General features: G+C 71.3%; 200 protein-coding genes, 5 tRNA genes and 1 riboswitch (1 of these 206 only partly in view). Of the genes, 69 read left to right on the forward strand and 136 right to left on the reverse strand.

Annotated features, from left to right (window positions below):
• Positions 1–368 precede the first annotated feature (368 nt).
• The 3 genes from ACF1G2_RS11875 to thyX all read right to left on the reverse strand — a co-directional run bounded on the left by ACF1G2_RS11875 (position 369) and on the right by thyX (position 3,993).
• Positions 369–2,054 (reverse strand): ribonuclease J, encoded by a 1,686-nt coding sequence (locus ACF1G2_RS11875; protein WP_391798149.1) that lies wholly within the window; start codon positions 2,052–2,054, stop codon positions 369–371.
• Positions 2,055–2,174: 120 nt separating this feature from the next.
• Positions 2,175–3,074 (reverse strand): 4-hydroxy-tetrahydrodipicolinate synthase, encoded by a 900-nt coding sequence (gene dapA, locus ACF1G2_RS11880; RefSeq protein ID WP_391798150.1) that lies wholly within the window; start codon positions 3,072–3,074, stop codon positions 2,175–2,177.
• Positions 3,075–3,252: 178 nt separating this feature from the next.
• Complete coding sequence (thyX, locus tag ACF1G2_RS11885) at positions 3,253–3,993, reverse strand: FAD-dependent thymidylate synthase (protein ID WP_391798151.1); 741 nt, start codon at positions 3,991–3,993, stop codon at positions 3,253–3,255.
• Between the two features lie 202 nt (positions 3,994–4,195).
• Between thyX and ACF1G2_RS11890 the strand changes: the two genes are divergently transcribed.
• Together ACF1G2_RS11890 and ACF1G2_RS11895 are read left to right on the forward strand one after the other, a co-directional pair.
• Positions 4,196–4,435, forward strand: coding sequence for a hypothetical protein (locus tag ACF1G2_RS11890; RefSeq protein WP_391798152.1), 240 nt, complete (start codon positions 4,196–4,198; stop codon positions 4,433–4,435).
• 95 nt (positions 4,436–4,530) lie between these two features.
• Complete coding sequence (locus ACF1G2_RS11895; RefSeq protein WP_391798153.1) at positions 4,531–5,094, forward strand: hypothetical protein; 564 nt, start codon at positions 4,531–4,533, stop codon at positions 5,092–5,094.
• Here ACF1G2_RS11895 and ACF1G2_RS11900 read toward each other — a convergent pair.
• The 6 genes from ACF1G2_RS11900 to eccD form a co-directional block, all read right to left on the reverse strand.
• Complete coding sequence (locus tag ACF1G2_RS11900; RefSeq protein WP_391798154.1) at positions 5,084–5,536, reverse strand: hypothetical protein; 453 nt, start codon at positions 5,534–5,536, stop codon at positions 5,084–5,086. The two genes, ACF1G2_RS11895 and ACF1G2_RS11900, sit on opposite strands and share 11 nt — an antisense overlap.
• 5 nt (positions 5,537–5,541) lie before the next feature.
• The gene (gene dapB / locus ACF1G2_RS11905; protein ID WP_391798155.1) at positions 5,542–6,294 is read right to left on the reverse strand and encodes a 4-hydroxy-tetrahydrodipicolinate reductase; all 753 of its coding nucleotides are present in this window, start codon (positions 6,292–6,294) and stop codon (positions 5,542–5,544) included.
• Positions 6,295–6,311: 17 nt separating this feature from the next.
• On the reverse strand, positions 6,312–7,691 hold the full coding sequence (locus ACF1G2_RS11910) for a M16 family metallopeptidase (protein ID WP_391798156.1): 1,380 nt from the start codon (positions 7,689–7,691) through the stop codon (positions 6,312–6,314).
• Complete coding sequence (locus ACF1G2_RS11915) at positions 7,688–9,910, reverse strand: polyribonucleotide nucleotidyltransferase (RefSeq protein ID WP_391798157.1); 2,223 nt, start codon at positions 9,908–9,910, stop codon at positions 7,688–7,690. Before ACF1G2_RS11915 ends, ACF1G2_RS11910 begins: the two co-directional genes overlap by 4 nt.
• 279 nt (positions 9,911–10,189) lie before the next feature.
• Positions 10,190–10,480: a 30S ribosomal protein S15 gene (gene rpsO / locus ACF1G2_RS11920; RefSeq protein WP_331917982.1), complete on the reverse strand. Its 291-nt coding sequence runs from the start codon at positions 10,478–10,480 to the stop codon at positions 10,190–10,192.
• 192 nt (positions 10,481–10,672) lie between these two features.
• The gene (gene eccD, locus ACF1G2_RS11925) at positions 10,673–12,148 is read right to left on the reverse strand and encodes a type VII secretion integral membrane protein EccD (protein ID WP_391798158.1); all 1,476 of its coding nucleotides are present in this window, start codon (positions 12,146–12,148) and stop codon (positions 10,673–10,675) included.
• 172 nt (positions 12,149–12,320) lie between these two features.
• Between eccD and eccCa the strand changes: the two genes are divergently transcribed.
• The 6 genes from eccCa to ACF1G2_RS11955 all read left to right on the forward strand — a co-directional run bounded on the left by eccCa (position 12,321) and on the right by ACF1G2_RS11955 (position 20,758).
• Positions 12,321–16,274 (forward strand): type VII secretion protein EccCa, encoded by a 3,954-nt coding sequence (gene eccCa, locus ACF1G2_RS11930; RefSeq protein ID WP_391798159.1) that lies wholly within the window; start codon positions 12,321–12,323, stop codon positions 16,272–16,274.
• Between the two features lie 229 nt (positions 16,275–16,503).
• A complete protein-coding gene (locus ACF1G2_RS11935) occupies positions 16,504–16,932 on the forward strand; it encodes a hypothetical protein (protein ID WP_391798160.1) in 429 nt (142 codons plus the stop codon).
• Between the two features lie 11 nt (positions 16,933–16,943).
• Complete coding sequence (locus ACF1G2_RS11940) at positions 16,944–19,100, forward strand: hypothetical protein (protein ID WP_391798161.1); 2,157 nt, start codon at positions 16,944–16,946, stop codon at positions 19,098–19,100.
• 28 nt (positions 19,101–19,128) lie between these two features.
• Positions 19,129–19,776 (forward strand): hypothetical protein, encoded by a 648-nt coding sequence (locus ACF1G2_RS11945; protein WP_391798162.1) that lies wholly within the window; start codon positions 19,129–19,131, stop codon positions 19,774–19,776.
• 35 nt (positions 19,777–19,811) lie between these two features.
• Positions 19,812–20,438 carry a hypothetical protein gene (locus ACF1G2_RS11950; protein WP_391798163.1) on the forward strand — a complete coding sequence of 209 codons (627 nt, stop codon included), beginning with the start codon at positions 19,812–19,814 and terminating at the stop codon, positions 20,436–20,438.
• 86 nt (positions 20,439–20,524) lie between these two features.
• Positions 20,525–20,758 carry a DUF397 domain-containing protein gene (locus ACF1G2_RS11955; RefSeq protein ID WP_391798164.1) on the forward strand — a complete coding sequence of 78 codons (234 nt, stop codon included), beginning with the start codon at positions 20,525–20,527 and terminating at the stop codon, positions 20,756–20,758.
• An 87-nt stretch (positions 20,759–20,845) separates the two neighbouring features.
• Here the strand turns inward: ACF1G2_RS11955 and ACF1G2_RS11960 are convergent, their stop codons facing one another.
• From ACF1G2_RS11960 to eccB, 7 genes are all read right to left on the reverse strand, one after another.
• A complete protein-coding gene (locus ACF1G2_RS11960) occupies positions 20,846–21,154 on the reverse strand; it encodes a WXG100 family type VII secretion target (protein WP_383228235.1) in 309 nt (102 codons plus the stop codon).
• 16 nt (positions 21,155–21,170) lie between these two features.
• Entirely contained in the window at positions 21,171–21,497 is a 327-nt protein-coding gene (locus ACF1G2_RS11965) for a WXG100 family type VII secretion target (RefSeq protein ID WP_391798165.1), read from the reverse strand.
• Between the two features lie 51 nt (positions 21,498–21,548).
• Positions 21,549–22,784, reverse strand: a complete 1,236-nt coding sequence (locus tag ACF1G2_RS11970) for a S8 family serine peptidase (protein WP_391798166.1) — start codon at positions 22,782–22,784, stop codon at positions 21,549–21,551.
• 13 nt (positions 22,785–22,797) lie between these two features.
• Positions 22,798–24,123 carry a WXG100 family type VII secretion target gene (locus ACF1G2_RS11975; RefSeq protein ID WP_391798167.1) on the reverse strand — a complete coding sequence of 442 codons (1,326 nt, stop codon included), beginning with the start codon at positions 24,121–24,123 and terminating at the stop codon, positions 22,798–22,800.
• A 17-nt stretch (positions 24,124–24,140) separates the two neighbouring features.
• On the reverse strand, positions 24,141–24,620 hold the full coding sequence (locus ACF1G2_RS11980; RefSeq protein WP_391798168.1) for a hypothetical protein: 480 nt from the start codon (positions 24,618–24,620) through the stop codon (positions 24,141–24,143).
• A gap of 75 nt (positions 24,621–24,695) precedes the next feature.
• Entirely contained in the window at positions 24,696–25,814 is a 1,119-nt protein-coding gene (gene mycP / locus ACF1G2_RS11985) for a type VII secretion-associated serine protease mycosin (RefSeq protein WP_391798554.1), read from the reverse strand.
• A gap of 135 nt (positions 25,815–25,949) precedes the next feature.
• Positions 25,950–27,509: a type VII secretion protein EccB gene (gene eccB / locus ACF1G2_RS11990; RefSeq protein ID WP_391798169.1), complete on the reverse strand. Its 1,560-nt coding sequence runs from the start codon at positions 27,507–27,509 to the stop codon at positions 25,950–25,952.
• A gap of 188 nt (positions 27,510–27,697) precedes the next feature.
• Between eccB and eccE the strand changes: the two genes are divergently transcribed.
• The 8 genes from eccE to ACF1G2_RS12030 all read left to right on the forward strand — a co-directional run bounded on the left by eccE (position 27,698) and on the right by ACF1G2_RS12030 (position 39,512).
• Positions 27,698–29,011 carry a type VII secretion protein EccE gene (gene eccE, locus ACF1G2_RS11995; protein ID WP_391798555.1) on the forward strand — a complete coding sequence of 438 codons (1,314 nt, stop codon included), beginning with the start codon at positions 27,698–27,700 and terminating at the stop codon, positions 29,009–29,011.
• Positions 29,011–29,826 (forward strand): hypothetical protein, encoded by an 816-nt coding sequence (locus ACF1G2_RS12000; protein WP_391798170.1) that lies wholly within the window; start codon positions 29,011–29,013, stop codon positions 29,824–29,826. Before eccE ends, ACF1G2_RS12000 begins: the two co-directional genes overlap by 1 nt.
• Positions 29,827–30,053: 227 nt before the next feature.
• Positions 30,054–33,464, forward strand: a complete 3,411-nt coding sequence (locus tag ACF1G2_RS12005; RefSeq protein ID WP_391798171.1) for an SCO5717 family growth-regulating ATPase — start codon at positions 30,054–30,056, stop codon at positions 33,462–33,464.
• Positions 33,465–33,641: 177 nt separating this feature from the next.
• Entirely contained in the window at positions 33,642–35,498 is a 1,857-nt protein-coding gene (locus ACF1G2_RS12010; RefSeq protein ID WP_391798172.1) for an ABC transporter substrate-binding protein, read from the forward strand.
• Between the two features lie 12 nt (positions 35,499–35,510).
• Positions 35,511–36,572 carry an ABC transporter permease gene (locus ACF1G2_RS12015; protein ID WP_391798173.1) on the forward strand — a complete coding sequence of 354 codons (1,062 nt, stop codon included), beginning with the start codon at positions 35,511–35,513 and terminating at the stop codon, positions 36,570–36,572.
• Entirely contained in the window at positions 36,569–37,468 is a 900-nt protein-coding gene (locus ACF1G2_RS12020) for an ABC transporter permease (protein WP_391798174.1), read from the forward strand. Before ACF1G2_RS12015 ends, ACF1G2_RS12020 begins: the two co-directional genes overlap by 4 nt.
• Positions 37,465–38,430, forward strand: a complete 966-nt coding sequence (locus ACF1G2_RS12025; protein WP_391798175.1) for an ABC transporter ATP-binding protein — start codon at positions 37,465–37,467, stop codon at positions 38,428–38,430. The genes ACF1G2_RS12020 and ACF1G2_RS12025 overlap by 4 nt, the downstream gene beginning before the upstream one ends.
• Positions 38,427–39,512 carry an ABC transporter ATP-binding protein gene (locus ACF1G2_RS12030; protein WP_391798176.1) on the forward strand — a complete coding sequence of 362 codons (1,086 nt, stop codon included), beginning with the start codon at positions 38,427–38,429 and terminating at the stop codon, positions 39,510–39,512. The genes ACF1G2_RS12025 and ACF1G2_RS12030 overlap by 4 nt, the downstream gene beginning before the upstream one ends.
• A 42-nt stretch (positions 39,513–39,554) precedes the next feature.
• Here the strand turns inward: ACF1G2_RS12030 and ACF1G2_RS12035 are convergent, their stop codons facing one another.
• The 9 genes from ACF1G2_RS12035 to rimP all read right to left on the reverse strand — a co-directional run bounded on the left by ACF1G2_RS12035 (position 39,555) and on the right by rimP (position 51,393).
• On the reverse strand, positions 39,555–40,511 hold the full coding sequence (locus ACF1G2_RS12035) for a bifunctional riboflavin kinase/FAD synthetase (RefSeq protein WP_391798177.1): 957 nt from the start codon (positions 40,509–40,511) through the stop codon (positions 39,555–39,557).
• Between the two features lie 31 nt (positions 40,512–40,542).
• Positions 40,543–44,217, reverse strand: coding sequence for a trypsin-like peptidase domain-containing protein (locus ACF1G2_RS12040; RefSeq protein WP_391798178.1), 3,675 nt, complete (start codon positions 44,215–44,217; stop codon positions 40,543–40,545).
• Between the two features lie 216 nt (positions 44,218–44,433).
• Positions 44,434–45,333: a tRNA pseudouridine(55) synthase TruB gene (truB, locus tag ACF1G2_RS12045; protein WP_391798179.1), complete on the reverse strand. Its 900-nt coding sequence runs from the start codon at positions 45,331–45,333 to the stop codon at positions 44,434–44,436.
• Entirely contained in the window at positions 45,333–45,782 is a 450-nt protein-coding gene (rbfA, locus tag ACF1G2_RS12050) for a 30S ribosome-binding factor RbfA (protein ID WP_361434416.1), read from the reverse strand. The genes truB and rbfA overlap by 1 nt, the downstream gene beginning before the upstream one ends.
• Positions 45,783–45,811: 29 nt before the next feature.
• Entirely contained in the window at positions 45,812–46,105 is a 294-nt protein-coding gene (locus tag ACF1G2_RS12055) for a DUF503 domain-containing protein (protein ID WP_391798180.1), read from the reverse strand.
• 141 nt (positions 46,106–46,246) lie between these two features.
• Positions 46,247–49,339: a translation initiation factor IF-2 gene (infB, locus tag ACF1G2_RS12060; protein ID WP_391798181.1), complete on the reverse strand. Its 3,093-nt coding sequence runs from the start codon at positions 49,337–49,339 to the stop codon at positions 46,247–46,249.
• 147 nt (positions 49,340–49,486) lie between these two features.
• On the reverse strand, positions 49,487–49,765 hold the full coding sequence (locus tag ACF1G2_RS12065; protein ID WP_352191528.1) for a YlxR family protein: 279 nt from the start codon (positions 49,763–49,765) through the stop codon (positions 49,487–49,489).
• Positions 49,766–49,885: 120 nt separating this feature from the next.
• Positions 49,886–50,893 (reverse strand): transcription termination factor NusA, encoded by a 1,008-nt coding sequence (gene nusA, locus ACF1G2_RS12070; protein WP_391798182.1) that lies wholly within the window; start codon positions 50,891–50,893, stop codon positions 49,886–49,888.
• A 2-nt stretch (positions 50,894–50,895) separates the two neighbouring features.
• A complete protein-coding gene (gene rimP / locus ACF1G2_RS12075; protein ID WP_391798183.1) occupies positions 50,896–51,393 on the reverse strand; it encodes a ribosome maturation factor RimP in 498 nt (165 codons plus the stop codon).
• A 152-nt stretch (positions 51,394–51,545) separates the two neighbouring features.
• Here rimP and ACF1G2_RS12080 point away from each other — a divergent pair, with 152 nt between their 5' ends.
• From ACF1G2_RS12080 to ACF1G2_RS12095, 4 genes are all read left to right on the forward strand, one after another.
• Positions 51,546–52,148, forward strand: a complete 603-nt coding sequence (locus ACF1G2_RS12080; RefSeq protein WP_391798184.1) for a hypothetical protein — start codon at positions 51,546–51,548, stop codon at positions 52,146–52,148.
• Positions 52,145–52,561, forward strand: coding sequence for a ferritin-like domain-containing protein (locus tag ACF1G2_RS12085; RefSeq protein ID WP_391798185.1), 417 nt, complete (start codon positions 52,145–52,147; stop codon positions 52,559–52,561). Before ACF1G2_RS12080 ends, ACF1G2_RS12085 begins: the two co-directional genes overlap by 4 nt.
• Positions 52,562–52,659: 98 nt before the next feature.
• The gene (locus ACF1G2_RS12090; RefSeq protein ID WP_391798186.1) at positions 52,660–53,559 is read left to right on the forward strand and encodes an aminoglycoside phosphotransferase family protein; all 900 of its coding nucleotides are present in this window, start codon (positions 52,660–52,662) and stop codon (positions 53,557–53,559) included.
• A 47-nt stretch (positions 53,560–53,606) separates the two neighbouring features.
• Positions 53,607–54,611 (forward strand): slipin family protein, encoded by a 1,005-nt coding sequence (locus ACF1G2_RS12095; protein WP_391798187.1) that lies wholly within the window; start codon positions 53,607–53,609, stop codon positions 54,609–54,611.
• 58 nt (positions 54,612–54,669) lie between these two features.
• Here the strand turns inward: ACF1G2_RS12095 and ACF1G2_RS12100 are convergent, their stop codons facing one another.
• From ACF1G2_RS12100 to ACF1G2_RS12155, 12 genes are all read right to left on the reverse strand, one after another.
• Positions 54,670–56,370 (reverse strand): proline--tRNA ligase, encoded by a 1,701-nt coding sequence (locus ACF1G2_RS12100; protein WP_391798188.1) that lies wholly within the window; start codon positions 56,368–56,370, stop codon positions 54,670–54,672.
• 234 nt (positions 56,371–56,604) lie between these two features.
• Complete coding sequence (locus tag ACF1G2_RS12105) at positions 56,605–57,150, reverse strand: GNAT family N-acetyltransferase (protein WP_391798189.1); 546 nt, start codon at positions 57,148–57,150, stop codon at positions 56,605–56,607.
• A 21-nt stretch (positions 57,151–57,171) separates the two neighbouring features.
• Entirely contained in the window at positions 57,172–58,017 is an 846-nt protein-coding gene (locus ACF1G2_RS12110) for a GNAT family N-acetyltransferase (protein ID WP_391798190.1), read from the reverse strand.
• 215 nt (positions 58,018–58,232) lie between these two features.
• The gene (ispG, locus tag ACF1G2_RS12115; RefSeq protein ID WP_391798191.1) at positions 58,233–59,390 is read right to left on the reverse strand and encodes a flavodoxin-dependent (E)-4-hydroxy-3-methylbut-2-enyl-diphosphate synthase; all 1,158 of its coding nucleotides are present in this window, start codon (positions 59,388–59,390) and stop codon (positions 58,233–58,235) included.
• A 102-nt stretch (positions 59,391–59,492) separates the two neighbouring features.
• A complete protein-coding gene (locus ACF1G2_RS12120; protein WP_391798192.1) occupies positions 59,493–60,797 on the reverse strand; it encodes a M50 family metallopeptidase in 1,305 nt (434 codons plus the stop codon).
• Positions 60,794–62,056 carry a 1-deoxy-D-xylulose-5-phosphate reductoisomerase gene (gene dxr, locus ACF1G2_RS12125; protein ID WP_391798193.1) on the reverse strand — a complete coding sequence of 421 codons (1,263 nt, stop codon included), beginning with the start codon at positions 62,054–62,056 and terminating at the stop codon, positions 60,794–60,796. Before dxr ends, ACF1G2_RS12120 begins: the two co-directional genes overlap by 4 nt.
• Before the next feature lie 33 nt (positions 62,057–62,089).
• Positions 62,090–63,325: a 3-phosphoshikimate 1-carboxyvinyltransferase gene (gene aroA / locus ACF1G2_RS12130; RefSeq protein WP_391798194.1), complete on the reverse strand. Its 1,236-nt coding sequence runs from the start codon at positions 63,323–63,325 to the stop codon at positions 62,090–62,092.
• 309 nt (positions 63,326–63,634) lie between these two features.
• Complete coding sequence (locus tag ACF1G2_RS12135) at positions 63,635–65,560, reverse strand: acyl-CoA dehydrogenase family protein (protein ID WP_391798195.1); 1,926 nt, start codon at positions 65,558–65,560, stop codon at positions 63,635–63,637.
• Positions 65,561–65,727: 167 nt separating this feature from the next.
• Positions 65,728–67,173 carry an aldehyde dehydrogenase family protein gene (locus tag ACF1G2_RS12140; protein WP_383294670.1) on the reverse strand — a complete coding sequence of 482 codons (1,446 nt, stop codon included), beginning with the start codon at positions 67,171–67,173 and terminating at the stop codon, positions 65,728–65,730.
• Positions 67,174–67,332: 159 nt separating this feature from the next.
• Positions 67,333–68,292, reverse strand: coding sequence for an EamA family transporter (locus ACF1G2_RS12145; RefSeq protein ID WP_391798196.1), 960 nt, complete (start codon positions 68,290–68,292; stop codon positions 67,333–67,335).
• 94 nt (positions 68,293–68,386) lie between these two features.
• Positions 68,387–69,946 (reverse strand): PucR family transcriptional regulator, encoded by a 1,560-nt coding sequence (locus ACF1G2_RS12150; protein WP_391798197.1) that lies wholly within the window; start codon positions 69,944–69,946, stop codon positions 68,387–68,389.
• A gap of 160 nt (positions 69,947–70,106) precedes the next feature.
• Positions 70,107–72,449 (reverse strand): ATP/GTP-binding protein, encoded by a 2,343-nt coding sequence (locus ACF1G2_RS12155; RefSeq protein WP_391798198.1) that lies wholly within the window; start codon positions 72,447–72,449, stop codon positions 70,107–70,109.
• A gap of 216 nt (positions 72,450–72,665) precedes the next feature.
• Here ACF1G2_RS12155 and gabT point away from each other — a divergent pair, with 216 nt between their 5' ends.
• The 3 genes from gabT (at position 72,666) to ACF1G2_RS12170 (ending at position 75,545) form a co-directional block, all read left to right on the forward strand.
• Complete coding sequence (gene gabT / locus ACF1G2_RS12160) at positions 72,666–74,000, forward strand: 4-aminobutyrate--2-oxoglutarate transaminase (RefSeq protein WP_383180164.1); 1,335 nt, start codon at positions 72,666–72,668, stop codon at positions 73,998–74,000.
• A gap of 331 nt (positions 74,001–74,331) precedes the next feature.
• Entirely contained in the window at positions 74,332–74,868 is a 537-nt protein-coding gene (locus ACF1G2_RS12165) for a phosphatase PAP2 family protein (protein WP_391798199.1), read from the forward strand.
• Positions 74,869–74,888: 20 nt separating this feature from the next.
• Positions 74,889–75,545, forward strand: coding sequence for a hypothetical protein (locus ACF1G2_RS12170; protein WP_391798200.1), 657 nt, complete (start codon positions 74,889–74,891; stop codon positions 75,543–75,545).
• A gap of 102 nt (positions 75,546–75,647) precedes the next feature.
• On the opposite strand, the gene ACF1G2_RS12175 is transcribed toward ACF1G2_RS12170, so the two are convergent.
• Together ACF1G2_RS12175 and ACF1G2_RS12180 are read right to left on the reverse strand one after the other, a co-directional pair.
• The gene (locus ACF1G2_RS12175; RefSeq protein WP_391798201.1) at positions 75,648–77,450 is read right to left on the reverse strand and encodes a chitinase; all 1,803 of its coding nucleotides are present in this window, start codon (positions 77,448–77,450) and stop codon (positions 75,648–75,650) included.
• 69 nt (positions 77,451–77,519) lie between these two features.
• On the reverse strand, positions 77,520–77,990 hold the full coding sequence (locus ACF1G2_RS12180; protein WP_383228181.1) for a hypothetical protein: 471 nt from the start codon (positions 77,988–77,990) through the stop codon (positions 77,520–77,522).
• Positions 77,991–78,267: 277 nt separating this feature from the next.
• Here ACF1G2_RS12180 and ACF1G2_RS12185 point away from each other — a divergent pair, with 277 nt between their 5' ends.
• Positions 78,268–80,598, forward strand: a complete 2,331-nt coding sequence (locus ACF1G2_RS12185) for an MMPL family transporter (RefSeq protein WP_391798202.1) — start codon at positions 78,268–78,270, stop codon at positions 80,596–80,598.
• Positions 80,599–80,616: 18 nt separating this feature from the next.
• Here ACF1G2_RS12185 and ACF1G2_RS12190 read toward each other — a convergent pair whose 3' ends face one another.
• Genes ACF1G2_RS12190 through ACF1G2_RS12215 form a run of 6 tightly spaced genes read right to left on the reverse strand, consistent with a single transcriptional unit; the run spans position 80,617 to position 87,803 of the window.
• Complete coding sequence (locus ACF1G2_RS12190; RefSeq protein WP_391798203.1) at positions 80,617–82,035, reverse strand: NAD(P)/FAD-dependent oxidoreductase; 1,419 nt, start codon at positions 82,033–82,035, stop codon at positions 80,617–80,619.
• Positions 82,036–82,071: 36 nt separating this feature from the next.
• Complete coding sequence (locus ACF1G2_RS12195; RefSeq protein ID WP_391798204.1) at positions 82,072–82,866, reverse strand: ABC transporter permease; 795 nt, start codon at positions 82,864–82,866, stop codon at positions 82,072–82,074.
• A complete protein-coding gene (locus tag ACF1G2_RS12200; protein WP_391798205.1) occupies positions 82,866–83,801 on the reverse strand; it encodes an ABC transporter permease in 936 nt (311 codons plus the stop codon). Before ACF1G2_RS12200 ends, ACF1G2_RS12195 begins: the two co-directional genes overlap by 1 nt.
• Positions 83,798–84,970, reverse strand: coding sequence for an ABC transporter ATP-binding protein (locus ACF1G2_RS12205; RefSeq protein ID WP_391798206.1), 1,173 nt, complete (start codon positions 84,968–84,970; stop codon positions 83,798–83,800). Before ACF1G2_RS12205 ends, ACF1G2_RS12200 begins: the two co-directional genes overlap by 4 nt.
• 40 nt (positions 84,971–85,010) lie before the next feature.
• Positions 85,011–86,258 (reverse strand): spermidine/putrescine ABC transporter substrate-binding protein, encoded by a 1,248-nt coding sequence (locus ACF1G2_RS12210; protein ID WP_391798207.1) that lies wholly within the window; start codon positions 86,256–86,258, stop codon positions 85,011–85,013.
• A 30-nt stretch (positions 86,259–86,288) separates the two neighbouring features.
• Positions 86,289–87,803: a gamma-aminobutyraldehyde dehydrogenase gene (locus ACF1G2_RS12215; RefSeq protein ID WP_391798208.1), complete on the reverse strand. Its 1,515-nt coding sequence runs from the start codon at positions 87,801–87,803 to the stop codon at positions 86,289–86,291.
• Between the two features lie 175 nt (positions 87,804–87,978).
• Between ACF1G2_RS12215 and ACF1G2_RS12220 the strand changes: the two genes are divergently transcribed.
• Complete coding sequence (locus ACF1G2_RS12220) at positions 87,979–88,530, forward strand: NADAR family protein (protein ID WP_391798209.1); 552 nt, start codon at positions 87,979–87,981, stop codon at positions 88,528–88,530.
• A gap of 140 nt (positions 88,531–88,670) precedes the next feature.
• Here ACF1G2_RS12220 and ACF1G2_RS12225 read toward each other — a convergent pair whose 3' ends face one another.
• Entirely contained in the window at positions 88,671–89,321 is a 651-nt protein-coding gene (locus ACF1G2_RS12225) for a DUF4190 domain-containing protein (protein ID WP_391798210.1), read from the reverse strand.
• 75 nt (positions 89,322–89,396) lie between these two features.
• Between ACF1G2_RS12225 and ACF1G2_RS12230 the strand changes: the two genes are divergently transcribed.
• From ACF1G2_RS12230 to ACF1G2_RS12255, 6 genes are all read left to right on the forward strand, one after another.
• The gene (locus tag ACF1G2_RS12230; protein WP_391798211.1) at positions 89,397–90,422 is read left to right on the forward strand and encodes an adenosine deaminase; all 1,026 of its coding nucleotides are present in this window, start codon (positions 89,397–89,399) and stop codon (positions 90,420–90,422) included.
• 21 nt (positions 90,423–90,443) lie between these two features.
• Positions 90,444–91,136, forward strand: coding sequence for a glycerophosphodiester phosphodiesterase (locus ACF1G2_RS12235; RefSeq protein WP_391798212.1), 693 nt, complete (start codon positions 90,444–90,446; stop codon positions 91,134–91,136).
• A complete protein-coding gene (locus ACF1G2_RS12240) occupies positions 91,133–91,918 on the forward strand; it encodes an SAM-dependent methyltransferase (protein ID WP_391798213.1) in 786 nt (261 codons plus the stop codon). The genes ACF1G2_RS12235 and ACF1G2_RS12240 overlap by 4 nt, the downstream gene beginning before the upstream one ends.
• Positions 91,918–93,087: a sensor histidine kinase gene (locus tag ACF1G2_RS12245; protein ID WP_391798214.1), complete on the forward strand. Its 1,170-nt coding sequence runs from the start codon at positions 91,918–91,920 to the stop codon at positions 93,085–93,087. Before ACF1G2_RS12240 ends, ACF1G2_RS12245 begins: the two co-directional genes overlap by 1 nt.
• Complete coding sequence (locus ACF1G2_RS12250; protein WP_391798215.1) at positions 93,084–93,755, forward strand: response regulator; 672 nt, start codon at positions 93,084–93,086, stop codon at positions 93,753–93,755. The genes ACF1G2_RS12245 and ACF1G2_RS12250 overlap by 4 nt, the downstream gene beginning before the upstream one ends.
• 102 nt (positions 93,756–93,857) lie before the next feature.
• Positions 93,858–95,042 (forward strand): serine hydrolase domain-containing protein, encoded by a 1,185-nt coding sequence (locus tag ACF1G2_RS12255; protein WP_391798216.1) that lies wholly within the window; start codon positions 93,858–93,860, stop codon positions 95,040–95,042.
• On the opposite strand, the gene ACF1G2_RS12260 is transcribed toward ACF1G2_RS12255, so the two are convergent.
• From ACF1G2_RS12260 to ACF1G2_RS12275, 4 genes are all read right to left on the reverse strand, one after another.
• On the reverse strand, positions 95,021–95,566 hold the full coding sequence (locus ACF1G2_RS12260; RefSeq protein WP_391798217.1) for a hypothetical protein: 546 nt from the start codon (positions 95,564–95,566) through the stop codon (positions 95,021–95,023). The genes ACF1G2_RS12255 and ACF1G2_RS12260 overlap by 22 nt on opposite strands.
• Before the next feature lie 30 nt (positions 95,567–95,596).
• Positions 95,597–96,106: an HXXEE domain-containing protein gene (locus tag ACF1G2_RS12265; RefSeq protein WP_391798218.1), complete on the reverse strand. Its 510-nt coding sequence runs from the start codon at positions 96,104–96,106 to the stop codon at positions 95,597–95,599.
• A 107-nt stretch (positions 96,107–96,213) separates the two neighbouring features.
• Entirely contained in the window at positions 96,214–97,377 is a 1,164-nt protein-coding gene (locus ACF1G2_RS12270) for a PotD/PotF family extracellular solute-binding protein (protein ID WP_391798219.1), read from the reverse strand.
• 136 nt (positions 97,378–97,513) lie between these two features.
• Positions 97,514–98,950, reverse strand: coding sequence for a gamma-aminobutyraldehyde dehydrogenase (locus ACF1G2_RS12275; protein WP_391798220.1), 1,437 nt, complete (start codon positions 98,948–98,950; stop codon positions 97,514–97,516).
• 206 nt (positions 98,951–99,156) lie between these two features.
• Between ACF1G2_RS12275 and ACF1G2_RS12280 the strand changes: the two genes are divergently transcribed.
• From ACF1G2_RS12280 to ACF1G2_RS12300, 5 genes are all read left to right on the forward strand, one after another.
• Positions 99,157–99,648, forward strand: coding sequence for an Lrp/AsnC family transcriptional regulator (locus tag ACF1G2_RS12280; RefSeq protein ID WP_352191863.1), 492 nt, complete (start codon positions 99,157–99,159; stop codon positions 99,646–99,648).
• Complete coding sequence (locus ACF1G2_RS12285) at positions 99,633–101,012, forward strand: aspartate aminotransferase family protein (RefSeq protein WP_352191864.1); 1,380 nt, start codon at positions 99,633–99,635, stop codon at positions 101,010–101,012. Before ACF1G2_RS12280 ends, ACF1G2_RS12285 begins: the two co-directional genes overlap by 16 nt.
• Before the next feature lie 229 nt (positions 101,013–101,241).
• Positions 101,242–101,970 (forward strand): ABC transporter ATP-binding protein, encoded by a 729-nt coding sequence (locus ACF1G2_RS12290; RefSeq protein ID WP_391798221.1) that lies wholly within the window; start codon positions 101,242–101,244, stop codon positions 101,968–101,970.
• Positions 101,952–103,097, forward strand: a complete 1,146-nt coding sequence (locus ACF1G2_RS12295) for a hypothetical protein (RefSeq protein WP_391798222.1) — start codon at positions 101,952–101,954, stop codon at positions 103,095–103,097. Before ACF1G2_RS12290 ends, ACF1G2_RS12295 begins: the two co-directional genes overlap by 19 nt.
• Before the next feature lie 228 nt (positions 103,098–103,325).
• Positions 103,326–104,429, forward strand: a complete 1,104-nt coding sequence (locus ACF1G2_RS12300; protein ID WP_391798223.1) for an LOG family protein — start codon at positions 103,326–103,328, stop codon at positions 104,427–104,429.
• Between the two features lie 13 nt (positions 104,430–104,442).
• On the opposite strand, the gene ACF1G2_RS12305 is transcribed toward ACF1G2_RS12300, so the two are convergent.
• From ACF1G2_RS12305 to rpsB, 11 genes are all read right to left on the reverse strand, one after another.
• The gene (locus ACF1G2_RS12305; RefSeq protein ID WP_391798224.1) at positions 104,443–105,465 is read right to left on the reverse strand and encodes an ABC transporter ATP-binding protein; all 1,023 of its coding nucleotides are present in this window, start codon (positions 105,463–105,465) and stop codon (positions 104,443–104,445) included.
• Entirely contained in the window at positions 105,465–107,081 is a 1,617-nt protein-coding gene (locus ACF1G2_RS12310) for an ABC transporter permease (protein WP_391798556.1), read from the reverse strand. Before ACF1G2_RS12310 ends, ACF1G2_RS12305 begins: the two co-directional genes overlap by 1 nt.
• 47 nt (positions 107,082–107,128) lie before the next feature.
• Complete coding sequence (locus ACF1G2_RS12315; protein ID WP_391798557.1) at positions 107,129–108,208, reverse strand: thiamine ABC transporter substrate binding subunit; 1,080 nt, start codon at positions 108,206–108,208, stop codon at positions 107,129–107,131.
• A gap of 87 nt (positions 108,209–108,295) precedes the next feature.
• A riboswitch (TPP riboswitch) is annotated at positions 108,296–108,403 on the reverse strand.
• A 29-nt stretch (positions 108,404–108,432) separates the two neighbouring features.
• Positions 108,433–109,539 (reverse strand): 23S rRNA (adenine(2503)-C(2))-methyltransferase RlmN, encoded by a 1,107-nt coding sequence (gene rlmN, locus ACF1G2_RS12320; RefSeq protein ID WP_361603639.1) that lies wholly within the window; start codon positions 109,537–109,539, stop codon positions 108,433–108,435.
• Positions 109,540–109,673: 134 nt separating this feature from the next.
• A complete protein-coding gene (locus tag ACF1G2_RS12325; RefSeq protein ID WP_391798225.1) occupies positions 109,674–109,859 on the reverse strand; it encodes a CsbD family protein in 186 nt (61 codons plus the stop codon).
• Between the two features lie 69 nt (positions 109,860–109,928).
• Positions 109,929–111,551 (reverse strand): MFS transporter, encoded by a 1,623-nt coding sequence (locus ACF1G2_RS12330; protein ID WP_391798226.1) that lies wholly within the window; start codon positions 111,549–111,551, stop codon positions 109,929–109,931.
• A 268-nt stretch (positions 111,552–111,819) separates the two neighbouring features.
• Positions 111,820–112,905 (reverse strand): phosphatidate cytidylyltransferase, encoded by a 1,086-nt coding sequence (locus tag ACF1G2_RS12335; RefSeq protein WP_383177428.1) that lies wholly within the window; start codon positions 112,903–112,905, stop codon positions 111,820–111,822.
• The gene (gene frr, locus ACF1G2_RS12340) at positions 112,905–113,462 is read right to left on the reverse strand and encodes a ribosome recycling factor (protein ID WP_361603651.1); all 558 of its coding nucleotides are present in this window, start codon (positions 113,460–113,462) and stop codon (positions 112,905–112,907) included. The genes ACF1G2_RS12335 and frr overlap by 1 nt, the downstream gene beginning before the upstream one ends.
• Positions 113,463–113,562: 100 nt before the next feature.
• A complete protein-coding gene (gene pyrH, locus ACF1G2_RS12345) occupies positions 113,563–114,327 on the reverse strand; it encodes a UMP kinase (protein ID WP_352191873.1) in 765 nt (254 codons plus the stop codon).
• A 158-nt stretch (positions 114,328–114,485) separates the two neighbouring features.
• Positions 114,486–115,322, reverse strand: a complete 837-nt coding sequence (gene tsf / locus ACF1G2_RS12350; protein WP_391798227.1) for a translation elongation factor Ts — start codon at positions 115,320–115,322, stop codon at positions 114,486–114,488.
• A 123-nt stretch (positions 115,323–115,445) separates the two neighbouring features.
• On the reverse strand, positions 115,446–116,357 hold the full coding sequence (gene rpsB, locus ACF1G2_RS12355; protein ID WP_391798228.1) for a 30S ribosomal protein S2: 912 nt from the start codon (positions 116,355–116,357) through the stop codon (positions 115,446–115,448).
• A gap of 264 nt (positions 116,358–116,621) precedes the next feature.
• Here rpsB and ACF1G2_RS12360 point away from each other — a divergent pair, with 264 nt between their 5' ends.
• Entirely contained in the window at positions 116,622–117,107 is a 486-nt protein-coding gene (locus tag ACF1G2_RS12360; RefSeq protein ID WP_391798229.1) for a M23 family metallopeptidase, read from the forward strand.
• Here ACF1G2_RS12360 and ACF1G2_RS12365 read toward each other — a convergent pair.
• The 18 genes from ACF1G2_RS12365 to ACF1G2_RS12450 form a co-directional block, all read right to left on the reverse strand.
• Positions 117,074–117,394: a hypothetical protein gene (locus ACF1G2_RS12365; RefSeq protein ID WP_391798230.1), complete on the reverse strand. Its 321-nt coding sequence runs from the start codon at positions 117,392–117,394 to the stop codon at positions 117,074–117,076. The two genes, ACF1G2_RS12360 and ACF1G2_RS12365, sit on opposite strands and share 34 nt — an antisense overlap.
• A gap of 7 nt (positions 117,395–117,401) precedes the next feature.
• Positions 117,402–117,959, reverse strand: coding sequence for a TetR/AcrR family transcriptional regulator (locus ACF1G2_RS12370; RefSeq protein WP_391798558.1), 558 nt, complete (start codon positions 117,957–117,959; stop codon positions 117,402–117,404).
• Positions 117,960–118,012: 53 nt separating this feature from the next.
• The gene (gene whiG / locus ACF1G2_RS12375) at positions 118,013–118,849 is read right to left on the reverse strand and encodes an RNA polymerase sigma factor WhiG (protein WP_361603659.1); all 837 of its coding nucleotides are present in this window, start codon (positions 118,847–118,849) and stop codon (positions 118,013–118,015) included.
• A 239-nt stretch (positions 118,850–119,088) separates the two neighbouring features.
• The gene (gene dprA, locus ACF1G2_RS12380; protein WP_391798231.1) at positions 119,089–120,252 is read right to left on the reverse strand and encodes a DNA-processing protein DprA; all 1,164 of its coding nucleotides are present in this window, start codon (positions 120,250–120,252) and stop codon (positions 119,089–119,091) included.
• Positions 120,249–121,862, reverse strand: coding sequence for a YifB family Mg chelatase-like AAA ATPase (locus ACF1G2_RS12385; RefSeq protein WP_391798232.1), 1,614 nt, complete (start codon positions 121,860–121,862; stop codon positions 120,249–120,251). Before ACF1G2_RS12385 ends, dprA begins: the two co-directional genes overlap by 4 nt.
• Complete coding sequence (locus ACF1G2_RS12390; RefSeq protein ID WP_391798233.1) at positions 121,862–122,338, reverse strand: YraN family protein; 477 nt, start codon at positions 122,336–122,338, stop codon at positions 121,862–121,864. Before ACF1G2_RS12390 ends, ACF1G2_RS12385 begins: the two co-directional genes overlap by 1 nt.
• A 121-nt stretch (positions 122,339–122,459) precedes the next feature.
• On the reverse strand, positions 122,460–122,768 hold the full coding sequence (locus ACF1G2_RS12395) for a DUF2469 domain-containing protein (RefSeq protein WP_005311352.1): 309 nt from the start codon (positions 122,766–122,768) through the stop codon (positions 122,460–122,462).
• Positions 122,769–122,823: 55 nt separating this feature from the next.
• Positions 122,824–123,360 carry an NUDIX hydrolase gene (locus ACF1G2_RS12400; RefSeq protein ID WP_391798559.1) on the reverse strand — a complete coding sequence of 179 codons (537 nt, stop codon included), beginning with the start codon at positions 123,358–123,360 and terminating at the stop codon, positions 122,824–122,826.
• 44 nt (positions 123,361–123,404) lie between these two features.
• Positions 123,405–124,166, reverse strand: a complete 762-nt coding sequence (gene lepB / locus ACF1G2_RS12405) for a signal peptidase I (protein ID WP_391798234.1) — start codon at positions 124,164–124,166, stop codon at positions 123,405–123,407.
• 63 nt (positions 124,167–124,229) lie between these two features.
• Entirely contained in the window at positions 124,230–125,183 is a 954-nt protein-coding gene (lepB, locus tag ACF1G2_RS12410) for a signal peptidase I (RefSeq protein WP_391798560.1), read from the reverse strand.
• The gene (gene lepB / locus ACF1G2_RS12415; protein WP_391798235.1) at positions 125,098–126,156 is read right to left on the reverse strand and encodes a signal peptidase I; all 1,059 of its coding nucleotides are present in this window, start codon (positions 126,154–126,156) and stop codon (positions 125,098–125,100) included. The genes lepB (ACF1G2_RS12410) and lepB (ACF1G2_RS12415) overlap by 86 nt, the downstream gene beginning before the upstream one ends.
• The gene (gene lepB / locus ACF1G2_RS12420; RefSeq protein ID WP_391798236.1) at positions 126,149–126,910 is read right to left on the reverse strand and encodes a signal peptidase I; all 762 of its coding nucleotides are present in this window, start codon (positions 126,908–126,910) and stop codon (positions 126,149–126,151) included. The genes lepB (ACF1G2_RS12415) and lepB (ACF1G2_RS12420) overlap by 8 nt, the downstream gene beginning before the upstream one ends.
• A 71-nt stretch (positions 126,911–126,981) precedes the next feature.
• The gene (gene rplS / locus ACF1G2_RS12425) at positions 126,982–127,332 is read right to left on the reverse strand and encodes a 50S ribosomal protein L19 (protein ID WP_315893860.1); all 351 of its coding nucleotides are present in this window, start codon (positions 127,330–127,332) and stop codon (positions 126,982–126,984) included.
• Between the two features lie 130 nt (positions 127,333–127,462).
• On the reverse strand, positions 127,463–128,284 hold the full coding sequence (trmD, locus tag ACF1G2_RS12430; protein ID WP_391798237.1) for a tRNA (guanosine(37)-N1)-methyltransferase TrmD: 822 nt from the start codon (positions 128,282–128,284) through the stop codon (positions 127,463–127,465).
• Complete coding sequence (rimM, locus tag ACF1G2_RS12435; protein WP_391798238.1) at positions 128,284–128,892, reverse strand: ribosome maturation factor RimM; 609 nt, start codon at positions 128,890–128,892, stop codon at positions 128,284–128,286. Before rimM ends, trmD begins: the two co-directional genes overlap by 1 nt.
• Before the next feature lie 85 nt (positions 128,893–128,977).
• On the reverse strand, positions 128,978–129,217 hold the full coding sequence (locus ACF1G2_RS12440) for an RNA-binding protein (protein ID WP_005311361.1): 240 nt from the start codon (positions 129,215–129,217) through the stop codon (positions 128,978–128,980).
• A 2-nt stretch (positions 129,218–129,219) separates the two neighbouring features.
• Positions 129,220–129,660, reverse strand: a complete 441-nt coding sequence (gene rpsP, locus ACF1G2_RS12445; RefSeq protein ID WP_260227749.1) for a 30S ribosomal protein S16 — start codon at positions 129,658–129,660, stop codon at positions 129,220–129,222.
• Between the two features lie 179 nt (positions 129,661–129,839).
• Positions 129,840–130,433 (reverse strand): hypothetical protein, encoded by a 594-nt coding sequence (locus tag ACF1G2_RS12450; protein WP_391798239.1) that lies wholly within the window; start codon positions 130,431–130,433, stop codon positions 129,840–129,842.
• A 380-nt stretch (positions 130,434–130,813) separates the two neighbouring features.
• Here ACF1G2_RS12450 and ACF1G2_RS12455 point away from each other — a divergent pair, with 380 nt between their 5' ends.
• Entirely contained in the window at positions 130,814–131,563 is a 750-nt protein-coding gene (locus tag ACF1G2_RS12455) for a class I SAM-dependent methyltransferase (RefSeq protein WP_391798240.1), read from the forward strand.
• 326 nt (positions 131,564–131,889) lie between these two features.
• Here the strand turns inward: ACF1G2_RS12455 and ftsH are convergent, their stop codons facing one another.
• From ftsH to ACF1G2_RS12485, 6 genes are all read right to left on the reverse strand, one after another.
• Entirely contained in the window at positions 131,890–133,812 is a 1,923-nt protein-coding gene (ftsH, locus tag ACF1G2_RS12460; RefSeq protein WP_391798241.1) for an ATP-dependent zinc metalloprotease FtsH, read from the reverse strand.
• A 139-nt stretch (positions 133,813–133,951) separates the two neighbouring features.
• A complete protein-coding gene (gene ffh, locus ACF1G2_RS12465; protein WP_391798242.1) occupies positions 133,952–135,505 on the reverse strand; it encodes a signal recognition particle protein in 1,554 nt (517 codons plus the stop codon).
• Positions 135,506–135,737: 232 nt separating this feature from the next.
• Positions 135,738–138,194 (reverse strand): [protein-PII] uridylyltransferase, encoded by a 2,457-nt coding sequence (locus ACF1G2_RS12470; RefSeq protein ID WP_391798243.1) that lies wholly within the window; start codon positions 138,192–138,194, stop codon positions 135,738–135,740.
• A 26-nt stretch (positions 138,195–138,220) separates the two neighbouring features.
• Complete coding sequence (locus ACF1G2_RS12475) at positions 138,221–138,559, reverse strand: P-II family nitrogen regulator (RefSeq protein ID WP_101390346.1); 339 nt, start codon at positions 138,557–138,559, stop codon at positions 138,221–138,223.
• Positions 138,556–139,902 (reverse strand): ammonium transporter, encoded by a 1,347-nt coding sequence (locus ACF1G2_RS12480; protein WP_391798244.1) that lies wholly within the window; start codon positions 139,900–139,902, stop codon positions 138,556–138,558. The genes ACF1G2_RS12475 and ACF1G2_RS12480 overlap by 4 nt, the downstream gene beginning before the upstream one ends.
• A gap of 404 nt (positions 139,903–140,306) precedes the next feature.
• Positions 140,307–141,782: a hypothetical protein gene (locus ACF1G2_RS12485; RefSeq protein WP_391798561.1), complete on the reverse strand. Its 1,476-nt coding sequence runs from the start codon at positions 141,780–141,782 to the stop codon at positions 140,307–140,309.
• A gap of 418 nt (positions 141,783–142,200) precedes the next feature.
• Here ACF1G2_RS12485 and ACF1G2_RS12490 point away from each other — a divergent pair, with 418 nt between their 5' ends.
• Positions 142,201–142,854, forward strand: coding sequence for a bifunctional DNA primase/polymerase (locus tag ACF1G2_RS12490; protein ID WP_391798245.1), 654 nt, complete (start codon positions 142,201–142,203; stop codon positions 142,852–142,854).
• Positions 142,855–142,920: 66 nt separating this feature from the next.
• On the opposite strand, the gene ftsY is transcribed toward ACF1G2_RS12490, so the two are convergent.
• Positions 142,921–144,147, reverse strand: a complete 1,227-nt coding sequence (ftsY, locus tag ACF1G2_RS12495) for a signal recognition particle-docking protein FtsY (protein WP_391798246.1) — start codon at positions 144,145–144,147, stop codon at positions 142,921–142,923.
• Positions 144,148–144,232: 85 nt separating this feature from the next.
• Between ftsY and ACF1G2_RS12500 the strand changes: the two genes are divergently transcribed.
• Both ACF1G2_RS12500 and ACF1G2_RS12505 read left to right on the forward strand, forming a co-directional pair.
• A complete protein-coding gene (locus tag ACF1G2_RS12500) occupies positions 144,233–145,699 on the forward strand; it encodes a cytosine permease (protein WP_391798247.1) in 1,467 nt (488 codons plus the stop codon).
• Between the two features lie 58 nt (positions 145,700–145,757).
• Positions 145,758–146,735 carry an LLM class flavin-dependent oxidoreductase gene (locus tag ACF1G2_RS12505; protein WP_391798248.1) on the forward strand — a complete coding sequence of 326 codons (978 nt, stop codon included), beginning with the start codon at positions 145,758–145,760 and terminating at the stop codon, positions 146,733–146,735.
• 47 nt (positions 146,736–146,782) lie between these two features.
• On the opposite strand, the gene ACF1G2_RS12510 is transcribed toward ACF1G2_RS12505, so the two are convergent.
• The 4 genes from ACF1G2_RS12510 to ACF1G2_RS12525 all read right to left on the reverse strand — a co-directional run bounded on the left by ACF1G2_RS12510 (position 146,783) and on the right by ACF1G2_RS12525 (position 153,082).
• On the reverse strand, positions 146,783–148,216 hold the full coding sequence (locus ACF1G2_RS12510; RefSeq protein ID WP_391798249.1) for a sugar porter family MFS transporter: 1,434 nt from the start codon (positions 148,214–148,216) through the stop codon (positions 146,783–146,785).
• A 203-nt stretch (positions 148,217–148,419) separates the two neighbouring features.
• The gene (gene smc, locus ACF1G2_RS12515) at positions 148,420–151,995 is read right to left on the reverse strand and encodes a chromosome segregation protein SMC (RefSeq protein WP_391798250.1); all 3,576 of its coding nucleotides are present in this window, start codon (positions 151,993–151,995) and stop codon (positions 148,420–148,422) included.
• 196 nt (positions 151,996–152,191) lie between these two features.
• Positions 152,192–152,407 carry a hypothetical protein gene (locus ACF1G2_RS12520; protein WP_352190317.1) on the reverse strand — a complete coding sequence of 72 codons (216 nt, stop codon included), beginning with the start codon at positions 152,405–152,407 and terminating at the stop codon, positions 152,192–152,194.
• A gap of 393 nt (positions 152,408–152,800) precedes the next feature.
• Positions 152,801–153,082: an acylphosphatase gene (locus ACF1G2_RS12525; protein WP_383226673.1), complete on the reverse strand. Its 282-nt coding sequence runs from the start codon at positions 153,080–153,082 to the stop codon at positions 152,801–152,803.
• A 165-nt stretch (positions 153,083–153,247) separates the two neighbouring features.
• Between ACF1G2_RS12525 and ACF1G2_RS12530 the strand changes: the two genes are divergently transcribed.
• Both ACF1G2_RS12530 and ACF1G2_RS12535 read left to right on the forward strand, forming a co-directional pair.
• Complete coding sequence (locus ACF1G2_RS12530; protein ID WP_391798251.1) at positions 153,248–154,084, forward strand: CAP domain-containing protein; 837 nt, start codon at positions 153,248–153,250, stop codon at positions 154,082–154,084.
• Positions 154,085–154,222: 138 nt separating this feature from the next.
• Entirely contained in the window at positions 154,223–154,606 is a 384-nt protein-coding gene (locus ACF1G2_RS12535) for a winged helix-turn-helix transcriptional regulator (protein ID WP_391798252.1), read from the forward strand.
• Here ACF1G2_RS12535 and mutM read toward each other — a convergent pair.
• From mutM to recG, 8 genes are all read right to left on the reverse strand, one after another.
• Complete coding sequence (mutM, locus tag ACF1G2_RS12540; protein ID WP_352190321.1) at positions 154,596–155,456, reverse strand: bifunctional DNA-formamidopyrimidine glycosylase/DNA-(apurinic or apyrimidinic site) lyase; 861 nt, start codon at positions 155,454–155,456, stop codon at positions 154,596–154,598. The genes ACF1G2_RS12535 and mutM overlap by 11 nt on opposite strands.
• A gap of 158 nt (positions 155,457–155,614) precedes the next feature.
• A complete protein-coding gene (gene rnc / locus ACF1G2_RS12545) occupies positions 155,615–156,442 on the reverse strand; it encodes a ribonuclease III (RefSeq protein WP_391798253.1) in 828 nt (275 codons plus the stop codon).
• Between the two features lie 19 nt (positions 156,443–156,461).
• Positions 156,462–156,635 (reverse strand): 50S ribosomal protein L32, encoded by a 174-nt coding sequence (gene rpmF, locus ACF1G2_RS12550; protein WP_030496967.1) that lies wholly within the window; start codon positions 156,633–156,635, stop codon positions 156,462–156,464.
• 2 nt (positions 156,636–156,637) lie between these two features.
• Positions 156,638–157,321: a YceD family protein gene (locus ACF1G2_RS12555; protein WP_391798562.1), complete on the reverse strand. Its 684-nt coding sequence runs from the start codon at positions 157,319–157,321 to the stop codon at positions 156,638–156,640.
• A gap of 106 nt (positions 157,322–157,427) precedes the next feature.
• On the reverse strand, positions 157,428–158,459 hold the full coding sequence (locus ACF1G2_RS12560; RefSeq protein ID WP_391798254.1) for an ATP synthase F0 subunit B: 1,032 nt from the start codon (positions 158,457–158,459) through the stop codon (positions 157,428–157,430).
• A 110-nt stretch (positions 158,460–158,569) separates the two neighbouring features.
• On the reverse strand, positions 158,570–159,061 hold the full coding sequence (coaD, locus tag ACF1G2_RS12565) for a pantetheine-phosphate adenylyltransferase (RefSeq protein ID WP_383170846.1): 492 nt from the start codon (positions 159,059–159,061) through the stop codon (positions 158,570–158,572).
• A gap of 26 nt (positions 159,062–159,087) precedes the next feature.
• Positions 159,088–159,672, reverse strand: a complete 585-nt coding sequence (gene rsmD, locus ACF1G2_RS12570; RefSeq protein WP_391798255.1) for a 16S rRNA (guanine(966)-N(2))-methyltransferase RsmD — start codon at positions 159,670–159,672, stop codon at positions 159,088–159,090.
• A gap of 70 nt (positions 159,673–159,742) precedes the next feature.
• Complete coding sequence (gene recG, locus ACF1G2_RS12575) at positions 159,743–161,956, reverse strand: ATP-dependent DNA helicase RecG (protein WP_391798256.1); 2,214 nt, start codon at positions 161,954–161,956, stop codon at positions 159,743–159,745.
• A gap of 167 nt (positions 161,957–162,123) precedes the next feature.
• Between recG and ACF1G2_RS12580 the strand changes: the two genes are divergently transcribed.
• Both ACF1G2_RS12580 and ACF1G2_RS12585 read left to right on the forward strand, forming a co-directional pair.
• A complete protein-coding gene (locus ACF1G2_RS12580) occupies positions 162,124–163,935 on the forward strand; it encodes an HSP90 family protein (RefSeq protein ID WP_391798257.1) in 1,812 nt (603 codons plus the stop codon).
• Positions 163,932–166,757 carry a tetratricopeptide repeat protein gene (locus ACF1G2_RS12585; protein WP_391798258.1) on the forward strand — a complete coding sequence of 942 codons (2,826 nt, stop codon included), beginning with the start codon at positions 163,932–163,934 and terminating at the stop codon, positions 166,755–166,757. The genes ACF1G2_RS12580 and ACF1G2_RS12585 overlap by 4 nt, the downstream gene beginning before the upstream one ends.
• Positions 166,758–166,824: 67 nt before the next feature.
• Here ACF1G2_RS12585 and ACF1G2_RS12590 read toward each other — a convergent pair whose 3' ends face one another.
• A complete protein-coding gene (locus tag ACF1G2_RS12590; protein ID WP_391798259.1) occupies positions 166,825–168,405 on the reverse strand; it encodes a DAK2 domain-containing protein in 1,581 nt (526 codons plus the stop codon).
• 240 nt (positions 168,406–168,645) lie between these two features.
• Between ACF1G2_RS12590 and rpmB the strand changes: the two genes are divergently transcribed.
• Positions 168,646–168,831: a 50S ribosomal protein L28 gene (gene rpmB / locus ACF1G2_RS12595; RefSeq protein ID WP_003957616.1), complete on the forward strand. Its 186-nt coding sequence runs from the start codon at positions 168,646–168,648 to the stop codon at positions 168,829–168,831.
• A 91-nt stretch (positions 168,832–168,922) separates the two neighbouring features.
• Here rpmB and thiD read toward each other — a convergent pair whose 3' ends face one another.
• Positions 168,923–169,714 (reverse strand): bifunctional hydroxymethylpyrimidine kinase/phosphomethylpyrimidine kinase, encoded by a 792-nt coding sequence (thiD, locus tag ACF1G2_RS12600; RefSeq protein ID WP_391798260.1) that lies wholly within the window; start codon positions 169,712–169,714, stop codon positions 168,923–168,925.
• Positions 169,711–170,673 carry a thiamine-phosphate kinase gene (locus ACF1G2_RS12605; RefSeq protein ID WP_391798261.1) on the reverse strand — a complete coding sequence of 321 codons (963 nt, stop codon included), beginning with the start codon at positions 170,671–170,673 and terminating at the stop codon, positions 169,711–169,713. The genes thiD and ACF1G2_RS12605 overlap by 4 nt, the downstream gene beginning before the upstream one ends.
• A gap of 185 nt (positions 170,674–170,858) precedes the next feature.
• On the opposite strand from ACF1G2_RS12605, the gene ACF1G2_RS12610 reads away from it, so the two are divergent.
• The gene (locus tag ACF1G2_RS12610; RefSeq protein WP_352190331.1) at positions 170,859–171,092 is read left to right on the forward strand and encodes an Lrp/AsnC ligand binding domain-containing protein; all 234 of its coding nucleotides are present in this window, start codon (positions 170,859–170,861) and stop codon (positions 171,090–171,092) included.
• Positions 171,093–171,115: 23 nt separating this feature from the next.
• The gene (locus tag ACF1G2_RS12615; protein WP_391798563.1) at positions 171,116–171,610 is read left to right on the forward strand and encodes a DUF3515 domain-containing protein; all 495 of its coding nucleotides are present in this window, start codon (positions 171,116–171,118) and stop codon (positions 171,608–171,610) included.
• A 9-nt stretch (positions 171,611–171,619) separates the two neighbouring features.
• Here ACF1G2_RS12615 and ACF1G2_RS12620 read toward each other — a convergent pair whose 3' ends face one another.
• From ACF1G2_RS12620 to ACF1G2_RS12630, 3 genes are all read right to left on the reverse strand, one after another.
• On the reverse strand, positions 171,620–172,759 hold the full coding sequence (locus ACF1G2_RS12620) for a D-alanine--D-alanine ligase family protein (RefSeq protein ID WP_391798262.1): 1,140 nt from the start codon (positions 172,757–172,759) through the stop codon (positions 171,620–171,622).
• Positions 172,760–172,849: 90 nt separating this feature from the next.
• Positions 172,850–173,851 carry an NAD(P)H-dependent glycerol-3-phosphate dehydrogenase gene (locus tag ACF1G2_RS12625; protein ID WP_391798263.1) on the reverse strand — a complete coding sequence of 334 codons (1,002 nt, stop codon included), beginning with the start codon at positions 173,849–173,851 and terminating at the stop codon, positions 172,850–172,852.
• Positions 173,848–174,600 (reverse strand): lysophospholipid acyltransferase family protein, encoded by a 753-nt coding sequence (locus tag ACF1G2_RS12630; protein WP_391798264.1) that lies wholly within the window; start codon positions 174,598–174,600, stop codon positions 173,848–173,850. Before ACF1G2_RS12630 ends, ACF1G2_RS12625 begins: the two co-directional genes overlap by 4 nt.
• A 162-nt stretch (positions 174,601–174,762) precedes the next feature.
• On the opposite strand from ACF1G2_RS12630, the gene cofC reads away from it, so the two are divergent.
• Both cofC and ACF1G2_RS12640 read left to right on the forward strand, forming a co-directional pair.
• Positions 174,763–175,425: a 2-phospho-L-lactate guanylyltransferase gene (cofC, locus tag ACF1G2_RS12635; RefSeq protein ID WP_391798265.1), complete on the forward strand. Its 663-nt coding sequence runs from the start codon at positions 174,763–174,765 to the stop codon at positions 175,423–175,425.
• Between the two features lie 10 nt (positions 175,426–175,435).
• On the forward strand, positions 175,436–175,645 hold the full coding sequence (locus ACF1G2_RS12640) for a hypothetical protein (RefSeq protein ID WP_391798266.1): 210 nt from the start codon (positions 175,436–175,438) through the stop codon (positions 175,643–175,645).
• Positions 175,646–175,783: 138 nt separating this feature from the next.
• Here the strand turns inward: ACF1G2_RS12640 and ACF1G2_RS12645 are convergent, their stop codons facing one another.
• The 4 genes from ACF1G2_RS12645 to leuC all read right to left on the reverse strand — a co-directional run bounded on the left by ACF1G2_RS12645 (position 175,784) and on the right by leuC (position 178,964).
• Positions 175,784–176,464 (reverse strand): HU family DNA-binding protein, encoded by a 681-nt coding sequence (locus ACF1G2_RS12645; protein ID WP_391798267.1) that lies wholly within the window; start codon positions 176,462–176,464, stop codon positions 175,784–175,786.
• 143 nt (positions 176,465–176,607) lie between these two features.
• Entirely contained in the window at positions 176,608–176,835 is a 228-nt protein-coding gene (locus ACF1G2_RS12650; protein WP_391798268.1) for a hypothetical protein, read from the reverse strand.
• Between the two features lie 104 nt (positions 176,836–176,939).
• A complete protein-coding gene (gene leuD, locus ACF1G2_RS12655; protein WP_391798269.1) occupies positions 176,940–177,533 on the reverse strand; it encodes a 3-isopropylmalate dehydratase small subunit in 594 nt (197 codons plus the stop codon).
• 6 nt (positions 177,534–177,539) lie between these two features.
• Positions 177,540–178,964, reverse strand: a complete 1,425-nt coding sequence (leuC, locus tag ACF1G2_RS12660; RefSeq protein ID WP_391798270.1) for a 3-isopropylmalate dehydratase large subunit — start codon at positions 178,962–178,964, stop codon at positions 177,540–177,542.
• 140 nt (positions 178,965–179,104) lie between these two features.
• Here leuC and ndgR point away from each other — a divergent pair, with 140 nt between their 5' ends.
• The gene (gene ndgR / locus ACF1G2_RS12665; protein ID WP_005311436.1) at positions 179,105–179,821 is read left to right on the forward strand and encodes an IclR family transcriptional regulator NdgR; all 717 of its coding nucleotides are present in this window, start codon (positions 179,105–179,107) and stop codon (positions 179,819–179,821) included.
• A gap of 130 nt (positions 179,822–179,951) precedes the next feature.
• Here ndgR and ACF1G2_RS12670 read toward each other — a convergent pair.
• From ACF1G2_RS12670 to ACF1G2_RS12695, 6 genes are all read right to left on the reverse strand, one after another.
• Positions 179,952–180,024 (reverse strand) — tRNA-Glu (locus tag ACF1G2_RS12670).
• Positions 180,025–180,066: 42 nt separating this feature from the next.
• Positions 180,067–180,138 (reverse strand) — tRNA-Gln (locus ACF1G2_RS12675).
• A 16-nt stretch (positions 180,139–180,154) separates the two neighbouring features.
• Positions 180,155–180,227: transfer RNA gene (locus tag ACF1G2_RS12680), tRNA-Glu, on the reverse strand.
• A 61-nt stretch (positions 180,228–180,288) separates the two neighbouring features.
• Positions 180,289–180,361 (reverse strand) — tRNA-Glu (locus ACF1G2_RS12685).
• Between the two features lie 42 nt (positions 180,362–180,403).
• Positions 180,404–180,475 (reverse strand) — tRNA-Gln (locus ACF1G2_RS12690).
• A gap of 93 nt (positions 180,476–180,568) precedes the next feature.
• Positions 180,569–181,291, reverse strand: a complete 723-nt coding sequence (locus ACF1G2_RS12695; protein ID WP_391798271.1) for an HAD family hydrolase — start codon at positions 181,289–181,291, stop codon at positions 180,569–180,571.
• On the opposite strand from ACF1G2_RS12695, the gene ACF1G2_RS12700 reads away from it, so the two are divergent.
• Positions 181,284–181,670, forward strand: coding sequence for a hypothetical protein (locus ACF1G2_RS12700; protein WP_391798272.1), 387 nt, complete (start codon positions 181,284–181,286; stop codon positions 181,668–181,670). The two genes, ACF1G2_RS12695 and ACF1G2_RS12700, sit on opposite strands and share 8 nt — an antisense overlap.
• A gap of 205 nt (positions 181,671–181,875) precedes the next feature.
• Here the strand turns inward: ACF1G2_RS12700 and gltX are convergent, their stop codons facing one another.
• The 3 genes from gltX to ACF1G2_RS12715 all read right to left on the reverse strand — a co-directional run bounded on the left by gltX (position 181,876) and on the right by ACF1G2_RS12715 (position 184,397).
• Entirely contained in the window at positions 181,876–183,351 is a 1,476-nt protein-coding gene (gene gltX / locus ACF1G2_RS12705; protein ID WP_391798273.1) for a glutamate--tRNA ligase, read from the reverse strand.
• Positions 183,344–184,129: a fumarylacetoacetate hydrolase family protein gene (locus ACF1G2_RS12710; RefSeq protein WP_391798274.1), complete on the reverse strand. Its 786-nt coding sequence runs from the start codon at positions 184,127–184,129 to the stop codon at positions 183,344–183,346. The genes gltX and ACF1G2_RS12710 overlap by 8 nt, the downstream gene beginning before the upstream one ends.
• Before the next feature lie 79 nt (positions 184,130–184,208).
• Complete coding sequence (locus tag ACF1G2_RS12715) at positions 184,209–184,397, reverse strand: hypothetical protein (protein WP_391798564.1); 189 nt, start codon at positions 184,395–184,397, stop codon at positions 184,209–184,211.
• A 551-nt stretch (positions 184,398–184,948) separates the two neighbouring features.
• Here ACF1G2_RS12715 and ACF1G2_RS12720 point away from each other — a divergent pair.
• The 8 genes from ACF1G2_RS12720 (at position 184,949) to ACF1G2_RS12755 (ending at position 195,389) form a co-directional block, all read left to right on the forward strand.
• Positions 184,949–188,638, forward strand: coding sequence for a nitrate- and nitrite sensing domain-containing protein (locus ACF1G2_RS12720; protein ID WP_391798275.1), 3,690 nt, complete (start codon positions 184,949–184,951; stop codon positions 188,636–188,638).
• A 9-nt stretch (positions 188,639–188,647) separates the two neighbouring features.
• A complete protein-coding gene (locus ACF1G2_RS12725) occupies positions 188,648–189,061 on the forward strand; it encodes a roadblock/LC7 domain-containing protein (protein ID WP_352190359.1) in 414 nt (137 codons plus the stop codon).
• A 142-nt stretch (positions 189,062–189,203) separates the two neighbouring features.
• Positions 189,204–189,611, forward strand: coding sequence for a DUF742 domain-containing protein (locus ACF1G2_RS12730; protein WP_260227791.1), 408 nt, complete (start codon positions 189,204–189,206; stop codon positions 189,609–189,611).
• Positions 189,592–190,185 carry an ATP/GTP-binding protein gene (locus tag ACF1G2_RS12735; protein WP_352190351.1) on the forward strand — a complete coding sequence of 198 codons (594 nt, stop codon included), beginning with the start codon at positions 189,592–189,594 and terminating at the stop codon, positions 190,183–190,185. Before ACF1G2_RS12730 ends, ACF1G2_RS12735 begins: the two co-directional genes overlap by 20 nt.
• A gap of 339 nt (positions 190,186–190,524) precedes the next feature.
• A complete protein-coding gene (locus ACF1G2_RS12740) occupies positions 190,525–193,743 on the forward strand; it encodes a nitrate- and nitrite sensing domain-containing protein (protein ID WP_391798276.1) in 3,219 nt (1,072 codons plus the stop codon).
• A gap of 7 nt (positions 193,744–193,750) precedes the next feature.
• Entirely contained in the window at positions 193,751–194,164 is a 414-nt protein-coding gene (locus ACF1G2_RS12745) for a roadblock/LC7 domain-containing protein (protein ID WP_005311461.1), read from the forward strand.
• Between the two features lie 93 nt (positions 194,165–194,257).
• Positions 194,258–194,827, forward strand: coding sequence for a DUF742 domain-containing protein (locus ACF1G2_RS12750; RefSeq protein WP_391798277.1), 570 nt, complete (start codon positions 194,258–194,260; stop codon positions 194,825–194,827).
• The gene (locus ACF1G2_RS12755; RefSeq protein WP_050791473.1) at positions 194,808–195,389 is read left to right on the forward strand and encodes an ATP/GTP-binding protein; all 582 of its coding nucleotides are present in this window, start codon (positions 194,808–194,810) and stop codon (positions 195,387–195,389) included. The genes ACF1G2_RS12750 and ACF1G2_RS12755 overlap by 20 nt, the downstream gene beginning before the upstream one ends.
• A gap of 232 nt (positions 195,390–195,621) precedes the next feature.
• On the opposite strand, the gene ACF1G2_RS12760 is transcribed toward ACF1G2_RS12755, so the two are convergent.
• From ACF1G2_RS12760 to ACF1G2_RS12770, 3 genes are all read right to left on the reverse strand, one after another.
• Positions 195,622–195,837 (reverse strand): acyl-CoA carboxylase subunit epsilon, encoded by a 216-nt coding sequence (locus tag ACF1G2_RS12760; RefSeq protein ID WP_391798278.1) that lies wholly within the window; start codon positions 195,835–195,837, stop codon positions 195,622–195,624.
• 14 nt (positions 195,838–195,851) lie between these two features.
• A complete protein-coding gene (locus ACF1G2_RS12765; RefSeq protein ID WP_391798279.1) occupies positions 195,852–197,435 on the reverse strand; it encodes an acyl-CoA carboxylase subunit beta in 1,584 nt (527 codons plus the stop codon).
• 297 nt (positions 197,436–197,732) lie between these two features.
• Positions 197,733–201,572: an endo-alpha-N-acetylgalactosaminidase family protein gene (locus ACF1G2_RS12770; RefSeq protein WP_391798280.1), complete on the reverse strand. Its 3,840-nt coding sequence runs from the start codon at positions 201,570–201,572 to the stop codon at positions 197,733–197,735.
• 222 nt (positions 201,573–201,794) lie between these two features.
• Here ACF1G2_RS12770 and ACF1G2_RS12775 point away from each other — a divergent pair, with 222 nt between their 5' ends.
• Together ACF1G2_RS12775 and dnaN are read left to right on the forward strand one after the other, a co-directional pair.
• Positions 201,795–202,403 (forward strand): YceI family protein, encoded by a 609-nt coding sequence (locus ACF1G2_RS12775; protein ID WP_391798281.1) that lies wholly within the window; start codon positions 201,795–201,797, stop codon positions 202,401–202,403.
• Positions 202,404–202,526: 123 nt separating this feature from the next.
• Entirely contained in the window at positions 202,527–203,639 is a 1,113-nt protein-coding gene (dnaN, locus tag ACF1G2_RS12780; RefSeq protein WP_391798282.1) for a DNA polymerase III subunit beta, read from the forward strand.
• 23 nt (positions 203,640–203,662) lie between these two features.
• Here the strand turns inward: dnaN and ACF1G2_RS12785 are convergent, their stop codons facing one another.
• The 7 genes from ACF1G2_RS12785 to ureA form a co-directional block, all read right to left on the reverse strand.
• Entirely contained in the window at positions 203,663–205,009 is a 1,347-nt protein-coding gene (locus ACF1G2_RS12785) for a hypothetical protein (protein WP_391798283.1), read from the reverse strand.
• A gap of 70 nt (positions 205,010–205,079) precedes the next feature.
• A complete protein-coding gene (gene cimA / locus ACF1G2_RS12790; protein WP_391798284.1) occupies positions 205,080–206,696 on the reverse strand; it encodes a citramalate synthase in 1,617 nt (538 codons plus the stop codon).
• A gap of 282 nt (positions 206,697–206,978) precedes the next feature.
• The gene (locus ACF1G2_RS12795) at positions 206,979–208,310 is read right to left on the reverse strand and encodes an MFS transporter (RefSeq protein ID WP_391798285.1); all 1,332 of its coding nucleotides are present in this window, start codon (positions 208,308–208,310) and stop codon (positions 206,979–206,981) included.
• Between the two features lie 75 nt (positions 208,311–208,385).
• On the reverse strand, positions 208,386–209,000 hold the full coding sequence (locus tag ACF1G2_RS12800) for a TetR/AcrR family transcriptional regulator (protein WP_391798565.1): 615 nt from the start codon (positions 208,998–209,000) through the stop codon (positions 208,386–208,388).
• Between the two features lie 111 nt (positions 209,001–209,111).
• Complete coding sequence (locus ACF1G2_RS12805; RefSeq protein WP_391798286.1) at positions 209,112–210,137, reverse strand: agmatine/peptidylarginine deiminase; 1,026 nt, start codon at positions 210,135–210,137, stop codon at positions 209,112–209,114.
• Positions 210,138–210,147: 10 nt separating this feature from the next.
• Positions 210,148–211,830, reverse strand: coding sequence for an urease subunit alpha (locus ACF1G2_RS12810; protein WP_391798566.1), 1,683 nt, complete (start codon positions 211,828–211,830; stop codon positions 210,148–210,150).
• Complete coding sequence (gene ureA / locus ACF1G2_RS12815) at positions 211,830–212,513, reverse strand: urease subunit gamma (protein ID WP_391798287.1); 684 nt, start codon at positions 212,511–212,513, stop codon at positions 211,830–211,832. Before ureA ends, ACF1G2_RS12810 begins: the two co-directional genes overlap by 1 nt.
• Positions 212,514–212,650: 137 nt before the next feature.
• Between ureA and ACF1G2_RS12820 the strand changes: the two genes are divergently transcribed.
• On the forward strand, positions 212,651–214,066 hold the full coding sequence (locus ACF1G2_RS12820) for a cytosine permease (protein ID WP_391798288.1): 1,416 nt from the start codon (positions 212,651–212,653) through the stop codon (positions 214,064–214,066).
• A 97-nt stretch (positions 214,067–214,163) separates the two neighbouring features.
• Here ACF1G2_RS12820 and ACF1G2_RS12825 read toward each other — a convergent pair whose 3' ends face one another.
• From ACF1G2_RS12825 to ACF1G2_RS12840, 4 genes are all read right to left on the reverse strand, one after another.
• Positions 214,164–215,252, reverse strand: a complete 1,089-nt coding sequence (locus ACF1G2_RS12825; RefSeq protein WP_391798289.1) for a branched-chain amino acid aminotransferase — start codon at positions 215,250–215,252, stop codon at positions 214,164–214,166.
• 240 nt (positions 215,253–215,492) lie between these two features.
• The gene (locus ACF1G2_RS12830; RefSeq protein ID WP_391798290.1) at positions 215,493–216,533 is read right to left on the reverse strand and encodes a 3-isopropylmalate dehydrogenase; all 1,041 of its coding nucleotides are present in this window, start codon (positions 216,531–216,533) and stop codon (positions 215,493–215,495) included.
• A gap of 150 nt (positions 216,534–216,683) precedes the next feature.
• Positions 216,684–216,818, reverse strand: coding sequence for a hypothetical protein (locus tag ACF1G2_RS12835; protein WP_391798291.1), 135 nt, complete (start codon positions 216,816–216,818; stop codon positions 216,684–216,686).
• A 226-nt stretch (positions 216,819–217,044) separates the two neighbouring features.
• The gene (locus ACF1G2_RS12840; RefSeq protein ID WP_391798292.1) at positions 217,045–217,920 is read right to left on the reverse strand and encodes a LysR family transcriptional regulator; all 876 of its coding nucleotides are present in this window, start codon (positions 217,918–217,920) and stop codon (positions 217,045–217,047) included.
• Positions 217,921–218,021: 101 nt separating this feature from the next.
• On the opposite strand from ACF1G2_RS12840, the gene ACF1G2_RS12845 reads away from it, so the two are divergent.
• The 4 genes from ACF1G2_RS12845 (at position 218,022) to ACF1G2_RS12860 (ending at position 221,136) form a co-directional block, all read left to right on the forward strand.
• Positions 218,022–219,029 carry a zinc-binding dehydrogenase gene (locus ACF1G2_RS12845; protein WP_391798293.1) on the forward strand — a complete coding sequence of 336 codons (1,008 nt, stop codon included), beginning with the start codon at positions 218,022–218,024 and terminating at the stop codon, positions 219,027–219,029.
• Between the two features lie 49 nt (positions 219,030–219,078).
• Entirely contained in the window at positions 219,079–219,417 is a 339-nt protein-coding gene (locus ACF1G2_RS12850; protein WP_383290812.1) for a PadR family transcriptional regulator, read from the forward strand.
• Complete coding sequence (locus tag ACF1G2_RS12855) at positions 219,414–220,139, forward strand: hypothetical protein (RefSeq protein ID WP_391798294.1); 726 nt, start codon at positions 219,414–219,416, stop codon at positions 220,137–220,139. The genes ACF1G2_RS12850 and ACF1G2_RS12855 overlap by 4 nt, the downstream gene beginning before the upstream one ends.
• A 103-nt stretch (positions 220,140–220,242) precedes the next feature.
• On the forward strand, positions 220,243–221,136 hold the full coding sequence (locus ACF1G2_RS12860) for an alpha/beta fold hydrolase (RefSeq protein WP_391798295.1): 894 nt from the start codon (positions 220,243–220,245) through the stop codon (positions 221,134–221,136).
• Here ACF1G2_RS12860 and ACF1G2_RS12865 read toward each other — a convergent pair.
• The 3 genes from ACF1G2_RS12865 to ACF1G2_RS12875 all read right to left on the reverse strand — a co-directional run bounded on the left by ACF1G2_RS12865 (position 221,126) and on the right by ACF1G2_RS12875 (position 224,079).
• Positions 221,126–221,362 (reverse strand): hypothetical protein, encoded by a 237-nt coding sequence (locus ACF1G2_RS12865; RefSeq protein WP_391798296.1) that lies wholly within the window; start codon positions 221,360–221,362, stop codon positions 221,126–221,128. The genes ACF1G2_RS12860 and ACF1G2_RS12865 overlap by 11 nt on opposite strands.
• A gap of 128 nt (positions 221,363–221,490) precedes the next feature.
• Positions 221,491–223,122 (reverse strand): L-glutamate gamma-semialdehyde dehydrogenase, encoded by a 1,632-nt coding sequence (pruA, locus tag ACF1G2_RS12870; protein WP_391798297.1) that lies wholly within the window; start codon positions 223,120–223,122, stop codon positions 221,491–221,493.
• A 30-nt stretch (positions 223,123–223,152) separates the two neighbouring features.
• Entirely contained in the window at positions 223,153–224,079 is a 927-nt protein-coding gene (locus ACF1G2_RS12875) for a proline dehydrogenase family protein (protein ID WP_391798298.1), read from the reverse strand.
• A gap of 182 nt (positions 224,080–224,261) precedes the next feature.
• Between ACF1G2_RS12875 and ACF1G2_RS12880 the strand changes: the two genes are divergently transcribed.
• Positions 224,262–225,575, forward strand: a complete 1,314-nt coding sequence (locus ACF1G2_RS12880; RefSeq protein WP_391798299.1) for a PucR family transcriptional regulator — start codon at positions 224,262–224,264, stop codon at positions 225,573–225,575.
• A gap of 28 nt (positions 225,576–225,603) precedes the next feature.
• A complete protein-coding gene (locus ACF1G2_RS12885; protein ID WP_391798567.1) occupies positions 225,604–226,023 on the forward strand; it encodes a zinc-binding dehydrogenase in 420 nt (139 codons plus the stop codon).
• On the opposite strand, the gene ACF1G2_RS12890 is transcribed toward ACF1G2_RS12885, so the two are convergent.
• Both ACF1G2_RS12890 and serA read right to left on the reverse strand, forming a co-directional pair.
• On the reverse strand, positions 225,995–226,576 hold the full coding sequence (locus ACF1G2_RS12890; protein ID WP_391798300.1) for a TetR/AcrR family transcriptional regulator: 582 nt from the start codon (positions 226,574–226,576) through the stop codon (positions 225,995–225,997). The two genes, ACF1G2_RS12885 and ACF1G2_RS12890, sit on opposite strands and share 29 nt — an antisense overlap.
• A 99-nt stretch (positions 226,577–226,675) precedes the next feature.
• Positions 226,676–227,919, reverse strand: the 3' portion of a protein-coding gene (gene serA / locus ACF1G2_RS12895; RefSeq protein ID WP_391798301.1) for a phosphoglycerate dehydrogenase. Its footprint extends 346 nt past the window's final position; only the last 1,244 of its 1,590 coding nucleotides appear in the window; its start codon lies beyond the right edge, outside the window; the stop codon is at positions 226,676–226,678.

Genomic DNA, 227,919 nt, shown 5'->3' on the forward strand with positions numbered 1-227,919 from the left:
GTTGATTTTTGGCACGCTGTTGAGTTCTCAAGGAACGGACGCTTCCTTCGTACTCACCCTCTCGGGCTTTCCTCCGGGCTTTTCCCTTCGGTCTTGCGTTTCCGACTCTATCAGATCTTTTCGATCCGATTTCCTCGGTGCTTTCCGGCTTCTCGGTTTTCCCGATCCGCTTTCCGGCGTTGATCCGACTTTATCAGAAGTTCTGAGTCGGATTTCCCGCCCCGCTCGGTCATCCGTCCGGACACACGAAGGTGCCGGGGTTTCCCTTGCTGGCGGAGCCGTAAACGTACTGGAGCGGGGCGCCCCGATGCAAATCGAGGCGCCCCGCTCCCAGTTGGCGCTGGTCAGGCCGGGGCCTGAGCCGTCCGTCAGACCTCCACGACCACCGGGAGGATCATCGGGCGCCGACGGTAGGTGTCCGAGACCCACTTGCCGACCGAGCGGCGGATCAGCTGCTGGAGCTGGTGGGGCTCGACCACGCCGTCCTGGGCCGACTTGTTCAGGGCCTGCTCGACCTTCGGGATCACGGCGTCGAACGCCGCGTCGTCGATGCCGGAACCACGGGCGTGGATGTTCGGGCCGCTGACGATCTTGCCGGACGAGGCGTCGACCACGACGAAGACCGAGATGATGCCCTCGTCGCCGAGGATGCGGCGGTCCTTCAGGGAGGACTCCGTGACATCCCCGACCGAGAGGCCGTCGACGTAGACGTAGCCCGCCTGGACCTTGCCCACGATCCGGGCCTTGCCGTCGACCAGGTCGACCACGACGCCGTCCTCGGCGATGACGATGTGGTCCTTGGGGACGCCCGTCATCGCGCCGAGCTCGGCGTTGGCGCGCAGGTGCCGCCACTCGCCGTGGACCGGCATCAGGTTCTTCGGCCGGCAGATGTTGTAGAAGTACAGCAGCTCGCCGGCGGAGGCGTGGCCCGAGACGTGGACCTTGGCGTTGCCCTTGTGGACGACGTTGGCACCCCAGCGGGTCAGGCCGTTGATCACGCGGTAGACCGCGTTCTCGTTGCCCGGGATGAGCGACGACGCCAGGATCACGGTGTCGCCCTGGACGATCCGGATCTGGTGGTCGCGGTTGGCCATCCGGGAGAGCGCGGCCATGGGTTCGCCCTGGGAGCCCGTACAGACCAGCACGATCTCGTCGTCCGGCAGGTCGTCGAGGGTCTTCACGTCGACGACGAGACCGGCCGGGACGCGGAGGTAGCCCAGATCGCGCGCGATGCCCATGTTGCGGACCATCGAGCGGCCGACGAAGGCCACGCGGCGGCCGTACTCGTGCGCCGCGTCGAGGATCTGCTGGATGCGGTGCACGTGGCTGGCGAAGCTGGCCACGATGATGCGCTTCGGAGCGTTGGCGAAGACGTTCCGCAGGACGGTGGAGATGTCCTTCTCCGGCGGGACGAAGCCCGGGACCTCGGCGTTCGTCGAGTCGGACAGCAGGAGGTCGATGCCCTCCTCGCTGAGCCGCGCGAACGCGTGGAGGTCCGTGAGCCGGCCGTCCATCGGGAGCTGGTCCATCTTGAAGTCGCCGGTGGCGACGGCCATGCCCGCGGGGGTGCGGATGGCGACCGCGAGCGCGTCCGGGATGGAGTGGTTGACCGCGATGAACTCGCAGTCGAAGGGGCCCAGGGCCTCCCGGTCGCCTTCCTTCACCTCGAGGGTGTAGGGGCGGATGCGGTGTTCCTGGAGCTTCGCCTCGATCAGCGCGAGGGTCAGCTTGGAGCCGATGAGCGGGATGTCCGGCTTGAGCCGGAGCAGGTAGGGGACGCCGCCGATGTGGTCCTCGTGGCCGTGCGTGAGCACGATGCCCTCGACCTCGTCGAGGCGGTCCTTGATGGTGGTGAAGTCGGGCAGGATCAGGTCGACGCCGGGCTGCTCCTCCTCGGGGAAGAGGACGCCGCAGTCGACGATCAGCAGCCGGCCTTCGTACTCGAAGACCGTCATGTTGCGGCCGATCTCACCGAGCCCGCCGAGCGGGGTGACGCGCAGGCCGCCCTTGGGCAGCTTCGGCGGGGCGCCGAGTTCAGGATGCGGATGACTCAAAAGACTCTCCTCACCACACGCGCCACGTACCGCTTGGGCACGTGGCGCGCATGACATTCGTGCACTTGCTGTTGTCAGTCGATCGTTCGACGATCGGATATTCAGTTGTGAAGTCTGTAGCTAGAGCTCTACCCCGCCGGCGGCGAGATCGACCTTGAGCTGGGCGGTCTCCTCGGGAGAAAGCTCCACGAGGGGCAGCCGCAGGGGACCTGCGGGGAGGCCCTGGAGGGCGAGCGCGGCCTTGGTGGTCATCACGCCCTGTGTACGGAACATGCCCGTGTAGATCGGCAGCAATCGCTGGTGGATCTCGGTGGCCTTCTGGACCTCACCGTTCAGGTGGGCGTCGAGGAGGGCGCGGAGCTCGGGCGAGACGACGTGGCCGACGACGGAGACGAAACCGCAGGCGCCCACGGAGAGCAGCGGCAGGTTGAGCATGTCGTCGCCGGAGTACCAGGCGAGGCCGGACCGGGCGATGGCCCAGCTGGCGCGGCCGAGGTCGCCCTTGGCGTCCTTGTTCGCGACGATCCGGGGGTGCTCCGCGAGCCGGACGAGCGTCTCGGTGTCGATGGGGACGCCGCTGCGGCCCGGGATGTCGTAGAGCATGACCGGGAGGCCGGTGGCGTCGGCGATGGCCGAGAAGTGCCGGTACAGGCCCTCCTGCGGGGGCTTGTTGTAGTACGGCGTGACGGCGAGGAGGCCGTGTGCGCCGTCGCGCTCGGCGGTGCGGGCGAGCTCGATGGAGTGGTGGGTGTCGTTGGTGCCGATGCCGGCGACGACGTGGGCGCGGTCCCCGACCGCCTCCAGTACCGCTCGTACCAGCTCCGATTTCTCCGCGTCGCTGGTGGTCGGGGACTCACCGGTGGTGCCGTTGATGACGAGGCCGTCGTTGCCCGCGTCCACCAGATGGGCGGCGAGTCGCTGGGCACCGTCGAGGTCGAGTGCGCCGTCAGCCGTGAAGGGCGTGACCATGGCGGTGAGGACCCTCCCGAAGGGGGTCTGCGGAGTGGAGATCGGAGCCATGGGTAACACGCTACTCGCTGCTCATCGCCCGGTGTCCCCTCGGGGGACGTGAGAAAGGGAGCCCGGCACTGCCTGCTCGGGGGTTCAAGCAGTGCCGGGTCCGTTTGATCAGCCTAGATGAACTTCGTGAAACGTCGCAATACGGACACTTCGCGTGACGTGGTCGTACATCTGTGCTTTACGGGGCCACACGGCCGTTCTTGTTGAACGCGTCGTACGTGAGCGGCATGAGCTGCGCCCAGTGCTGCTCCATCTTCTCGCCGACCATCTCGATCTCCCGCTGCGGGAAGGACGGCACCTTGGCCAGCTCGTGCTGGGTGCGCAGGCCGAGGAAGTGCATCAGCGAGCGCGCGTTGCACGTGGCGTACATCGAGGAGAAGAGGCCGACGGGCAGGACCGAGCGGGCCACCTCGCGGGCGACGCCCGCGGCGAGCATCTCCTGGTACGCCGCGTACGCCCGGACGTACGAGTCCTCCATGACGCGGCCGGTCAGCTCCTGCTGGGCCTCGGTGCCCTCGACGAAGACGTACTTGCCGGGGCGGCCCTCCTGGACGAGCTTGCGGGAGGCGTCGGGGACGTAGAAGACCGGCTCCAGCTCCCTGTAGCGGCCCGACTCCTCGTTGTACGACCAGCCGACGCGGTGCCGCATGAACTCGCGGAAGACGAAGATCGGGGCGCTGATGAAGAAGGTCATCGAGTTGTGCTCGAAGGGGCTGCCGTGCCGGTCCCGCATCAGGTAGTTGATGAGCCCCTTGGACCGCTCGGGGTCCTTCTGCAGCTCGTCGAGCGACTGCTCACCCGCCGTGGAGACGCGGGCCGCCCACAGCACGTCCGAGTCGGCGGCGCTGTGCTTCACCAGCTCGACGGTCACATCGCTGCGGAAGCTGGGCTTGAGATCTGCTGCGGGGGTGTCGGTCACCGGCGGGGTCCTTCCAAAGTGCGTCGCTCGGGCGGCGCCCACTCTACGGGGAGCCACTGACAGCCGAGCCCCTCACCTGCTCCCCCACCCACCCGGACCAGTTTCTTTGGCCAATTCGGGGAAATAGGGCACCGAACGGTGACTTTGGTCGTCTTTATCCGTGACAGCGCACACCACACGAGCTCCGAGGAGAGTGGCCCAGATGTTCAGCCGGCGAGAGGCCGTCCCGTTCGCATTCGTCGCCGAGGCCGACCGCTTCCGCAGTAACGTCACTCCGCCGCCCAGGGAGCGCCTCAGCGTCTCCCAGGTCGCGGGCCGTACGCTGGTCGGGCTGACCGTCGTGGCCGGTCTCGTCGGATCCCTGCTCTTCGGGATGCCGTCCATGCAGTCGGGGGCGGGCGACGGTCACCGGCAGCAGTCGCAGGCCTCCGACGGCCGCTGATCAGAACGGCCCCCCTGAGGTGGCCCGGTCGAGACCACCTGGGTAGCCTCACCGGGCACAGCCCCTTCGAGCGTGCTTGTGAGTGAGGACCAGTCGTGCCCCTGCCTTTTCTGACGGCCGACCGCGCTTTTGACGCGACCGACGACGTCGCGCTGCCGTTCGACGACCACGACCAGTGGCGTCGGCCCTACCGGCCCGGTCCCTGGCGCGTGGGGGCGGCGGCGCTCGCGCTGCTGCTCGCCTCGTTCGTCCTCTTCGCCGCGGTGATCATCGTCGCCGCCGGCGCGACGAGCGGTGCCGTCGTCACGTTCGTCCTGGCCGCCCTGATGATCGCCTCCGCGCTGCGGATGCTGCGGGTGGGGACCTGGGTGAGCCTCCACGGCGTGCGCCGGGTCGGCTTCTTCTCCACCACCACCGTGGCGTGGGCCCGGGTGACGCACGTGCGTACGGCGCAGCAGCCCGTGCGGTGGCTGGGGCTGCCGCGCACCGTCCAGGGCCAGGCCCTGATCCTCGGGCGGCAGGGTGGTGAGCAGATCGCTCTGCTCACCGACCACAACGCCGACTTCCTCTCCCGCATCGAGGCGTTCGACCGCGCGGCGGACACCGTCGAGGCGTGGAACGCCGAGTACGGCGTCGCCGCCCCCGCCGCTACGCGCTGACCGTACGGCCCGCGTGCAGGGCGATCGCGCGCTGCATGGCCTTGCGGGCGCGCGGGGTGTCGCGGGCGTCGTGATAGGCGACCGCCAGCCGGAACCAGCAGCGCCAGTCGTCCGGGGCGTCCTCGGTCTCGGCGCGACGCTTCGCGAAGACCTCGTCGGCCGACTCCCGGTCGATGCGGCCGCCTTCCGTACGCCTCAACTCGTCCACCGGCAGGCCGCCTTCGGCCTCCAGTTCGCGGGCGAGCCGCTGCGCGTTCCGCGCGAAGGCGGTGTTCTTCCAGAGGAACCAGCCGCCCACGCCGGGCAGCAGGAACGCCACCGCGCCCATTCCCATCGCCGCGGGCTCCCCGGTCAGGACGAGCAGGACGCCCTCCATCGCCACCACCCCGAAGACGAGGACGAGGACGGTGGCGAGGAAGACGTACGTGATCTTTCCGCCCATGGCCGTCAGCCCAGGTCCAGGAAGTGTTCCAGGCCGAAGGTGAGGCCCGGGGCGGAGACGACACGGCGGGCGCCCAGAAGGATGCCCGGCATGAAGCTGGAGTGGTGCAGCGAGTCGTGACGGATCGTCAGGGTCTCGCCCTCGCCGCCGAGCAGCACCTCCTGGTGGGCCAGCAGGCCCCGGAGCCGTACGGCGTGCACCGGAACGCCGTCGACGTCCGCGCCGCGCGCCCCGTCCAGGGCGGTGGCGGTCGCGTCCGGCTGGGAGCCGAGGCCGGCCTCGGCACGGGCGGCGGCGATCAGCTGGGCGGTACGGGTGGCGGTGCCGCTGGGGGCGTCCACCTTGTTCGGGTGGTGCAGCTCGACGACCTCGACGGACTCGAAGTACGGGGCCGCGATCTGGGCGAACTTCATGGTCAGCACGGCGCCGATGGAGAAGTTCGGGGCGATCAGGACGCCGGTCTCCGGGGAGGCGGCGAGCCAGGTGTTCAGCTGCGCGAGGCGGTCCTCGGTCCAGCCGGTCGTACCGACGACGGCGTGGATGCCGTGGCGTACGCAGAAGTCGAGGTTGCCCATCACGGAGTCCGGGGTGGTCAGTTCGACCACGACCTGGGCGCCCGCCTCGGTGAGCGTCTCCAGCTTGTCGCCGCGGCCGAGCGCCGCGACCAGTTCCATGTCCTCGGCGGCCTCGACGGCCCGTACGGCCTCGGAGCCGATCCGGCCCTTGGCTCCGACAACCGCCACGCGCAGCTTGCTCATTGCTCTCTGAACTCCTTCTAGGAGACGGATTCGTGCAGGCGAGCCGCCTGCTTGTCCTTCAGCGGCCCTATGGCGGACAGCGAGGGCCGCTGTCCGAGCACATCACGGGCGACCTCGCGGACCTCGTCCGGGGTGACGGCGGCGATCCGGCCCAGCATGTCGTCGACCGACATCTGGGTGCCCCAGCACAGCTCGCTCTTGCCGATGCGGTTCATCAGCGCGCCCGTGTCCTCCAGTCCGAGGACGGTCGAGCCGGAGAGCTGGCCGATGGCGCGGGCGATCTCGTCGTCGGTCAGCCCGTCGGAGGCGACCTTGTCGAGCTCGTCGCGGCAGATCTTCAGCACGTCGTGGACCTGGCTGGGGCGGCAGCCCGCGTACACCCCGAAGAGGCCGCAGTCGGCGAAGCCGGAGGTGTACGAGTACACGCTGTAGGCCAGGCCGCGCTTCTCGCGGACCTCCTGGAAGAGGCGGGAGGACATGCCGCCGCCGAGGGCCGTGTTCAGCACGCCGAGGGCCCAGCGGCGCTCGTCGGTGCGGGCGAGGCCCGGCATGCCGAGGACGACATGGGCCTGCTCCGTCTTGCGGCCCAGGACCTCGACGGCGCCCGCGGTGCGGATCGTGCGCCGGCCGTCGCGCGGGGCGACGGGGACAGCGTCCGTACGGGAGAGGGCGCCCGCCTTCTCGAAGGCGCGGCGGACCTGGCGTACGACGGTCGCGTGGTCGATGTTGCCCGCGGCGGCGACGACCAGGTGGGTCGGGTCGTAGTGCTTCTTGTAGAAGCGGGCGATCCGGCCGCGGTCCAGGGCGTTGATGGTGTCGACCGTGCCGAGGACCGGGCGGCCCAGCGGGGTGTCGCCGAACATGGTCTGCGCGAACAGGTCGTGCACGACGTCGCCCGGGTCGTCCTCGGTCATCGCGATCTCTTCGAGGATGACGCCGCGCTCGGCGTCGACATCCTCTTCGAGGATCAGCGAGCCGGTCAGCATGTCGCAGACCACGTCGATGGCGAGCGGCAGGTCGGTGTCGAGCACCCGCGCGTAGTAGCAGGTGAACTCCTTCGCCGTGAAGGCGTTCATCTCTCCGCCGACCGCGTCGAGCGCGGAGGAGATGTCGAGGGCACTGCGTCGCTTCGTGCCCTTGAAGAGGAGGTGCTCCAGGTAGTGCGTGGCGCCGTTGAGCGTGGGCGTCTCGTCGCGCGAGCCGACGTGCGCCCAGATGCCGAAGGTGGCGGAGCGTACGGACGGGAGGGTCTCGGTGACGATCCGCAGGCCGCCGGGGAGGGTGGTGCGGCGGACCGTGCCGATGCCGTCCCTGCCCGGGAGAAGCGTTTGGGTACGGGCGACGGCCCGCCCCTCCGAAGAGGGGCGGGCCGTCACACGGGAACTACGGGACGTCACTGGTCGGTGTCGTCCTTCGCGTCCTCGGCGGCACCGTCCTCGTCCGCGATCACGGGGATCAGGGAGAGCTTGCCGCGCTGGTCGATCTCGGCGATCTCGACCTGGACCTTGGAGCCGACCGCGAGCACGTCCTCGACGTTCTCCACGCGCTTGCCACCGGCGAGCTTGCGGATCTGCGAGATGTGCAGCAGGCCGTCCTTGCCCGGGAGCAGGGACACGAACGCGCCGAAGGTGGTGGTCTTGACGACCGTACCCAGGTAGCGCTCGCCGACCTCCGGCATGGTCGGGTTGGCGATGCCGTTGATCGTGGCGCGGGCGGCCTCGGCGGCCGGGCCGTCGGCGGCACCGATGTAGATGGTGCCGTCGTCCTCGATCGTGATGTCGGCGCCGGTGTCCTCCTGGATCTGGTTGATCATCTTGCCCTTGGGGCCGATGACCTCACCGATCTTGTCCACCGGGATCTTGACGGTGATGATGCGCGGCGCGTTCGGGGACATCTCGTCCGGAACGTCGATCGCCTCGTTCATCACGTCGAGGATGTGCAGACGCGCGTCACGGGCCTGCTTCAGCGCGGCGGCCAGGACCGAGGCGGGGATGCCGTCGAGCTTGGTGTCGAGCTGGAGCGCGGTGACGAAGGTCTTCGTGCCGGCGACCTTGAAGTCCATGTCGCCGAAGGCGTCCTCCGCACCGAGGATGTCGGTGAGGGCGACGTAGTGGGTCTTGCCGTCGATCTCCTCGGAGATCAGACCCATGGCGATACCGGCGACGGGGGCCTTCAGCGGCACACCGGCGTTCAGCAGCGACATGGTGGAGGCGCAGACCGAGCCCATGGACGTCGAGCCGTTGGAGCCGAGGGCCTCGGACACCTGGCGGATCGCGTAGGGGAACTCCTCGCGCGTCGGCAGCACCGGCACGATGGCGCGCTCGGCGAGCGCGCCGTGGCCGATCTCGCGGCGCTTGGGCGAGCCCACGCGGCCGGTCTCACCGACGGAGTACGGCGGGAAGTTGTAGTTGTGCATGTAGCGCTTGCGGGTCACCGGGGAGAGGGTGTCCAGCTGCTGCTCCATGCGGAGCATGTTGAGGGTGGTGACGCCCAGGATCTGGGTCTCGCCACGCTCGAACAGCGCCGAGCCGTGCACGCGCGGAATGGCCTCGACCTCGGCGGCGAGGGTACGGATGTCCGTGATCCCGCGGCCGTCGATGCGGACCTTGTCCTTGATGATCCGCTCGCGGACCAGCTTCTTGGTCAGCGCGCGGTAGGCGCCGGAGATCTCCTTCTCGCGGCCCTCGAAGGCCGGGAGCAGCTTCTCGGCGGCGAGCTCCTTGACGCGGTCGAGCTCGGCCTCGCGCTCCTGCTTGCCGGCGATCGTGAGCGCCTGGGCGAGCTCGCTCCTGACGGCGGCGGTGAGCGCCTCCAGGACGTCGTCCTGGTAGTCGAGGAAGACCGGGAACTCGCCGGTGGGCTTGGCAGCCTTGGCGGCGAGGTCCGACTGGGCCTTGCAGAGGACCTTGATGAAGGGCTTCGCGGCCTCGAGACCGGCGGCGACGACCTCCTCGGTCGGCGCCTCGGCGCCGCCCTTGACGAGCTCGATGGTCTTCTCGGTGGCCTCGGCCTCGACCATCATGATCGCGACGTCGCCGTCCTCCAGGACGCGACCGGCGACGACCATGTCGAAGACGGCGTCCTCGAGCTCGGTGTGCGTCGGGAACGCGACCCACTGGCCGTTGATCAGGGCGACACGGGTGCCGCCGATCGGGCCGGAGAAGGGCAGGCCGGCCAGCTGCGTGGAGCAGGAGGCGGCGTTGATGGCGACCACGTCGTAGAGGTGGTCGGGGTTGAGCGCCATGATCGTCTCGACGATCTGGATCTCGTTGCGCAGGCCCTTCTTGAAGGAGGGGCGCAGCGGGCGGTCGATCAGGCGGCAGGTGAGGACGGCGTCCTCGGAGGGGCGGCCTTCCCGGCGGAAGAAGGAGCCGGGGATCTTGCCGGCCGCGTACATCCGCTCCTCGACGTCCACCGTGAGGGGGAAGAAGTCGAGCTGGTCCTTGGGCTTCTTGGACGCGGTGGTGGCCGAAAGGACCATCGTGTCGTCGTCCAGGTACGCCACGGCGGAGCCGGCGGCCTGCTTGGCCAGGCGGCCCGTCTCGAAGCGGATGGTGCGGGTGCCGAAGGTGCCGTTGTCGATGACGGCCTCGGCGTAGTGGGTCTCGTTCTCCACTAGCGGTTTCTCCTACTTTCGTCTTTTCGTCCGTCGGCCCGTGTGGCCGAGGACGGTGGTGGAGGAGAAGCGCGCCTTCGGATGCGGGCCGGTCTTCGATCGAAGCACCCGGGGATGATGGGGTCCGGGGGCCACTACCGAGGACCGGCGGCGTGCCGGCGGCCTCTCACTCGTGAATGTGGCGTTGTGTGACCAGACTAAGTGCCGGTCGGTACATCGCGCACGTACAGCAAAGGGAGCGGCCCCCTAAAAGTGGGAACCGCTCCCTTCACGGCGTCCTTACTTGGCACCGCCGGCCGCACCGCGGCGGATGCCGAGGCGGTCGACCAGGGTACGGAAGCGCTGGATGTCCTTCTTGGCCAGGTACTGCAGCAGGCGGCGACGCTGGCCGACCAGGATCAGCAGACCACGACGGGAGTGGTGGTCGTGCTTGTGCTGCTTGAGGTGCTCGGTCAGGTCCGAGATGCGGCGGGAGAGCATCGCGACCTGAACCTCGGGGGAGCCGGTGTCGCCCTCCTTCTGGCCGAACTCGGCGAAAATCTGCTTCTTCGTAGCGGCGTCGAGAGACACTCGGTACTCCTCTGGTGTTCGTGCGCCCACGAGTGCCCCTGGTCTTGGTCTCAGGGGAGCTTCCGTGACTCGGAGGCGAAGGTCCGATGAGCGCAGCTCCCAGAGAATCAGCCGAATCCGGGGATTCGGGGCACTTCCGGGAGCGCGTACACAAACGGCCGTTACACAGGGTACCAGGTGTCCGCAGACCCCTTACTTGCTGGTGAGGGAGCGAGCCGCCATGAAGACGTCCAGTACGGCAAGGCAGAGGGGGACGAGGGAGAGGAGGACGAAGCCCTCGGTCAGGTCGAGCAGACGGCCCCAGAAGGGAGAGAGGCCCTTCCTCGGGATGATCAGTCCGATCGCGGTGACCAGAGCGGCGCCCGCGGCGACGGCGGCCGTGAGCCAGATCGTACGGATGTCGAGGCCGCCGCGGTCCCCGTAGATCAGCAGGTCCTTGACCAGGTCGACCGGCGGGTTGAGGGAGAGGCCGAGGATCAGCAGGCTGATCGCGGCGATTCCGGCGACGAGAACGCACGCGACCTGCGAGGTGTAGCGGAAGAGCCGGGCCCGCAGGAGCATCGCGAGGCCGGCGGCCAGGGCGAGGAACTGGCCCCAGACGTTGCCGGCGAAGCCGAGGACCGCGGCGGAGCCGACGACCACGGCGGCGCAACCGCCGACGAGGCCGAGAAGCATTTCGTGGCCGCGCCGGGCCTGGAGGGCGATGCGCTCGCCGTCGACGGGCTGGGCCTCGTCAGGGGTGTGGTTCGGGTCGGCGTGGAACTCGTCCTCCGTGGCGCTGCGCGGGGACGCGTAGCCGATGGGCAGCCGCGCGAAGCGGGCGGAGAGGCCGGGCAGGAAGGCGACCAGGCCGACGGCGACCGGGGCGCAGACGGCGGCCGTCTCGGGCGCCGACGATTCCGAGACGATCGCCAGGAAGGTGGCGAGGGTGCCGACCGTGGCCAGGAAGGTCGCCGCGACGAAGGGTGCGTCGCCGCTGGGGGTGAGTGCGACCAGGGTGACGGAGACGACCAGCACGGTCACGCAGCCGAGCAGGAACTGCAGGCGTCCGGGGCCGTGGCCCGCGTCGGGTCCGATGATGCCCGAGCCGGCGATGAGCAGCAGCGGGAGGGCGCCGAGCCCGAGCGCGACGGCGGTGGCCCGGTCTCCGTACACCCGGGCGCGCACGCCGGCGAACGCGGTCAGCAGGATGCCCGCGGCGCCCGCGACGACACCGGGAAGGCTGTGCATGTCGTGGCGCACGGGATCGGCGAACCAGAGCACGAAGCCCATCAGGACCAGCAGCAGCACTCCGCCGACGAGTCCGGCGCCGCGCAGCAGGTCGTCGCTCCACAGGTGCCGGTCACGGGTGACGGCGGAGGCGACGGCGTCGGAGACGTCGTCGAAGACGGCCGGCGGCAGCGACTGTGCGAACGGGCGCAGCGAGAGGACCTCGCCGTCGAGGACCTGCTGGGCGGCGAGGGTGCGCGCGCCGTCGAGGACGGAGCCGTCACGCCGGACGAGGTGGTAGCCGGTCGGGGTGCCGGCGGCCTGGGTCTGTCCGGTGAGCCGCAGGATCTCCGGATAGACGTCGGCGACGGAGATGTCCTCCGGGAGTGCGACGTCGATACGACTGTCCGGCGCCACGACGGTGACACGGCAGAAGCCGGTCGCTGCAGTCGTACTCACGTGTCTGGACCCCCTGATTCGCGGTTGCGCACAGTGCGCGCGCCACCCTACCGGGGCCGGTCCGAGGTGGCTGCAAGTAGGATCGCCGTCTCATGGGGGAGGCCGTCGCTCACGGGGCGCCGGTGCGGAACTCCCGCACGAAGTCCGCCCGTAACGAGGGATTGATGAGCCGGTGAGCCAGATCGTCGTCAAACGCCCGCCGAGGTCCCTTCCTCCGGAAGTACCCAGTGAGGAACTGGTCCTGGAGTCTCCGCCCGAACTGCCGCGCGGGCAGCAGGAGGGCATGTTGATGCAGCTCCTGCCGATGCTCGGCATGGGCTCCTCCGTGGTGTTCTTCTTCATGCCTGGAGCGCATCCGTTCATGCGCATCATGGGCATCCTGATGCTCGTCTCGACGGTCGGAATGGTCATCGCGCAGCTCGTCCGATTCCGGAAGGGTACGCAGGGGCAAATTGCCGATGTGCGGCGTGACTACCTCAAATACCTCGCGCAGACGCGGCGTACGGTCCGGCGCACCGCACGCCGGCAGCGGGACGCGCAGCTGTATCTGCACCCCTCGCCCGAGCAGTTGTGGTCGGTGGTGGCGGAAGGTTCGCGCGTGTGGGAACGCCGTGTGGGCGACAAGGACTTCGGGCAGGTGCGGATCGGGCTGGGCGCCCAGCAGCTGGCGACGCCGCTGGTCGCCCCGGACACGGCGCCGGTGGACGAGCTGGAGCCGTTGTGCGCGGGTGCGATGCAGCAGTTCCTCGCGGTGCACGGTTCGCTGGACGGGCTGCCGATGGCGGTCTCGATGCGCGCCTTCTACCACGTGACGGTCTCCGGGGAGCCGGAGGCGGCGCAGGCCGCGGCGCGCGGCATGGTCTCCCAGCTGGTGACGCTCCACTCCCCCGACGATCTGATGCTGGCCGTGGTCGCGGCCAGGGGTGCGCACGAGCGATGGGACTGGACGAAGTGGCTGCCGCACACGCAGGTGGCCGGTCAGGTCGACGGCGCGGGCAGCAGGCGACTGTTCGGCGACGACCTCGGTGAGCTCGAGTCGTTGATCCGCTCGCGGCTCGACGGCCGGCCGAGGTTCAGCCGCGACAGCCAGCCCGTCCTGGACCAGCCGCATGTGGTGGTCGTCCTCGACGGCGGAATGGTGCCGCCGGACTCGCTGTTCGCGGCGCCCGAGGGCCTGCAGGGCGTGACCATCATCGAGGTGGTCCCCGGTGAGCTCGACGAGCCGCGCGGTGGTCTGTCGGTGGTCGTACGGCCCGGGCGGCTGCGCCTGGAGTCGGGGGGCGGCTTCGCGTACGAGGGTGTGCCGGACGGGATCTCGCTGCCGGCGGCCGAAGCGCTGGCCCGGCAGCTCGCGCCGTTGCGGATGGGCGGTGGGGACGACGACGAACCGCTCCTCGCCAACCTGGACTTCACGGATCTGCTGAACCTGGGTGACGCCGGCTCGGTGGACGTGTCGCGGACCTGGCGGCCCCGCTCCGTGGCGGAGCGGCTGCGTGTGCCGATCGGTGTCGGCGAGGACGGCCAGCCGATCATGCTGGACCTGAAGGAGGCCGCTCAGGAGGGCATGGGCCCGCACGGGCTGTGCGTCGGTGCGACCGGATCCGGGAAGTCGGAGCTGCTGCGCACCCTGGTCCTCGGTCTCGCGGTGACGCACTCCTCGGAGACGCTGAACTTCGTCCTCGCGGACTTCAAGGGCGGTGCGACCTTCGCGGGCATGTCCCAGATGCCGCACGTCGCCGCCGTCATCACCAACCTCGCCGACGACCTCACGCTCGTCGACCGGATGGGCGACGCGATCCGCGGTGAGCTGCAGCGCCGTCAGGAGCTGCTGCGTTCGGCGGGCAACTACGCCAACATCCACGACTACGAGAAGGCGCGGGCGGCCGGTGCCCCGCTGGAGCCGCTGGCCTCGCTGGTCCTGGTCATCGACGAGTTCTCCGAGCTGCTGACCGCGAAGCCGGACTTCATCGACATGTTCATCCAGATCGGCCGCATCGGCAGGTCCCTGGGTGTGCACCTGCTGCTGGCCTCGCAGCGGCTGGAGGAGGGCAAGCTCCGCGGTCTCGACACCTATCTCTCGTACCGGATCGGTCTGCGGACGTTCTCGGCGGCCGAGTCGCGCACGGCCATCGGCGTGCCGGACGCCTACCACCTGCCGTCGGTGCCGGGTTCGGGCTATCTGAAGTTCGGTACGGACGAGATGACCCGGTTCAAGGCGGCGTACGTCTCCGGCACCTACCGCACGGGCGGGCCGCGGCTCGCCGCCGGGCAGCTGCCGATCGAGCGGCGGCCCGTGATCTTCACGGCCACGCCGGTACCGGTGGTGTACGCCGCGCCCGACCCGGCGTACATGGCGGCGCAGCGTGAGGAGGAGGACGAGGCGCTCGCGGACACCGTCCTCGACGTGATCGTGCGTCGGCTGGAAGGCCAGGGCGTGCCCGCACACCAGGTGTGGCTGCCGCCGCTGGACCGGGCGCCCTCGCTGGACCAGCTCCTGCCGGGGATCGCGCCGACCGCGGACCGCGGTCTGACGGCGACGGAGTACACGCGCCAGGGCGGGCTCACGGTGCCGCTCGGACTCATCGACAAGCCCTTCGAGCAGCGGCGCGAGGTGCTGTACCGGGACTTCTCGGGTGCGGCGGGCCACATGATGGTGGTCGGCGGTCCGCAGTCCGGCAAGTCGACGTTGATGCGGACGCTGATCTCGTCCTTCGCGCTGACGCACACTCCGGCCGAAGTGCAGTTCTACGCACTGGACTTCGGCGGCGGCAGCATGATCTCGCTGGCCGAGCTGCCACATGTCGGCGGCATCGCCTCCCGGCTCGACCCCGAGCGGGTGCGGCGGACGGTGGCGGAGGTGCTCGGCGTGCTGAACCGGCGGGAGGAGTTCTTCCGCTCGCACTCCATCGACTCGATCGCCACCTACCGGCGCAAGCGCGCCGCGGGTGAACTGCCGGGCGAGGCCTGGGGCGACGTCTTCCTCGTCATCGACGGCTGGGGCGGCTTCAGGAACGAGTACGAAGGGCTGGAGGCGATCGTCTCCGACATCGCGGCCCGCGGCCTCGGATACGGCATCCATGTGGTGATCACGGCCGCCCGCTACATGGAGGTCCGTGCCGCGATCAAGGACCAGATGCTGAGCCGTCTGGAACTGCGCCTCGGCGACGTCATGGACTCCGAGTTCGACCGCAAGGTGGCGGCCAACGTGCCCACCGGCGTGCCCGGCCGCGGCCAGGTGCCGGAGAAGCTGCACTTCATGGGCGGCCTGCCGCTGCTCGACTCGCTGAGCACCTCCGGCGACCTCGCGGAGGGAACGGCGGCGTTCGTGCAGGCGGTGCGTAACGCCTGGGCCGGCCCGCCCGCTCCCGCGGTACGACTGCTGCCGCACAAGGTTCCGGCGGACCAGCTGCCGAAGGGCTTCGAGTTCCCGCAGCACGGCATCGCCATCGGCATCGACGAGACACGGCTGGAGCCGGTGTTCGTCAACTTCGACACGGACCCGTTCTTCCTGATCTTCGGCGAGAGCGAGTCCGGCAAGACGAACCTGCTGCGCCTGTTCACCAAGCAGATCGCGGAGCGCTACTCCCCCGACGAGGCGAAGCTCGTCGTCGGCGACTACCGACGGGCGCTCCTCGGCGCCCTGCCGGAGGAGCACCTGCTGGAGTACGCGCCGATGGCGAGCTCGATGCAGATGCACATGGAAGCGCTGGCGGGTGTCTTCTCGCGACGGCAGCCGCCCCAGGACGTGACACCGCAGCAGCTGCGGGACCGCAGCTGGTGGTCGGGCCCGCAGGTCTTCATCGTCGTCGACGACTACGACCTCGTGGCGACGAGCGCCGGCAACCCGCTGGCCGCGCTCGCGGAGTATCTGCCGTTCGCCCGTGACACGGGCGTTCGCTTCATCATCGCCCGCAACAGCGCCGGGGCCTCCCGCTCGATGTACGAGGCGTTCATGCAGCGCATCAAGGAACTGGGCGCGCAGGGCGTGGTCCTGTCGGGCGACCCGCAGGAGGGCGACCTCCTGGGCAGCGCCCGGCCGCGGCCCATGCCGGCGGGACGTGGCCTCTTCGTCGGGCGCCGGGGCGGCTCGTCGCTGGTGCAGACCGGGCGGATGCCGGAGCGATGAGAGGCGGGCCTGAGCAATGCGAGGCGGGCCGGAGCGACGAGAAGCGGGCCGCAGAGATGCGAACGGATGCCGGACAGATGAGATCGGTGACGGGACGCACGGAACAGCGTGCGGCGAGACATGGAAGAGCCCGGCGGACAGAACCGTGAGGCGGCCCGTGACGTCGTCGCCGGTGGACGTGAACACTTCATCACTGCAAACATCGCGCTAATCCAGCGAGGGGGAGTCAATGTCGTTCAATGACGAGTGGGCCCAGGCGAAGACCGCCGCGATCGAGAACCAGTCGGCGAACACGCGCCTCAACCAGCTCCCCGCGGACGGGGGCGGCGGCGGGGGCACCGGTCCCGACCTGGCGACGACGCCCGCGAAGAAGAAGCAGGCGGCCAACAGCATCGAGAACCACATCCAGCCGGACCTGAAGACGGCCGCCGACGCGGCCGACGAGTCCACCAGCGGCGCCGTCGCCGCGTTCAAGGGCTGGGAGACGGCCGCCGGCCTGAAGAAGGCGCACGACCACTGGGACAGCCAGGTGAAGCGGCTCAACGCGCGCCTCGATTCGGAGAAGGGCGCGCTGCGAAGCGCGTCGACGCTGTTCCAGAGCAACGACATCGTCACGGGGAACGGACTCGTGACGCAGTCGAAGATCTCGGGACTGTAGGGGGAGACGCGATGCCGACGTACGAAGAGATCATGAAGACCGACCTCGGCAAGCTGAGCACCGCCGCCGACGGCTGGAAGACCATGGCGGAGAAGTTCAAGAAGGTCGAGGACCTGTACGAGAAGGACGTCCAGAAGGTCGCGTCGGGCGGCCCGCTGTGGACCGGACAGGCCCAGCAGATCGGCGCGACCAACTTCGGCATCACCCGGGGTGAGCTCGACGCCGCGCAGAAAGAGGCGAAGGCGATGGAGTCGCTGCTGCGGGACGCCCACAGCACGCTCACCGAGCTCAAGGGCCGGGTGAAGACGGCCGTCGACGAGGCGGTCACGGCCGGCATGAAGGTCTCGGAGTACGGCGTCGCGAGCTTCGACTTCAGCAAGGTCTCCCAGAAGGAGGCGTACACGATCCAGCACGACCCGGACCTCCATTCGGTCGAGCAGTCGTACACGAAGAAGATCAACGACGCGGTCAAGGCGATCACGGAGTTCGACCAGGACGTCAAGACCGCCCTGCTGAACGCCTCCGGCGCGGACGGCACGGCGCCGCTGGGCTTCAACTCCAAGCCGGTGGGCGACGTCGAGGCCGTGGAGGCACTCGCCCTCTCGGAGAAGGTGCGCAACGGCGACGCGTCGCGGAAGGAACTGGAGCAGTACCGCGAGATCCTGGAGAAGAACTCCAAGGACAAGCACTTCAGCGAGGCGTATCTGCACGCGCTGGGCGCGAAGGACGCGCTGAAGATCGCCGACGAGATGAACCTGGCTGCGAACGAGCGGGGCATTTCGGACGCGGACAAGAAGCTGTACAACTCGATCAACGCCGGCCTGGCGGACACGATCGCATCGGGCACGAAGGACCCGAACGGCTACGCGTACCGGCCGTTCGTGGACGGCCTGAAGGCGATCGGCGACGACAACATCACGGGCAACCTCCGGCCCTCGCACGGGTACCAGCACCTGGTCACGCTCATGTCGCAGGGCAGCGCCGACTACGGCAAGGAGTTCCTGAACGAGATCGGCAGCGACATGATCCGGGTCGAGAAGGACAAGGAGAACATCTGGGCGCACCACTTCGACGGCCAGCGCCCGAACCTCCTCCATGACCCGGTGGACGGCCTGCTCAAGATCATGAGCAAGGACCCGTCGGACGCCGAGTACTTCCTCGACCCGAAGGCTCCGGGGAACGAGAACGACCACCTGAAGTACCTGATCACGGATCGCAAGTGGGTCGACCCGTGGATGTCGGCGCCGGGTTACGTCGACGAGATGAAGGACCCGTTCAAGGCGACGGGCCTCGGCGCGGCCATCCAGGCGGCGGCAACAGGGCACGCCCCGGGCGAGAAACTCGGTGAGGTGGGGGCCCATACGGAGGGCCAGGCGCGCGTGATGCACCACTCCGTCGACTACCTCGAGTCCCAGCTGGACGAGGGCAAGTTCCCCGAGCACCTGGCGAACCTCCAGAAGCCGATGGCGCACGCCCTCGCGGACTACGTCAACGACACCCATGTGATCCTGAACGGTGAGGACCCCGCATACGGCCTCAGCGGCGGTAAGGAATCCATCATCGGTTCCGGCGAGAACGCGCACATGGCCGTATCGCAGGGTGACCTCATCCGCGTCATGCGAGGCGTGGCCGAGGACGGTGACTCCTTCGCCCTGATCTATGAGGCGGAGCGTTCGTACTCGGCTAAGCAGCTCGCGGAGGCACCGGACTTCTCGGGTGATGCGACGCACGGCCAGAGTGCCGACTGGGACCACCGGGCGAAGCACGTCGGGGGTGCGCTGGGTGCCCTCAACGGGATCGGCGCCGACGTCTACATCGACAAGAAGGACGACAAGGTCGAGTGGGCGGAGACGACCGCGGAGTATTCGGCAAACGGCGTCAACAGCATCGTCGGCGAGATCCCGTTCGCTGGCTCGGCCGCCGGTGCCATCGTCGACACCGCCAAGTACGAGTGGGTCAAGGACGTCACGGAGGCGGCTGAGGAACAGGCGAAGAAGGAGTCGAGCGAGAACTACTCGTCCGGCAAGGACGGCACGAACGACCTTCTCACCGCTTGGGGGAAGAAGGAAGGAATTCTGGACAATGGCCCGTACAACTCGGCGAAGGACGCGGCGAATGGCGGCTACGAGGACGGTCGCAGCACGGCGGCATCACACCTGGGCAACTAGGCGCCCTTCTGGCTTCTCACGCTTCGCGGTGGCCGCGGTCGTCCCGCTCGCGCTGGTCACGACCGCGTGCTCGAGTGACGCGCCTCCACAAGCGGGACCTCCGGATGACTACGTGTGCGACATCGCCTCCGGTTCCTCGGAGGAAAAGCTGCTGCTGCAGGTGATCCGGGCGAACTCCTTCGAGACCCGAATCGGCAACCGCGTTCCTGACTTCGTCGAAAAGATGTCGGTCAATCTGCGAGGAGAACCGGAAGGACAGGTGACGCAGTCCGTCCGGCAGTGCGAGTACCTGCCCAAGGGTGTGGCCGGGGACGGTCAGGCGACCATCGAATACAGGTGGGCGCCCCTCACCGAGGCGACATCGGGCAAGGACCCCGAGGGCACGAGCAGCTATCGGTTCGATGGTGCGACGGGTAAGTCCCACGACACCATGACGGACCTTTACGTCCAGTGCGAGCTGCCCGGCGAGCTGAAGGCACGGTCGAAGAAGGTGCTTCTCCATGCGGACGCCTCGTTCACCATGAACCTGGGCCCGGTCAAGGACCACGGCACTCAGGATCAGCAGATGTCGTTCGTACACCAGATGACGCGGCGGGCCACGGAGGTTTTGGGCTGTGAGAACAAGCCGTTGGCGAAGGACCCTGTCGTGAAGCCCCTTACCGAAGGTAGCTCGTGAAGATCCGAACGAAGCACGTAACCGCAGGCGCCGTCGTGAGCGCCGTTCTCGTCGCGGCTCTGGCCGGCTGCGGGAGCGGCGATGGGGCGGACGCCGGGGGTTCCCTGAGCGTGGACCGGGTGGTCGAGCTCGCCGAGGGCGTCGGGAAGGACGGGGCCGACGCGTGCCCGGTGCCGTACGACGCCGGGAAGGCCGCCGAGGCGGCGAACGTCGGCGAGGGGATCGAGGCCGGCGCGGCGGGGGCCGAGGCGGGCGACCCGATGGCGACGGGTGAGGGCGGAAAGACGTCGGACCCGCAGTCGCCGTTGGCCGGCAAGGCCGGCGGGATCATCACCTGCTCGTACCACGTGGGCGGTGAGGACCTGACGGTCCACACCGCCGGCACGGAAGCCGGGAACGCGACCAACTACCTCCTGCCCACCGCCCAGCAGGCTGGCGGCATGTCCGTCGAGGACGTGAAGTCCTTCGGCACGAAGGCCTACGACGCGAAGCCCGGCGAGCCCGTGGCGAGCAAGGGCGGGAACGTGGTGACCGTCCGGCTCGACTCCGGCGGCAAGGGTGACGTGGCTCTGCTCCTGACCGTCGGGGAGGACGACAAGAGCGCGCTCGAGCCGGACCAGGTCGTGGAGCTGGCGCGGACTTTCGCCGCGCAGGCGAAGTGAATCCGCCGTCCGTCTGACACCGGGAGCCGTCCGGGTCGATCATTGACGGGCGACGACGTTCCACCCGCACTAAGGAGCAGAGACTGATGGGCACTCAGCAGGAAAAGGACGAGCTGTACGCGCTCGACATCAGCGATGTCGAGTGGCAGGGCGCCCCCGGCACGAGCCCCGACGAGGAGCGCGTGGAGATCGCCCATCTGCCGGGCGGGGCCGTCGCGATGCGGTCCTCCCTCGACCCGGGCACGGTCCTGCGCTACACCGAGGCGGAGTGGACGGCGTTCGTCCTGGGTGCGAGGGACGGCGAGTTCGACCTGAAGTAGGGCGCGTGCGCGAGGCGTACGAGGTGCACGCGAAGGGGCCCGTCCCAGCCTGGGACGGGCCCCTTCTGCTGCGCTGAACGGGGAGGGTCAGTAGCCCTCGGTGAACAGGCGCGACGCCTTGACGTCCGTGGCGCGGTAGCTGTCCTTGCCCGACTCGATCTGCTTCGCGACCGTCTCGAGGCGGTTCTTCATGTCCTCGGCACGCTTCTTGTACTTGCCCTGGAGGATCACGTACTCCTGGTGCGCCTCGCCGTCCCAGGTGTCGGTGACGACACGTAGGGCGGCGTTCATCTCTTCGAGGTCCTTGATGATGTTCGAGGAGACGGTCCGGAGGCGGTTCGCCATCTCCTGGACGCTCTCGTACCGGACCTTGGTGTTCTGATCGATGCCGGACATCGTGCTCTCCTCGGACTCAGATGTTGTTCAGCGCGGAGTTGTTGGCCTTGAGGGTCTGGAACACCTCGAAGTCGTTCGCCGCGCTGAGGTTCTTGGTCTCGTTGACCGCGTTGAGCAGCACGTTGAGCAGACGCCGGATGGTGTCGTGGTCCTCGTTGAGGGCCGACTGCGCGGTCTTGAAGCCTGCCGCGCCCGCACCCGTCCAGCCCGCGTGGACCGTCTCCAGGATGTTGGCCATCTCGCGGGCCTGCTTGGAGACCTCTTCGCCGGTCTGCATGATCTTGTTCTTGGCCTGGGTTACCGGATCCTCGGCAAGCCCGAACCCACCTGCGGGGCTGGTCATGTGACGCTCCTCGTTGTCGGGAAGGTACTCGTACGCGTAGCTCAGCTCTGGCTACGCTCTCCTGTTGCGCCTGCCTGCCGCCACGACGACGCCGATGACGACGGCGACGACCGCGACGGCACTCACGGCGATGCCCCAGAGCGGGAACCCGCTCTCGTCGGACCGGGCCGCGGACTCAGGGTTCTTCGGTTCCTGGGTCGGCCCGTTGGTGCCGCTTGCCCCCGTGCTGTCAGGAGAGGGGGAAGTCTGAGGGATGGGCGACTGCGACTGCTGCGCCTGCTTCTGTGCGGCGAGCAGCGGGTTCACGTCGGGGGCGCCCGGGTTGCCCTTGCCCTCCAGGAGGATCTGGGCGGGGCGGATGGAGCCGTAGCCGATGTACTTGTCCGGCACCTTGCCCACGTGGCCGGCGGTCTCCATCATGACGCGGAGAACCTGGTTGGCGGTCCAGTCGGGATGCGCGGACCAGATGAGGGCGGCGGTGCCGGAGGCGATGGCGGTGGCTTGGCTGGTGCCCCAGCCCGCGCAGTACCGCGTCTTGTCCTCGGTGCAGCGGCCGGGAATCTCGACGCCCGGAGCGGCGAGGGCGATGTGGGAGCCGTAGTTCGAGAAGTCGGCGACCTTGCCCTTGGTGTCGAGGGCGCCTACGGCGACGACTCCGGGGATCGCCGCGGGGTGCTGCGGCATGTCCAGACCCTCGTTGCCCGCTCCCGCGAAGATCAGCGCGTCCTTCTTCAGGGCGTAGTCCACGGCTGCCTGCCACTCCGCGGCATCAGTCTCGACGGCTGGGCCGGCCATGGAGATGTTGATCACCCGGGCGCCGTTGTCCACGGCATAGCGGATGGCCTTCGCCGCGTGCTTCACCAGACCGAACGTGGCGCGCTCCCCCACCTTCACCGGCAGCACCCTGGCATCGGGGGCGATTCCCTTCACACCACTGTCGGACCCGCTGCCGACGATGGCGATGGCCATGTTCGTGCCGTGGCGTTCCGTGTCCGTACGGCCGTCGCCCCCGCCGGCGTCGTAGAAGTTTCTGCCGGCCAGCACCTTGCCGCGGAGTTCCGAGACCGACGAGTCCACCCCGCTGTCGAGTACGGCGACAGTGACCCCCTTGCCTGTGGCCACCTTCCAGAGCTCGTCCGCCTTCATCGCGTCCAAGTACCACTGACGCCCGCGCATGTCCTCCGCCTGAGCGGTAGGCGCCCCGACCGTCCACATCGCGACGACGGCGATCACGGCGCTCAGCAGACCGATCGCACGGCTGCGACAGGCACGAACAAGCGGGGACATGTGCGAAGGACTCCTAGTCGATGACGGGCGGGACGATCTGACGCTGACCGGAATCCCACGTCTCCTCGTCCTCGGTCAGATAGTCAGGGCGGGAACGGTTGGTACGGCGCTCGTCCTCGCCCCGCTCGGTCGAGGCGGGGCGGACCAGCCCGGTGCCGCCAGGGGTGAAGGCCCGCCCAGCGGACCCGGTGGGGGTCCCGACGGTTCCACCCGGCTGCATGGCCAGTCGGCGACCCGCCGCACCGCCCGTGTTTCCGCCCGGCGCACCATGCATGCCGGCGCCGGGCCCGTGCATCCCTGCCCCACCGCGACCGTACTGGCCGGCGCGTTCCTCGCCGATCACCGGGCCCATGGGAAGCCTCGGCCCTTGACCGGGCAGGCCCGTGCGACCTGGCACCTGGCGGCCGCCGGTGATGCCCTCCGCTCGCGGAGGCGTGCCGAGAGGGCTGGGGGCCTTCAGGCCTCCGGTCGCGGGGCCCGGGAGCCCCGGGTTCGCACGAGGCGGACCGGTCGTGGGCTGAGGACCGACCGGGGGAGCCAGGGGCGGCAACGGCGGAGTGGGCGGGCCGACCGTGGTCACCGGCGGCGTCGTAGGGGGCTGCAGGGTCGGACGGGTCGGTACGTCCGGCGTGATGGTCACCGAGTCGAGGTTGGTGTTGACCTCGCTCTCCGGCGGCCTTGTCGCCGTCGGGGGAAGCGTCACGTCAGGTGTCGGTTGGCTCGGAGTCGCCGCGTCGGGCGTACGTGTCGACGACCGGTCAGCGGGCGAGGCACCGGCTCCGGAGGTGGACGCATACGTCGTTCCGCCGCCGGTACCCCCGGTCCCGTACGCGTGCTCTCCGCCCGCGACGGTGCCGGGGAGTGCCTTGAAATCCGGCTCCCGCTCCGCCCCGATCCGGTTCCGCGTCGCGTCGTAGTACGACGACAGCCGCTCCAGCTGGTGGATCGCCTCCTGGAGCTTCGGACCCGTCTCCGACTCGATGCGGGCCTTCTCCTTCTCCGCGTCCGCGAAGCACATGCCCGCCGGCTTCGGCACCGCGGCCTTCGCCTCCGACAGGGCCTGGCCCGCGCGCTGCAGTTCGTCGGCGACGACCTTGGTGAAGTCGCCCAGGACCAGGGTCTCGGAGACCATGCCCGCGCCCCACTTGCGGAAGGCGTTGCCTCCCTCGCCCTCCCACTGGACGCGGCTGATGTACAGACGGAGGTCCGCGGCGATCTCGAGGATCTTCGGCACCGCCGACGCCAGCGCGGTGCCGGTGGAGGTGATCTCCTCCGGCTTGGCCGACGCGATCATCGCGTACAGGGCGTCCAGGGACTTCCCCTCGAACTCTCCTGCCATGTCTTGCCACTCCCCCGCTAGCTGAATCCGCCGGAATCGCCGGTGCCGTCCGTGCCGTCCGTGTCCTTGGCGGGCTGCCCGGGCTTGTCCTTGCCGTCTCCGGTCCCCTGGCCGCCTTCGCCGTGGCGCTCGCGGTACTCCTGCTGCGTGCGCTTCTGGATCGCCGCGTACCGCTCGCGCTCTTCCTCGTCCACGCCCGTGTAACCCTTGTCGGCGATCGTGGCGGCGAGGCCCATGCCCTCGATCGTCTCGCCGAACGTCCTCGTGAGTTCCTCGAGGCGGGTACGTACCTTTTCGTACGCGCTGTGAAGTTCCGTCGCGGCGGCGAAGCCCGTGCCGTACGACGCGGCCGTGACCTTCTGTTCGCCGATCTTCGTGTGCTCGGCGGGCGAGCCCTTCAGTTCCTCGACGAGCTTCTGCATGCGTGAGTAGAAGCTCTGGAGAGTGACTTCTCCGACTTCCAGCCCCTGCTTGCCGCCCCCGGCCGGCTCTCCCACCTCAAGTCCCCCTCGTCAGGCTCTCGAACTCGCACACCACTCTAGCCATTTGGTACGACAGTTCCAATTGCAAAGTCAGATCCCCCGTCGCCGGCTTCGGCTGTCGCGGATGACCGTGGCGGCGCCCGCGATCACCGCCACCAGGACACCGCCCACGCCCAGGGCGTACGTGCCGATGCGTTCGGTGCGTTCCTGGGGGGTCTCCGTCAGCGCCAGGTGGGCGGGTTCCGGCGCCGGCGGCTTGGGTGGGGCCGGGTCGGGGACGGGTGCCGTCGGGGCCGGTTCCGGAGCATCGGCGAGGGCCCGTACCGGGTCCACCACTCCCCAGCCGACGTGGTTGTCACGCCCGTTGACGGACCGTACGGCCGTCTGCTCGATGCGGGCCACGATCTGGGCCGGCTTCCACTCCGGGTGCTTCGCGCGCAGCAGGGCGGCGACACCGGAGACGTACGGGGCGGAGAAGCTGGTGCCGTTGTCGACGCACTGGCCGCCGCCGGGGACGGTCGAGACCATGTCGACGCCGGGTGCCGCGACTCCCACGAAGGTTCCGGACTGGGAGAACTCCGCGCGCTCGTTGTTGCGGTCGGAGGAGGCGACGGCGAGCACTCCGGGGAAGGCCGCTGGATAGGTGTTCTTGAGCTTGCCGTCCATGCCGTCGTTGCCGGCCGAGGCGACGACGACGATGTCCTCGGCCAGAGCCCTGGCGACCGCCCTGGCCATCGAGGAGTCGGAACTCAACGCCTGGGTGGTGTCCTGCGAGATGTTGATGACGTGGGCGCCCTTGGCGACGGCGTGGTCGATCGCCTGGGCCATCGTGTCCGACTTGCCGCTGTTCTTCTCGTCGTTCTGCCGGATCGGGATGATCGTCGCCTCGGGGGCGATCCCGACGAAGCCGGTGCCGGCGCGGGGGCGGGCGGCGATGATTCCGGCGACTTTGGTGCCGTGTCCGACCTCGTCGACCGTGCCGTCGGTCTTGCCGCGACGGTCGTTCTCGGCGCCCGAGCTGTTCTTGTCCGGCTTCAGGTAGTCCTTGCCCGCCTTGGCGTCCACAGCGGTCTTCAGCTGCGGGTTCACGTCGTCGACGCCCGTGTCGATGACGGCGACGCGGATGCCCTTGCCCTTGGTGTCCTGCCAGAGTTCGTCGAGCAGGACCCTCTGCAGGGACCAGGGGATGCCCTCGATCTGCTTCTTCATCGGGAACGTGCATTCGCCGCTGCCGTCGAGGACGAGGTCCCGGTCCACTGCGACCACAGGTGGAGCGGCGAGGATCGCCGTGAGGGCCGTGGCGGTGAACAGGGCCGCCGTTCGGTACGTCACCACGCCTCCTTCCTACGAACCCTGCGGCTGACGCGCGCTGTTGGTGTCGAGCCTCGGTCCCTTGGACAGAAACTCCGACCACGCCATCGGGACGGGAAGCGGAGTGACCTTCTCGTAGCCGAGACGGGTCTGTGCCGCGCTCGGTTCCGGACGGCCGTCGGTCTGCTTGCCGTCCTGCTCCCCGGTGCCGATGTCGGACCGCGCGGCGTCGCTGTCGCCGTTGGCCTGCACCGCGTAGCGCAGACCGGTGTCGGTCACGAGGAACAGCGATCCGTCGGGCTTCGACTGGTTGCCCTGCACCTGGGTGTAGAGCAGACCACTGCCCGGGGTGACGTACGTGCTGGTGCCGCCGGCGGTGATCTCCGCCGGGTACTTCGTCCCGGCCCAGGTGGTCAGCGTCGTCCGGCCCTTGGCGTCGACCTGGTTGAGCACGCTGCAGAGGGTGTCCCTGGCGCCCTTGCCGGTCACCGTGTTGACCTGCACGGTCTTCCGGGCCGGCCAGCGGTACTGCGCGCCGAAGGTGCCGGAGTCCGGGGTGAAGGACGCGGCGTCGACCGTGGTCGCCCTGCCGTCCATGTCCAGGGCGTCGGTCTGCGGCGAGTTGATGAGCAGCCAGGCCGTGAACTCCGAGACCGGCTGGACCTTGCCGGGCAGGACCACGTAGTGCTGGGGCCCGGAACCGGTCTGGCCGAGCAGCACCATGCCGACCCGGCCCTCGGTCTGGCTGAGGTTGCCGCCGTCGATTCCGGCGGGGTCGCCGACCTTGCCGGGGATCTGGGGGAACTCGAGAGGGCTTCCGGTGTGCAGCGTGGCCAGCCAGTCGTCCGTGACCTGCTGGGGCTTCCTGTGGAGACCGACGAGCGCCGTGGTGAGCCCGGCGGACTCGTCGGGGGCCCCTGGCACCAGGTACTTCGTGCCCCGGTGGTCGACGAGGTAGCGGGCACTGTCCTTCTGTCCCTGGACGTACATCATCTGCCCGTCCTTGAGCTGTCCGCCGCCCTCGGTGCGCCCGAAGTCCCGCTGGGCGAAGACGAACGTGGCCTTCTGGACACTGGCTCCCTTGCCGCCGCCGGGCTGCTCGCACACGGCCCACCGCTTGGCGGCGCCCGCCTCGTCGGCGGTCGGGAGCCGGTCGGGGGCGTAGGGGATGCCGAGGATCGGACCCCGCGGCGGCTTGCCCGCGTCGAGGACTTCGTCGTCGACCTGGATCACGGAGAACTGCTGCGGCGTGAGCAGGAGTCGCGCCGAGGCGAGGTTGAGAACGGGGTGGAGCAGGGTCTTCCTGTCCTTGCCCTTGCCGGTGGTGAGCACCACGTACCGGGTGGTCGACTGCTTGCCCACGATCACCTTGGTGCCGGGCGTGTCCCAGCCCTTGGGTGCCTTGGGGCTGAACATGCCCCAGGCGCCGAATCCGGCGAGCACCAGCGCCCCCACGATCATGCCGGGCAGAACCGCGCGCAGGGGCCTCGGCGCCCCCTCCTCGGTACCTGAGGGCGAAGGTTGGAGGAATGCGGCCACCGTGCGCTTCTTCGCAAAGGTGTACGCGTTGAGCTCATCCCGCCGTGATGCCATGAGTCCCCATTTTCGTCAGGCGCAGTCTTCAGCGAAGAGTTCGGGGGCATGGCACCCGCGCCCCGGCTGTCGGACCGGCCCCCTACTATGCCTGCTGTCCGAAGGCGCCTGAGGGGCGGGTAGGGTGATCCAGCTGCCAAGGCCCTGGCGGGCCAGGGCGATCGGGACGAATGGGGGGATTCTCCATGATGGCATCCGCGACGCGGACGCGGCACGCGGCTGCCGCACCCTCCTCCGCGCCCCCGGCGCACTCTTCGGCGGGAGCGCCCTCGGCCGTCTCACCCCGGCTCCAGGCACGCCCTGGACACTTCGGATCGTTCCGATTGCAACAGCTCGTACTGATTGAGATGGCGGCGGCGCTGCTGCTCGTGGCCTGGGTCATCGAGCCGCTGCTGCTGGTCCCCGCCGGTGTCGTCGCGACGCTGCTCGTACTGCTCGCGGTGGTGCGCAGGCACCGCCGCTCGATGCCGGAGTGGCTCGCCACCTTCCTCGCCCTGCGCACGCGCACGCGCCGGGCGGCCTCGCTCGTCCTTCCGGAGGACACCGAGCCGGGCCTCGCACCGGTCGTGGAGTGCGATCCGGCCTTGCGCACCTACACGTACAGCGACCGGGACCGCCGGCCGGTCGGGATGATCGGGGACGGTACGTTCCTCACCGCCCTGGTGCGGGTCGAGTCGGAGGCCACGGCGCTGCGTCCGGACCGCTCGGCACGTCCACTGCCCGTCGGCGTCGTCCGGGACGTTCTGGAGGTGGACGGGATCAGGCTGGAGTCCGCACAGATCGTGCAGCACACACAGCCCGCGCCCGCCCCGCATCTCCCGGCACAGTCGATGGCCAGGCGGAACTACGTACCGCTCCAGGCCCAGACGGGTTCGCCCGCGCTGCGGATCACCTGGGTGGCCCTGAAGCTGGACCCGGAGCTGTGTCCGGAGGCCGTCGCCGCCCGCGGAGGCGGCCTGAACGGCGCGCAGAAGTGTGTGGTGCGGGCCGCGGACCAGCTGGCGAGCCGGCTTGCCGGCGCGGGGTTCAGGGCGACCGTGCTCACCGAGCAGGAGCTGATCGCGGCGCTGGCGACGTCGACGTGCGCGAGTCCGATGGCGATCGCACAGGCGGGCCGCGGCCAGGCGCAGGTACGTCGGACGCAGGAGACGTCGCGTACCTGGCGGGTCGACGACCGGCGCCATACGACGTACTGGGTGGGGCGTTGGCCGCAGCTCGGACGCGAGGGCGGCTCGGGCGCGTCGATGCCGCAGCTGATCGCGTTGCTGACCTCGCTCCCGGCCCTCGCGACGACCTTCAGCCTGACGCTGAGTGGCGGCGACCGTCAGGAGGTGACGGTGGCGGGCCATGTGCGGATCACCGGCCGCAGCGACGAGGAGCTCGTGTCGGCGCGCCACGAGCTGGAGCGTGCGGCGCGTGGCGTGAAGACGGGTCTGGTGCGGCTCGACCGCGAACAGGTGCCGGGCATGCTGGCATCGCTGCCGCTCGGGGGTGCGCGCTGATGTCCTTCTCCACTTCACCCTCTTCACAACCGGCTCCCGGCAACTCGGGTACCGGGCCAGGCACCGGTGGCGGCCGACGCGCCGCTTCCGGGCGTGGTGCGCGACGGGTGACACGGCCCCGGTTCGGCTTCGGGCTCGTCGGGCCGCGCCGCGACCGGCACGCGGTGCCGCTGGAGCAACTCGGGGCGCTGAGCCTTCCGGTGGGTGACGACGGGATGGTGATCGGCGTGGACGCCGAGGGCCGGCCCGCGGTGCTCGGCATCAACCGCCCCACTCCGTACGACGTGACGCTGATCGGCGGCCTGTGGACGGCTCAGGTCCTGGCGCTGCGCGCGGCCGCGACCGGAGCGAGGGTGGCCGTGGAGACGGGTCGGGCTCCGGCCTGGACCGGGCTCGCGCAGGCCGCGGGCGGCGGACAGCCGTGCGTCACGCTGCACGACGTCGGCCGTGTTCCGCCGCAAGGCGCTTCGGCCGGCAGTCCCGTGGTCGTCGTACGGGACTGCGGGATGCGTCCGCCGCGCGGCCGGGTCGTGTCCGCGCCCTGGCAGTCGGTGGTGACGTTGCTGCCGTATCTGAGCCCCGTGGCTCCACGCCTCCTGGAGAAGTCCTCTCTGGTGGGCATCCAGCGGGTGTCCCCGGAAGAGGCCGTGCAGATCGGCCGGATCATGGGCCTTCCGCGGCCCGAGTCGGAGGCGTTGTCGACGCTCGCCGACGGTGTGACCCTGTGGTGCACGCCGCGGGACCGGCAGTTCGTGATGACGCAGGCGACGGACGCCGAGACCGGATTGTTGGGCAGCGCACGCCGGATGGACTGACGGCGAGACAATTCCCCACCCTGTCCCTTTATGCGCGGATTTGGATTGCCAGGTGATCACCTGACAGTTCACTCTGCGGTACCCGTAGGTCACTTGGGGGCGAGACGTGATCTACGGGACAGATGCGGGCGGGCAGCCGGGCCTGCCCCACGAACGCGGTTGGCGTTTAGGGTGGGTAGAGCCCGCCCACGACAGCACAAGGGTGCGCGACCACACCAGGAGGCAAAGTGAACGGCGATCGGGACGAGATCCACGGGGGTTGGAATCCACCCGCCGATGATCAGTCCGACGCGGATCCCGCCGAGATGACGGGTGAGTTCACCATCGACTACACCCCTCCGGCCTGGTACACGCAGAACGCGTCGGGATCGGCCGGCTCCGGGGCCGCCGGAGGCGCTACGCCACCGGCGCCGCATGGTGCTCCGCCTGCCGTTCCGGGGCTTCCGGCGGGCAGCGGATTCGAGCCCAACTGGGCACCCCAGCCGCCGGTACCGCCGGCTCCGGGCCCCGTCGCGCCGTCCATGCCTCCTGCTCCGGGGCCGGTCGTGCCGGCGATGCCCGCGACTCCGGGACCGGTCGTGCCCTCGACGCCCGCGGCTGAGGGCCCCGTCGTGCCCGCCACGCCCGCCGCTCCGGGGCCGGTCGTGCCGGCGATGCCCGCCGCTCCGGGCCCCGTCGTGCCCGCGATGCCTGCCGCACCCGTCGTGCCCGCCGCCGACGGGTCGTTCGGGGGCGGCGATCTGGAAAGCGGCGCCACCATGCGCTTCTCTCCCGCCGCCATGAAGCGCGAGATGGCGGAGATCTCCGAGCGCGCGGCCGCCGCCGCGCACACGGGTGGAGGTGAAACCGGCGCGACATCTGCCCCCGACGGGGCTGCGGGCGACAGCTCGGCGGCCCCGGCGGACCGCCCGGTGAGCTCCGGCGACGGCGCGGCGTCCGATGTCTCCGACTCCAACACTCCTCCCACGCCGCCCACGTTCGACACCCATGGCACGCCCGACGGTGTCCCCGCGGAGCCGGAGGACCGTTCCGCCGAGGCCGTCGGCGCCGCCGGCGGTGGATCCGCCGAACCGGCGGAGAACGGCGCTCCCGCAGACGAGGTTTCGGCCGCTGTCCCCGACGGCTCCGCTCCGGCGGAGGACGTGAGCGGCGCGGCCCCGGATGCCCCCGAGACGCCGGGCGGCGCCCCGGTCCCGCCTGCGGGCGATTCCTCCCAGTCGGAGCCCTCCGTCTCGAGCGAGCACTCCACGCTCGCACCGCCCCCGGCCCCGGCCCCCGTTCTGCCGGGTGAGGCGCATGACGGCGCCTCAGGCGCGCTGCCGGCCGCCGACGAACCCCAGGACGCCGTCCCGGCGCCGATGCCGCCCGTGGTTCCTGCGGCACCCGCGCCGCAGGACGGGGCCGGGCTGCCGCCGCTGCCGCCGTCGTTCCAGCCCGCGACGCCCACGCCCGCGCCGCAGTGGCCCGCCCCGGTGGCTCCCGGCGACCAGTCGGCACCGGCGCCGGCCGCTCCGATGCCGGCCGCCGCCTCCTGGCAGACGCCGCCCGCTGCCGTTCCGCCGCAGGGTGGATACGGGTTCCCGCAGCCGGGTCAGGCCGAGCAGCCGCCCGCGGCACAGGCACCTCAGGCACAGGCACCTCAGGCTCCGGCGCCCCAGGGTGGGTACGCCTTCCCGCAGCCGGGTCAGCCCCAGCCGGCACCGCAGGCGCCCACCGCCCCCGCACCGCAGGGCGGATACGGCTTCCCGCAGCCCGGTCAGGCCGAGCAGCCGCCCGCTGCCGTTCCGCCGCAGGGCGGATACGGGTTCCCCCAGCCGGGTCAGGCCCCGGCCGCTCAGGCTCAGCCTGCCGCCGCGCCTCCGCAGGCCCAGGCCCAGGCCCAGGCTCCGGAGCCTCAGCCTCAGGGCGGCTACGGGTTCCCGCAGCCCGGTCAGCCCCAGCCCGCACCGCAGGCACCCACCGCCCCCGCACCGCAGGGCGGATACGGCTTCCCGCAGCCCGGTCAGGTCCCGGCGGCCCAGGCTCAGCCCGCGCCCGTGCCCCCTCAGGCCCAGGGCGGCTACGGCTTCCCGCAGCCCGGTGAGGCGCAGCCCCAGCCGCAGCCCGAGGCGCAGGTTCCGCCGCAGGCGCCCGTCGACCCGCGGACCGGTGCCGCCTGGCCCACCCCGGTGACGCACGACCAGCGCGAGCGGTCCGTGCCGGGTGCGCCGCTCGGGTACACCGCCGCGGTCGAGCTCTCCTCCGACCGGCTGCTGCGCAACAACAAGCAGAAGGCCAAGTCCAGCCGGAACCCCGGCGCCTCCGCCCGGTTCAAGCTCGGCGGCAAGAAGGAGGAGGCCGAGCGGCAGCGCAAGCTCGACCTCATCCGCACCCCGGTGCTGTCCTGCTACCGGATCGCGGTCATCTCCCTCAAGGGCGGTGTCGGCAAGACCACGACGACCACCGCGCTCGGCGCGACCCTGGCCACCGAGCGCCAGGACAAGATCCTCGCCATCGACGCCAACCCCGACGCCGGCACCCTCGGCCGCCGGGTGCGCCGCGAGACCGGGGCCACGATCCGTGACCTCGTGCAGGCGATCCCGTACCTCAACTCGTACATGGACATCCGCCGCTTCACCTCGCAGGCGCCCTCCGGTCTGGAGATCATCGCCAACGACGTGGACCCGGCCGTCTCGACGACGTTCAACGACGAGGACTACCGGCGGGCGATCGACGTCCTGGGCAAGCAGTACCCGGTCATCCTCACCGACTCCGGTACGGGTCTGCTCTACAGCGCGATGCGCGGCGTGCTGGACCTCGCCGACCAGCTGATCATCATCTCCACCCCGTCCGTCGACGGCGCCTCCAGCGCCTCGACGACGCTCGACTGGCTCTCCGCCCACGGGTACGCGGAGCTGGTGCAGCGCTCGATCACGGTCATCTCCGGGGTGCGCGAGACCGGAAAGATGATCAAGGTCGACGACATCGTTCAGCACTTCCAGACCCGTTGCCGCGGGGTGATCGTGGTGCCCTTCGACGAGCACCTGTCGGCCGGGGCGGAGGTCGACCTCGACATGATGCGGCCGAAGACGCGTGAGGCGTACTTCAACCTGTCGGCGATGGTCGCCGAGGACTTCGCGCGGGCGCAGCAGGTGCAGGGGCTGTGGACGGGCGACGGTCAGGGCGGACTGCCGCCGAACGCCGCCCCGCCGATGCCGGGCCAGCAGCAGATGCCGGGACAGCCCATGCCCGGCCAGCAGCCCATGCCGGGACAGCAGCAGATGCCCGGTCAGCCCATGCCCGGTCAGCAGCAGATGCCCGGTCAGCCCGCGCCCGGGCAGCCGTACGCGCCGCAGCCCGGTCAGCCGTACGCCCCCCAGCCGTACCCGCAGGCTCAGCCGCAGCCCTACCCGCACCAGCCGTACGCGCCTCAGCCGGGTCAGCCGGGCCAGCCGGGACAACCCGGGCAGCCCGGACAGCCGCCTCAGTACGGCCAGCCCGGCCAGCCCGGCCCGGCCCAGGGGTGGGAGCAGCAGCCCCCCGCGCAGCCCGTACCTCCGCAGGCGCAAGCGGATCCGAACGCTCCGATGCCGCCCGCCGGGTGGCCGCAGCAGCCCCAGCAGACACCTCCGCAGGCTCCGCCAGCCCCTCAGCAGTAAGGCGTCACAGGAGTAGACCAATGAGGCCCCGCACCGGCTCCCCGGTGCGGGGCCTCATTGCATTCCCGCAGCCCACAAGGGGTTTGAGTCATCGTTGACGACGTCGTCCACCGCTGATAGACCTTCGCTTCACCAGTTGGCGCCCAAGATCCACGACGCGAGGTACGTCCTATGGTCATGGTCACGAAGGTCCCGCCCCGCCCCGCCGCCTCCCGAAGACTCCCCCGGCTGCTGCTCGCCGCGGGTGTCGCCGCCACCACGCTGATGGCCGTCCCCCAGGTCACGGCCCAGGCCGCGCCGGCCGCCGATGGCGACGCCAAGAGCGGCGGCACCACCCTCACGGTCGCCGTCTCGCAGAGCGTCGACTCGCTGAGCCCGTTCCTCGCCCAGAAGCTCGTGTCGACCAGCATCCACCGTCTGGCGTACGAGTACCTGACGAACTACGACGCCGAGGACGCCCGGGTGATCCCGGGTCTGGCGACCGCGTGGACGTCCTCGCCGGACAAGCTCACCTGGACGTACACGATCCGCGAGGACTCGACGTGGTCCGACGGGAAGAAGGCCACCGCCGAGGACGCCGCCTGGACGTTCGGCAAGATGATGTCGGACCCGAACGCCGCCACCGCGAACGGCAGCTTCACGTCCAACTTCAAGAAGGTCACCGCACCCGACCCGCGGACCCTCGTCATCGAGCTGAAGAAGCCGCAGGCCACCATGACGGCGCTGGACGTGCCGATCGTGCCCAAGCACGTCTGGGAGAAGGTCGGCGACTTCTCGAAGTTCAACAACGACCAGCAGTTCCCGATCGTCGGCAACGGACCGTTCGTCATCACGGACTTCAAGGTCGACCAGTACATCAAGATGAAGCCGAACAAGGGCTTCTGGCGGGGCGCACCCAAGTTCGACGAGCTGGTGTTCAAGTACTACAAGGACGGTGACGCCGCCGTCGCCGCGCTGCAGAAGGGCGAGGTGTCCTTCGTCTCGAACCTGACGCCCGCTCAGGCCGCGGCGCTGAAGTCCGCCGAGAACATCAAGGTCAACGACGCCCCCGGCCGGCGCTTCTTCGCCCTGGCCACCAACCCGGGCGCGCGCTCCAAGGACGGCAAGACCTTCGGCAACGGCCACCCGGCGCTCCTGGACCCGGCGGTCCGCAAGGCGCTCTTCCTGGCCGTCGACCGGACCACGATCGTCGACAAGGTCTTCCAGGGCCACGCCGTCGAGGGCGAGGGGTACATCCCGCCGCGCTTCGGCGCGTACTTCTGGAAGCCGGGCGCCGCGCAGAAGCGCGCCTACGACCCGGCCAGGGCCGCGCAGCTGCTCGACCAGGCCGGCTACCGGAAGAACGGCGAGGGCAAGCGGGTCGGCAAGGACGGCAGGCCGCTCGACTTCCGGATCCTCTGCCACGCCACCGACCCGAACGACAAGGCGGTCGGGAAGTACCTCCAGGAGTGGTGGGGCGAGCTCGGCATCGGGCTGAAGGTCGAGTGCCTGGACAACGTCGGCGATCCCTGGACGAAGGGCGACTACGACCTCGCCTTCGACGGCTGGTCGGTCAACCCCGACCCCGACTACGTCCTGTCGATCCACACCTGCGGCACACTGCCCGCGACCCCGAAGGACACGGGCGCCACCGACAACTTCATCTGCGACAAGCAGTTCGACACGCTGTACGCGCAGCAGTCGGCGGAGTACGACGCCGCCAAGCGGGCGGATCTCGTCAAGCAGATGCAGTCGAGACTGTACGACACCGGGTACATGAACATCATGGCCTACCCGAACGCCCTGGAGGCGTACCGCTCGGACCAGATCAAGTCCATCACGACCATGCCCGCGGCCGCCGGCAACCTCTGGGGGCAGGACGGCTACTGGAGCTGGTGGTCCGCCGCGCCGACCCCGGCGTCCACCGCCGCCGGATCCGAGCGCGAGTCCTCCAACGGTGTGATCCTCGGCATCGGCGCGGCCGTGGTGGTCGTGGTCGGCCTCGGTGTCCTCCTCGGCATGCGGCGGCGCTCCACCGCCGACGACCGCGAGTAGACGAGCGGCGACGTGACGACAGCAAGCACCCCCGCCGACGTGGTGCGGACCGAGAAGGTCCGCACCACGGACGGCGCGTCCCGTACCGGTACGACCTTCCAGTACCTCCGCTACGTGGCCGGGAAGCTGGGCGGCGCGGCCGTCTCGCTCTTCGCCGTCCTGGTCACCAGCTTCTTCCTGTTCCGGATCATCCCCGGCGACCCGGTCAAGGCGATGACGCACGGGATCCCCACCTCGGCGGAGCAGCTGGCGACGCTGCGCCGTCAGTTCGGGCTCGATCTGCCGCTGTGGCAGCAGTTCACCGACTACTGCGCCAAGGCGCTGAGCGGCGATCTCGGCACGTCGTACCAGTTCCACGCCCCGGTCGGCGATCTCATCGCGACGAAACTGCCGGCGACACTGCTGCTGACCGGTGTCGCCGTGGTGATCTACTCGGCGCTCGGCCTCTGGCTCGGCACCCGCTCCGCCTGGCACCACGGCGGGCTCGGCGACAAGGTGAGCACGGGCGTCGCGCTGACCCTCTGGTCCGTGCCCTCGTTCTGGCTCGGGCTGCTGCTGATCATCGTCTTCTCGGTGGGCATGGGGCCGGTCCCCGGTCTCTTCCCGACCGGCGGCATGGAGTCGGGCGCGGGTGAGACCGGCTTCGCGTACGTTCTCGACGTGGCCCACCACATGGTGCTGCCGGTCGTCACCCTGGTGGCGGTCGGCTATGCGCAGACGCTGCTCGTCATGCGCTCCTCGCTGCTCGACGAGATGGGCAGCGACTATCTGACGACGGCCCGGGCGAAGGGGCTGCGCGACGACGTCGTACGGCGCCGCCACGCCGTGCCGAACGCGCTGCTGCCGACGGTGACGATGGTCTTCATCAACCTCGGCCATGTGGCGGCCGGTTCGATCCTGGTGGAGACGGTGTTCTCCTGGCCGGGCCTCGGCGGGCTGTTCTACCAGGCGCTCAGCGTGCCCGATCTGCCGCTCGTCCAGGGCCTCTTCGTGGTCTTCGCCGGCGCGATGATCGTGATGAACCTGATCGCCGATCTGCTCTATCCGCTGCTCGACCCCCGGGTGGGCCGATGACCTCCTCGTCACTCTCGTCTCTGGCCTGGGAACGCCGACGCGGTACGGTGTCCCGCTTCTGGAAGCAGTACCGCACCCACCGCGCCGGTCTCTACGGTCTCACCGGGCTCGCCCTGATCGCCCTGCTCGCGCTCACCGCCCCGCTCCTCGTCGGCGCGGACGTCCAGTCCGTGACGAATGCGCCGGGTACGGCCATGGAGCCGCCGAGCGCCGAATTCCCCCTCGGGACGGACCAGTTCGGGCGCTCGCTGCTCGGGCTGCTGCTCTGGGGCGCGCGGATCTCGCTCCTCGTCGGGCTGCTCGCGGCGGCGCTCTCGGTCGCCATCGGCACCCTGGTCGGGATCATCGCCGGGCACTACGGCGGCTGGTTCTCGACGGTCGTCATGCGCATCACGGACTGGTTCCTCGTCATGCCGACGCTCGTCCTCGCGATCGTGCTCGCGACCGTGATGTCCCGCTCGATGTGGACGGTGATCCTCGCGATCGGCGTCACCAGCTGGCCGACCACGGCGCGTCTCGTGCGGGCCCAGACGATCGCAGTGGAGTCCCGTCCGTACATCGAGCGGGCCACGGCGCTCGGCGGTGGACACGGGCACATCATGAGCCGGCACGTGCTGCCCAACGTGATGCCGCTGGTCCTCGCCCAGACCACGCTCGGCATCTCGACCGCGATCCTCACCGAGGCGACGCTCGCCTTCCTGGGCCTGGGCGATCCGACGGTGGTCTCCTGGGGCGGCATGCTCCAGGACGCCCGGGAGGCGGGTGCGGTCTCGTCCGGCCACTGGTGGTACCTCGCGCCGCCCGGGATCGCGATCGCGCTGGTCGCGCTGGCCTTCACGCTGTGCGGCCGGGCGGTCGAGTCCGTGCTGAACCCGAAGCTGGGGGTGGGGCGATGAGCCTGCTCGAGGTACGGAACCTGTCGGTGACGTACGGGTCGGGGGCGTCGGCCGTCCCCGCCGTGCGGGGCGTCGACCTCACCCTGGAGGCCGGGCAGAAGCTCGGCGTCGCGGGCGAGTCGGGGTGCGGCAAGTCGACGATGGCGCTGGCGCTGCTGCGCCTGCTGCCCGCCTCGGCGCGGCTGACGGGGCAGATCCTGCTGGACGGCGAGGACGTCCTCGCCATGAAGTGGGGGCGGCTGCGGGCCGTGCGCTGGGCGGGCGCGTCGATCGTCTTCCAGGGCGCGATGCACTCGCTGAACGCGGTACAGCGGATCGGCGACCAGATCGCCGAGCCGCTGCTCGTGCACGGGCGGCCCACCCCGGCGGAGGCGCGGAAGCGGGTCGGCGGACTCCTGGAGCACGTCGGTCTGCCGGCGGCGCGGGCGGCGGCCTATCCGCACGAGCTGTCCGGCGGGCAGCGGCAGCGCGTGATGATCGCGATGGCGCTGGCCTGCGATCCGCGCCTGATCGTGGCGGACGAACCGACGACGGCGCTCGATGTGATGATCCAGGCGCAGATCCTGCGTCTGATCGAGCGTCTCGTGGCCGACGACGGCATCAGCCTGCTGATGATCAGTCACGACCTCGCGGTCCTCGCCGACACCTGTGACCGGCTCGCGGTGATGTACGCGGGGCGGGTGGTGGAGGAGGGCCCTGCGCGTCAGGTGTACGACGCGGCGGAGCACCCGTACGGGCGCGCCCTGTCGTCGGCCTTCCCGAGGATCGGCGACCCGGCGTCGCGCCGGGCGCCGCGCGGCCTTCCGGGCGATCCGCCGGATCCCGCCGACCTGCCTGCCGGATGCGCGTTCCATCCGCGCTGTCCGGCGGCCGTGGAGGTCTGCGGGGAGCAGGACCAGGAGCTGCGGGAGGCGGGCGCGGGGCGCCGCGCCGCCTGCGTACACGTAGGGAGTGGCTCATGAACCCGCTGACACCGGACGCCGCACCGACGGGCGTGGGCGCGGGCGCCGGCGCGGGCTCGGGCGCGTCGGTGGCCTCGGCGCCTCCGGAGGGCGCGGCGAAGGCCACCGGTCCGCTGCTGTCCGCGAGCGGGCTGTGTGTCACCTTCCCCGGGAGACGGGGCGCTCCCCCCGCGCGTGCCGTGGACGGGGTGGATCTCGACATCGGCGCCGGGGAGATCGTGGCCCTGGTCGGCGAGTCGGGGTGCGGGAAGACCACGCTCGCACGGTCGCTGCTCGGGCTGGTGCCGCCGACGGCCGGCTCCGTGTCCTTCGCCGGTGAGCCGCTCGCGTACACCTCCCGCGCCCTCAAGGCGTACCGCAGGCGCGCCCAGCTGGTCCTGCAGGACCCGAGCGGCTCGCTGAACCCCCGGCACACCGTGTACGACGCGGTGGCCGAGGGGCTGCGGATCCACGGGTACGACGGGGACGAGCGGGCTGCGGTCGCCCAGGCCCTGTCCCGTGCCGGCCTGCGCCCGCCGGAGCGGTTCTTCCTGCGCTATCCGCACGAGTTGTCCGGGGGGCAGCGCCAGCGTGTCGTCATCGCGGGCGCGCTGGTCCTGCAGCCGGAGCTGATCGTGGCGGACGAGCCGGTGGCCTCGCTGGACGCATCGGTACGGGGCGAGATCCTGGCGCTGCTGCTGCGGCTCCGCGACGAACTGGGGCTCTCGGCGCTGGTCGTGACGCACGACCTCGGCCTCGCGTGGAACATCGCGGACCGGGTCGCGGTGATGTACCTGGGGCGGATCGTGGAGACCGGCACGGTGGAGTCGGTCCTGACTGCCCCTCGGCATCCGTACACCCGGGCGCTGCTGTCGGTGCTGCCGGAGTCCGAGGGGGCGCCGGTGGTGCTGGCCGGCGAGCCGCCGGATCCGGCCCGCATCCCGTCCGGGTGCCGTTTCCACGCGCGCTGCCAGGTCCTGGCCTCGGGCGAGGCCGAGGCGGTCGCGGACCGCTGCCGGAGCGAGGACCTCCCGGTGCTCGGCGGCGGCGGCACGCGGGAGGTGGCCTGTCACTGGGTGAGCGCCGGCGTGAAGACGCTCTGACGTCCGGGGGCGCGTCGCAGGACGGCGCCCCGGAAACGGCGGTCAGTTCTTCCTGTCGTACACCGCGGTGAGTTCGCGGGCCTGCTTCACGTCCCCGGCCATCGCTTCGAGCAGATCGTCCAGGGTCTCGAACTTGAGCATGCCGCGGACGTACGCCAGGAAGTCGACGGCCACGTGCAGGCCGTACAGGTCCAGTCCCTCGCGGTCGATGGCGTACGCCTCGACCGTCCGCTCCGTCCCGTCGAACTGCGGGTTCGTACCGACCGAGATCGCGGCAGGCATGCGCTCCCCGGCGGCGGTGAGCCAGCCGGCGTACACGCCGTCCGCCGGGATCGCGGTGTGCGGCAGGGTCTCGACGTTGGCCGTGGGGAAGCCGAGCTCGCGGCCGCGCTGGGCGCCGCGGACCACGATGCCCTCGACGCGGTGCGGGCGTCCGAGGATCTCGGCGGCGCCCTCCACGTCGCCCTCGGCGACCAGACGGCGGGTGAGCGTCGAGGAGAACGGGTCCCCGCCGCCCGCCGTGCCGCTCACGAAGAGGTCGATGACCTCGACCTCGTAGTCGTACGTGGCGCCGAGTTCGGCGAGGTAGGCGACGTTGCCGGCGGCGCGGTGGCCGAAGCGGAAGTTCGGCCCCTCGATGACGGCCTTCGCGTGCAGCTTGTCGACGAGGACCTTCACGATGAAGTCCGCCGGGGAGAGCTGCGAGAAGTCGGCCGTGAACGGCAGGACGAGGACCGCGTCCACGCCAAGGCCCGCCATCAGCTCGGCGCGGCGGGGGTGCGGGGCGAGCAGCGGGGGGTGACTGCCAGGCCGCACGACCTCGGAGGGGTGCGGCTCGAAGGTGACCACGACCGAGGGCACGCCCAGCTCGCGGGCGCGCTCCACGGCCCTGCCGATGATCAGCTGGTGCCCGCGGTGCACCCCGTCGTAGGAGCCGATGGTGACGACGCTGCGCCCCCAGTCCTGGGGGATGTCCTCCAAGCCACGCCAGCGCTGCACTGTGACCGCTCCTCGTCCGCCTGTTCGCCGATTACGCCGGTCTAAGACTGCCATGCCCACGGCCTTCTCCTCGCATCGGCATGGACCTGCCGACGCTCTGGACCGTACGGGCGGCGGCGGGGCCGACCAGGACGGACCAGTCGTCGGGGGCGTCGGCGATCCAGCGGGCCAGCTGGACCCCGAACGCGGGCACTTCGCGGGCGAGCTCGACGAGCCGCCGGTCGCAGCAGGTGGCCCCCTCGGTCGTACGGACGAGGAGGAAGGCGGTGCGGCGGACGAGGTCGCGGGTGCGGACCTCCGGGCGCCTCTCGCAGCCGAGAGCGGCGGCGCGCAGCAGGGCGTCGAGCACGGTGAGGTCCCGCGCGGCGTACCGCTCGTGGTCGAGGAGTACGTCGAGGAGTTCGGTGCGCAGCAGGCGGGAGGCCCCCGTGCCGGGCGCGGCGAGCACAGGGGCGAGGGCGCTGCGGACCTGTACGGGCCGGCCCCGGAGCAGGCCGGTGACCAGGGGGAACAGGACCGCGCGGGCGGCGGGCCCGTGTTCGAGGCGGCGGTCCACGAAGGCGGCGGCGTGGCGGGCGCCTTCGGGATGGCGGTCGACGTACGCGCCGACGAGGGCGGCCGCGCGCCGGGCGAGGGCGGGCGTGGTGATCTCTGCGAGCGCGCGCAGGGCCTCTCCGGCGGCCTCGCCGGATCCGTGCAGCCGGGCCTGGAAGGCGGCGAGGACGGGTTCGGGGTGGGTGGGGAGCGCGGCGGCGAGGGCGTCCGCGGGGACGCGGGGGTGGGTCAGGGCGCGGGGCAGATGGCGGGAGCGGGTGTGCGGGTCGCGGACGAGGAGGCCGAGCGCGGGGCCGTGCAGGGAGCCGTCGCCGGGGCGGGCGAGCAGGGCGAGGGCGGCGTACCGGAGGAGCTCGCGGTCGGGGCCGGTCGTGGCGTGCGGGGCGACCAGGCTGCCGTACGTGGCGGCCGCGGTGCGGCGCGCGGGCCGGCCGTCGTCGTGGGCCCAGCGGTCGACGGCCCGGCAGACGGCCGACGGCTCGTCCTCGGTGAGCGCGACGAGCAGTCCTTCGGCGAGCGGGTGGGCGGTGGCGACGAGCGCCTCGCACAGGTCGTCGACGGCCAGGTGCCGATGGGTGTGGAGCAGGGCCTGCGCGGCGGTGCCGACGGTGGCGTACGGGGCGGCGGCGAGGGCGCGTCCGTCGCCGAACCAGCGGCAGAGCAGCGGCTGTACGCCACGGGGCTCGGCGACGAGGCGTTCGGCGACGACGTCGAGGAACCGGGGCGCCGTGGTCAGGCCGACGGGCGGGTCGGCCGGCACGAGTCTGCGCAGCAGGTCGATCCGTTCCCCCTCCCCGACCCGCAGCGCCTGCCAGAACGCGGGCCCGAAGACCGGGGCGGCCGGCCCGGAGGGGTGGGAGCGCGGTGCGGGCGAGGTCGCGGCGTGCGCGGCGGCGACGGCCGGGGGCCGGGCTTCCGGCGCGGGGCGCTGCTGGGGGATCGCCTCCCCGGGGGGCGGGGCCGGGCGGGGGGCGCCCAGCCGGTCGGCGAGGTGACGGAGGACCGGGAGGTGGGGCCGGGGGTCGGGAAGGCCGAGCAGAGTCCGGGCCAGGAGCCGGGAGGCCCACCAGCCGGTGTCACCGGCCGCGCGGCCATCGGCGCGGAGCCGGTCCAGGGCGTCGGCGAGACCGGTCAGGCGGAGTCCGAGCGCGTCGGAGCCGTGCTCGCGGTCCATCAGGAGCAGGGCCTGCACGACGGGCCCGATCCGGTGCCGCGGCACGGGCAGGGGGTCCTGACGGCCCTGCGACGGGCCTGCGGGCGGAGAACCCGGAAGGCCGGGCGCGGCCGGGGTGACCTCGGCCGGCGCGGGCGGAGAGCCCGGAAGGGCGGGCGCGGGCGGGGAGAACTCGCCCGGCGCGGGCGGAGAGCCCGGACGGGCAGGCGGGGGCGGGGTGACCTCGGCGAGCGCGCGCAGCGCGCCGTCGACGTCCAGGTGGGCGCCCTGGATCCAGTCGGCGAACTCCTCGTGGCCGAAGCGGTAGCCGGAACCGGCCGGGACGAGGAGGCCCTCGGTCAGGACGGCGGAGGCCCAGCCGGTCCGCCAGGGGAACAGCTCCTCGAAGGAAGCGCGGTCCAGCTCGCCCTGCCCGGGCCCCAGGCACCTGCGGGCCGCCTCGTGGACCTGCCCGGCGACGCGCGTGGCGAGCCTGCGGACGGCGGCGCCGTGCGGGACGGGGCGGGTTCCGGCGGCGATCCGTACGGCCACCCTCAGACACATCAGGTCGAGGTGGGCGGCGAAGACCTCCTCCCGCCCCGGCGTCCCGGGCGTTCCCCCGGGCATGGCCTCCCGTACCTCGGCGAGCAGCCGCAGCGTGAGGGGGTGCCGGGCGTCGTCGGCCGCGGGAGGGGTGCGGTCGAGTCCGTACCGCGCGCGGGCGAGCCGCGCCTCGTCCTCGGTGAGATCGCCGAGGCGTACGGCACCGGGCACCGCGCCGGGCAGCGCCTCGTCGGCGGGGCGGTGGAGCGCCTCGGGGGTGTAGTGCCGGCAGGCCTGTTCCCAGTGCTCCGGCCGGCAGCCGAGCATCAGCCGGGCGCTGTGGGCACGCAGCCAGGTCTCGGTGCCCGTGGTCCAGGCGGGGAGGCGGTGCGCGAGGGCCGGAGGCATCTCCTCGGGGCCGTCGAGGACGATCAGGAGCGGCCGGCCGGCGGCGCGGGCGAGTGCGGCGGCGCGTTCGGGTGTGGCGGTCGTGGTGTCGCCTCGGGCACCCGAGGCGGTGACGATGCGTCCGGCCTGGCGCAGGACCCGGCCCGCGGCGTCGGCGACGGAGGTGTCGTCCGCGCGCAGGTCGGCCCCGCGCAGCCGGACCGTGGGCGCGGGCTCGGCGCCCCGGGCCCGCTCGGCGCGGTGGGCCTCGAGCGCGGTCGTACGGCCGGTGCCGGGGGCGCCGACCAGGGCGAGGACCAGTGCGCCGGATGCGGTGAAGGCGGCGAACTCCCGGATGCAGTCGGCGCGTTCGACGGGCGCGGGACCCGCCCCAGCGGTGTCGACGGCTCCGGTGGAGGTGGCGGTGAGCTCCAGGACGGCGGCCAGGTTGAGCTCGGATCCGTAGCAGGGCGCGGTCGCCGCGTTGCGCCTCAGCAGCCCGGCCAGCCGGTCCACCGGGGCGAGCGGCAGTGCGTATCCGGCGGCACGGTGGTCGCCGTGCAGCGCGGTGGCGAGGACGGCGAGGACGGCCCCGGTCTCCGGGTCGACCACGGGGCCGCCCGTGGCCTGTCCGCCCAGCCGAAGGGCTTCCGCGCCTTCGGTGCCGATGGCCAGCTCCCAGGCGTGGCCGAGGGCCCGCCTACGCCCGGCTTCCGTGTGGCTGACCGCGGCCGCGCCGAGAACCCGCGCCTCGCGCCAGCCATGGGCCGCGATCCGTACGTACGTCCCCGGCTCGACCTCCGTCCGTGCGGAGACCGGCATCGGCCTGACGTCGAGCCCCTCGGTCGCCACGAGCGCGAGACCGGTCCCGGGCAGGGCGGTGACCGCGTCGGCGCCGGCGAGGTGTGTCCGGTCGCCGGGAGCGTGCAGGGCGATCCCGACGAGCCCGTCTACGGCCTCGTGACTGGTGACGACCGTTCCCCGGTCGTCGGCCACGAAGCCCGTTCCGCGCGGTCGGCCCGCCGGATCGCAGATCCGTACCAGCGTGCCGAGGTCCCCGCGTCCCATGGTGTCGACGGTAGGTCGGCGGTGATCACTCCGAGAACCACACAAGCCGAACGCGCCCCCCAGCGCTCCCCCGTTTCACTCCAAGCGCCCGCCCGAAGGGGTGAATACGCGGACCGGAGTGGATAGATACTCGCCCGGGGGGATCGGGGGATCACCCGGGGGGAGTGTGGAGCGGGCACGTGCGCGTGCCCGCTCCACCATGCGTGGTACGGCGGGTCAGCCGAAGACGGCGAGGCTCTTGGCCTTGCCCTTCTGCTCCTCCACGAGGGCGAGCAGCCGGTCGCCGGGGCCGAAGACCGCGACCGGACCCGCCGGGTAGGACGGCATCTCCAGGCGGACGCCGTTCAGCAGCAGCCGGCCCCGCTTCTCGTCGACGTCCCAGCGGGGGAACGCCGCGGCAGCCGCCTCGGAGACCGGCATGACCGTCAGCTCGGCCTGGAGCTGGTCCAGCGTCCGCGCCGAGTCGAGCTTGTACGGACCGACCCGGGTCCGCCGCAGCGCGGTCAGATGGCCGCCCACGCCGAGTCCGGCACCCAGGTCGCGGGCGAGCGCCCGGATGTACGTACCGGAGGAGCAGACCACGGAGACGACGAGGTCCACGACGGGCGTGCCGTCCTCGGCGACGGCCTCGCGGACGTCGTACACCTGGAAGGACGAGACGGTGACCGGCCGGGCCGGGATCTCGAACTCCTCGCCGCCGCGCACCCGCGCGTAAGACCGCTTCCCGTCGATCTTGATGGCGGAGACCTTCGACGGCACCTGCATGATGGCGCCGGTCAGCTCCGCCACGCCCGCGTCGATCCCCTCGCGGGTCACCTTGGAAGCGTCCACGGACGCCGTGATCTCGCCCTCGGCGTCGTCGGTGATCGTCGTCTGGCCGAGACGGATGGTGCCGAGGTACTCCTTCTCGGTCAGCGCGAGGTGACCGAGCAGCTTCGTCGCCCGCTCCACGCCGAGGACGAGGACGCCCGTCGCCATGGGGTCGAGCGTTCCCGCGTGGCCGACGCGACGGGTCTTGGCGATCCCGCGCATCTTGGCCACGACGTCGTGCGAAGTGAAGCCCGACGGCTTGTCGACAACGACCAGGCCGTCGGGCGTCTTCCCTGCGGTGCTCATCAGGCGGTGGTGCCCTCTTCGTCCTCGTCCTCGGGCTTGCGGTACGGGTCTGCCTCGCCGGCGTACTTCGCGCCGGAGGACGCCTCACGCACCTTGGCGTCGGAGGCCCGTGCCTTGTCGAGGAGGTCCTCGATCGTCTTCGCGGTCTCCGGGAGGGCGTCCGCGACGAAGGTCAGCGTCGGCGTGAACTTCGTCCCGGCGGCGGCACCGACGGCGGAGCGCAGGATGCCCTTGGCGCTCTCCAGCCCGGCGGCCGCGCTGGCCCGCTCCTCGTCGTCGCCGTAGACCGTGTAGAAGACCGTGGCCTCCCGCAGGTCACCGGTGACGCGGGTGTCCGTGATGGTCACGTGCGTACCCAGGCGCGGGTCCTTGATGCCGCGCTGCAGCTTCTCGGCGACCACCTCCCGGATGAGGTCCGCCAGCTTCTTCGCCCGCGCGTTGTCGGCCACTGGTCCTTCTCCTTCTTTGCCTTGCTCATTCAGTCTTCATCAGTGTGGAGCCTGCGTCGCACCGACAGCAGCTCCACCTCGGGCCGGGCCGCGACCAGCCGCTCACAGCGGTCGAGCACGTCCGATACGAACCCCGCGTCCCCGGACACCAGCGCGACGCCCAGCCGGGCCCTGCGATGGAGGTCCTGGTCGCCCACCTCGGCCGCGCTCACGGAGAACTTGCGCTGGAGCTCGGCGACGATGGGCCGGACGACGGAGCGTTTCTCCTTCAACGAATGAACGTCGCCGAGGAGAAGATCGAAGGACAGAGTCCCCAGGTACATGCGGTGCCGGATGTCCCGCCGGTTCGGGTTCGGTGGCCTGCCACGCCGTCGCCTGGCAGGAACACCAGAACCGTACACGCAACGGCCGGGGCCGATCGACGGAATACTTTCCGCCGACCGGCCCCGAACCTACCGCCGCACTCAGGCGCGCGGCTTCTCGCGCATCTCGTACGTCGCGATGACGTCGTCGATCTTGATGTCGTTGAAGTTTCCGAGGTTGATACCGCCCTCGAAGCCTTCGCGGATCTCGGTGACGTCGTCCTTGAAGCGGCGCAGACCGTGGATCGTGAGGTCCTCGGCGATGACCTTGCCGTCGCGGACGAGGCGCGCCTTGGTGTTGCGCTTGACCTCGCCGGAGCGGATGAGGACACCGGCGATGTTGCCCAGCTTGGACGAGCGGAAGACCTCGCGGATCTCCGCCGTACCGAGCTCGACCTCTTCGTACTCCGGCTTGAGGAGGCCCTTGAGCGCCGCCTCGATCTCCTCGATGGCCTGGTAGATCACCGAGTAGTACCGGACGTCGACGCCCTCGCGCTCCGCCATCTGCGCCGCGCGGCCCGCAGCGCGGACGTTGTAGCCGATGACGATGGCGTCGGAGCCCATGGCCAGGTCGATGTCGGACTCGGTGACCGCACCCACACCGCGGTGCAGGACACGGATGTCGACCTCTTCACCGACGTCGAGCTGGAGCAGCGAGGACTCGAGAGCCTCGACCGCACCGGACGCGTCGCCCTTGATGATGAGGTTGAGTTCCTGGACCAGACCGGCCTTGAGCACCTTGTCGAGGTCCTCGAGGGACACCCGGCGGACGCGCTTGGCGAAGGCGGCGTTGCGCTCACGCGCAGCACGCTTCTCGGCGATCTGACGCGCCGTACGGTCCTCGTCGACGACCAGGAGGTTGTCGCCGGCACCCGGCACGTTGGTGAGACCGAGCACCAGGACGGGAGTCGACGGAGCCGCCTCCTCGACGTTGTTGCCCTTGTCGTCGAGCATCGCCCGGACGCGGCCGTACGCGTCGCCGACCACCACGGTGTCGCCGATGCGCAGCGTTCCGCGCTGGACCAGGACGGTCGAGACGGCACCGCGACCGCGGTCGAGGTGGGACTCGATCGCAATACCCTGCGCGTCCTGCTCCGGGTTGGCCCGCAGGTCGAGCGAGGCGTCCGCGGTGAGGACCACGGCCTCCAGCAGGGAGTCGATGTTCAGACCCTGCTTGGCGGAGATGTCGACGAACATCGTGTCGCCGCCGTACTCCTCGGCCACCAGACCGAACTCGGTCAGCTGACCACGGACCTTGGTCGGGTCCGCGCCCTCGACGTCGATCTTGTTGACCGCGACCACGATCGGCACGTCGGCCGCCTTGGCGTGGTTCAGCGCCTCGATCGTCTGGGGCATCACACCGTCGTTGGCCGCCACCACGAGGATCGCGATGTCGGTCGACTTCGCACCACGGGCACGCATGGCGGTGAACGCCTCGTGACCCGGGGTGTCGATGAAGGTGATCTTGCGCTCTTCGCCGTTGACCTCGGTACCCACCTGGTAGGCACCGATGTGCTGGGTGATGCCACCGGCCTCGCCCGCGACGACGTTCGTCTTGCGGATCGCGTCGAGAAGTCGGGTCTTACCGTGGTCGACGTGACCCATGACGGTGACGACCGGCGGACGGGAGACCAGAGCCTCTTCGCCGCCCTCGTCCTCGCCGAACTCGATGTCGAAGGACTCGAGGAGCTCGCGGTCCTCCTCCTCCGGCGAGACGATCTGAACGGTGTAGTTCATCTCCTCGCCGAGCATCGTCAGCGTGTCGTCGGAGACGGACTGCGTGGCCGTGACCATCTCGCCGAGGTTCATCATCACCGCGACGAGCGACGCCGGGTTGGCGCCGATCTTCTCGGCGAAGTCGGTGAGGGAGGCACCGCGCGACAGACGAATGGTCTCGCCGCCGCCGCGGGGCAGCATCACGCCGCCGACCGACGGGGCCTGCATGGCCTCGTACTCCTGGCGCCTCTGACGCTTCGACTTGCGACCACGACGCGCGGGACCGCCGGGACGACCGAAGGCGCCCTGCGTGCCACCACGGCCACCGGGGCCACCGGGACGGCCACCGAAGCCACCGGGACGACCGCCGAAGCCGCCGCCACCGCCGCCGGGACCACCCGGACGACCGCCGCCGCCACCGGGACCACCGGGACGACCGGCGAAGCCGCCGCCGCCACCGCCGGGACCGGCCGGACGGCCGGCGAAGCCGCCGCCGCCACCGGGACGACCGCCGCCGCCACCCGGACGACCGCCGGGGCCACCGGGGCCACGACCGCCGGGGCCACCACCGGGACGCGGGCCGGCAGCGGGACGCTGCGGCATCATGCCCGGGTTCGGACGGTTACCGCCGGGCGCGCCGCCCGGACGGGGAGCCTGCGGACGAGGCATGCCACCGGGGGTCGGACGAGCGCCGCCCTGACCCTGGGGACGCGGGGCGCCACCGGGGCCGCCCTGCGGACGCGGGGCACCCGGAGCGGCACCGCCGCCGGGACGGGGGGCACCGCCACCCGGACGGGGCGCCTGGGGGCGCGCCATTCCGGTGGAGCCACCCGAGGTGAAGGGGTTGTTGCCCGGACGCGGACCGGCCGGACGGGCACCGCCCGGACGCGGAGCGCCCTGGCCCTGCGGACGCGGGGCACCCTGGCCCTGCGGACGCGGCGCGCCCTGACCCGGACGGGCGGGACGCTCGCCGGTGGGACGGGGTCCCGGGGCCGCGCCACCGGGACGCTGACCGGCGGCGGGAGCCGACGGGGGCGCGGTGAACTCGGGGGCGGCCGGAGCCGGCGTGACCGGCTTGGGCGCGGGCTTCGGGCCCGGGCGGGGGCCCGAGGCGGCCGGAGCCGGAGAGGGGGTGCTGCTCGCCGGAGCCGCCGGGGTGACCGGGGCCGCAGGCGCGGCGGGGGCCGGCTTGGGGGCCGGGGCGCCGGGCTTCGGGGCAGCGGGACGTGCCGCGGCGGCCGGAGACGGCGCCGCGGGCTTCGAGGGGGCGGCCTTGCGAGGCGCGCCAGGCTTCGCAGCGGTCTTGCCGGCGCCACCGCCGGGACCCTGCAACGCATCAGTCAACTTGCGCACGACCGGCGCCTCGATCGTCGAGGACGCCGAACGGACGAATTCACCGAGTTCTTGGAGCTTGGCCATGACGACCTTGCTCTCCACACCGAACTCCTTGGCGAGTTCGTATACCCGGACCTTAGCCACTTCGCTCCTTTTAGGTCCGGTTACCGCCGGACCGTCGCTACTTCATGGGCGTACTCATCGCGTACTCATCGAGTGCTCATCGCAATCTCGACCTACTTCCAACTCGCGAGGTACCTGACCGCACGGTTATCCGTGCCGTACTTCTTCTTACTGGGTGAGCTGCTCCAGCCGACACCTGATTTCCGCCAGTTCGAGCGGCCCCTGGACCTTGAAGGCCCTCGGGAACGCCCGGCGGCGGACCGCCAGGTCGAGACAGACCGAGGCGGGGTGCAGATACGCACCCCGGCCGGGCAGCGTACCGCGATGATCGGGGACGCATGCGCCCTCGACCGCCACGATGCGCAGCAGATCGCTCTTGGCCGCTCGCTCCCGGCATCCCACACAGGTTCGCTCAGGGCACGCGCGGGCATGCGTCCGGCCAGACACGGTTAAGTCTACCTCCCCGTACCGACCCCACCCGTTTGGGGCAGGAATCGAACGGTCGTTTGTCGTGATCTCGCCCTCACGTCGGGTGACGGGGACGCGATCTCTTCTGTTGCGGCGCGCTCAGTCCCGATCGCGCTGCTCGTCGGACGTGTGCTCGGTGTCCGGACGGATGTCGATGCGCCAGCCGGTGAGGCGGGCGGCCAGGCGGGCGTTCTGCCCCTCCTTGCCGATCGCCAGCGACAGCTGGTAGTCCGGCACGGTCACCCGGGCGGAACGGGCGGCCAGGTCGACGATCTCGACCTTGGAGACCCGGGCCGGGGAGAGCGCGCTCGCCACCATCTCGGCCGGGTCGTCCGACCAGTCGACGATGTCGATCTTCTCGCCGAGCAGCTCGGCCATGACGTTGCGCACCCGGCTGCCCATCGGGCCGATGCAGGCGCCCTTGGCGTTCAGGCCCGAACGGGTGGACCGAACGGCGATCTTGGTGCGGTGACCGGCCTCACGCGCGATCGCCGCGATCTCGACGGAGCCGTCGGCGATCTCGGGGACCTCGAGCGCGAAGAGCTTCTTCACCAGATTGGGGTGCGTGCGCGAAAGGGTGACGGACGGACCGCGGACACCCTTGGCCACCCGCACCACGTACGTACGCAGCCGCAGACCGTGCGTGTAGTCCTCGCCCGGCACCTGCTCCTGCACCGGAAGGATGGCTTCCAGCTTGTCGTCCAGCTTGACGAGGACGTTCTTCGGGTCCTTGCCCTGCTGCACCATGCCGGCCACGATGTCGCCCTCACGGCGGGCGTACTCACCGAACGTGACGTCGTTCTCGGCGTCGCGCAGCCGCTGCTGGATGACCTGGCGGGCGGTGCTCGCGGCGATCCGGCCGAAGTCCGACGGGGTGTCGTCGAAGTCCTTGGGCTCCTGGCCCTCCTCCAGCTCGGAGGGGTCTTCCTTCGCCCACACCGTCACGTGACCGGTCTGCCGGTTCAGCTCCACGCGCGCGTGGCGGCGGGCCGAGGGGGTGCGGTGGTACGCGATGAGGAGGGCCGACTCAATCGCCTCGACCAGCATCTCGAAGGAGATCTCCTTCTCTTGTGCCAAGCCCTTCAGGAGCTTCACGTCGATGTCCACGGCTACGCCTCCTCTTCCTTCTTGTCCTTGCGGTTGAACTCGATCTGGACACGCGCCTTGGCGACGTCCGCGAACTCCACCCGGCGGGCGGTGAGCTTGCGCCCCTTCACGCCCGGCACTTCGAGGTCGATGCCGTCGTCGTCCACGGTGAGGATCCGCGCGACGAGCTCGCCACCGTCGTTGAGCTGCAGCTTGACCATGCGGCCCGTGGCCCGCACGTAGTGGCGGTGCTCCTTGAGCGGCCGCTCCGCGCCCGGGGTGCCGACCTCGAGGTCGTACTCCCCCTCGCCCATCACATCGGTCTCGTCCAGCTTCGCCGAGAGCGCGCGGCTCACATCGGCGACCTGGTCCAGGTCGGCGCCTTCGTCGGAGTCGACCACCACACGCAGCACCCGCTTGCGTCCCACGGAGGCCACCTCGAGCTCTTCGAGTTCGAGTCCCTGCGAGGCGATGAGCGGCTCAAGGAGTGCTCGCAGCCTGTCGCTCTGGGTGGTGCTCATCCGGGTGACTCCTCGGCCGCGTGTGCTGTTGTGGGTTCGTCGCGTGTCAGACCAAAGGGTATCCGGTCGCGGGGGGTGTTGCCGTCCACGGGGGCGGGGGGCGCGGGTACGCTCGCCTGCGGTGATCTTCGATCCGGGCCGAAGGAGTGAATGTGGGGCGCACGGGGACCGTAGGCAGGCGCGCGCTCCTGGCCGCCGGAGCGGTGACACTCGCCGGCTGCACCTCCGAGAGCGGCGGCGGGCGGCCGAGGAAGCCCTCGGCGGCCGAGCGGGCGGCGATCGCCGAGGCGGCGCTGCGCCGCAGGTCGGCGTCGACGAGCCGGGCCCTGCTGGAACGTTACGACGCTGTGCTCGCCGCCCATCCCCCGCTGGCTGCGCGCCTGGCCCCGCTGCGGGCGGCGGTGGCGGCGCACGTCGCCGCGCTGGGTGAGGGCACGGCGAAGGACGCCCCATCGGCGGACACCCGGCCGGCCGACACCCGGCCGGGGGACGCCGGAGCCGGGCGGGCGACGACCGGCACGGGGAGCGGCACGGCGAGCCCGGCCCCCTCGGGCTCCGGGGCCCCGGTGCCCCCCACGGTGGCCACCGATCCGGCGGTCGCCCTCAAGGAGCTGGCGGCGGCCGCCCGGTCGACCGCCGACGTCCACGCGGCGACGCTGCTCGACGCGCCGCCGGAGTACGCCCGGCTGCTCGCCTCCGTGGCGGCGGCCGGAGCGGTCCACGCCTATCTGCTGACCGAAGGAGGCCGGGGATGAGCGCCCTCGACGCGGCGCGCGCCGCGCTCGCCGCCGAGCACGCGGCGGTGTACGGGTACGGCGTCGTCGGCGGCCGGATCGGCGCCGAGCGGCGCGGGGAGGCCACGGCGGCGTACGAGGCGCACCGCGCAAGGCGCGACGGACTGCGCAGAACCGTGCGGGACCTGGGCGGCGAACCGGTGGCCGCCGCGGCAGGCTACGAGCTGCCGTTCCCGGTGCCGGACACGGCCGCGGCCGTACGTCTCGCCGCCGTCCTGGAGGACCGGGTGGCCGGGGTGTACTCCGACCTCGTACGGGCCGCGGAGGGTCCGCTGCGGCGGGACGCGGCCGCCGCGCTGCGGGAGGCGGCGGTACGGGCCGTCCGCTGGCGCGGCACCGACGTAACCTTTCCTGGGCTCGCCGAGCGGGTGTGAGCCGCGCGGGTGTGATCCCGGCGCGGGTGTGAGCCCGGCACCGCTACGGCCCCGACGGCCCCCGACCAGCTCCGTACTGCAGAAGGAACAACGCACGCATGGGTTTCGAACCGCCGCAGCGACTGGTGCGGACGCTCGGCGAGACGTACGGGGACGCGGTCGCGGCCGAGTGGCTCGGGAAGCTGCCCGAGCTCACGGGGAACGCCGTGGAGCAGGCCTCCCTCACCGTCGAGCGGGTGATGGCGCCCGGCGGCCGCAGCAGTCTGGTGGTGCTCGTCCGGCGCGCCGACGACTCCCCCGCCGCGCTGAAGATCGTCCCGGAGGCCGCCCGGCCCGACCTGGAGCGGGACGCGCTGGCGCACTGGAACGGCTGGGGCGCGGTGCGGCTGCTCGACGCGCCCGAGGACGGTTCGCTGGTCCTGGAGCGGCTGCACCCGGAGGTGTCGGTGCGCTCCCTGCCGGAGGCCAAGGCGCTCCTGGAGGCGGCGGGCACGGTACGGAAGCTCTGGGTGGATCCGCCGGCGGCGCACGGCTTCGAGTCGGTGGCCGAGCGCACCGACAGGCAGGCCACGGCGATGGAGCCCTACCGGGCGGACGCCGAGACCGGTGCGCTGACCGCCGCCGCCCTGGAGGCGCGCGCGGAGCTGGTCGCCGAGTCCCCCGAGACGCTGCTGTTGCACGGCAATTTCCGCCAGGGCAAGGTGCTCGCCGGTGACCGCGCCCCGTGGCTGGCCGTGGGACCCGAGCCGCTGGTCGGCGAACGCGCCTACGACCTGGCGCGGCTGGTACGGGACCGGGTCGAGGACCTGGTGGCGGCCTCGGCCGGGGCGTCGGCGGCCCGGCGGCGGGTCAACAAGCTGGCGGACTCCCTGGAGGTGGACCGGGACCGGCTGCGCGGCTGGACCCTGTTCCGGGCGGTCGAGTCGGGCACGCGGGCGCTCACGGCGGGGCGGCGGCAGGACGCGGAGCTGTTGCTGGAGTTCGCGGGCTGGCTGTAGGGGAATACCCTTTCTGTAACGCTCGGCTCGGAGTTCAGGGGGCCGTCATGGTCGAAGAGCTGTTGGCAGCGGCGGCGGCGACCGCTGTAGCGGTCGTGGTGTACGTCGGCGCGGCTGCGCGCGTGGTGAAGCAGTACGAACGGGGTGTCGTCTTCCGCTTCGGGCGGCTGGTGAGCCAGGTCCGGCAGCCCGGATTCACGATGATCGTTCCGGTGGTCGACCGGCTGCACAAGGTGAACCTGCAGATCGTGACGCTGCCCGTGCCGGCTCAGGAGGGCATCACCCGGGACAACGTCACCGTGCGGGTCGACGCGGTCGTGTACTTCAAGGTGGTCGACGCGGCGGACGCGCTGGTGCGGGTGGAGGACTACCGGTTCGCGGTCTCGCAGATGGCGCAGACGTCGCTGCGGTCGATCATCGGCAAGAGCGATCTGGACGACCTGCTGTCGAACCGGGAGAAGCTCAACCAGGGTCTGGAACTGATGCTCGACAGCCCCGCGATGGGCTGGGGGGTGGCGATCGACCGGGTCGAGATCAAGGACGTCTCGCTGCCGGAGACGATGAAGCGCTCGATGGCGCGCCAGGCGGAGGCGGACCGGGAGCGCCGGGCGCGGGTGATCAACGCGGACGCGGAGCTGCAGGCGTCGAGGAAGCTGGCGGAGGCGGCGGCGGTGATGTCGGAGCAGCCGGCGGCGCTGCAGCTGAGGCTGTTGCAGACGGTGATGGCGGTCTCGGCGGAGAAGAACTCGACGCTGGTGCTGCCGATCCCGGTGGAGCTGCTGCGGTTCCTGGAGCGGGCGGCGGGACCGCAGACCGGCGCGGCGCCGTCCGAGGCGGCCACGCCCCCGGTGCCGGTGGCGCCGCCGGAGACGTTCCAGGACCCCCTGCCGGTGCTCCCGGACGAGGCGGAGGCCCTGGAAGGGCCGCAGCCCGGGACCCGGGTGACGACGGACCTCCCCGACCTCCCCGACCTGGCGGATCTCCCGCCGCTGCCGGACGACACGGTGGCAGGCCCCCCGGCGGATCCGGCCCCCCGGAACGAAGCGGCCTGACGCGACGCGGCCCCGGTGCCCGCCACATGCGGCGGGCACCGGGGCCGCGAGCGGCGTGCTACGCGCTCAGGCGGGCGATGGCCTCCGCCACCGGGAGCTCCTCGCGCTCGCCCGTGCGGCGGTCCTTCAGCTCCAGGACGCCCTCGGCCGATCGGCGGCCGGCGACCAGGATCTTCGGGACGCCGATCAGCTCCGCGTCGGTGAACTTGACGCCCGGGGAGACGCCCGCGCGGTCGTCGACCAGGACCCGCAGGCCCGCGGCCCTGAGCTGCTCGGAGACCTCGAGCGCCAGCTCGGTCTGGACGGCCTTGCCCGCCGCGACCACGTGGACGTCGGCCGGGGCGACCTCGGCGGGCCAGCACAGGCCCTTGTCGTCGGCGCTCTGCTCGGCCAGCGCCGCCACGGCGCGCGAGACGCCGATGCCGTACGAGCCCATGGTGACGCGGACCGGCTTGCCGTTCTGACCGAGGACGTCGAGCTTGAGGGCGTCGGCGTACTTGCGGCCGAGCTGGAAGATGTGGCCGATCTCGATGGCGCGGTCCAGCTTGAGGCCGGTGCCGCACTTGGGGCACGGGTCGCCCTCCTGGACGACGACCACGTCGACGTACTCGGAGACCTCGAAGTCACGTCCCGCGACGACGTTCTTCGCGTGCATGCCCTCCTTGTTGGCGCCCGTGATCCACGCGGTGCCGGGGGCGACGCGCGGGTCGGCGATGTACGTGACCTTCTCCAGGCCCTGCGGTCCGACGTAGCCGCGGACGAGGTCCGCGCGCTCGGCGAAGTCGGCCTCGGTGACCATCTCGACGGCCGCCGGGGCGAAGTGCTCCTCGACCTTGCCCATGTCGACCTCACGGTCGCCCGGCACGCCCACGGCCACGATCTCGCCGTCGACCTTCACCAGGAGGTTCTTGAGCGTGGCGGAGGCCGGGACGCCGAGGGAGGCGGCCAGGGTCTCGATGGTCGGGGTGTCGGGGGTGGGGATCTCCTCGGCGGCGGCGACGGCGGAGCCGTCGACCGGCTGGAGCTCGTAGGAGATCGCCTCGGTGTTCGCGGCGAAGTCGCAGTTCGGGCAGTCGGCGAAGGTGTCCTCGCCGGCCTCGGCCGGGGCGAGGAACTCCTCGGACTTCGAACCGCCCATGGCGCCGGCGGTGGCGGCCACGATGCGGTAGTCGAGACCGAGGCGCTCGAAGACGCGCTTGTAGGCCTCGCGGTGCAGGGCGTAGGACTGGGCGAGGCCCTCGTCCTCCGTGTCGAAGGAGTACGAGTCCTTCATCTGGAACTCGCGGCCGCGCAGGATGCCGGCGCGCGGGCGGGCCTCGTCGCGGAACTTCGTCTGGATCTGGTACAGGATGACCGGCAGGTCCTTGTAGGACGAGCACTGGTCCTTGACCAGGAGCGTGAAGATCTCCTCGTGGGTCGGGCCGAGGAGGTAGTCGCCGCCCTTGCGGTCGTTGAGGCGGAAGAGCTCGGCGCCGTACTCGTCCCAGCGCCCGGTCGCCTCGTAGGGCTCACGCGGCAGCAGGGCGGGGAGCAGCACCTCCTGGGCGCCGATGGCGTCCATCTCCTCGCGGACGATGCGCTCGACGTTGGAGAAGACCTTCTTGCCCAGGGGCAGCCAGCTCCAGATGCCGGCGGCCGTGCGACGGACGTAGCCGGCGCGGACGAGGAGCTTGTGGCTGAGGACCTCGGCGTCGGCCGGGTCGTCGCGCAGCGTCTTCGCCATCAACTGGGACATGCGCTGGACCGGTGCGTTGGCCATGGTTCTCGTACTCCTGCCGGGTAAGGGTGGTGGCTAGGGGGTGTCCGGTGGACCAGGGCCGGATAGGACGCGGCGTCTGGTGCGGTGCATCGCAAGGCGCCGGAGTGCCTCGACAGCGGAGCTGTTCAGGCGCTTCGGCAACGCGGCGAGGTGCCGTGCCAGGCGTCGTGGACCCGGCCACGGTCCGCCGGACACCCCCTAGGAGGTTAGCCGGGCGGCCCTCGCGGGCGGAAATCAGTTCCGGCGCGGGAGCGGGAGCGGGGCGCCCATCACGGCGTACGGGCGGGGGGCGCTGGGGAAGTGGACCATGCGGGCCAGGTCGACGTAGCCGAGGGAGCGGTACAGGCCGCGTGCCGGGCTCTCGGTGTCGATCGCGGAGAGGATCGAGCGCGCCAGCTTCGACCGGTCGGTGATGGTGGTGATCAGCGCCCGGCCCACGCCCCGGCCCTGATGGTCGGGGTGGACGTGGAGTTCGGTGATCACGAAGGAGTCGTCGAGCCAGTCGACGGTGCCGTTGGCGCGCAGGTACGGCTCCACGACGCCGGACCACCAGTGCGTCCGGTCGTTGGGCATGCCGTACACGAACCCGACCAGCCGCCCGGTCGCGGTGGTCGCTCCGTACGCCTGGGCGCCCGGGTTGAGCAGATGGCGCAGCACGATGTGGCGGCGTACGACGATCTCGTCCTCGCTCAGCCCGAAGGCCACGGCCTGTACGGCGAGGGCGTCGTCGACGCGTGCGGCGAGGTCGACAGGTCCGATCGTGACGTCAGCGTCATCCATGCGCCGCACCTTACAAGTGCCTCAGAAGAGCACGCTCATGAAGGCGCCGACCTCGCGGAATCCGACGCGGCGGTAGGCGGCCCTGGCGGGGGTGTTGTAGTCGTTGACGTAGAGGCTGACGACGGGCGCGACATCGGCGAGGGCGAAGCGCAGCACGGCGGCCATGCCCGTCTCGGAGAGGCCGCGGCCGCGGTACTCGGGGGCGACCCAGACGCCCTGGATCTGGCAGGCCTGGCGGGTCGCGGCGCCGATCTCCGCCTTGAAGACGACCTTGCCGTCCTCGATCCGGGCGAAGGAGCGACCGGTGCCGACGAGTTCGGCGACGCGGGCCTGGTAGAGCAGTCCGCCGTCGCCGGCCATCGGTGAGATGCCGACCTCCTCGGTGAACATGGCCACGCACGCCGGCATGATCAGTTCCACCTCGTCCTTGCGGATGCGGCGGACGTGCGGGTCGGGGTCGACGGTGGCGGAGGGCCCTTCGGTGACCATCAGGGGCTGGTGGCCCCGGACGTCCCGGGCGGGGCCCCAGCTCGGCTCCAGGAGGCTCCAGAGCTGAGCGGTGGGCTCGGCGGGGCCGACGATCGAGGAGCAGCGGCGGCCGGTCCTGCGGGCGCGGTCGGCGAAGGCACGGACGGCCTCGGGGGTGGCACAGATGGGGACGAGGTTGGCGCCGGAGTAACACAGGGAGCGCAGCCGTCCGTCGGCGTACCAGCCCCACATCTCGCCGCCGAGGCGCCAGGGGTCGAGCCCGGCGGCCTGGACGCGGGCGGTCACGAAGGCGTTCTCCACGGGGGCGCTCTCGAGGACGGCGAGCGCTGCTCCGAGGTCGGCGGGTTCGAGGACCCGGGTGGTGGTCTGCGTCAACACGAGGGGGCCTCACCATGCGGTCTGCTGATTCTCCGCACTGTACCTGGCGCGTCGGGGAGGTGGCGGGCGAGTGCGCGAGGCGCCCTGTGCGGGCGGGGTGGCACAAACGGGGCCGGGCCCCGGACCCGGGCCCGAACGGCGCGAGGCCCGGGGCACGAACGGGCGAGGCCCCGGGCGGGGAGCCCGGGGCCTCGTCGTACGGGTGGGGGGAGGGGTCAGACGCCGATCGCGACCGTGGGCTCGCCCGACATCACGCCGTCCTTCTCCATCTGCTCGGCGATCTTCAGCGCCTCCTCGATGAGGGTCTCGACGATCTTCGACTCGGGGACGGTCTTGATGACCTCGCCCTTGACGAAGATCTGGCCCTTGCCGTTGCCGGAGGCGACACCCAGGTCGGCCTCGCGGGCCTCGCCGGGTCCGTTGACGACGCAGCCCATGACGGCGACGCGCAGCGGGACCTCCATGCCCTCCAGACCCGCCGTGACCTCCTCGGCCAGCTTGTACACGTCCACCTGGGCGCGGCCGCAGGACGGGCAGGAGACGATCTCCAGGCGGCGCGGCTTGAGGTTCAGCGACTCCAGGATCTGGTTGCCGACCTTGACCTCCTCGACCGGCGGGGCCGAGAGCGAGACGCGGATGGTGTCGCCGATGCCCTCGGACAGCAGCGCGCCGAACGCGACGGCGGACTTGATCGTGCCCTGGAAGGCGGGGCCGGCCTCGGTGACGCCGAGGTGCAGCGGGTAGTCGCACTGGGCGGCCAGCTGGCGGTAGGCGTTGACCATGACGACCGGGTCGTTGTGCTTGACCGAGATCTTGATGTCGCCGAAGCCGTGCTCCTCGAAGAGGGAGGCCTCCCACAGCGCGGACTCGACCAGCGCCTCGGGGGTGGCCTTGCCGTACTTCTTCAGCAGCCGGGCGTCGAGGGAGCCCGCGTTGACGCCGATCCGGATCGGGGTGCCCGCGTCCTTGGCGGCGTGGGCGATCTCCTTGACCTTGTCGTCGAACTGCTTGATGTTGCCCGGGTTGACGCGGACGGCCGCGCAGCCGGCCTCGATGGCGGCGAAGACGTACTTCGGCTGGAAGTGGATGTCGGCGATCACGGGGATCTGCGACTTCCTCGCGATCGTGGCGAGCGCGTCGGCGTCGTCCTGCGTGGGGCAGGCGACCCGGACGATCTGGCAGCCGGAGGCCGTCAGCTCGGCGATCTGCTGGAGCGTGGCGCCGATGTCGGACGTACGGGTCGTCGTCATCGACTGCACCGAGACGGGCGCGTCCCCGCCCACCGCGACCGACCCGACCTGGATCTGGCGGCTCTTGCGCCGCTCGGCGAGCCGGGTCGGAACGGACGGGATACCGAGAGAAATCGCGGTCATCAGCTGTACAACCCCAAGGTGTGGTTCATCGGGCTCAGGTCTTCGAGATTACCGCCCCGGGCGCGGGTGGCCGGACACCCAGGGGGCCCGGCCACCGATCGGTCACGTCAGCTTCACCGGGTTGACGATGTCCGCGGCGAGGACCAGCAGGGTGAAGCAGACGAACACGCCCGCCACCACGTAGGCGGCCGGCATCAGCTTGGCCACGTCGAACGGACCCGGGTCGGGGCGCCGGAAGATCCGCGCGGTGTGACGGCGTACGGACTCCCACAGGGCGCCCGCGATGTGGCCGCCGTCGAGCGGAAGCAGCGGCAGCATGTTGAAGAGGAACAGCGACACGTTGAACATGACGAGCAGCTGGAGGAAGAAGACCAGCCGGGTCTCGGCGGGCGCCTCGATGCTCATCAGCTCGCCGCTGATCCGGGCCGCGCCGACGACGCCCACGGGTGAGTCCTGCTTGCGCTCGCCGTCGCCGAAGGTGGCGTCCCAGAGGTCCGGGATCTTGCCGGGCAGGGCGAGGACGGACTCGAAGCCGGCCTGGAGCTGGTCGCTCATCCGGGAGGCGGACTCGCCGAAGGTGAGCGGGACGACCTCGCGGCCGGACTCGAAGCCCAGGTAGCCGGCGGAGACGTACTGCAGGGGCTGGACGACGTTTCCGTCCGCGTCCTTCTTGAGGACCTTGTTCTCCAGGAGCGTCGCCCGGAGGTCGAGCTCCTTGCCGTCTCGCTGGACGGTGACGGTGGCGGGGCCGGTGGTGGCCCGGATGCGGTCGGAGAGGGTGTTCCAGTCGGTGACGCGCTCGCCGTTGAAGGCGACGATCCGGTCGCCCTTGACGAGTCCGGCGGCCTTGGCGGGCGACGGGCGGTCGCCCGGCTCGCAGGTGTCGCGCTTCTCGCTCTGGTCGATGACGCAGTTGGTGACGCCGGCGACCTTCGTGGTCTGCGCCTCGAAGCCGACGGCCATGGCGCTGCCGAAGAAGAGCACGACGGCGAGGATCAGGTTCATGAACGGGCCGGCGAACATCACGATGACGCGCTTCCACGGCCTGCGCGTGTAGAAGAGCCGCTTCTCGTCGCCCGGCTGGAGCTCCTCGAAGGAGGCCTCCCGGGCGTCCTCGATCATGGCGCGCCACGGCGAGGTGGAGCGGGCCTCGATCCGGCCGTCCTTGCCGGGCGGGAACATGCCGATCATCCGGATGTAGCCGCCGGCCGGGACGGCCTTGATGCCGTACTCGGTCTCGCCCTTCTTCCTCGACCAGATGGTCGGACCGAAGCCGACCATGTACTGCGGCACGCGGATGCCGAAGAGCTTGGCGGTGGAGAGGTGTCCCAGCTCGTGCCAGGCGATGGAGACGAGCAGCCCGAACGCGAACAGCGCGATGCCGAGGAGCGTCAGAAGAACGGTCATGCGCGCGCCTCCGCGGTTGCCTTCGCAGCGAGTACTGCCAGTTCCCGGGCCCGGGCCCGGGCCCAGGTCTCCGCTTCCAGGACGTCCGACACCGTCAGTGAGGTTCCCCTCTCGGGGGTGCCGTGTTCGGTGACGACTGCCGTGACCGTATCCATGATTCCGTTGAACGGCAGCTTTCCGGCGAGAAACGCCTCGACGCACTCCTCGTTCGCCGCGTTGAAGACGGCGGGCGCGGTGCCGCCCAGTTCGCCGACGTGGCGGGCGAGGCCGACGGAGGGGAAGGCCTCGGTGTCGAGGGGGAAGAACTCCCAGCTGGAGGCCTTGGTCCAGTCGAAGGCGGGGGCCGCGTCCGGGACGCGCTGGGGCCAGCCGATGCCGAGGGCGATCGGGCCGCGCATGTCCGGCGGGGTGGCCTGGGCGAGCGTGGAGCCGTCCGTGAACTCGACCATCGAGTGCACGTACGACTGGGGGTGGACGACGACCTCGATGCGGTCGAAGGGGATGTCGTAGAGGAGGTGCGCCTCGATGACCTCCAGGCCCTTGTTGACCAGGGTGGCGCTGTTGACCGTGATGACCGGTCCCATGGCCCAGGTCGGGTGGGCGAGCGCGTCCTCGCGGGTGACGTGGGCCAGATCCTCCCTCGTACGGCCGCGGAAGGGGCCGCCGGAGGCGGTGACGACCAGCTTGCGCACGTCGGCGCGGGTGCCGGCGGCCAGCGCCTGGAAGAGGGCGGCGTGCTCGGAGTCGACGGGGATGATCTGACCCGGCTTGGCCAGGGCCTTGACCAGCGGACCGCCGACGATCAGCGACTCCTTGTTGGCGAGCGCGAGGGTGCGGCCGGCTTCGAGGGCGGCGAGCGTGGGCGCCAGACCGATGGAGCCGGTGATGCCGTTGAGGACCGTGTGGCAGGGCGAGGCGGCCAGCGCGGTGGCGGCGTCGGGCCCGGCGAGGATCTCGGGGAGCGTGGCCCCGGGGCCGTACAGCGCGGTCAGCGCCTCCCGCAGCGCGGGGGCCTTGTCCTCGCGGGCGACGGCGACCGCGTCGACCGCGAGCCGGTGGGCCTGCTCGGCGAGCAGTTCCACCCGGCCGCCGGAGGCGGCGAGGGCGGTGACCCGGAAGCGGTCGGGGTTGCGCAGGACCAGGTCGATGGCCTGGGTGCCGATGGACCCGGTGGAGCCGAGGACGACGATGTCCCGGCGGCCTTCGCTCGGATCGAAGACGAGGTGCGGGTCGGCGAGAGGAGAGGGGCGGTCGCTCATGCCCCCATTCTTGCCGCAAAGACCGAGCGCCCTTCACTGGGTGCGGGTGAAGGCTCCGAACACGTGGTGGAAGTCGGGGAACGTCTTCCGTACGCAGCCGGGGTCGTCGAAGGTGATGCCGGGGGTGCGCAGGGCGGTGACGGCGAAGGACATGACCATCCGGTGGTCGCCGTGGGTGGCGATCTCGACGGGGCCGGCGGGCGTGCCGGGCAGGATCTCGATCCAGTCGTGACCGGTGGTGACGGTGATGCCGAGGCGGCGGAGGTTCTCGGCGCAGGCGTCGAGGCGGTCGCACTCCTTGACGCGGGTGTTGGCGACGTCCTCGATGCGGACCGGTCCGTCGGCGAAGGGCGCGAGGGCGGCGAGGGTCGGCATGGTGTCGGAGATGTCACGCATGTTGACGGTGAGGCCGCGGAGGGTTCCGGTGCCGCGGACGGTGGTCTCCGTGTCGGTGATCTCGACGTCCGCGCCCATCCGGCGCAGGACGTCGACGAAGCCGAGGTCGCCCTGGAGGGCGCCGGTTCCGAGGCCGGGGACCGTGACGGTGCGGCCCGCTTCGAGCGCGGCGGCGGCGAAGAAGTACGAGGAGGTGGAGGCGTCGGGCTCGACGGGGTAGCGCGTGGCCGTGTAGCCGGTGGGGGCGACGGTGTACGTACGGCCCTCCCGGGTGACCTGCGCCCCGAAGGCCCGCATCATCGCGAGGGTGATCTCGACGTACGGCTCCGAGACCAGGTCGGTGACGGTGACGTCGAGCCCCTCGGCGGTGAGCGGCCCGAGCATGAGGAGCGCGGTCAGGTACTGGGAGGACTGGCCGGCGTCGAGGGTGAGCGCGCCGCCCTTGATGCCGGCGGCGTGCACGGTGAGGGGGTGGTGGCCCTCGTTCTGCTCGTGGCGGAGGTCGGCGCCGAGGGTGCGCAGGGCGGTGGTGAGGGGGCCGACGGGGCGGCGGCGCATCTGGGGGGAGGCGTCGAAGCGGAAGGTGCCGTGGCCCGCGGCGGCGAGGGTGGGGAGGAAGCGGGCGGTGGTGGCGCCGTCGCGGCAGTAGACGTCGGCGGCGTCGGCGGCGGGTCCGGCCGGCCGGCCCTCGATGTGCCAGGCGCCCGGCTCCTGGGCGACCTCGTAGCCGAGGGCCTTGAGCCCCTCGGCGAAGCCCTCGGTGTCGTCGGAGCGGAGGGGGCGGAGGAGGGTGGTGGTCCCTCGGGCGGCGGCGGCGAGGAAGAGCGCGCGGGCGGTGACGGACTTGGAGCCGGGGATGTCGATGACGGTCACGGGGCCATGGTGCCGTGGGCTCGAGCGCCCGGCGCACCCCGTCCGCCCACTGGACGGCCCGGGGCGGCGGTTGCCCCCGCGTGCCGCTGGGCGGCTCCCACCCTCACCCGCCTGGGTTGTGGGCAACTGTTCCGCAGGGCGGAACGGGTGGGCACAACCCGCGACGGCGCCGCACCCGTAGGCACCGCAGGCACGGGGAGCCTGGGCCCGGCAAGGGCGCCGTCCCGTGGGCCCACCCTCCCCCAGACTGCGTCCAGGGGGACCCCCACGCCCCAGCGGGACGATTGCCCCCACGGGCGCGGCAGGGGGTCAGGGGATCTTGCGGTGGGCGTTGGGGTGGGGGGACGGGCCCGGGGTGGCGTCGGCGATCCAGGGGCCGTCGCCGCTCGGGTCCACGACCCCCTCCTCCAGCCACTCGAAGCGGCCCTTCAGCACCCCGTCCACCACCCGGCGGTCCAGGTCGTCCGTGTTGGCCCAGAGGCGGCCGAACAACTCCTCCACCCGCAGCCGCGCCTGCCGGCAGAACGCGTCCGCCAGGGCGTAAGCCTCCTTGCCGTGGTCGCCGGTGGCCCGCATCTGCTCCGCACGTACGCACGCCGCGCTCATCGCGAACAGCTCCGCACCGATGTCCACGATCCGCCCGAGGAACGCCTGCTTGAGCTCCATCCGGCCCTGCCACCGCGACATCGCGTAGAACGTCGACCGGGCGAGCTTCCTCGACGTCCGCTCCACGTACCGCAGATGCGTCGCGAGGGCGTCGAACTCCGCGTACGAGCCGGGCAGCTGGCCCGGTCCTGTGACGAGTTTCGGCAGCCAGCGGGCGTAGAAGCCGCCGGCCCGCGCGCCCGCCCGCGCCTTGTCGCCCAGCGACTTGTCGGGGTCGATGATGTCGCCCGCGACCGCGAGGTGGGCGTCGACCGCCTCGCGCGCGATGAGCAGGTGCATGATCTCGGTCGAGCCCTCGAAGATCCGGTTGATCCGCAGGTCGCGCAGGAGCTGTTCCGCCGGGACCGCCCGCTCGCCGCGCGCCGCGAGCGAGTCCGCGGTCTCGTAGCCGCGCCCGCCCCGGATCTGGACCAGTTCGTCGGCGATGAGGCAGCCCATCTCGGAGCCGTAGAGCTTGGCGAGGGCCGCCTCGATGCGGATGTCGTTGCGGTCCTCGTCGGCCATCTGGGAGGAGAGGTCGACGACCGCCTCCAGGGCGAACGTGGTCGCCGCGATGAAGGAGATCTTCGTGCCCACGGCCTCGTGCCGGGCGACGGGCTTGCCCCACTGTTCCCGTACGGCCGCCCACTCGCGGGCGATCTTCAGCGCCCACTTGCCCGCGCCGACGCACATCGCGGGGAGCGAGAGGCGGCCGGTGTTCAGGGTGGTGAGGGCGATCTTGAGACCGGCGCCCTCGGGGCCGATGCGGTTCGCGGCCGGGACCCGGACACCGTGGAAGCGGGTGACGCCGTTCTCCAGGCCGCGCAGGCCCATGAAGGCGTTGCGGTGCTCGACGGTGATGCCGGGCGAGTCCGCCTCGACGACGAACGCGGTGATGCCGCCGCGGTGGCCCTCGGACTTCGGCACACGCGCCATGACGACGAGCAGGTCGGCGACGACCCCGTTGGTCGTCCAGAGCTTCACGCCGTCGATGACGTAGGCGTCGTCGCCGTCCGGCACGGCGGTGGTGGCGAGCCGGGCCGGGTCGGAGCCGACGTCCGGTTCGGTGAGGAGGAAGGCGGAGATGTCGGTGCGGGCGAGGCGCGGGAGGTAGGTCTCGCGCTGCTCCTGCGTACCGAAGATCTTCAGGGGCTGCGGTACGCCGATCGACTGGTGCGCCGAGAGCAGCGCGCCGATCGCGGGGCTCGCGGAGCCCACGAGGGCGAGCGCGCGGTTGTAGTACACCTGGGTGAGGCCGAGCCCGCCGTACTTCGGGTCGATCTTCATCCCGAACGCGCCGATCTCCTTGAGGCCGGTGACGACCTCGTCGGGGATGCGCGCCTCGCGTTCGATCAGCCGGCCGTCGATCCGCGTCTCGCAGAAGACGCGCAGCTTGGCGAGGAAGGCCTCACCGCGCCGCACGTCCTCCTCGGAGGGCATCGGATGGGGGTGGATGAGGTCCAGCCGGAAGCGGCCGAGGAACAGCTCCTTGGCGAAGCTGGGTTTGCGCCAGTCCTGCTCGCGCGCTGCCTCGGCGACCTGCCGGGCCTCGCGTTCCGTGACCTTGGGCCGCTGGGTGGGTGCGGACATGAGGAGCTCACCTCGCCGCTCGTCGGGTGCCTTGTGGCTACTCGTCCGTAGTACCCGATTTCGCGGCGCCCCGAAAGACGGCGGGAGCGCACGAGGACGGCCGGAGCCCCCGCACAGTGGGCTCCGGCCGTCGGTCTCGTGAGTCCGTACGCGTACGTACGTCCGGGTTACAGGGCGAGGCCCGTGAGGACGAGGACGCGCTCGTAGGTGTAGTCGTCCATCGCGTACTTGACGCCCTCGCGGCCGACGCCGGACTTCTTGGCACCGCCGTACGGCATCTGGTCGGCGCGGTAGGACGGGACGTCGCCGATGATCACGCCGCCGACCTCCAGGGCGCGGTGGGCGCGGAAGGCGGTCTGCAGGTCGTGGGTGAAGACGCCGGCCTGGAGGCCGAAGTCCGAGTCGTTGACCGCGGCGAAGGCCTCGGCCTCGCCGTCGGCCCTGGCGATCGTCAGGACCGGGCCGAAGACCTCGGCGCGGGCCAGGGTGACGTCGGCGGGGAGGTCGGTCAGGACGGTCGGGGCGTAGGTCGCGCCCTCGCGCTTGCCGCCCGCGAGCAGCTTCGCGCCGGCGGCGACGGCCTCGTCCACCCAGGCCTCGACGCGCTTGGCGGCGTTCTCGTCGACGAGCGGGCCGACGTCGGTGGCGTCGTCCGCCGGGTCACCGGTGACCTGGGCCTCGACGGCGGCGACGATCTTCGGCACCAGTCGGTCGTAGACCGAGGCGTCGGCGATGACGCGCTGCACGGAGATGCAGGACTGGCCGCCCTGGTAGTTGGAGAAGGTGGCGATACGGGTCGCCGCCCAGTCCAGGTCCTGCTCGGACGCCCAGTCGCCGAGGACGACGGCGGCGGCGTTGCCGCCGAGCTCCAGGGTGCAGTGCTTGTGCGGCACGGACTCCTGGATGGCGAAGCCGACCTTGTCGGAGCCGGTGAAGGAGATGACCGGGAGGCGCTCGTCCTGGACGAGGGCCGGCATGCGGTCGTTCGGCACGGTCAGGACGGACCAGGAGCCGGCCGGCAGGTCGGTCTCGGCCAGCAGCTCGCCCAGGATCAGGGACGAGATGGGGGTGGACGGGGCCGGCTTGAGGATGATCGGGGCGCCGACGGCGATGGCCGGGGCGACCTTGTGGGCACTGAGGTTCAGCGGGAAGTTGAACGGCGCGATGCCGAGGACGACGCCCTTGGGGATACGGCGGGTGATCGCCAGGCGGCCGACACCGCCGGCCTCGGTGTCCAGGCGCTGGGCCTCTCCGCCGTTGAAGCGGCGGGCTTCCTCGGCGGCGAAACGGAAGACGGAGACGGCACGGCCGACCTCGCCGCGGGCCCACTTGATCGGCTTGCCGTTCTCGGCGGAGATCACCTGGGCGATCTCCTCGGTGCGCTCGGCGAGACGCTTCGATACGTGGTCGAGGGCGGCGGCGCGGACGTGCGCCGGGGTCGCGGCGAACTCGTCGACCACGGCGTGCGCGGCGGCGACGGCCTCCTCGACCTGGGCCTCGGTGGGAACGCTCACCTTGCCGACGAGACGTCCGTCGAAGGAGTTCGTGACGTCGAAGGTGGCCTCGCCGGTGGCCTCGCGGCCGGCGAGCCAGAAGGCGTGGGTGGTCGTCATTGCGTCCCGGCCCTTTCCGTATCGGGGGTGCGAGCGATCGCTCTCGTGCCACGGTAGGGCGAAGCGGGCGGCGTGAGGCTTGTCCGCGGTGGAGTGGTGACCGAGACCACCTGTCCGCTTTGGAGGAAGGAGCCCCGGTGCGCCGGCGGCGCGGGACCGTCAGCCTCGGCGTTCTGTCGAGACGATGAGGCAGACCCCGCCGACGACGATCGCGCCGCCGAGCGCGATGGGCCAGGTCAGGGCCTCGCCGAGGACCAGGGCGCCGAGCAGCACCGCGACGACCGGGTTGACGTACGCGTACGTGGCGACGAGCGAGAGCGGGGCGGTCTGGAGGAGCCAGGCGTACGCGGTGAAGGCGATCAGCGAGCCGAAGACGATCAGGTAGGCCAGAGCGGTCCAGGAACGGGCGGACACGTCGGCGAGGTCGAAGCCCTGATGCTCGCCCCGGATCAGGGCGACGACCAGGCCGCCGAGACCGCCGGCGAGCATCTCGTACGCGCTGGCGGTGAAGGGGTTGGCGGGCATCGAGAGCCTGCCCGAGGAGAACGAGCCGACCGACCACAGCAGCGCGGCGAACACGACGAGGACGACGCCGCCGATCCTGACCTCGCCGCTGAGGCCGGGGAGGGTGAGGACGCCGAGGCCGACGAGACCGAGGGCCACGCCGGCGAAGGCGCCGCGGCCGGGGCGCTCGCCGGAGGCGGCGCGCAGGAGAACGACCCAGGCGGGCACGCTCGCGACGAGCAGCGCGGCCAGGCCGGAGGGGATGGCGGTCTCGGCCAGGACGACGAGCGCGTTCCCGCCGACGAGGAGCAGGATGCCGACGAGGACGGCCGAGCCGAGCCGGCGCGGGCTGACCCTCAGCGCGGCGGGCCCCTGCCGCATGGCGATGAGCGCGGCGAGGAGCAGGCCGGCGATGACGTACCGGATCCCCGCGGAGAGGAACGGCGGCATCGTCTCGACGACGATCCGGATGCCGAGGTAGGTGGAGCCCCAGACGACGTACACGATCCCGAGCGCCAGCCAGACGGCGCCGGAGATGCGGCGGCCGGCTCGGCGTCCGGGGGCGGCGGTGGAGGTGCGTTCCTCGGAGGCGGGATCGGCAGCAGGGGTTGTCATGCTCAGGAGACTAGGGATTCACCTGGCCGCTGACCAATAGTTTGCCCGACATCGGGCAGAAGTGGCGCCATGGAGCGCCGGGTTCGGGCCACGCCTACCGCTCCTCCGTGTCCGCACCCGTCGCCTTGAGGGCCAGCCACAGCTCCATCCGGACGTCCGGATCGTCCAGCGAGCGGCCCAGGATCTCCTCCACGCGGCGCATCCGGTAGCGCAGGGTGTGGCGGTGGACGCCCAGGTCCGCCGCCGCCGCGTCCCACTGTCCGTGGCGGGAGAGCCAGGCCCGCAGCGAGGCGACCAGGTCGCCGCGGCCCGTCGCGTCGTGCTCGTACAGGGCCCGCAGCATGCCGTCCGCGAAGGCGCGGACGGCATCGTCGGCCAGCAGCGGCAGTACGGAGCCCGCCGCCAGGTCCTCGTGCTCGACCAGTGCGCGGCCGCGCCGCCGGGCCACGGACAGGGCCTGCTCGGCCTGCTTGTACGCGGCCGCCGCCGCGATCGGCCCCGCCGGTGCGGAGAGCCCGACGACGACACCGGCCTCCTCGGCCTCGCGTTCGGCGTATGCCTCGCAGGCCGTGACGACCGCACCGCCGTCCCCGGCCAGGACCAGGAGCCGGTCCTCTCCCTCGGGGACGGTCAGGACCGTCTCGCCCGCGCGGGCGGCCGCCGACTCCAGCTCCTCCGCCAGCACCGGCAGCGCCGGCTCGCCCTCCCGCTCCCCCGACACCGTCTCGGCGATCATCAGCCGGAAGGGGGCGTCGAGGAGCCCGCCGTACAGGTCACCCGCCACCGCCCGGGCGTGGTCGGGCTGACCGGACAGCATCATCCGGAGCACTGCGGCGCCGAGCCGTGCCTCGGCCGCCTGGAGCGAGCGCGAGCGTTCGGTGGTGAGCGTGAGCAGGGCGATGGCGGAGTGCACCGCGTACCGTTCGGCCGTCCCGAGCGGCGCGCCCGTGCCGACCGCGAGGGCGCCCCTGACGCGCCGGCCCGTGCCCAGGGACTGGAGCTCGACCCGGTCGTCCGTGCCGCCGACGACGGCGCTCGCGGGCGCGGGCCGCTCCCGGAGCCGCTCGACGTCGGGTGTCAGCCGGGCGGCCCGGCGCGCCGCCCACTCGGGGGACACGGCGAGGACGGTGCCGGAGGTGTCGTACAGCGCGGCCCAGCCGTCCACATGGGCGGCGAGCCGCGCCACCACCGCGTCGGGGCCCTCGGCGAGCGCGGCGCGGGTCATCTCCCGCTGGGCCTCGAAGCCGGCCGTGACCGCCCGGTACTGGTCGGCCGCGATGGCCGCCGAGACCGCCTTGCTGATGGCCAGGAACGGCGTGCGCCGTGGTACTTCGATGAGGGGCAGCCCCTCGGCGCCCGCGGCGTCCACGAGGGCGGGCGGGATGTCCTCGTAGTTGACGCCGACGGCGAAGCCGAGACCGACCACGCCCGCGGCGAGCAGTCGCCGCACGTAGCGGCGCATCGCCTCGGGGTCCTCGGCGTCCAGGGTGAGCGCGGTGGTGAGCAGCAGCTCGCCGCCCTCCATGTAGGGGACGGGGTCGGCGAGCTCGCTGACGTGGGCCCAGCGCACGGGGGTGTCGAGGCGGTCCTCACCCGCGCGGACGGTGAGCTTGAGCGCCGAGTGCTGGGCGAGTGAGGCGAGGGTGGGCGGCATTGGCGACCGTCGGACCTTTGGGGAGGGGGCGCCGCTCAGCCGAGCGGCGCCCCCGATTGTGCCAGGGCGCGCCGGTGGCCGCTCCGGCCCGGCGCCGGCTCGGCCGGACCTCGGCGCCGACTTGGCCGGGGCCCGCCCTGGCCGAGCCCGGGGGGCCGCGTCAGCTCCGCAGATCCACCAGGAGGGGTGGCGTGTGCTCTCCGTGCACGTCGGTGAGGGAGAGCACGGCGTGCCCGGCGGGGACGGCGTGGGCGAGGTCGGAGGCCGACCAGCGCTGCCGCTCCACCTCCCGTACGGTCACGGCCTCCGCCGTCGTGGCCTTGCCGGTCACGAGGCGCCGCATGAAGTGCAGGGCCTTGGTGAGGGGCTCGTCGGAGATGATCTGGCGGTTGGTGACGTCGCGGGTCTGCACCCATTCGGTGCCCCAGGTCTCGGCGAACCGTCCGCCGTCCCAGGGCGCGATCCCGGCGAACGCCATCCGGCAGCCGACGGCCCCGAGCAGTGGGCCGCGCAGGGCCTCGGGCACGTCCTCGAGGCTGCGCAGGGCGAGGACGACGCCCGCGTTGGCGGAGCGGAGCCGCTGGACGGCGCGGACGGACTCGCCGGTGACGGTGTATGTGGCGTCGTCGAGGACCAGGCAGGCGAAGAGGGAGCGGTCGCGTCGGGCGAGGGCGGCCTCGGCGAACTGGGCGAGCAGCAGCCGGGAGACGATCCTGGAGGCTTCGGCGTGGCCGCGCTCGGGGAGGTCGACGCGGACGCGGAGGGGGTGCTCGACGGCGCGGAGGGAGAACCGGGGCTTCGTGCCGTGGGCGCGCTCGGAGCCCTCGGACTCCTCCGTGCGAAAGAAGCGGGCGAAGGCGGGCCGGTCGAGGAAGGCGACGCGCTCGGCGAGCAGCACGCCGACCTCGTCGCCGCGGTCGGCCTGGCGCTGCCGGGCGTCGAGCTCGCGGAGCTGTGCGGGGTCGCCCGCGACGGCCTCGCGCAGCGCGGCCAGCGCCGCGGGCGTCCCGCCGAGCAGCTCGCGCAGCTCGGGCACGCCGGGGAAGCGGCCGTACGCGGCCAGGAACGGGCCGATCAGCTGGGCGAGCGCGGTGGCGGCCCGGCGGCTGTCCGCGGCCAGGTCCCCGACGAGCGCCTCGGCGAGGATCCGGGCGGCCTCGTCGGGGTCGTCGGCGCCGCCGTACAGGTCGAGGTCGTGGGTGGACCCGGGCCGCCCGACGGACACGACGACGTCGAAGGCCTCGTCGGGCCCGAGGGCGGCCCCGTGCGAGGTGACGGCGACGACGGCGGCGCGGTTGGCGAGGGCCTGCAGACAGAGCGCCTCGACGACGGGCCGCACGAGCCGCACGGTCTTCCCGGCCCCCGCGGGCCCTACGGCGACGAGCGAGGTGCCCAGCACCGCCGGCTCCAGGGCGACGCCGGTGGTGCGCCGGGCGTACGGGTTGCGCGGGTGGTCGGCGGCCGTGCCGATGAGGACCTGGTCGGTGGCGAGGTCGTGGGTGGCGGTGCGGACGGGCAGGTCGCGCCGGCCGGAGGGGTGGCCGCAGGCGGCGGCACCGCGGGTGCGCACGGCGTCGGTGAACGCGGTGAGGCGCTCGGGACGGGCCCGTACGCCCTGCCAGGCACGGCGGATCCGGGCGTAGTCGACGTCGCCCAGGGTCCCCTGCCGGGTGGCCTCGGCGAGCTGGGCGGCTGCCTCGGCCAGTCCGGCGTCCCGCAGCTCGGGCCATTCGGCGGGGTCCTTCGCCGGGGCGGGCGGTGGCGGCGGGGCGGTGGCGGACGTACCGGCGGGGCCACCGAATCGGCGACGTACGGCGGGCCAGGTGCCGGCCCGGCCCACGGCGGCGACGATCGCGGCGATCAGGAGGACGTAATAGACGTTGGAAACCCAGGTGATCCAGGTTTGCGTGCGGGGCATCTCGCGCCAGACGCCAGGCAAGAGCACGAAGAGCGGCCAGACGGGCACGCCGTAGCGCTGCCAGATCTCGCGCCAGTTGCCGACACGGCCGAAGCCGACGGCGAAAAGGGTGAGCACGGTCGCATACCAGAGGTAGCTCGCCCCGCCGTAGACGGGTGTTCTACTCAAATCCTCTGGGATGAGCCACTGCAACGGCAGCAGCCACCAGTCGTCGACGAAGATCCACCACCCCTCCAGATATCCGTTCCAGAGCAGCGACCACAGCAGCCAGCCACAGAGGTACGCGACGAGCGCGCCGGTGATCAGCTGGCGGCCGGGCACCAGGTCGGGCTCCTGCTCGGGCCGCTCGCGGTGCCCGAGCCGCCAGACACCCGGGCCGGCGGCTGGGCGGGGGATCCGGAGCCACTCGGCGACGCCGATGCGCGTGGGCGCGTGGGTGGGGGGTGGGGGTGTCGCGGGGGGCCCCGTCGGAGGGGCCGGTGGCACGGGTGGGCCCGCGGGGCGCGGGACCGCGCCCGCCCGGGGATCACGTGGCTCGCCGCCTCCCCGGGTGTCGCGTGACTCGTACGTGCCTTCGGTCTCCATGAACCCCTGCCCCCTGACCAGCCAGGTCGCCGCATCTGTGCCACCGTCAATCTAGTGGGCGAGGCCCGGCCCGGAGCGGTTTCCCCGCCGCCATGTCCACACCGGACAACGACATACCCCCCAACACTCCCGATCGGCGCATGCCCGCGCCCCTCCCCCGCGCCTAGCCTGCGGAAGAAACCCACAAGAGCGTCCAGAACACCCCAGGAGCCCCGCATGAACGCTGTCCCGCAGGAGCGGCGCGTCGTCACCGCCATCCCCGGTCCGAAGTCGCAGGAGCTGCAGGCCCGCCGCCTCGACGCCGTGGCCGGCGGCGTGGGCTCCGTGCTGCCCGTCTTCACCGCGAAGGCCGGCGGCGGCATCATCGAGGACGTCGACGGCAACCGCCTGATCGACTTCGGCTCCGGCATCGCCGTGACCTCCGTCGGCGCCTCCGCCGAGGCCGTCGTGCGCCGCGCCGCCGCGCAGCTCGCCGACTTCACGCACACCTGTTTCATGGTCACGCCGTACGAGGGCTACGTCGAGGTCTGTGAGGCGCTCTCCGAGCTGACCCCCGGCGACCACGCCAAGAAGTCCGCGCTGTTCAACTCCGGCGCCGAGGCCGTCGAGAACGCGGTCAAGATCGCCCGTTCGTACACCAAGCGCCAGGCCGTCGTCGTCTTCGACCACGGCTACCATGGCCGTACGAACCTGACGATGGCGCTGACCGCGAAGAACATGCCGTACAAGCAGGGCTTCGGCCCGTTCGCTCCCGAGGTCTACCGCGTCCCGGTCGCCTACGGCTACCGCTGGCCCACCGGCGCCGAGAACTGCGGCCCCGAGGCCGCCGCGCAGGCGATCGACAACATCACCAAGCAGATCGGCGCAGAGAACGTCGCCGCGATCATCATCGAGCCGGTCCTCGGCGAGGGCGGCTTCATCGAGCCGGCCAAGGGCTTCCTGCCGGCGATCGTGAAGTTCGCCAACGACAACGGCATCGTCTTCGTCGCCGACGAGATCCAGTCCGGCTTCTGCCGCACCGGCCAGTGGTTCGCGTGCGAGGACGAGGGCATCGTCCCCGACCTGATCACGACCGCCAAGGGCATCGCGGGCGGTCTGCCGCTCGCCGCCGTCACCGGCCGCGCCGAGATCATGGACTCCGTGCACGGCGGCGGCCTGGGCGGCACCTACGGCGGCAACCCGGTGGCCTGTGCCGGTGCGCTCGGCTCCATCGAGACGATGAAGGAGCTCGACCTCAACGCCCGGGCGAAGCACATCGAATCCGTCATGAAGACCCGCCTGTCGGCGATGGCGGAGAAGTTCGACGCCATCGGCGACATCCGCGGCCGCGGCGCCATGATCGCCATCGAGCTGGTCAAGGACCGCGACACCAAGGAGCCGAACCCGGAGGCCGCGGGCGCGCTCGCGAAGGCCTGCCACGCGGAGGGCCTGCTGGTCCTGACCTGTGGCACCTACGGCAACGTGCTCCGCTTCCTGCCGCCGCTGGTGATCGGTGACGATCTCCTGAACGAGGGTCTCGACATCATCGAGAACGCGTTCGGGCAGATCTGAGCCCTTCGCCCCGCCGTGTGAAGAGAGTGTGGGGGGCCGATGGCGGGATGGAGATCCGGCTGTCGGCCCCCTTCTCCGTGCCGTACGGTTTCTGCAGATGAGAGAAACACCCCGCTCGCAGGAGACCGCGAGCGACAACAGGGCGGAGCCTCCCCAGCCCCGTCCTGCCCGCGCCCTGGCGCACACCACTGGAGCCTCGCGCTCCGGAACTCCTCACCGATCGGATGGCCGCCCGCCCCACACCCCCCGGGGCGCGCGGCAGCCCGATCACCTCGGACGCCCCGGAACCACCCCCCCTGTTCCGGGGCGTCCGGCTGTCTTCTCGGCGGTCGTGCTGTTCGCTGTCATCACCTGGCAGGTCGTCGTGGCGGGTCCGCTCGCCCGCCTCGACGAGCACCTCTCCCGCTCCCTGGTCGACCGCGTCCCCCGCTGGTTCTCCGAACTCGGCGCAGACCTCGGCAACATGACGGTCGCCCTCCCCGTGCTCGGCTGCGCGATGGCGTACGCGCTCTGGCGCGGACGGCGGGCCCAGGCCCTCGCCGCCGGCCTCGCCATGGCACTCGTACCGCTGCTGATCGTCCCCCTGAAGGAGTGGACGGCCCGCCCCGGCCCGCTGGAACCGTGGGCGGCGGGCTACTACCCGTCGGGCCACACGGCGACGGCGATGGTGGCGTACGTCGGCGCGGCCTTCCTCGTCTCGCGCCGTCTTCTCCCGCTGGCCGCCGTGCTGACGACGCTGACGGCTCTCGGTCTGATCCTCCGCGGCTTCCACTGGCCCCTGGACGTGCTGGCCTCGGTGGCCCTCTGCCTCCCCCTGCTCCGCTGGCCCGTCGTCGCCGAGCGGTACGGTCGCGCTTCACGTCCGTGACCGACCGACGGGGAGCAGAGATGACGATTCGACGACCTGGACTGCCGGGGGACCTGCCGTCCCCGGAGGTGCTGTGGGCGCGCTGGGCGCTGGTGGCCGTGCTGGGGGCCACCGCCGAGGCGGAGGAGAGGACGGGGTACCGCACCGGCACCTGGATCGACGAGGAGGGACTCCACCTCGACGACTGCGGCTGCACCTGGTGGACGTTCTCCCGTGTCGGCGAGGGCCGGTACGTGCTCTTCGGTGAGGACGAGTCGAGCGGCGTGAAGTGGCACGGGACGCCGATCGACATGCTGGCGGGCGGGCCGGACTGGCTCCCGTACGAGGAGCTGCGGGACCGGCTCGCCGGGAACGAACTGGGGTGCGTCTACTGGTACGAGAACGGCGCCTGGGCGCGCGCGCCGTACCCCGAGGACCTGGAGGACGACGGCCTGGACTGCGGGATGAGCCGCTTCGTCGACCGGGTCGACGCCCTCCGCCTGCTGGCCGACCACGTCCGGTACGACGGAGGCGGCCCCGCCGAGACCCTCATGCGCCACGCGGAGGAGTACCGGCTCACGCCGGACCTCCTGGAGGCGCATGCCGCCCCGGTCGACGGGGGCGCCCCTGACCTCCCGGCCATGGCCCGGGCCCTGCGCCGGGCGGGGCTGTCGGCCCGGGCGGCGACGGTCGGCTGACCGCCGGACCACGCGGCGGGCCGGCCGCGCGGACATCCGCGCGGCCGGCCCTTTCCTCGCACCCGAGGCGTCGGGCGACGGCACCGGCGCCGGTCGTGGTCGTCAGCTCCAGTTGTAGGCGTCGAAGTTCCGGCTGAACTCACCGCCGTTGAAGCGGTCCCAGTTGATCGACCAGGTCATCAGGCCGCGCAGCGCGGGCCAGGTGCCGTGGGTCTGGTAGGTGCCGCAGTTCGTCCTCCTGGTCAGGCAGTCCAGCGCCTTGTTCACCTCGGACGGGGTCGTATGGCCGTTGCCCGCCTGGGTGGAGGCGGGGAGGCCGATGGCGACCTGGTCGGGGCGGAGGGCCGGGAAGACACGGTCCGTGTTGCCCGCGACCGGGAAGCCGGTCAGGAGCATGTCGGTCATGGCGATGTGGAAGTCCGCGCCGCCCATGGAGTGGTACTGGTTGTCGAGGCCCATGATCGGGCCCGAGTTGTAGTCCTGGACGTGGAGCAGCGTGAGGTCGTCGCGCAGGGCGTGGATGACCGGGAGGTAGGCGCCGGCGCGCGGGTCCTGGCCGCCCCACTGGCCGGAGCCGTAGAACTGGTAGCCGAGCTGGACGAAGAAGGTCTCCGGGGCCATCGTCAGGACGAAACCGGAGCCGTACTTGGCCTTCAGCGACCTGACGGCCGAGATCAGGTTGACGATCACGGGGCTGGTGGGGTTGCGGAAGTCGGTGTCGCCGGTCTGCAGCGAGAGGGAGTGGCCCTCGAAGTCGATGTCCAGGCCGTCGAGCCCGTACTCGTCGATGATCTTCGAGACGGAGGAGACGAAGGCGTCGCGGGCGGCCGTGGTGGAGAGCTGGACCTGGCCGTTCTGGCCGCCGATGGAGATCAGGACCTTCTTGCCCGCCGCCTGCTTGGCCTTGATCGCCGCCTTGAAGTCCGCGACGGACTCCACGTTCGGGCACTCGGTGGCCGGGCAGAGGGAGAAGCGGATGTCGCCGGAGGTCACCGACGTCGGCTCCCCGAAGGCGAGGTTGATGACGTCCCAGGAGTCGGGGACGTCGGCCATCCGGGTGTAGCCGGAGCCGTTGGCGAAGCTGGCGTGGAGATAACCGACGAGCGCGTGGGCCGGGAGGCCGCCGCCGGGGTTGCCGCCGCCGGACGTCGTGGTCGCGGTGACGGCCGTGGACTTCGCCGACTCGCCCGCGCTGTTCACCGCCGAGACCTGGAAGGTGTACGAGGTGGAGGGCGTGAGGCCGGTCGCGGTGTACGAGGTACCGGTGACCGTCACCGCCGGGGCTCCGCCGCGGTGGACCTTGTAGGAGGTCGCGCCGGAGACCGCGGGCCAGGTCAGCGGTATGGACGTGGAGGTCGGGGAGCCGGCGGCGAGGCCGGTGGGGGTGGCCGGGGCCTGGACGGGGTCGCCGCCGGGGCCGATCAGGGAGAGGTCGTCGGCGAGATAGGCGCCGGTGCCGTACCAGCCGTGGGTGTAGAGGGTGACGGAGGTCGTCGAGGCGCCGGTCGTGAAGCCGGTGGTGAGCTTCTGCCAGTCGGGGGCGGACTGGGTCCAGGTGGAGACGTCGCTCGTGCCGGTACCGGAGGCGCCGAGGTAGACGTAGCTGCCGCGCACCCAACCGCTGAGCGTGTAGGCGGAGTTCGGCTTCACGGTGACGGTCTGGGAGCACCTGGCCTGGTCGTTGCCGACCGGGGTCGCCTGGAGCGCCTTCGCCCCGCCGTGTACGGGCGAGGAGACGACGGCACCGCTGCCCGCCGTACAACTCCAGCCGTCGAGGCCGGATTCGAAGCCGCCGTTGCGGGCCAGTTCGGAGTCCGCGGCCTGGGCCGCGGGGGTGAGGGAGACGAGTCCGCCGGCGGCGAGCACGCCCGCCAGCAGGAGCGTGAGGGGTCTGGTGCGGTCCACAACTGCCTCCGGGGGTGGGGAAATCGAGGTGGGGAGCGCGCCACAGCATGGTCCAGACCAATCAAGTGGTCAAGACCTCTGTTCTCCTTCGCCCCGCGCCAGCCGGCCCGCCGCCTCGTGCATCGCCAGCTCCAGGAGCGAGGCGTCGTTGAGGGTGCCGCTGCCGTCCGGCGTCACCAGCCAGCGCACTCCGCCCGCCGCGCGACCCGGGTAGGGGACGACGATCCAGGTGCCGCGGCCTGCGCTGCGCACCCCCGTACCGAGCCAGCGCGAGGCCGTGCCCGGCGGCACGAAGAAGCCCATCCGCGCCTCTCCGAAGTCGGCGAGTACCGGCCCCGGCCGGTCGACGAGGCGGGTCAGCACATCGAGCGTGGGATACCCGAGCTCCCCCGGCAGGATGAGCACGTCCCAGCGCTTCCCGGCGGGCAGCAGCGCGACGCCGAGCGGGTTGCGCTCCCACTCCCACCGGCAGGCGCCGGGATCCGGCGCCACCGATGCCAGCCACTCCACCGCGGACCTGGCCGCCCCCGAACCACTCATGGCCAACGGCCTCCCTTTCGTGTGCGGACACGTCGTCCACAGGCAGAGAGCCGAGTGGGTGACGATCATTACGCGGGTTCGGTCAACGAGTCGGCAGTGAACTGGGTCACATCGCGAGCAAGTGGTGTGCGCCCAGGGCGCGCACCCGGCGCAGTGACTCCCACCGGGCGCATCCGATCGGGTGGACGGCGGCGGGCCGGGTCGGCGGCTTCCGCCGCCCGCCCACGCCCACGTGGTCGTATGGCCCTCCGCGCCGCGCTCACCACGGGAGTCACCCATGTCGTTCCCGCCGTCATCGGGCACCGCACCCGGCAGCCGAAGCTCCGGCAAGAAGGGGATGCTGTGGCGGCTCGGCGCGTGGTCGGCGCGCCATTTCGTCATCGTGATCGCCGGGTGGATCGTCGCGCTGGCCGCTCTGCTCGCCCTGGAGCACGCGTACGGCGGCGAGTACTCCGACAACTACGCGCTGCCCGGCACCCAGTCCCAGGAGGGACTCGACGTGCTCAGGGAGCACGAGCCGGCGGCCGGCGGCTACAGCGCCCAGGTGGTGCTGTACGACTCCGCCAAGCCGCTGACCGAGCTGAGCGACGAGATCTCCTCCACGGTCACCGCCCTCGGGAAGCTGCCGGAAGTCCTCAACGCGCAGAACCCGCTGCCCGCGCCCGGCACCCCGCCGCCGAGCCTGCCGCCGGGCACGCCGAACCCCGGGCCGCTCTCGACGGACGGCAAGACCGCCTACATCACGATGCGCTTCAGCGTGCAGCCGTCGACCCTGAACGACGACTACCTGAACGGCGTGGACACGGCCGTGGCGCCGCTGCGCGCCGCCGGTGTCGAGGTCGAGTACGGCGGCACGCTGGGCGAGCTCGCCCGGCCGGAGCCGAACGACAAGCTCAGCGAGGCGATCGGCTTCGGGGTCGCGATCGTCGTGCTCCTGATCGGCTTCGGCAGCGTGGTCGCGGCCGTTCTGCCGCTGGTCACCGCTCTGTTCGCGGCCCTCTGCGGCATCGCGATCCTCGGACTGCTCGCCGCCGTGTGGACCTTCGCGACCGTCTCACCGACGCTGGCCACGATGATCGGCATCGGCGTCGGCATCGACTACGCGCTCTTCCTGATCACCCGCCACCGCCAGCTGCTGATGAACGGCATGGATCCGGTGGCGGCGGCCGGGACCGCCACCGCCACGAGCGGCCGGGCCGTCCTCGTATCGGGATGCACCGTCATCATCGCCCTCTCCGGGCTGTGGGTCTCCGGACTGACCTTCATCGGTCTGCTCGGACTCGCCGCGACGTCCACCGTCGTCACCGCCGTCATCGGCGCGCTGACGCTCGTACCGGCGATGCTCGGTCTGATCGGGCGGCGGATCGACAAGCTGCGGGTGCGCACCCCGGTCGCCGAGACCGACATCGAGGAGGGCGTGGAGACCGGAACCTGGCACCGCTACGCCCTGCGGGTGGAGCGGCGCCCCTGGTGGTTCCTGAGCGCGGGTGTCGTCCTGCTCGTCATCCTCGCCATTCCCATGTTCTTCATGCAGCTCGGGCACATCGGCGACGGCGCCGACCCGAAGTCCTTCACCGACCGGCGGGCCTTCGACCTGATGTCCTCCGCCTTCGGGCCGGGCTCCAACGGGCCGCTGACCCTGGTCATCGACCAGACCTCGGTGCCCGAGTCCGACCGGTCCGCCCTCGCCTCGCAGGCCGCGAAGGCCCTCACCGGGGTGCCGAACGCCGCCCTGATCACCCCGCTGACGGCGACGTCGGACGGGGACGTCCTCATCGGCACCGCCTACTCGGTCGCCGCGCCCCAGGACGAGAAGACGACGGAGCTGGTCAACAACCTGACCGGCACCACCCTGCCGAACGCCGTCGCCGGTACCGACGCGACCACGTACGTCACCGGCACCACAGCCGCCCAGGTCGACTTCCTCGACATCGTCTCCAGCCGGCTGCCGCTCATCATCGCCGTGGTCGTCGCCCTGGCGTTCCTCGTCATCCTGGTCGTCTTCCGGGGCCCGCTCGTCGCCGCCAAGGCGGCCATCCTCAACCTGCTCTCGATCGGCGCCTCGTACGGCGTGGTGGTCGCCGTCTTCCAGTGGGGCTGGGGCGGGCCCTCGCTCGGGGTCTCCGGAGACGTGCCGATCGAGAGCTATGTGCCGATGATGATGTTCGCCATCGTCTTCGGTCTGAGCATGGACTACGAGATCTTCCTGCTGTCCCGGGTCCACGAGGCGTGGCTGCGCACCGGCGATGCCAAGGCGAGCGTCGCGCACGCCCTGGAGATCACGGCCCGCGTCATCACCTGCGCGGCGCTCATCATGGTCAGCGTCTTCGCGGCCTTCATCGTCAGCGACAACATCGTGGTGAAGATGCTGGGCCTCGGCCTGGCGGCGAGCGTGCTGATCGACGCGACGATCGCCCGTCTGCTGCTGGTGCCCGCCGTGATGACGCTGCTCGGGCCGAAGGCCTGGTGGACCCCGCGCTGGCTGGACCGCATCCTGCCGCACCTGGACACCGAGGGCGAGGGCGAGCTCGCCGCGGCGACCGGGAGCGGGAACGGGACCGGGAACGGGGGCGGGAACGGCGCGGCGGGGCCACGGAAGACTCCGTGACCCCGCCGGACCGCCGGCTCAGCTGTCGAAGCCCAGGCCCAGCCGGTCCATCGCCTTCAGCCACAGGTTGCGGCGGCCGCCGTTCTCGTCGGCGCGTGCCATCGACCACTTGGTGATGCCGATGCCGGCCCAGGCGATCGGCTCCGGCGGGAAGGGCAGCGGCTTGGAGCGGACCATCTCCAGCTCGGTCTGCTCGGTCCGCTCGCCCGCGAGCAGATCGAGCATCACGTCGCCGCCGAAGCGCGTGGCGCCCACACCGAGGCCGGTGAAGCCCGCGGCGTACGCGACCTTGCCCTGGTACGCCGTACCGAAGAAGGCCGAGAAGCGCGAGCAGGTGTCGATCGCGCCGCCCCAGGCGTGGCTGAAGCGGAGCCCCTCCAGCTGCGGGAAGCACTGGAAGAAGTGCTCGGCGAGCTTCAGGTACGTCTCCGGGCGGTGGTCCATCTCGGCGCTGACCCGGCCGCCGAAGCGGTACACGGCGTCGTAGCCGCCCCAGAGGATCCGGTTGTCGGCGGTGATCCGGAAGTAGTGGAACTGGTTGGCGCTGTCGCCGAGCCCCTGACGGTTCTTCCAGCCGACGGCGGCGAGCTGCTCGGGCGAGAGCGGCTCGGTCGTCAGGGCGTAGTCGTACACCGGGACCGTGTAGTGCCGGACCCGCTTGACCAGCGAGGGGAAGACGTTGGTGCCGAGCGCGACCCGGCGGGCGAGGACCCGGCCGTACGGGGTGCGCACGCCCATGCCCGCGCCGACGGAGACGAGGTCGAGTCCGGGGGTGTTCTCGTAGATCCGCACGCCCAGGTCCTGGCAGGCCCGCTTCAGGCCCCAGGCCAGCTTGGCCGGGTTGAGCATGGCGACCCCGCGCCGGTCCCAGAGTCCGCCGAGGAAGGTCGGGGAGGCGACCTCCGCGCGGACGGCGTCGCCGTCGAGGAGTTCGAGCCCGTCCGCGAGACCGAGCCGCTCGATCTCCGCGTAGACCTCGTGCAGTTCGTCGACCTGGTACGGCTCGGTGGCGACGTCGATCTCGCCGGTCCGCTCGAAGTCGCAGTCCAGGCCGTACCGGTCGACCGCCGCCTCGATGGAGTCGAGGTTGCGCTCGCCGAGCTCCTCCAGCTTCGGCAGCTCGCCCGGCCAGCGGGCGAGCCCGTTGCCGAAGCCGTGCGTGAGGGAGGCGGCGCAGAAGCCTCCGTTGCGGCCCGAGGCGGCCCAGCCCACCTCGCGCCCCTCGATCAGTACGACATCCCGGGAGGGGTCGCGCTCCTTGGCGAGGAGCGCGGTCCACAGGCCGCTGTAGCCGCCGCCCACGACGAGAAGATCGCACTTCTCCGTGTGGGTGAGGGCGGGCAGGGCTCCGGGCTTGCCGGGGTCTTCCAGCCAGAAGGGGACGGGCTGGGCGTCGGAGAGAGATTGTGCAGCGAGACGCATGGCGACTGGGGCCATGGTTTCCAACTCCTTCAGGTGTTGCTCAGGACGTACTCAGCTTGCCGCTGATTTCTTGCGCCGGTTGGTGACGATCTGTCCGGCTACCACCACCAGTACGGCAATGATGAACATCGCCGTGCCGATGACGTTGATCTGGACCGGCGTGCCGCGCTGCGCCGAACCCCAGACGAACATGGGGAAGGTGACGGTCGAGCCCGCGTTGAAGTTGGTGATGATGAAGTCGTCGAACGAGAGCGCGAAGGCGAGCAGCGCGCCGGCGGCGATGCCGGGGGCGGCGATCGGCAGCGTCACCCGTACGAACGTCTGCACCGGGCCCGCGTAGAGGTCGCGCGCGGCCTCCTCCAGGCGCGGGTCCATCGACATCACCCGCGCCTTGACGGCCGTCACCACGAACGACAGACAGAACATGATGTGGGCGATCAGGACCGTCCAGAAGCCGAGCTCGATGCCCATGTTCAGGAAGAGGGTGAGCAGCGAGGCGGCCATGACGACCTCGGGCATCGCCATCGGCAGGAAGATCAGCGAGTTGATCGCGCCGCGCGCCCGGAAGCGGTAGCGGACCAGCGCGAAGGCGATCATCGTGCCGAGGACCACCGCACCGACCGTCGCCCAGGCGGCGAGCTGGAGCGAGAGGGACAGCGACTCGCACATGTCGGCGACGCCGCAGGGGTCCTTCCAGGCGTCCAGCGAGAAGCGCTGCCAGGCGTAGTTGAAGCGCCCGTTCGGCTTGTTGAACGAGAACACCATCACGACGATGTTCGGAAGGATCATGTACGCGAGCGTCAGCAGGCCCGCGATGGCGACAAGGTTCCGACGGATCCAACGCATCAGACCAGGTCCTCCGTTCCCGCGCGGCGGATGTAGACGGTGACCATGAGGAGCACGATCGCCATGAGGATGAAGGACAGGGCGGCGGCCGTCGGGTAGTCGAGGACGCGCAGGAACTGCGACTGGATGACGTTGCCGACCATCTTGGTGTCGGTGGAGCCGAGGAGTTCCGCGTTGACGTAGTCGCCGCTCGCCGGGATGAAGGTGAGCAGCGTGCCCGAGACCACGCCCGGCATGGAGAGCGGGAACGTCACCTTGCGGAAGGTGGTGGCCGGGGAGGCGTACAGGTCCTGCGCGGCCTCGTGCAGCCGGCCGTCGATCCGCTCCAGCGAGGTGTAGAGCGGAAGGATCATGAACGGCAGGAAGTTGTACGTCAGACCGCAGACCACCGCCATCGGCGTGGCGAGCACGCGGTCGCCCTCGGTCCAGCCGAGCCAGCTGGTCACGTCCAGGACGTGCAGCGCGTTCAGCGCGTCGACCACCACGCTGTCGTCGGCGAGGATCGTCTTCCAGGCCAGGGTCCGGATGAGGAAGCTGGTGAAGAAGGGCGCGATGACGAGGACGAGGAGCAGGTTGCGCCAGCGGCCGGCCTTGAAGGCGATCAGATAGGCCAGCGGGTAGCCGAGGAGCAGACAGAGCAGCGTGGCGGTACCGGCGTACAGCAGCGAGCGGACGAACTGCGGCCAGTACTCCTGGAAGGCGTCCCAGTAGGTCTGGAAGTGCCAGGTGACCTCGAAGCCCTTCTCCAGGGAGCCGGTCTGCACGGAGGTCGAGGCCTGGTAGACCATCGGCAGCGCGAAGAAGACGAGCAGCCAGACGATGCCGGGCAGCAGCAGCCAGTAGGGGACGAGCCGCTTGCGGGTGGAGGGCTTGCGCAGCACCGGTGTTCCGGCGGGCGCGGTCTCCTCCTCCTTGGTGAGGGTGGGAGTGCTCATCCGGCGTCCTCCACCGTCTCCACGCCCGCGTCGATGTCCTGATCGGCGTCCAGGCCGAAGGTGTGCGCCGGGTTCCAGTGCAGGACGACCTCGGCGCCGGGGAGGAGGCGCGTGTCCCGCTCGATGTTCTGCTCGTAGACCTGGAGCTCCGCCCCCGCCGGGCTGTTCACCACGTACTGCGTGGAGACTCCGATGAAGGAGGAGTCGGCGATCCGGCCGGTGACCTTGTTGCGGCCGTCGGCTATCCGGCCCGCGTCGTCGGCGTGCGCGAGCGAGATCTTCTCGGGGCGGACGCCCACCAGGACCTTGCCGCCGGTGCGTACGGACGCCGTACAGCGGTCCGCGGGCACCCGGAGCTTGCCGCCGCCCGCCGTGACGACCAGGTCGGAGCCGCCGGTCTCGACGACCTCGGCCTCGATGAGGTTGGAGGTGCCGAGGAAGTTGGCCACGAACGTGGTCCGCGGGTTCTCGTACAGGTCGGCGGGCGCGCCGAGCTGCTCGACCCGGCCGCCGTTCATCACCGCGACCTGGTCGGCCATGGTCATGGCCTCCTCCTGGTCGTGGGTGACGTGGACGAAGGTGATGCCGACCTCGGTCTGGATGCGCTTGAGCTCCAGCTGCATCTGGCGGCGCAGCTTGAGGTCGAGGGCGCCGAGGGGCTCGTCGAGGAGGAGGACCTGCGGGTGGTTGATGAGCGCGCGGGCCACGGCGACGCGCTGCTGCTGGCCGCCGGAGAGCTGGTGCGGCTTGTGCCGGGCCTTGTCGCCGAGCTGGACGAGCTCCAGCATGTCGTCGACCTGCTTCTTCACCGACTTGACGCCCCGCCGGCGCAGGCCGAAGGCGACGTTCTCGTAGATGTCCATGTGCGGGAAGAGCGCGTAGGACTGGAAGACGGTGTTGACCGGCCGCTTGTACGGCGGGAGGTCGGTGACGTCCTTGTCGCCGAGGAACACGGTGCCGCCGGTGGGGTCCTCCAGGCCGGCGATCATGCGCAGCGTGGTGGTCTTGCCGCAGCCCGAGGCCCCGAGGAGGGCGAAGAACGAGCCCTGCGGGATGGTCAGGTCGAGCGGGTGGACGGCGGTGAAGGAGCCGTACGTCTTGCTGATGCCGGTGAGACGGACGTCGCCGCCGCCCGTGGTCTTGCCAGTGTGAGCAGTCTTGTCAGTCATGGGTTGCGATCCCAGGTTCGTAAGAGGTGGACGACGGTTCTCAGGCACCGATGAGCTTGGCGAACTTCTCCTCGTACGCCGTCTCTTCCTCGCTGGTCAGCGAGCGGAAGGCGTGCGACTTCGCGGCCATCGCCTTGTCCGGCAGGATCAGCGTGTTGCTCGCCAGCTCGGGGTCGATCTTGGCGAGTTCGTCCTTCACGCCGTCGACCGGACAGACGTAGTTGATGTACGCGGCGAGCTGGGCGGCGACGGGAAGCTCGTAGTAGTAGTCGATGAGCTTCTCGGCGTTGGCCTTGTGCCGGGCCTTGGCCGGGACCAGCAGGTTGTCGCTGGAGGTGATGTAACCGGCGGACGGGATGGCGAACTTGATGTCCGGGTTGTCGGCCTGGAGCTGGATGATGTCACCGGCCCAGGCGAGACAGGCCGCCAGGTCGCCCTTGTCCAGGTCGGAGGTGTAGTCGTTGCCGGTGAAGCGCCTGATCTGCTTCTTGTCGACGCCCTTCTGGAGCCGGCCGATCGCCGCGTCGTAGTCGGCGTCGGTGAACTTCCCGGGGTCCTTGCCCATGTCGAGCAGGGTCATGCCGACCGAGTCGCGCATCTCGGTGAGGAAGCCGACCCGGCCCTTGAGGGAGGGATCGTCCAGGAGCTGGGTGACCGAGTCGACCTTCTTCCCTCCCGTCGCCTTGGAGTTGTAGGCGATCACGGTGGATATGCCGGTCCAGGGGTACGAGTAGGCGCGGCCCGGGTCCCAGTCGGGTCGGCGGAACTGGGCGGAGAGATTCGCGTAGGCGTTGGGGAGGTTGGCCGCGTCCAGCTTCTGCGCCCAGCCGAGCCGGATGATGCGGGCGGCGAGCCAGTCGGTGACGCAGATCAGGTCGCGGCCGGTGTCCTGGCCGGCCGCGAGCTGCGGCTTGATCTTGCCGAAGAACTCGACGTTGTCGTTGATGTCCTCGGTGTACTTGATCCTGATCCCGGTGCGCTTGGTGAACGCCTCCAGGGTCGGGCGGGACTTCTCGTCCTCGCTGACGTCCATGTACTCGGTCCAGTTGGAGAAGGCGAGCTCCTTCTCCTTGGCCGAGAAGTCCGTCGACGCCGGGCCCTGGTCGTCCCGCTTGGCCGGCGGGATGCCGCACGCGCTCAGGGACGCGAGTCCGCCGACCGTGAGCGCGCCGACGCCTCCGGCGCGCAGCATCGAACGGCGCGTGAGGGCGCCCCGGCCGCTCGTCAGACTGCGTCGCATCGCCGCGAGTTGTGCGGCGGACAGGCTGTCGGGCTGGTACTGCTCCATGCGCTGTGCCTCTCGGGGGTTGGGGAGGGACTACCGGTCTCCGAAGATCGTGCGGTGCCAGTCCTTGCGGACCACCGCGGTGTTTTCGTACATCACATGCTTGACCTGCGTGTACTCCTCGAAGGAATACGCAGACATGTCCTTGCCGAACCCCGACGCCTTGTAGCCGCCGTGCGGCATCTCGCTGATGATCGGGATGTGGTCGTTGACCCAGACGCAGCCCGCCTTGATCTCGCGGGTGGCGCGGTTCGCCCGGAAGACGTCGCGGGTCCAGGCGGAGGCGGCGAGGCCGTACGGGGTGTCGTTGGCGAGCCGGAGGCCGTCGTCGTCGCCGTCGAAGGGCAGGACCACCAGGACCGGCCCGAAGATCTCCGACTGCACGACCTCGCTGTCCTGCGCGGCACCGGTGATCAGGGTCGGCCGGTAGTACGCACCCTTCTTCAGCTCGCCGCCGGGGGCCTCGCCGCCGGTGACGACGGTGGCGTAGCCGCGGGCGCGGTCGACGAAGCCGGCCACGCGGTCGCGCTGGGCGTGGCTGATCAGCGGGCCGAGGTCGGTGGCGGGGTCGAAGGGGTCGCCCAGGCGGACGGTCTCCATGAGCTCGGCGACGCGGGCGACGAACGTGTCGAAGAGCGGGCGCTGGACGTACGCGCGGGTGGCGGCGGTGCAGTCCTGGCCGGTGTTGATGAGGGAGGCGGCGACGGCGCCGTGGGCGGCGGCCTCCACGTCGGCGTCGTCGAAGACGACGAAGGGTGCCTTGCCGCCGAGTTCGAGGTGGAGCCGCTTCACGGTGGAGGTGGCGATCTCGGCGACGCGCTTGCCGACGGGGGTGGAGCCGGTGAAGGAGGTCATGGCGACGTCGGGGTGGCCGACGAGGTGCTCGCCCGCGGTGCGCCCGGCGCCGGTGACGATGTTGACGACGCCGTCGGGGATGCCGGCCTCGGTGGCGGCCTGCGCGAACATCAGCGAGGTGAGCGGGGTGAGTTCGGCCGGCTTCAGGACGACCGTGTTGCCGGCGGCGATCGCCGGGAGGATCTTCCAGGCGGCCATCTGGAGCGGGTAGTTCCAGGGCGCGATGGAGCCGACGACACCGATGGGCTCGCGCCGTACGTACGAGGTGTGGTCGCCGCTGTACTCGCCGGCGGACTGGCCCTGGAGGTGCCGGGCGGCTCCGGCGAAGAAGGCCGTGTTGTCGACGGTGCCCGGTACGTCGAACTCGGTGGAGAGCTTGATCGGCTTGCCGCACTGGAGGGACTCGACGCGGGCGATGTCCTCGGCCCGCTCGGCGAGCACGCCCGCGAACCGGTGGAGGGCGTCGGAGCGCTCGCCGGGGGTCGCGCCCGCCCAGGCGGGGAACGCCTCCTTCGCGGCGGCGACGGCGTCGTCCACGTCGGAGGTGGACGCGAGGGTGTACGTGTACACACTCTCGCCGGTGGCCGGATCGACGACGCTGTGCTCGTCCCCTGAGGTTCCGGGGCGCAGCCGCCCGCCGATGTACTGTGCGCCGTCCGCGAAGCGGTCCGTCAGCTGGAAGCGGTTGCCCATGACGCTCTCCGTTGTTCCAGTTCGAATTGAGTGCCGATCCTGACAGAGGCCGATCGGTCCAACAAGGGATTCCGTCGTTGCCTTTTGGTTACGCGACGGAATCGGTCGACCATGTGTCGAGGGGTCGGGGAAATGACAGTACGGAGTGTCCGTGGCGGCTGTCAGAATCCCGTGCATGCGGACGATCGACACGCTGACGGAGCAGGTCAGCAGGGGTGAAAAGGTCAAGTGGCTGCACTTCTGGGGCCACCGGCCGAGGCCCGACGGGCAGCTGTCGGCGAGCTGTCTGAGCCAGTGGTGGGAGTCACCGTTCGAGGTCGACGGGGTGCGCTACGCGACCGCCGAGCACTGGATGATGGCGGCGAAGGCGCGGCTCTTCCGGGACCCCGAGGCGGAGCGGGCGGCGCTGTCGTCCGCCACGCCCGCGGAGGCGAAGAAGGCGGGGCGGCTGGTGCGGGGCTTCGACGAGGCGGTGTGGGAGCGGGAGCGCTTCGGGATCGTCGTCGAGGGCAGCGTGCACAAGTTCGCCTCGGACGAGTCCCTGCGCGCGTACCTGCTGGGCACCGGGGGACGGGTCCTGGTGGAGGCGAGCCCACTGGACCGGGTGTGGGGCATCGGTCTCGGCGCGGACGACCCGCGCGCGAAGGACCCGGCCCGGTGGCGGGGCCTGAACCTGCTGGGGTTCGCGCTCATGGAGGCACGGGAGCGGCTCCGCTCGGGCGGGTGAGGCTCGGGCGTGTGCGGCTCGGGCGGCTGCGGCTCGGTCGCACGAGGCTGGCGCGCAGGTCGGGCGTACGAGACCCGGGGGTACGAGAAGGGGCCCGGCGCTTCGGCGCGGGCCCCTTTTTCTCGACGACGGCCGGCGGGCTAGCGGTTCTCGACCACCAGGCTCGTCGAGAACGGGTCGTCCGAGCTGTCCTCGTAGCTCTCGGCCTCGACGATGGCCCAGATCACGAAAGCCAGGAACACGGCGCTGACCAGGATGCCGATCGAGCCGAGGACGATGCCCGCCGTCGCCATCCCGCCGTTGTTCGCCTCGCCCCGCTGGACCTTCTTGCGGCCGATGATGCCGAAGACCAGGGCCAGGATGCCGAGGACGACGCCGAGCCCGTACATGCAGAAGCCGGCCACGGCGATGATGCCGAGGACCATCGCCGCGATCCCCATCCCGTTGGACGGGGTCTGCTGCCACCCGGGCTGGCCGTAGCCGACGGTCCCGCCCGGGTAGCCCGGGTACCCGGGGTAGCCGTAGCCCGACGGCGCGGGCGCCGTGACCGGCGGCGGCGTCGGGTAGCCGTACGAGCCCGTCGCCGGGCCACCGGGGGCGACCGGCGGCGGCGGTACGTCCCCGGCGGACGGCATGGCCGTCATCGTCGGCTGGTCGTGCACCGGCGGACGGTCCTGCGGCATGGGCTCGGGCGTCGCCGCCTTGCTCAGTTCCACGCCGTCGCGGTTCGGCGGAGCCCACGGGTCCGTCGGGTCGTATCCGCCCCGCGGCTGGTCGCTGTTGTCAGACATGGGCCTCCCCCATCGTGGTCACGCCATGCTACGACCTCACTCCGACACGGGACCCGCCCGGCCTACGATGATCCGATGAACGATCTGCACTCCTTCATCGCGGGGCTGCCGAAGGCCGAGCTGCACGTCCACCACGTCGGCTCCGCCTCGCCCCGGATCGTCGCCGAGCTGGCCGCCCGGCACCCGGACTCCAAGGTCCCCACGGATCCCGAGGCGCTCGTCGACTACTTCACCTTCACCGACTTCGCCCACTTCATCGAGGTCTACCTCTCCGTCGTGGACCTGGTCCGCACCCCGGAGGACGTCCGGCTGCTGACCTACGAGGTCGCCCGGGACATGGCCCGCCAGAACATCCGGTACGCCGAGCTGACCATCACCCCGTACAGCTCGACCCGCCGCGGGATCGACGAGCACGCCTTCATGGCCGCGATCGAGGACGCCCGCAAGGCCGCGGAGACCGAGCTCGGCATCGTCCTGCGCTGGTGCTTCGACATCCCGGGCGAGGCCGGCCTCGAAGCCGCGGAGGAGACCGCCCGGCTCGCGGTCGACCTGCGCCCGGAGGGCCTCGTCTCGTTCGGACTCGGAGGCCCGGAGATCGGTGTGCCGCGTCCGCAGTTCAAGCCCTACTTCGACCGGGCCATCGCGGCGGGGCTTCGTTCCGTCCCGCACGCGGGCGAGACGACGGGCCCGGAGACGATCTGGGACGCGCTGAGGGAGCTGGGCGCCGAGCGCATCGGCCACGGCACCAGTGCCGTCCAGGACCCGGAGCTGCTCGCGTACCTCGCCGAGCACCGGATCGCCCTGGAGGTCTGCCCGACCTCGAACATCGCGACCCGTGCCGTCACCGACCTGGACCGGCACCCCGTCAAGGAGATGGTGGCGGCCGGCGTCCTGGTGACGATCAACAGCGACGACCCGCCGATGTTCGGCTCGGACCTGAACAACGAGTACGCCGTCGCCGCCCGGCTCCTGGAGCTGGACGAGCGCGGTCTCGCGGCCCTCGCCAAGAACGCGGTCGAGGCGTCCTTCCTCGACCCGGCCGGCAAGGCCCGGATCGCCGAGGAGATCGACACCTACACCGAGAAGTGGCTGGCGCGCTGACACTCTCGCGACAATGGCCCCATGGACCACGTCACTGTCGTAGGCCACCGCGGGGACCCGTACCGCGTCCGTGAGAACACGCTCGCCTCGATCGTCTCGGCGATCGAGGCGGGCGCGGACGCCGTCGAGGTCGATGTGCGGCTCACCGCGGACGGCGTCCCCGTCCTGCTCCACGACGACACGCTCAAGCGGCTGTGGGGCCATGACCGACCCCTGTCCGCGGTCTCCCTCGCGGAGCTCGCCGAGCTGACGTACGACGGCGTGCCCACGCTGCGCGAGGCGCTGATCGCGGCGGGGCCGTACCGGCTGATGCTCGATCTGCCCGGCGGGAACGAGCAGTCGGTCCGCCGCATCGTCGGCACGGTCCGCGAGTGCGGTGCCGCAGAGCGCGTCTACTACTGCGCGGGCGGGATCGCCATGCTCCAGGTGCGGGCCGCCGACCCGTCCGCCGAGATCGCGCTGACCTGGACCTCGCTCGCCCCGCCCCGGGCCGCGCTCCTGGACGCCGTGCGGCCGCGGTGGCTCAACTACCGCTTCGGCCTGGTGAGTCGGGAGCTGGTGGAGCTTGCGCACCGGGACGGCTACCTCGTCTCCGCCTGGACCGCGGACACCCGCCGCACCATGCGTAAGCTCCTGTCCCACGGAGTGGATGCGATCACCACCAACCGTGTGGACGCGCTCGCCGCCGAACTGCGAAGGGGTACGCCGAGGTGACCGGGACCGACAGGATCCGCACCGACATCGCGCACAACGCGCGGGTGTGGAACTACTGGCTGGGCGGCAAGGACAACTATCCGGTGGACCGGGAGGTCGGCGACCAGGTCACCGGCTTCTACCCGAGCATCGGCGAAGTGGCCCGCGCGGACCGGGCGTTCCTCGGGCGGGTGGTGACGCATCTGGCGGCCGAGTCGGGAGTGCGCCAGTTCCTCGACATCGGTACGGGCCTGCCGACGGCCGACAACACCCACGAGGTCGCGCAGCGCCTCGCGCCCGAGGCCCGGGTCGTCTACGTCGACAACGACCCGATCGTGCTGACCCATGCCCGCGCGCTGCTGACCAGCAGCCCGGAGGGCGTCACCGACTACGTCGACGCGGACGCGCGGGACCCCGAGCGGATCCTGGAGGCGGCGGCGCGGACGCTGGACCTGTCCCGGCCGGTCGCCGTCATGATGCTCGGCATCCTCAACTTCGTCCTCGACACCGCCGAGGCCCGGTCCGTCGTCCGTACCCTGATGGACGCGGTCCCCTCCGGCTCGTACCTGGTGCTGACCCATCCGACGCTGGAGCCGGAGCTCGGGGGCGAGGGGAACGTGGCGGCGATGGAGTTCTGGAACGAGCACGCGACCCCGCCGATCACGGCCCGCACCCGCGCCGAGTTCTCCTCCTTCCTGGACGGGCTCGACGTCCTGGAGCCGGGTGTCGTGTCCTGCGCGAGCTGGCGGTTCGCCCCGGCGAGCGAGGTGGCGCAGTTCGGCGCGGTGGGCCGGAAGCCGTAGTGGGGATACGGGGGGACGTCCGGGGGTGGTGGGAGCGGGCGCGGGAGCTCGGGGCCTCCCGTCCGCAGGCCGTGGACGTCGGGATCGCGCTGCTCGTCCAGGCGGCCATGACGATGCCGTTCGTGGTGCCCCGGCCGCCGGAGCTGGAGCCGGCGACCTGGCCCGCGTACGGTCTGACGACGCTCACCGTCGTCCCGTTGATCTGGCGCCGGCGCGCGCCGATCGCGGTGCTCCTCGCGATCGTGGCGACCAGCGCGCTGTACCGGCTGGCCGTGGAGGGCCCCGGCCAGCCCCTTCCGTACACAGGGCTCGTCATCGTCTACACGATCGCCGCGCTCTCGCCGCCGCCGAAGCGGCTCGCGGCCGCGCTGCTGCTGGTGGTCGCCGTGCCGGTGTCGGTGTGGCTGAACACCCGGTCCGCGCGTGAACTGACCTTCTCCCTCTTCGTGTTCGCGGCGGCGTACGTCTTCGGACGGCTCACCGACGCCCGGCAGCGGGCCGGCCGGGTGGAGACCGAGCGGGCGGCGGCGCGCGAACGGGCCCGGATCGCCAGGGAGATGCACGACATCCTCTCGCACGCGGTGAGCCTGATGATCGTGCAGGCGGAGGCCGGTCCGGTGGCGGTGCGGGCGGCCCCGGAGAAGGCCGAGGCGGCGTTCGACGCGATCTCCGCGACGGGACGGGACGCGATGGCGCAGCTGCGCCGGATGCTGGGCGTGCTGCGGGAGGGGGCCGAGGGCCCCGAACCCCTGCGGCCGCAGCCGGACCTCGACGGGCTCCCCGCCCTGCTGGAGGGCGTACGCGCGGGTGGCCTCGAGGTCTCGTACGGGACGGTGGGCGGGGTCCGTTCCCTGCCCGCGGCGACCGGGGCGACGGTCTACCGGATCGTCCAGGAGGCGCTGACGAACGTGGTGAAGCACGCGGCGGCCCGCACGGCCGCCGTGCGGCTGGCGCACGGAGAGGGGGTGCTGGAGGTGGTCGTGACGGACGACGGGCGCGGGCCCCGGCGGGGCGCGCGGCCGGCAGGCGGCGGGCACGGGCTGGTCGGGATCCGTGAGCGGGCGGCCGCACACGGCGGGACGGCGGAGTGCGGGCCCGGGCCTGAGGGCCGGGGGTTCCAGGTGCGGGTCACGCTCCCCGTGGCAGCCGTCCGGGAGGTGGCGCGGTGACGGTCCGCGTGGTGGTGGCCGACGACCAGGAGCTGGTCAGGAGCGGCTTCGCGATGATTCTCGACGTGCAGCCGGAGATCGAGGTCGTGGCGGAGGCCGGCGACGGAGCGGCGGCGGTGGAGGCGGTGCGCCGCCACTCCCCCGACGTGGCTCTGCTCGACATCCGGATGCCGCGCATGGACGGCATCGAGGCCTGCCGGACCATCAGTGCCGAGTCGGCCTGCCGGACGGTGATGCTCACGACCTTCGACTCCGACGCGTATGCGTACGAGGCGCTGCACGCGGGCGCGAGCGGGTTCCTCCTGAAGGACGTCCGCCGGGACGATCTGGTCCACGCCGTACGGGTCGTGGCGCGGGGCGACTCGCTGCTCGCCCCTTCGGTGGCGCGGCGGCTGGTCGAGGAGTACACCCGCCCGGCCCGGCGCCCTCCCCGCACCGACCCGCGCCTCGACGCGCTGACGGCCCGAGAGCGGGAGACGCTGCTGCTGCTCGCGCGGGGCCTGTCGAACGCGGAGATCGCGGCGGAGCTGGTCGTCAGCGACCACACGGTGAAGACGCACGTGGGGAACGTGCTCGCGAAGCTGGGGCTGCGGGACCGGATCCAGGCGGTGATCTGCGCGTACGAGAGCGGCCTGGTCACCGCGGGTGCTCCCCCGGCCGGGGGATGAGCGGGGCGGGCGAAGATCCCCCGCTCCGGCGATCCGCGGATCGCCGCAGGTCAACAGGATGGGAGTCGTCGGGAACAACGGCTCACACCCACGGAGTTGACCATGAAGAGCAATATGCGCACCCTGCTGGCCGCCGCCCTCGTCCTGGGGGTCGCGGCGGGCCCGGCGGTCCTCCCGGCCGGCGCGGCGCCACCCTCGACGTCCTCCGTCGCCGCCGTCGGCTCTGCGCGTACCGGGGAAGAGGCGCTCGAAGCGGCGATCGCCGGACTGCCCGCGCAGGACGCGACGGCCGCCCTGGTACGGGTCGGGGGCCGCGAAGGCGTGTGGCGCGGCACGTCGGGCGTGCACGACCTGAGGTCGATGCGGCCCGCCGATCCGGATGCCCGGTTCCGCGCCGGTTCGGTGACCAAGGTCTTCACGGCGGCGGTCGCCCTCCAGCTGGCCGCCGAGGGGCGGCTCGACCTGGACCGTCCGGCCCGTGCGTACCTGCCGGAGCTGATCCCCGCCCGGTACGGGAAGGTGACGGTCCGCCAGCTCCTGAACCACACCCACGGGATCCCGGCGCCCGACTTCGCCGGTTCGACGGTCGAGGAGTGGTACGCGAACCGCTTCGAGATCCACGACCCGCGCGCGATGGTCCGCTCGGCGACGGCGAAGCGGCCCGAGTTCGCCCCGGGCGAGAAGCAGCACTACCTCAACATCGGCTACACGGTCGCGGGTCTGCTCATCGAACGGGTCACGGGCGACACGTACGAGCATCAGGTCGCGGCGCGTGTCCTCGGGCCGCTCGGGCTGCGTGACACGTACCTGCCCGGGGCCGACCCGCGGATCCACGGCCCGCACAACCACGGCTACCAGACGATGAAGGCGGCGGACGGCTCGACCGGGCTGCGCGACGTGTCGGTCTGGGGAACCACCGACGGCTGGGCGGCGGGCGACCTCGTCTCCACGACGGCGGATCTGGAGCGCTTCACGCAGGCGCTGTTCCGGGGGCGGGTGGTGCGCGGACCACTCCTGGAGGAGATGTTCACGCTCCCTGAGGTACCGGACTTCAGGAGCGGCGCCCCCGGCGCGTACTCCGTCGGGCTCTCGATGAAGGAGCTCGGCGGGCGGGAGGTGTGGGGCAAGACGGGCGGCCGGTGGGGCTACAACGCGGCGATCGCCTCGACCCGCGACGGCGAGCGCACCCTGGTCTACAGCGTCAACTCGACGGACGCGAAGGGCCAGGACGCGAACCGGGTCGCCCTGGCCCTGATGGTGGCGGCCTACGGCGCGCCGACCGGCTGAGGCTCTTCGGCGACGGCCCGCACCGCTTCGAGACGCTTGATCATCCGTCGTACGACGAGCAGCGGGATCACCCCGAAGACGCCGAACGACATGTCGATGACCGACCACCAGAAGGGGATGTCCCGGATGGGGCCGCAGATCAGGGCGAGCGGGATGATGCCGGCACAGGCGATCATCCCGAACTCGATCACCCAGATGTTCCGTACGGGGTCGCGGTAGGGCCCGTAGAAGGCGACGGCGATGACGAGGTGCGCGAAGGCCAGCCAGTCGGTGCCGTACAGCACGAACGGGTACTGGGCGTCGGCGGCGTCGAGCCCGTCCCGGACGCGCTGGATCCACTCCAGGAGCCCGGGGAAGAGCTCGGCGACCGGCGCGGCCCAGGAGGTCAGCGCGTCCTCGGCCAGGTGAAGTTCGGTGACGAGCGGGAAGGCGGTGAGCCCGCTCACCACCAGACAGACGATGAAGACGGCCAGCCACACACGGATACGCCTGAGAAGGGCTCTCGGCCCCTTCGTCTCGCTCATGACAGCACCCTACGCCCGCCATGAACGCGTTCAAAAACGGGGGTGCCCGGTCACCTTCCGGGCGAGTCCGTGCGCGGCGACGGTCACTCCGGCGGCCACCGCGAGCCCGGTCACCACGTCCCTCGCCCGTGTCGGCCGCAGTACACCGGCCCGCCGCAGCCGGCCCCGTGCCCAGAGGGCGAAGGGGATGACGACCAGCGGCGAGGTGGCAGAGCCGGGTGTGTACCCGCGGACGGCGGCGGCCTGCGCCAGATGGACGAGACCGTGGAGACCGAAGCCGTTCAGCGCGGCCTGGTAGAACGCCGACCGGCCGCCGGAGCGCCGGCCGGCGACGGCCGCGGCGGCCACGACGGCCCCGACCGCGGCCACGGCGACCGCGAACTCCCGCTCGTCCACGCTCTCCGCGGCCTTCCAGACCGCCGCCGGAACCTCCGGAAAGCGCTCACGGAGTTCCGGCAGACACTCCCGGAGCCAGCGGGGCCCGAGGAGGACCTCCTCGGCGTCGTGCAGGGCCCAGGCGGCCAACAGGCCATATGTCACAGCGGAGTTCACAGCCGCGCTCGCGGCATGGCGCGCCGCCGCCTTCGCGGTCGGGTCCGCCGTGGGGTTCGCGTGCGAGTTCGATGTCGGGTTCACCCCCGGGGAACTCACAGCCCGACGATCGAGTTCCACCTCTTCGCGAACTCGGTCCGCTCCTCCGAGGTGATGTCCCGGGCGATCGCGAGGCGTTGCCGCATCGCGTCGTCGGGGAAGATCAGCGGGTCCTCGGCGAGAGCCGCGAGCTCCTCGTCGTCCGAGTCGGCGAGCACGTCACGGGCGGCGGGGACCGGGCAGACGTAGTTGACCCAGGCGGCGAGTTCGGCGGCGACCTCGGGGTCGTAGTAGTAGTCGACCAGCTTCTCGGCGTTGGCCTTGTGCTGGGCCAGGTTGGGGATCATCAGCGACTCGGCCCAGAGCTCGGCGCCCTCCTCCGGGACGACGAACTCGATGTCGGGGTTGTCGGCCTGGAGCTGGATCACGTCGCCCGAGTACGCCTGGCAGGCCAGCACGTCGCCGGTCGACAGGTCCTTGATGTAGTCGTTGCCGGTGAAGCGGCGGACGTGCCGCCTGGCGACGAGCCGCTCGATCTGCTCGCACACCGTGTGGAAGTCGTCCGCCGTCCACCGGGTCACGTCGACGCCGTTGCCCTGCATGAGCAGCGCGAAGGACTCGTCGAGCCCGGACAGCAGCGTGACCTTCCCGCGCAGCTCGTCGTCCCACAGCTCCTTGACCGACCGGATCTCCCGGCCGAGCTTCCCGCGGTTGTACGCGATGCCGGTGATCCCGGACTGCCAGGGAACGGTGTGCCGTCGGCCCTCGTCGAAGGCGGGCGAACGCAGCTGCGGGTCCAGGTACCGGGTGATGTTCGGCTGCGCGGACCGGTCCATCTCCTGCACCCAGCCGAGCCGCACGAACCGCGCGGCCATCCAGTCGCTGACGACGATGAGGTCCCGGCCGGTCTCCTGGCGGTTCATCAGCGCGGGACTGATCTTGCCGAAGAACTCGTCGTTGTCGTTGATCTCCTCGGTGTAGCGGACGGAGATCCTGGTGCGCTCGGAGAACGCGTCCAGCGTGGGCCGCTTCGACGTGTCGTCGTCATCGGTGTCGATGTAGAGCGGCCAGTTGGCGAAGTCGAGCGTGCGGTCCCGCGCGGACAGGTCACGGCCGGCCCGCTCCCCCGGCTCGACGTAGGCGGCCGGCACCCCGCACCCGGCGAGCAGGGCGGCGGCCCCGACGCCCCCCATGCCACGCAGCACGGACCGGCGGGCCATGGTTTTCCTCGCTGTCGCTCTCATCCGAGCAGCATCGCGGGCGGGCCGCGCGGGAACAATCGACGGTCCGTCGACGGAAAGACCGCGGCCCCGACACCCTGTCGATCAAGGGTGCCGGGGCCGTCGGTTCCGGGGACTAGCTCAGGGACGTCATCACGTGCTTGATGCGCGTGTAGTCCTCGAAGCCGTACGCCGACAGGTCCTTGCCGTAGCCGGACTTCTTGTAGCCGCCGTGCGGCATCTCCGCGACCAGCGGGATGTGGGTGTTGATCCACACGCAGCCGAAGTCGAGCGCGCGCGACATCCGCATCGCGCGGGCGTGGTCCTTCGTCCAGACCGAGGACGCGAGGGCGAACTCGACGCCGTTGGCGAACTCCAGGGCCTGCTCCTCGTCACGGAACGACTGCACCGTGATGACCGGTCCGAAGACCTCGTTCTGGACGATCTCGTCGTCCTGCTTGAGGCCGGAGACGACGGTCGGGGCGTAGAAGTAGCCCTTCTCGCCGACCTGGTGGCCACCGGCCTCGACCTTGGCGTGGGCCGGGAGGCGGTCGATGAAGCCGGAGACCTGCTTCAGCTGGTTGGCGTTGTTCAGCGGGCCGTAGAGCACGTCCTCGTCGTCCGGCTGACCGGTCTTCGTGTCCGCGGCGGCCTTGGCGAGCTGCGTCACGAACTCGTCGTGGATGGACTCGTGCACGAGGACACGGGTCGCGGCCGTACAGTCCTGGCCCGCGTTGAAGAAGCCCGCCACCGAGATGTCCTCGACGGCCTTGGCGATGTCGGTGTCCTCGAAGACGACGACCGGGGCCTTGCCGCCCAGCTCCAGGTGGACGCGCTTGACGTCCTTGGCCGCCGACTCCGCGACCTGCATGCCGGCGCGTACCGAACCGGTGATGGAGGCCATCGCCGGGGTCGGGTGCTCGACCATCGCGCGGCCGGTCTCGCGGTCGCCGCAGATGACGTTGAAGACGCCCTTGGGGACGATCTGGCCGATGATCTCGGCGATCAGGACGGTCGACGCGGGGGTCGTGTCCGAGGGCTTGAGGACGACCGTGTTGCCCGCGGCGAGCGCCGGGGCGAACTTCCACACGGCCATCATCATCGGGTAGTTCCACGGGGCGACCTGGGCGCAGACACCCACGGGCTCGCGGCGGACGATGGAGGTCAGGCCCTCCATGTACTCGCCGGCCGAGCGGCCTTCGAGCAGCCGTGCGGCACCCGCGAAGAAGCGGATCTGGTCCACCATCGGCGGAATCTCTTCGCTCGCGGTGAGGGCGACCGGCTTGCCGGTGTTCTCGACCTCGGCGGCGATCAGGTCGGCGGCGCGCTCCTCGAAGGCGTCCGCGATCTTCAGCAGGACCTTCTGGCGCTCGGCGGGCGTGGTGTCGCGCCAGGCCGGGAACGCGGCCGCGGCCGCGTCCATGGCGGCGTCGACGTCCGCCTGTCCGGAGAGCGGAGACGTGGCGAAGACCTCGCCCGTGGCCGGGTTGACCACATCGATGGTCCGTCCGTCGGCGGCGTCCCGGAACTCCCCGTTGATGTAGTTACGCAGCCGGCGCAGCTCGGTGGTCACTTTGCCACCCCTCCTGTCACGTTCTTGGTCGCACTTCGTCGTGCGGCGTCCCGTTTGCTGAGACACCCCAGCCTAATCGCTTCCCTGACGCTTTCGACAGGCCCGACATCCGTCAACTTCGGATTCAGTGCGATCCGCGACCTCAAACAACGAATTTCATCGCTTCGGGCTTGCCAGACCGACGAGTCTCGGTGCAGAGTGAGGGCGTGGCCAGTCAAAGCACGAACTCCAGAACCGGTTCCGGTTCGTCCCCGACGATCGATGCCGTCTCTCTGGCGATCATCGAGCAGCTCCAGGAGGACGGTCGCCGTCCGTACGCCGCGATCGGCAAGGCCGTGGGCCTCTCCGAGGCGGCCGTCCGGCAGCGCGTCCAGAAGCTGCTCGACCAGGGCGTCATGCAGATCGTCGCCGTCACCGACCCGCTCACGGTGGGTCTCCGGCGGCAGGCGATGGTCGGCATCAACGTCGAGGGCGACCTTGATCCGGTCGCGGAAGCACTGACTGCCATGTCGGAATGTGAGTACGTGGTCATGACCGCGGGCTCGTTCGACCTGATGGTGGAGGTCGTCTGTGAGGATGACGACCATCTGCTGGATGTGATCAACAAGCGCATCCGAACCCTCCCCGGCGTGCGCTCCACGGAGAGCTTCGTCTACCTCAAGCTCAAGAAGCAGACCTATATGTGGGGAACTCGATAATCGTGACCCAGGACCTGTCCAAGACCGCGTACGACCACCTGTGGATGCACTTCACCCGCATGTCGTCGTACGAGAACTCTCCCGTGCCCACCATCGTGCGTGGCGAGGGCACCTACATCTTCGACGACAAGGGCAAGCGGTACCTCGACGGACTCGCGGGTCTCTTCGTGGTCAACGCCGGCCACGGCCGCAAGGAGCTGGCCGAGGTCGCGTACAAGCAGGCCCAGGAGCTCGCGTTCTTCCCCGTGTGGTCCTACGCGCACCCCAAGGCCGTCGAGCTGGCCGAGCGCCTGGCCGACTACGCCCCGGGCGACCTGAACAAGGTCTTCTTCACCACCGGTGGCGGCGAGGCCGTCGAGACCGCCTGGAAGCTGGCCAAGCAGTACTTCAAGCTGCAGGGCAAGCACACCAAGTACAAGGTCATCTCGCGTGCGGTCGCCTACCACGGCACCCCGCAGGGCGCCCTGTCGATCACGGGCCTGCCGGCCCTCAAGGCCCCCTTCGAGCCGCTGGTCCCCGGCGCGCACAAGGTGCCGAACACGAACATCTACCGCGCCCCGATCCACGGCGACGACCCCGAGGCCTTCGGCCGCTGGGCCGCCGACCAGATCGAGCAGCAGATCCTCTTCGAGGGCCCCGAGACCGTCGCGGCCGTCTTCCTGGAGCCGGTGCAGAACGCCGGTGGCTGTTTCCCGCCGCCGCCCGGGTACTTCCAGCGGGTCCGCGAGATCTGCGACCAGTACGACGTGCTGCTCGTCTCCGACGAGACGATCTGCGCCTTCGGCCGCCTCGGCACGATGTTCGCCTGTGACAAGTTCGGCTACGTGCCGGACATGATCACCTGCGCCAAGGGCATGACCTCGGGCTACTCCCCGATCGGCGCCTGCATCGTCTCGGACCGCATCGCCGAGCCGTTCTACAAGGGTGACAACACCTTCCTGCACGGCTACACCTTCGGTGGCCACCCGGTGTCGTCGGCGGTCGCCATCGCCAACCTCGACATCTTCGACAAGGAAGGCCTCAACCAGCACGTGCTGGACAACGAGGGTGCCTTCTTCTCGACGCTGCAGAAGCTGCACGACCTGCCGATCGTCGGCGACGTCCGCGGCAACGGCTACTTCTACGGCATCGAGCTCGTGAAGGACAAGGTCACCAAGGAGTCCTTCACGGACGAGGAGACCGAGCGCGTGCTCTACGGCTTCCTCTCCAAGGCGCTCTTCGAGAACGGCCTCTACTGCCGTGCCGACGACCGTGGCGACCCGGTCATCCAGCTGGCCCCGCCGCTCATCGCCGACCAGGGCACCTTCGACGAGATCGAAGGCATCCTGCGCTCGGTGCTGACCGAGGCGTGGACCAAGCTCTGACCCTCCCCGCCGTCCCCGCCCCGCGCGGGGACGCAGGACCTCACGCCGCCCTCACGGCGTGACCCCGGCCCGGGTTGCCGCCATCCGAGTGGATGGCGGCAACCCGGGCCGTGTGCTGTCCGTACAAACGGATCTGAATCCTTACGGTGCCCAGTGACCGACAGGCCCGTCCCTTCGTTCCCTCGGACGGGGGAACGCAAGAATCGGATCCGACATCGAGGTGTACGCGATGGCCCCACCGGACAACGACGTGCTCTGGGCGCGTTCCCTGCACTGCACCCTGGAGGGCTCGGACGTCCTGACCGGCGTCTCCCTGGGGGTGCGCGAGGCCGAGATCCTCGCCCTGGTCGGCCCGCGCGGCAGCGGCAAGACCACCCTGATGCGCTGCCTGTCGGGGCAGACCGTCGCCCAGCAGGGCGAGGTCTGGTTCAACAGCAGCCCCGTGCACACCCTGACGGCGGTCCAGCGCGAACGGCTGCGCCGCGACCGATTCAGCTGGATCGACCCCGAGCCCGGACTCGTACCCGAGCTCACCGCCTGGGAGAACGCGGCCCTGGCGCTCCTGCTGCGCGGGGTCTCGCACCGGACCGCGAAGGCATCCGCCATGGAGTGGCTGGAGCGGCTGGACATCGGCGCCTGCGCCCGTAAGCGTCCGCACGCGCTGACCCAGTCGCAGCGGCAGCGGATCGCCATCGCCCGGGCGCTGGTCACCACGCCGTCCGTGCTCTTCGCCGACGAGCCGACCGCCTCCCTGCACCGCGCCGACGGGGCCCAGGTGCTCCGCACGCTCACGGCCGCGGCCCGCTCGCACCGGATCACGGTGCTGCTCGCCACGCACGACCCGGAGGTCGCCTCACTCGCCGACCGCTCGGTCGCCCTGCTCGACGGCCGCCGGGTGGGCTCCTCGTCACCGGCCAACGGGGCGGAGGGCGTCGCCGCGTGCTCGCTCTCCGTCTAGTCCGCGGCACCCACCCCCTCGTGCTGCTGCGGCGCCTCCTGGTCGCCGCGGCGGCCGCGGGGGTCGGCTTTCTGCTGCTCTGCACGCTCGGGTATGCCGTGGGTCACCCGGACCGGTCGGCCGCCGCGACCCTGCGGCTGCTGTGGTGCGTGGTCCCGATGGCCGCGACCGTGCAGTTCGCGGTCGCCGTCGCCCGTACGGACCCCAGCACCCGGCCGCGCCCCGGGCTCTCGGCGATCGGACTCGGACCGGCCCGGCTCACGGCGATCGCCGCGGCCTCGACGGCCGTCTCCTGCACCCTCGGCTCGATGGTCGCGCTGCTGTTCTACCTGCACCTGCGCGGCGACATCACTGGCCTGCCGTTCGACGGCGCGGCCGCCGAGCTGCTCGCCGCGGGCCGCCCGATCCCGCTCGCCGCCGCGCTCACGCTCCTCGCCGTCCTCCCGGTGTCCGCCTCCACGGCCGCCGGCCTCGCCCTGCGGCCCGGGAAGCGCCCCACGGCCCCCGACGGCGTCGAGCGGACGGCACCCTCGGGACTGCCCTGGGGCGTGGCCCTGCTCGCGGTCGGCCTCGCCGTCGAGACGTACGCGGGGCAGGGCGCCGACGGCGGCGGGCTGCCACTCCCGGGGCGCCTCGACGGCAACCCGGCGGGGGTCCTCGCGGGCTGGATCCTCACCGCGATCGGCCTCGCGATGGCGGGCCCCGGCATCACCCACTGGTGCGGCCGGCTGCTCCAGACGGTCCGCCCGGGCGCGACCCGGCTCCTCGCGGGACGCGTCCTGATGGACGAGTCCCGCCGCATCGGGCGCCCGCTGGGCGTGGTGTGCGCGGTGGCCTCGGGCGCGGTCGCGGCGGCGACGCTGTACGACACGGGGACGGGCGGCTTCGGGCCGCTGACCGGACTGGGCGCGGTGCTGGTGATGACCTGCACCACGGCGACGCTGCTGACGGCGGCCCTGGAGTCCAGGCAGTGCCGCGCCCACACGGCCGAGGCCCTGGTCCGCCTGGGCGCCCCGCCCACCGTGCTCCGCTCGGCGGCACTGATGCGCGCGGGCGCACTGACGGCGGTCTTCCTCCCCCTGACGATCCTGGTCGGCCGCCTGGCAGCGGTCCCGCTGGGGGCGTGAGGGAGGGGGCGCGGGTCCCAGGACTCGGAGGGCGGTCCTCGCATTGCCGCGACGCGGCCCCGGCACCGCGGCGGGACCGGGCGGTCGCCCCGGGGCGCCGTCGCCGGGGCACCCACCGCACCCGCCTGGGCGCCGTCGCCGGGGCACCACCGCACCCGCCTGGGCGCCGTCAACGGGGGGGGCGGCCGCCCGGTTCGGGCCCGCGCCGCAGGGACCTACGCTGGCCCCATGACCCGCCACGAACGCGAGATCCACACACCCGCCGAGTTCGACGCGGTGATCGCCCGAGGGTCTCTCCTCGGGTACCGGGTCCAGTCGGTCGACCTGACCGACCGGACCTTCGCCCTGCTCTCCACCCCCACCGCCGACGCCGTCTTCCTCGGCTGCGCGCTGCAGCCCGAGGCCGCGGCGAAGGTCCGCGCCGACGGGGCGCTCGTCTTCCCGCCCGTGCCGGATCTCCCGTTCGACCCGTACCGCGCCCGGCTCTACTCCCCCGGTGAACTGTTCGACCGCGTCGAGGACGAGGGGTACGAGGCGACCCCCGACTTCCTCTCGTACGACTGGTACCAACGGACGAAGGCCGACGGCGACGTCTTCGCGTCGATGCTCCGCTCCGTCCACGACGACGCGATCTCCGACGCCCTGGACGAGCTGCTCGACGGCGCCCGGGTGGCCGGCGTGATGGGCGGGCACGCGATGGGCCGTGGCGGCGACGCCTACGCCGGAGCGGCCCGGCTCGGCCGGACCCTGGCCCGTACCGGACTCACCGTGGCGACCGGCGGCGGACCCGGCGCGATGGAGGCCGCGAACCTGGGGGCGTACACCGCCCCGCTCGCCGACGACGTCCTCGACGAAGCGCTCGAACTCCTCGCCAAGGCCCCGTCGTTCACCCCTTCCGTCACCGAGTGGGCGCGTGCCGCCTTCGACGTCCGGTCCCGCTGGCCGGAAGGCGGCGACTCGGTCGGCATCCCCACCTGGTTCTACGGCCACGAGCCGCCGAACCCGTTCGCCGGTCACATCGCCAAGTACTTCGCCAACGCCACCCGGGAGGACGGCCTGCTCGCCCGGTGCGACGCCGGAGTGATCTTCCTGCCGGGCGCGGCCGGCACGGTGCAGGAGATCTTCGACAACACGACTCCGAACTACTACGAGTCGCGGGGAGAGCCCACCCCCATGGTCCTGGTGGACACGGCGCACTGGACGGAGCGGCTGCCCGCCTGGCCGCTGCTCCGGTCCCTCGCGGCGGACCGCCCGATGGCGGCGCGCATCGCCCTGGTCGACTCGATCGACGAGGCCCCGGAAGCCCTCCGCCGCCTGAGCCCCGAACGCTGACCACCCGGAGGGGTCAGCCCTCCGGAAGGACCATGACCTCGTCTGCGGCGAAGGTCACGCCCACCACGGCGTCCTCCTCCGGCGCGTCGTGGAGCCTGCACTCCGCCTCCAGGGGCGGTCCTTCGGCCGGACGGAGGAGGAGCGCGACGTGCGTGCCGCGGAACGTGCGGGCCTCGACCGCGCACGCCAGGCCGTCGGCCGGGGGCACCAGCCGGACACCGCCCGGGCGTACGAGGATCTGCCGCGCGCCCTCGGGCGAACCGTCCGGCACCGGGATCTTGCCCCACACCGTGTCGGCGGCCGCGCCGCTCACCGTCCCGGTCACGACGTTGTCGAAGCCGAGGAACCGGGCCACGAACGCGGAGGCCGGCCGCTGCCAGACCTCCAGCGGTGTCCCGGACTGGGCGATCCCGCCGTCCCGCATCACCACGACCCGGTCGGCGAGCGCGAACGCCTCCCCCTGGTCGTGGGTGACGGCGAGCACCGTCGTACCCAACCGGCCGAAGAGGCCGCGCAGTTCGACCACGAGCCGTTCCCGCAGGCCGCGATCGAGCTGACCCAGCGGCTCGTCCAGCATCAGCAGCCGGGGGCGGGGGGCCAGCGCCCGGGCGAGCGCCACGCGCTGCTGCTCGCCGCCGGAGAGCGAGGCGACGGCCCGCCCGGAGGCCCCGGGCAGTCCGACGAGCTCCAGCAACTCCCCTACTCTCGCGTCCCGTTCGACCCGCTCCACCCCGTGCATCCGCAGCCCGAAGGCGACGTTGCCGCCCACGTCCCGCTGGGGGAAGAGCTGGTGGTCCTGGAACATCAGCCCGACGCCGCGCCGGTGCACGGGCACCCCGGTCTGGTCGGTGCCGTCGAGCAGCACCCGCCCGCCGTCGAGCGCCTGGAGTCCGGCGACGGCCCGCAGCAGTGTCGACTTGCCGCTGCCGCTCGGCCCGAGCACGCACACGATCTCGTGGTCGGCCACCTCCAGGTCCACGGAGTCGAGCGCGGCCCGCTCCCCGAACCGTACGGTCGCGCCCTCGATGTGCAGCATCAGAACTCCCCGGAGGCGGTCCGGCCCGCGCGGAGCCGTTCGAGCAGCAGCAGGGACACCGCGCACACCACCATCAGAATCGTCGAAAGGGCCATGGCCTGACCGTAGTTGAGCTCGCCGGGCCGGCCGAGCAGCCGGGCCACGGCGACGGGCAGGGTCGGATTGTCGGGCCGGGCGATGAAGACGGTCGCGCCGAACTCGCCCAGGGAGACCGCGAAGGCGAACCCGGCAGCGATGAGCACGGCCCGTCGCACCAGCGGCAGATCGACCTCGCGCCAGGCCCGCAGCGGCGAGGCGCCGAGCACGGCGGCCGCCTCCCGCAGCCGTTCGTCGACGGCACGCAGGACGGGTAGCATCGTCCGTACGACGAAGGGGACACCGACCAGCGCCTGCGCGAGCGGCACGAGGATCCAGCTCGCCCGCAGGTCGAACGGCGGCTCGTCGAGCGTGATCAGGAAGCCGAAGCCGACGGTGACGGCGGAGACCCCGAGCGGCAGCATCAGCAGCGCGTCGAAACCGCGCACCAGCCGGCCGGCCCGCCGGGTCAGGGCGGCCGCCGCGAGGCCGCCGATGACGAGGGCGAAGGCGGTGGCGACCAGGGCGTACCGGAGAGAGTTCCCGATCGTGTCCACCATGGGCACCAGGAAGGTGCCGGACGGGTCGACGGACTGCAGGGCCCGGTAGTAGTCGAGCCCGTACCCGCCCGGGGTGTCGAAGGACCGCTCGACGAGCACGGCGAGGGGCAGCACCAGCAGCAGGACGATGGAGACCAGGACGCCGCCGAAGAGCGCCCACTGGCCGAAGCCACTGGGCCGCCGCGCGGTCTGCTCGGGCGCCACGAGCTTCAGGGCCGTCTCCCTGCGCCGTACCGTCCGGGCGTGCACGGCGAGGACGACGCCGACGGCCACGAACTGGACGAGGGTGAGGACGGCGGCCGTCGTCAGGTCGAAGCGGTCGACCGTCTGCCGGTAGATCTCCGTCTCCAGGGTGGAGTACGCCGGTCCGCCGAGGATCTGGACGATGGCGAAGGATCCCGCGGTGAACAGGAACACCATCAGCGCGGCCGCGGCGACGGCGGGAGCGAGCGCCGGCAGGGTCACGGTCCGCCAGGCGGTGAACCGGGAGGCGCCGAGGACGCGAGCGGCCTCCTCCTGGCGCGGGTCGAGCTGCGCCCACAGGCCGCCGACCGTCCTGACGACGACGGCGTAGTTGAAGAAGACGTGCGCGAGGAGGATCGCCCAGACGGTGGTGTCCAGGCGCACGCCCCACAGCTCGTCGAGGAGCCCGCCGCGTCCGACGAGCGCCAGGAAGGCCGTACCGACCATGACGGTCGGCATCACGAAGGGCACGGTGACGACGGCGCGCAGCAGCCCCTTGCCGGGGAAGTCGAAGCGCGCGAAGACGTACGCGCCGGGCAGTGCGATCAGCAGCGTCAGCGCGGTGGAGGCGAGCGCCTGCCAGAGCGTGAACCAGAGGACGTCGAGGATCTCCGGCCGGCTGAGCGTCTCGCCGAACCGGTCGAACCGCCAGGCGCCGTCGGCCCGCAGCCCGCGTTCGACGATCGAGGCGACGGGCCAGGCGAAGAAGAGCGCGAAGAAGGCGACGGGCACGGCCATCAGGCCGAGCCGCGCCGCGCTCCCCCGGCGGTCGGACCGCTTACGGGCTACTTCAGGACGAGCGAGGACCACGACTGGATCCACTGGTCACGCTTCTCGGCGATCTTCTCGGGCGCCATGGTCTGCGGCTTGTCGACGACCACACCGTGCTTGGTGAACAGCTCGGGCAGCTGGGCGCCCTCGGTGACCGGGTTGACGAACATCTGCAGCGGCATGTCCTCCTGGAACTTCTTCGAGATCAGGAAGTCGATCAGCGCCTTGCCGCCCTCGGGGTTCTTCGCGCCGTTCAGCAGCCCGGCGAACTCGATCTGCCGGAAGCAGGTGCCGGTGGAGACGCCGGTCGGCGCGTCCTTCGGCTGCGGCTCGGAGTAGAGGACCTCGACCGGCGGGCTGGAGGCGTACGAGACCACCAGCGGCCGGTCTCCCTTGGCCTTCTGGCCGCCGGCCGAGCCGGAGAACTCCTGGTTGTAGGCGAGCTCCCAGCTGTCGACGGTCTTCACGCCGTTGGCCTTGAGCTTCTTCCAGTAGTCCTGCCAGCCGTCGTCGCCGTAGCGGGCGGCCGTGCCGAGGAGGAAGCCGAGGCCAGGAGAGGACTTCTCCGGGTTCTCGACCACGAGCAGGTCCTTGTACTCCGGCTTGGCCAGGTCGTCCAAGGTCTGCGGGGGCGCGAGCTTCTTGTCGGCGAAGTACTTCTTGTCGTAGTTGACGCAGATGTCGCCGGTGTCGACCGGGGTGACCCGGTGCTCCTTGTCGAGCTTCGCCTCGGCGGCGACGGCGTCCAGGCCCTTGGCCTCGTACGGCTCGAAGATGCCGTTGTCGAGCGCGCGGGAGAGCAGGGTGTTGTCGACGCCGAAGAAGACGTCGCCCTGCGGGGAGCCCTTGGTCAGGATCTCCTTGTTCACGGCCACGCCGGCGTCGCCGCTCTTGAGGACCTTGACGGTGAAGCCGGTCTGCCTGGTGAACTCCGCCAGGACCTCCTTGGAGGCGTTGAAGGAGTCGTGGCTCACGAGGGTCACGGTCTTCGGCGCGGGCTCACCGCTCTTGCCCGCCGCGCCTCTGACGTCGTCGGTGCCGCAGGCGGCGAGGGTGGTGACGCCCAGCGCGGCGGCGATCGCCGCCGCGGCCATCTTCTTGGTGCTCACTGAAATTTCCTCCTGGGTGTGACCAGGAAGAGACGCGGCCCTGCCCACCCGAAGGTGGGCAGGGCGCAACAGCTCGAGTTGCGACCGAACTTCCTACCCAGAATGACCTGGGCAAGGTTCAGAGGGTCTGCGGTCCGGTGACCGCACTCTCAGCGCTGTGGCGCTCCCCTGTCGGAATATGGAGATGTGTTCGAGCACAGACTACAAGGTCAGCGCTCCGACGCCGCGAGCTGTCCACAGGCGCCGTCGATCTCCTGCCCGCGGGTGTCACGGACGGTGACGGGGACGCCATGGGCGGCGATGGCCTCGACGAAGGCCTTCTCGTCCTCGGGCCGGGACGCGGTCCACTTCGATCCGGGCGTCGGGTTCAGCGGAATCAGGTTCACATGGACCCGCTTCCCCTTGAGCAGCCGGCCGAGGAGGTCGCCCCGCCAGGCCTGGTCGTTGATGTCGCGGATCAGGGCGTACTCGATGGAGATCCGGCGGCCGGACTTCTCGGCGTACTCCCAGGCGGCGTCGAGGACCTCGCGGACCTTCCAGCGCGTGTTGACGGGCACGAGGGTGTCGCGCAGCTCGTCGTCGGGCGCGTGGAGCGAGACGGCGAGCCGGCACTTGAAGCCCTCGTCGGCGAAGCGGAGCATCGCGGGCACGAGACCGACGGTGGAGACCGTGATGCCGCGCTGCGACAGGCCGAGCCCGTCCGGCTCGGGGTCGGTGAGCCGGCGGATCGCGCCGACGACCCGCTTGTAGTTGGCGAGCGGCTCGCCCATGCCCATGAAGACGATGTTGCTGAGCCGCGCCGGCCCCCCGGGCACCTCGCCGTCGCGCAGGGCGCGCATCCCGTCGACGATCTGGTGCACGATCTCGGCGGTCGACAGGTTCCGGTCGAGGCCGGCCTGCCCGGTGGCGCAGAACGGGCAGTTCATCCCGCAGCCGGCCTGTGAGGAGATACACATGGTGACCCGGTCGGGGTAGCGCATGAGCACGGACTCGACGAGCGTGCCGTCGTGCAGCTTCCACAGGGTCTTACGGGTGGTGTCGTCGTCGCACGAGATGTGCCGGACCACGGACATCAGGTCGGGCAGCAGCTCACCCTGCAGCTTCTCGCGGGAGGCGGCGGGGATGTCGGTCCACTCGGCGGGGTCGTGGGCGTACCGCGCGAAGTAGTGCGTGGACAGCTGCTTGGCGCGGAACGGCTTCTCGCCGATCGCGGCGACGGCCTCCTTGCGCTCGGCGGGCGTGAGGTCGGCAAGGTGCCGCGGCGGCTTCTTGGCTCCGCGGGGGGCGACGAAAGTGAGTTCTCCGGGCTTGGGCATGGTGGTACCAGTGTCGCAGACGAAACTCACCCCCCTGGGGCGGCGGCGCACAGGCGCATGGCCCTGGCGCGGGCTCAGGAGCGGGCGCGGGCTCGGGAGGCCGCACCGCAAGGTGCGGCAGATGCCCGAGCGGGTCAGGAGTGGTCGCGCTTCAGGGAGTCCTTGATGCCCTCCGCCCGTTCCCGGACGCTCTTCATCGTCTCGCGGATCCTGGTCTTCGCCTGGTCCGTCCTGCCCTCGGTCTCCAGCCGTTCGTTGCCGGTGATCTTTCCGGTGACCTCCTTGAACTTGCCCTTGGCCTTGTCCATCGCGTTGCTCATCGCCTGATCCCTTCGGTGGCCTGTCGGCTTACGTCCACGCTAGATCCGGGCGGTCCGCGGCGCCCCCGCTCAGCCGCCGGTGCGTGGAGAGCCCGGCTGGGTGGAGGGGATACGCGGCGTGAAGAACAGAGCGAGGAGCGAGCAGAGGGCGAGGATCGCCAGGGCCGCTCGCAGGCCGTCCAGACGGGCGGCCGCGTTCGCGTCCAGGGCTGCCGCGGTGACCGCCTCGGAGGTGCCCGCCTCGTCGAGCGCCGCCGTGAGCTGGGCGTCCGAGAGGAAGGGGACACCGCTCTGGAGTTCCACGGCGGCCCGGCTCTTGACGTCGGACGGGATCGCCGGATTCTGCTCGACGCTCGTGAGGAACGACGCCGTGAGCGCGGCGATCAGGAGCGACCCGGCGAGGGCCGTACCGATCGAGGCGCCGAGGTTGGTGACGGCGTTCTGCACGCCGCCGACCTCCGCGCTCCGGCTGTCGGGCACGGCGGACACGGTCACCGCACCGAGCTGCGAGGCCAGCGCGCCCATGCCGAGCCCGATCAGCAGCAGGGGGACGGTGACGATCTCCGCGCCGGCGTCGGCGTCGAGTGCCGCCATCAGCGCGACCGCGCCCGCGAGCAGCGCGAACACCCCGAGCCGGACCACCCGCCGGGGCGAGACGTCCGGGAGGAACCGGGGGATCAGGAGGGCCGCCGCCAGCAGCGTCAGCGAGAGCGGCAGGATCCGCGCCCCGGTCGCCAGCGCGGACAGCCCCAGGGCGACGGAGAGGTAGAGGGGGACGACGAAGAACACGCCCATCTGGACGAGGTACTGGAAGAAGAACATCGTCAGACCGCCGGTGAGCTGCTTGTTCCGCAGCATGGCCGGGTCGACGAGCGGCTCCCCGCCGCGCGCGGCGATCCGCGCCTCCCAGCGGAGGAAGAGCCATACCAGGAGCAGGCCCACCAGCATCGACCACACGACCATCGAGACGCCGAGCCAGGAGGGCGCGTCCGGCTTGGGCCGGAACCAGCCCCATTCGTCGGAGCGGAGCACGCCGTAGACGAAGATCCCGAGCCCGAGCGCGGACAGTACGGCTCCGACGAGGTCGATCCGCGAGCGCTCCTCGCCCACGGTGTCGGCGATGCGGCGGGCGAACACCAGGATGACGAGCACGACGAGGACCTCGCCGGCGAAGACCCAGCGCCACGAGAAGTACGTCGTGGCGACGCCCCCGATGAGCGGCCCCAGAGCGATGGCCACCGCTCCGGCGGCCGCCACGATCCCGTACGCCGTGGGGCGTCGCTCCGTGGCGAAGTTGCCGGCCACCAGCGCCACGATCGCGGGCATGATGAGCGCCGCCCCGATCCCTTCGAGGAAGGACCAGCCGACCAGCAGCACGGGAAGGTTCGGTGCCAGCGCCGTGGTCAGCGAGCCACAGCCGTAGATCACGCAGCCGATCATGAAGGCACGCTTACGCCCGATCAGCGCCCCGACCTTGCCCCCGGGGATCATGAACATCGCCATCACGAGCGTGTAGGCCGTGATGGCGCCCTGGATCCCGGTGACGGTGGTGCCCACGTCGTCGGCGACCGTCGCGATCGACACGTTCATGACGGAGCTGTCCAGCGCCATCAGGAACTGCCCGGCCGCGAGCGTCAGCAGGACGAGACGCGCCCCCGCCGGAGCTTCCGGACTTCCTCCCCTGGGTGTCATGGCCGCATCGTGCCAACGACGACCCCGAGGAGACCGAGACCCGCCGTAGCCGTCCACCACATGGCCGTACCCGTGGCGCCTTCCCTCCGACGGCGACCGGCGAGGTGACCGGCCAGGCGACCTCTCACGGGGCCGGCCGGCCCACCGCGCCGACGCCGGGGCCGCCGCCGGACGTCCCGTCCCCCGGCGCCCGAACGGGCCCTGGGCCGGACGCACGAGGGGCCCGTCGCTCGTGAGCGGCGGGCCCCTCGTGAGGGAGCGTGGAAGATCAGGTGGTACCGACGAACAGCACCAGCAGCAGCCAGACGACCGGCGCCGTCGGCAGCAGCGAGTCCAGGCGGTCCATGATGCCGCCGTGGCCCGGAAGCAAGGTGCCCATGTCCTTGATGCCGAGGTCTCGCTTGATCATCGACTCGCCGAGGTCACCGAGTGTCGCGCTCGCCGCCACCGCCAGGCCGAGCAGGAGGCCCTGCCACCACGAGCCGCCGTCGACCAGGAACTCCATGCAGAGCGCACCCGCCGCCATCGCGAACGTGACTGCTCCGACCAGGCCCTCGCGGGTCTTGCCGGGGCTGATCCGCGGAGCCAGCTTGTGCTTGCCGAAGCGCCAGCCGATCGCGTACGCGCCGGTGTCGCTGACGACCGTGAGCAGCAGGAACGTGAGCACACGCTCCGCGCCGTCGTCGGCCGTGAGCATCAGTGCCACGAACGTCGCGAGGAACGGTACGTAGAACGCGGCGAAGACGCCCGCCGTGACGTCCTTCAGATAGCCCTCGGGCCGTTCCGTCATCCGCCACACGAGCACCGCGAGCGCCGTCAGGGCCATGGCGACCCAGGCCCCCTCGGCGCCGCGGACGTAGCCGGCCACGACCATCGCCGCACCGCCGACGGCCAGCGGGACGAGCGGCGCCTTGATGCCCTTGCGCTCCTGGAGACGGGAGGTGAGCTCCCACAGACCGACCACGACGGCGACCGCTATGACGCCGACGAACGCGGCCTTCCAGATGAACAGGGAGGCGATGATGACGGCGCCCAGACCGACACCGACCCCTATCGCGGCGCCCAGATCGCGCCCCGCGCTCTTCTTCTGCGGGGCAGCGGGCTGGGACGGGCTGGACATGGGCTCCTGCGGGTGCTCGTTCGGCGTCTCGTCACGGAACAGGGGACCGCTCGGCTGAGCGGCCCCCCGGTCGTGGTCGTCCTGGTGATCGCCGGCGGGGACGTCGGGCACGATGGGCATGGGCCGAGTCTGCGCCGCCTGCAGCCCATCGTATGCGGGACCCGCCGGGGCAGGCCCCTGGTCGGGCCCCCAGTAGCCGGAACCGGCCGGGGCCCCCCAGGAAGAGTCGTTCATCAGACCTCGAGCAGCTCGGCTTCCTTGTGCTTGAGCAGCTCGTCCACCTGCGTGACGTACTTCGCGGTGGTGTCGTCGAGCTCCTTCTCCCCGCGGCGGCCCTCGTCCTCGCCGACCTCGCCGTCCTTGACCAGCTTGTCGATGGTCTCCTTCGCCTTGCGGCGGACGGAGCGGATGGAGATCTTGGAGTCCTCGGCCTTGCCCTTGGCGACCTTGATGTACTCCCGGCGGCGCTCCTCGGTCAGCTCCGGGAACACCACACGGATGATGTTGCCGTCGTTGCTCGGGTTGACGCCGAGGTCCGAGTCACGGATCGCCTGCTCGATGTTGCGCAGCGCGCTCTTGTCGAACGGGGTCACGACCGCCATGCGCGGCTCGGGAACCGAGAACGACGCCAGCTGATTGATCGGCGTGATCGCACCGTAGTAGTCCGCCACGATCTTGTTGAACATCGCCGGGTGCGCACGCCCGGTGCGGATCGCGGCGAAGTCCTCCTTGGCGACCACGACGGCCTTCTCCATCTTCTCCTCGGCCTCGAGGAGGGTCTCTTCGATCACCACTTGCTCCTGCGTGTCGTCGCGTCTTGTCCTGCACGGTGTACGACCGGCAGGGCCCTGTCCATCCCCTGGCGGGGAGGTACCCGGTTCGAGCCGAGGCTCAGGCCCGGGTGCCCTGGTCGTTCACGAGAGTGCCGATCTTCTCACCCTTCACCGCGCGAGCGATATTGCCCTCGGCGAGCAGTTCGAAGACGAGGATCGGCAGCTTGTTGTCGCGGCACAGCGTGATGGCGGTGGCGTCGGCGACCTTGAGGTCGCGGGAGATGACCTCTCCGTACTCCAGCGCGTCGTACTTCACCGCGTCCGGGTTCTTCTTCGGGTCGGAGTCGTAGACCCCGTCGACGCCGTTCTTGCCCATGAGCAGGGCCTCGGCGTCGATCTCCAGGGCACGCTGGGCGGCCGTGGTGTCGGTGGAGAAGTACGGCATGCCCATGCCGGCGCCGAAGATGACCACACGGCCCTTCTCCAGGTGGCGCACGGCCCGCAGCGGGATGTACGGCTCCGCGACCTGGCCCATGGTGATGGCGGTCTGGACGCGGGAGTCGATGCCCTCCTTCTCCAGGAAGTCCTGGAGGGCGAGGCAGTTCATGACGGTGCCGAGCATGCCCATGTAGTCGGAGCGGGCCCGGTCCATGCCGCGCACCTGCAGCTCGGCCCCGCGGAAGAAGTTGCCGCCGCCGATCACGACCGCGATCTCCGCCCCGTCGCGTACGACCGCGGCGATCTCGCGGGCGATCTTGTGCACGACGTCGGGGTCGACGCCGAGACCGCCGCCTCCGGCGAATGCCTCACCGGACAGCTTCAGCATGAAGCGGCCGGCCTTTTTGCCGTGGTTGTCGTCGCCCTGTACGGCGCTCTGGTTCATGGAGATCTCCTCGTGCACATACGACGAAGGCCATTGCCGGTGGGTCCTTGCGGTTTCCCGTACGGCAATGGCCTCCTCGTCAGAACTGCGGTCGTCCTACGCGAGCGTGGGCGACTGCTTCAGACCCTACCCGGGCCCGGTGTCCGTCGCGTACGGACTCAGATGCCGACCTTGATGCGCGAGAAGCGCTTCAGGGTGACACCGGCCTCGTCCAGGATCTGCTGGACGGACTTCTTGTTGTCCAGCGCGTACGGCTGGCCGAGCAGCGTGGCGTCCTTGAAGAAGCCGTTGACGCGACCCTCGACGATCTTCGGGAGCGCGGCCTCGGGCTTGCCCTCGGCGCGGGTGGTCTCCTCGGCGACGCGACGCTCGGTCTCGACGACCTCGGCCGGGACGTCCTCACGGGTGAGGTACTTCGGCGCGAAGGCGGCGATGTGCTGCGCGACGCCCTTGGCGATCTCGGCGTTCTCCTTGTCGAACTCGACGAGAACACCGATCTGCGGGGGCAGGTCGGGCATGGTGCGGTGCATGTAGGCCGAGACGAAGCCGTCGGCGTACTGCGCGAAGCGGTCGAGAACGATCTTCTCGCCCAGGTTGGCGTTGGCCTCGTCGACGTACGCCTGGACCGTCTTGCCGGGCTCGATCTCGGAGGCGAGCAGCGCCTCGAGGTCGGCCGGGGAGGTGGCGGCGACGTGGGCGGCGAGCGCGTTGGCGACGGCCTGGAACTTGTCACCCTTGGCGACGAAGTCCGTCTCGCACTTCAGCTCGACGAGGACACCGGAGGTGTTGTCGTCGGCGATGAGGGAGACGACGGCGCCGTTCTCGGCAGAGCGGCCCTCGCGCTTGGCGACGCCCTTCTGGCCCTTGATGCGCAGGGCCTCGACGGCCTTGTCGACGTTGCCGTCGGCCTCGTCCAGAGCCTTCTTGCAGTCCATCATGCCGGCGCCGGTGAGCTCACGGAGCTTCTTGACGTCAGCGGCGGTGTAGTTCGCCATGAGTCTGAGTTTCTCTCTCGAAGTCTGAAAGATCTACGGGTGGACGGCGGAGGCAACGCGCGCCTCCGCCGTCGACATCCGATACAACCAACCGGACCTGACCTGTGAAGGCCGGGTCGTGGGTCAGGCCTGCTCGGCCTCGGCGGCCGGAGCGTCGGCAGCCTCGGCGGCCGGAGCGGCCTCGGCAGCCTCGGCGGCCGGAGCCTCGGTCTTCTCGGCCTCGGCGGCGGCCGGAGCCTCGGCCTCGTCAGCCTTCTTCTCACCCTCGAGCAGGTCGCGCTCCCACTCGGCGAGCGGCTCGCCGGCGGCCTTCTCGCCCGGCTTCGAGTCGCCGGTCGCGGCGCCGGAGCGGGCGATGAGGCCCTCGGCGACGGCGTCGGCGATCACGCGGGTGAGCAGGGTGACGGAGCGGATCGCGTCGTCGTTGCCCGGGATCTTGTAGTCGACCTCGTCGGGGTCACAGTTGGTGTCGAGGATCGCGACGACCGGGATGTGGAGCTTGCGCGCCTCACCGACGGCGATGTGCTCCTTCTTGGTGTCGACGATCCAGACGGCGCTCGGCACCTTCTGCATCTCACGGATACCACCGAGGGTCTTCTCCAGCTTGGCCTTCTCGCGGGAGAGGACCAGGAGCTCCTTCTTGGTGAGGCCGGACGCGGCCACATCCTCGAAGTCGATCTGCTCGAGCTCCTTGAGGCGCTGCAGACGCTTGTAGACGGTGGAGAAGTTGGTGAGCATGCCACCGAGCCAACGCTGGTTGACGTAGGGCATGCCGACACGCGTCGCCTGCTCGGCGATGGCCTCCTGGGCCTGCTTCTTCGTACCGACGAACATGATGGAGCCGCCGTGGGCGACGGTCTCCTTGACGAACTCGTAGGCGCGGTCGATGTACGACAGCGACTGGAGCAGGTCGATGATGTAGATGCCGTTGCGCTCGGTGAAGATGAAGCGCTTCATCTTCGGGTTCCAGCGACGGGTCTGGTGACCGAAGTGGACGCCGCTCTCCAGCAGCTCCCGCATCGTGACGACGGCCATGGCCGTATCTCCTTGTGTTTCTCGGTTATGTCCTGACACCCCGGCGCGCCGTGCCGCGAGGGACCGAAAGGCGCTGCCACGACCGGTGAGGGCTGAGTGGCGGGGCGTGCGAAGTCGACCCGGTGACCCGGATCGCCATAGGAAGTGTACGGGACCCCGGGGGTGCCGGGTGACGGCGCTGTCCACAACCGGCCGGTAATCCACAGATATCAACCATGATCATCGCGAATCGGGCGGCTGCGGGACGGTGTCCCCATGCACCTCATGACGCACCTTCTTCTCGCCCTGGCGCTGACCTGGCCCCTGGGCCCGCCACGCCCGGAGATCGTCCGCGGCTGGGAACCACCGGCCGGCCCGTACGCGGCCGGGCACCGCGGAGTCGACCTGGCCGCACCGGTGGGCACCCCGGTCCGTGCGGCGGCATCGGGCGTGGTCACGTTCGCGGGCCGGGTGGCCGGCCGCGGGGCCCTCACCATCACCGTGCCGGGCACCGGGGAGCCGCCGCTGCGCACGACGTACGAACCGGTGGAACCGCGCGTCACTGCCGACACCGCCGTCACCCGTGGCGACCCGGTCGCCACGCTCGCTCCCCCGCCGCCCGGGAACACCCACTGCCCGGAGTCCTGTCTGCACTGGGGCCTGCTGCGTGGCGACACCTACCTGAACCCCCTGCTGCTCCTGCGCCGCGCCCCGTCGAGACTGCTCCCGGTGACGGATCAGCCGCCGTTCCCGGAGGGCACGAGGTCGTAGAGGTAGGAACGGTCGCCCTTGAAGCTGCGCCACACGGTCGCCGGAGGTCCGGGCTCGTCGCCGGTGCCGTCGACGGGGTGGGCGGTGACGAGGCCGTCGGCGATCTCGCAGTGCCAGCCGAGGCCGGGCGCCCAGAGGCACCGCACCTGGCCGTCCGTGCGGCGGTATGCCGGGCGGCCGTACTGCTCGCCGTCCCTCGCGAAGAGATGGCGCAGGCCGTCGACACGGCGCACGAAGGTGATCGAGGCGTGGGCCGTCGGGGCGTGCTCCGGGGTCCGGTCCGTCACGGCCCGGTCAGCCGGTGGCGCCGCGGAGGGCCATGGAGACCGCGGCCTCGGCGATGGTGTCCGGGTCCTCGGCCGCGCCCAGTTCGATACGGCGCACCGCCGCGTCGACGACGCCCTGGAGGAGCATCGCGCCCAGGCGGGGCTGGGCCTGGCCCAGGTCGGCGAGGGCTTCGACGATCATGGCCACGAGCCCGCCGTGGGCGGCGCGGATCTTCTCGCGGGCACCGTCGTCGAGCTCGCTGGCGGAGATGGCGACGACCGCGCGGTGGCGCCGGTCGCCCACGAGCTGCAGCTGCGTGCGTACGTACGCCTCCACCTTGCCCTCGGCGGTGTCGGCCGCCGCCATCGCCGTCTCGACCTCGGCCGCCCAGACGGGGAAGTCGACGGCGCACAGCTCCTCGACCACGGCCGCGCGGGAGCGGAAGTACTCGTACACCGAGGAGCGGGCGAGGCCCGTGCGCTCGGCGAGGGCGGGGAAGGTCAGCGCCTCCGTACCGCCCTCGGACAGCAGGGAACGCGCGGCGTCCAGCAGGGCGCCGCGCTGCATCGTCCGGTGCTCGGCCACGGAGGCCGCTCGAATCCTGGGCACGGCTCCACCATACGACCGGCCGCGCGCGGTCAGCGTCCTACATCGGCCAGCTTGGCCCGCAGCTGCAGGACGGACTTGGTGTGGATCTGGCTGACACGGCTCTCGGTGACGCCGAGGACCTGGCCGATCTCGGCGAGCGTGAGGCCCTCGTAGTAGTAGAGCGTGACGACGGTCTTCTCCCGCTCGGGGAGGGTGTTGATGGCCCGGGCGAGGAGCCTGCGCAGCTCGCGGTCCTCGGCGACCTCGACCGGGTTGTCAGCCGCGGTGTCCTCCAGGGTGTCCATCAGCGACAGCCGGTCGCCGCCCTCGCCGCCCGCGTGGAGCAGCTCCTCCAGCGCGACGACGTTCGCCAGGGACAACTGGCTGAAAACCGCGTGCAGTTCCTCCAGACCGATGTCCATCTCGGCCGCGACCTCGCTCTCGGTCGGGGTCCGGCGGAGCTTGGCCTCGAGGGTGGCGTAGGCGCGCTCGACGTTGCGCGCCTTCTGCCGGACGGAGCGCGGGATCCAGTCCAGGGCGCGGAGCTCGTCGATCATCGCGCCGCGGATGCGGGTGATCGCGTAGGTCTCGAACTTGATCGACCGCTCGACGTCGAACTTCTCGATCGCGTCGATCAGCCCGAAGACTCCGGAGGAGACGAAGTCGGCCTGTTCCACGTTGGAGGGCAGCCCCACGCTGACGCGGCCCGCGACGTATTTGACCAGCGGCGAGTAGTGCAGGATCAGCTGTTCCCGCAGCCGCTCGTCGCCCGTGTCCTTGTACGACCGCCACAGCTCGTCGAGCGATGTCGGTGCGGGTGGTCGCACGGTGCCCCGGGCTGCTGGGGGCACCGCAGCGCGGTCAGACCCGGAGGTGTGCTGGGGCATGCGTTGCCTTGAGCCGTTCTGCTGGCGGGTTGGTCGGTCTGGGTGTCCGGCAGGGAATCCTGGTGAGCGTAGCGTGACTGGACCGTCGCGGTGTGCGAACCTCTGCGGATCGCACCGCTCCGGGTGGCCGTCCTCGGCCACGCTTTCGAACCCGGGCGGAGGCGCGCTTCGGCCGCCGGGGTCCGACCTGGAGAACTGGCTGGTTCATCACCATCACCATTTCACCCGAATGCTCCGGGTCACGTACCGCCTCGCCGCACATTCGCCCCTTCCGTGGCGGTGTTCGTCAACCGCCAGTCGTCTCCTTGCCGTTCGACGAACCCCAGGGAGTGCAGTTCGTAGAGTCGGGCGAGGGTGTCGTCGGTGGACGAGCCGGCCCGGTCGCCGATCGTGCTCACGGGTGCGGGGCGCCCCGCGGGCATGGCTTCGAGGACGCGGGCGGCGTCGGGGCCGAGGAGGTCCCTGGGCAGGACGGGTCCGCGCCGCGCCGGGGCGAGTTGACCCATGTCCCCGACGAGTTCGATCACTTCGGCGGCGTCGGTGACGAGGGTGGCCTCGCCGCGCAGGAGTTCGTGGACGCCCGCGGAGAGACCGCTGGTGACGGCTCCGGGGACGCCCATGGTGTGGCGGCCGAGCCGTGCTGCGGAGCGGGCGGTGACGAGGGAGCCGCTGCGGTACTCGGCCTCGACGACGACGGTGCCACGGGTCAGGGCGGCGATGACCCGGTTGCGGAGGATGAATCTGCTGGGCGTGGGGTGACTGCCGGGTGGCAACTCGCCGATGACGAGTCCCTGTTCGGCGATGCGTCCGATGAGTCCGGCATGGCCGCGGGGGTAGGGGACGTCGACGCCGCAGGCGAGGACGGCGACGGTGGCGCCCTGTGCGGCGAGCGCTCCCCTGTGGGCGGCGCCGTCGACACCGAAGGCGGCGCCGGAGACGACGACCCAGCCCTGTTCGGCGAGTCCGGAGGCGAGCGTGGTGGCCATGTGGGCGCCGTAGGGGGTGCAGGCACGGGCGCCGACGACGGCGACGGAGCGCAGCGCCCAGGCCCTCAGGTCGGCGGGGCCCCGGATCCAGAGCCCGACGGGCCGGGCGTCGCCGAGGTCGTCGAGCTGGCGGGGCCACTCCGCGTCGCCGGGAACGACGAGCCGGCCGCCGTGCGCCTCGGCGGTCTCCAGGTCCCGCCGCGGTTCCACGGCCGCGGCCCGGCGCCGCCACCCGTCGACCCGTTTCTCCCCGGTGCCGGGAAACAGGGCGCCCTCCTGGGCGCCCGCCGGGTCCCGCAGCCGCTCCAGGAACCCCGGGGCTCCGTACTCCCGCAGCCACCGGCCGGCGTGGGTGTCGCCGGGTTCGACGGCACGGGTGAGGGCGGCGCGGGCGAGGCGTTCGTCGTCGGAGGTCATGCGCGGCCCCCCGCCCCCACCGCTACGCCCCGGGCGATGCCGGTACGCAGTTCGAGGGCGAGGTCGACGTCCTGGGCGTCGGGCCGGTCGTGGCCCGCGAGGTCCGCGACGGTCCAGGCGACGCGCAGGACCCGGTCGAGGCCACGGGCGGTGAGCAGTCCGCGCTCGATGTCCCGCTCCGCCGCGGCGAGGGCTCCGGGACCGACGAGGAAGCGGGTGCGCAGTTCGTGACCCGGCACCTCGCTGTTGACGGTCCAGGGGGTGCCGGCGAGCCGGGCGGCGGTGCGGGCACGCGCCTCGCGGACGCGGTCGGCGACGGTGGCGGTGGGTTCGCCGCGTCCGCCCTGGCCGAGAAGGTCCGAGCGGGTGACGGGTTCGGCTTCGACCCGGAGGTCGATGCGGTCGAGGAGCGGACCGGAGAGCCGGGCCTGGTAGCGGCGGATCAGGGAGGCGGGGCACTCGCAGCCGGCGCCGTGCAGGGTGTGCCGTCCGCAGGGGCAGGGGTTGGCGGCGAGTGCGAGCAGGAAGCGGGCGGGGAGCCGGACGACCCCGGCGGCGCGGGCGACGACGACGTGCCCGGATTCGAGGGGCTGCCGCAGGGCGTCGAGCGCCTTTCCGGAGAACTCCGGCGCCTCGTCCAGAAAGAGCACTCCGCGATGGGCGAGGGAGACGGCGCCGGGGCGTGGGAGTCCGTTGCCGCCGCCGACGAGTGACTGCATGGTCGCGGAGTGGTGGGGCGCGCAGTAGGGGGCTCGCCGGACGAGCGGTTCGCCGGGCGGGAGGATGCCGGCGACGGAGTGGACGGCGGTGACTTCCAGGGACTCCTGGCGGGTGAGGGGCGGCAGGATGCCGGGGAGCCGTTCGGCGAGCATGGTCTTGCCGGCGCCGGGCGGCCCGGAGAGCAGCAGGTGGTGGCTGCCCGCGGCGGCGACTTCCAGGGCGCGGCGAGCGCCGTGCTGGCCGGCGACGTCGGCGAGGTCGGGTCCGTCGAGCGGGTCGGCGGCGAGGCCGGTGCCCACACCGGCGCCGGGGACGAGGAGTCCGGCGAGCATGGCGTCGGGGCGCCCCTCCTCCGCGGGTTCCTCTTCGGGGACGGGTTCGTCGGAGAGGACGGCGATGAGCTGCCGCAGGCTGCGTACGCCGAGGACGGAGACCCCGGGGACGAGCGCGGCTTCGCCGACCGTCTGTTCGGGGACGACGACCTGCCGGTAGCCGGCTTCGGCGGCGGCGAGGACGGCGGGCAGGACACCCCGTACGGGCCGGACGCGGCCGTCGAGGCCGAGTTCGCCGATGAGGACCAGGTCGGCGATGCCCCGGGGGTCGATCCGCTCGGCGGCGCCGAGCACGGCTGCCGCGACGGCGAGGTCGAATCCGGAACCGCCCTTGGGGACGGAGGCGGGGCTGAGTCCGACGGTGAGCTTCTTCTGGGGCCATTCGGCGTCGGAGTTGACGATGGCCGCCCTGACGCGGTCGCGGCTCTCGGTGAGGCTCTTGTCGGGCAGCCCGACGAGGGTGAAGGCGGCGACTCCGGCTTCCAGATCGGCCTGGACCTCGACGACGACTCCTTCGACCCCGACGAGGGCGACGGAACAGGTGCGGGCGAATCCCATCACGCCACCCCCTGGGCGTGGGTGACGACCGGGGCACCCCGACGGGGCAGGACGACACCGACGAGGTCGATGCGGACGCCGCCGTCGGGCGGTGGTCCGCCGTGGCGGTCGAGCCAGCAGGCCGCGAGGCGTTTGAGCCGGTCCGCCTTGGCGGGGGTGACGGCGGCCATGGGGTGCTCGAAGGCGCCGTCCCGCCGGGTCTTGACCTCGCACACGACGACGGTGTCCCCGTCCCGGGCGACGATGTCGATCTCTCCGGTGCGTCCGCAGCGCCAGTTCCGCGCGAGGATGCTCATCCCGGCCTCGGTCAGCCTGCGGACCGCGAGCTGCTCGCCGTACCGCCCGAGGGCGTTCCTCGGGTTCGCGGGGCTCGACGCCCCCGGCCCGCTCGGCGTACTCGTCGTGCCCGTCGTGCCCGTCGTACCCGGCGTACTACTCGTCGTGCTCGATGCGCTCGATGCGCTCGGTGCGTTCATCGGTACCACCTCCGGCACCGACTGTGACGCCTCGCCACGTTCCGTGTGCGGGCCGGTGGACGACCGAGCGCCTGTGGAAAACCTCGTCACTCGTCCGGGTGGATCACACCGGGCCGCGGCATCAGCTGCCAGGGAGCTCCAGGTCGCTCTTGTTGAGCTCCTCGATGTTCACGTCCTTGAACGTGAGGACGCGAACCTGCTTGACGAACCTGGCCGGCCGGTACATGTCCCAGACCCAGGCGTCGGCCATGGACACCTCGAAGAACACCTCGCCCTGGACCGAGTGCACCTGCATCTCGTAGTCGTTGGTGAGGTAGAAGCGACGCTCGGTCTCGATCACGTATTTGAACAGCCCGACGACATCGCGGTACTCCCGGTAGAGCTTCAGCTCCATCTCGGTCTCGTACTTCTCGAGGTCCTCGGCGCTCATGGCATGTTCCCCTTCAGCCGTGCGTCCACCTATTGTGCGCCAGCCGCTCGTACCGTTAAGCGATTTCCGGGGCGAGCACCACCGGTGAACTCGGCGGTCCCTCGTCGAGCAGCCTGTGCAGCAGCTCGGCGAGTCTGGTCGGGTACACCGTCTCACGCGCCGCCGACAGTTCGGCGGAGGTCCACCACCTCAGCCCCGAGACACTGCGCTGCTCCAGCTCGGTGAGGCCGCCCGGGGCCGTCACGGTCTGCCTGGTTCGTGCCAGGTAGTACCACTCGTCCTGGTGCCAGCGCCGTCCGTCGAACGGGAACGAGCAGAGCCGCTGCCAGAGGACCGGACCCAGTTCGACGTCCGTGATCCCGGTCTCCTCGGCCAGCTCGCGCAGCACCGCCTCCTCCCGGGTCTCGTCGCCCTCCAGACCGCCACCGGGCGTGAACCACCAGGTCTGGGCCGGGTCCTCCGGCTCGTACCCGTGCATGAGGAGGATGCGGTCGTCGGGGTCGAGCAGAACGACCCGCGCCACCCGGCGCAGCTCCCGCCCGCCGAGCCCGAACCGGTCCGATCCACGGGCCGGGCCCTCCGTACCCGCCACGCGGCCACCGTCTCCACTCGTCACGTGGGCTCCGCCTCCACCCGTCACGCGTCCACCGTCTCCCTGCCCTGCGACCGGTCTCCCCGGCGGCCCGCGGACCGTCCGCCCACCAGCCGCGCCACCGGGCCGTACGCGGCCCCGGCAAGGATCAGTACACACCCGCCGACGATCGCGTAGAAGAGCGGCTCGACCGGGCCGCGCTCCGAGACCCCGCCCGGCAGCGCCGCGAAGGCGGTGGGACGCTCCACGAGCTCCGTCCCGGGCCAGGCGACGGCGTCCACCCGCGCGGTGACCGCGGAGCTCGGCACCGAGCCGTGACCCGCCTCCTCCAGGTGGGTCCTGGAGTCGAGGGAGTTGTGGCGCTCGTCGCCGAGCAGGAAGAGCTTCCCCTCCGGCACGGCCGCGGAGAACTTCTGCCCCGAGGCGGGGGCGCCGGGCCTGGTGTACGGCTCCTCGATCGGCTTGCCGTCCACCGTGAGCCGCCCGTCCTTGTCGCAGCAGGCGACGGTGTCGCCGCCGACGCCGACGACCCGCTTGACCATGGGGACGTCGCCCCAGAGCGGGTCGTTGAAGATCACGATGTCGCCGCGCCGTACCTCGTCGCCGTCGATCCGCTGCGCGAGGACCTTCGACCCGACGGCCAGGGCCGGCGTCATCGAGTCGCTGGGCACGCTGTACGGCTGGTAGACCACGGCTCCCCAGCCGAAGCCGCCGAGGAACAGCACACAGCCGACGGCCACGACCAGCCCCGACAGCACGCTGCCGAGGCGGCCGCGGCCGCCTTCCGTACGTATGTTTCCGCTCATCCCAGCGCTCCCCACCTCGAAGGTCGGTTCGACGATCTGGGACGGCACCCTACCCGGGCGCCCCTACTCGGCGGTACGCCGAACGGTGAGCCTCTTCCGGCGCCACAGCACCAGCGGCAGCGCGCCGGCCAGACCGGCCGCACCGGGGGCGACGGCCAGCGCCTGGCTGAGCCCCGGCTGGGCGAAGGTCTCCGGCACGGGCAGCGTCGACCAGCGGGTGACCGGCCAGGCCACGAAGACGGCGCGGCCCACGACCTGGTCGTTCGGGACGGTGCCGCCGCCGGCGAGGTTCTGGTGGTAGCGGGAGTCCAGCGAGTTCTGCCGGTTGTCGCCCATCACCCAGATGCTGTCCTTGGGGATGGTGATCGGCCCGAAGGGCTTGTCACCGCAGGGCGAGGAGCCGGGGTAGATGTACGAGGTCTCCTCCAGCGCCTTGCCGTTGAGGATGACCTTGCCGCCCTCCTTGCAGGAGACCGTGTCACCCCCCACCGCGATGACCCGCTTGATCAGGTCCTTCTCCTCGGCGGACGGCATCAGGCCGATGAAGGAGAGGAACTCCTGGAGCACGTTCGGGTCGGGGGTGGGCTCGCCCTCCAGCCAGCCGCCCGGGTCGTGGAAGACGACGACCTCGCCGCGCTCCGGCTCGGAGCCGAACCACGGGGTCAGCTTGTCCACCAGGACCCGGTCGCCACGCTGCAGCGTGTTCATCATCGAGTCCGAGGGGATCGAGAACGCCTGCACCAGGAAGGTCTTGATCAGCAGCGCCAGCAGCAGCGCGATGCCGATCAGCAGCGGCAGTTCCTTCCAGAAGGAACGCGGCTTCCTGGGAGCGTCGTCGGTGTCCCCGTCCTCGCCGGCCTCGCCGCCCTGTCCGGTGCCGTCGGCTTCGGCCGCGCCGTCCTCGGGGTCGGCGTCCGACCGGCCACCGGAGTCATCCCTCATGGCCACCGACGACTCGGCGAGGCGCTCGGGCCTCTCCTCGGGATCGTCGTGTCCGGATCGTGCGCCGACGGCCACATCCCCCACATCCACTCCTCAGTCCGTGCATATGCCCGCCCCAGAACAGGGACAGGCCCACCACTCCCATAACGAGCGGGAGTTCCGCAGGGGTCGGGAGCCAGGGCAATCCGTTCAGATTCCGCGAAGACACACTATGCGACACACCGCCGGCGGACACAGCTCCCGAACGACCGTCCGGTACGGCCGCAAACGTGTCCGGCTCCTCCAGGCGCCGCCAGTGGCTCACCGGCCAGACGATGCCCACCGCGCGGCCGACGACGTCGTCGACGGAGATCGTCCCCTGGTCCTTCTCCTCCAGGTGGAAGCGCGAGTCGGCGGAGTCCGAGCGGTGGTCTCCCAGCACGAAGATCCGGCCCTGGGGCACCGTCACCTTGAACTTGATCTTCGAAGGCTCGTTGCCGGGGTGCAGGTACGGCTCGTCGAGCGGTACGCCGTTGACCGTGACCCGCCCGTCCTTGTCGCAGCAGGCGACGGTGTCGCCGCCGACGGCCACCACCCGCTTGATCAGGTCCTGTTCGTCGGCCGACGGCAGCAGTCCGATGAACGTCAGGGCCTGCTTGACCTGCTTGACGCCGACCGGGTCGTCGGCGGGCGGCCCGGCGTCCTGGAGCCAGTTGCCGGGGTCCTTGAAGACGACGACGTCACCGCGCTGCGGGGTGGAGCCGAACCAGGGGGTGAGCTTGTCGACCACGACGCGGTCGTCGATCCGGATCGTCTGTTCCATCGAGCCGGACGGGATGACGAACGCCTGGACCAGGAAGGTCTTCAGGACGAGCGCGATCAGCACCGCGACCATGACGAGGAGCGGGATCTCCTTGACGGCCGAGCGCTGCCGCCGGCGCTTGACCTTGCGGGCGAGCCTGCGCCGCTCCGCCCGCCCGGGCATCGGACGGCCGCTCACGGTGGGCCGCGTGCCGGTGGGCAGCGGGGTGTCGGCGCGGTGCCCGGCCGCCCTGCCGCGGTTACCCATGACCGCCTGCCGCGGGAGCGGGTACGCCCTCGAAGGCGCCGGTCTCCGGCACACCGGACCAGCGGCCGAAGGGCCAGCCGATCCAGTCGGCGCGGCCGATCACCTGCTCGACGGGCACCACGCCGCCGCCCGGCTGACCGAGGTGGTCGCGGGAGTCGCTCGACTGGCTGCGGTGGTCGCCCATCACCCACAGGGTGCCCTGCGGTACGACGATGTCGAAGGGAACCTTCGACGGCGCGTCGCCCAGTTGGACGTACCACTCCTCGACGGGAGTGCCGTTGACGGTGAGCCGGCCGTTCGCGTCGCAGCAGACGACGCGGTCGCCGCCGACGCCCACGACCCGCTTCACGAAGTCGGTCTCGGCGGGCTCGGCGAGGCCGAGGGCCGCGGCGGTGCCGTGCAGGAGCCCGGTGACCGGATTCTCCTCGGGCACCTCCTGGAGGAACGATCCGGTGCCGTCGAAGACGACGACGTCCCCGCGGCGGGGCTGGTCGCCGAACCGGTACGCCAGCTTGTTCACCAGGATCCGGTCCCCTACCTGGAGCGTCGGCTCCATCGAGCGGCTGGGGATCAGGAAGGGCTGCAGCACGAAGTGACTGAGGAGCAGCAGGAAGAGAACACAGACGCCGCCGAGGACCCCCGTACGGCGCCAGGACCATCTGGACCGACCCGGCCCGGATATACGCGCGGAGCGCGACCGCTCCTCCGTCTCGGAGGAGCGGTCGCGCTCCGTGTGCTGTGCTTCGGTGTCCATCGAGGGCAGAGCCTATCCGGCCACCCTGTGAGTCAGTGCTCCGAAGCCCCGCGCGAACGGTGAGCCGGAGCTCAGTTGTCGCGCTTCTCCTTGATCTTGGCAGCCTTGCCGCGCAGCTCACGCAGGTAGTAGAGCTTGGCGCGACGAACGTCACCGCGGCTGACGAGCTCGATCTTCTCGAAGATCGGGCTGTTCACCGGGAAGGTGCGCTCGACGCCGACGGAGAACGAGACCTTGCGGACCGTGAAGGTCTCGCTGACGCCCGAACCCTGGCGGCGGATGACGACACCCTTGAACTGCTGGATACGGGAGCGGTTGCCCTCGATGACGCGCACGTGGACGTTCACGGTGTCGCCGGGACGGAAGGCGGGGAGGTCGGAGCGGAGCGAAGCCGCGTTGACCGAGTCGAGCAGGGAGGCCATGGTGGTCTCTTTCCTCGCCGATGCCACAGGTCATCAGCGGAACGTTCGAAGAAGACGGTGAAGCGCCGTGCGTACCGGGCGGGCGTCGTCCCCCTGTGGCAGGGGCGCTCGTCGGACACACAGCAGCGGCCTATTCTTCCACGGCGTCGGCCCTGCGCCAAAATCGGCCGCCGGGCTCCGGGGCCCAGCCCAGCAGGGAGAGCATCTCCCGGTCCTTCTTGTCGAAGGCGGAGGGGTCGCAGCGCTCGATCAGGTCCGGCCGGTTCGCCGCCGTCCGCCGGAACGCCTCGTCGCGGCGCCAGCGGGCGATCTTCCCGTGGTGCCCGCTGAGGAGTACGTCGGGGATGGCACGGCCCCTCCACTCGGGGGGCTTGGTGTAGACGGGGCCTTCGAGGAGGTTGGCCATGGCGCCGGGGGCGAAGGAGTCGTCCCGGTGCGACTCGGCGTTGCCGAGGACGCCGGGCAGCAGCCGCGCCACGGCCTCGGTGACGACCAGGACGGCGGCCTCCCCGCCGGCCAGGACGTAGTCGCCGATGGAGACCTCGTAGACGGGCATCCGGGTCGCGTACTCGTCCACGACCCGCCGGTCGATGCCCTCGTAGCGGGCCGGCGTGAAGATCAGCCAGGGACGCTCGGAGAGCTCGACGGCGAGCTCCTGGGTGAAGGGGCGGCCGCTGGGCGTGGGGACGACCAGGACGGGTCCGTGGGCGCCGGCCTCGAAGCCGTCGGCGAGGGTCTGGTCCAGGGCGTCGCCCCAGGGGTCGGTCTTCATGACCATGCCGGGGCCGCCGCCGTAGGGCGTGTCGTCGACCGTGTTGTGCCGGTCGTAGGTCCACTCCCGCAGGTCGTGGACGTGGACGTCGAGCTGTCCACGCGCGCGTGCCTTGCCGACCAGGGAGACGTTCAGCGGCTCCAGGTACTCGGGGAAGATCGTGACGACGTCGAGCCGCATCAGGACTCTTCCTCGCGGGAGTCGCGGGACCCGCCGGACTCGGCGGACCCGGCGGCTTCGCCGGGCTCGTCGGAATCGCGGGAGGAGGCGATCTCGGCGCGGTCGTCGATCAGCCCGGGCGGGGGCGCGATGACGGCCCGCTGCAGCTCCAGGTCGATCTCGGTGACGATCTCCTCGACGAAGGGGATCATCAGCTCGGTGCCGTCGGGCCGCTCGACGATGAAGAGGTCCTGCGACGGCAGGTGGGAGATCTCGGTGATCCGGCCGATCTCGGTGCCGTCGGCGAGCACGACGTCCAGGTCCATGAGCTGGTGGTCGTAGTACTCGTCGTCCTCCTCGGGCCGCTCGTCGGGGTCGACGTCGGCGATGAGCAGGGTGTTGCGCAGGGCCTCGGCGCCGTTCCGGTCGCGTACGCCCTCGAAGCGGACGAGCAGGCGACCGCTGTGGACGCGGCCGGTCTCGATGGTCAGGGGTCCCGCGGAGGCGGGATCGGTGAGCAGGACCGCTCCGGGGCTGAGCCTCAGCTCGGGCTCGTCCGTCCGTACCTCGACGGTGACCTCGCCCTTGATGCCGTGGGCGCGGCCGACCCGCGCGACTACCAGCTGCACGACTTCATTCTCTCCTGTCCGACGACGACGGGCCGGGGCGGACCCGAAGGCCCTCCCCGGCCCGTGCCGGTGTGTCCAACTTGCTTCAGCGGACCTGGTCCACGTCGACGAGGTCGACACGGATGCCACGGCCGCCGATGGCGCCCACGACGGTACGCAGCGCACGTGCGGTGCGGCCGTTGCGGCCGATCACCTTGCCGAGGTCGTCGGGGTGGACCCGGACCTCCAGCACGCGGCCACGGCGCAGGTTGCGCGAGGCGACCTGCACATCGTCGGGGTTGTCGACGATGCCCTTCACGAGGTGCTCGAGAGCCTCCTCGAGCATGCTCAGGCCTCGGTCGACTCGGTGGACGCGGCCTCGGCCTCGTCCGCCTTCTTGTCGGCCTTCTTCGCCTTCGGGGTGATGGCCTCACCCTTGGCGTCGTCGCCCTCGAGGGTCTTGGCGAACGCGTCGAAGGAGGCGCGCTTGTCCTCCTTCGTCGCCGGCTGCAGCAGCGGCGCCGGGGCCGGGAGGCCCTTGTGCTTCTGCCAGTCGCCGGTGAGCTTCAGGATGGCGAGGACCGGCTCGGTCGGCTGGGCGCCGACGGACAGCCAGTACTGCGCGCGGTCCGAGTCGACCTCGATCTTCGACGGGTTGTACGTCGGGTGGTACAGACCGATCTCCTCGATCGCACGACCGTCCCGGCGGGTGCGGGAGTCGGCGACGACGATGCGGTAGTGCGGCTGGCGAATCTTGCCGAGGCGCTTGAGCTTGATCTTGACTGCCACTGGAGTGGTGTCTCCTGGTCTTGACGTGGTTGGGCACATGAGATGCCACGTGGGGTTGCGGTACTCGGGTGCCCGATGGACGCGTCAGCCGGAGGAGAGAGGGGTCCTGTGCGACTGTCGAGTACAGCTAGCCATTGTGCCACACGCCCGTGGCGCCCCTGACCCGGGCGGGTCAGGGGTCAGCCGGCCGCGCCCACCGATTCCGGGATACGGAAGGGCTTGCCGCAGCCTCCGCAGACGATCGGGGCCTGGGCGAGCACCGAGGGGACCACGCGCACGTTGCGGCCGCAGTCGCAGACGGCCTTCACGCGCACTCCGCCGCCGGAGGAGCCGTGGCGGGCGGCGGGGCCGCGGAAGGAGCGCTTGGTGTCCGAGGCCGTCGCGACGGTGTGGGCCTTGAGGGCCCGCTGCAGCCGCTCCATCGTGGGCCTGTACCGCCGCTTCGCCTCGGGGTTGAGCGTGACCAGGGAGAAGCCGCTGCTGGCGTGCGGCTCCTCGGGGTGGTCCAGGCCCATCTCCTCGGCGATCGCCAGGAATCTGCGGTTGTGGTAGCGGCCGGCGCGTGAGGTGTCGCGGACACCTCGGGCGGCGGCGATGCCGTGGACTGCCTCGTGGAGCAGCCGTTCGAAGGAGAGCTCGGCGCCGCAGGCGGACGACGACTCTCCGATCAGGGACTCGGGCGCGGCAAGATCGGGCAGTTCGGGGTGGTGCCGCTGAATGTCGGCCCACGCCTGTGCCAGCTCTGCGGCGAGAACAGGTGGTGTCGTGCTCACGTCGCGTACAACGAGCCGACGCGCTCCCGGGTTCCATTCCGGGGCATCCCAAATATTTTGCACGTACCCGTCAGTTGCCCTTGATGTGTCCGGACGAGGGTCAGTGCGTCGAACTGCGGAGAAGCCGCGCAGCTCGCGTCAAGGTGGTGCGTAGCGGCGCATACGCCCCGGCGCGTAGAGGTGGTGTACGCGCCCCGGGGGTCGATGCACGGACAGTACCGGTTCGGGCGTCAAGTCGGCGCACCGCCCCCTCCCCGAAGGGGAAGTGGTGCGGCGCGAGCACTGGACGCGGGCACGGATCGGCAGTTCCCTGACATACGGGGGATGCGGGCACCTGCTTCACGGGGGCTGTCGACCAGGCACTGATTGGGGCGCTTTCCATGACACCTACGCTCGTCCCGCACCACCCCGCGCGCGACTGGGCCGAGATCCAGGAACGCATGCTCGTACCGCTCTACGAGGCGGTGTACGACCGGCTCGAGGTGGGCCCCGGCTCACGGGTCCTGGGGCTCGGCTGCGGATCGGGCCTCGCGCTGCTGATCGCGGGCTCGCGCGGCGCGCGGGTCACCGGCGTGGACCGGGACCACGCGCGCGTGGAGCTGGCGCGCGAGCGGATTCGGGAGGAGACGGGGCACACGGTCGTCGAGGGCGGCCCGGCGGACGTCGGCTCTGTGTCCCACGAGCCGTTCGACGTGATCACGGCCTTCCACGCCTCGGCGGAACGGGGGCGGGACCTCGCGGGCGTCACCCATCTGGCCCAACCGGGTGCGGCCGTCGTACTGGCGGGCTGGGGGCCGCCCGAGCGGTGCGCGACGGCATCGGTGCTGAAGGTCGCGGCGCGGCTGACGGGCTGGCGTCCGGCGTTCCGCGACGACCTGGAGGACGTGGTGGCGCGGGCGGGTCTGAAGCCGGACGGCTCGGGCCGGGTGTCCTGCCCGTTCGGCTACGCGGACCCGGACAGCGCGGTACGGGGCCTCGTCTCGACGGGCGACTTCGACGCGGCGATCCGCGCGACGGACCCGGACCAGGTCGAGAAGGAGATCACGGAGGCTCTGCAGCCGTACGTCCGCCACGACGGCACGGTCTGGATGCCGAACGTCTTCCGCTACCTGATCGCCCGGGTGCGGTAGCCCTCACCGGGCGAGGCGCGGCCGCCCTCCGGCCCGCCCAGGACCGGCCGCCGGTCCGGACGCGGCTCCGGGCAGGGCACCACCGTCGAGTCCGCCGCCACCGCCAAGGCCGAGGCCCGAGCCCTGGAGGCCACCTCCCTCGCCGACGTCACCGCCCCCGCCGAGCAGTGCCTGCTCGGCGGACTCGGCGCCGCCCGGCACGGACGGGCCCCGGGCGCCCGGGACGGGCGACCGACCGATGTCCGGGGCCAGGGCTCCGGGCCCGCACTGGACCGGGGCCCGTGCCGGGCGACCGGCCGGAGGAGCCCGTCGGCACGGGCCGTGCGTCAGGAGTCCTTGTTCAGGCGGGTGATGCCCGCGGCGCGGTACGCGGCGGCCTCCTCCAGGGTCTCGTTCGCCAGGAGGGCGGTCGCCAGGGCGTCGAGCTTCTCGCGGTTCTCACGGAGTTGGCGGACGGCGCTCTCGTAGCACTCGTCGACGATCCGGCGCATCTCCTCGGCCACCATGTCGAGGGTCGCGGGGGCCGCCGAGAGGCCGTACGCCTGCTGCGCGTCCCCGGGGATGGCCGTGAGGCGGCCGACGCGCTCGCTCATGCCCCAGCGGCCCGCCATGCCGCGGGCGATGTTGGTGACCTGCTCCAGGTCGCTCTCCGCGCCCGTGGTGACGACTCCGAAGACGACCTGCTCGGCGGCCATGCCGCCGAGCGCGCCGATGATCCGGCCGCGCAGGTACTCCTCGGTGTACGCGTACTTGTCGGCGTCCGGCGTGGAGAGCGTGACGCCGAGAGCGCGCCCGCGCGGCACGATCGTGATCTTGCGGACCGGGTCCGCGCCGGGCTGGAGCATCCCGAGCAGGGCGTGGCCGCTCTCGTGGTACGCGGTGCGGCGCCGCTCCTCCTCCGGCATCACCAGCGGCCGCTCGGCGCCGAGCTGGACCTTCTCCAGGGCGTCGGACAGGTCGGACGCGGTGACCGCCTTCTGCTGCCGCTTGACGGCCAGGAGCGCGGCCTCGTTGGCGAGGTTGGCGAGTTCCGCGCCGGTCATCCCCGGAGTCGTCCGGGCGACCTGGACCAGGTCGACGTCCTGGGCGAGCGGGATGTCCCGGGTGTGGATCCTGAGGATGGCCTCGCGGCCCCCGCGGTCGGGAGGGTTCACGTGCACGATCCGGTCGAAGCGGCCGGGCCGGGTGAGCGCCGGGTCGAGCACGTCGGCGCGGTTGGTCGCGGCGAGGACGATGACGCCCTCCGAGCCGGTGAAGCCGTCCATCTCCGTCAGGATCTGGTTGAGGGTCTGTTCGCGCTCGTCGTGGCCGCCCATGCCGGAGCCGCCGCCCCGCGCGCGGCCGATGGTGTCGATCTCGTCGATGAAGACGATGGCCGGGGCCACCTTGCGTGCCTCGGCGAAGAGCTCGCGGACCCGCGAGGCCCCGACGCCGACGATCATCTCGATGAACTCCGACGCGGAGGCGGAGAAGAACGGCACGCCGGCCTCCCCGGCGACCGCCCGGGCGAGGAGGGTCTTGCCGGTGCCGGGCGGTCCCGCGAGGAGCACGCCGCGCGGCATCTTGGCACCCATGTCGCGGTATGCGGTGGGATTCTTCAGGAAGTCGACGACGTCGTTGAGTTCACCCTCGACCTCGTCGATCCCGGCGACGTCCTCGAAGGTGGTGCGCCGGACGCCGGCTTCGAGCTCGACGGGTCTGGGCGGGGCCTTGCGGCCGAGCATGCCGCCCGCCCCGCCCATCCCGCTCATCCGGCGGGCGATGAAGATCCACAGCGCGACGAGCAGCAGCATCGGCGCGAGCGCGATCAGCAGGTTGGCGAGGAAGCTGCGCTCCTGGACGACGGGCTCGGCGGTGACCGTGACGCCCTTCGCGGTCAGCTCGTTCCAGAGCTCGTCGTCGGCGAACGCGGGCCGCTGGGTGACGAACTTGGAGTAGTCGCCCTTGTCCCCGTTGGGCAGCGGCTGCTTGTTCTTCAGCTCGCCCTGGATGGCGTCGCCCTTGGAGTAGATCTTGGTGACGTTGCCCGCGTTCACCTGCCTGCTGAACTCGGTGTACGAGATCGTCGGCTCGTCGCCCCGGTTGAAGAACGACAGCACGAGGTTGGCGATGAGGTAGACGACCAGGGCGGCGAGGACGAGCCCACCCCACCCGCCGGGCATCTTCCTCTTCGGCGGCTGCGGCGGCGGTGCCCCTTCCGAGCGCCAGGGCTGATCGGTCCGGTCGCGCGGAGGTACGGAGTTGGGCACGCTGCTCTCCTCACACCGACGGTCGGGCCCGGCCCCCAGTATCGAAAGGCCGGACGATCCCGGCATGTCAGGCGGGGTGAAGGAGTGAAAAGGGGCCCGGAGCGGTTTCACACCGCTCCGGGCCCCTTCGGGAACCTGCTCAGCCCATGAACTTCTTGAACTCGTCCGGCAGCTCGAAGTCGCCGGGGTTCTGCCCGGGCGCCGGGAGGCCGAACGCCCCGCCCTGCTGCGCCTGCTCGCGGCGGGCCTGGGCGGCCTCCTCCTCGGCCTTGCGCTTCATCGGGTTGCCGCTCTTGCGCTTGCCCTTGGCCTGCTTGATCTGCTTCTTCTGACGGCCGGGGCCGCCGCCCATGCCCGGGATGCCGGGCATGCCCGGCATGCCGCCGCCCTGGGCCATGCGGGACATCATCTTGCGGGCCTCGAAGAAGCGCTCGACGAGCCCCTTGACCGCGCTGACCTCGACGCCGGAGCCCTTGGCGATACGGGCGCGGCGCGAGCCGTTGATGATGGTCGGGTCCTGGCGCTCGCCCGGCGTCATCGACTTGATGATCGCGGCCGTGCGGTCGACGTCCCGCTCGTCGATGTTGTTGATCTGCTCCTTCATCTGCGCCATGCCGGGGAGCATCCCGAGCAGCTTGGAGATGGAGCCCATCTTGCGGACCTGTTCCATCTGGGCGAGGAAGTCGTCGAGCGTGAACTCCTGGCCCTTCTTGGACGCCAGCTTGGAGGCCATCTTGGCGGCCTCTTCCTGGCTGAAGGTCTGCTCGGCCTTCTCGATGAGCGAGAGCATGTCGCCCATGCCGAGGATGCGGGACGCCATGCGGTCCGGGTGGAACGCGTCGAACTCGTCCAGCTTCTCGCCGTTGGAGGCGAACATGATCTGGCGGCCGGTGACGTGCGCGATGGAGAGCGCGGCACCGCCTCGGGCGTCGCCGTCGAGCTTGGAGAGCACGACGCCGTCGAAGCCGACGCCGTCGCGGAAGGCCTCGGCGGTGTTGACCGCGTCCTGACCGATCATGGCGTCGACGACGAAGAGGACCTCGTCCGGGCTGACGGCGTCGCGGATGTCCGCGGCCTGCTGCATCAGCTCCTGGTCGATGCCGAGGCGGCCGGCGGTGTCGACGATGACGACGTCGTACATCTTGGTCCGCGCGTACTCGATCGAGTCCTTCGCGACCTGGACCGGGTCACCGACGCCGTTGCCCGGCTGCGGGCCGTAGAACGCCACGCCCGCGCGCTCGGCGACGACACCGAGCTGGGTGACGGCGTTGGGGCGCTGGAGGTCGCAGGCGACGAGCAGCGGGGAGTGGCCCTGGCTCTTGAGCCAGAGGCCGAGCTTTCCGGCGAGGGTGGTCTTACCGGCGCCCTGGAGACCGGCGAGCATGATCACGGTGGGCGCGGTCTTGGCGAACCGCAGGCGCCGGGTCTCGCCGCCGAGGATGCCGATGAGCTCCTCGTTGACGATCTTGATGACCTGCTGGGCGGGGTTCAGCGCCTGGGAGACCTCGGCGCCGGCGGCCCGCTCCTTGACCTGCTTGATGAAGGCCCGGACGACGGGCAGCGCGACGTCGGCCTCGAGGAGGGCGATCCGGATCTCGCGCGCGGTGGCGTCGATGTCCGCCTCGGACAGGCGGCCCTTGCCCCGGAGGTTCTTGAATGTCGCTGCAAGGCGGTCGGAGAGGGTATCGAACACGGCGGTCGCGGATCCTCGGTGTCGGGGGCAGGCGGACAGATTGCCCTCAAGGGTATCTGGCCGCTCGAAGGACGTGCCCCCGCCCGCCGAATCCGGTGGGCGAGGTCACGGGAACCCCCGCGGGTGCGGGGAGCGGACTTCGGCACCGGTGGCCCGGCCCTGGGCCGGAGGCCACCCCCGCACGGGCGGGGACCGCCCCGGCTCACCGACCGGCGTGTCCCCGTGTCACGGATCACCTCAGCGCCTTCTCCAGCGCCTTCGCCACGTCCGCGGCCTCCTCCTCCGCCAGGAGGGAGCCGTCGGGGCGGGTCACGTACAGCGTGTCCACCGCGTTCGCGCCCAGGGTCGAGACGTGGGCGCTCCTGACGCGCACCTCGGCGCCCTCCAGCGCCCGGCCGATGCGGTGGAGCAGCCCGGGGGCGTCCTGGGCGCGGACCTCGATGACGGTGGCGAGCCGGGAGTCCGCGGCGGCGACGGTGACGCGGGGCGGCGGGGCGGTGAGGCCGCGCCGCCGGGGGTAGGCGGCGTCGCGTTCGGCGAGCCTGGCGGGGATGTCGAGGCTCCCGTCCAGGGCCCGTACGAGATCGGCGCGGAGCCGGGAGGCCTGCGGCAGGGAGCCGTATTCGGCGGCCACGCGCCAGTTCAGGACCAGGACGGCGCCGGCGCCGGCGCCGAGCGGGGTGGGGAGCTCGACGGCGCGCAGGTCCGCGGCGCGCACGGTGAGCCGGTGCAGCGCGAGGACGCCGGCCGCGGCGGGCAGGACGCCGGGCTGGTCGGGCAGGGCGATGAGGAGTTCGACGCCCACCGGTTCCGGTTCGCCGTCCTCGGGGGCGCTCTCGGGCTGGGTGTGCAGGGCGAGGACCGGCTCTCCGGTCCGCAGCGCCTCGATGGCGAGACGTTCCTGTTCGGCGCTGGTCGCGGCGGGCTCGGGCTCCGCCACGGGCTCTCCGGCGAGGACGGCCCCGACCCGTTTGACGAGGTCGGCGACGAGGGAGGCGCGCCAGGTGGACCAGGCGGCCGGGCCCGTGGCCAGCGCGTCGGCCTCGGTGAGGGCGTGCAGCAGTTCCAGGGCCCCGGCGGTGCCGACGGCGGAGGCGACGGCCTCGACGGTGGCGGGGTCGTCCAGGTCGCGCCGGGTCGCGGTCTCGACGAGCAGCAGGTGGTGGCGTACGACGGTGGCGACGACGGCCACGTCGGCGCGGTCGAAGCCGATCCGGGTCGCGAGGTCGCGGGCGATGGTCTCGCCGGCCACGGAGTGGTCGCCGGGCCAGCCCTTGCCGATGTCGTGCAGGAGCGCTGCGACGAGCAGCAGGTCGGGCCGGCCGACGCGGCGGGTCAGCGAGGAGGCCCGTACGGCGGTCTCGACGAGGTGCCGGTCGACGGTCCAGGTGTGGACGGGGTTGCGCTGCGGGCGGCAGCGGACGCGCTCCCAGTCGGGCAGGAGCCGGGTGACGAGGCCCTCGGCCTCCAGCGCCTCCCAGACGGGCACGGTGGGCTCCCCCGCGCCGAGCAGGGTGACGAGCTCCTCGCGCGCCTCGGCGGGCCAGGGCACCGGCAGAGGCTTGGCGGCGGCCGCCAGGCGGCGTACGGCGTGGAGGGAGAGCGGGAGCCCGGACTGGGCGGCGGCGGCCGCGGCGCGCAGAGGCAGCACGGGGTCGCGGTCGGGCTTGGCGCTGAGGGCGAGGACCGCCTCGCCGTCCATCTCGACGACGCCTTCGGCGAGCGGGGTGCGTTCGACGGGCGGCCTTCCGCCGCCCGAGCGGCCGCCCAGGAGGCCGCGGAAGCGGGGGCGCGCGGAGCGGGCCTTCAGGACCCGGTTGACCTCGCGCCAGGTGACGTCGGTGGCGTAGGAGACGATCCGCGCCGCTTCGTACACCTCGCGGAGCAGGGTGTCGGCGTCGAGGAGGCCGAGCTCGTCGGCGACGGCGTCCTGTTCCTGGAGGGCGAGCCGGTCGGTGGCCCGTCCGGTGGTGAGGTGGAGCGCGTCGCGGGCGTCGAGGAGGCGGCGACGGGCCTCGTCGAGGCCCTCGCGCGGGGCGTCGGCGAGCCAGGAGGCGGCGACGGCCCGCAGGACCTGGGCGTCGCGGAGCCCTCCTCTGGCCTCCTTGAGGTCGGGTTCGAGGAGGAACTGCAGCTCCCCCATGCGCTCGGCGCGCTCGCGGCAGAGCGCGTCCAGCTCCGGAAGCCGTTTCGGCGCCTGGTTGCGCCAGTCGGCGAGGACGGCGGTGCGCAGTCCGGCGACGAGCCCGAGGTCGCCGGCGACCGGCCGGGCGTCGAGGAGGCCGAGCTGGACCTTGAGGTCGTCCCCGGCGGTCCTGCGGGCCTCGGCGGGGGTGCGGACGGAGTGGTCGAGGGCGAGGCCGAGGTCCCAGACCGGGTACCAGATCCGGTCGGCGAGGCCGGCGACCGTGCCCGCGTCGGCGGTGCCGTCGTGCAGCAGGAGCAGGTCGAGGTCGCTGCGCGGGGAGAGTTCGCCGCGCCCGTAGCCGCCGACGGCGACGAGCGCCACCCCTCGTGGCGGCCGTGCGGCGGTGAACAGTCCGGCCAGCCAGTCGTCCGTGAGCCGGGCCAGGGCGGCACGGCGCGGCGGCCCGGACCGCCCCTTCTCGGTGAGAAGGCGCAGCCGGGCCGCCGCGTAGCCGCTGGGTCCCGAGTCTTCCGCTCGTGTGCTCGTGTCGACGCTCGTCACCCAGCAGCTCCTTACGTGCTCCGTGCTTACAGTGCGTCCGGACCGCGTTCGCCGGTGCGGACCCGTACGGCGGTCTCGACCGGCACGCTCCACACCTTGCCGTCACCGATCTTGCCGGTCCGGGCCGCCTTGACCACCACGTCGATGAGCTGTTCGGCGTCGTCGTCCTCGACGAGGACCTCGATACGGATCTTGGGGACGAGGTCGACCGTGTACTCGGCACCGCGGTAGACCTCGGTGTGGCCGCGCTGGCGGCCGTACCCGCTGGCCTCGGTGACCGTGAGGCCCTGGACTCCGAAGGCCTGGAGGGCCTCCTTGATCTCGTCCAGCCGGTGCGGCTTCACGACTGCGGTGATGAGCTTCATGCGTCCACCTTCTTGGTCTCCGTAGCTGCCGGGGCGGGCGCGGCGGTGGAGCGCGAGGAGGCGCCGCCGCCGGCTCCGCTGAAGTCGTACGCGGTCTCGGCGTGCTCGACCTGGTCGATGCCGGAGACCTCGTCGTCCTCGCTGACCCGCATGCCCATCGTCTTGTCGATGATCAGCGCGAGGATCGCGGAGGCGATCAGAGAGTAGGCGAGGACGGCGACGACGCCGATGGCCTGCTTGCCGAGCTGCTCCAGGCCGCCGCCGTAGAAGAGGCCCTTGGCGTCGGACTGGACGCCGCCGGTGGCGAAGAAGCCGACGAGCAGGGAGCCGATGACACCGCCGACCAGGTGGACGCCGATGACGTCCAGGGAGTCGTCGTAGCCGAACCTGTACTTCAGGCCGACGGCCATGGCGCAGAGCAGACCGGCGATGGCGCCGATGGCGATCGCGCCGAGCGGGGAGCAGGAGCCGCCGGAGGGGGTGATGGCGACGAGGCCGGCGACCGCGCCGGAGGCCGCGCCGAGGGTGGTGAAGGAGCCGTGGCGGATCTTCTCGTAGAGCAGCCAGGCGAGCATGGCGGCGGCGGTGGCGACCTGGGTGTTGACGAACATCACCGCGCCGACGCCGTCGTCGTTGCCGAGCCACGAGCCCGCGTTGAAGCCGAACCAGCCGAACCAGAGCAGACCGGCGCCGAGCATGACCAGCGGGAGGCTGTGCGGGCGCATCGGGTCCTTCTTGAAGCCGACGCGCTTGCCGATGACGAGGATCACGCCGAGGGCCGCGGCGCCGGCGTTGATGTGGACCGCTGTACCGCCGGCGAAGTCGATGACGCCCATCTCGAAGAGCCAGCCGCCGGCGCCCCAGACCCAGTGGGCGACGGGGAAGTAGACGACGGTGACCCAGAGGGCGATGAAGAGGGCCCAGGCGGTGAACTTCACCCGGTCGGCGAGGGCGCCGCTGATCAGGGCCGGGGTGAGGATGGCGAACATCAGCTGGAAGACGGCGAAGACGTACACCGGGATGGTGTAGCCGTCCCACAGCTCGGTGACGCCGATGCCGCTGAGGCCGACGTACTCGGAGGACCAGCCGATGAGCGATCCGGAGTCGGTGCCGAAGGCGATGCTGAAGCCGTAGAGCACCCAGAGGATCGTGACGATCCCGAGGCTGATGAAGCTCATCATCAGCATGTTCAGGGTGGACTTGACGCGGACCATGCCTCCGTAGAAGAAGGCGAGTGCCGGGGTCATCAGCATGACCAGGGCGGAGCAGATGAGCATGAACCCGGTGTTGGCGGCAGACAGCTCGGGGGCGTCTGCGGCCAGGGTCGTGATGGCTGGTGCCATCGGCGTCTCCTCGTCGTCGGTACGGCCTGTGCGGGGGCGGGGCCGGAGAGCGGCTTGGCCGTGAGGGGTGGCCGGTTATGCGCCAGAGATTCGCGCAGCGCGGTTTCCGCCGATGCCGCCCGATGTTTCGCCGCAGTGACGAAGGGTTGGGGCGTGTTACGCCGCTGTGAACCCCCGGGTCACGGGCGTGTAACGGAGATACGGCCCGGGCCCGCGGCTCCGCGCGGGAGCGGCGCCGGTCCGGGGCACGGAAAAGGGACCGGCCGCGACAGACGTCCCGGTTGTCCTGGCGGCGGGGGAGCCGAGTCGGTCAGTACGGGAACGCTGTCGCGGCCGGGGTCGGGAGGGCCGGAGTCTGGAAAGACCTGAGGCGGGAAAGGCAGGAGGCTGGAGGGGCCGGGTGCTCAGACCGCCTCGGCGGTCTCGGGCAGCAGCGCGGTGAGCCGGTCGGTGAGCTGGACGACCTCGGCGACGTCGCGGAAGTCGCGGGCGGCGGTGTCGACGGTCTTGCGCAGCCGGGTGTTCACCCGCTCGGAGCGGACGCTCCTGGCGACGCCGAGCGCCTTCTCGACCAGCACGGCGGACTGCTCCGGCTCGCGCTTGAGGAGGTGCACGGTGGCCATGCCGATGAGGTTGAGCGCGTACGAACGCTGGTGCTCGGGGTCCTTCTCGAAGAGCGTGACGGCCCGCTCCATGACGGGCTCGGCGAGCGAGGCGTACGTCGGGGAGCGCCCCGCGACGTAGGCGAGGTCCCGGTAGGAGTGGGAGTTCTCGCCGTTGAGTTCCGCCTCGGAGAAGAAGCGGATCCAGTCGGGCTCGGGCTCGCCGTCGAGGCCGACGTCGGAGAAGGTGTCCTCGGCCATCCGTACGGCCCGCTTGCACTTGGACGGCTGCCCCATGTTGGCGTAGGCGCGGGCCTCCATCGCATACAGCATGGCCTGGGTGCGCGGGGTGGCGCAGTCTCGACTGCCGTACTGGGCGAGGTGGATGAGTTCGAGGGCGTCGTCCGGCCGGCCGAGGTGGATCATCTGACGGCTCATGGAGGAGAGGATGTACGAGCCGAGCGGCTTGTCCCCGGCCTCCTTGGCGGCGTGCAGGGCGAGGACGAAGTACTTCTGGGCGGTGGGCTGCAGGCCGACGTCGTAGCTCATCCAGCCGGCCAGCTCGGCGAGCTCGGCCGCGCAGGTGAAGAGGCGCTGGGCGGTGGCGGCCGGCTGGGGCTCCTGGAGCAGGTCGGTGACCTCGTGGAGCTGGCCGACGACGGCCTTGCGGCGCAGTCCGCCACCGCACTGGGCGTCCCACTGGCGGAACATCGCCGTGGTGGATTCGAGCAGGTCGAGTTCGATCGCGGAGAGCTTGACCGGGCGGTGGCCGTCGGCGGCCGGCTCGGCCGGGAGGGGCTCTCCGGGCGGGCTGGGGACGAGCCAGCGCTGCATGGGCTCGATGAGGGAGGGGCCGGCGGCGAGCGCGAGGGAGGTGCCGAGGAAGCCGCGCCGGGCGAGCATCAGGTCGCTGCGGGAGAACTCGCTGAGCAGGGCGACGGTCTGGGGGCCCGCCCAGGGCAGGTCGACTCCGGAGACGGACGGCGCCTGGTGGGCCGCGCGCAGCCCGAGGTCCTCGACGGCCACGACCGAGCCGAACCGCTCGGAGAACAGTTCCGAGAGGATCCGCGGAATGGGTTCGCGGGGCTGCTCGCCGTCGAGCCAGCGGCGGACGCGCGAGGTGTCCGTGGAGATGTGGTGCGCGCCCATCTGGCGCGCCCTGCGGTTCACTTGGCGCGCCAGTTCGCCCTTCGACCAGCCGCTCCGCACGAACCACGAGCTGAGCTGCTCGTTCGGGCGCTTGCCGGCAGTCGTACCGTCTGCGCCGTTGCCGCCCACAGGAACGCCCCCATCCACGTCGAGACTCTGTTGCGCGAACCCCTATCAGAATGCCGTGTCTTGCGGCTCCCGTCCGGAGGTTCCACTCCTTCGAACAGGAAACCGGGTTGCCTCCGGCATACCCACGCGCGCAAGCAACTCCGGGTTCGAGCACCGAAAGTAATCCCACGATCACCCGTCCTGCGAGGCGGATTCAAGAAACGCCACCATTCGCCACCCCTTCGAATGAACTCCCCTGCTGCCGAACACGATTCACTTGACATGCGACGAAACCATGGTCGGCGGACCGTAGCGCGAAGAGGCGCGCGCCACGGTTGCGCACCACCTCGCCCGCGACCGAGCGCCACCCGGGGCGACGGAGCGTGACCGTGGGAATCCGGGTCGTAACCACCGGCGCTTCCGACCCGTTGGAGGGGGCATGGGCTTCACGATCGGCGGCATCCGCGAGATCCGCTCCGGCTCACGTCGCCGCGTCCGCACCTCCGAGTGCACAGCGGTGGCCGAGTACACCGGACTCTGGGGCTGGGACGTCGTCCCCGGCGCGCGCGCCGTCTCCGGCCAGTGCTCCTGCGGCGACGCGACCTGTACGGCTCCGGGGGCGCATCCGCTCTCGTTCGCCGAACCGGTCCGCGCGGGCGCGGGTCTGGACGACGCGACGAAGGCGTGGTCGGAGTACCCCGGCGCCGCGCTGCTGCTGCCCGTGGGCCGGTCCTTCGACGTGATCGAGGTCGCCGAGCCGGCGGGGCGGCGGGCGCTGGTCCGCCTGGAGCGCATGGGCCTGCCGCTCGGGCCGGTCTGCGCGACGCCGACGGGACGGGCGCAGTTCTTCGTCGCGCCGGGGGCTGCGGTGGGGCTTCCTCAGCTGCTGTACCGGATGGGCTGGGACGACGCGGACCTGGACCTGCGCGGCCTGGGGCCCGGCGACCATGTGACGGCGCCGCCGTCGGACCTCGCGGGCCTGGGCCCGGTCCGCTGGCTGCGGCCGCCGACGCTGGACACCGCGGGGGCGCCGCCGGAGGCGCGGCTGCTGCTGGGCGTCCTGGCGTACATCTGCCATCGGACGCACTTCTGAACGCCCTTCCGACACGCGAAGGCCCCGCCGGGGAACCGGCGGGGCCTTCCTGCGGTTTCGGGTGCCTCAGTCCCCGATGAGCGCGTCCACGAAGGCGCCCGGCTCGAAGGGGGCCAGGTCGTCCGGGCCCTCGCCCAGGCCGATGAGCTTGACCGGGACACCCAGCTCGCGCTGGACGGCCACGACGATGCCGCCCTTGGCCGTGCCGTCGAGCTTGGTGAGCACGATGCCCGTGATGTCGACGACCTCGGCGAAGACGCGCGCCTGGACCAGGCCGTTCTGGCCGGTCGTGGCGTCGAGGACCAGCAGGACCTCGTCCAGCGGGCCGTGCTTCTCGACGACCCGCTTGACCTTGCCCAGCTCGTCCATGAGGCCGGTCTTGGTGTGCAGGCGGCCGGCGGTGTCGATCAGGACGACGTCCGCGCCCTCGGCGATGCCCTCCTTGACCGCGTCGAAGGCGATCGACGCCGGGTCGCCGCCCTCGGGCCCGCGCACGGTGCGCGCGCCGACCCGCTCGCCCCAGGTCTGGAGCTGGTCCGCGGCGGCGGCGCGGAAGGTGTCCGCGGCGCCGAGGACGACCGAGCGGCCGTCGGCGACCAGGACACGGGCCAGCTTGCCCGTGGTCGTGGTCTTTCCGGTGCCGTTGACACCGACGACCATGACGACGCCCGGGGTGCCCGGGGCGCTCTCGGTCTTCACGGCGCGGTCGAAGTCCGGGCCGAGCAGGGCGATGAGCTCCTCGCGCAGCAGGCCGCGCAGCTCCTCCGGCGTTCGCGTGCCGAGGATCCGGACGCGCTCGCGGAGCCGCTCCACCAGCTCCTGGGTCGGGGCGACGCCGACGTCGGCGGTGAGCAGGGTCTCCTCGATCTCCTCCCAGGTGTCCTCGTCGAGGTTGTCACGCGACAGCAGCGTGAGCAGCCCCTTGCCGAGGGAGTTCTGCGAGCGGGCGAGACGCGCACGGAGCCGTACGAGACGGCCCGCGGTCGGCTCGGGCACCTCGATCTCGGGCGCGGGCGCCTCGGCGACGACCGGGTCCTCGACGGCGGTGGGGCTTTCGACGGCCTCCTCCGCGGTCGGGAGGTCGACCTCCTCGATGGTGCGGCGTGGTTCTTCCCGCGGTGTCTCCGCCTCTTCGCCGACGTGCGGCTCGGCGGGCGGAGCGGTGATGGTCGGCGTGGCGGACGGCGCCTCGGGCGGCGGCAGCTGCTTCTTCTTGCGGCCGCTGATCACGAGCCCGCTGGTCACGGCGACGGCGACGACCAGGGCGATGACTACAGCAAGAATGAGTTCCATAACGGGTCCAGTATCGGCCACGACCGGACCTCGGGAGGAGCACGTACTCTGGGCGGGTCCCCCACCCCCCGCACGGAGTACCACCATGCCCTCTGCCGCCGAAGCCGTCGTCGAGAGCGAAGGCGCGGTCGAGACCCGAGGTCTCGAACCCGTCCCCGACGCCGAGCGCACCGGCCGCGTCCGCGAGCTGTTCCCGACCTGGGTCGCCGCCAACATCAGTGTGCTTCTGCTCACGATGGGCGCGGGCCTGGTCGTCTTCAACGGCCTGAACTTCTGGCAGGTGCTCGTCGTCGCGACGGCGGCGCCCGTCCTGGCGTACGGGATCGTCGGCCTGATCTCGATCGCGGGTAAGCGCGGCGGCTCCCCCGGGATGGCCCTGTCGCGGGCCGTCTTCGGTCAGCGCGGCAATCTCTTCCCCGGTTCGCTGATCTGGGTGGCCCGCTGGGGCTGGGAGACGATCAACGCGGTGACCGGCGCCTACGCCGTCCTGACCGTGCTCGACCTGCTCTTCGGGATCGAGTCGAACACCGTGCTGATCGTCGTCACCCTGCTGCTCTTCGTCGCCTGCACGTTCCTGGTGTCCGGGCTCGGCATCAACGCCCTGCGGGTGTGCAGCACGTGGTCGACGTACCTCTTCGGCGCGTTCTCGGTGCTGGTGCTGGTGTACCTCGTCGCGGGCACCGACTGGTCCGCGGTGTTCGACAAGCCGGCCGGCTCGACGGCGATGATGATCGCGGGCATCGGCACGATCGCCGCGGGCGGCATCAGCTGGGTCCCCTCCGGCCCGGACTTCACCCGCTACCTGCCGCGGACGGCCTCCTCGAAGGCGATGGTCGGCTCCACGATCGGCGGTGCCGGGATCGTCGTGCTGCCGATGGTCCTGATGGGCGCGGTGATGGCGGTGGGCACCCCCGGACTCGCTTCGGCGCAGGACCCGGTGTCGTTCATCGGCGAGCTGCTGCCGGCCTGGATCGCCGTGCCGTACCTGATCATCGCGCTGATCGGGATGCTGCTGATCAACTCGATGTCGATGTACTCGGCCGGGTTCACCGCGCAGACGCTCGGCATCAGGGTCTCCCGGGCCGCCGCGGTGAGCGTGAACGCCGTGATCAGCCTGGTCTTCGGCTTCCTGCTGATGGTGGTGGCGACCAGCTTCATCGGCTCGTTCATCTCCTTCCTGACGCTGCTCGCGGTGGCCTTCTCGGCGTGGATCGGCGTCTTCGGCGTCGACATGCTGCGGCGGCGGTCCTACGACGGCGAGGCGCTGATGGACACCTCGCGGACCAGTGCGTACTGGTACCGGGGCGGTTTCGCCTGGCAGGCCATGACGGCGTGGGCGGTGGCGCTGGCCACCGGCCTGCTCTTCACCCGGGTCGACTGGTTCTCCGGTCCGCTCGCCTCCTCCTGGATCGGCGAGAACGGGCTCGGCTGGGCGGCGACGATCGTGGTCGCGGGCGTGCTGTACGCGATACTGCCCCGGACCGCGGGCCCGTCGGAGGCCGTGGACCGGGCCGGGGACCGTGAGAGCGACTCCGAGACTGTTTGCATCTGACGTGACGTCAGATACTGTCCCCCTTCGCCGGCTTCCCACGCGCGGAGGGGGACTTCCCATGCCCTTCACAGTCGTACGGTTCAACCTCGTCGATCCGCACGCGACCCCCGAGTCCCTCTCGGAGCGCTATCGCGCGGCCCTCGCCATGGCCGCCTACGCCGACGAGCGCGGCGTCGACACCGTCCAGACCGAGGAGCACCACGGCGCCGCCAACAACTGGCTGCCCTCGCCGTTCGCCTTCGCGGGCGCGGTGTTCGGTGCCACGAGGAGGATCGCGGTCACGGTCTCGGCGATCATCGGCCCTCTGCACGACCCGCTGCGGCTCGCGGAGGAGATCGCCGTCCTCGACCTGCTGAGCGGCGGCCGCCTGGTGACGGTGGCGGGGATCGGGTACCGGCCGGAGGAGTACGAGGAGCGCGGGGTCGACTGGGGCCGCCGCGGCAAGCTCCAGGACCTGCTTCTGGAGACCCTTCTGAAGGCCTGGTCCGGTGAGCCCTTCACCTACGAGGGCCGTACGGTACGGGTCACGCCGCGGCCCCTCAGCACGCCGCATCCGCTCCTGCTCGTCGGCGGTTCGTCGAAGGCGGCGGCGCGGCGGGCGGCGCGGCTCGGGCTGCCGCTCTTCCCGAGCGCCCATCTGCCGGAGCTGGAGGAGTACTACAAGCAGCAGTGCGTGGAGTACGGCACCGAGGGCTGGACGATGATGCCGGCCGAGAAGACCCCGCTGCTGCACGTCTCGGAGGATCCGGAGCGGACCTGGGAGCTGTACGGCGAGCACTTCCTGCACGAGGCGCGCACCTACGCCTCCTGGCAGTCGAAGGACATCCGCTCGGCGGTGCGCTCGGCGGCGACGACCGTGGCGGAGCTGCGGGCCGAGGGGGTCTACCGGATCGTGACCCCGGACGAGTGCGTGGCGCTGGGGCGGGAGCTGGAGAGCCTGGTGCTGCATCCGCTCTGCGGCGGGATGCCGGTCGAGGAGGGGTGGCGTTCCCTGCGGCTGCTGGGCGGGACGGTGCTGCCCCGGCTCACGGCATAGGACCGTGGCCGGGGCAGTTCCGTGCGCGAGAAGAGGGGCAGCGGGGATTAGCCCATCTCCTCCAACGCCTTGCCCTTGGTCTCCTTCACGTACCTGAGCACGAAGGGGATGGAGAGCACGGCGAAGACCGTGTAGATGATGTAGGTGCCGGAGAGGTTCCAGTCCGCCAGGGACGGGAAGCTGGCCGTGATGGCCCAGTTGGCGATCCACTGCGCGGAGGCGGCGACGCCGAGGGCGGCGGCGCGGATCCGGTTGGGGAACATCTCGCCGAGGAAGACCCAGACCACCACGCCCCACGAGAGGGCGAAGAAGAGCACGAACACGTGGGCGGCGACGAGCGCGACGACGCCCTCGGTGGTCGGCAGCTTGCCGTCGACGAGCTCGGCGGAGAAGGCCCAGGCCTCGAAGGCGAGGGCGATCGCCATGCCGACGGAGCCGACGAGGGCGAGGGGCTTACGGCCCACCCGGTCGACCAGGACCATCGCGATGACCGTGCCGATGATGTTGATGATCGACGTGGTGAACGAGTAGAAGAACGAGCCGGCGGGGTCGATGCCGACCGACTGCCAGAGCGTCGAGGAGTAGTAGAAGGCGACGTTGATGCCGACCAGCTGCTGGAAGACGGAGAGTCCGATGCCGACCCAGACGATGGGGAGCAGCTTGAAGCGGGTGCCGGCGACGAGCAGGTCCTTGAAGGTGGACTTGTGCTCACGGCGCATGGCCTGTTCGATCTCGGCGACGCGGTGGTCCAGGTCGACGCCGTGGCCCTCGACCTCGGAGAGGACCTCCTTGGCCTTGTCGGTCCTGCCGACGGAGATGAGGAAGCGGGGGGACTCCGGGATGGCGAAGGAGAGCAGACCGTAGAGCACGGCGGGGACGACCATCACGCCGAGCATCCACTGCCAGGCCTCGAGGCCGCCGATCTCGCCGCGCTGGTCGCCGTCGGCGAGCTGCAGGATGCCGTAGTTGACGAGCTGGGAGACGGCGATGCCGATGACGATGGCGGCCTGCTGGAAGGAGCCGAGCCGGCCGCGGTAGGCGGCGGGGGCGACCTCGGCGATGTAGGCCGGGCCGATCACCGAGGCCATGCCGATGGCGAAGCCGCCGATGATCCGCCAGAAGGCCAGGTCCCACAGGGCGAAGGGCAGGGCCGAACCGACGGCGCTGACGGTGAACAGCACCGCGGCGATCTGCATGCAGCGGATGCGGCCGATCTTGTCGGCCATGCGGCCGGCGGTCGCGGCGCCGATCGCGCAGCCGATCAGGGCGATGGCGATGACCTGGGCCAGGGTTCCGGAGCCGATGTCGTAGCGGTCCCGGATGGCCTCGACGGCGCCGTTGATGACGGAGCTGTCGTATCCGAAGAGGAAGCCTCCCATCGCGGCGGACGCCGTGATGAAGATGACGTGGCCGAGGTGGTCCGGGTGGGCGGCTCGGCCTTCGGAGGGCGGCGGCGTGGGCGCCTGCGCGGGGCTGGTCACATGGACTCCTGGGGGCTCCGGCAGCGTCGCCGGTGCGTGGGGGGCGAGCCCTTCAAGTGGCGCACAACATCGCGCCGCCCACCACGTGAAGGTAAAAGCAACGTTGCAGAGACTATGTCTTCATGTTTCGAAGTCAAGAGGTCATGTCGTATGACTTAAAACTGAGTTTCAGTTCTCTTGCGTTCAAGACTTGAAGTTGATCATCACCGCAGTCGCTGGCTGATGACCTTGGATACCCCGTCCCCCTGCATGGAAACGCCGTACAGCGCGTCCGCGACCTCCATCGTCCGCTTCTGGTGCGTGATGACGATCAGCTGCGAGGACTCCTGGAGCTCCTGCATGATCCGGATCAGTCGCTGGAGGTTGGTGTCGTCGAGCGCCGCCTCCACCTCGTCCATCACGTAGAACGGGCTGGGCCGGGCCTTGAAGATGGAGACCAGCATGGCCACGGCGGTGAGCGAACGCTCGCCGCCGGAGAGCAGCGAGAGCCGCTTGACCTTCTTGCCGGGCGGACGGGCCTCCACGTCGACGCCGGTGGTGAGCATGTTGTCGGGGTCGGTCAGGATCAGCCGCCCCTCGCCGCCCGGGAAGAGCCGTGAGAAGACGCCCTCGAACTCGCGCGCGGTGTCCCGGTACGCCTCGCTGAAGACCTGCTCGACGCGGATGTCGACCTCCTTCACGACCTGAAGGAGGTCGGCGCGGGTCTTCTTCAGGTCCTCCAGCTGCTCGGAGAGGAACTTGTGCCGTTCCTCCAGCGCCGCGAACTCCTCGAGGGCCAGCGGGTTCACCTTGCCGAGCTGCTGATACGCCCGCTCGGCGGCCTTGAGCCGCTTCTCCTGCTCCGAACGGACGAACGGGCGGGGCTGGTTGCGCGGATGCTCAGGGTCCTCCGGCAGCTCCTCGCCCTCGGCGGGCGGCGACGGCGGTACGAGCTGGTGGGGACCGTACTCCGAGACCAGACCGGCCGGCTCGACGCCCAGCTCCTCCAGCGCCCTGGTCTCCAGCTGCTCGATCCGCATCCGCTTCTCGGCACCGAGGACCTCACCGCGGTGGACGGAGTCGGTCAGCTTGTCCAGCTCGGACTTCAGGTCCCGGCCCCGGGCGCGGGCCGCGGACAGGCCCTGCTCGCGGGCGCCCTTGGCGGCGTCGGCGAGGGCCCGCTCCTGCTCGGCACGGACGAGGGAGACCTCGACGTGGGCCAGCAGCTGCCGGGCGCCGGAGGCGACGGCGGCCGCGACCTCCGCCTCGTGGCGCAGCCGGGCGCGCCGCTGCTGCGCACGCGCGCGTGCCTCGCGCTCGGCCCGGGCGCCCCGGTCCAGGGAGTCGGCCCGTCCGGCGAGCCCCTTGACCCGCTCCTCGTGCGTACGGAGCTGAAGCCTCGCCTCCATCTCGGTCTGGCGGGCGTTGGCGCCGTCGGCGGCGAGCCGGTCGCGCACGGAGGTGTCGGGCTCCTCCTCACCCGGCGCCTCCTCCGCGACGAGCAGCCTCTCGGCGAGCTCCTCGGCCTCGTGAAGCGCCTTCTCCAGGGCCTCGTCCGCGCGGGAGGCGGCGGCCGCGGTCCGCTCGGCCTCGCCCGCGGCGCCCCTGGCCTGTCCGGCGAGCCGGCCGAGCTGCTGGGCCACCTGGGACTTCTCGCGGTCCGCGGCACGGCGGCTCTCGGCCAGCTCCTCGACGAGCGCGGCCGCTGTACGCCGTGACTCGGTCGCCGTCCGCTGGGCTTCGGCCAGCTCCTCGCAGCGGGACTCCAGCTCCTCCAGCTCGGCGGCCGCCTCGTCGACGGACGCCTGTACCTCGAGAAGGCTGGGCGCCCCGGCGGATCCTCCGTGGGCGAAGTGCGCCCCGAGCAGATCGCCCTCGCCGGTGACGGCGGTGAGGGCGGGATGGGCGTGGACGAGGTCCTCGGCCTCGTCCAGGGAGCCGACCACCACGATCCCGTCGAGCAACCGTCGCACCGCGGGCATGAGTTCCTCGGGCCCCCGGACGAAGTCGGCGGCGCGGGGAGGCAGACCGGGCGGGGCGGCCCGGCCCGGGCCGTCGGCCGTGGCCCCGGCCGGCTCCGGCGCGTCCGTCAGCAGCAGCGCGGCCCGGCCCGCGTCCTGCTTGCGCAGGAGGCGCAGGGCCTCGACCGCGGCGGTGGGGCCCGAGACGGCGACGGCGTCCGCCGCCGCGCCGAGGGCGGCTGCGAGCGGGATCTCGTAGCCGGGTGTGACGGTGAGCAGTTCGGCGGCCGGGCCGAGCAGCCCGGTCAGGCTGTCGCGGGACCCGAGCAGCGCTCCCGTCCCGTCCTTGCGGCGCAGCCCGAGCGAGAGCGCCTCGTGGCGGGCCCTGGTCGCGGCGCGGCGGCGGTCGGCGGCGGTGGCGGCCTCGCGGGCGGCCGTCAGGGCGGCCTCCGCCTCGGCGAGGTCGCGGCGGGCGGCCTCGTACCGCTCCCCCCGCTCACTGTCGTCCGCGTCGAGGCCGTCGACCTCTGCCTTGAGCTGCTCGTACTCCTCCTGGGCCGCGACGGCCCGCTCCTGGGCCTCGTCCCGGGCGGCGGCCAGCCGGTCGATCTCGGCCTGCGCGGACGCGGCCCGCGAGCGGGCGGCGTTGACCTGGCCGTGCAGCCGCGCGAGGCCCTCGCGCCGGTCGGCGATCGCGCGCGCCACGTCCTTGAGCCGGCGCTCCTCCACCGCGAGTTCGCGTTCGAGGTCGGCGCGGTGGGCGACGGTGTCCTCGAGCGCCCGCTCGGCCGCCTCGAGGGCGGCCTCCAACTCGGCCTCCTGCTCGCGGATGCGGGCGGCCTCGCGCTCCATGTCCTCCGGGTCCCTGCCCCGGCGCTCCTCGGGCGGCTGCGCGGTGGCACTCTTCACGCGCGCGTCGGCGAGCGAGACCGTGCCCCGCACCCGCTCGGCGAGCTGGGAGAGTTCGTACCAGCTCTGCTGTGCGCGCTGGAGCCGCGGGGCGAGCCGGCGGACCTCGTCCTCGAGCTCGGCCTCCTTCACCAGGGCGGCCCTCAGCTCGCTCTCGGCCCCGTCCTTGCGTTCCTTGAGCGCGGCCTCGTCGGCGACCTCGGCCTTCAGCGCCTCCTGGAGGCGGACGAGGTCGTCGGAGAGCAGCCGCAGCCGGGCGTCGCGCAGGTCGGCCTGGATGACGGCGGCCCGGCGGGCGACCGCAGCCTGGCGGCCGAGCGGCTTGAGCTGGCGGCGCAGTTCGTCGGTCAGGTCCTGGACGCGCGCGAGGTTGGCCTGCATCGCGTCGAGCTTCCGCAGCGCCTTCTCTTTGCGCTTGCGGTGCTTGAGGACGCCGGCCGCCTCCTCGATGAAGGCGCGGCGGCCCATCGGGTCGGCGTGGAGGACGGAGTCGAGCTGGCCCTGGCCGACGATGACGTGCATCTCGCGGCCGATGCCGGAGTCGGAGAGCAGGTCCTGGATGTCGAGCAGCCGGCAGGTGTCGCCGTTGATCTGGTACTCGCTGCTACCACCCCGGAACATGATCCGGGTGATCGTGACCTCGGCGTAGTCGATGGGGAGCGCGCCGTCGGAGTTGTCGATGGTCAGCGAGACCTCGGCGCGGCCGAGCGGCGGACGCCCGGTCGTGCCGGCGAAGATGACGTCCTCCATCTTGCCGCCGCGCAGCGACTTGGCGCCCTGCTCGCCCATGACCCAGGAGAGCGCGTCCACGACATTGGACTTGCCCGATCCGTTGGGCCCCACGACACACGTGATTCCCGGTTCGAACCGCAGCGTGGTGGCGGATGCGAACGACTTGAAACCGCGGAGAGTCAGGGCCTTGAGATGCACGCCCCCGGACTCTACCTGTGGTTGCGCGTTTCACCCATGAAGGTGCAGGGCACACCCTCGGGTGAGGAGGGGGTGGGACATGGGGGACTCAAGAAAGAAGGGACGCCGGAGCGTCCCTTGCACATCTGTCTCTGCCAGCGAGAGTGTTTCTCACCCTGCCCCGGCACGGGGCCGACAGTCACGTGGATGGTGACGGTCAGGTGAGCGCAGGCTCCGCCTTGGGAACGTCGAGGTCGATGCTGTCGAGCAGCGACTCGCCATGCTGTGCGGCGGCAGCGTTGAGCGCGTCGTTCTCGGACTGAATCCGTACAAGCTCGGACTCGAGGTCCTGGACGCGCTGCTGAAGCCGTCGCATCTCGGCGAGGAGTCGCGGGTCGGAGCCGCCGACGTAACCGAGAAGCGCCTTTGCCATGATGGATGGTCCTCCACACTGAGTGACCGACCGAAGCGGTGTGGGTCGTGAGGGATTTCGCACCCGCGGTGCTCGGCAGTGCTTCATGTCGTGCCGGTTCTTACTGCCAAACAGCTAAGGTGCGCGGGGATTCCAGAGTCTCACCAAAAAGTTTGACGGTCAACACGATCACGCCCGGTATCAAGGGGCGCCGGGGGTCTACGGCCGCACAACAGTCGGCTGGACCTCGCAACTCGGCACCTCAGGGGGCGTAGCGATCATCCTTCCGCGCGGAGCCCGGCATCGCAAGCCCTTCTCGGCAACCATCAGGCCATTTCCCCTTCGGCGACCCTTCGCCGAACGTCCGCCCGAAGGCCGAGCGGGCCATCGGACGGAGCGCCGTAAGGGTGATCCTCAGCGGATCGCGAAGCTGTCGTAGCCGCCGCGCGGGGTGTCCCAGATCTCAGTGACTCCGTCCACACGCCCGGGAGTGTCGGCGGAGCGCAGCCACTCCAGCAGACGGTGGCAATTCTCACTCGGCCCCTCGGCCACGACCTGTACCCGGCCGTCGTCGAGGTTGAGGGCGAAGCCGACGAGGCCGCCGATCTCCAGCGCGTTTGCCCTGGTGAACCAACGGAAGCCCACTCCCTGTACTCGGCCGCGCACCCAGGCGGTCAGCCGTACGTCTTCGTTCATGACTGAACGCTAGCTGGCCAATTGGACACAGAGCACACCGCCCCCATGCGTCATGGCGTACAGTCCCGTCGGAATACGGCTCACCCGTTCGGGCGCGTCGCATTCGACAAGCCCGCAGTAGCAAAGATCAGCAAAGCCAGCAGTACGGATCAGGGAGGCAGAGGGATGGGACGCCATCGCAGGAGGCGCAGCGCGCCCGTGCGCACCGGACTGCTCGGTGCCTCCGCCGCGGTGGCGGTCGGCGCGATCGCCGTCGCCTCGGGCATGCTGCCCGGCGGGGAGACGCACACCGTGGGCAGCGCCGGCTCCGGCACGGAGCAGAGCCAGTCCCGGCAGGCGCCGGAGCTGACGACGCAGGGCGGCTCGTCCGCGACTCCGTCGTCCACGTCGGCCGGCACCAAGACGGGTACGGGCAAGACCTCCCCCTCCGCGACCCCCTCGCCGAAGCCGTCGAAGACGACCGCCTCCCCCACCCCGTCGAAGACGGCCGCCAAGCCGTCGAAGACGGCGACCCCGACGAGGAAGGCCGTCCCCACGAAGACGGCGAACCCGAAGCCGGCTCCGACGACCGCGAAGCCCGCGCCGACCCGCACGACGGCGCCGGCCGCGCCGGCCCTGAGCCGCGCCGCGGCTGCCGAGGCCGAGGTCGTCCGGCTTGTCAACCAGGAGCGGGCCAAGGTGGGCTGCTCCGCGGTGCGCTCGGACTCCGCGCTCGCGTCGCTGGCGGGTGCCTTCAGCGCGGACATGGCCGCGCGCGGCTTCTTCGACCACACGGACCCCGACGGCGACACGCCGTGGGACCGGGCGTCGCAGGCGGGCGTCTCCGGCATGGGCGGCGAGAACATCGCCCGCGGCCAGGTGGACGCGGCGGCGGTGATGGACTCCTGGATGAACAGCGACGGCCACCGCGCGAACATCCTGAACTGCGACTACACGACGCTCGGCGTCGGTGTGCACTTCGCCGACGGCGGCCCCTGGTGGACTCAGGACTTCGGCTTCTGAGCCGGGGCCGACCGACCGCCGGGACGAGTATCCCCTCCGGGACGAGCATCCCCTCCGGTGCGCGCATCCCTCTGGTGAGCGCGTTCCTGTGGTGAGCGCAACCCGACGGTGAGCGCTGTGCCGCAGTACGGTGAGGACATGAGTGACGACCTCGCCTTCGACGTGTTCGCCCGGGCCTGCCAGTCGCGCGTCACCCTGGAGCATGTGACCGGGCGGTGGGGCAGCCTCACCCTCGGCGCGCTGTACGAGGGGACCTTCCGCTTCAACGAGCTGCGGCGCCGGGTCGACGGGGTGAGCGAGAAGATGCTGTCGCAGACCCTGCACGCCCTGGAGCGGGACGGGCTCGTACACCGCGAGGCGCAGCCGACGAACCCTCCGCGGGTGGACTACACGCTCACACCGCTGGGACGCGAGGTCGCCGAGCGGCTCGTCGGTCTGATCGAACTGGTGGAGGGCCGGATGCCGGAGGTCCTGTCGGCGCGCGAGCGGTACGACACGGGCCGGGCCGCCGTCACGCCGTAGCGCGCGGCGGGCGCTGGCAGCGCGGGCAGAAGTAGCTCGACCGGTTCATCCAGGGACGGCGGCGCATCGGGGTGCCGCAGCGATGGCACGGCTCGTCCTCCCGCCCGTACGCGTCGAGCGACCGGTCGAAGTAGCCCGACTCGCCGTTCACGTTGACGTACAGGCTGTCGAAGCTGGTGCCGCCGACCGCGAGGGCCGCGTTCATCACGTCCCGTACATGGCCGAGGAGTTCGGCCGAGCGGGGCCGGGTGAGCGTGGCGGTCGGCCGGTCGTAGTGGAGCCGGGCGCGCCAGAGCGCCTCGTCCGCGTAGATGTTGCCGACCCCGCTGATCAGCGTCTGGTCGAGCAGCGCCCGCTTGATGGTCGTACGGCGCAGGCGCAGGGCCGCCTGGAAGGCGGCGTCGTCGAACTCCGGGTCCAGCGGGTCGCGAGCGATGTGCGCGATGACGTCGGGCAGCCCGTCCGGGGTGTTGTCATGGAGCGAGAGTCCGCCGAAGGTGCGCTGGTCGACGAAGCGCAGTTCGGTGCCGAGGCCGTCCTCGAACCGGACCCGGATGCGCAGATGCTTCTCGTCCGGGGTGGTCTCGGGCTGCACGAGCAACTGCCCGCTCATCCCGAGGTGGCCGAGGACGGAGGCCCCGGTGTCCGCCAGCGGGATCCAGAGGTACTTGCCGCGCCGGCGTGCGATCCCGAAGGTGTGGCCCTTGAGGCGGGCGGCGAAGTCCGCGCCGCCAGCCGGGTGCCTGCGTACCGCGCGGGGGTGCAGCACCTCGACCTCGCCCACGGTCCGCCCGCCGACCCAGCGCTCCAGACCGCGCCGCACGACCTCGACCTCGGGCAACTCGGGCACGGGCACTCCTCCGGGGTGGGGTGGACGATGGCCGCAGCCTATCGCCGGGGAGCCGGTCGTCCCGGGCCGGGGGCCGGGTCGGGACCGGTCGGCGGAGACAGGTCCGCCCGCCCTCCGGAGCCGGAGGGCGGGCGGGTGGTTCCTGCTCGAAGGAGCGGTCAGTCCGACGGAAGGCCGGCGGGCGTCGGCGCCCCGCCGCTCGTGGGCTGCTCGCCGGTGACGGTGGAGTCGGGCTCGCCCGCCTCCGCCGCGGCCTTCGCGGCCGCGAGACGCTCGTCCGCCGCCGCGCGGATCGCGCGCCATGCGGACTCCGCCGCCTGCTGCTCCGCTTCCTTCTTGCTGCGGCCGGTGCCGGTGCCGTACGAGACACCACCGACGCGGGCGGCAGCAGTGAAGGTCTTCTCGTGGTCCGGGCCCGTCTCCGTGACGAGGTACTCCGGAACACCCAGACCCTCGGCCGCGGTCAGCTCCTGGAGGCTGGTCTTCCAGTCCAGGCCTGCACCGAGGTTCGAGGACTTCTCGATCAGCGGGTCGAAGAGCCGGTGCACCAGCTCCGAGGCCGCGTCGAGACCCTGGTCGAGATAGACCGCACCGATCACCGCTTCAAGGGTGTCGGCGAGGATGGATGCCTTGTCCCGGCCACCCGTGCCCTCTTCGCCCCGGCCGAGCCGGATGAAGGAGCCGAGCTCGAGGCCGCGACCGACCTCCGCCAGCGCACGCGAGTTGACCACCGCGGCCCGCAGCTTGGCCAGCTGGCCCTCGGGCAGGTCGGGGTGGGTGCGGTACAGCGTGTCCGTGACCACCAGGCCGAGCACGGAGTCCCCGAGGAACTCCAGACGCTCGTTGGTGGGCAGACCGCCGTTCTCGTACGCGTACGAGCGGTGCGTCAGCGCACGCACCAGAAGGGCGGACTCGAGCTGATACCCGAGCCGCCCTTCCAGAAGCGTGTGGGACGAGGCATTGTCCGTCTTGTTGGACTCAGACATTGCGCCTCTCACCAGCCACTCAGACCGAGAGGACCTGGCGCTTGTTGTAGGTGCCGCAGCTCGGGCACGCGATGTGCTGCTGCTTCGGCTCCTGGCAACGCTCACACGAAACCAGGGTGGGGACCGCAGCCTTCCACTGCGACCGGCGGTGGCGCGTGTTGCTGCGCGACATCTTCCGCTTCGGAACAGCCACGGCTACTTCTCCTGCTTCTCGTCGACGCCAGCTTCGGCGCCGCTCATGTTGTCCTTCTCATCGGTTCCCAGCGAACCGGCGAGTCCCTGCAGTGCCGCCCAACGCATGTCGACGGCATCATGGTGGTGGTCCGGGTCGGCGTTCAGGTCGGCTCCGCATTCGGAGCACAGACCCGCACAGTCCTCCCGGCACACCGGCTGCATCGGCAGTGCGAGCACCACCGCATCACGCAGCACGGGCTCGAGGTCGAACATGCCGTCCTCGAGGGGGATCATGTCCTCGTCGTCCTCGGCTTCGTCGTCCGCGACCGCCTTGGAGCGGCCCCGGTCGTCGGAGTCGGGGTACGAGAACATCTCCTGGAAGTCCACGTCGAGATCGAGCTCGACGGGCTCCAGACACCTTACGCACTCCCCCTCGGCCGATGCACGGGCGGTGCCTGTGACAAGCACCCCTTCCATGACCGACTCGAGACGGAGGTCGATTTCCACCGGCGCGCCTTCCGGCACACCGACGACCCCTTCGACACCGAAGTTCTTGGGGGCCTCGGCCGAACGGGAGATCCGCTGAAGGGCACCAGGACGCCGCCCCAGCTCGTGTGTGTCGAACACGAGGGGGTTGCGGTGGTCGAGGCGCGTGCTCAGGGCTCTTCCTGCTTTCGGATCGTGAGGGGCTGGCCGCGTTCGAATCGAGAGACGAAGCGGGCAGCAGGGATCGCGGGCATACGCGCGACCGAAGAGCCAGGATACTGGACGCTTCGCCCAGGGCCCAATCCGGGCCCGTGGAGCCGGTCGCTCAGTGCCCCTGACCGTGGCCGTGACCCTGCTCATACCGGCGCAGCTGCTCCAGATCGATCATGCTCGTGTCGAAGAAGCTGGTCTCGTCGAGCGCGGCGGGTTGCGCCTGCGGGACCTGCGGCTGCTGCTCGTAGCCGTAACTCTGCTGGTACGCGTACGGGTCCTGCTGCTGGTAGGCGTACGGGTCGGCCTGCTGGTAGGCGTAGGCGTCCTGCGGCTGCTGCTGGTACCCGTACGGGTCCGGCTGCTGCGCCGGGATCTGCGGGGCCTGCTGCATGACGGGCTGCTGCACCGGCTCCGGGTCCGCCAGCTCGGCGAGGCCGGCCAGGTAGTCGGCGTCGCTGGTGTGCACGGCCCCGCCGGCCGCGTCCTGGGCGGCCATGTGCGCGCCGAGGTCGTCGGTGGCGATCCGCCCGTGCAGTTTCTGCCGGCCGCGGCCGACGGCCTCCAGGGTCTTGGAGAGCACGGCCTCGAAGGCGCCGAGCTTGGCGTCGACGTACTCGTCGGCCCGGTGGATCAGGGTCTGCGGGTCCGCGCTGTACTCCGGGGCGTCCTCGTCGGCGTATCCCTGCTCGTCCAGGCCGGGGCCGCGGCCGAGCAGCTTCTCGCGGCCGCGGTCGACGGAGCCGATGGTCTTGTTGAGGACGACCTCGAAGTTGGCGAGCTTGGAGTCGACGTAGTCGTCGGCCTCGGCTCGGATCTCCTCGGCCTCCCGGCGGGCCTCGGAGAGGATCCGGTCCGCCTCGTCCTGGGACTGGCGGGCGACCTGGGTGTCCGAGATCAGCGAGCCGCGCTCGGCGTGGGCGGCCTCGATGATCCGCTCCGCCTCCTGGCGGGCGTGCTCGACCATCTGCTCCCGGCCGCCGAGGAGCTCCTGGGCCTGGGCCAGGGAGCCCGGCAGGGCCTCCCGCACCTCTTCGAGCATGGCGAGCAGCTCGGCGCGGTTGACCACGCAGGACGCCGACATGGGCATGGAGCGGGCGTTGGCGACCGCCGAAACGATCTCGTCGAGCTTCTTCTGCACGTCCACCGGGTGCTCGCCACTCTCTACAGCTGGATGGAGACGGACGGGACGACTGTAAGGGCAGTCGTCCCCCGTACGACACCAGGTGACGGACCGTCAGCGACGGTCGCGGGGGGTCACTGCTCGGCGCGCCGCTCGGCGAGGCGCTCGGTGAGCCTGCCGAGGACCGCCTGCGGGACCAGGTGGGAGACGTCGCCGCCCCAGGCGGCGACCTCCTTGACCAGGGAGGACGACAGGAAGCTGTACGTCGGGTTGGTGGGGACGAAGAGGGTCTCGACGCCCGAGAGGCCGTTGTTCATCTGGGCCATCTGCAGCTCGTAGTCGAAGTCGCTGACCGCGCGCAGACCCTTGACGATCGCGGGGATGTCGCGCTGCTTGCAGAAGTCGACGAGCAGGCCGTGGAAGGCTTCGACCTCGACGTTTCCGAAGTCGGCGGTGACTTCGCGGATCAGTTCGATCCGCTCGTCGACGGTGAAGAGTCCTCGCTTGGACTGATTGATCATCACCGCGACGTGCACGACGTCGTACAGCTTGGAGGCGCGGGCGATGATGTCGAGGTGTCCGTTGGTGATGGGGTCGAATGACCCCGGACAGACGGCGCGGCGCAACTTGGGTCCCTCGCTCTCCGGTCCGGTCATCGTGCGTCTTCGCACGTAGAGGCGGCGCGACCGTACCAAAACGTTCCCTCGCCGTAGCGACGGGCCCGGAGTGATGTGAAACCGGCCGGCCAGGCGAACTCGCCGCCTCGGGTGCTGCGCTCCACGGTGACGACGGCATCGTCGGCGATCCAGCCCCCGGAGCGGAGTGTGAGGAGGATCTCGCGAAGATCGTCGTCCGAGACGGCGTAGGGCGGGTCGAGGAAGACCAGGTCGTACGGGGCGGCGGGCGCCGATCCTGTCACGATCTGTTCCGCTTTGCCGGTCCGCAGTTCGGCGCCGGGGAGTCCGAGCGACCGGATGTTCTCGCGGACGGTCCGGGCGGCGCGGGCGTCGGCCTCGACGAGCAGGGCGTGCACCGCGCCCCGGGACAGGGCCTCCAGGCCGACGGCGCCCGAACCCGCGTACAGATCGGCGACACGGGTCCCGTGGAGGGTGCCGAGGAGCGACTCCCAGGTGGAGAAGAGGCCCTCGCGCGCCCGGTCGGAGGTCGGGCGGGTGCCGTTGCCGGGTGGCACGGCCAGTCGGCGTCCGCCGGCGGTACCGGCGATCACGCGGGTCATCTGAGGTCCTTGTCCTTGTGCTTCCGGGCTCCTGTGTCTCCACGATATGGCCGGTGGGCGGGGTGTGCCGTCACCCCTTCTCCAGGAACTCCTCCCGCTCCTTGTCCAGGAGCGCGTCCAAGGCGGTGCGCAGCTCGGGGTGGGCGCTGAGGTCGGGGTCGGCGTGGACGACGGCGGTGGCCTCCTCGCGGGCGGCGGCGATGACCTCCTCGTCGTCGAGGACGGTGAGCATCCGCAGGGAGGAGCGGACGCCGGACTGGGCCTGGCCGAGGACGTCTCCCTCGCGGCGCTGTTCGAGGTCGATGCGGGAGAGCTCGAAGCCGTCGAGGGTGGAGGCGACGGCGCCGAGGCGCTGGCGCGCCGGGCTCGCCTCGGGCATCTCGGTGACGAGGAGGCAGAGGCCGGGGGCGGAACCCCGGCCGACGCGGCCGCGGAGCTGGTGGAGCTGGGAGACGCCGAAGCGGTCCGCGTCCATGATCACCATGGCGGTGGCGTTGGGGACGTTGACGCCGACCTCGATGACGGTCGTGGCGACCAGGACGTCCGCCTCGCCCGAGGCGAAGCGGCGCATGACGGCGTCCTTGTCGTCGGGGTGCATCCGGCCGTGCAGGACCTCGACGCGGAGTCCGGCGAGCGGGCCCGCGCGAAGCTTCTCGGCGACCTCCAGTACGGCGAGCGGCGGCCGCTTCTCGGCCTCGTCCTCGGGGGACGCCTTCCGCTTCTGCTTCTCGTCCTCGTCGTCGCCGATGCGCGGGCAGACCACGTACGCCTGGTGTCCGTTCTCCACCTCCTCGCGCACGCGCTCCCACGCCCGGGCGAGGAAGTGCGGCTTGTCGGCCGCCGGAACGACATGGCTGGCGATCGGGGAGCGTCCGGCGGGCAGCTGGTCCAGGACGGAGGTCTCCAGGTCCCCGAAGACGGTCATGGCGACCGTGCGCGGGATCGGGGTGGCCGTCATGACCAGCAGGTGGGGCGGCTGCTTGCCCTTCCCGCGCAGAGCGTCGCGCTGCTCCACGCCGAAGCGGTGCTGCTCGTCGACGACGACGAGACCGAGGTCGTGGAACTGGACCTTGTCCTCGATCAGCGCGTGCGTGCCGATGACGATGCCGGCCTCGCCGGTGACCAGGTGGAGGAGGGCCTGCCGACGGGCGGCGGCGCCCATGGAGCCGGTGAGCAGCACGGCCTTGGTGGCCTGCTCGGCCCCGCCGAGCATGCCTGCCTGGGCGAGCTCGCCCATCATCTCGGTGATCGAGCGGTGGTGCTGCTGGGCGAGGACCTCGGTGGGGGCCAGCATCGCGGCCTGTCCCCCGCTGTCGACGACGGCGAGCATGGCACGCAGGGCGACCAGCGTCTTGCCGGAGCCGACCTCGCCCTGGAGGAGGCGGTGCATCGGGTGCTCGGTGGCGAGGTCGTCGAAGATCTCCTTGGAGACCTTCCTCTGGCCGTCGGTGAGGGTGAAGGGCAGCTTGGCGTCGAAGGCGTCGAGGATTCCGCCGGGGGTGGGCCGGCGGGCGACGGCAGGCAGTTGGGTGTCGGCGTGCCGGCGTCGGGCGAGGGCGACCTGGAGGACGAAGGCCTCGTCCCACTTGAGCCGCTGCCGGGCGTCCTCGATGTCGGCCTTCGTACGGGGGCGGTGGACCTTCTGGAGCGCCTCGGGCAGCTCGGCGAGGCCGCGGCCCTCGCGCAGGGCCGGCGGCAGCGGGTCGGCGAGCCCGGCCCAGCCGGTGGCGGCCAGGGAGTCCAGGGCGATGGAGACGGACTGCTCGATGGTCCAGGACTCCAGCTGCTTGCAGGCGGGGTAGATCGGCAGCAGTTCGTTCGCGAAGGCCTTGACCGTCTCGTCGCTGCTCTCGGCGTCCAGGAGCTTGTACTCGGGGTGGGTGAGCTGGAGCTTGCGGTTGAAGACCCCGACCTTGCCGGCGAACATCCCGCGCCGGCCCGGCAGCAGCTCCTTCTGGTGGAAGTGGACGGCCCGGCCGAAGAAGACGAGCTGCATCCGCCCGCTGCCGTCGGTGAGGGTGACCTCCAGGCGCTGGCCCTTGCCCCGGCCGCCCTTGTTGAAGGTCAGCACGCGGGCGTCGGCCACCTGCGCGACCACCGTGACGTGCTCGTCCAGCGGCAGGTCGGCGAGGGCGGTGAGCTCGCCGCGCTCGGCGTACCGCCGGGGGTAGTGGTGGAGGAGATCCCCGACCGTACGCAGGTCGAGGTGCTCGGCCATCACCTTCGCGGTGGCGGCGCCGAGGAGGTTCTTCAGAGGTTCGTCGAGCACTGGCACGCGTTCCATTGCACACCACCGGACTGACACCCGTCCCGCAGGCTGCGGATATCTCCTGGTCACGTCGGCTCCGTGCCCCCTAGGATGACGCGTCTCCCCTCGTGCCGCCCCGCGATCACCGCCCGCCGGGATCGCCCGACCCGCGCCGTCGTCTCTCCCCCACCGGCGCAGCGACGATGACTGCTGATCAGACACCGCACACCTTCCAGGTCGATCTGCGCGGACTCGTGGATCTCCTCTCCCACCACCTCTATTCGAGCCCCCGGGTCTATCTGCGCGAACTGCTGCAGAACGCCGTGGACGCCATCACGGCGCGCCGTGCCGAAGAGCCGGACGCCCCGGCGCGGGTCCGGCTGTGCGCGGACGGCGGCAGCCTGCGCGTCGAGGACAGCGGAATCGGGCTGACCGAACAGGACGTCCACAGCCTGCTGGCCACGATCGGCCGCAGTTCGAAGCGGGCGGACGCCGCCGGCATCGCGAGCGCCCGGAGCGAGTTCCTGGGGCAGTTCGGCATCGGGCTGCTGGCCTGTTTCGTGGTCGCCGCCGAGATCCGGGTGGTCAGCCGCAGCGCCCGTACGCCCGCCTCTCCGCCGGTGGAGTGGACGGCCCGCGACGACGGTTCGTACACCGTCCGCACGCTTGCGGACGGCGCGCGCACCGAGCCGGGCACCACCGTGTACCTCACCGCGCGCCCCGGTTCCGGCGAGTGGCTGACCGAGGAGCGGGTGCTCGCGCTGGCCCGCGAGTACGGCTCGCTTCTCCCGTACGAAGTACGGGTGGGGGACGCGCCGGTCACCGATCTGCCCGCGCCCTGGGACCGCTCGTATCCGAGCCCGGCGGCCCGGCGGGTCGCGCTCGCCGGGCACTGCCGGGACGTCTTCGGCTTCTCTCCGCTCGACTCGATCGACCTGGATCTTCCGCTGGCCGGGATCCGGGGGGTGGCGTACGTCCTCCCGTCGGCCGTCAGCCCCGCCCAGCGCGCCGGCCACCGGGTCCACCTCAAGGGCATGCTGCTCACCGACCGGGCCGACGGGCTGCTGCCCGACTGGGCGTTCTTCGTGCGCTGCGTCCTCGACACGGACTGTCTGCGGCCGACCGCGTCGCGCGAGGCGCTCTACGAGGACGAGGCGCTGGCGGGCGTACGGGACGCCCTGGGCGCCGCCGTGCGGAACTGGCTCGGCGAGCTGGCCGCCGGCGCCCCGGAGCGGCTGGAGGAGTTCCTGGCCGTGCACCACCTCGGGGTGAAGTCGCTGGCCCGGCACGACGGCGAGATGCTGCGGACGATGCTGCCGTGGCTGCCGTTCGAGACGACGGACGGCCGGCTCTCGCTGGAGGAGTTCGCCCGCCGTCATCCGGTCGTGCACTACACCCGGACCGTCGAGGAGTACCGGCAGGTCGCCGCGATCGCGACCGCGCAGGGCATCGGCGTCGTCAACGGCGGCTACACGTACGACACGGAGCTGGTCGAGCGCCTCCCCGAGGTCCGTACCGGCACCGTCGTCGCGGAGCTCGACGCCGACACGGTCACCGCGCATCTCGACTCGGTCGACCCGGCGCAGGAGCTGGCCCTCTCGTCGTTCCTCGCGGTGGCGCGCGCCGCACTGGACCCGCTGGGCTGCGACGTGTCGCTGCGCTCCTTCCACCCGCTGACCGTGCCCGCGCTGCACCTGGACGACCGGGCGGCCCGCCACGAGCAGGCCCGGGCGGAGGCCGAGGAGCGGGCGGACGACCTGTGGGCCGGCATCCTCGGCTCGCTGCGCGGCAGCGCGCCGAGGGCCCGGCTGGTCCTCAACCACCTGAATCCGCTGATCCGCCGGATCGGCTCGCTCGACGACCCCGAGCTGGCGGGGACCGCCGTCGAGGCGCTGTACGGGCAGGCCCTGCTGATGGCGCAGCGGCCGCTGCGCCCGGCGGACTCGGCTCTGCTCAACCGGGCGTTCGCGGGGCTGCTGACCTGGGCCGCACACCACGGGGAGAACGACGCATGACCCTGACCTTCGAGGCCCTCCGCGAGGCGATGCGGGACAACGCCCAGCAGCCGGAGGGGCCCGCGCGCAACGCGCGCGCCGAGCGGCTCCTCGCCGAGGCCGAGCTGATCGGCGAGCCGCTGGCCGTCATCGAGGCGCTGGGCCATCAGCTCCAGGCGTACAACTACAGCTCCGAGAAGGCGAAGATGTTCGTGCCCTTCTCGCGGCTGCTGCGGATGTGGGACGACAACCCGGCGGACTTCGACGCGTACGAGACGCACTCCCTGCACTGGGTCTTCAAATGGGTCTCCAGCGGCATGCTCGACCAGCCGCACATCCCGCTCGCCTCGATCGAGAAGTGGCTCGGCGAGATGGAGTACCGCTACCGGCTGGCGGGCCACTCCGAACGGGCCGTCCGGCAGGGCGAGTTCCGGGTGGCGCGGCACATCGGCGACCTGGAGCGGGCCGGGCGGGCGTACGCGGCGTGGCTGGCGGCCGAGCGGGACCGGATGGCGGACTGCCTCGCCTGCGAACTGCACGGGCAGGGCGTGTGGTCGGTGCAGCTCGGCGACGACGAGCAGGCCCTGCGGACCTGGGCACCGGTCCTGACGGGCGAGCACACCTGCGCGCACGAGCCGCACGCGGTGCTCGCCTCCTCGCTGCTGCCGCTGGTGCGGCTCGGCCGGACCGACGAGGCCCGCGCGCACCATCTGCGGGGCTACCGGCTGGTGCGGCCGATGGAGAGCATGCGCGGTGCCGCGGCGGAGCACATCGAGTTCTGCGCGCTGACCGGGAACGAGGCGCGGGGTCTGGAGATCCTGGCGGAACGGCCGGCGTACCTCACCGACGGCGGCGATCCGGACAGCCACATGGACTTCCTGGCCGTGACGGCGCTGCTCCTGGACCGGCTGGTGGCGCTGGGGCTCGGCGGGCAGTCCGTCCCGGGGCCCGCGCGGGACGGGGACGCGCCGTGGACGGCCGCCGAACTGGCCGCCCACGCGCGCGTGGAGGCGCTGGCGATCGCCCGTCGCTTCGACGAGCGCAACGGGACGGGCCGGGTCGGCGAGCTCGTACGGGCCCGGATGGACGCGGAGCCGCTCCTGGACCGGCTGCCGCTGGGCGTTCGGGCGGCGGGTCCGGTGCCGAGGCCGGCGCACGCGCGCGTGCCCGAGGCGGCGGCGGAGCCGGTCGACCTGCTGGCGCGGGCGCGCCGGCTGTCGTCGGAGCGGAATCCGGCCGCGCGCGCCGCGTGGGCGGCTGTGGCTGCCGCCGAGCTCGACCTGGACGCGCTCGGCCGGGCCGAGCTGGACGACCACCGGGCCATGGCGATGGACCGCGGTCCCGCGGAGTCGGCCGGACTGTTCCACCGGGCGGCGGAGGGCTACGAGTCGGCCGGCGACCTGGGTGAGGCGGCGGCCGCCCGGGCCAGGGCGGCGTACGCGCTCGCGCTCGACGGCCGGGTCGCGGAGGCGGCGGAGGGGGTCGACGAGGCGATCGGCCGGGTGCTCGCGCTGCACGCCGAGGGCGCGGCCACGCCCCGGCAGGCGGCGGGGGCGCTGCTGAGCCGGGTACGCATCGGGCTGCTGCGGCTGCATCCGGACGACGGCGACGGCCACGACGGCCACGACGGTGCCGGGGAGCTTGCGCGGGCCGTGGACGAGCTGCTGGCCTTCACCGCGCCGTACACCGACGATCCGCTGGTCGCGGACCGGATCGCCGAGGCCGAGGCCGTACGGGGCGATCTGGCCGCGCACGAGGGGGACGCGGAGGCGGCGGCCCGGCGGTACAGGTACGCCGCGGAGCTCTACCACCGGGTCGCGATGCCCTGGTACGCGGTGGAACCGGAGGTCCGGCTCTCGCGGATCGCCCTGCACACGGGTGACCTGGAGACGGCCGAGCGGGCGGCGCGGGCGGCCCTCGACCACGGTGCCGAGCACGCCGACGCGGCCGGGCAGACCCGGCTCAGGCTCCAGCTGGCCGAAGTCCTCGCCGAGGCGGGACGGTTCGGCGAGGCGGCGGCGCACGCCCTGGAGGCGGCGCACTGGGCCGACGAGGCGGGCGAGAGCCGGGGTATCGGCGCGTACGCCCGGCACCAGCTGGGCGGTTGGCTGCTGCGGGAGTCACGGGTCGAGGAGGCGGCCGCGATCCTGGAGGCGGTGCTGCCGGACGTCTCGGTGGAGGAGCACGGCGACGGGATGGTCGTCCAGACGCTGTGGTGGCTCGGCGACTGCCTCATGCAGCTGGACGAGCCGCGGACGGCGGCCGAGCACTGGCTGCGGGCGGCGGAGCTGGCGAAGGCGTGGCCGGAGCAGCGGGACCACGCGATGCTCGCGAACCTGGCGGCGCAGGCGCTGCTCGCGGCGGAGCTGCGGCCGGAGGCCGCGGCGGCGTACGAGCGGGCGGGCGAGCTGTGGAGCGCGCTGGGCGACACGGCGGCGTACGTGCGGACGCTGCGGGTCCGGGCCTGGATAGCGGGCGCGGACGGGGAGGGCCGGGCGCTGATGGACGCGGCGGTCGAGGCGTGCGGGGCGGACGTGGTGGCACGGGGGGACACGTACCTCCAGGCGGCGGAGCTGCTCGGGGAGACGAACGCGGAGGCGGCGCTGTCGTACGCGAGGCGGGCGGTCGCGGCGTTCACCGAGGCGGGCCCCGCCCACCGCGACCGCCGCACGGCCGCCGAGCTCCTGTCGGCCTGGCTCCTCCTGGACCTGGACGACCCGTCGCGGGCGGTGACGCTGGCGCGTGGGGTTCTGGCGGAGTACGCCACGACAGAGGACCCGCCGGCCCCGGAACGCCGGGCGCAGGCGGAGTCGATCCTGGAACGCGCGGAGGCGACCCCCTGACGGGAACGGGGCGCCACGACGGCCCGAGCCCCCTGCGCGGCGCCGCGCAGAGAGTTCGGGCCGTCGGCTACTCCACGCCGATCAGGAGGGGTGGGGCTCCCGCGCCCGCGTGGTACGTGGCCGTGTCCACCGCCAGGTACGTCTCACGGACGTGGCGTTCCAGGGAGTCCGACAGGGACGGCGGCGTCTCGTCCGAGACGATCAGGGTCACCAGTTCGCCGCCCGCCGAGAGCATGCGGTCCAGGACCGTGCGGGCCGTCTCCGCGAGGTCCTGGCCGATGACCGCCACGTCGCCCTCGATCAGGCCGAGGACGTCGCCGGCCTGGCAGACGCCCGCCGAGGTGAACGACTGGCGTTCGGCGACGGCGAGTTCCGCGTAGCGGGTCGCGCCCGCCGCCGCCGTCATCGCCACGACGTCCTCGTCGAAGCGCCGGTCCGGCTCGTGGACGGCCAGCGCCGCGATGCCCTGGACGGCCGCCCGGGTCGGGATCAGGGCGACCCGGATGCCCTCCGCTCGGGCCTGCTCGGCCGCCGCGCCCGCCGTGTGGCGCAGGTCGGTGTCGTTGGGCAGCAGCACGACCTCGCGCGCGTGGGCCCGCCGGATCGCGTCGACCAGGTCCCCGCTCGCGGGCGGCGCCCCCGGCCCGGCCAGCACCGTCGTCGCGCCCGCCTCCGCGCACAGGCCCGCGAGCCCCTGACCCGGTACGACCGCCACGACGGCGCGCTGCAGCCGCTCCCGGGCCTCCGAGGCGCCCGCGAAGTGCGTGATGCGGATCCGGTACGGGCGACCCGCCTCCACGCCGGCCTCCACGGCCGCCCCCGCGTCGTCGACGTGGACGTGCACGTTCCACAGCCCGTCCCCGCCCACCACGACCAAGGAGTCGCCGAGCCCGTCGAGCCTGGCCCGCAGCCGGTCCACGGCCGCGTCCTCGGCCTCCAGGAGGTAGATCACCTCGAAGGCCGGGCCGCCCCTCGGGGCGCAGTCCTCCGCCGAGGACGCGGGCACCGCGCGCGTCGGCGGGCGCAGCTGCGCCTCGCCCGACACGGCCTCCACCAGCGCCCCGAGGACCGCCACCAGACCCCGTCCGCCCGCGTCCACGACCCCCGCGCGCTCCAGGACGGCCAGCTGTCCGGGGGTCGCCTCCAGGGCCGTCCTGGCCCCTTCGTACGCCCCTCTGGCCACCGCCACCAGGCTTCCGCCGCTCCCGCACGCGTCCGCCGCCGCCGTCGCCACGCTCAGGATCGTTCCCTCGACCGGGTGCGCCACGGCCTCCCGGGCCGCGCGGGCCGCCGCCGCGAGGGCCCGGGCGAGGTGCTCGCCGTCGCGCCCGTCGGCGAGCACAGAGGCCATGCCGCGCAGCAGCTGCGAGAGGATCGTCCCGGAGTTGCCCCGGGCCCCGATCAGGGCGCCGTGCGCCATGGCGCGTACGGCCTCACCCGCGTCGGGATCGTCCGCCGCGAAGACCGCCTCCACCGCCTGGGCCGCGGACTCCACCGTCAGGTACAGGTTCGTGCCGGTGTCCCCGTCGGCGATCGGGTAGACGTTGATCGCGTCGATCTCCTCGCGCTCCCGGCCGAGCGCGTCCAGCGCCCGTACGCACCAGGATCGGACCGCTGCGGCGTCCAGGGTCTGCGCGGTCTGCGGCAACTGGTGATCCTCCTGCTAGGCGGCCTTATGCGGTGAGCTCACCGCAGGGTAGACCCGCTCGTGACCTGGGGCCGGGGCGGGGGCCGCGATGTCCGTGGTAGTTTCGTTCTACGGGAGCAGCCGTTGTATGCTGCTTCGGTTGCCCGGCGAGAGTCGGGCCATTCCCCCGGCAAGCCACTTCAGAACTCTGATTCCGGTGCGCCGGATTTCACTGTAAATCTGAAGTCTTTGGAGTGACCCGTGGCTGCCAACTGCGACGTCTGCGGCAAGGGGCCGGGCTTCGGCAACAACATTTCGCACTCGCACCGCCGTACGTCTCGTCGCTGGAACCCGAACATCCAGCGTGTGCGTGCCGTGGTCGGTCGGACGCCGAAGCGGCTCAACGTCTGCACCTCGTGCATCAAGGCCGGCAAGGTCTCGCGCTAACGCCGACGTTTCGTCGTAGCGCAGCCCCTGCGGTTGCCTTGAAAGGCCGGTTCACCTTGGTGAACCGGCCTTTTGCCGTGCCCGGCGCCCGCTAGACGCGGAAGCGCCAGCCGTGGTCCACCGGGCCGATCCCCGCGCCCAGCGCGAAGCCGGCCGCGATCGCCCCGGTCACGTACGCCTTCGCCTCCCGCACCGCCTCCGGTACGGCGAGGCCCTTCGCGAGGCCCGACGCGACCGCCGAGGCGAGGGTGCAGCCCGTGCCGTGGGTGTGCCGGTTGTCGTGGCGCGGCGCGCGCAGCCAGTGCTCCTCGTCGCCGTCGGTGAGCAGGTCCACGGCGTCCCCGTCGAGATGCCCGCCCTTGATGAGCGCCCAGCGCGGCCCGTACGACAGGATCGCGGCCGCGGCCTCCCGGAGATCCGCCTCCGAGCCGACCCGTACGCCTGTGAGCTGCGCCACCTCGTCCAGGTTGGGTGTGGCGACGGTGGCGGCCGGCAGCAGCTTCGTCCGTACGGAGTCCAGCGCCGAGGCCGCGAGCAGCGGGTCGCCGTGCTTGGAGACGCCGACCGGGTCCACGACGACGGGCGCGTCCGTCCCGGCCAGGAGCTCCGCGACCGTCTCGACCAGCCCGGCGGAGGCCAGCATGCCGGTCTTGACGGCCTGGACGCCGATGTCGTCGACGACGGCGCGATACTGGGCCCGCACGGCCTCCTCGGGGAGCTCCCAGGCACCTCGCACGCCCTGGGAGTTCTGCGCGGTGACGGCGGTGATCACGCTCATGCCGTGGACGCCGAGGGCGAGCATCGTCTTCAGGTCGGCCTGGATGCCCGCGCCGCCGCCGGAGTCGGATCCGGCGACGGTCAGGACGAGCGGCGGCGCCGTCACTCGTGGCCCCCGAAGTGGTCCCAGCCGCCCTTGCTGTGCCAGGGCGCACCGTCCACGGTGACCTGCGGCAGCGCGGAGGGGTTCAGGACCTCGCCGATGACCTTCCAGCGGGCCGGCAGCTTCACGTCCGGCGGGAAGGTGGCCACGATCGCGTGGTCCTCTCCCCCGGTGAGCACCCACTGCAACGGGTCCACACCCACGGCCTGGCCGATGTCGTTCATCTGGGTGGGAATGTCGATGAGTCCCGAGCGCAGGTCGATGCGGACCTTGCTGGCCTCGGCGATGTGGCCGAGGTCGGCGATGAGCCCGTCACTGACGTCGCACATGGCGGTGGCGCCGAGCCCGGCGGCCGCGGGGCCCGCGTGGTAGGGCGGCTCGGGCCGCCGGTGGGCCTCGACGAAGGCGCGCGGGGAGCGGAAGCCGCGAGAGAGCACCGCGTAGCCGGCCGCGGACCAGCCGAGCCAGCCCGTGTACGCGACGACGTCGCCGGGCTGGGCTCCGCCGCGGATCACCGGGTCGTGGTTGCGCAGGTCGCCGAGGGCGGTGATGGCGACGGTGATGGTGTCGCCGCGGACGACGTCGCCGCCGACGACTGCCGCGCCCGCGACCTGGCACTCGTCCCGCAGACCGTCCATCAGCTCGGTGGGCCAGGTGACCGGGAGTTCGGCCGGGACGACCAGGCCGAGGAGGAGAGCGGTCGGGACGGCGCCCATGGCGGCGATGTCGGCGAGGTTCTGCGCGGCGGCCTTGCGGCCGACGTCGTACGCCGTCGACCAGTCGCGGCGGAAGTGACGTCCTTCGAGCAGGATGTCCGTACTGGCCACCACGCGCCGGTCGGGTGCGGAGACGACCGCGGCGTCGTCGCCGGGTCCGATCCGCACCGCCGGGGTGGAGGTGAGCCGGGAGGTGAGCTCTCTGATGAGCCCGAACTCCCCCAACTCTCCTACTGTGCCCTTCACCGCGTCTCACCTCGTGTTGTCGTGCGGTACCGTCAATGAGGAACCGTCTAGACCGTCAACTGCTGTCTTGTCTACGCCACACTGTGGGCGCCTCGGGGCACGCAGGTCTCCCCGCGGCCCGCGGCGACGCGGTACCGTGGCGTCTCTTTCTCCCACAAGATCCTCGTGGCCGCCCTGGAGGTTCCGTGGTACAGGCGTACATCCTCATCCAGACCGAGGTGGGCAAGGCGTCGACCGTCGCCGAGACCATCTCCAAGATCGCGGGAGTGATCCAGGCGGAAGACGTGACGGGACCGTACGACGTCATCGTCCGCGCCCAGGCCGACACGGTCGACGAACTCGGCCGGATGGTGGTCGCCAAGGTCCAGCAAGTGGAAGGCATCACGCGGACCCTGACCTGCCCGGTCGTGCATCTGTAGCCCCCGTCTACCCTTGGCCGGTGATGTCTTCTCACCGGCCTTTCGGCCTGCCCGCCGCCGTCGCGGCAGCGTTGCTGCTGCTGACCGCCGCGGGCTGCTCCTCCACGGACGCGAAGGCTTCGATCCCGGTTCCCAGCCCGCCGGCCGGGGAGGCGACCCTCTGCCAGGCTCTGGCGAAGGAGCTTCCCGACACCGTGGCGGAGCTGGAGCGGAACGATCCTGAGCCGGACTCCGAGCTGACCGCCGGGTGGGGGGATGCGGCGATCGTACTGCGCTGCGGGGTCCCCCGGCCCGAGAAGATGAGCGATCCGCAGACGCAGGGCGTCTCGGCGGACGGCGTGCGCTGGATGCTGGAGCAGCGGGAGGGCGACGGCCCCCGGTTCACCTCGGTGTATCGCGAGACGTACATCGAGGTGAGCCTCGACGAGCGGTTCGCCCATGACATCGGACCGCTCGTCGATCTCGCCGCCCCCGTGAAGAAGGCCGTGCCCTGCGCACTGGAACCGGAGTGCGACTAGCGACTTCCGCTAGCGCAGGCCCGTGGAGCGGGTGAGGGCCGCCTGGATCAGGCGGTCCACCAGCTCGGGGTAGCTGACGCCGCTCTCCTGCCACATGCGCGGGTACATGGAGATCGGGGTGAAGCCCGGCATGGTGTTGATCTCGTTGATCACGAACCCGCCGTCCTCGGTCAGGAAGAAGTCGGCGCGGACCAGACCCTCGCAGGAGACGGCCTCGTACGCGGCGACCGCGAGCCGCTGGACCTCGGCGGTGGCCTCGTCGCCGATCGGCGCGGGCACGATTCCGGACGCCGAGTCGATGTACTTGGCCTCGAAGTCGTAGAAGTCGTGGTCGGTGACGGGCGGGATCTCCGCCGGCACGCTCGCGCGCGGGCCGTCCTCGAACTCCAGGACGCCGCACTCGATCTCACGGCCGCGCAGCAGCGACTCGACGAGGATCTTGGGGTCGTGACGCCGGGCCTCCTCGATGGCCTCGTCCAGGCCCGAGAGGTCGTCGACCTTGGTGATGCCCATGGACGAGCCGCCACGGGCCGGCTTCACGAAGAGCGGCCAGCCGTGGTCGGCGGCGAACTCGACGATCTTCTTGCGGGCTGCCGCGGGGCTCTGCTCCCACTCGCGCGGCCGGATGACCTCGTACGGGCCGACGGGCAGCCCGAAGGAGGTGAACACCCGCTTCATGTACTCCTTGTCCTGGCCGACGGCGGAGGCGAGCACGCCCGCGCCGACGTAGGGGACGCCGGAGAGCTCCAGGAGGCCCTGGAGGGTGCCGTCCTCACCGTACGGACCGTGCAGCATCGGGAAGACGACGTCGACCTCGCCGAGGGCCTTGGGCACGGAGCCGGGCTCCGCGTACACGACCTCGCGGTTGGCCGGGTCGACGGAGAGGACCACGCCGCCCTGCTCGGATTCGGCGAGGTCCGCGACGTTCGGCAGGGTGCGTTCGGCGATCGCCATCCGCTCGGGGGCGTCGGCGGTCAGCGCCCAGCGCCCGTCCGTGGTGATGCCGATGGGCAGCACGTCGTACTTGGTCCGGTCGATGGCCTTGAGGACGGCGCCGGCCGTGACGACGGAGATGGCGTGCTCGGAGCTGCGTCCGCCGAAGACGACGGCCACGCGCGGCTTGCGGGGGCTCTGGGTGTTCTCGCTCATATCGCGTTGAGCGTACCTTGCGTGTTCGATCCGCTTAAGAGCCCCGGCCCGCCGCGCGCGTCCGGGCTAGCGGGCGCCCCGGCGCGAGCCTCAGCGGCGCTCGGACTTGGCGCTGCGCGACATCAGTTCCTTGAGGGCGACGATCGGCGGCTTGCCCTCGTGGACGATCGAGACGACCGTCTCGGTGATCGGCATGTCGACCCCGTGGCGACGGGCCAGATCGAGCACGGACTCGCAGGACTTGACGCCCTCCGCGGTCTGCTTGGTCGCCGCGATGGTCTCCTCCAGGGTCATCCCGCGGCCCAGGTTGGTGCCGAAGGTGTTGTTCCGGGAGAGCGGCGAGGAGCAGGTGGCGACCAGGTCGCCGAGGCCGGCGAGGCCGGAGAAGGTGAGCGGGTCGGCGCCCATGGCGAGGCCGAGCCGGGTGGTCTCGGCGAGGCCGCGGGTGATGAGGGTGGCCTTGGAGTTGTCACCGAGCCCCATGCCGTTGGCGATGCCGACGGCGAGCCCGATGACGTTCTTGACGGCGCCGCCGAGCTCGCAGCCGACCACGTCGGTGCTGGTGTACGGGCGGAAGTACGGGGTCATGCAGGCGGTCTGGAGCCGCCGCGCGACCGATTCGTCGGCGCAGGCGACGACGGCACCGGCGGGCTGCCGGGCGGCGATCTCCTTGGCCAGGTTGGGACCGGTCAGGACGGCGACGCGCTCGGCGGGCACGTCGGCGACCTCCATGACGACCTCGCTCATCCGCTCGGCGGTGCCGAGTTCCACGCCCTTCATCAGCGAGACGAGGACGGTGTGCGGGGCCAGCTTGGGGGCCCACTCGGCGAGGTTGGCGCGGAGGGTCTGCGAGGGGACGACCAGGACGGTGAAGTCGGCGTCCTGGGCGGCCTCGGCCGGGTCGGTGGTGGCCCTGACGTTCGCGGGGAGTTCGACACCCGGGAGGTAGTCGGGGTTGGTGCGGGTCGTGTTGACGGCCTCGACGAGCTCGGCGCGGCGGCCCCAGAGCGTCACGTCGCATCCCGCGTCGGCGAGCACCATGCCGAAGGCGGTACCCCAGGACCCGGTTCCGAATACGGCTGCCTTGGTCACTTCGTGCCCTCCCCGGCGGCCTTGCGCCGCTGCTCAAGACGCGCCCTGCGGTGGTCGTACGGCTCGGCCGGCGCCTTCTCGCCCCGGACGTCCTCCAGAAGCGACGTGATCGCCGCCATGATGACCTCGGTCGCCTCGCGCAGCACCTCGGGCGTGGGCTCCCGGTCGTGGAAACGGGAGAGGTCGACGGGCGGACCGGCCTGCACGATCAGCGTCTTGCGCGGGAACAGGCTGAGCTTGTTCTCCTTGGCGTACGGCGGCATGGCGAGGTTGGCGCCCCACTGGGCGACCGGGATGACCGGGGCCTTGGTGAGGAGCGCGACGCGGGCGGCGCCGGTCTTGCCCGCCATGGGCCACATCTCGGGGTCGCGGGTGAGGGTGCCCTCGGGGTAGAAGGCGACGCACTCGCCGCGCTCGATGGCGTCGACGGCGGCCCGGAAGGCGTCCAGGGCGTTGGTCGTCTCGCGGTAGACGGGGATCTGTCCGGTGCCGCGGAGCATGGTGCCGACGAACGAGCCCTTGAAGAGGGCGGCCTTGGCGAGAAAGCGCGGGACACGTCCGGTGTTGTACTGGAAATGCGCGTAGGACAGCGGGTCCAGATACGAGTTGTGATTGACGGCGGTGATGAATCCGCCGTCGGCCGGAATGTGTTCCGTTCCGCGCCAGTCCCGCTTGAACAGAACCACCAGTGGGGGTTTGGCGATGACCGCCGCCAGGCGGTACCAGAAGCCGATTCTGCGGCGGGACACTCGTGCACCTTCCTCTGGGACTGGCGTGCAGGGGGCCAAGTGTCGCCCCATGCTCCTGGTCTGTCGAGAACACCGTACGCCCCGAGATCGCGCGGGCGCCGGGCGCCGGGCTCTCCGGCTCGTCGGACGCGGGGGCGTGGTGCCGGGTCACAATGGGCCGCGATGAACATCGATCCGGACGACGGCTGGTCCCTGGTCGTACCCCTGAAGCCCCTTGCGCGGGCGAAGAGCAGGCTCGCCGCGACCGCCGGGAGCGGCTTGCGTCCACGGCTCGCGCTGGCGTTCGCGCAGGACACGGTGGCCGCGGCGCTGGAATGCGGGCGGGTGCGGGATGTGGCGGTCGTCACGGACGATCAGGCCGCCGCGGTGGCGCTGGCGGCGCTCGGGGCGCGCATCGTGCCCGACTCCCCGGCCGCCGGGCTCAACGCGGCGCTGGCGCACGGGGCGCGGACGGTACGGGACGCCCGGCCCCACGCGCGCGTGGCGGCGCTCAACGCGGACCTGCCCGCGCTGCGGCCGGAGGAACTCGCCCGGGTCCTCGAAGCTGCCTGTGAATTCCCCCGGACATTTCTCGCGGACGCCGCCGAAATAGGTACGACATTCCTCTCGGCGGGCCCCGGGGTGGAATTGGCACCTGCATTCGGAGGCGCTTCGCGGCTCAGGCATTTGTCGTCGGGGGCGGTGGAAATCAGACTGGCCGGGGTGGATTCCGTACGCCGGGACGTGGACACCGGCGAGGATCTGGCGGCCGCGCTGGCGTTGGGGATCGGTCCGCGGACGGCCGCCCGCTGGGACCGTGCGGCCGGTGATCGCGCGGCCGGATAGGCTGCGGCCCATGCAGGCGACCGCGTACACGTACGACCCCGAGACCCGCAGCGGCAGTGTGCTGCTCGACGACGGCACCCCGGTGGACTTCGGGGCCGAGGCCTTCGACGCGGGCGGGCTGCTGCTCCTGCGTCCGGGGCAGCGGGTGCGGATCGAGACGGAGCCCGGCGCGAGCGGCGCGGGGCTGCGGATCACGCTGGTGACGCTGCAGACCCTCTGAGCGGCCGGTCCGGCCCCACTGGGCCGAACAGGGCGGCGGCCGCGAGCCGAAGAGCGTGCGGACGCGCCGCGGGCCGGGCTCCCCGAGGGGAGCCCGGCCCGGCGTGTGAGTGGCCTTCGACCCTTGTGCCGCTTACTTCTACTTCTTCGCGGCGGTCTTCTTGGCGGTGGTCTTGCGCGCCGTCGTCTTCTTGGCGGGCGCCTTCTTCGCCGTGGCCTTCTTCGCCGGCGCGGTCTTCTTCGCGGTGGTCTTCTTGGCCGCGGCGGTGGTGGTCTTCTTCGCCGGGGTCGCCTTCTTCGCCGCCGAGGTGGTCGTCTTCTTGGCCGCGGCGCTGGTCTTCTTGGCCGCCGCCGTCGTCTTCTTGGCCGCCGCGGTGGTCTTCTTGACGGCCGCCTTCTTGGCGGTGGTGGCCTTCTTCGCGGCCGCCTTCTTGGCGGTGGTGGCCTTCTTGGCCGCCGCCTTCTTGACGGTCGCCGAGGCGCCGCCCATCAGGCTGCCCTTGGGCGCCTTCTTGACCGCGACCTCGCCGCCCTTGGGGAGCTTCTTCGAGCCGCTGACCAGGTCCTTGAAGCCCTGACCCGCACGGAAGCGCGGAACCGAGGTCTTCTTGACCCGCACGCGCTCACCCGTCTGCGGGTTGCGGGCGTACCGGGCCGGACGGTCGACCTTCTCGAACGAGCCGAAGCCGGTGACCGAGACACGGTCTCCGGAGACCACGGCACGCACGATGGCGTCGAGCACGTGGTCGACGGCGTCGGCCGCCTGCTGGCGACCGCCCATCTTGTCGGCAATCGCTTCTACGAGCTGCGCCTTGTTCACGTCTTCCCCTTCGGAGACATTGCCAGAACGAAAGTGTTCAAGCTTTTTCGCACGTTAGGCATGTATATACCGCAAATCAAACACGAAACGGGCTAATCACCCTAGTGCCGCAACGCGGAAGTCCCGTTGCGGAGTTCCTGGTGTCAGTCGTCTTCAGGGAATCGGCCCTCGTCGAGGTCCTTCATCAACCGGTCGAGACGCGTTGCCGCGTCCGCGAGATCGTGCTTCGCCGCTGCCGTGACGACCAGCAGCTTCCGGGACAGCGCCATCCTTACGCCCTCCGGGACTTGCAGTGAGCGCACTCTTGTGTGCGCTTCCTTCAATCGGGCGGCGACTACCTCGTAGAGCTCGAGTTGGCTGTCGCGTTCCATGCACCGATTGTGCCATCTAGGGCGAGTTGTCGCCCGACAGGGTCTCAACAAGCGACTGCGCCCCCCACCGGACGGTGGGGGGCGCAGTCGTGGAAAAGCGCTGCTCAGGCCGTAATTGTACGGGGCTTGAAGGCCGGCCTTGACGCCTCGTAGGCGGCGATGTCGGCTTCGTTCTGAAGGGTGAGGCTGATGTCGTCCAGACCGTTCAGGAGACGCCAGCGGGCGTTCTCGTCGAGCTCGAAGTCGGCGTCGATCCCGGCCGCCAGCACCTTGCGGCGCTCCAAGTCAACAGTGATTTCGGCCGTCGGGTCGGCCTCCGTCAGCTCCCAGAGGGCGTCCACGGTGGACTGGTCGAGGACGACCGTCAGCAGACCGTTCTTCAGCGAGTTGCCGCGGAAGATGTCGGCGAAGCGGGAGGAGATGACGGTCTTGAAGCCGTAGTTCTGCAGCGCCCAGACGGCGTGCTCACGGGAGGAGCCGGTACCGAAGTCGGGGCCGGCCACCAGGACCGAGGCACCCTGCCGCTCGGGGCGGTTGAGCACGAACTCGGGGTCCTTGCGCCAGGCCTCGAACAGCCCGTCCTCGAAGCCGTCGCGGGTGACCTTCTTGAGCCAGTGCGCGGGGATGATCTGGTCGGTGTCGACGTTGCTGCGGCGCAGCGGGACGGCCCGGCCGGTGTGCGTGGTGAAAGCTTCCATGGTTCCTCAGACCCCCGCGGGCGTAGCGACGTCGGACAGATCGGCCGGGGAGGCCAGGTGGCCCAGTACGGCGGTGGCGGCGGCGACCTGGGGCGAGACCAGGTGGGTGCGTCCGCCCTTGCCCTGCCGGCCCTCGAAGTTGCGGTTGGAGGTGGACGCGGAGCGCTCACCGGGCGCCAGTTGGTCGGGGTTCATGCCCAGGCACATGGAGCAGCCCGCGTGCCGCCATTCGGCGCCGGACTCCTTGAAGACCTTGTCCAGGCCCTCCTCGACGGCCTGCAGGGCGACGCGCACCGAGCCGGGGACGACCAGCATCCGGACGCCGTCGGCGACCTTGCGCCCCTCCAGCAGGGCGGCGGCGTTGCGCAGGTCCTCGATGCGGCCGTTGGTGCACGAGCCTACGAAGACGGTGTCGACCTTGATGTCCCGCAGCGGCTGCCCGGCGGTCAACCCCATGTACTCCAGGGCCTTTTCGGCGGCCAGGCGCTCCGAAGCGTCTTCGTACGAAGCCGGGTCGGGGATGTTCGCCGAAAGCGGCGCGCCCTGGCCGGGGTTGGTTCCCCAGGTGACGAACGGCGCCAGGGAGGCGGCGTCGATGACGACCTCGGCGTCGAAGACCGCGTCCTCGTCGGTCTTCAGGGTCTTCCAGTACGCGACGGCGGCGTCCCAGTCCTCGCCCTCGGGGGCGTGGGCGCGGCCCTTCAGGTACGCGAAGGTGGTCTCGTCCGGGGCGATCATGCCCGCGCGGGCGCCGGCCTCGATCGACATGTTGCAGATGGTCATCCGGGCTTCCATCGAGAGCTTCTCGACGGCGGAGCCGCGGTACTCCAGGACGTAGCCCTGACCGCCGCCGGTGCCGATCTTGGCGATGATCGCCAGGATCAGGTCCTTGGCGGTGACGTCCTCGGGCAGCTCGCCGTCGACCGTGATCGCCATGGTCTTGGGGCGGGCCAGCGGCAGCGTCTGGGTGGCCAGGACGTGCTCGACCTGACTGGTGCCGATACCGAAGGCCAGCGCGCCGAAGGCGCCGTGAGTGGAGGTGTGGGAGTCGCCGCAGACCACGGTGGTGCCGGGCTGGGTCAGGCCCAGCTGCGGGCCCACGACGTGGACGACGCCCTGCTCGACGTCGCCCAGCGGGTGCAGCCGTACGCCGAACTCGGCGCAGTTCTTCCGCAGCGTCTCCAACTGGGCGCGCGAGACCGGATCGGCGATGGGCTTGTCGATGTCGAGGGTCGGGGTGTTGTGGTCCTCGGTGGCGATGGTGAGGTCGAGGCGCCGCACCTGCCGGCCGTTCTGACGCAGGCCGTCGAACGCCTGGGGGCTGGTCACCTCGTGCAGCAGGTGCAGATCGATGAAGAGGAGGTCGGGCTCGCCCTCGGCGCGCCGGACGACGTGGTCGTCCCAGACCTTCTCCGCGAGTGTCCTACCCATCGCTTTCCCTCCGGCCGACGTCTACGTCGGCACAACTAGAGACCCGTTTCGCGAGCCGTTGTGCGGCCGCCTCACCAGGGTCGCAAGATCCCCGGAAAATTGAACTTGCGTTTCACAGAGTGAGACGTGAATATCGTTGCATGGACAACTCTAGCGGCGTGGGTGTTCTCGACAAGGCAGCCCTTGTCCTGAGCGCCCTGGAGTCCGGTCCGGCCACCCTCGCAGGTCTGGTCGCGGCGACGGGACTCGCAAGACCCACGGCACATCGCCTCGCCGTGGCACTGGAACACCACCGGATGGTGGCGCGAGACATGCAGGGCCGGTTCATCCTCGGACCGCGCCTTGCGGAGCTCGCCGCCGCGGCCGGTGAGGACCGCCTGCTCGCCACGGCCGGCCCGGTACTGACGCATCTGCGCGATGTCACCGGCGAGAGCGCCCAGCTCTACCGGCGCCAGGGCGACATGCGCATCTGCGTGGCGGCCGCCGAGCGGCTGTCCGGCCTTCGGGACACCGTCCCGGTCGGCTCCACGCTGACGATGAAGGCCGGCTCCTCGGCACAGATCCTGATGGCCTGGGAGGAGCCCGAGCGGCTCCACCGCGGCCTCCAGGGTGCCCGCTTCACGGCGACGGCCCTCTCGGGCGTACGGCGCCGTGGGTGGGCCCAGTCGATCGGCGAGCGGGAGCCGGGCGTCGCGTCCGTCTCCGCGCCCGTACGCGGCCCCTCGAACCGCGTGGTGGCCGCCGTGTCGGTCTCCGGGCCGATCGAGCGCCTGACGCGCCACCCGGGGCGTATGCACGCCCAGGCGGTCATCGACGCCGCCGCCCGCCTCTCCGAGGCGCTCCGCCGCAACGGCTGACGCGCTCCGCCCCTTCCTGCCCGTACGACCGGCCCACCGCTTCAACGCCGCAGCGGTGGGCCGGAGTTGTGTCCTCACGCCCGGAACGACGAGGAAGCCCTCCCCCGAAGGGAAGGGCTTCCTCGTTCTGTACCCCCGACCGGATTCGAACCGGCGCTACCGCCTTGAGAGGGCGGCGTGCTAGGCCGCTACACAACGGGGGCCTTGCGGATGAGATCCGCGTACGTGCAGATGAGCTCTGCGAGCTGGCCTACCAGGACTCGAACCTAGAATGACGGTACCAGAAACCGTAGTGTTGCCAATTACACCATAGGCCATGGTGGTTTAGACCAGTACCCCCGACCGGATTCGAACCGGCGCTACCGCCTTGAGAGGGCGGCGTGCTAGGCCGCTACACAACGGGGGCCCTAGCGATCCTGCATCGGGTTCACCGGGTGCGACCCAGGTGATCCCGCGGGAAGGATCTGTACCCCCGACCGGATTCGAACCGGCGCTACTGCCGTGAGAGGGCAGCGTGCTAGGCCGCTACACAACGGGGGCTTTGCGGATGAGATCCGCGTACGTGCAGATGAGCTCTGCGAGCTGGCCTACCAGGACTCGAACCTAGACTAACTGAACCAGAATCAGTCGTGCTGCCAATTACACCATAGGCCACCAAAACGCGATCCCCGCCGTGGGGGATCTTGTTCAGGTTGCGCTTCGGGGGTTTCTGCCTTTCGGCTTGCTCCCCTCGGCGCAGGAAGAACATTACCCGAAGGTGTCCGGCGCTCCAAAACGGGTATCGCCGCGCAGCAGTCCGGGGAGCTGGTGGAGGTCGGTGATACGGGTCAGCTCGGGCCGTCCGCCGGTCCCGGCCCGGTCCAGCCAGATGCCCCGCAGACCCGCCCCTTCCGCGCCCAGGGCGTCGATGTCCGGCTGGTCACCGACGTACGCCACCTCCTCCGGGGCCAGCCGGAGGGCGGCGCAGGCGGCGTGGAAGGCCTCCGCGGCCGGTTTGGCGACCCCGAGCTCCGCGGCGCAGACGACCGCCTCGAAGCGGTCCCGTACGCCCAGCACGCGCAGCTTGCGGTCCTGGTTGTGGATCGAGGAGTTCGACAGGACGGCGTGACGGTAGTCACGCGCGAGCAGGTCGAGCACGGGGACGGCGTCGGGAAAGAGCTCCCAGGCCGCCTCGTAGTGCGCGAGATACCGCTCGAACCAGGCGTCGGCCTCCACGGCGACCAGGCCGGGCACCGCGAGGAACGCCCGCACCCGCTCGCGCCGCTGCTCCTGGAAGTCCACGCCGCCGGCCTCGAAGCGACGCCAGTGCACGACCGTGAGCTCCTGCCAACGGCGGAGGGCCTGGTCGACGGAGTCGAATCCGTCCACCAGGCCCTCGGCCGTGAGATGGTCGCGCATGCCGGCCAGGTCCGCGCGCGAGTAGTCGAAGATGGTGTCGTCGACGTCCCAGAGGACCGCGCGGATGGCCATGCCCCGAACGTACTCCAGCGCCGGCCGCGGTGTGGGGTGTTCCGCCCGGGGTCAGCGGCGCAGCGCCTCCGCAGGCTGGATCCTGGCCGCGCGCCACGCCGGGTGGAGGCCCCCGACGCCCGTCACCAGGCCGATGGCCGGGGCGGCCGCCGCCGTCACCGGGTGGATGACCGGGGTCCAGTCACGGACGACGGCGACCACCACGACCGTCAGGACGCCCAGGGACGAGTGCACGCAGCAGGTCGACCTGGTCGGTGCGCGGTACGCGGTCACGAAGGCCTATCAGCAGCAGCTGATCGAGCAGCACGCGGAGACGCCGGCGCTCGCCAAGGAGCAGGTGGACAGCCGGCTGCGGCTCGCCGCCTCGCTGCCGCACTGACCACACGTACGACCGGTCGCCCGGGGGAGATCGATGACGACCGCATGCAGGCTGTGCCGTCTTCCGGAGCCGCTGCGCTCCACGATGGAGACGGCCCTGCCGCACCTTCCTGCCCGCGGCGTGAGCGGCGGACAGGACGGCGGGACACGACGCCGAAGGGGCGCCGGCCATATGGCCGGCGCCCCTTCTGATGTCTCTGCGACCGCTACGCGGCGAGCTTGGCCAGCGCCGCGTCGATGCGGGTGAGGGTCTTCTCCTTGCCCAGGATCTCCAGGGACTCGAAGAGCGGCAGACCCACGGTGCGGCCCGTGACCGCGACGCGGACCGGGGCCTGGGCCTTGCCGAGCTTCAGGCCGTGCTCCTCGCCGGCGGCCAGGACGGCGTTCTTGAGCGACTCGGGGTCGCTCCAGTCGGCCGACTCCAGCTTGCCGCGGGCGGTGGTCAGGAGGGCCGCCGGCTCGCCCTTCATGGCCTTGTCCCACGAGGGCTGGTCGAAGACCGGCTCGGGCAGGAAGAGGAAGTCCACGTTGGCCGTGATGTCGGAGAGGACCGTGAGGCGGGTCTGGGCGTGCGGAGCGATGGCCTCCCAGGCGGCGCGGTCGAAGTCCTCGGGTGCCCAGTCGGCGTGCGGCGCCGTCAGCCAGGGCTCGCAGGCCGCCGCGAAGGCCTTCACGTCCAGCATGCGGATGTGGTCCGCGTTGATCGACTCGGCCTTCTTCAGGTCGAAGCGCGCCGGGTTGGCGTTCACGTCGGCGATGTCGAACTTCTCGATCATCTGCTCGATCGTGAAGATGTCCTGGTCCGCCGAGAACGACCAGCCCAGGAGCGAGAGGTAGTTCAGGAGGCCCTCGGGGAGGAAGCCCCGCTCCCGGTAGAGGTTGAGGGAGGCCTGCGGGTCGCGCTTGGAGAGCTTCTTGTTGCCCTCGCCCATCACGTACGGCAGGTGGCCGAAGGCGGGGATCTCCTTGGCGACGCCCAGCTCGATCAGCGCCTTGTAGAGCGCGATCTGGCGCGGGGTGGAGGAGAGCAGGTCCTCGCCGCGCAGGACGTGGGTGATCTCCATCAGCGCGTCGTCGACCGGGTTGACCAGGGTGTACAGCGGGGCGCCGTTGGCGCGCACGATGCCGTAGTCCGGGACGTTGTCCGGGGTGAAGGTGAGCTCGCCGCGGACCAGGTCGGTGAAGGTGATCGGCTCGTCGGGCATCTTGAAGCGGACGATCGATTCGCGGCCCTCGGCGCGGTAGCGCTCGATGCGCTCGGCGCTCAGGTTGCGGCAGGTGCCGTCGTAGCCCGAGGGCTTGCCGGCCAGGCGGGCGGCGTCACGGCGGGCCTCCAGCTCCACGGCGGTGCAGAAGCAGTGGTACGCGTGTCCGGCGTCGAGCAGCCGCTGGGCGACGTCCTTGTAGATGTCCATCCGCTGCGACTGGCGGTACGGCTCGTGGGGGCCGCCGATCTCCGGGCCCTCGTCCCAGTCGAGACCGAGCCAGCGCATCGAGTCGAGCAGCTGCCCGTACGACTCCTCGGAGTCGCGCGCCGCGTCGGTGTCCTCGATGCGGAAGACCATGGTGCCCTCGTTGTGCCGGGCGAAGGCCCAGTTGAAGAGGGCGGTGCGGACCAGACCCACGTGGGGGTTGCCGGTCGGCGAGGGACAGAAACGTACGCGGATGTTCGCGTTAGCCACGCTTGATCACCTTGTTGGTGAGAGTGCCGATGCCTTCGATGGTGACGGCGACCTCGTCGCCGACGTTGAGGGGGCCGACCCCGGCCGGGGTGCCGGTGAGGATGACGTCGCCCGGGAGCAGCGTCATGGCCTCGGTGATGTGGACGACCAGGTCCTCGATGGAGCGGACCATGTCACTCGTACGACCCAGCTGGCGCTGTTCGCCGTTGACCGTGGCCTGGATGGTGAGGTCGCTCGGGTCGAGGTCCGTCTCGACCCAGGGGCCGAGCGGGCAGCTGGTGTCGAAGCCCTTGGCCCGGGCCCACTGCTTCTCGCGCTGCTGTGCGTCGCGCGCGGTGACGTCGTTGGCGCAGGTGTAGCCGAAGACGACGTCCTTGACCCGCTCGCGGGGAACCTCGCGGCACATACGGCCGATGACCACGGCCAGTTCGGCCTCGTGGTGCAGTTCGTCGGAGAAGGAGGGGTACTCGATGGCGTCGCCGGGGCCGATCACGGAGGTGGTCGGCTTGAAGAAGGCGACGGGGACCTCCGGCACCTCGTTGCCCAGTTCGGCGGCGTGCTCCGCGTAGTTGCGGCCGATGGCCACGACCTTGTTGGGGAGCACGGGCGGCAGGAGCCGTACCTTGCTGAGCGGGACCTTCGTGCCGCTCAGCTCGAAGTCGGTGTACGGGATGCCCTTGATGATGTCGAGGACGAGACCGCCGGACTCGACGGTTCCCTCGCCCTCGACGGCGCCGAAGGCGACATTGCCGTCGATGGAGAATCTGGCGATGCGCACGAGTGCTGTCGCCCCTCACTTGGTACTGGCTGGAGTCTGACGCTCCAGGCTAACGCGGCGAGGGACGCCCTCCGGCGGATTACTGTGCGGGGAGCGCGGCCTCGGGGGCGTTCATGAGGACGGTGCGGCGGGGGTTGGCCGTCTGGGTGGGCAGCTCGACCGTGTGCTCCGGCTGCACACCCCGGCCGAGCTGCTCGGCGTCGTCGAGGTGGGCGAGCGTGGTGCGGCGGGGGTTGGCCGTGGAGCGGAGCAGCATCGTCGTCTTCATCGTCATCGCGGAAGGCCTCTACAGAACGGGGGGTCGTGTAAAGCGTCAGGCTAAACGTGCAATTCCCTTCGAATGCATGGGGGAGACATCGATCTACGTGTGAGTTTGCTCACCACGACGGGGACGATCCAGACATTACGGACCTCACTTCAGGGTCAAGCAACCGGACATTTCCCCACTGAATGCTTCATTCCGCTCCTGATCATGGCGACTGGGACACACGGAGTCCATGAGCCTTTGGGGGTAATAAATCCGATTCATCCATGATCATCTTCTACGTGGGGTGACATGATGGGTACGGGTTGTCATGCCGTCCGGTGGCCGACACGCGGCCCTTGTTGGAGATCCGGCACTGTGCTGGAATTCCACGCACCGCCGCGGGTTTCAAACCGGCGCGCAGGTGGCGCAACGCAGCGCCGGGTGAGCGGCGGGGAAGGGGGAACTGCGCCGGTCATCGACGACCACCACTGGGGCGCATTCGCGTCCCGAGACGCCGACACCGTCCGATCCGTTCATGCGGAAGGACGCCTGGTCCAGAGGTTGCGACGCTAGTGCAGGGACGATTCAAGAGGGATGGCAGCAACGCTGCCGCGGAGCAGGAGCCTCGCGCCGGGACCGACCGCGGTTCCTCGGCCCAGCACGCCCAGAACCCCGGTCAGGGTGCGTCGGGTGGTGACGGCTCGACGGCCGCCGCTTCCGAGTCCACCGCCCCGGCCGCCAAGAAGCCCAGGGGCGAGAACGAGGTCGGACCTCGAATAGCCCTCCGCAACTGGCGCATCTCGACGCGTCTGGTCGCCCTGCTGACCCTCCCCGTGGTCGCGGCCACCAGCCTCGGCGGCATCCGTATCAGCGAGTCGCTCCAGGACATGGAGCAGCTCGACCACATGCAGCTGCTCACGAAGCTGACCGAAGAGGCGACCGACCTCGCCAAGGCCCTCCAGGCCGAGCGTGACCTGTCCGCCGGCCCGCTGGCCAACGGCAAGTCGGCCAGCGACTACCAGGTCGCCAACCCGCGGAAGAACACCGACCGGGCCCAGAAGGCGTTCATGGACGCCACCTCGGAGATCCCGGCCACCGAGGGCGACGAGGCGCTGCAGAGCATCCGCCAGAACGTCAGCCAGATCGCGTCCCAGGTCGTCCAGATCGGCGGCATCCGCCAGGAGGCGTACAAGGACGGCGTCGCGCGCTCGGTGACGGTCGAGGCGTACAGCCGCCTCATCCGCTCCCTGCTCAGCCTCTCCCAGGACATGGCGCAGGCGACCAGCAACCCCGAGATGATCAAGCGGACCCGTGCCCTCGCGGCCTTCTCGTCCGCCAAGGAGTACGCCTCCGTCCAGCAGGCGATCATCGCCTCGGCGCTCCCCGCGAACGACAGCCGGACCGGCAAGCTGGAGCCCGGTGACCGCCTGTACGGCTACGCCGCCCAGCAGGGCGAGAAGGTGGAACTCAAGCAGTTCCAGACCATCTTCGAGTCGGCCGGCGGTGACGCCGACGGGCTCACCAGCTCGCTGAGCACCGGCAACCCGTCCATCGACGCCGCGGACAAGTACGCGGACCGGGTGCTGAGCAACGACTCCGGGCTGGCCGGCCGCGCCCCGCGTGGTTACCTCAACTTCACGGACGAGTACGGCACCAAGATCACGGCCATGAACAAGATCGAGGCCGACCTCCTCGACAAGATGGAGACCAAGGCCCGTGAGCTGCGTGCGGAGTCGCAGCGCGAAGCGATCATCAACGGTGCCCTGATCCTGCTCGTCCTCGGCGTCTCCCTCGTCGGCGCCTTCGTCGTGGCCCGGTCCATGATCCGGTCGCTGCGGCGACTGCAGGACACCGCCACGAAGGTCGCCCAGGACCGTCTGCCCGAGCTCGTCAAGCAGCTCTCCGAGGCCGACCCGCAGGACGTCGACACCTCGGTCGAGTCCGTCGGTGTGCACTCCCGGGACGAGATCGGCCAGGTGGCCGCGGCCTTCGACGACGTGCACCGCGAGGCGGTCCGCCTCGCCGCCGAGCAGGCCCTCCTCCGGGGCAACGTCAACGCGATGTTCACCAACCTCTCGCGCCGCTCCCAGGGTCTCATCCAGCGTCAGCTCTCGCTCATCTCCGAGCTGGAGTCCCGCGAGGCCGACCCGGACCAGCTCTCCTCGCTCTTCAAGCTCGACCACCTCGCGACCCGCATGCGGCGTAACGGTGAGAACCTCCTCGTCCTCGCCGGTGAGGAGCCGGGCCGCCGGTGGACCCGTCCGGTCCCGCTGGTCGACGTGCTCCGTGCCGCCGCCTCCGAGGTGGAGCAGTACGAGCGCATCGAACTGGCAGCCGTCCCGGCGACCGAGGTCGCCGGCCGCGTCGTCAACGACCTCGTGCACCTGCTCGCCGAGCTGCTGGAGAACGCCACCTCGTTCTCCTCGCCGCAGACGAAGGTTCGCGTCACCGGTCACGCGCTGCCCGACGGCCGGGTGCTCGTCGAGATCCACGACACCGGCATCGGCCTCTCCCCCGAGGACCTCGCCGCGATCAACGAGCGGCTCGCGTCGCCGCCCACCGTGGACGTCTCCGTCTCCCGCCGCATGGGTCTGTTCGTGGTCGGCCGCCTGTCCCTGCGACACGGCATCCGTATCCAGCTCCGCCCGTCGGACTCCGGCGGCACCACCGCGCTCGTCATGCTCCCGGTCGACGTCGCCCACGGCGGCAAGAAGCCGGCGCCCAAGCCGGGTGCGGGGGGCCAGGGCGCGATGCCCCAGGGCCCGTCCGCTCCCGGTGGCCGTCTGACCGGCGGTCCCGGCGCGGCCGGTGGCGCCGGTGCCGGTGCCCGTCCGGGCCTCGGCGGTCCGCCGTCGGCGTCCTCCGCCGGCCGGATCGGTGCCGGTGCGGCCCCCCGCGGACAGGTCGGCGCCGGAAACGGTCCGCGGGCCGCGCTGCCGGGTCGCGACGGCGCTCCGCGCCAGAACGCACCGCAGGGCCAGGCGCAGCAGCAGTCCCAGCAGCAGGGCCAGCCGACGGCACAGATGCCGCAGGTCCCCGCGGAGCCGCAGCGGCCGGGCCTCGGCACCGGTGGTTTCGGCGGCGCGCAGAGCGCCATCCCGTCCCGTACGGACGTCTGGGGCGGACAGCCCAACCAGGGACAGGGCAACCAGGGGCAGCAGGCCCAGGGGCAGCAGCAGGGCCAGGGTCAGCAGCAGGGCCAAGGCGGTTTCTCGCGTGGCGAGCTGCCCGGGGGCAACCCGCAGCAGCAGCGTCCGCAGTCCGCGAGCTGGGGCAACGACCAGGCTCAGCCGGTCCGCCACCCGCAGCAGGACATGTCGCCGCTGGACGCGCCGCGCGGTCACGAGGAGCCGGAGAACACGGGCCAGTACGCCCGTCCGTCGGCGCCTCAGGGACCGGGCTCCACGGGCCAGTTCCCTCGCCCCGACTTCGGTCAGCAGCAGGCACCCCAGCAGCAGGCCCCGCAGGGCTACCAGGCCGGACCGCAGGACGCGGCGTCCACCGCCCAGTTCCCGCGCCCGGACTTCGGTCAGCAGCAGGCGCCCCAGCAGCAGGCCCCGCAGGGCTACCAGCAGCAGGCTCCCCAGGCTCCGGCCCCGCGTCAGCGCGGCGGCGGCGACTACGGTGCGCCCCGCCCGGGCGGGAACCTGCCCCAGCAGCCCCAGCAGCCCCAGCTTCAGCAGCCCCGCCAGCCCGAGGCCCTGCCTCCGGCCGGCCCCTCCGCGGACGCTCGTACCCCGCTGTACGACACGCTGGAGACGAACTGGTTCCACCAGAGCCAGGGCGGCCAGCAGCAGGGCGGCCCGGGTCAGGGCGCCCAGGGTCAGGGCAACCAGGACCAGCAGCGCTCCAACGGCATGGGCCCGGACGGCCGGCAGGCCCCGCAGGGCCCGTCCGCTCCCCCGGCTCAGCGGCGCCCCGCCGCTCCGGCCGGCGGCAACGGCGGTCAGCAGCAGGCCGGTCCCGCCTCCTGGCGGACCTCGCCCAACGACGAGCTGGTGCGCCAGGCCGAGCGGGTCCGCAAGCCCGCGGCCGGCGGCATCACCACCTCCGGGCTGCCGAAGCGCGTACCCCGCGCCAACCTCGTACCCGGGACCGCGCAGGAGCAGGCCCACACGGCCGGCCCGCAGGTCTCGCGTGCACCCGATGACGTCCGCGGCCGGCTCACCAATCTGCGCCGCGGCATCCAGCAGGGCCGCCAGGCGGGCAACTCCACGACCGGCAGTTTCCACGTCGGCCCCACCACCCAGCAGGAGCACTAGTTGAGCGCGATGAGCCAGGCTGCGCAGAATCTGAACTGGTTGATCACCAACTTCGTGGACAACACCCCCGGGGTGTCCCACACGGTGGTGGTCTCCGCCGACGGTCTGCTCCTTGCCATGTCGGAAGGCTTCCCCCGCGACCGCGCCGACCAGCTCGCGGCGGTCGCCTCGGGACTGACCTCGCTGACCGCGGGCGCGTCCCGGATCTTCGAGGGCGGTCCCGTCTCCCAGACGGTCGTGGAGATGGAGCGCGGCTTCCTCTTCCTGATGTCCGTCTCCGACGGTTCCTCGCTGGCCGTACTCGCGCACCCCGAGTGCGACATCGGCCTCGTGGGCTACGAGATGACGCTGCTGGTCGACCGGGCCGGCAGTGTCCTCACCCCGGACCTCCGTGCCGAGCTCCAGGGGAGCCTGCTGCACTAGACACGTTTCGGCACATGTATCGACAGGGCGGCACGCCCCTCCGTGCCGCCCTGGGCATCAAGAAACCGTCCGGCCGCCCCACCCGGCCCCCCACCGGCCCCATCGAACGGCATGACCTCGTGCCGTCACGCCCGGAGGATTCATGACCCCGCCCCCCGCCTCTCACGATCCGTACGGCGGCTCGCTCGACGAGTCGTACGGACATGAGGGCGACCAGCCGCTGGTCCGGCCCTATGCGATGACCGGCGGCCGGACCCGGCCGCGGTACCAACTCGCCATAGAGGCCCTGGTCAGCACCACGGCCGACCCGGCGCACCTCGCCACCCTGCTCCCCGAGCACCAGCGCATCTGCCACCTCTGCCGCGAGGTCAAGTCGGTGGCGGAGGTCTCGGCACTCCTGTCGATGCCGCTCGGTGTGGCCCGGATCCTCGTCGCCGACCTGGCCGAGGCGGGCATGGTGGCCATCCACCAGCCGGGCAACGGAGAGGCCGGCGGTACGCCGGACGTGACACTGCTCGAAAGGGTGCTCAGTGGACTTCGGAAGATCTAGCGGCGGTTCCGCGCCTCAGGCGGCCCGGTCGACCACCAGTGCGAAGATCGTGGTGGCGGGTGGCTTCGGCGTGGGCAAGACCACGTTCGTCGGCGCCGTCTCCGAGATCAACCCGCTGCGTACCGAGGCCGTGATGACCTCGGCCTCGGCCGGCATCGACGACCTCACGCACACCGGCGACAAGACCACCACCACGGTGGCCATGGACTTCGGCCGCATCACCCTGGACCAGGACCTGATCCTGTACCTCTTCGGTACGCCCGGTCAGGACCGCTTCTGGTTCATGTGGGACGACCTGGTCCGCGGCGCCATCGGCGCCGTTGTGCTCGTCGACACCCGCCGCCTCGCCGACTGCTTCCCGGCCGTCGACTACTTCGAGAACAGCGGCCTGCCGTTCGTCGTCGCGCTGAACGGATTCGAGGGGCACCAGCCGTACACGCCCGAGGAGGTCCGCGAGGCCCTCCAGATCGGCCCCGGCACCCCGATCATCACCACCGACGCCCGTCACCGTGCCGACGCCAAGAGCGCGTTGATCACGCTGGTGGAGCACGCATTGATGGCACGACTCAAGTAGGAGAACGCGTACGGAAGTTGTCGTACGCCTTTTGGGGGGCGGCCTGTGTCCTTTGCCACGGTCCGCCCCCGTGTTCATAACGTTTCGACAGAGAATTGTGCCGCGGCGGACACCCGACGCATCCGATCGGTACCACTGCGCTCACATGAGCCCCGCCATTTGGCGGGGCTCGTTCTTTATGCCCGTTTTATCTGGGGCCTGAGACGACGAAAACCGAAGCTCAGCGACGTTTGGAGGGGACCCCCTTCACGTGCTGCAATTCATGAACTCCCGAGTAGTACGGCCCTGAACGAAACACCGGCACAACGTAGGTGCCGACGCCGAGAGGTTGTTGGTCGAGTGAGGCGAAGCAAGGAAAGCTCCGCGGAGCAGCAGGCGCGAGGCAACTTCACGCCGCCTGCGCGTACGGTGGCGCCTCCCGCGGAGGTGCCCGCGACGCCCGCTGCCACCAGCGGCAAGGGGAGCTCCAGCAAGCTGTCCCCCCGCAACTGGCGCGTGCCGACCAGGCTGAACGCGATCCTGCTCGTACCCGTGCTGGTCGGCCTCGTCATGGGCGGCTTCCAGGTGAACGGGGCGATCAACACCTGGCAGGAGGCGCAGAACGCCGAGAAGACGGCGCTCATCGTGCGCGCCGCCTCGGAGTACAGCCAGGCGCTGCTCAACGAGCGTGACCTGACCGCCGCTCCCCTGCTGACGGCGAAGTCCGCCGAGGACCGCAAGAGCGACGAGGTGGCCCAGGCCTACGCCGCGACCGACGCCGCCAGGGTCAAGTTCGACGAGGCCGTCAAGGACATGCCGGAGGGCGAGGGCCTCGAGCGCCGCCTGAGGCTGTTCCAGGACGAGATACCCAAGCTGGAGAAGCTCCGCCAGGCCGCGTACACGCGGGCCCTGGACCCGGTGAACACCCAGCTCGGATACACCGGCGTCCAGCACTACCTGATGGAGTTCTCCAACGAGCTCGGGCTCGGCACCGGCAACGTCACCGCCTACGGCCGTACGCTCTACGCCGTCCAGCTCGCCAAGGGCGCCGAGTCGCTCCAGCGCTCGATCGGCACCCAGCTCCTGGTCCGCCCCAGCCAGAAGGGCGATGTCTTCGCCCAGCAGTCGGTGGCGTTCAACTCGTACAACTACCTGGAGCAGATCGCCCTCGGCGAGTACAACTCCGGTGGTACCCAGGCGGACGTCGACCGCCTGAAGGAAGTCATGGCGGGCAAGGCCGCCGAGGGCGCCAAGAAGATGGAGGCGGCGGGCATCACGCTGCCCAAGGGCCCCGACGGCTCCGTCTTCACCGGCATGGCCAAGGAGATCGGTTCCGCCAAGGACGCCGACGCGATCGAGGACCTCCAGAAGAAGGGGATCACGCCCGAGACCTGGATGGCGGTCGCCACCGGCAAGTTCGACGGCTACACCGAGGTCGAGAAGGAGCTCGTCGACAAGGCCGTGACCGAGGCCGCCGACATCTCCGCCGACGCCCAGACCGACGCGTGGGTCACCGGTGGCATCGTCGTCATCGCGCTCCTGGCCGCGTTCATCCTCGCGGGGATGATGGCCCGCCAGATGAGCCGCTCGATGCGCGAGCTGCGCACCGCCGCCTTCGCCATCGCCGAGCAGCGCCTGCCGATGCTCGTCGACCAGCTCTCCCGGACCGAGCCGGGCCGCGTGGACACCCGTGTCCAGCCGATCCCGATCGACTCCCAGGACGAGATCGGCGAGGTCGCCCGCGCCTTCGACCAGGTCCACCGCGAGGCCGTCCGGCTCGCCGCCGAGCAGGCCATGCTGCGGGGCAACGTCAACGCGATCTTCACCAACCTGTCGCGCCGCAACCAGTCGCTGATCGAGGGCCAGCTGACCCTCATCACCGACCTGGAGAACAACGAGGCCGACCCGGACCAGCTGGAGAACCTCTTCCGCCTGGACCACCTGGCCACCCGTATGCGCCGCAACGGCGAGAACCTCCTGGTCCTCGCCGGCGAGGAGCCGGGCCGCCGCTGGGACCAGCCGGTCCCGCTGGTCGACGTGATGCGCGCCGCCTCCTCCGAGGTGGAGCAGTACGAGCGCATCGAGCTGGCCGGTGTCCCCGAGGCGGAGATCCACGGCCAGGCCGTGACCGACCTCGTGCACCTGCTCGCCGAGCTCCTGGAGAACGCCACCACGTTCTCCTCCCCGCAGACCAAGGTCCGCGTCACCGCGACCCGGCTGCCCGACGGCCGCGTGATGGTCGAGATCCACGACAAGGGCATCGGCCTCACCGCCGAGGACTTCGCGGACATCAACCACAAGCTGGCCAACCCGCCGACCGTGGACGCCGCCGTCTCGCAGCGCATGGGCCTCTTCGTGGTCGGCCGGCTGGCCGACCGGCACGGCATCCGTGTCCAGCTCCGTCCCTCGGGCGAGCAGGCCGGTACGACCTCGCTCGTCATGCTGCCCGACGCGATCACCCACGGTGGTGGTGGCGAGCAGCTCCCCGAGAACGACTTCACGGTCTCGCAGATCATCCCCCAGCAGCAGCACGCCTTCGAGCCGGCGCAGCCGCAGATGCGGACGGCGGCGGAGCTGGGCTTCGACGACTCCCGTTACGAGCAGCCGGCGGACGACCGCCAGCTCGACCCGGTGAACCGTTCGCTGATGCGCGAGGAGCGCAGGGCGGCTCTGGAGTCGCAGGCTCAGGGCGGCGAGCGTCCCCTGTTCCGCGACGAGATCGACGCCTCGCAGCAGGGCTACGTCCAGCACGAGCGCGAGCAGGAGTACGCGCAGGACCAGCAGTACGGGCAGGAGTACGCCGCGGAGTACGGGCAGCAGCAGGCCGCCCCGCACGACGGCTACGCCTACCAGGAGCAGGGCTACGACGGCTATGCGCAGCCCGCTGCCGGCTACCCCGAGCAGTCCTATGCGGAATCCGGCTATCCGGGTCAGGACAACGGCCACGTCGCGTACGACAACGGCTACGAGTCCCAGGCACAGCAGGGCGAGTGGCAGGATCAGGGCGCGTACCAGGGCGGCTACGAACAGTCGTACGGAACGCAATCGGAATCTGCCCCCGGCGCTCCCGAAGAGGCTCCCGAGCGCGTAGGCTTCGACCGTCCGGGTTCGACTCCGAACCCCACCCCGGATGCCGGCCACGCGCTGACCGACGCCGGTCTGCCGCGTCGTGGCAGCAGCGCTCCGCAGGGCTCCCAGCCCGCGCAGCAGCCTCTGCCGACGCGGACGGCCCAGCAGTCGGCCCAGCGACCGGCGCCGGCGCAGCAGAACCAAGCCGAAGGCTCCGAAGAGTGGCGCTCGACGAACGACGAGCGCTGGCAGCGGGCCGAGAAGCTCCGCGACCCGAAGGCGGGCGGGGTCACCTCCTCCGGTCTTCCGAAGCGGGTCCCCAAGGCCAATCTGGTCGAGGGCACGGCGGAGCAGACCCCGCAGGGCGGCCCCCAGGTCTCCCGCGCTCCTGAGGACGTGCGGGGCAGGTTGAGCAACCTGCGCCGTGGTGTGCAGCAGGGTCGCACCGCGGGAACGGACACGAACGGATCGGGCCTCGGCCCGGGCAGTACCTACAACCAGGAGCGTTAGTGTGAGCATGAGCCAGGCGGCGCAGAATCTGAACTGGTTGATCACCAACTTCGTGGACAACACCCCCGGGGTGTCCCACACGGTGGTGGTCTCCGCCGACGGACTCCTGCTGGCGATGTCCGAGGGTTTCCCCCGGGACCGAGCCGACCAGCTGGCGGCCGTCGCCTCCGGACTGACCTCGCTGACCGCGGGCGCGTCCCGCATCTTCGAGGGCGGTGCGGTCAACCAGACCGTCGTGGAGATGGAGCGCGGCTTCCTCTTCATCATGTCGATCTCGGACGGCTCCTCGCTGGCCGTACTCGCGCACCCGGAGGCCGACATCGGTCTCGTGGGCTACGAGATGGCTCTGCTCGTCGACCGCGCGGGCAGTGTTCTGACGCCTGACCTCCGGGCGGAACTTCAGGGAAGTCTTCTCAACTAACAGACAGACAGTGCGTTTCACGCCACCGCACCGTAAGGTGCGGTGGCGCGGCTCCACAGGGACATGGACCGCGAGGCAGTCGGAGGAGGAGACGTGGGGACACCCCCGGGCGGACACCCGTACAACGGTTTTGACGCGCACGCACAGGGAGAAACCGCGCAGAACCGGTTCAACTTCCCCTCTGCCCCGAGCAGACAGGGCATGCAGCAGCCCTATCAGGCCCCGCAGGCCCCGCAGGCACCCATGGGCGGCCCCGCCGCCCAGCGGAACGCGGGCGGCGCGGGCGGTTCGCGTGGCGCGGCGGGCAGGCAGGGCGGGAACAACAACCCGCTCGTGCGCCCCTACGCCATGACCGGCGGCCGGACCCGGCCGCGTTACCAGCTCGCCATCGAGGCGCTGGTCAGTACGACGGCCGATCCGTCACGGCTGCAGGGGCAGTTGCCCGAGCACCAGCGGATCTGCCAGCTGTGCTTCGAGATCAAGTCGGTGGCCGAGATCTCGGCGCTTCTCTCGATTCCCCTCGGCGTTGCCCGGATCCTCGTGGCCGACCTGGCCGAGGCCGGACTTGTCGCCATCCACCAGCCCGGCGGCGACGAGGCCGCCGGCGGTCAGCCAGACGTGACACTGCTCGAAAGGGTGCTCAGTGGACTTCGCAAGCTCTAGCGGCGGCGCGGCCCGTTCAACCACCAGCGCGAAGATCGTGGTGGCGGGTGGCTTCGGCGTGGGCAAGACCACGTTCGTCGGCGCCGTCTCGGAGATCAACCCGCTGCGTACCGAGGCCGTGATGACGTCTGCGTCCGCGGGCATCGACGACCTCACGCACACCGGCGACAAGACGACGACGACTGTCGCGATGGACTTCGGCCGTATCACCCTGGACCAGGACCTGATCCTGTACCTCTTCGGTACGCCCGGTCAGGACCGCTTCTGGTTCATGTGGGACGACCTGGTCCGCGGCGCCATCGGCGCCGTCGTGCTCGTCGACACCCGCCGCCTCGCCGACTGCTTCCCCGCGGTCGACTACTTCGAGAACAGCGGCCTGCCGTTCGTCATCGCCCTGAACGGATTCGACGGTCACCAGCCGTACAACCCGGAGGAGGTCCGCGAGGCCCTCCAGATCGGCCCGGACACTCCGATCATCACGACGGACGCCCGCCACCGCGCCGACGCCAAGAGCGCGCTCATCACCCTGGTCGAGCACGCCCTGATGGCCCGCCTGCGGTAGCCGTCCCCTCGGCAGTACGGAGAAGGCCTCGCTCACCGGTCCGGTGGGCGAGGCCTTCCGCGTCCCCACGCGCCCTCCAGACGGCCACGCGGGCGCCCCGGGGCCCGCGGAAAGGGCCGCACCGGCACGGGCCCGGGGAGCGCCGCCAGGCGTCCCAAAGCGGCGGCCTCACCGCCCCGGGCATGGCGAAGGCCCCGTCTCCGGTCGGAGACGGGGCCTTCGGTGCGGGGGGTCAGCCCTGCCAGGAGTGGGAGGGGCGGAAGCCCGACTGGCGCTCCAGGCGGCGCCAGCCGGCCGTGGAGCGGCCGTGGCGGGAGGTCGAGGCGTCGTCGGCGGGCTGGGCCGCCGCGCGGGCCAGGAGGACCGCGGTGATGGCGGCCAGCTCCTCGGGGTCGGCGTGGCCCTTCTCGACTCGGAGAAGGTTGGCGGCTGTGGCAGGCGTGGTCACGTCTGTGGCTCCTCTTACTGAGGCGGGTTGCCGTGCTTGCGGGACGGCAGGTCGGCGTGCTTGGTGCGGAGCATGGCGAGGGACCTGATGAGGACCTCCCGCGTCTCCGCGGGGTCGATCACGTCGTCGACCAGACCGCGCTCCGCGGCGTAGTACGGGTGCATCAGCTCGGCCTTGTACTCCTTGACCATGCGGGCCCGCATGGCCTCCGAGTCCTCGGCCTCCGCGATCTGCTTGCGGAAGATGACGTTCGCGGCGCCTTCGGCGCCCATCACCGCGATTTCGTTGGTGGGCCAGGCGTACGTCAGGTCGGCGCCGATGGACTGGGAGTCCATGACGATGTACGCGCCGCCGTACGCCTTGCGCAGGATCAGGCTGATCCGGGGCACGGTCGCGTTGCAGTACGCGTACAGCAGCTTCGCGCCGTGGCGGATGATTCCACCGTGCTCCTGGTCGACGCCCGGGAGGAAGCCGGGCACGTCCAAAAGGGTGATGATCGGGATATTGAAAGCATCGCACATCTGGACGAACCGGGCGGCCTTCTCCGAGGCCTCGATGTCCAGCACACCCGCCAGCGACTGCGGCTGGTTGGCGACGATGCCCACGACCTGGCCGTCCAGACGGGCCAGGGCGCAGATGATGTTGCGCGCCCAGCGCTCGTGGATCTCCAGGTAGTCGCCCTCGTCGACGAGCTCCTCGATCACCTTGTGCATGTCGTACGGACGGTTGCCGTCCGCCGGCACCAGGTCGAGCAGGACGTCCGAGCGGCGGTCCGCCGGGTCCTCGGAGGCCGCGGCCGGCGGGTTCTCGCGGTTGTTCTGCGGCAGCATCGACAGGAGGTAGCGCACCTCCGCGATGCAGGTCTCCTCGTCGTCGTACGCGAAGTGGGCCACACCGCTGGTCTCCGCGTGCACGTCCGCGCCGCCGAGGCCGTTCTGGGTGATCTCCTCGCCGGTGACCGCCTTGACGACGTCCGGGCCGGTGATGAACATCTGCGAGGTCTCACGGACCATGAAGACGAAGTCGGTGAGGGCGGGGCTGTAGGCCGCGCCGCCGGCGCACGGGCCGAGCATCACGCTGATCTGCGGGATGACGCCGGACGCCTTGGTGTTGCGCTGGAAGATGCCGCCGTAGCCGGCGAGGGCGGAGACGCCCTCCTGGATACGGGCGCCGGCGCCGTCGTTCAGCGAGACCAGCGGGGCACCGGCCGCGATGGCCATGTCCATGATCTTGTGGATCTTGGTGGCGTGGGCCTCGCCCAGGGCGCCGCCGAAGATCCGGAAGTCGTGCGCGTAGACGAAGACCGTGCGGCCCTCGACCGTGCCCCAGCCGGTGATGACACCGTCGGTGTAGGGCTTCTTGGCCTCCAGGCCGAAGCCGGTGGCGCGGTGCCGGCGGAGCTGCTCGACCTCGTTGAAGGAACCCGGGTCGACCAGCAGCTCGATGCGCTCACGAGCGGTCAGCTTGCCCTTGGCGTGCTGCGCCTCGGTAGCCCGGTCGCTCGGCCCGCGCCGCGCTTCCTCGCGCAGGGCGTGCAGTTCGGCCACGCGGCCTCGGGCGTCGGTCGGCTCGCTCGGGATCTGGTCCACAACGGTCATGTACCGACCCTACGAAGCCGACCAAGGAAATCCTGCCGTTGACTCCGTACAGTCTCCCGAGTCGAATCCTGGTGGAGTAAGACAGAACCGTGTCGGGCACGGGCCGAGTCGACAGCCGGAGACCCCTTCGCTTTGTGGAGATCCCACAGAACCGGCTTCAGCGGCCCTCCAGTGAGCCTACAGCGATCCTCACGACGGTGGGTGACTCCGACAGTACCCGGCGTGATCCACGGCGGAACGCGCGGGGCCCGGCCCCGGCGTCGAAGCCGGAGCCGGGCCCGAGGGCGGGACCTCCGCCTAGCCTCCGCAGCGGAAGCGCGCGTCTCCCCAGTCCGCGTGGTCGTTGCCGTTGCCGTCCCCGCCGTCGTCGGCCACGAGCTCCACGTAGGACGCTCCGGTGACGTCGGCGGTCAGCGACCAGGCGGAGTCGGCTGCCTTCAGGACCGGCGACCTCACCTTCTCCGTACCGTCGGCGACGACGCTGAACCGGACCGAGCCGCGGCTGGTCTGCACGTCGTCCACGCCGACCTCGGCGGTGAAGGAGGTGCATCCGCCGCCCAGGTAGTAGCGCACCTTCGACGGGGCGTGGGCGCCCAGGCCCTTCGTGTAGGTCACTCCCCCGATCCGCAGCGGTCCGCCGTCGCCGGTGCCCGTCTCGCCGTTGGACCCGTCGCGCTCGACCGGTCCCCAGCCGTTCGCGGCCGAGGTCCAGTCCAGGTCACTGGCCCAGCTGTCCGTGGTGGGCGGCGGGGGCAGCGTACGGACCGTGGCGGCGGCGCTCAGCTTCCGCGCCTGGCCCCCCACGGTGTAGGCGAGCGTCGAACCGAGCGCGTACGGCTGGTACTTCGCGTCCACCGGCGGTGTCACGCGCCAGGTGGCGGTGGCCTCGGCGCCGGCGGCGACCGTCCCGAGCGCCACGGGGGCGGCCGGCTCGGCGGTCCAGCCCGCAGGGAGCTCCAGCGACACCGTGGCGCCGTCCACGGCCCCGGCCTCGTCGTTGGCGAAGGTGGCCGTGACCTGGTTCGGACGCCCCGGCTCCAGCGTCTCCGGCGCGGCGAGCGCGAGCGTGCCGCAGGCGGCCTTCTCGGGCGCCGGGCCCAGGTCGGTGACGCTGAAGGAGTCGAGGACGAAGTCGGCACCGTCGGGGGCGTCGGCCCGCTTGCGCAGTCCGGTCCAGGTCTCGCCGCAGCCGGCGGTCACGGTCTCGGAGAAGCGGCCGGTGGTCCGCTGCTGCCCGATGGGCGTCCGCCGGGTCTCCACCGAGGTCCCGTCCGCGCGGTCGTAGCCGGTGATCCACTCGTAGGCACCCGCGTGGCTGGACTGGTGGTCGTACGTGACGCGGTAGGCGTGCCCGTCCTTCATGGGCACCGTCCACGGTGCGGTCCGGTAGACCAGGCCGCTGTTCTCGTCGTGGGACTTCAGCGACTCGGCGCCGCCGATGACGTCGTCGACGAGCTTTCCGTTCCAGCCCGCCTGGGTGTACGGGGCGTGGAGCTGGGCGATGTGGGTCCGGGGGTCGGTCGTGCCTCCGGAGTCACCCTTGAGGAAGGGGCCCCAGCCCTGGTCGACGGCCTCGAAGTCCTCGTACGCGACCGCTCCGGGCCTGGTCGCCGGGTCGTTGGCGACGACGCGGACGTCGTCGATCCGGACGCGGGCCGTGCTGCCTCCCGCGGCCTGGATCCCGAGCGTGGTGGAGCCGCCCGCAGGCGCGGTGAAGGTGACCTTGGCGCGCTGCATGCGGGTGCCGTTCCAGTCGGACGCGGCGACCCGGTCCTCGATCGACGAACGCTCCACGGTGACCGACCTCCCGCCGATGGAGAGGGTGGTCGGGCGGGTCCCGCCCGGCTCGACCTCGATCAGGGCGGAGGCGGTGTAGCGCGTGCCGGGAGTGAGTCCGGTGACCCGCTGGCGTACGGAAGCGGCTGCGGCGCCGGTCAGTTCGGCACTGTTGCGGCCCTGGTCGTCGGTGTCACGGACGACCGTGCCCGTCGTGGACCAGGCGTCGAGGCCGGCGTCGTTGAAGCCGGGATCGTCGACCGGGGTGCCCTGGCCCCAGCGCGGGTCGCGGGGCTCGGGGGCGCGGTCGGGGTAGAGGACGTACGGCTGCCCCGCGACGGCGTCGAGGGTGATCGTGCCGCCGCTCGGCCGGACCGTCCCGGTCCTGACACGTCCGTTGTCGGTGAGCTTGTAGACGCTGTACGAGCTGGTGCCGGGCACCGCCCAACTCGTCTTCCCGCCGGTCTTGTTGTAGTGGTACAGCTTCCTGCTGCCGTCCCAGGGCAGCAGGTAGTTCTCGCCGTCGAGGACCTTGCGGCCGTTCTCGTAGAAGGTGCGGCGGCCGTTCTCGACGGTGCCGCGGACGCCGCCGGTGAAGGTGAGGTCGACACCGTTCCAGCGGGTGATCCGCTGCTGCTGGAGGTACTTGGCGGGCAGGTTCTTCTGCCAGATGTTGGCGTAGAAGCGGTTCCAGTCGGTCTCGCCGGTCCAGCCCTCGAAGTCCTCAAGCGCGGTCTGGCCGAGGACCGGGTGGTTGTTCCAGACGTCCTTCTCGCCGTTGCGGATGAAGCGGACGATCTGTGAGTTGAGACCCTTGTTGGTGGCGCCGCCGTAGTCGAGGTCGTTGGCCCAGTGGGACCAGAGGGAGGCCCGCTCGAACTTCTCGGACCACTCGGTGGCGACGTTCCAGCCCTGGGACTGCACGGCCTGGAGCGTCTTGTCGGCGATCCAGCCGTGCGTGTAGTAGACGTCGATGTAGAGCGTCGACAGGTTCGGGTCGGTCTCGTCGCGGAGCTGCTGGAAGCGGCGGGCGAGGTCGCCGCTGTTGATGTCCCGGCGCTGGTCGATGTAGTAGCTCTGGTTGAGCCAGTTCCAGCCGGGCCTGGTCCTGTCGACGAGGGTCTCGCTGAAGTTCTTCGCCTCGGGGTACGACTCGGTGGCGTTGACGTGGACGCCGAAGCCCGCACCCCACTTCCTGCCCTCCTTCAGGAGGGTGTTGAGGTCCGCGAGGCCGCCGGCGCGCTTGTTGTAGTTGCCGCCGTAGTCCGGGTGGGCGGAGTCGTGACCCTCGGAGCCGTACCCCTTGAGCAGGGCGAACTGGCCGAGTCCGTCGGTGGCGAGGGAGATCCGCTTGACGTCGTCGAGGGTGCGCAGGAAGGGGTGGGTGGCGTGGGAGGCGAAGTTGAAGGGGATGTGGGCGATCACCCGGTCCGGCGTCTGCTCGCCGCCCGGGGTCCTGATCCCGATGGCGGGGAAGGCGAGGGCGCCGTCCTGCCAGTCCGTGCGACCGTCGCCGTTGGCGTCGGGGGTGACGACGACCTTGGCCCAGGGGAGGTTCTTCCCGCTCTCCGGGGCGGGGGCGCCCTCGCCCCGGTAGGTCCACTGGCCTGACCAGACGCCGACGCGGGTCTCGCCGCCGTTCTTGCGGGCCTGGTGCCAGAAGCGGGCGCCGTCGCGGGCGCTCGGGCCGGAGGGCTTGTCGTAGGAGGAGTTGGACTCGACGGCGGCGGCGAGGGAGCCGGTGTTGACCAGGGCGTAGCTCGCGCCGGTGGCGGTGGCCTCGGCCGGGGTGGCGTCCGTGATGTCGGCGAAGACGTCGGCGGTGCGGGTGGAGTCGGGGTCGAGCCGGGTGAAGGCGGTCTCGGCGCCCGCGTCCGAGGAGCCGACGGAGACCAGGTCGTGGCCGGGTATGTCGATCGTGCCGACCCGGAGGGCCTCGGTGTCCCGGACGGCGGTCACCTTGAAGGTGGTGGCCCGTCCGGTGACGCTCAGCGTGGCGTCGATCTCGACACCGGGGAGAGCCGGGAAGGCCAGGGTGTACGCGGCGGAGGAGGCGGTCAGGACGGGCGCGCCGGTGGCCCGGACGTCGTACGCGGTGCCGTTGAGGACGATCTGGGTGACCGGTGCCGTACTGCCGAGGAGGCGGGCGCCGGTGGCGCGGTCCGTGTACGAGACGACGCGCGGGAAGTCCTCGGCGACGGCGACGGAGAGCTGGGCGGAGCCGATGCGGGCCTCGGCGGCGCCGGCCGCGGCGGGCGCCCTCGACTCGGCGAGGGCCGGTCCCGAGAGGGCGAACACGGCGGATGACGCGGCGGCGAGCGCGCAGGCCACACGGATTCTTGGCGACTTGGGGAGGGACATGGGGACTAGTTGGGCCCGTTCGGCAGGACACCGTCAACGAGATCGCCCCCCGGCGGCCCCACCAGTCCAAGAACCCCCTTCGGTTAGTCCAAGCGGGTGGACACCGAACCAGGATGTTGAAAGTTGAACGGAATAGCGCTATGGTCGTTCTCGTTGAAGGTTCAACGAAATGCAGTACAAGCCTCCGCGCCACCCCCGCGCACCGTCCCCAAGGAGCACGTCATGGGCATCTTCAACCGCAAGAGCGACACCGCCACCGCCGTCGCCACCCTCCCCGTCGACCCGGCGCTGGCCGCCCTGACCGGCGAGTACACGATCGACCCGGCGCACAGCAGCATCGGCTTCACCGTGCGTCACGCCATGGTCACCAACGTGCGCGGCTCCTTCGGAGACCACGAGGGCACGCTGCAGCTGGACGGCTCGAACCCGGGCGCCTCCGCCGCCTCGATCGAGATCAAGATCGCCTCCGTCGACACCGGCATCGGCGACCGTGACAACCACCTGCGCAGCGGCGACTTCTTCGACGCCGAGCAGTTCCCGCTGATGACCTTCCGCTCGACCGAGGCGGAGCAGCTGGGCGGCGACAAGTACCGCATGACCGGCGACCTCACGATCAAGGACGTCACCAAGCCGCTCTCCATCGACCTGGAGTTCAACGGCTCGGCCACCGACCCGTACGGCAACGAGCGTGTCGGCTTCGAGGGCTCGGCCGAGATCCTCCGGTCCGACTGGGGTCTGACCTGGAACGCGGCGCTGGAGACCGGTGGTGTCGTGGTCAGCGACAAGGTGAAGCTGAACTTCGACATCTCCGCGATCAAGAACGCCGCCTGATCCCGGATCCCGCCCGCGAGGGCACCACGAGCGCGCCCGCCTCTCCGTCAGCGACGGAGGGCGGGCGCTCGGCGTTCCGGTGGAGCCGGGGCGTTGTCAGTGCGGCGCGCTAGCGTCGCGGGCATGGAATTCCGTATCGACAGCAGCGAGTTGACCGACGCCGTGGCCTGGGCCGCGCGCGTGCTCCCGGCCCGGTCCCCCGTCCCGGTGCTCGGCGGGCTGCTCCTGGAGTCGGCCGACGGCCGGCTGCGCGTCTCCGGGCTCGACTACGAGGCGTCGGCGCGCATCGAGGTCGAGGCCGACACCGTGCGGGACGGCCGTGCCCTCGTTCTCGGGCGGCGGCTGCTCGACATCTGCAAGGTGCTGCCCAGGGGCCCGGTCGAGTGCGCGGTCGAGGGGGCGCGGCTCTCCGTGACGGGCGGGGGCGCCCGCTTCGGGCTCTCCCTGCTGCCGCTGGACGACTATCCGGCGCCGCCCGAGCTGCCCGCGTTCCGGGGCCTCGTGGACGCCGGGGCGTTCGCGGCGGCGGTCGGGCAGGTGGCGGTGGCCGCCGGCCGGGACGACTCGCTGCCGGTGCTGACGGGGGTACGGCTCGCCCTGGACGGTACGACGATGACGCTGGCCGCGACCGACCGGTACCGCTACGCGGTCCGCACGCTGGAGTGGAAGCCGGAGGGCGAGGAGCCACGAGGGGACGAGGGCGGCGCGGACGTCGTCGTTCCCGCCCGCCGGCTGACCGAGATCGCCCGCTCGCTCACCTCGGCAGGGTCCGTCCGCCTCGCCCTCGACGGGGGATCGGTCGGTTTCGAGAGCGAGGGGACGCGGACGACGACCCGGCTGCTCGACGGCCGTCTCCCCCGGCACGACAAGCTCTTCTCCCTGGGCGAGCACGCCGTCGCCGAGATGGAGCGCGGTCCGCTGGTCGAGGCCGTCAAACGGGTCGCGGTGGTCGCGGAGGGCGACAGTCCGGTGCAGCTCGCGTTCGGCGGGGACGCCGTCCACCTCCAGGCGGGCTACGAGGACGACGTCGCCTCGCAGCGGCTCCCGGCGGCCCTCTCGGGGTCGGAGGCGATGACGGTCGCGTTCAATCCGGGGTATCTGCTGGACGCGCTGGGCTCCTTCGACACCGACTCGGTCCGCTTCCACCTGCTGGGCCCGGGGCAGCGCGCCCTGATCACGGACCGTGCGGGCGGGGTCCACCAGCATCTGCTGATGTCGGTGAAGCCCCTGGTGTAGCGCCTGGTCTTGAAGGCGCCGCGCTAGAAGCCGCCGCCGAAGTCCCCGCCGCCTCCGAAGTCGCCGAAGCCGCCGCCACCACCGCCGCCGAAGTCGCCCGATCCGAAGTCGCCGGAGTTGAAGTCGCCCCCGGAGACGTCGCCGCCGCCGAAGTCGCCTCCGCCGTACTCACCGGCGTAGGCGGGGGTGGCGAGCATGGAGCCGAGCAGGGTGCCGGCGAGGAGGCCGGGGAGCAGCCCGCCGCCGAAGTAGCCGCCTGCCCACGGGCCGTACGCCGGTCCCGCCTCCCAGTACGGACGGCGGCCGCTCTCGGTCTCGACGGTACGGGCCAGGGGGTCCTGGCCGCTGTCGAGGCGGGTGGCGTCGGCGGCGCAGACCGGGACCTCGCGCGCGGTGCCGCCCGTCGGCGTCCAGGTCCGGTCCTCGGTCGAGGGGCCGTGGCGCGGGTCGAAGAAGCAGGGCGGGCGACGCTCGGGCAGCTGCCGGGACTCACGGCGGGCGGCCAGGGCGGCGAGCGAGTAGCGGCCGTCCTCCAGCGCCTGGGTCACGGCTCTGACGTCGTGCGGGCGCGTCGCCGAGCCCATCAGGGACTTCGCCTTGTCGTACGCGTCGAGCGCCCGCTCGTAGTCGCCGCGCATCGCGTCGTCGGCGCCGGGCTCGGCGGGATGGAAGTCCAGCCGCTCGAGCTCCTCGCCGAAGGCCGTGATGTCCTCGTCGACGACGACCCGGAGCTTGTCGAGCGCCTCGCGCTCCTCGGCCTGCTTGCGGAGCCGGTTGCGGCGGACGATCGCGTAGGCGCCCGCGCCACCGGCGGCGACGAGCGCGCCGAGGGTGATCATCCCGCCGACCGGGACACCGTCGTCGGCGCCGACCGAGCCCCAGGAGGCGGGGGCGGAGCCGTTCATGGTCGGGAGGGCCTGGTCGACGAAGTTGTTCAGCTCGGTGGCGGTGTCCACCCCGGGCTGGCGCACGGAGGTGACCAGGTTGTCCACGGCCTGCGCGGACATCACCGAACGGTCGGCGGCGGCATCGAACCCGTCGCCGAGCCTGACGGCGTACAGCCCCGTCACCCCGGTCTGGGTGCGCAGGTTGCGCAGCAGGTTCTCGGGCGGATACTCGCTGCCCGCGGGCAGCACGGCGACGAAGAGCGGCTTGTCCGCGTCCTCGATCTTCTGGGCGAGGGCGTCCGCCTGGGCGGTCGAGAGCTGGTCGGAGGCGCCCGGATCGACGTACACCGGGCCCTGCTTCAGGGCCGCTCCGGCGTCCGGGATCCCGGTGATCCCGGCCCCCGCGGAGGGGGCCAGGACCAGGAGCAGCAGCATGGCCAGCCCCGCGAGGGCCGACAGGAGGTGGAACGGCCTGGTCCTCATACCATCGAAACTACCCCTAAAGAGTGCTTCCGAGACATAGTGGACCAAAGGTTGTGGCCGGCTCCGCACGTCACTCGGCGGGGTCGATCCCCACGCGCAGCAGTCCGTAGGTGAACGCGTCCTCCAGCGCCTGCCAGGAGGCGGCGATCACGTTCTCCCCGACGCCGACCGTCGACCACTCCGCGTTGCCGTCACTGGTGGTGATCAGGACGCGGGTCGTGGACTCCGTGCCGTGGCGGCCCTCCAGGATGCGGACCTTGTAGTCCACGAGCTCGAACTTGGCGAGCTGCGGGTAGATCCGCTCCAGCGCCACCCGCATGGCGCGGTCGAGTGCGTTGACCGGGCCGTTGCCCTCGGCGGTGGCGACGATCCGCTCGCCCTTGGCCCAGAGCTTCACGGTCGCCTCGTTGGCGTGGGTGCCGTCGGGCCGGTCCTCGACGATCGCGCGCCAGGACTCCGTACGGAAGTAGCGGCGGGGGCGGCCCTCGACCTCCTCGCGGAGCAGCAGCTCGAAGGAGGCGTCGGCCGCCTCGTAGGTGTAGCCGGAGAGCTCGCGCTCCTTGACGCGCTCGACGACGCGGGCGACCAGCGCGCGGTCGCCGCCCAGGTCGACGCCGAGCTCCTTGCCCTTCAGCTCGATGGAGGCGCGGCCGGCCATGTCGGAGACGAGCATCCGCATGGTGTTGCCGACGCGCTCGGGATCGATGTGCTGGTAGAGGTCCGGGTCGACCTTGATCGCGGAGGCGTGCAGGCCGGCCTTGTGGGCGAAGGCCGAGACGCCCACGTACGGCTGATGGGTGGAGGGCGTCAGATTGACGACCTCGGCGATGGCGTGCGAGATCCGGGTCATCTCGGCGAGCGCGCCCTCGGGCAGCACCCGCTTGTCGTACTTGAGCTCAAGGGCGGCGACCACGGGGAAGAGGTTGGCGTTGCCCACCCGCTCGCCGTAGCCGTTGGCGGTGCACTGGACGTGCGTGGCGCCCGCGTCGACGGCGGCGAGCGTGTTGGCGACGGCGCAGCCCGTGTCGTCCTGGGCGTGGATGCCGAGCCGGGCACCGGTGTCGGCGATGACGGTGGCGACGACGGCCTGGACCTGGGCGGGGAGCATGCCGCCGTTGGTGTCGCAGAGGATCACGACGTCGGCCCCGGCCTCGGAGGCGGCGCGGACCACGTCCTTGGCGTACTGCGGGTTGGCCTTGTAGCCGTCGAAGAAGTGCTCGCAGTCGACGAAGACGCGGCGGCCCTGGGACCGCAGGTAGGAGACGGTGTCGCGGACCATCTCCAGGTTCTCGTCCAGGGTGGTGCGCAGAGCCAGCTCGACGTGCCGGTCGTGCGACTTGGCGACCAGGGTGATCACGGGGGCGCCGGAGTCCAGGAGCGCCTTGACCTGCGGGTCCTCGGCGGCGTTGCCGCCGGCCCTGCGGGTCGCGCCGAACGCGACGAGCCGCGCGTTCTTGAACGTGATCTCCTGCTGCGCGCGGGCGAAGAACTCCGTGTCGCGGGGGTTGGCCCCGGGCCAGCCGCCCTCGATGAAGCCGACGCCGAAGTCGTCGAGGTGTCGCGCGATGGTCAGCTTGTCCGCGACGGTGAGGTTGATGCCTTCACGCTGCGCTCCGTCGCGCAGCGTCGTGTCGAAGACATGGAAGCTGTCGTCGAGGCGCGAGCTCTCGTCGGTCTCCGTGGTCATGGCTCTGATGGCTCCTGTCGGATGTGGCTCCGGAAGGTCTGGATCCACTTGCCCCCATTCTCACGCGCTGTCCGTTTCCGGCGGCGGTGGGGCCGGAAAACGAAAAAACCCCTCGCGGGTGCGAGAGGTCTGCGCGCGGGTCTGGGGCACGGTGTCCACTGCCGCGGGGGTGGAGTCGCGGTTCAGTGGCCACTGCGGACCGGCGCGCTGCTGCCGATAATCATGGTGGTAGCAAGCACGCCCGCAGTCTGCCACACCCCTGCCGTACGCGGGACGCGGGTCTCAGGATGTGGGCACCCGGTCGGCCGCCGGCCCCTCGGCCCGCGCGGGTGCGGAGGTGCCGACCCTGCCGAGGTCGATGTCCCTCGTCTCGCGCATCGTCAGGTAGACGACGAGGGAGACGGCGGCGCAGCCCGCCACGTACCAGTAGTAGCCGGACTCGGCACCCGCGTCCTTGAACCACAGCGCCACGTACTCGGCCGTGCCGCCGAAGAGCGCGTTGGCGACGGCGTACGGCAGGGCGACGCCCAGCGCGCGGATGCCGGTCGGGAAGAGCTCCGCCTTCACGCACGCGTTGATCGAGGTGTAGCCGGTGATGACGACCAGCGCGAGCAGCGAGAGACCGAGCGCGGGCCAGAAGGACCCGGCGTCCTGGAGCAGCGTCATGATCGGCACGGTCAGGAAGGTCGACCCCAGCGCGAAGGTGATCAGCAGCGGCCGCCGGCCGATCCGGTCGGAGAGCCGTCCCGCGAGGGGCTGCAGACAGGCGAAGACGATCAGCGCGCAGAAGGAGACCAGGGTCGCGGTCTGCTTCGGCAGCCCCGCCGAGTTCGAGAGGTACTTCGTGAGATAGGTGGTGTACGTGTAGTAGGCCACCGTCCCGCCCATGGTGAGGGCGACGACCAGGAACGCCTCCCGCCTGTGCGCCCACAGCGCCTTGAGCGTGCCCTTCTCGCCGCTCGCCACGCCCTCGTCGGCCGTCTCCTCGTACACCTCCGTCTCCAGCATGTTCCGCCGCAGGTAGAAGACGACGGCCGCGCCGAGGGCGCCGATGATGAACGGGATGCGCCAGCCCCAGCTGTGCAGCGCCTCGGCGGACATCGTGCGCTGGAGGACGATCTGCAGACCGAGGCCGAGGATCTGGCCGGCGGTCATCGAGACGTACTGGAAGCTGGAGGCGAAGCCGCGGTGCCGGGGCGCGGAGGCCTCCGTCAGGTAGGTCGCGCTCGCCGCGTACTCGCCGCCGACCGAGAGGCCCTGGAGGAGCCGGGCGATCAACAGGACCGCGGCGCCGCCGTAGCCGGCGACGGAGTACGTGGGCGCGATCGCGATCAGGACGGCCGAGGCGGACATCAGCGTCACGGTGAGCGTGAGCGCCGCCTTGCGGCCCTTGCGGTCGCCCACCCGGCCGAGGAGCCAGCCGCCGACGGGGCGCATGAAGAAGCCGACGGCGAAGATGCCGGCGGTGTTCATGAGCTTGGCGGTGTCATTGCCCTCGGGGAAGAACGCCCCCGCGAAGTACGTCGCGAAACTCGCGTACACGAACCAGTCGAACCACTCGACCATGTTGCCGGCCGAGCCGACCCAGATCTTCTTCCAGTGCTCTCGTCCCATGATCCGGAACCGTGCCGGAGGCGTCGGCCGGGTCACAAGGGTGTAGCCCGCAACGATCGGGAGTACTTACGTTCGTTACGTTCGCAGGATCAGGGTTTCGGCGACGAACTCCCGTACGTGCGCGATGACATGATCGCGGCCCGTGCCCGGGATGCCGACCGCGACATGGACGCTGAAGCCGTCGAGCAGGGCCCGCATCCGGGCCGCGTAGCGGTCGGGGTCGACGGGCCGGAACTCCCCGCGCGAGACGCCCTCGGCGATCAGGGCGACCAGGTCGCGGTGCCAGGCGCCCTCGATGGCGGCCTGCCGGGCGCGGGCGTCGTCGTCGGCGTTCTGGGAGCGGTTCCAGACCTCCAGCCAGAGGGTCCAGTGGGGGTCGCGGGGGCCGTCGGGGACGTAGACGTCGATGTACCCGTCGAGCCGCTCGCGTGCGGTCCCGGGCCGAGAGAGCAGCGCGCTGCGCTGGGCGCCGAGCCGCCCCTCGCTCCACTCCAGGGTCTGCAGCAGCAGTTCGTCCTTGGTGCGGAAGTAGTAGAGCAGGTGCCCACTGCTCATCCCGACCTCGCGCCCGAGGCCGGCCATGGTCAGCCCGTCGAGACCGCGCTCGGCGATGGTGTCCATGGCGGCGGCGAGAAGCTCCTCACGCGGAGGGGCGGCGTTGTTGCGTCGCCGGGGTCCGGCGGGACTGATGCGGGTCACTCGTCTGTTCTACCTCACCCCTGCGCCGGCGCTCCGGCCGATGGCCGCGGGCGGGCACGGCCGCAGGCCGTCGTGCCGCCCGCGGCCGTCGCCCGACGTGTCTCAGACCTTCGGCTGCTGCTGCGTGATGCAGTGGATGCCGCCGCCGCCCGCGAATATGGGGCGTGCGTCGACCAGCGTGACGATCCGGTCCGGGAAGAGCCGGCGGAAGATGCCCGCCGCGATCTCGTCGTTGGGGTCGTCGAAGCCGCACAGGACCACGCCGCCGTTGCAGAGGTAGTGGTTGATGTACGAGTAGTCCACCCAGTCGCCCTCCTCGTCCTTCAGGACGGTCGGGGCCGGGATCTCGACGACCTCCAGGAGGCGGCCCCGGGCGTCCGTCGCGCGGCTGAGGATGTCGACGTACATCCGCGAGCGCTCGTGGTCCGGGTGGGCCGGGTCCTGCTGGCTGTGCACGACCACGACACCCGGCTTGGCGAAGGCCGCGACGATGTCGACGTGGCCCTGGGTGCCGTACATGCCGTAGTCGCCGGCGAGGCCGTGCGGGAGCCAGATCGCCTTCGTGGTGCCGAGCTTCGCGTGGATCTCCGCCTCGACCTGCGCGCGGCTCCACTCGGGGTTGCGTCCGGAGCCGAGCTGGACGGTGTCGGTCAGCAGGACCGTTCCCTCACCGTCGACGTGGATCGCGCCGCCCTCGTTCACGAGCGTGCTGCTCAGCACCGGCACGTCGACGAGATCGGCGACATGGCGGGCGATCTTGGAGTCGTGCTCCCATCGGGCCCAGTCCTGCGCGCCCCAGCCGTTGAAGACCCAGTCGACGGCGGCCAGCTCGGTGCCGTTCGTGACGAAGGTCGGGCCGATGTCGCGCATCCACGCGTCGTCGAGCTCGCGCTCCACCAGGTCGACCGAGTCGCCGAGCAGGGCGCGCGCGGAGTCCAGCTGGCCGGGGCCGACCACCATCGTGACCGGCTCGAAGCGGCGTACGGCACGGGCCACGGAGGCCCACGCGGTGCGGGCCTCGGCCAGCTCCTCGTCGTCGGTGAACGTGGGGTTGGGGCCGGGCCAGGCCATCCAGGTGCGCTCGTGCGGGGCCCACTCGGGCGGCATGCGGAAGGTCTCGGAGGTCATGGGTCAGGTCCTAGAGGAAGTAGAGGCGGTTGAGGGAGACGGACTCGGCCGGCTCGGAGCGGAGCGGGTCGCCGTCCAGCGACACCAGGCCCGTCCGGCCGTCGACCTGGACATCCCCGACACGGGAGTTCAGGAGCAGGTTTCCGGGGCCGATGCCCCGCGTGTTGCGGACGGCGACCCGACGGCGCCTGGTCGGCATCAGGTCGGAGCCGAGATCGACGGCCGCCTGGGCCACGAAGGCCACCGAGATGTCCGCCGGCGCCGCCCCGTGGGCACCGAACAGCGGTCCCAGGAGCAGCGGTTCGCAGGTGTCGGTGGCCGCGTTCGGATCGCCCACCACCCCCCACGCGGGGAAGCCGTTCTTGATGACCATCTGCGGCTTGGCACCGAAGAACTCCGGACGCCACAGCACCACGTCGGCCATCTTCCCGACCTCGATCGAACCGATCTCATGGGCCAGGCCGTGGGCGATCGCCGGGTTGATGGTCAGCTTCGCCATGTACCGCAGCACACGCGCGTTGTCGTCGTGCGCCCCGTCACCCTCCAACGGGCCCAGCTCCGCCTTCATCTTCCCCGCCATGGCGAAGGTCCGGCGTACGGTCTCGCCGGCCCTCCCCATCCCCTGCGCGTCCGACGACGTGATACCGATCGCGCCCAGATCGTGCAGGACATCCTCCGCGCCCATCGTCCCCGCCCGGATCCGGTCCCGCGCCATCGCCGCGTCACCCGGCAGATCCGTCTTCAGGTCATGGACCGAGACGATCATCCCGTAGTGCTCCGCCACCGCATCCCGCCCGAACGGCAGCGTCGGATTCGTCGACGAACCGATCACGTTCGGCACGCCCGCCATCTTCAGCACGTTCGGCACGTGACCGCCGCCACAGCCCTCGATATGGAAGGCATGGATCGTCCGCCCGTCGAGCACCCGCAACGTGTCCTCGACCGAAAGGCACTCGTTCAGACCGTCACTGTGCAGGGCCACCTGCACATCGTGCTCCTCCGCCACCCGCAGCGCCGTGTCCAGCGCACGTGTATGCGCACCCATGTCCTCATGCACCTTGAACCCCGACGCCCCGCCCTCCGCCAGCGCCTCCACCAACGGCGCCGCATCCGACGACGAACCACGCGCCAGGAAACCGATGTTCACCGGCCACGCGTCGAACGCGCCGAAAGCGTGCCTGAGGGCCCATGGCGAGTTGACGCCAACCCCCCAGACAGGACCGAACTCCTGTCCGATGATGGTGGTCACACCCGAGGCGAGGGAGGCCTCCATGATGCGGGGGGACAGCAGGTGGACGTGGGTGTCCACGGCACCGGCGGTGGCGATGAGGCCCTCGCCGGAGACGATCGACGTTCCGGTGCCGACGACGACGTCGACGCCGTCGAGGGTGTCCGGGTTGCCCGCACGTCCGATGGCGTGGATCCGGCCTTCGCGTATACCGATCGACACCTTGCGGATGCCCTGAACGGCGTCGATCACCAGGACGTTGCTGATCACGACGTCGCAGGTCTCCCGGACCGCGGCCGCCTTGAGATGAATCCCGTCCCGGGCCGTCTTGCCGAAGCCGGCAAGGAACTCGTCCCCCGGCTTCTGCGAGTCGGACTCGACGCGGACGACGAGCCCGGAGTCCCCGAGGACGACCCGGTCGCCCGCGCGGGGTCCGTGCACCGACGCGTACTCGTACGGGTCCATCACGCCTCAACTCCCAGGTAGCCGCAGGCCGCGGCGCGCCGCAGGGCCTGTTCCTTCGCGCCGGGCGCGTCCAGCGGGCCGTCGACCAGCCCGGCGAAGCCGATGGCGACGCGCGCGCCGCCGATCGGCACGAGGCCGACCTCCGCGCCGCTGCCGGGATCGAAGCGGAACGACGCTCCGGCGGGGATCGCGAGCCGCATGCCGTAGGCGGCGGCCCGGTCGAAGTCGAGGCGCGGATTGGCCTCGAAGAAGTGGAAGTGCGAGGTCACGCTGACCGGAACAGTCGCCGTGTTGCGGACGCTCAGGGTCAGCGCGGGCGGCTCCTCGGCCTCCGTGGGGCCCGGCAGCAGCGCGCCCGGGGCGCTCTCACCCAGCGAGGGACCGCCGATCGGGTCGGAGACGACCGCGAGCCGCGAGCCGTCGTCGAAAACGGCCTCGACATGTACTTCGGTGACGACATCGGCCACGCCCGGCAGGACGTCGTCCGGTCCGAGCACGGACCGGGCGGCGGCGATCGCCTCGGCGAGCCGCCTGCCGTCGCGCGCCGCCTCGCAGACGGTGTCCGCGACGAGGGCCGTCGCCTCGGGCACGTTGAGCCGCAGGCCCCGTGCCCGGCGGGCCCGGGCGAGCTCCGCTGCGCCGAAGAGCAACAGCCGGTCTCGTTCCGTGGGGGTCAGTCGCACGTCCACACACCTCCTGTTTGAGCGACACTCTAAACGTTCGGCGCTTCGTAGCCAAGCATTGACGTACGCGTCGGTAGTGGGTCACATTGAGCGCCACTCTAAAATCTGTCCACCCGCTTGCCCCGCAGGGAGCCCCCATGCCGATCGAACAGCGCGGAGTCGACACCATCCCCGAAGCGGAACGCACCAGCGGTCCGCGAGACCTGTTGGCGATCCTCCTCGGCTCGAACCTCTGCCTCGGAGTGATCGTCTTCGGCTGGCTGCCGGTCTCCTTCGGCCTCGGGCTGTGGGCGTCGGTGACCTCCGTGGTCACCGGCACGCTCGTCGGCGTCGCCGTGACCGCCCCGCTCGCCCTCGTCTCGCTGCGCACCGCGACCAACCTCTCGACCTCCAGCGGCGCCTTCTTCGGCGTCCGCGGCCGGCTGGTCGGCTCGGTCGTGGGGCTGCTGCTCTCGCTCGGCTACACGGCGCTGACGCTGTGGATCGGCGGCGACGTGGTGGTCGGAACGCTCGCCCGGCTGACCGGCGTACCGACCGGGGACACCACGCACGCGGTGGTGTACGCGGTGCTCGCCGCCTGCACGGTCGTCTTCGCGGTCTTCGGCTACGGCCTGCTGCTCCGGCTCAGCAAGGGGCTCGCGATCGGCATGACCCTGCTGCTCGGCCTCGGACTCGTCGCCTACGCGGGCGACGTCACCGCGGCCCCGGTGCCCGACACCCCGTATCTGCTCGGCTCGTTCTGGCCGACCTGGGTGCTCTCGGCGGTGGCCGCCGGCCTCAGCGGCCCCGTCGCCTTCATCACCCTGCTCGGCGACTACACCCGCTACATATCCCCCGAGCGGTACAGCCCGAAGACCGTCTGGAGGACCACCTGTGTGGGTCTGGTCCTCGGCCTGCTGATCCCTCAGCTCTTCGGTACGTACACGGCGTTGGCGGCGCGCGGCGCACTGGACTACGCGGGCCCGCTCGTCGCGGCCTCCCCCGCCTGGTACGTGGTGCCGCTGCTCCTCGCGGCGACCGCCGGCACCGTCGGCAACGCGGGTCTGATGCTGTACTCGATGGGCCTGGACCTGGACGCGATCCTGCCCCGGGCGACCCGGGCGCGGGCGACGCTGGTGGTGGCGGCGGTGGCGACGGCCTTCGTCTTCCTCGGCCACTTCGCCTCGGACGCGCAGTCGGCGATGACGTCGTTCGTGCTGCTGCTGACGGCGATCGGTACGCCGTGGGCCGTGATCACGCTGATCGGTCACGCGCGCTGTCGTGGCGCGTACGACCCGGAGGCGCTCCAGGTGTACAACCGCCGGGCGCGGGGCGGCGCGTACTGGTTCTCGGCGGGCTGGCACCCGCGGGCCACGGCCTGCTGGGCGCTGGGCGCGACGGTGGGCCTCGCCTCGGTGTCGACCCCGCTGTACGAGGGGCCGCTGCTCACCCTGACGGGCGGAATCGACTGCAGCTTCGTGCTGTCGGGAGTGGTGGGCGGCGCGCTGTACGCGGCGCTGACGCCGCGGGCGGCCACGGCGCCGGCGGCCGAGCCCGACGTGGCCGTCTCCTGAGCGTGCCCCTGGGCAGAAAGCTGACCGCGCAGCGACCCCCGGGTGTGCCCAGCCGCTCCGGCCTGCGGAACGGCTGCCCACACCCGGGGAGGCTCGGTCAGCCCAGCTGGTGAGTCCAGCCGTGGACGTCCTCGGACCTGCCCGTCTGGATCGCGAGCAGCGCGTCGCGGAGCTTCATCGTGACCTCGCCGGGCTGGCCGCCCGACTGCTGCCACTCACCGCGCGCCGACTTCACGGTGCCGACGGGCGTGATGACGGCGGCCGTTCCGCAGGCGAAGACCTCGGTGAGCGAGCCGTTCTCGCTGTCGGCCTTCCACTGGTCGATGGAGACGCGGCCCTCCTCGGAGCTGTAGCCGAGGTCCTTGGCGAGCTGGAGGAGCGAGTCACGGGTGATGCCGGCGAGCAGGGAGCCCGTCAGCGTCGGGGTGACGATCCTGTCCCCGTACACGAAGTACAGGTTCATGCCGCCGAGCTCCTCGACCCACTTGTGCTCCACGGCGTCGAGGTACGCGACCTGGTCGCAGCCCTTCCCGGCCGCCTCGGCCTGCGCCAGCAGGGAGGCCGCGTAGTTGCCGCCGGTCTTGGCGTCGCCCACGCCGCCGGGGACGGCGCGGACGCGGTCCTCCGAGAGCCAGATCGAGACCGGCTTCACCCCACCGGGGAAGTACGGTCCGGCGGGCGAGGCGATGACACAGAAGAGGTACTCGTTCGCCGGCCGCACACCGAGACCGACCTCGGTCGCGATCATGAACGGACGCAGGTAGAGCGACTCCTCGCCGCCGTGCGCCGGAACCCATGCCTTGTCCTGCTGGACCAGGACGTCACAGGCCTCGATGAAGGTCTCGACGGGCAGCTCCGGCATGGCGAGCCGGTGGGCGGACGCCTGGAAGCGCCGGGCGTTGGCGTCGGGGCGGAAGGTGGCGACGGTGCCGTCGGGACGGCGGTACGCCTTCAGGCCCTCGAAGATCTCCTGGGCGTAGTGCAGGACGTTCGTGGCCGGGTCGAGCGAGAGCGGGCCGTACGGGACGAGCTGGCCGTCGTGCCAGCCGCGCCCCTCGGTCCAGCGGATGGTCACCATGTGGTCGGTGAAGTGGCGGCCGAATCCGGGGCTGGCCAGGATCGCCTCGCGCTCCGCGTCGGACAGCGGGCTGGAGGAGGGCTTGAGCTCGATCGTGGGCGTCGTCATGAGTGCTAGTCCTTCACCGGTTGTGTGTGACGGACCGCGCTCACGCCGCTATCAGTGCTCTGCTAGGACGTCCGAGCTCTACCGCATGCCGCGGCCCCACGTTCGATTATCGCCCGTGGGGACCGGTGCACGAAACGGTGTGTGGCGCGGTCCAGGGTTTGATGGTGGCACCCTGCGACCGCATAGGTACAGCCGCCGGGTGCTGGTGCGACCCGGCGGCTGTGTGCGTGGCTCGTCGGGTCAGCTCGCTACGCGTACCGCGAGCGCGTCGCCGATCTCGTCCGTCGTACGGACGGAGTCGCCCCGCTCGGTCAGGTCCGCCGCGACGGCGGCCTCGATGCGGGCGGCCTCGGACTCGTAGCCGAGGTGGCGCAGGAGGAGGGCGACGGAGAGCACGGTGGCCGTGGGGTCGGCCTTGCCCTGGCCCGCGATGTCCGGCGCGGAGCCGTGGACGGGCTCGAACATCGACGGGAACTCGCCGCTCGGGTTGATGTTGCCCGATGCGGCGACGCCGATGCCGCCGGAGACGGCCGCGGCCAGGTCGGTGATGATGTCGCCGAAGAGGTTGTCGGTGACGATCACGTCGAACCGCTCGGGCTGCGTGACGAGGAAGATCGTCGCCGCGTCCACGTGCAGGTAGTCGGTGGTGACCTCGGGGAACTCCTCGGCCACCTTGTTGAAGATGTTGGTCCAGAGGTGGCCCGCGTACGCCAGGACGTTGTTCTTGTGGACCAGCGTCAGCTTCTTGCGCGGGCGGGCCTGGGCGCGGGCGAAGGCGTCGCGGACGACGCGCTCGACACCGAAGGCCGTGTTGACGGAGACCTCGGTGGCGACCTCGTGCGGGGTACCGGTGCGGATCGAGCCGCCGTTGCCGGTGTACGGGCCCTCGGTGCCCTCGCGGACCACGATGAAGTCGATCTCGGGCTGGCCCTTGAGCGGGGTGGACACGCCCGGGAGCAGCTTCGAAGGACGCAGGTTGACGTGGTGGTCGAAGAGGAAGCGGAGCTTCAGCAGGAAGCCGCGCTCCAGCACGCCGGACGGGACCGAGGGGTCGCCGATCGCGCCGAGCAGGATCGCGTCGTGCTGCTTGAGGGCCTCGACGTCGGCGTCGGTGAGGGTCTCACCGGTCGCGTGATAGCGCTTGGCGCCGAAGTCGAACTCCTTCGTCTCCAGCTTCACGTCCTGCGGGAGCGCGGCAGCGAGGACCTTGAGGCCCTGGGCCACGACTTCCTGTCCGATGCCGTCGCCGGGAATGACTGCGAGATTGATGCTGTGAGACATGTCGGCACCCTACTCCTCGTCCCACCGTCTGACATTCGTAGTCCATCATGTGGACGCGGGCGTGTTCTCCGCAGGCAGGCGTCCGCGCTCGCCGGGAGCGGCGCGCGCGGCGACCGCCTCCGGGGCCGGACGTACGGCCCCGGCGTCGCGTCAGTGCCCGGTGGAGCCGCCGTTGTCACGGCGGTCGAGGGCGCGCTGGAGGGCGGCGGCGGCGTTCTTGCGGGCGTCGTCGCCGGCGGGGCGGACGACGGTGTGGCGGACACGGCGGGTGGTCTCAGCGGCCATGGGGGATCGACTCCTTGAGATCAGTGATGATCCGAGATCAGTGGTGATCGAAGGCGCCGGAAGGGGCGGGGAGCGGGCCCGCAGGGGTTGCCTGCACGGGGGCATCGCGCTCACGACCGCCATTCGCTGATGGAGCGAGACGTTCGGCTCCTACAAAGCTAGGACAGGCGGCCGCATCTGTCTCCACAATTACTCGGACTTCCTACTATCTGAGACGGCGCTCGCCTCACACCGACTGCCGGACGGCCCGCAGCTCCCGGACGAGCGCCCGCACCGCGAGGGATTTCGCCAGTTCAGGGGTGGTGACATAGCCGACGGTCCGGGTCGGTCGCTCCGGGCCGAGATCGGTGATCTCCACCGAGGGCGGTGCTCCGATCAGGGAGAGTTCCGGCATCACGGCCATGCCGAAACCACTGCTCACCATCGAGAGCACCGCTCCGTCGTCCTCGGCCTCCACGGTCGCCGCCGGCAGCCACTCCTGCTCCGCCCACCACCGCCGGGTGTAGGAGGTGCAGTTCTCCGCCCAGTCGACGAGCGGCAGCGAGCGCGGCGCCGGATGCCCGGCCGGGTGCACCAGCGCGTACGCCTCCTCGACCAGCACACCCCCGACGAGCCGCGGCGGTACGGGCGAGGTCGTCCCGATCGTCGCGATGCCGAGGTCCGCCCGCCCGTCCAGGACTTCGCCGGCCGTCCCTCGCCCCACCTCCCGGACGATCCGCACCTCCGGGACCACGTCGGGGCACCGGGCGGCGAGCCGCTCCAGGGCGCGTGGCAGCAGATGCAGGGCGGCGCTGCGGAAGGCGGCGATCCGCAGCGGTCCGGCGACGGTGCCGCTCTCGGCCCCGCGCACCTCCGCGGCCATCACGTCCAGGAGCCGCAGCACCCGCCGGGCATGGGCCAGGGCCCGCTCCCCGGCGGCGGTGGGCGTGGCGCCGGTCCGCCCCCGGTCGAAGAGGACCGCGCCGAGCTTGCGCTCACTGGTCCGCACGGAGTGGGAGACGGCGGACTGGGTCGTACCGAGCGCCCGGGCGGCGGCGGAGAAGCCACGCTCGCTCCCGACGGCGAGGAGGACGCGCAACTCGTGCGGCGCGAGGTCGGTCATCGGGGCTTCCACCTCGGAGTATGAGGAACTTCGATGGATCGGGGCGATCCATCGGAGCAACCTACTGCCCGGGCTCCGGATTCCCTCCTACGGTCTCCCCCATGACGCACAGCACCATGATCACCGTCCATCAGACCGCCCGCCCCGACGGTTTCCCCACCGCCGCCCACTTCGCCTTCGTGGAGGCACCGGTCCCCTCCCCGGCGCCCGGCACCGCGCTCGTCGAGAACCTCCTCTGGTCCGTGGACCCGTACCACCGCGAGGCGATGGACGGGGACTTCCTGTGGACGCTCGGCTCACCCATGGAGGGCCGCACCCTGGGCCGCGTCCTGGACTCCCGCACCCCCGCGCTCTCCGCCGGCGACCTGGTCCTGCACCGCAAGGGCTGGCGTACGCACTCCCTCGTCACACCCGGCGAGGTGCGCGCCGTCCCCGACTTCGAGGGCGTCCCGCTCACGGCGCATCTGAGCGTCCTGGGCGGCACCGGCCTCTCGGCGTACGTCGGCCTGACCCGGATCGCCCGGATCCAGCCGGGCGAGGACCTGTTCGTCTCGGCCGCCGCGGGCGGGGTCGGCACGGCGGCGGGCCGCTTCGCCCGACTGCTGGGCGCCGGGCGGCTCGTCGGCAGCGCGGGGTCGGCGCGGAAGGTCGCGTACCTGACGGAGGAGGCGGGCTTCGACGCGGCCTTCGACTACCACGACGGGCCGGTGGCGGAACTGCTCGCGAAGGCGGCGCCGGAGGGTCTGGACGCGGTGCTCGACGGGGTGGGCGGGGACCATCTGGAGGCGGCGATCGCCTCTCTGCGCGAGCACGGGCGGATCGCCTGGGTCGGTGCGGTCGCGCAGTACCACGCGCTCTCCGCTCCCCCGCCGGCCCCGCGCAACCTCTTCGACCTGGTGGAGAAGAGCATCCGCCTCGAGGGCTTCCTGGTCGCCCGTCATGCGGACGCGCAGCAGGAGCTGTACGACTTCGCCGTGCCGCATCTGCGGAGCGGGCGGCTGCCGGTGGACGTGACGGTGGTGGAGGGCTTCGAGCACATCGTGGACGCGTTCCTGGGGATGCTGCGCGGCGAGAACATCGGGAAGATGCTGGTGTCCCGATCCAGCTAGCATCACCAGCTAGGTTGCATTCCTATCTAGCTGGTGATGGAATGCAGCCATGGCCGCAGACCGCAGATCAAGTTGGCTCAAGGGCGTCCTGGACCTCCTCGTCCTCTCCTGCCTCACGGAGGGCGAGAACTACGGGTACGAGATCTCCAAGGCGCTCGCCGAGGCGGGGCTCGGGGAGATCAAGGGCGGGACCCTCTATCCCGTACTGAACCGGCTGGAGGAGGCCGGGCTGGTGGAGGCCGAGTTCCGGGCCGCGGAGCGGGGACCGGGGCGCCGCTACTACCGCCTCACCGAGCAGGGCCGGAGCCATCTCACCACCGAGAGCGGGGCGTGGCTGACCTTCCACACCGCCGTACAGACCATGCTGAAGACCGGGGGAACACGATGAACACCGAGCCGAGCGCGTACTTCGACGAGCTGACCGCCGCGCTGCGCGAGGCCGGCGTACCGGCGGAGCAGATCGCCTCCACCGTCGCCGAGCTGCGCGGTCACCTGGCCGACTCGGGCACGTCGCCGGAGGAGGAGTTCGGCCCTGCCACCGGCTTCGCGGCGCGGCTGGGCGGAACGGCGCCGGTGGCGGCCGAGCCCGCCGAGCAGGCCGAGACCTGGCTCTGGACGGCGGACATCTACAACGACCGGCGCCTGCTCGCCCTCCACGGCGACCAGGGCTGGGAGGTCGAAGGACTCGACACGCTCGGCCGGTTCATGTGCCGGCGCGTCCCCGGGGCCGCGCTGCGCTGGGAGTACCGCCGTGAGCTGATCAACGGGAAGCGGCGCGACGCGGTGCTGGACCGGCTGACACCGGAGGGGTGGGAGCTGTGCGGGGAGTGGATGCTCTTCGCCTACTTCAAGCGCCCGAAGGCGGCGAGCGAGGGGCCGGCAGCGGCTCTCGGCACGCTACCCGAACGGCCCGGCCGCTGGCTCTTCCTCAGCCGCAAGGGGAAGGCGCTGCTCGCGGTCTGGCTGCTCATGGTCCTCGCCGCCACCGTGGCGACCACGGTCGGCGCCTTCGGCCTGCCGCCCTACACGGCGCTCTTCGCCGCACTGTTCGGCACGGCCGGCGCGGCGATCGGCCTGCGCCGGGACGCCGCCAAGGGCTGTCAGGGCTGACCCCGACACCCCTCCTCTAACTATTAAACACTGATTGACAGGTTAGAGCCACGCCTGCTTCACTCTCACTGTCAACCAGTCAGGGCACATTGAGGGGTTAGAGATGACGTCTCCGCTGCAGCCGGTCCACCACCGCACCGTCACCGTCCGCGGCCACGAGATCCACTACCGGGAGGCCGGCCCCGCCGAGGCACCCGTCCTGCTCCTGCTGCACGGTTTCCCCACCAGCTCGCACATGTTCCGCGATCTGATCCCGCGGCTCGCCGACCGGTTCCGGCTGATCGCCCCCGACCATGTCGGCTTCGGCCGCAGCGCGGCGCCGTCGGCGGCCGAGTTCGACTACACCTTCGCCGAACTGGCCGCCGTCACAGTCGAGTTCACCGAAGCCCTCGGCCTGGACCGGTTCGCGCTCTACATCCAGGACTACGGCGCCCCCATCGGTCTGCGCCTCGCCCTCGCCCACCCCGGGCGCGTCACCGCGATCGTCACCCAGAACGGCAACGCGTACGAGGAGGGCCTCGGCGCCGAGGCCTGGGCACCGGTCCTCGCGATGATCGCCGGCCGGACCCCCGAGACCGAGGAGCCCGTACGCTCCATCCGCACGCTCGACGGCATCAGATGGCAGTACGAGACGGGCGTCCCGGCCGAGTTCCGCGACCTGCTCAGCCCCGACGCCTGGCACCACGACGCCGCCCTGATGGCCCGGGACGGGCAGGACGCGATCCAGCTCGACCTGATCGGCGACTACGGCTCCAACTTCGCCCTGTACCCCGCCTTCCAGGAGTACTTCCGCACCACGCAGGTCCCCCTGCTGGCCGTCTGGGGCGAGGGCGACGAGGTCTTCGTCCCGGCGGGCGCGAAGGCCTTCTTCGGCGACCTTCCCGACGCGGAGGTCCACCTCCTGCCGACGGGCCACTTCGCCCTGGAGACGCACGCGCCGCGGATCGCCGAGCTGATCGCGGACTTCCTCGCGCGGCGCGTACCCGTCAGGCCGTAGCCTTCTTCAGATCGCGGACCATCCGCTCCATCCAGTCGGTGAACTCCGCTCGACCGCGCGCCTCGTCCCCGCACATCGCCGCGACCTGTGCGTCGGTGATCCGGTCGGGTCCCGACACGGTCAGCAGCCGGTGCAGCTCCTTCATCAGGGACGTCATACGCACTGCGTCGAGGTGGTCGATCGCGTCGACCCCGTGCCCGGGGCCGAGCGTCGTCGAACCAGGCATGTCGTACCTCCTCGCCGAGCCCCCTCCCAGCAGCGTAAGCCCCCCGCATGAGAACCGCCCCCGTCCTGGTTTGGGGGTCCAGGAGGGGAGCGGTGTCAGGGGTGGGCCTCAGGGAGGCCCAGGGGGCGTCAGCCCATGTGGGGGTAGCCGTACTCGGTCGGCGGGACCAGCGTCTCCTTGATCGCGCGGGTCAGCGTCCAGCGCATCAGGTTCTGCGGGGCGCCCGCCTTGTCGTTCGTACCCGAGGCACGGCCGCCGCCGAAGGGCTGCTGGCCGACGACGGCACCGGTCGACTTGTCGTTGATGTAGAAGTTGCCCGCGGCGAAGCGGAGCTTCTCCATCGTGTACGCCGTGGCGGCACGGTCGCCGGAGATGACCGAGCCGGTCAGCGCGTAGTCCGAGGCCGACTCCATCTGGGTCAGCATCTCGTCGTACTTGTCGTCCTCGTAGACGTGGATCGCGAGGATCGGGCCGAAGTACTCGGTCGTGAAGACCTCGTTCTCCGGGTCGGTGCACTCGATGACGGTCGGGCGGACGAAGTAGCCCTCCGAGTCGTCGTACGTGCCACCGGCGACGATCGTGCAGGTCTCGTCGGCCTTCGCGCGGTCGATCGCGGCCTTGTTCTTGGCGAACGAACGCTCGTCGATGACGGCGCCGATGAAGTTCGTCAGGTCGGTGACGTCACCCATCTTGATGCCGTCGACCTCGGCCGCGAACTCCTCCTTGAAGCCCGAGTTCCAGAGGGAGGCCGGGACGTACGCACGCGAGGACGCGGAGCACTTCTGGCCCTGGAACTCGAAGGAGCCGCGGGTCAGCGCGGTCTTCAGGATCGCGCGGTCGGCGCTCGGGTGGGCGACGACGAAGTCCTTGCCGCCGGTCTCGCCGACGATCCGCGGGTAGGAGCGGTACGACTCGATGTTGTTGCCGACCGTCTTCCACAGGTGCTGGAAGGTCCTGGTCGAACCGGTGAAGTGGATGCCGGCCAGGTCGCGGTGGTTCAGGGCCACCTCGGAGACGGCGATGCCGTCGCCGGTCACCAGGTTGATGACGCCCTTCGGCAGACCGGCCTCCTCCAGGAGCTCCATGAGGAGCACGGCGGAGTGCGTCTGGGTCGGGGACGGCTTCCAGACCACCACGTTGCCCATAAGGGCGGGGGCGGTGGGCAGGTTGCCCGCGATGGCGGTGAAGTTGAAGGGCGTGATCGCGTAGACGAAGCCCTCGAGCGGGCGGTGGTCCAGGCGGTTCCACACTCCGGGCGAGTTCGCCGGCGGCTGCTCGGCCAGGATCTGGCGGGCGTACGCCACGTTGAAGCGCCAGAAGTCGACGAGCTCGCAGGGGGTGTCGATCTCGGCCTGCTGCGCGGTCTTGGACTGGCCCAGCATCGTGGAGGCGGCCAGCGTCTCGCGCCAGGGGCCGGCGAGCAGCTCGGCGGCGCGCAGGATGATCGCGGCGCGGTCGTCGAAGGACATCGCGCGCCAGGCCGGGGCAGCGGCCAGGGCGGCGTCGATGGCATCCTGGGCGTCCTGCTGCGTGGCACCGGCGAAGGTGCCGATGACGGACTTGTGGTTGTGCGGCTGCACGACGTCGACGCGCTCGCCGCCGCCCATGCGCTTGACGCCACCGATGGTCATCGGGAGGTCGCGCGGGTTGTCGGCCAGCTCCTTGAGCTTGGCCTCCAGGCGGGCGCGCTCGGGGGAACCGGGGGCGTAGCTGTGCACCGGCTCGTTGACCGGAGCGGGGACCTGGGTTACAGCGTCCATGAGTCTCGTAACTCCTTTTGAGGGGTGGGCTCAGCCCTTGGTGAGGATGGAGCGGACGAAGAAGAGGAGGTTGGCCGGCTTCTCCGCGAGGCGGCGCATGAAGTAGCCGTACCAGTCGGTGCCGTACGCGGTGTAGACACGCATGCGGTGTCCTTCGGCGGCGAGACGGTTCTGCTCCTCGCTGCGGATGCCGTACAGCATCTGGAACTCGTACTCGTCCAGCTTGCGCCCCGCACGGCGGGCGAGCTCCTGTCCGACGGAGATCAGACGGGGGTCGTGGGAGCCGATCATCGGGTAGCCCTCGCCCTCCATCAGGATCTTCATGATCCGGACGTAGGCCTTGTCGATCTCGGGCTTGTCCTGGATGGCGACGGAGGCGGGCTCCTTGTAGGCGCCCTTCACGATCCGGACGCGGGAGCCGTCGGCCGCGAGGCGGCGGGCGTCGTCCTCGGTGCGGAAGAGGTAGGCCTGGATGACGCAGCCGGTCTGCGGGAAGTCCTTCCGCAGCTCCTCGTGGATGGCGAACATCGAGTCGAGGGTGGTGTGGTCCTCGGCGTCCAGGGTGACCGTGGTGCCGATCTCGGCGGCGGCCGCGACGACGGGGCGGACGTTGGCGAGGGCGAGCTCGTGGCCGCCCTCCAGCGCCTGCCCGAACATCGACAGCTTGACGGACATCTCGGCGCGTTCGCCGAGGCCCAGCTCCTTGAGGCGGCCGATCAGCTCCAGGTAGGCGTCACGCGCGGCGTGGGACTGCTCGACGGTGGTGATGTCCTCACCGACGACGTCGAGGGTGACCTCCAGGCCGCGGCCCGTGATGTCCTGGACGATCGGGATGACGTGGTCGACCGTCTCACCGGCGATGAACCGGTCCACGACCTGCTTGGTCCCGGGGGCGGCCGACACGAAACGGCGCATCTTGTCGCTGCGGGACGCGGCGAGGATCACGGGACCCAGCACGGGGACCTCCAGAAGGGCAGGGTGACGAAGGGTGCCTACCCGAACTTTCGTAAGCAATCGGGAACAGCACGGAGAACCACCGTGAAACCTAAGGATCGCTCCGATCCTCTGCCATCGACAGCTGTCACGCATCCGTGCGCGGCATCTCATACAAATGTCTGAAGGGGTGCGAGAATGGCGCCGTGAAGGGCGATTACCAAGAACTGGTGGACGAGATCTCCGCGCTTCTGGGAGCGCCGGCGACGCTGGAGAACCGTGACTTCGGGCTGATCGCCTTCGGCGCCCACGACAGCGACGACGACGCGGCCATGGACCCGGTCCGGACGCGCTCGATCCTGACGCGGAAGTCGACCCCGGCGGTCCGCGCCTGGTTCGAGGGCTTCGGCATCACCCGGGCGACGGGCCCGGTCCGCATCCCGGCCGCCCCGGACGCCGGGGTGTTCCGGGACCGGATCTGTCTTCCCGTACGGCATCGGGGCGTCGTCCTCGGGTACGTCTGGCTGCTGGACGCCGAGCCCCATCCCACGCATGCCCAGCTCACGGCGGCCATGGAGGTCGCCACCCGGATCGGCGGCCTGCTCGCGGACGAGGAGCGAGCGGGCTCGGACCTCTCGCGCGAGCTGCGGGCGGCCCTGACGGCGGAGCGCGGCTGGCAGTACGACATGGCGCTCACGGCGCTGCGCACGGCCCTGGGCCCGGCCGCGGACGGGCTGCACGCGATGGTGTGCGTGGCGCCCTGGCCGGGCGAGGACAGCCCGTCACCCCGCACGGTCCCGGCCGCCGCGGCGCTCTGCACCGTGCCGTGGCACCTCCCGGCGGGCCCTGCGGGGCGCGGCGCGGGCACGGAGCCGGGCGGAGGCAGGGAGGCGCACGGAGGCCGGGCCGCGGGCGCAGGCAGGGAGGCGCGCGGAGGCCGGGCCACGGGCGGGGGCGCGCAGGCGCGCGGCGGCCAGGAGGCGGAGGGTATGGCCTCGGGGCTCGGCGGCGAGGGTGTCTGGGCGCTCGGCGTACTCGTGCGGCTGCGGGCCGCGGACAACCTCGCGCCCGCCGCCTCCGCCGCCGGGCGACTGCGGGACACCGCGGGCGCCGGGGCCGTCGCCGGCGTCGCGCTCCCACGCCGGGGGCTCGCCGACCTGGACACCGCCTGGCGCGAGGCCTCGGCGGGCGCGCGGGCGGCGACGGCCCAGCCGGCGCTCGGGCCGCTCGCCGAATGGTCCGCGATCGGGCCGTACCGGCTGCTCACCGCGCTCCCCCGGACCGACCCGGACCCCGCGGTCCGCGCCCTGCTCACGGCCGCGCACAGCGAACTGGCCCACACCGCCGAGGTGTTCCTCGATCACGCGGGCCAGGCGGGCCGCACGGCCGCAGCGCTCGGCATCCACCGTCAGACGCTCTACTACCGCCTCTCGCGCGTCGAGCAGCTGACGGGCCTCGACCTGGACGCGGGCGAGGACCGCCTGCTGCTCCACATGGCACTCAAGGCGGCGAAGCTGTAGTCACCTTTCGACTTTCCCTCCCCCGGGGATTTCTCTCGACTACAGGCGGGAGGACTTCGTCTCGGCCCCGGAGCGCCACGACCTGCTGTTCGACCTGGTGGGGAACCGGTCGCTGGCCGAGTGCAGACGTGCCCTGACCCCCACCGGGAGGCTCGTCCTGTCCGGCGGGGGCGTCTTCGAAGGGGGCATCCTGCTCGGTCCGATGGCCCTGCTCATGCAGGGGAAGGTGATGTCACGCTTCGTGACCCAGCGACTGGTCCTGCTCTCGGCCGCTCCCGGCAGGGAGAGACTCGCGGCCCTGCGGGACCTCGTCGAGCGGGGCAGGGTCACGCCGGTGATCGACCGGACCTATCCGCTGAGCGAGGCGGCCGAGGCCATCAGGTACCTGGAGGCCGAGCACGCGCGCGCCAAGGTCGTCGTCAGTTCCCCTCCCCCATCAGCACCTTGAGCCCTTCGGTCAGGTCGTCGGCCGTGGGAGCCGTCTCCGGGTCCACCATCCACTGGATCATCACGCCCGTCGCCAGGGCCTGACAGAGCAGCCCCGCGACCCGGGCCTTCTCCGGGTCGGCCTCCGGGTCCAGGCCGAGGAACATCTCGGCCATCCCCAGCCGGCCCTCGCGCTGGGGGTCCTTGATGGCCTCGCGGAGCTTCTCGTCGTCGTCGAGGCGGGTGACGACCTCGGTCTGGAGCTTCCAGACCGGGCGGCTGGCGTCGGCGGCGGCGATGACCTGATCCCAGACGGCGTGGAAGCGCTCGTACGGGTCGGCGGGGAGCGTCGTGCCGTCCTCACCGCTCCCGGCCGTGCCCACCCGGTTGCCCCACTCCTCGGTGAGCGCGAGGAACGCCTGCTGGAGCAGGGCCTCCTTGGAGCCGTAGTGGTAGCCGATGGAGGCCAGGTTGGTGCCCGAGGCGGCGACGATGTCGCGGGCCGTGGTGCGGGCGTACCCCTTCTCCAGGAGGCAGCGCTTGGCGCCGTCCAGCAGGTCTTCCTTGTGTCCCATGACAGCACTGTACCCGGCGGCTAGACAATCGTGTAAGACGATCGTCTAGCACACCGGGTACGGGTGTCTGCGCGGGTCCGGGCCTGCCCCGGACCGGGATCAGACCAGGTTGACCGAGCGGGCCGACGCCGCGCCGATCTCCTCCGAGATCTCCGCGAGCACCGCCGGCGGGACGGTGTCGTCCACGGTGAGCACGACGAGCGCCTCGCCGCCCTCCTCCGCGCGCGCCACCTGCATGCCCGCGATGTTCAGACCGGCCTCGCCGAGGATGCGGCCCACGGTGCCGACGATGCCCGGGCGGTCCTCGTAGCGCAGGACCACCATGTGGTCGGCGAGCGCCACGTCCACGTCGTAGTCGCCGACGGCGACGATCTTCTGGAGGTGCTTGGGGCCCGCCAGCGTGCCGGAGACCGCGACCTCCTCGCCGCTCGACAGCGTGCCGCGCACGGTGACCACGTTGCGGTGATCGGGCGACTCGCTGGAAGTCGTCAGACGGACCTCGACACCGCGCTCCTGCGCGAACAGCGGGGCGTTGACGTACGAGACGGTCTCGTCGACGACGTCCTCGAACACGCCCTTGAGCGCGGAGAGTTCGAGCACCTTGACGTCGTGCTGGGTGATCTCGCCGTACACCTCGACGTCGAGCCGCGCCGCGACCTCGCCCGCGAGCGCGGTGAAGATCCGGCCGAGCTTCTCGGCGAGCGGCAGACCCGGCTTGACGTCCTCGGCGATGACACCGCCCTGGACGTTGACCGCGTCCGGGACCAGCTCGCCGGCGAGCGCGAGGCGCACCGAACGGGCGACCGCGATACCTGCCTTCTCCTGGGCCTCGTCCGTGGACGCGCCGAGGTGCGGGGTGCAGACGACCTGGTCGAGCTCGAAGAGCGGGGAGTCCGTGCAGGGCTCCTTCGCGTACACGTCGAGACCCGCGCCGGCGACCCGGCCCTCCTTGAGGGCCGAGTACAGCGCCTCCTCGTCCACGATCCCGCCGCGCGCGGCGTTGACGATGCGGACGGACGGCTTGACCTTGTGCAGGGCCTCGTCGCCGATGAGACCGAGGGTCTCGGGAGTCTTCGGCAGGTGGACGGTGATGAAGTCGGCGACCTCCAGGAGCTCGTCCAGGGCCAGCAGCTTCACCCCCATCTGCGCGGCGCGGGCGGGCTGCACGTAGGGGTCGTACGCGACGATCTTCATGCCGAACGCGGACATCCGCTGGGCGACCAGGACACCGATACGGCCGAGGCCGACGACGCCGAGGGTCTTCTCGCTGAGCTCGACACCCGTGTACTTCGAGCGCTTCCACTCGCCGTTCTTCAGCGCGGTGTTGGCCTGCGGGATGTTGC

Origin of the sequence: Streptomyces sp. NPDC013457 (genome assembly GCF_043089925.1) — a bacterium.
Taxonomy (GTDB): domain Bacteria; phylum Actinomycetota; class Actinomycetes; order Streptomycetales; family Streptomycetaceae; genus Streptomyces.

Bases quoted from the DNA above. Each gene is read 5' to 3' on its own strand.
- ACF1G2_RS11900 (WP_391798154.1), bottom strand. From the start codon at position 5,536: ATGGGCGGAAAGATCACGTACGTCTTCCTCGCCACCGTCCTCGTCCTC.
- ACF1G2_RS12785 (WP_391798283.1), bottom strand. From the start codon at position 205,009: ATGAGGACCAGGCCGTTCCACCTCCTGTCGGCCCTCGCGGGGCTGGCC.
- ACF1G2_RS12830 (WP_391798290.1), bottom strand. From the start codon at position 216,533: ATGTCTCACAGCATCAATCTCGCAGTCATTCCCGGCGACGGCATCGGA.
- lepB (WP_391798234.1), bottom strand. From the start codon at position 124,166: ATGAGCGGAAACATACGTACGGAAGGCGGCCGCGGCCGCCTCGGCAGC.
- ACF1G2_RS12300 (WP_391798223.1), top strand. From the start codon at position 103,326: ATGACCCGCCACGAACGCGAGATCCACACACCCGCCGAGTTCGACGCG.
- ACF1G2_RS12200 (WP_391798205.1), bottom strand. From the start codon at position 83,801: ATGAGCACTCCCACCCTCACCAAGGAGGAGGAGACCGCGCCCGCCGGA.
- ACF1G2_RS12290 (WP_391798221.1), top strand. From the start codon at position 101,242: ATGGCCCCACCGGACAACGACGTGCTCTGGGCGCGTTCCCTGCACTGC.
- pruA (WP_391798297.1), bottom strand. From the start codon at position 223,122: ATGGACGCTGTAACCCAGGTCCCCGCTCCGGTCAACGAGCCGGTGCAC.
- ACF1G2_RS12770 (WP_391798280.1), bottom strand. From the start codon at position 201,572: ATGTCCCTCCCCAAGTCGCCAAGAATCCGTGTGGCCTGCGCGCTCGCC.
- ACF1G2_RS12820 (WP_391798288.1), top strand. From the start codon at position 212,651: ATGCCGATCGAACAGCGCGGAGTCGACACCATCCCCGAAGCGGAACGC.
- ACF1G2_RS12490 (WP_391798245.1), top strand. From the start codon at position 142,201: ATGGGCTTCACGATCGGCGGCATCCGCGAGATCCGCTCCGGCTCACGT.
- ACF1G2_RS11940 (WP_391798161.1), top strand. From the start codon at position 16,944: ATGCCGACGTACGAAGAGATCATGAAGACCGACCTCGGCAAGCTGAGC.
- ACF1G2_RS12095 (WP_391798187.1), top strand. From the start codon at position 53,607: ATGGTCGAAGAGCTGTTGGCAGCGGCGGCGGCGACCGCTGTAGCGGTC.
- pyrH (WP_352191873.1), bottom strand. From the start codon at position 114,327: ATGAACCAGAGCGCCGTACAGGGCGACGACAACCACGGCAAAAAGGCC.
- ACF1G2_RS12235 (WP_391798212.1), top strand. From the start codon at position 90,444: ATGGACCACGTCACTGTCGTAGGCCACCGCGGGGACCCGTACCGCGTC.
- ACF1G2_RS12765 (WP_391798279.1), bottom strand. From the start codon at position 197,435: ATGACCGTTGTGGACCAGATCCCGAGCGAGCCGACCGACGCCCGAGGC.
- ACF1G2_RS11960 (WP_383228235.1), bottom strand. From the start codon at position 21,154: ATGTCCGGCATCGATCAGAACACCAAGGTCCGGTACGAGAGCGTCCAG.
- ACF1G2_RS12090 (WP_391798186.1), top strand. From the start codon at position 52,660: ATGGGTTTCGAACCGCCGCAGCGACTGGTGCGGACGCTCGGCGAGACG.
- dapA (WP_391798150.1), bottom strand. From the start codon at position 3,074: ATGGCTCCGATCTCCACTCCGCAGACCCCCTTCGGGAGGGTCCTCACC.
- gabT (WP_383180164.1), top strand. From the start codon at position 72,666: ATGAACGCTGTCCCGCAGGAGCGGCGCGTCGTCACCGCCATCCCCGGT.
- ACF1G2_RS12120 (WP_391798192.1), bottom strand. From the start codon at position 60,797: ATGACCGTTCTTCTGACGCTCCTCGGCATCGCGCTGTTCGCGTTCGGG.
- ACF1G2_RS12030 (WP_391798176.1), top strand. From the start codon at position 38,427: ATGAACCCGCTGACACCGGACGCCGCACCGACGGGCGTGGGCGCGGGC.
- ACF1G2_RS12455 (WP_391798240.1), top strand. From the start codon at position 130,814: ATGACACCTACGCTCGTCCCGCACCACCCCGCGCGCGACTGGGCCGAG.
- ACF1G2_RS12850 (WP_383290812.1), top strand. From the start codon at position 219,079: ATGGCCGCAGACCGCAGATCAAGTTGGCTCAAGGGCGTCCTGGACCTC.
- ACF1G2_RS12640 (WP_391798266.1), top strand. From the start codon at position 175,436: ATGCAGGCGACCGCGTACACGTACGACCCCGAGACCCGCAGCGGCAGT.
- cofC (WP_391798265.1), top strand. From the start codon at position 174,763: ATGAACATCGATCCGGACGACGGCTGGTCCCTGGTCGTACCCCTGAAG.
- ACF1G2_RS12325 (WP_391798225.1), bottom strand. From the start codon at position 109,859: ATGAGCAACGCGATGGACAAGGCCAAGGGCAAGTTCAAGGAGGTCACC.
- ACF1G2_RS12000 (WP_391798170.1), top strand. From the start codon at position 29,011: ATGTCCTTCTCCACTTCACCCTCTTCACAACCGGCTCCCGGCAACTCG.
- ACF1G2_RS12220 (WP_391798209.1), top strand. From the start codon at position 87,979: ATGCGGACGATCGACACGCTGACGGAGCAGGTCAGCAGGGGTGAAAAG.
- ACF1G2_RS12210 (WP_391798207.1), bottom strand. From the start codon at position 86,258: ATGGAGCAGTACCAGCCCGACAGCCTGTCCGCCGCACAACTCGCGGCG.
- ACF1G2_RS12585 (WP_391798258.1), top strand. From the start codon at position 163,932: ATGACCCTGACCTTCGAGGCCCTCCGCGAGGCGATGCGGGACAACGCC.
- ACF1G2_RS12225 (WP_391798210.1), bottom strand. From the start codon at position 89,321: ATGTCTGACAACAGCGACCAGCCGCGGGGCGGATACGACCCGACGGAC.
- ACF1G2_RS12480 (WP_391798244.1), bottom strand. From the start codon at position 139,902: ATGGCACCAGCCATCACGACCCTGGCCGCAGACGCCCCCGAGCTGTCT.
- ACF1G2_RS12715 (WP_391798564.1), bottom strand. From the start codon at position 184,397: ATGAAGACGACGATGCTGCTCCGCTCCACGGCCAACCCCCGCCGCACC.
- ACF1G2_RS12475 (WP_101390346.1), bottom strand. From the start codon at position 138,559: ATGAAGCTCATCACCGCAGTCGTGAAGCCGCACCGGCTGGACGAGATC.
- ACF1G2_RS12330 (WP_391798226.1), bottom strand. From the start codon at position 111,551: ATGACACCCAGGGGAGGAAGTCCGGAAGCTCCGGCGGGGGCGCGTCTC.
- tsf (WP_391798227.1), bottom strand. From the start codon at position 115,322: ATGGCGAACTACACCGCCGCTGACGTCAAGAAGCTCCGTGAGCTCACC.
- ACF1G2_RS12025 (WP_391798175.1), top strand. From the start codon at position 37,465: ATGAGCCTGCTCGAGGTACGGAACCTGTCGGTGACGTACGGGTCGGGG.
- ACF1G2_RS12310 (WP_391798556.1), bottom strand. From the start codon at position 107,081: ATGGCCGTGCCCGTCGCCTTCTTCGCGCTCTTCTTCGCCTGGCCCGTC.
- ACF1G2_RS12105 (WP_391798189.1), bottom strand. From the start codon at position 57,150: ATGGATGACGCTGACGTCACGATCGGACCTGTCGACCTCGCCGCACGC.
- truB (WP_391798179.1), bottom strand. From the start codon at position 45,333: ATGAGCACCGCAGGGAAGACGCCCGACGGCCTGGTCGTTGTCGACAAG.
- ACF1G2_RS12615 (WP_391798563.1), top strand. From the start codon at position 171,116: ATGTCTTCTCACCGGCCTTTCGGCCTGCCCGCCGCCGTCGCGGCAGCG.
- ACF1G2_RS12845 (WP_391798293.1), top strand. From the start codon at position 218,022: ATGACGCACAGCACCATGATCACCGTCCATCAGACCGCCCGCCCCGAC.
- ACF1G2_RS11955 (WP_391798164.1), top strand. From the start codon at position 20,525: ATGGGCACTCAGCAGGAAAAGGACGAGCTGTACGCGCTCGACATCAGC.
- ACF1G2_RS12145 (WP_391798196.1), bottom strand. From the start codon at position 68,292: ATGACAACCCCTGCTGCCGATCCCGCCTCCGAGGAACGCACCTCCACC.
- ACF1G2_RS11975 (WP_391798167.1), bottom strand. From the start codon at position 24,123: ATGGCAGGAGAGTTCGAGGGGAAGTCCCTGGACGCCCTGTACGCGATG.
- ACF1G2_RS12205 (WP_391798206.1), bottom strand. From the start codon at position 84,970: ATGACTGACAAGACTGCTCACACTGGCAAGACCACGGGCGGCGGCGAC.
- ACF1G2_RS12085 (WP_391798185.1), top strand. From the start codon at position 52,145: ATGAGCGCCCTCGACGCGGCGCGCGCCGCGCTCGCCGCCGAGCACGCG.
- ACF1G2_RS12530 (WP_391798251.1), top strand. From the start codon at position 153,248: ATGGGACGCCATCGCAGGAGGCGCAGCGCGCCCGTGCGCACCGGACTG.
- rsmD (WP_391798255.1), bottom strand. From the start codon at position 159,672: ATGACCCGCGTGATCGCCGGTACCGCCGGCGGACGCCGACTGGCCGTG.
- ACF1G2_RS12520 (WP_352190317.1), bottom strand. From the start codon at position 152,407: ATGGCAAAGGCGCTTCTCGGTTACGTCGGCGGCTCCGACCCGCGACTC.
- eccB (WP_391798169.1), bottom strand. From the start codon at position 27,509: ATGGCATCACGGCGGGATGAGCTCAACGCGTACACCTTTGCGAAGAAG.
- ACF1G2_RS12100 (WP_391798188.1), bottom strand. From the start codon at position 56,370: ATGGCCAACGCACCGGTCCAGCGCATGTCCCAGTTGATGGCGAAGACG.
- ACF1G2_RS12620 (WP_391798262.1), bottom strand. From the start codon at position 172,759: ATGAGCGAGAACACCCAGAGCCCCCGCAAGCCGCGCGTGGCCGTCGTC.
- whiG (WP_361603659.1), bottom strand. From the start codon at position 118,849: ATGCCCCAGCACACCTCCGGGTCTGACCGCGCTGCGGTGCCCCCAGCA.
- recG (WP_391798256.1), bottom strand. From the start codon at position 161,956: ATGGAACGCGTGCCAGTGCTCGACGAACCTCTGAAGAACCTCCTCGGC.
- ACF1G2_RS12695 (WP_391798271.1), bottom strand. From the start codon at position 181,291: ATGGCCATCCGCGCGGTCCTCTGGGACGTCGACGACACCATCTTCGAC.
- ispG (WP_391798191.1), bottom strand. From the start codon at position 59,390: ATGACCGCGATTTCTCTCGGTATCCCGTCCGTTCCGACCCGGCTCGCC.
- lepB (WP_391798235.1), bottom strand. From the start codon at position 126,156: ATGGGTAACCGCGGCAGGGCGGCCGGGCACCGCGCCGACACCCCGCTG.
- dprA (WP_391798231.1), bottom strand. From the start codon at position 120,252: ATGACCTCCGACGACGAACGCCTCGCCCGCGCCGCCCTCACCCGTGCC.
- rplS (WP_315893860.1), bottom strand. From the start codon at position 127,332: ATGGCCTCCCTGCTCGACTCGGTCAACGCGGCTTCGCTCCGCTCCGAC.
- ACF1G2_RS12195 (WP_391798204.1), bottom strand. From the start codon at position 82,866: ATGCGTTGGATCCGTCGGAACCTTGTCGCCATCGCGGGCCTGCTGACG.
- ACF1G2_RS12190 (WP_391798203.1), bottom strand. From the start codon at position 82,035: ATGGCCCCAGTCGCCATGCGTCTCGCTGCACAATCTCTCTCCGACGCC.
- ACF1G2_RS12135 (WP_391798195.1), bottom strand. From the start codon at position 65,560: ATGTCCGCACCCACCCAGCGGCCCAAGGTCACGGAACGCGAGGCCCGG.
- leuD (WP_391798269.1), bottom strand. From the start codon at position 177,533: ATGGAAGCTTTCACCACGCACACCGGCCGGGCCGTCCCGCTGCGCCGC.
- ACF1G2_RS12055 (WP_391798180.1), bottom strand. From the start codon at position 46,105: ATGTACCTGGGGACTCTGTCCTTCGATCTTCTCCTCGGCGACGTTCAT.
- ACF1G2_RS12890 (WP_391798300.1), bottom strand. From the start codon at position 226,576: ATGGGACACAAGGAAGACCTGCTGGACGGCGCCAAGCGCTGCCTCCTG.
- ACF1G2_RS12305 (WP_391798224.1), bottom strand. From the start codon at position 105,465: ATGCTGCACATCGAGGGCGCGACCGTACGGTTCGGGGAGCGGGCCGCG.
- ACF1G2_RS12020 (WP_391798174.1), top strand. From the start codon at position 36,569: ATGACCTCCTCGTCACTCTCGTCTCTGGCCTGGGAACGCCGACGCGGT.
- ACF1G2_RS12440 (WP_005311361.1), bottom strand. From the start codon at position 129,217: ATGCTCGAGGAGGCTCTCGAGCACCTCGTGAAGGGCATCGTCGACAAC.
- ACF1G2_RS12150 (WP_391798197.1), bottom strand. From the start codon at position 69,946: ATGCCGCCCACCCTCGCCTCACTCGCCCAGCACTCGGCGCTCAAGCTC.
- trmD (WP_391798237.1), bottom strand. From the start codon at position 128,284: ATGCGGCTCGACGTCGTCACGATCTTCCCCGAGTACCTGGAGCCGCTG.
- ACF1G2_RS12040 (WP_391798178.1), bottom strand. From the start codon at position 44,217: ATGGGACGCGGGGACCTCGGCACGCTGGTACGGATCTGCGATCCGGCG.
- dxr (WP_391798193.1), bottom strand. From the start codon at position 62,056: ATGAGCGACCGCCCCTCTCCTCTCGCCGACCCGCACCTCGTCTTCGAT.
- dnaN (WP_391798282.1), top strand. From the start codon at position 202,527: ATGGAATTCCGTATCGACAGCAGCGAGTTGACCGACGCCGTGGCCTGG.
- ACF1G2_RS12535 (WP_391798252.1), top strand. From the start codon at position 154,223: ATGAGTGACGACCTCGCCTTCGACGTGTTCGCCCGGGCCTGCCAGTCG.
- ACF1G2_RS12795 (WP_391798285.1), bottom strand. From the start codon at position 208,310: ATGGGACGAGAGCACTGGAAGAAGATCTGGGTCGGCTCGGCCGGCAAC.
- ACF1G2_RS11965 (WP_391798165.1), bottom strand. From the start codon at position 21,497: ATGACCAGCCCCGCAGGTGGGTTCGGGCTTGCCGAGGATCCGGTAACC.
- rimP (WP_391798183.1), bottom strand. From the start codon at position 51,393: ATGAGCACCACCCAGAGCGACAGGCTGCGAGCACTCCTTGAGCCGCTC.
- ACF1G2_RS12700 (WP_391798272.1), top strand. From the start codon at position 181,284: ATGGCCATGCCCCGAACGTACTCCAGCGCCGGCCGCGGTGTGGGGTGT.
- rnc (WP_391798253.1), bottom strand. From the start codon at position 156,442: ATGTCTGAGTCCAACAAGACGGACAATGCCTCGTCCCACACGCTTCTG.
- mycP (WP_391798554.1), bottom strand. From the start codon at position 25,814: ATGAAGAAGCAGATCGAGGGCATCCCCTGGTCCCTGCAGAGGGTCCTG.
- ACF1G2_RS12270 (WP_391798219.1), bottom strand. From the start codon at position 97,377: ATGGCCCGCCGGTCCGTGCTGCGTGGCATGGGGGGCGTCGGGGCCGCC.
- leuC (WP_391798270.1), bottom strand. From the start codon at position 178,964: ATGGGTAGGACACTCGCGGAGAAGGTCTGGGACGACCACGTCGTCCGG.
- ACF1G2_RS12230 (WP_391798211.1), top strand. From the start codon at position 89,397: ATGAACGATCTGCACTCCTTCATCGCGGGGCTGCCGAAGGCCGAGCTG.
- ACF1G2_RS12180 (WP_383228181.1), bottom strand. From the start codon at position 77,990: ATGAGTGGTTCGGGGGCGGCCAGGTCCGCGGTGGAGTGGCTGGCATCG.
- ACF1G2_RS12315 (WP_391798557.1), bottom strand. From the start codon at position 108,208: ATGGCCGCGGCGGCGATCGCCGCCGCGCTGGGCGTCACCACCCTCGCC.
- ACF1G2_RS12140 (WP_383294670.1), bottom strand. From the start codon at position 67,173: ATGACGACCACCCACGCCTTCTGGCTCGCCGGCCGCGAGGCCACCGGC.
- ACF1G2_RS12580 (WP_391798257.1), top strand. From the start codon at position 162,124: ATGACTGCTGATCAGACACCGCACACCTTCCAGGTCGATCTGCGCGGA.
- ACF1G2_RS12775 (WP_391798281.1), top strand. From the start codon at position 201,795: ATGGGCATCTTCAACCGCAAGAGCGACACCGCCACCGCCGTCGCCACC.
- ACF1G2_RS12840 (WP_391798292.1), bottom strand. From the start codon at position 217,920: ATGACCGACCTCGCGCCGCACGAGTTGCGCGTCCTCCTCGCCGTCGGG.
- ACF1G2_RS12505 (WP_391798248.1), top strand. From the start codon at position 145,758: ATGCCCTTCACAGTCGTACGGTTCAACCTCGTCGATCCGCACGCGACC.
- ACF1G2_RS12730 (WP_260227791.1), top strand. From the start codon at position 189,204: ATGACCCCGCCCCCCGCCTCTCACGATCCGTACGGCGGCTCGCTCGAC.
- ACF1G2_RS12855 (WP_391798294.1), top strand. From the start codon at position 219,414: ATGAACACCGAGCCGAGCGCGTACTTCGACGAGCTGACCGCCGCGCTG.
- ACF1G2_RS12260 (WP_391798217.1), bottom strand. From the start codon at position 95,566: ATGAGCGAGACGAAGGGGCCGAGAGCCCTTCTCAGGCGTATCCGTGTG.
- rlmN (WP_361603639.1), bottom strand. From the start codon at position 109,539: ATGCCCAAGCCCGGAGAACTCACTTTCGTCGCCCCCCGCGGAGCCAAG.
- ACF1G2_RS12810 (WP_391798566.1), bottom strand. From the start codon at position 211,830: ATGGACCCGTACGAGTACGCGTCGGTGCACGGACCCCGCGCGGGCGAC.
- ACF1G2_RS12825 (WP_391798289.1), bottom strand. From the start codon at position 215,252: ATGACGACGCCCACGATCGAGCTCAAGCCCTCCTCCAGCCCGCTGTCC.
- ACF1G2_RS12170 (WP_391798200.1), top strand. From the start codon at position 74,889: ATGACGATTCGACGACCTGGACTGCCGGGGGACCTGCCGTCCCCGGAG.
- ACF1G2_RS12155 (WP_391798198.1), bottom strand. From the start codon at position 72,449: ATGGAGACCGAAGGCACGTACGAGTCACGCGACACCCGGGGAGGCGGC.
- ACF1G2_RS12525 (WP_383226673.1), bottom strand. From the start codon at position 153,082: ATGAACGAAGACGTACGGCTGACCGCCTGGGTGCGCGGCCGAGTACAG.
- ACF1G2_RS12010 (WP_391798172.1), top strand. From the start codon at position 33,642: ATGGTCACGAAGGTCCCGCCCCGCCCCGCCGCCTCCCGAAGACTCCCC.
- ACF1G2_RS11935 (WP_391798160.1), top strand. From the start codon at position 16,504: ATGTCGTTCAATGACGAGTGGGCCCAGGCGAAGACCGCCGCGATCGAG.
- ACF1G2_RS11890 (WP_391798152.1), top strand. From the start codon at position 4,196: ATGTTCAGCCGGCGAGAGGCCGTCCCGTTCGCATTCGTCGCCGAGGCC.
- ACF1G2_RS12255 (WP_391798216.1), top strand. From the start codon at position 93,858: ATGAAGAGCAATATGCGCACCCTGCTGGCCGCCGCCCTCGTCCTGGGG.
- ACF1G2_RS12390 (WP_391798233.1), bottom strand. From the start codon at position 122,338: ATGAACGCACCGAGCGCATCGAGCGCATCGAGCACGACGAGTAGTACG.
- dapB (WP_391798155.1), bottom strand. From the start codon at position 6,294: ATGAGCAAGCTGCGCGTGGCGGTTGTCGGAGCCAAGGGCCGGATCGGC.
- ACF1G2_RS12385 (WP_391798232.1), bottom strand. From the start codon at position 121,862: ATGGGATTCGCCCGCACCTGTTCCGTCGCCCTCGTCGGGGTCGAAGGA.
- ACF1G2_RS12860 (WP_391798295.1), top strand. From the start codon at position 220,243: ATGACGTCTCCGCTGCAGCCGGTCCACCACCGCACCGTCACCGTCCGC.
- lepB (WP_391798236.1), bottom strand. From the start codon at position 126,910: ATGGACACCGAAGCACAGCACACGGAGCGCGACCGCTCCTCCGAGACG.
- ndgR (WP_005311436.1), top strand. From the start codon at position 179,105: ATGGACAACTCTAGCGGCGTGGGTGTTCTCGACAAGGCAGCCCTTGTC.
- ACF1G2_RS12650 (WP_391798268.1), bottom strand. From the start codon at position 176,835: ATGGAACGCGACAGCCAACTCGAGCTCTACGAGGTAGTCGCCGCCCGA.
- rpsB (WP_391798228.1), bottom strand. From the start codon at position 116,357: ATGGCCGTCGTCACGATGCGGGAGCTGCTGGAGAGCGGCGTCCACTTC.
- ACF1G2_RS12745 (WP_005311461.1), top strand. From the start codon at position 193,751: ATGAGCCAGGCGGCGCAGAATCTGAACTGGTTGATCACCAACTTCGTG.
- ACF1G2_RS12835 (WP_391798291.1), bottom strand. From the start codon at position 216,818: ATGGCCGCTGAGACCACCCGCCGTGTCCGCCACACCGTCGTCCGCCCC.
- ACF1G2_RS12500 (WP_391798247.1), top strand. From the start codon at position 144,233: ATGCCCTCTGCCGCCGAAGCCGTCGTCGAGAGCGAAGGCGCGGTCGAG.
- ACF1G2_RS12335 (WP_383177428.1), bottom strand. From the start codon at position 112,905: ATGAACGACTCTTCCTGGGGGGCCCCGGCCGGTTCCGGCTACTGGGGG.
- ftsY (WP_391798246.1), bottom strand. From the start codon at position 144,147: ATGGAACTCATTCTTGCTGTAGTCATCGCCCTGGTCGTCGCCGTCGCC.
- ACF1G2_RS12185 (WP_391798202.1), top strand. From the start codon at position 78,268: ATGTCGTTCCCGCCGTCATCGGGCACCGCACCCGGCAGCCGAAGCTCC.
- ACF1G2_RS12725 (WP_352190359.1), top strand. From the start codon at position 188,648: ATGAGCCAGGCTGCGCAGAATCTGAACTGGTTGATCACCAACTTCGTG.
- ACF1G2_RS12805 (WP_391798286.1), bottom strand. From the start codon at position 210,137: ATGACCTCCGAGACCTTCCGCATGCCGCCCGAGTGGGCCCCGCACGAG.
- ACF1G2_RS12395 (WP_005311352.1), bottom strand. From the start codon at position 122,768: ATGAGCGCCGAGGACCTCGAGAAGTACGAGACCGAGATGGAGCTGAAG.
- ACF1G2_RS12360 (WP_391798229.1), top strand. From the start codon at position 116,622: ATGACGCACCTTCTTCTCGCCCTGGCGCTGACCTGGCCCCTGGGCCCG.
- ACF1G2_RS12865 (WP_391798296.1), bottom strand. From the start codon at position 221,362: ATGCCTGGTTCGACGACGCTCGGCCCCGGGCACGGGGTCGACGCGATC.
- ACF1G2_RS11970 (WP_391798166.1), bottom strand. From the start codon at position 22,784: ATGTCCCCGCTTGTTCGTGCCTGTCGCAGCCGTGCGATCGGTCTGCTG.
- eccE (WP_391798555.1), top strand. From the start codon at position 27,698: ATGGCATCCGCGACGCGGACGCGGCACGCGGCTGCCGCACCCTCCTCC.
- ACF1G2_RS12215 (WP_391798208.1), bottom strand. From the start codon at position 87,803: ATGGGCAACCGCTTCCAGCTGACGGACCGCTTCGCGGACGGCGCACAG.
- cimA (WP_391798284.1), bottom strand. From the start codon at position 206,696: ATGACCACGGAGACCGACGAGAGCTCGCGCCTCGACGACAGCTTCCAT.